The 166061-nt window shown below is 61.4% G+C and carries 139 protein-coding genes and 1 pseudogene; 52 read left to right on the plus strand and 88 right to left on the minus strand.

Going from position 1 to position 166061, the window contains the following annotated elements; all coding sequences use genetic code 11:
• Window positions 1–216: 216 nt before the first annotated feature.
• Together ACYCCG_RS14730 and ACYCCG_RS14735 are read left to right on the plus strand one after the other, a co-directional pair.
• Window positions 217–1107, plus strand: a complete 891-nt coding sequence (locus tag ACYCCG_RS14730; RefSeq protein ID WP_459670931.1) for a hypothetical protein — start codon at window positions 217–219, stop codon at window positions 1105–1107.
• 4 nt (window positions 1108–1111) lie between these two features.
• Window positions 1112–1990 (plus strand): annotated as a pseudogene (locus tag ACYCCG_RS14735) (DUF6708 domain-containing protein).
• Window positions 1991–2199: 209 nt separating this feature from the next.
• Here the strand turns inward: ACYCCG_RS14735 and ACYCCG_RS14740 are convergent.
• Complete coding sequence (locus ACYCCG_RS14740; protein WP_003256021.1) at window positions 2200–4386, minus strand: OsmC domain/YcaO domain-containing protein; 2187 nt, start codon at window positions 4384–4386, stop codon at window positions 2200–2202.
• Between the two features lie 267 nt (window positions 4387–4653).
• Here ACYCCG_RS14740 and ACYCCG_RS14745 point away from each other — a divergent pair, with 267 nt between their 5' ends.
• From ACYCCG_RS14745 to ACYCCG_RS14755, 3 genes are read left to right on the plus strand one after another with little or no spacing between them, the layout of a single operon-like run.
• Window positions 4654–5109, plus strand: a complete 456-nt coding sequence (locus ACYCCG_RS14745; protein ID WP_176685723.1) for a (2Fe-2S)-binding protein — start codon at window positions 4654–4656, stop codon at window positions 5107–5109.
• Window positions 5109–7364: a xanthine dehydrogenase family protein molybdopterin-binding subunit gene (locus tag ACYCCG_RS14750; protein ID WP_339443345.1), complete on the plus strand. Its 2256-nt coding sequence runs from the start codon at window positions 5109–5111 to the stop codon at window positions 7362–7364. The genes ACYCCG_RS14745 and ACYCCG_RS14750 overlap by 1 nt, the downstream gene beginning before the upstream one ends.
• 18 nt (window positions 7365–7382) lie before the next feature.
• Window positions 7383–8726, plus strand: coding sequence for a c-type cytochrome (locus ACYCCG_RS14755; RefSeq protein ID WP_339534960.1), 1344 nt, complete (start codon window positions 7383–7385; stop codon window positions 8724–8726).
• A gap of 68 nt (window positions 8727–8794) precedes the next feature.
• Here ACYCCG_RS14755 and ACYCCG_RS14760 read toward each other — a convergent pair whose 3' ends face one another.
• The 4 genes from ACYCCG_RS14760 to ACYCCG_RS14775 form a co-directional block, all read right to left on the minus strand.
• On the minus strand, window positions 8795–9583 hold the full coding sequence (locus ACYCCG_RS14760; RefSeq protein ID WP_209966727.1) for a substrate-binding periplasmic protein: 789 nt from the start codon (window positions 9581–9583) through the stop codon (window positions 8795–8797).
• A gap of 206 nt (window positions 9584–9789) precedes the next feature.
• Entirely contained in the window at window positions 9790–10431 is a 642-nt protein-coding gene (locus tag ACYCCG_RS14765; RefSeq protein ID WP_209966729.1) for a LysE family translocator, read from the minus strand.
• Window positions 10432–10480: 49 nt separating this feature from the next.
• Window positions 10481–10681 (minus strand): DUF1289 domain-containing protein, encoded by a 201-nt coding sequence (locus tag ACYCCG_RS14770; protein WP_012271937.1) that lies wholly within the window; start codon window positions 10679–10681, stop codon window positions 10481–10483.
• A gap of 8 nt (window positions 10682–10689) precedes the next feature.
• A complete protein-coding gene (locus ACYCCG_RS14775; protein WP_004577480.1) occupies window positions 10690–11007 on the minus strand; it encodes a hypothetical protein in 318 nt (105 codons plus the stop codon).
• 314 nt (window positions 11008–11321) lie between these two features.
• Between ACYCCG_RS14775 and ACYCCG_RS14780 the strand changes: the two genes are divergently transcribed.
• Complete coding sequence (locus ACYCCG_RS14780; RefSeq protein ID WP_339443349.1) at window positions 11322–13067, plus strand: BCCT family transporter; 1746 nt, start codon at window positions 11322–11324, stop codon at window positions 13065–13067.
• A gap of 174 nt (window positions 13068–13241) precedes the next feature.
• Here ACYCCG_RS14780 and ACYCCG_RS14785 read toward each other — a convergent pair whose 3' ends face one another.
• Complete coding sequence (locus tag ACYCCG_RS14785; protein ID WP_209966733.1) at window positions 13242–14585, minus strand: OprD family porin; 1344 nt, start codon at window positions 14583–14585, stop codon at window positions 13242–13244.
• A 280-nt stretch (window positions 14586–14865) separates the two neighbouring features.
• On the opposite strand from ACYCCG_RS14785, the gene ACYCCG_RS14790 reads away from it, so the two are divergent.
• Window positions 14866–15516 carry a TIGR04211 family SH3 domain-containing protein gene (locus ACYCCG_RS14790; protein WP_176685731.1) on the plus strand — a complete coding sequence of 217 codons (651 nt, stop codon included), beginning with the start codon at window positions 14866–14868 and terminating at the stop codon, window positions 15514–15516.
• A gap of 75 nt (window positions 15517–15591) precedes the next feature.
• On the opposite strand, the gene ACYCCG_RS14795 is transcribed toward ACYCCG_RS14790, so the two are convergent.
• Window positions 15592–16470, minus strand: a complete 879-nt coding sequence (locus ACYCCG_RS14795) for a LysR family transcriptional regulator (RefSeq protein WP_176685732.1) — start codon at window positions 16468–16470, stop codon at window positions 15592–15594.
• A 156-nt stretch (window positions 16471–16626) separates the two neighbouring features.
• On the opposite strand from ACYCCG_RS14795, the gene argC reads away from it, so the two are divergent.
• Together argC and ACYCCG_RS14805 are read left to right on the plus strand one after the other, a co-directional pair.
• Complete coding sequence (gene argC / locus ACYCCG_RS14800) at window positions 16627–17568, plus strand: N-acetyl-gamma-glutamyl-phosphate reductase (RefSeq protein ID WP_339443354.1); 942 nt, start codon at window positions 16627–16629, stop codon at window positions 17566–17568.
• 77 nt (window positions 17569–17645) lie between these two features.
• Window positions 17646–18332: a GNAT family N-acetyltransferase gene (locus ACYCCG_RS14805; protein WP_176685734.1), complete on the plus strand. Its 687-nt coding sequence runs from the start codon at window positions 17646–17648 to the stop codon at window positions 18330–18332.
• Between the two features lie 111 nt (window positions 18333–18443).
• On the opposite strand, the gene ACYCCG_RS14810 is transcribed toward ACYCCG_RS14805, so the two are convergent.
• The 5 genes from ACYCCG_RS14810 to ACYCCG_RS14830 form a co-directional block, all read right to left on the minus strand.
• Window positions 18444–19199: an ABC transporter permease gene (locus ACYCCG_RS14810; protein WP_176682488.1), complete on the minus strand. Its 756-nt coding sequence runs from the start codon at window positions 19197–19199 to the stop codon at window positions 18444–18446.
• Entirely contained in the window at window positions 19199–20404 is a 1206-nt protein-coding gene (locus ACYCCG_RS14815) for an ABC transporter substrate-binding protein (RefSeq protein WP_339443357.1), read from the minus strand. The genes ACYCCG_RS14810 and ACYCCG_RS14815 overlap by 1 nt, the downstream gene beginning before the upstream one ends.
• A complete protein-coding gene (locus ACYCCG_RS14820) occupies window positions 20391–21212 on the minus strand; it encodes an ABC transporter ATP-binding protein (protein ID WP_176682486.1) in 822 nt (273 codons plus the stop codon). The genes ACYCCG_RS14815 and ACYCCG_RS14820 overlap by 14 nt, the downstream gene beginning before the upstream one ends.
• Window positions 21209–22273 (minus strand): acyl-CoA dehydrogenase family protein, encoded by a 1065-nt coding sequence (locus ACYCCG_RS14825; protein WP_339443358.1) that lies wholly within the window; start codon window positions 22271–22273, stop codon window positions 21209–21211. The genes ACYCCG_RS14820 and ACYCCG_RS14825 overlap by 4 nt, the downstream gene beginning before the upstream one ends.
• Before the next feature lie 99 nt (window positions 22274–22372).
• Entirely contained in the window at window positions 22373–22933 is a 561-nt protein-coding gene (locus ACYCCG_RS14830; protein ID WP_459670940.1) for a carboxymuconolactone decarboxylase family protein, read from the minus strand.
• A gap of 102 nt (window positions 22934–23035) precedes the next feature.
• On the opposite strand from ACYCCG_RS14830, the gene ACYCCG_RS14835 reads away from it, so the two are divergent.
• Window positions 23036–23956, plus strand: a complete 921-nt coding sequence (locus ACYCCG_RS14835) for an AraC family transcriptional regulator (protein ID WP_176682484.1) — start codon at window positions 23036–23038, stop codon at window positions 23954–23956.
• Between the two features lie 68 nt (window positions 23957–24024).
• Here the strand turns inward: ACYCCG_RS14835 and ACYCCG_RS14840 are convergent, their stop codons facing one another.
• Complete coding sequence (locus ACYCCG_RS14840) at window positions 24025–25428, minus strand: purine-cytosine permease family protein (protein WP_339443361.1); 1404 nt, start codon at window positions 25426–25428, stop codon at window positions 24025–24027.
• A 316-nt stretch (window positions 25429–25744) separates the two neighbouring features.
• On the opposite strand from ACYCCG_RS14840, the gene ACYCCG_RS14845 reads away from it, so the two are divergent.
• The 10 genes from ACYCCG_RS14845 (at window position 25745) to ACYCCG_RS14890 (ending at window position 35486) form a co-directional block, all read left to right on the plus strand.
• The gene (locus tag ACYCCG_RS14845) at window positions 25745–26230 is read left to right on the plus strand and encodes a flavin reductase family protein (RefSeq protein ID WP_459670942.1); all 486 of its coding nucleotides are present in this window, start codon (window positions 25745–25747) and stop codon (window positions 26228–26230) included.
• A 158-nt stretch (window positions 26231–26388) separates the two neighbouring features.
• Window positions 26389–27429 (plus strand): LLM class flavin-dependent oxidoreductase, encoded by a 1041-nt coding sequence (locus tag ACYCCG_RS14850; RefSeq protein WP_459670944.1) that lies wholly within the window; start codon window positions 26389–26391, stop codon window positions 27427–27429.
• Window positions 27430–27693: 264 nt separating this feature from the next.
• Window positions 27694–28290, plus strand: coding sequence for an amino acid synthesis family protein (locus tag ACYCCG_RS14855; protein ID WP_209966760.1), 597 nt, complete (start codon window positions 27694–27696; stop codon window positions 28288–28290).
• Window positions 28291–28358: 68 nt separating this feature from the next.
• Complete coding sequence (locus ACYCCG_RS14860) at window positions 28359–29192, plus strand: alpha/beta fold hydrolase (RefSeq protein ID WP_459670947.1); 834 nt, start codon at window positions 28359–28361, stop codon at window positions 29190–29192.
• Complete coding sequence (locus tag ACYCCG_RS14865; protein ID WP_003256071.1) at window positions 29189–30670, plus strand: aldehyde dehydrogenase; 1482 nt, start codon at window positions 29189–29191, stop codon at window positions 30668–30670. Before ACYCCG_RS14860 ends, ACYCCG_RS14865 begins: the two co-directional genes overlap by 4 nt.
• A gap of 12 nt (window positions 30671–30682) precedes the next feature.
• The gene (locus tag ACYCCG_RS14870) at window positions 30683–31168 is read left to right on the plus strand and encodes a flavin reductase family protein (RefSeq protein ID WP_209966761.1); all 486 of its coding nucleotides are present in this window, start codon (window positions 30683–30685) and stop codon (window positions 31166–31168) included.
• A 186-nt stretch (window positions 31169–31354) separates the two neighbouring features.
• A complete protein-coding gene (locus ACYCCG_RS14875; protein ID WP_003256073.1) occupies window positions 31355–31744 on the plus strand; it encodes a carboxymuconolactone decarboxylase family protein in 390 nt (129 codons plus the stop codon).
• Window positions 31745–31832: 88 nt separating this feature from the next.
• Complete coding sequence (locus ACYCCG_RS14880; RefSeq protein ID WP_010954490.1) at window positions 31833–32585, plus strand: GntR family transcriptional regulator; 753 nt, start codon at window positions 31833–31835, stop codon at window positions 32583–32585.
• Window positions 32586–32587: 2 nt separating this feature from the next.
• A complete protein-coding gene (locus tag ACYCCG_RS14885) occupies window positions 32588–33151 on the plus strand; it encodes an NUDIX hydrolase (RefSeq protein ID WP_003256075.1) in 564 nt (187 codons plus the stop codon).
• A gap of 151 nt (window positions 33152–33302) precedes the next feature.
• Window positions 33303–35486 (plus strand): GAF domain-containing hybrid sensor histidine kinase/response regulator, encoded by a 2184-nt coding sequence (locus ACYCCG_RS14890; RefSeq protein WP_459670951.1) that lies wholly within the window; start codon window positions 33303–33305, stop codon window positions 35484–35486.
• Between the two features lie 82 nt (window positions 35487–35568).
• Here the strand turns inward: ACYCCG_RS14890 and ACYCCG_RS14895 are convergent, their stop codons facing one another.
• A complete protein-coding gene (locus ACYCCG_RS14895; protein ID WP_339443370.1) occupies window positions 35569–36183 on the minus strand; it encodes a LysE family translocator in 615 nt (204 codons plus the stop codon).
• Between the two features lie 111 nt (window positions 36184–36294).
• Between ACYCCG_RS14895 and ACYCCG_RS14900 the strand changes: the two genes are divergently transcribed.
• Window positions 36295–36747 carry an Lrp/AsnC family transcriptional regulator gene (locus ACYCCG_RS14900; RefSeq protein WP_209966767.1) on the plus strand — a complete coding sequence of 151 codons (453 nt, stop codon included), beginning with the start codon at window positions 36295–36297 and terminating at the stop codon, window positions 36745–36747.
• Window positions 36748–37124: 377 nt separating this feature from the next.
• Window positions 37125–38537 (plus strand): purine-cytosine permease family protein, encoded by a 1413-nt coding sequence (locus tag ACYCCG_RS14905; protein ID WP_459670954.1) that lies wholly within the window; start codon window positions 37125–37127, stop codon window positions 38535–38537.
• A gap of 91 nt (window positions 38538–38628) precedes the next feature.
• Here ACYCCG_RS14905 and ACYCCG_RS14910 read toward each other — a convergent pair whose 3' ends face one another.
• From ACYCCG_RS14910 to ACYCCG_RS14935, 6 genes are all read right to left on the minus strand, one after another.
• Window positions 38629–40680, minus strand: a complete 2052-nt coding sequence (locus ACYCCG_RS14910) for a TonB-dependent receptor (RefSeq protein WP_459670956.1) — start codon at window positions 40678–40680, stop codon at window positions 38629–38631.
• A gap of 385 nt (window positions 40681–41065) precedes the next feature.
• Window positions 41066–42385 (minus strand): OprD family porin, encoded by a 1320-nt coding sequence (locus tag ACYCCG_RS14915; protein ID WP_459670958.1) that lies wholly within the window; start codon window positions 42383–42385, stop codon window positions 41066–41068.
• Window positions 42386–42488: 103 nt separating this feature from the next.
• Window positions 42489–43217 carry a nitroreductase gene (locus ACYCCG_RS14920; RefSeq protein WP_339534936.1) on the minus strand — a complete coding sequence of 243 codons (729 nt, stop codon included), beginning with the start codon at window positions 43215–43217 and terminating at the stop codon, window positions 42489–42491.
• Between the two features lie 28 nt (window positions 43218–43245).
• Window positions 43246–44598 (minus strand): MFS transporter, encoded by a 1353-nt coding sequence (locus ACYCCG_RS14925; protein ID WP_176682472.1) that lies wholly within the window; start codon window positions 44596–44598, stop codon window positions 43246–43248.
• Window positions 44599–44867: 269 nt separating this feature from the next.
• Window positions 44868–45893: an AraC family transcriptional regulator gene (locus ACYCCG_RS14930; RefSeq protein WP_459670961.1), complete on the minus strand. Its 1026-nt coding sequence runs from the start codon at window positions 45891–45893 to the stop codon at window positions 44868–44870.
• A gap of 156 nt (window positions 45894–46049) precedes the next feature.
• Complete coding sequence (locus tag ACYCCG_RS14935) at window positions 46050–46937, minus strand: LysR family transcriptional regulator (RefSeq protein WP_209966774.1); 888 nt, start codon at window positions 46935–46937, stop codon at window positions 46050–46052.
• Between the two features lie 112 nt (window positions 46938–47049).
• Here ACYCCG_RS14935 and ACYCCG_RS14940 point away from each other — a divergent pair, with 112 nt between their 5' ends.
• The gene (locus tag ACYCCG_RS14940; protein WP_021782040.1) at window positions 47050–48111 is read left to right on the plus strand and encodes a YeiH family protein; all 1062 of its coding nucleotides are present in this window, start codon (window positions 47050–47052) and stop codon (window positions 48109–48111) included.
• A 208-nt stretch (window positions 48112–48319) separates the two neighbouring features.
• Entirely contained in the window at window positions 48320–49693 is a 1374-nt protein-coding gene (gene ppnN / locus ACYCCG_RS14945) for a nucleotide 5'-monophosphate nucleosidase PpnN (RefSeq protein WP_176682468.1), read from the plus strand.
• 121 nt (window positions 49694–49814) lie between these two features.
• Here ppnN and ACYCCG_RS14950 read toward each other — a convergent pair whose 3' ends face one another.
• On the minus strand, window positions 49815–50960 hold the full coding sequence (locus ACYCCG_RS14950; protein ID WP_252458665.1) for a GGDEF domain-containing protein: 1146 nt from the start codon (window positions 50958–50960) through the stop codon (window positions 49815–49817).
• A gap of 232 nt (window positions 50961–51192) precedes the next feature.
• Entirely contained in the window at window positions 51193–52521 is a 1329-nt protein-coding gene (pssA, locus tag ACYCCG_RS14955) for a CDP-diacylglycerol--serine O-phosphatidyltransferase (RefSeq protein WP_404701850.1), read from the minus strand.
• Window positions 52522–52702: 181 nt separating this feature from the next.
• Between pssA and ACYCCG_RS14960 the strand changes: the two genes are divergently transcribed.
• On the plus strand, window positions 52703–53710 hold the full coding sequence (locus ACYCCG_RS14960) for a GlxA family transcriptional regulator (RefSeq protein WP_103444257.1): 1008 nt from the start codon (window positions 52703–52705) through the stop codon (window positions 53708–53710).
• A gap of 226 nt (window positions 53711–53936) precedes the next feature.
• Here the strand turns inward: ACYCCG_RS14960 and ACYCCG_RS14965 are convergent, their stop codons facing one another.
• From ACYCCG_RS14965 to katG, 3 genes are all read right to left on the minus strand, one after another.
• Entirely contained in the window at window positions 53937–55271 is a 1335-nt protein-coding gene (locus ACYCCG_RS14965) for an MFS transporter (protein WP_459670965.1), read from the minus strand.
• A gap of 162 nt (window positions 55272–55433) precedes the next feature.
• Window positions 55434–56645 (minus strand): M24 family metallopeptidase, encoded by a 1212-nt coding sequence (locus ACYCCG_RS14970; RefSeq protein ID WP_209966784.1) that lies wholly within the window; start codon window positions 56643–56645, stop codon window positions 55434–55436.
• A 159-nt stretch (window positions 56646–56804) separates the two neighbouring features.
• On the minus strand, window positions 56805–59060 hold the full coding sequence (katG, locus tag ACYCCG_RS14975) for a catalase/peroxidase HPI (RefSeq protein ID WP_459670967.1): 2256 nt from the start codon (window positions 59058–59060) through the stop codon (window positions 56805–56807).
• A 385-nt stretch (window positions 59061–59445) separates the two neighbouring features.
• Here katG and ACYCCG_RS14980 point away from each other — a divergent pair, with 385 nt between their 5' ends.
• Complete coding sequence (locus ACYCCG_RS14980; RefSeq protein ID WP_021782048.1) at window positions 59446–60351, plus strand: LysR family transcriptional regulator; 906 nt, start codon at window positions 59446–59448, stop codon at window positions 60349–60351.
• A gap of 59 nt (window positions 60352–60410) precedes the next feature.
• Here the strand turns inward: ACYCCG_RS14980 and ACYCCG_RS14985 are convergent, their stop codons facing one another.
• On the minus strand, window positions 60411–61289 hold the full coding sequence (locus tag ACYCCG_RS14985; RefSeq protein ID WP_010954509.1) for a DMT family transporter: 879 nt from the start codon (window positions 61287–61289) through the stop codon (window positions 60411–60413).
• 243 nt (window positions 61290–61532) lie between these two features.
• Between ACYCCG_RS14985 and ACYCCG_RS14990 the strand changes: the two genes are divergently transcribed.
• The gene (locus ACYCCG_RS14990) at window positions 61533–62357 is read left to right on the plus strand and encodes an aldo/keto reductase (RefSeq protein ID WP_339534927.1); all 825 of its coding nucleotides are present in this window, start codon (window positions 61533–61535) and stop codon (window positions 62355–62357) included.
• Window positions 62358–62371: 14 nt separating this feature from the next.
• Here ACYCCG_RS14990 and ACYCCG_RS14995 read toward each other — a convergent pair whose 3' ends face one another.
• The 5 genes from ACYCCG_RS14995 to ACYCCG_RS15015 form a co-directional block, all read right to left on the minus strand.
• A complete protein-coding gene (locus tag ACYCCG_RS14995; RefSeq protein ID WP_176682461.1) occupies window positions 62372–64471 on the minus strand; it encodes a putative bifunctional diguanylate cyclase/phosphodiesterase in 2100 nt (699 codons plus the stop codon).
• A 161-nt stretch (window positions 64472–64632) separates the two neighbouring features.
• Window positions 64633–65127: a GNAT family N-acetyltransferase gene (locus tag ACYCCG_RS15000; RefSeq protein ID WP_209966792.1), complete on the minus strand. Its 495-nt coding sequence runs from the start codon at window positions 65125–65127 to the stop codon at window positions 64633–64635.
• A gap of 257 nt (window positions 65128–65384) precedes the next feature.
• On the minus strand, window positions 65385–66320 hold the full coding sequence (catA, locus tag ACYCCG_RS15005) for a catechol 1,2-dioxygenase (protein ID WP_176682459.1): 936 nt from the start codon (window positions 66318–66320) through the stop codon (window positions 65385–65387).
• A 43-nt stretch (window positions 66321–66363) separates the two neighbouring features.
• Window positions 66364–66654, minus strand: a complete 291-nt coding sequence (gene catC, locus ACYCCG_RS15010) for a muconolactone Delta-isomerase (protein WP_010954550.1) — start codon at window positions 66652–66654, stop codon at window positions 66364–66366.
• Between the two features lie 21 nt (window positions 66655–66675).
• Window positions 66676–67797, minus strand: coding sequence for a muconate cycloisomerase family protein (locus ACYCCG_RS15015; RefSeq protein ID WP_176682458.1), 1122 nt, complete (start codon window positions 67795–67797; stop codon window positions 66676–66678).
• 135 nt (window positions 67798–67932) lie between these two features.
• Here ACYCCG_RS15015 and catR point away from each other — a divergent pair, with 135 nt between their 5' ends.
• The 3 genes from catR (at window position 67933) to ACYCCG_RS15030 (ending at window position 71061) form a co-directional block, all read left to right on the plus strand.
• On the plus strand, window positions 67933–68805 hold the full coding sequence (gene catR / locus ACYCCG_RS15020) for an HTH-type transcriptional regulator CatR (RefSeq protein ID WP_176682457.1): 873 nt from the start codon (window positions 67933–67935) through the stop codon (window positions 68803–68805).
• 188 nt (window positions 68806–68993) lie between these two features.
• The gene (locus ACYCCG_RS15025; protein WP_012051983.1) at window positions 68994–69761 is read left to right on the plus strand and encodes an SDR family NAD(P)-dependent oxidoreductase; all 768 of its coding nucleotides are present in this window, start codon (window positions 68994–68996) and stop codon (window positions 69759–69761) included.
• Between the two features lie 28 nt (window positions 69762–69789).
• Window positions 69790–71061, plus strand: coding sequence for a D-arabinono-1,4-lactone oxidase (locus ACYCCG_RS15030; protein ID WP_209966798.1), 1272 nt, complete (start codon window positions 69790–69792; stop codon window positions 71059–71061).
• Between the two features lie 46 nt (window positions 71062–71107).
• Here ACYCCG_RS15030 and ACYCCG_RS15035 read toward each other — a convergent pair whose 3' ends face one another.
• From ACYCCG_RS15035 to ACYCCG_RS15120, 18 genes are all read right to left on the minus strand, one after another.
• Window positions 71108–71905, minus strand: coding sequence for a helix-turn-helix transcriptional regulator (locus tag ACYCCG_RS15035; RefSeq protein WP_176682455.1), 798 nt, complete (start codon window positions 71903–71905; stop codon window positions 71108–71110).
• Window positions 71906–72020: 115 nt separating this feature from the next.
• On the minus strand, window positions 72021–73253 hold the full coding sequence (gene eutH / locus ACYCCG_RS15040; RefSeq protein WP_176682454.1) for an ethanolamine utilization protein EutH: 1233 nt from the start codon (window positions 73251–73253) through the stop codon (window positions 72021–72023).
• Window positions 73254–73406: 153 nt separating this feature from the next.
• The gene (locus ACYCCG_RS15045) at window positions 73407–74255 is read right to left on the minus strand and encodes a helix-turn-helix transcriptional regulator (RefSeq protein ID WP_392461204.1); all 849 of its coding nucleotides are present in this window, start codon (window positions 74253–74255) and stop codon (window positions 73407–73409) included.
• A gap of 53 nt (window positions 74256–74308) precedes the next feature.
• Entirely contained in the window at window positions 74309–75721 is a 1413-nt protein-coding gene (locus ACYCCG_RS15050; RefSeq protein ID WP_459670973.1) for an aminotransferase, read from the minus strand.
• A gap of 34 nt (window positions 75722–75755) precedes the next feature.
• Window positions 75756–76859 carry a polyamine ABC transporter substrate-binding protein gene (locus tag ACYCCG_RS15055; RefSeq protein WP_339534921.1) on the minus strand — a complete coding sequence of 368 codons (1104 nt, stop codon included), beginning with the start codon at window positions 76857–76859 and terminating at the stop codon, window positions 75756–75758.
• Between the two features lie 296 nt (window positions 76860–77155).
• Window positions 77156–77857 carry an NAD(P)H-dependent oxidoreductase gene (locus tag ACYCCG_RS15060; RefSeq protein WP_176682450.1) on the minus strand — a complete coding sequence of 234 codons (702 nt, stop codon included), beginning with the start codon at window positions 77855–77857 and terminating at the stop codon, window positions 77156–77158.
• A gap of 43 nt (window positions 77858–77900) precedes the next feature.
• Window positions 77901–79313: an aldehyde dehydrogenase family protein gene (locus ACYCCG_RS15065; RefSeq protein WP_459670975.1), complete on the minus strand. Its 1413-nt coding sequence runs from the start codon at window positions 79311–79313 to the stop codon at window positions 77901–77903.
• The gene (locus tag ACYCCG_RS15070) at window positions 79306–80496 is read right to left on the minus strand and encodes a pyridoxal phosphate-dependent aminotransferase (RefSeq protein WP_209966808.1); all 1191 of its coding nucleotides are present in this window, start codon (window positions 80494–80496) and stop codon (window positions 79306–79308) included. Before ACYCCG_RS15070 ends, ACYCCG_RS15065 begins: the two co-directional genes overlap by 8 nt.
• A 24-nt stretch (window positions 80497–80520) precedes the next feature.
• Window positions 80521–81750, minus strand: a complete 1230-nt coding sequence (gene alr, locus ACYCCG_RS15075) for an alanine racemase (RefSeq protein ID WP_392514638.1) — start codon at window positions 81748–81750, stop codon at window positions 80521–80523.
• Between the two features lie 34 nt (window positions 81751–81784).
• Window positions 81785–83392 carry a 5-guanidino-2-oxopentanoate decarboxylase gene (locus ACYCCG_RS15080; protein ID WP_339534918.1) on the minus strand — a complete coding sequence of 536 codons (1608 nt, stop codon included), beginning with the start codon at window positions 83390–83392 and terminating at the stop codon, window positions 81785–81787.
• Window positions 83385–85502: an acetate--CoA ligase family protein gene (locus ACYCCG_RS15085; RefSeq protein ID WP_459670978.1), complete on the minus strand. Its 2118-nt coding sequence runs from the start codon at window positions 85500–85502 to the stop codon at window positions 83385–83387. Before ACYCCG_RS15085 ends, ACYCCG_RS15080 begins: the two co-directional genes overlap by 8 nt.
• A 17-nt stretch (window positions 85503–85519) precedes the next feature.
• Window positions 85520–86680 (minus strand): acyl-CoA dehydrogenase family protein, encoded by a 1161-nt coding sequence (locus ACYCCG_RS15090; protein WP_021782064.1) that lies wholly within the window; start codon window positions 86678–86680, stop codon window positions 85520–85522.
• A 33-nt stretch (window positions 86681–86713) separates the two neighbouring features.
• Window positions 86714–87508 carry an enoyl-CoA hydratase/isomerase family protein gene (locus tag ACYCCG_RS15095; RefSeq protein ID WP_252459787.1) on the minus strand — a complete coding sequence of 265 codons (795 nt, stop codon included), beginning with the start codon at window positions 87506–87508 and terminating at the stop codon, window positions 86714–86716.
• 239 nt (window positions 87509–87747) lie between these two features.
• The gene (locus tag ACYCCG_RS15100; protein ID WP_176682443.1) at window positions 87748–89154 is read right to left on the minus strand and encodes an amino acid permease; all 1407 of its coding nucleotides are present in this window, start codon (window positions 89152–89154) and stop codon (window positions 87748–87750) included.
• Between the two features lie 196 nt (window positions 89155–89350).
• A complete protein-coding gene (locus ACYCCG_RS15105) occupies window positions 89351–91603 on the minus strand; it encodes an ATP-binding protein (RefSeq protein ID WP_339443393.1) in 2253 nt (750 codons plus the stop codon).
• Window positions 91600–92382, minus strand: a complete 783-nt coding sequence (locus tag ACYCCG_RS15110; RefSeq protein WP_209966813.1) for a substrate-binding periplasmic protein — start codon at window positions 92380–92382, stop codon at window positions 91600–91602. The genes ACYCCG_RS15105 and ACYCCG_RS15110 overlap by 4 nt, the downstream gene beginning before the upstream one ends.
• Entirely contained in the window at window positions 92379–93095 is a 717-nt protein-coding gene (locus tag ACYCCG_RS15115) for a response regulator (protein WP_176682440.1), read from the minus strand. Before ACYCCG_RS15115 ends, ACYCCG_RS15110 begins: the two co-directional genes overlap by 4 nt.
• A gap of 74 nt (window positions 93096–93169) precedes the next feature.
• A complete protein-coding gene (locus ACYCCG_RS15120) occupies window positions 93170–93814 on the minus strand; it encodes a TetR family transcriptional regulator C-terminal domain-containing protein (RefSeq protein WP_014756232.1) in 645 nt (214 codons plus the stop codon).
• Between the two features lie 116 nt (window positions 93815–93930).
• On the opposite strand from ACYCCG_RS15120, the gene ACYCCG_RS15125 reads away from it, so the two are divergent.
• Window positions 93931–94677, plus strand: a complete 747-nt coding sequence (locus ACYCCG_RS15125) for an enoyl-CoA hydratase-related protein (RefSeq protein ID WP_339534910.1) — start codon at window positions 93931–93933, stop codon at window positions 94675–94677.
• Between the two features lie 72 nt (window positions 94678–94749).
• On the opposite strand, the gene ACYCCG_RS15130 is transcribed toward ACYCCG_RS15125, so the two are convergent.
• From ACYCCG_RS15130 to ACYCCG_RS15235, 22 genes are all read right to left on the minus strand, one after another.
• Window positions 94750–95916 carry an OmpA family protein gene (locus ACYCCG_RS15130; protein ID WP_209966818.1) on the minus strand — a complete coding sequence of 389 codons (1167 nt, stop codon included), beginning with the start codon at window positions 95914–95916 and terminating at the stop codon, window positions 94750–94752.
• 21 nt (window positions 95917–95937) lie between these two features.
• Window positions 95938–96378, minus strand: coding sequence for a type VI secretion system baseplate subunit TssE (gene tssE / locus ACYCCG_RS15135; protein ID WP_004576432.1), 441 nt, complete (start codon window positions 96376–96378; stop codon window positions 95938–95940).
• A 4-nt stretch (window positions 96379–96382) separates the two neighbouring features.
• On the minus strand, window positions 96383–96919 hold the full coding sequence (tssJ, locus tag ACYCCG_RS15140; protein WP_459670982.1) for a type VI secretion system lipoprotein TssJ: 537 nt from the start codon (window positions 96917–96919) through the stop codon (window positions 96383–96385).
• Complete coding sequence (gene tssG / locus ACYCCG_RS15145) at window positions 96900–97997, minus strand: type VI secretion system baseplate subunit TssG (protein ID WP_459670983.1); 1098 nt, start codon at window positions 97995–97997, stop codon at window positions 96900–96902. Before tssG ends, tssJ begins: the two co-directional genes overlap by 20 nt.
• Window positions 97961–99730, minus strand: a complete 1770-nt coding sequence (gene tssF / locus ACYCCG_RS15150; RefSeq protein WP_339443398.1) for a type VI secretion system baseplate subunit TssF — start codon at window positions 99728–99730, stop codon at window positions 97961–97963. The genes tssG and tssF overlap by 37 nt, the downstream gene beginning before the upstream one ends.
• 23 nt (window positions 99731–99753) lie before the next feature.
• Window positions 99754–101340, minus strand: a complete 1587-nt coding sequence (tssA, locus tag ACYCCG_RS15155; protein ID WP_339443399.1) for a type VI secretion system protein TssA — start codon at window positions 101338–101340, stop codon at window positions 99754–99756.
• Entirely contained in the window at window positions 101337–104651 is a 3315-nt protein-coding gene (locus ACYCCG_RS15160) for an ImcF-related family protein (protein WP_422631499.1), read from the minus strand. Before ACYCCG_RS15160 ends, tssA begins: the two co-directional genes overlap by 4 nt.
• A gap of 19 nt (window positions 104652–104670) precedes the next feature.
• The gene (locus ACYCCG_RS15165; protein WP_459670986.1) at window positions 104671–105804 is read right to left on the minus strand and encodes a hypothetical protein; all 1134 of its coding nucleotides are present in this window, start codon (window positions 105802–105804) and stop codon (window positions 104671–104673) included.
• A 73-nt stretch (window positions 105805–105877) separates the two neighbouring features.
• A complete protein-coding gene (locus tag ACYCCG_RS15170) occupies window positions 105878–106141 on the minus strand; it encodes a PAAR domain-containing protein (RefSeq protein WP_459671025.1) in 264 nt (87 codons plus the stop codon).
• Between the two features lie 84 nt (window positions 106142–106225).
• Window positions 106226–107242 (minus strand): formylglycine-generating enzyme family protein, encoded by a 1017-nt coding sequence (locus ACYCCG_RS15175; RefSeq protein WP_209966830.1) that lies wholly within the window; start codon window positions 107240–107242, stop codon window positions 106226–106228.
• 21 nt (window positions 107243–107263) lie between these two features.
• Window positions 107264–109531, minus strand: a complete 2268-nt coding sequence (locus ACYCCG_RS15180) for a hypothetical protein (RefSeq protein WP_459670988.1) — start codon at window positions 109529–109531, stop codon at window positions 107264–107266.
• Window positions 109532–109548: 17 nt separating this feature from the next.
• Window positions 109549–112056: a type VI secretion system Vgr family protein gene (locus ACYCCG_RS15185; protein ID WP_459670990.1), complete on the minus strand. Its 2508-nt coding sequence runs from the start codon at window positions 112054–112056 to the stop codon at window positions 109549–109551.
• 2 nt (window positions 112057–112058) lie between these two features.
• Window positions 112059–114713 carry a type VI secretion system ATPase TssH gene (tssH, locus tag ACYCCG_RS15190; RefSeq protein WP_339443403.1) on the minus strand — a complete coding sequence of 885 codons (2655 nt, stop codon included), beginning with the start codon at window positions 114711–114713 and terminating at the stop codon, window positions 112059–112061.
• Window positions 114714–114861: 148 nt separating this feature from the next.
• Window positions 114862–115353, minus strand: a complete 492-nt coding sequence (locus tag ACYCCG_RS15195) for an Hcp family type VI secretion system effector (RefSeq protein ID WP_104887814.1) — start codon at window positions 115351–115353, stop codon at window positions 114862–114864.
• Between the two features lie 15 nt (window positions 115354–115368).
• Window positions 115369–116100 carry an OmpA family protein gene (locus tag ACYCCG_RS15200; RefSeq protein ID WP_459670991.1) on the minus strand — a complete coding sequence of 244 codons (732 nt, stop codon included), beginning with the start codon at window positions 116098–116100 and terminating at the stop codon, window positions 115369–115371.
• A 1003-nt stretch (window positions 116101–117103) separates the two neighbouring features.
• Entirely contained in the window at window positions 117104–117784 is a 681-nt protein-coding gene (gene tssL, locus ACYCCG_RS15205; protein WP_209966841.1) for a type VI secretion system protein TssL, short form, read from the minus strand.
• Entirely contained in the window at window positions 117781–119136 is a 1356-nt protein-coding gene (tssK, locus tag ACYCCG_RS15210; RefSeq protein WP_209966843.1) for a type VI secretion system baseplate subunit TssK, read from the minus strand. The genes tssL and tssK overlap by 4 nt, the downstream gene beginning before the upstream one ends.
• Window positions 119137–119160: 24 nt before the next feature.
• A complete protein-coding gene (gene tssC / locus ACYCCG_RS15215; RefSeq protein WP_339443406.1) occupies window positions 119161–120699 on the minus strand; it encodes a type VI secretion system contractile sheath large subunit in 1539 nt (512 codons plus the stop codon).
• Window positions 120700–120733: 34 nt separating this feature from the next.
• Window positions 120734–121237, minus strand: a complete 504-nt coding sequence (tssB, locus tag ACYCCG_RS15220) for a type VI secretion system contractile sheath small subunit (RefSeq protein WP_209966847.1) — start codon at window positions 121235–121237, stop codon at window positions 120734–120736.
• 593 nt (window positions 121238–121830) lie between these two features.
• Window positions 121831–122889, minus strand: coding sequence for a lipocalin-like domain-containing protein (locus ACYCCG_RS15225; protein ID WP_209966849.1), 1059 nt, complete (start codon window positions 122887–122889; stop codon window positions 121831–121833).
• Window positions 122879–125338 (minus strand): ABC transporter permease, encoded by a 2460-nt coding sequence (locus ACYCCG_RS15230; RefSeq protein ID WP_339535909.1) that lies wholly within the window; start codon window positions 125336–125338, stop codon window positions 122879–122881. Before ACYCCG_RS15230 ends, ACYCCG_RS15225 begins: the two co-directional genes overlap by 11 nt.
• Window positions 125338–126003 (minus strand): ABC transporter ATP-binding protein, encoded by a 666-nt coding sequence (locus tag ACYCCG_RS15235; RefSeq protein ID WP_274144647.1) that lies wholly within the window; start codon window positions 126001–126003, stop codon window positions 125338–125340. The genes ACYCCG_RS15230 and ACYCCG_RS15235 overlap by 1 nt, the downstream gene beginning before the upstream one ends.
• Before the next feature lie 269 nt (window positions 126004–126272).
• Between ACYCCG_RS15235 and ACYCCG_RS15240 the strand changes: the two genes are divergently transcribed.
• Window positions 126273–127340, plus strand: a complete 1068-nt coding sequence (locus ACYCCG_RS15240; protein ID WP_459670996.1) for a Rieske 2Fe-2S domain-containing protein — start codon at window positions 126273–126275, stop codon at window positions 127338–127340.
• A 12-nt stretch (window positions 127341–127352) separates the two neighbouring features.
• On the plus strand, window positions 127353–128303 hold the full coding sequence (locus ACYCCG_RS15245; RefSeq protein WP_459670997.1) for a PDR/VanB family oxidoreductase: 951 nt from the start codon (window positions 127353–127355) through the stop codon (window positions 128301–128303).
• Window positions 128304–128309: 6 nt separating this feature from the next.
• On the opposite strand, the gene ACYCCG_RS15250 is transcribed toward ACYCCG_RS15245, so the two are convergent.
• From ACYCCG_RS15250 to ACYCCG_RS15260, 3 genes are all read right to left on the minus strand, one after another.
• Entirely contained in the window at window positions 128310–129023 is a 714-nt protein-coding gene (locus tag ACYCCG_RS15250) for a GntR family transcriptional regulator (protein WP_252459799.1), read from the minus strand.
• 973 nt (window positions 129024–129996) lie between these two features.
• Window positions 129997–131250, minus strand: a complete 1254-nt coding sequence (locus ACYCCG_RS15255; RefSeq protein ID WP_339535802.1) for an OprD family porin — start codon at window positions 131248–131250, stop codon at window positions 129997–129999.
• 103 nt (window positions 131251–131353) lie between these two features.
• Window positions 131354–132694 carry an MFS transporter gene (locus ACYCCG_RS15260; RefSeq protein WP_459670999.1) on the minus strand — a complete coding sequence of 447 codons (1341 nt, stop codon included), beginning with the start codon at window positions 132692–132694 and terminating at the stop codon, window positions 131354–131356.
• A gap of 552 nt (window positions 132695–133246) precedes the next feature.
• On the opposite strand from ACYCCG_RS15260, the gene mrdA reads away from it, so the two are divergent.
• Window positions 133247–135142 carry a penicillin-binding protein 2 gene (gene mrdA / locus ACYCCG_RS15265; protein ID WP_339535806.1) on the plus strand — a complete coding sequence of 632 codons (1896 nt, stop codon included), beginning with the start codon at window positions 133247–133249 and terminating at the stop codon, window positions 135140–135142.
• Between the two features lie 42 nt (window positions 135143–135184).
• Here mrdA and ACYCCG_RS15270 read toward each other — a convergent pair whose 3' ends face one another.
• Window positions 135185–135811: a glutathione S-transferase family protein gene (locus ACYCCG_RS15270; RefSeq protein WP_209966864.1), complete on the minus strand. Its 627-nt coding sequence runs from the start codon at window positions 135809–135811 to the stop codon at window positions 135185–135187.
• Between the two features lie 257 nt (window positions 135812–136068).
• Here ACYCCG_RS15270 and ACYCCG_RS15275 point away from each other — a divergent pair, with 257 nt between their 5' ends.
• Window positions 136069–136386, plus strand: a complete 318-nt coding sequence (locus ACYCCG_RS15275) for a DUF2388 domain-containing protein (protein ID WP_017148260.1) — start codon at window positions 136069–136071, stop codon at window positions 136384–136386.
• Window positions 136387–136450: 64 nt separating this feature from the next.
• On the opposite strand, the gene glcC is transcribed toward ACYCCG_RS15275, so the two are convergent.
• Complete coding sequence (gene glcC, locus ACYCCG_RS15280; RefSeq protein ID WP_339444318.1) at window positions 136451–137215, minus strand: transcriptional regulator GlcC; 765 nt, start codon at window positions 137213–137215, stop codon at window positions 136451–136453.
• Between the two features lie 195 nt (window positions 137216–137410).
• On the opposite strand from glcC, the gene glcD reads away from it, so the two are divergent.
• From glcD to pdxR, 6 genes are all read left to right on the plus strand, one after another.
• The gene (glcD, locus tag ACYCCG_RS15285; protein WP_176682429.1) at window positions 137411–138910 is read left to right on the plus strand and encodes a glycolate oxidase subunit GlcD; all 1500 of its coding nucleotides are present in this window, start codon (window positions 137411–137413) and stop codon (window positions 138908–138910) included.
• The gene (gene glcE / locus ACYCCG_RS15290; RefSeq protein WP_459671004.1) at window positions 138910–139962 is read left to right on the plus strand and encodes a glycolate oxidase subunit GlcE; all 1053 of its coding nucleotides are present in this window, start codon (window positions 138910–138912) and stop codon (window positions 139960–139962) included. Before glcD ends, glcE begins: the two co-directional genes overlap by 1 nt.
• Before the next feature lie 9 nt (window positions 139963–139971).
• Window positions 139972–141207: a glycolate oxidase subunit GlcF gene (glcF, locus tag ACYCCG_RS15295; protein WP_459671006.1), complete on the plus strand. Its 1236-nt coding sequence runs from the start codon at window positions 139972–139974 to the stop codon at window positions 141205–141207.
• Window positions 141200–141598 carry a heme-binding protein gene (locus ACYCCG_RS15300; RefSeq protein ID WP_176682426.1) on the plus strand — a complete coding sequence of 133 codons (399 nt, stop codon included), beginning with the start codon at window positions 141200–141202 and terminating at the stop codon, window positions 141596–141598. Before glcF ends, ACYCCG_RS15300 begins: the two co-directional genes overlap by 8 nt.
• A 140-nt stretch (window positions 141599–141738) precedes the next feature.
• Window positions 141739–142077 (plus strand): hypothetical protein, encoded by a 339-nt coding sequence (locus ACYCCG_RS15305; RefSeq protein WP_176682425.1) that lies wholly within the window; start codon window positions 141739–141741, stop codon window positions 142075–142077.
• 91 nt (window positions 142078–142168) lie between these two features.
• Window positions 142169–143602, plus strand: coding sequence for a MocR-like pyridoxine biosynthesis transcription factor PdxR (gene pdxR, locus ACYCCG_RS15310; protein WP_339444316.1), 1434 nt, complete (start codon window positions 142169–142171; stop codon window positions 143600–143602).
• Here the strand turns inward: pdxR and ACYCCG_RS15315 are convergent.
• Window positions 143595–144791, minus strand: coding sequence for a CynX/NimT family MFS transporter (locus ACYCCG_RS15315; protein WP_339444315.1), 1197 nt, complete (start codon window positions 144789–144791; stop codon window positions 143595–143597). The two genes, pdxR and ACYCCG_RS15315, sit on opposite strands and share 8 nt — an antisense overlap.
• Window positions 144792–144990: 199 nt before the next feature.
• Between ACYCCG_RS15315 and ACYCCG_RS15320 the strand changes: the two genes are divergently transcribed.
• Window positions 144991–145428 carry a carboxymuconolactone decarboxylase family protein gene (locus ACYCCG_RS15320; protein ID WP_003256170.1) on the plus strand — a complete coding sequence of 146 codons (438 nt, stop codon included), beginning with the start codon at window positions 144991–144993 and terminating at the stop codon, window positions 145426–145428.
• 479 nt (window positions 145429–145907) lie between these two features.
• On the opposite strand, the gene ACYCCG_RS15325 is transcribed toward ACYCCG_RS15320, so the two are convergent.
• A complete protein-coding gene (locus tag ACYCCG_RS15325) occupies window positions 145908–146996 on the minus strand; it encodes an AraC family transcriptional regulator (RefSeq protein ID WP_209966881.1) in 1089 nt (362 codons plus the stop codon).
• A gap of 168 nt (window positions 146997–147164) precedes the next feature.
• Here ACYCCG_RS15325 and ACYCCG_RS15330 point away from each other — a divergent pair, with 168 nt between their 5' ends.
• From ACYCCG_RS15330 to ACYCCG_RS15340, 3 genes are read left to right on the plus strand one after another with little or no spacing between them, the layout of a single operon-like run.
• On the plus strand, window positions 147165–148349 hold the full coding sequence (locus tag ACYCCG_RS15330; protein WP_003256172.1) for an acetyl-CoA C-acyltransferase family protein: 1185 nt from the start codon (window positions 147165–147167) through the stop codon (window positions 148347–148349).
• A gap of 13 nt (window positions 148350–148362) precedes the next feature.
• Window positions 148363–149211 carry a 3-hydroxybutyryl-CoA dehydrogenase gene (locus ACYCCG_RS15335; RefSeq protein WP_252459270.1) on the plus strand — a complete coding sequence of 283 codons (849 nt, stop codon included), beginning with the start codon at window positions 148363–148365 and terminating at the stop codon, window positions 149209–149211.
• Between the two features lie 12 nt (window positions 149212–149223).
• Window positions 149224–149805 carry a TetR/AcrR family transcriptional regulator gene (locus ACYCCG_RS15340; protein ID WP_176682420.1) on the plus strand — a complete coding sequence of 194 codons (582 nt, stop codon included), beginning with the start codon at window positions 149224–149226 and terminating at the stop codon, window positions 149803–149805.
• A gap of 48 nt (window positions 149806–149853) precedes the next feature.
• Here the strand turns inward: ACYCCG_RS15340 and ACYCCG_RS15345 are convergent, their stop codons facing one another.
• Genes ACYCCG_RS15345 through ACYCCG_RS15365 form a run of 5 tightly spaced genes read right to left on the minus strand, consistent with a single transcriptional unit; the run spans window position 149854 to window position 156353 of the window.
• A complete protein-coding gene (locus ACYCCG_RS15345; RefSeq protein WP_003256176.1) occupies window positions 149854–150231 on the minus strand; it encodes a response regulator in 378 nt (125 codons plus the stop codon).
• Window positions 150232–150275: 44 nt separating this feature from the next.
• Window positions 150276–151502, minus strand: a complete 1227-nt coding sequence (locus ACYCCG_RS15350; RefSeq protein ID WP_209966885.1) for a hybrid sensor histidine kinase/response regulator — start codon at window positions 151500–151502, stop codon at window positions 150276–150278.
• Window positions 151496–152071, minus strand: a complete 576-nt coding sequence (locus ACYCCG_RS15355) for a chemotaxis protein CheB (RefSeq protein ID WP_459671012.1) — start codon at window positions 152069–152071, stop codon at window positions 151496–151498. The genes ACYCCG_RS15350 and ACYCCG_RS15355 overlap by 7 nt, the downstream gene beginning before the upstream one ends.
• A complete protein-coding gene (locus ACYCCG_RS15360; protein WP_021782092.1) occupies window positions 152068–152889 on the minus strand; it encodes a CheR family methyltransferase in 822 nt (273 codons plus the stop codon). The genes ACYCCG_RS15355 and ACYCCG_RS15360 overlap by 4 nt, the downstream gene beginning before the upstream one ends.
• A complete protein-coding gene (locus tag ACYCCG_RS15365; protein ID WP_339535823.1) occupies window positions 152886–156353 on the minus strand; it encodes a response regulator in 3468 nt (1155 codons plus the stop codon). The genes ACYCCG_RS15360 and ACYCCG_RS15365 overlap by 4 nt, the downstream gene beginning before the upstream one ends.
• Before the next feature lie 248 nt (window positions 156354–156601).
• Between ACYCCG_RS15365 and ACYCCG_RS15370 the strand changes: the two genes are divergently transcribed.
• Window positions 156602–156952: a response regulator gene (locus ACYCCG_RS15370; RefSeq protein WP_176682415.1), complete on the plus strand. Its 351-nt coding sequence runs from the start codon at window positions 156602–156604 to the stop codon at window positions 156950–156952.
• A 69-nt stretch (window positions 156953–157021) separates the two neighbouring features.
• Here the strand turns inward: ACYCCG_RS15370 and cobF are convergent, their stop codons facing one another.
• Window positions 157022–157771, minus strand: coding sequence for a precorrin-6A synthase (deacetylating) (gene cobF / locus ACYCCG_RS15375; protein ID WP_209966891.1), 750 nt, complete (start codon window positions 157769–157771; stop codon window positions 157022–157024).
• A 67-nt stretch (window positions 157772–157838) separates the two neighbouring features.
• Window positions 157839–159128, minus strand: a complete 1290-nt coding sequence (locus tag ACYCCG_RS15380; RefSeq protein WP_339444310.1) for an OprD family porin — start codon at window positions 159126–159128, stop codon at window positions 157839–157841.
• A 361-nt stretch (window positions 159129–159489) separates the two neighbouring features.
• Here ACYCCG_RS15380 and ACYCCG_RS15385 point away from each other — a divergent pair, with 361 nt between their 5' ends.
• From ACYCCG_RS15385 to ACYCCG_RS15395, 3 genes are all read left to right on the plus strand, one after another.
• Window positions 159490–159849: a histone-like nucleoid-structuring protein, MvaT/MvaU family gene (locus ACYCCG_RS15385; protein ID WP_176682412.1), complete on the plus strand. Its 360-nt coding sequence runs from the start codon at window positions 159490–159492 to the stop codon at window positions 159847–159849.
• Between the two features lie 224 nt (window positions 159850–160073).
• Complete coding sequence (gene gloA / locus ACYCCG_RS15390; RefSeq protein ID WP_339444308.1) at window positions 160074–160601, plus strand: lactoylglutathione lyase; 528 nt, start codon at window positions 160074–160076, stop codon at window positions 160599–160601.
• 97 nt (window positions 160602–160698) lie between these two features.
• A complete protein-coding gene (locus tag ACYCCG_RS15395) occupies window positions 160699–160941 on the plus strand; it encodes a hypothetical protein (protein ID WP_021782100.1) in 243 nt (80 codons plus the stop codon).
• A gap of 54 nt (window positions 160942–160995) precedes the next feature.
• On the opposite strand, the gene ACYCCG_RS15400 is transcribed toward ACYCCG_RS15395, so the two are convergent.
• Window positions 160996–161817 carry a shikimate 5-dehydrogenase gene (locus ACYCCG_RS15400; protein WP_339535827.1) on the minus strand — a complete coding sequence of 274 codons (822 nt, stop codon included), beginning with the start codon at window positions 161815–161817 and terminating at the stop codon, window positions 160996–160998.
• Window positions 161818–162052: 235 nt separating this feature from the next.
• Between ACYCCG_RS15400 and ACYCCG_RS15405 the strand changes: the two genes are divergently transcribed.
• Window positions 162053–162235: a hypothetical protein gene (locus tag ACYCCG_RS15405; RefSeq protein ID WP_021782102.1), complete on the plus strand. Its 183-nt coding sequence runs from the start codon at window positions 162053–162055 to the stop codon at window positions 162233–162235.
• Window positions 162236–162304: 69 nt separating this feature from the next.
• On the opposite strand, the gene ACYCCG_RS15410 is transcribed toward ACYCCG_RS15405, so the two are convergent.
• Window positions 162305–162643, minus strand: a complete 339-nt coding sequence (locus ACYCCG_RS15410; RefSeq protein ID WP_176682409.1) for a chemotaxis protein — start codon at window positions 162641–162643, stop codon at window positions 162305–162307.
• Between the two features lie 164 nt (window positions 162644–162807).
• On the opposite strand from ACYCCG_RS15410, the gene ACYCCG_RS15415 reads away from it, so the two are divergent.
• A complete protein-coding gene (locus ACYCCG_RS15415; protein WP_339444305.1) occupies window positions 162808–163632 on the plus strand; it encodes a S24 family peptidase in 825 nt (274 codons plus the stop codon).
• A gap of 38 nt (window positions 163633–163670) precedes the next feature.
• On the opposite strand, the gene ACYCCG_RS15420 is transcribed toward ACYCCG_RS15415, so the two are convergent.
• Complete coding sequence (locus ACYCCG_RS15420) at window positions 163671–163994, minus strand: DUF1654 domain-containing protein (RefSeq protein ID WP_459671020.1); 324 nt, start codon at window positions 163992–163994, stop codon at window positions 163671–163673.
• A gap of 233 nt (window positions 163995–164227) precedes the next feature.
• Between ACYCCG_RS15420 and ACYCCG_RS15425 the strand changes: the two genes are divergently transcribed.
• Window positions 164228–164902: a polysaccharide lyase family 7 protein gene (locus ACYCCG_RS15425; RefSeq protein WP_459671022.1), complete on the plus strand. Its 675-nt coding sequence runs from the start codon at window positions 164228–164230 to the stop codon at window positions 164900–164902.
• Window positions 164903–166061: the final 1159 nt, after the last annotated feature.

A 166061-nucleotide genomic window follows, 5' to 3' on the forward strand; every position in this document is an offset into this window, starting at 1 on the left:
ACCCAGCATCTTGAGCAGTTCGGCTTTGCGCTCAGAGGAATAGTACGGCACAACGGCTCTCTTTCCGCCCCCGGGGTCTGGTTTCAGGTAAATCTGGCGAGGCGACAACTATCCTGACACCGGGGGGGGGTGATCGGCGCGGCGGTAGTGACGCTGGTTAGCGTGCGGGCCACGCATAAAGCCGTAGTCATCAAGTTCAGTTCTACGGCGCCAGGAATGGCGTTTGGAAATGGCATAGTAAAGCACTTAAGTAGCAATTTATTCGCCCGCGCCTCTGGCTACCCGGCGATTATCCTTGGACTAACCTCAGACATATTAAAAGGGTATCGACAGTCCCGAAATGGGGGGGCTCTATCAGGTGCGTATACTGCTGCTGGTGGATTCACATCTGCCGCTGGATCCGCTCTTATACTGGAAGCTAGCCTCGCGATTTCTGGCCCAACATCTTTAATCCCCTTCGCAGGCTGGGCTGCTGCGGGTCTCGTGCTTGTCGGTGCTATCGTGCTTGTCGGTGGGCTTTACCTACACGCTAAAGCACATGAGCGCCTCCATACTCCGATAGAGCTTTGGGCAAGCAGAAGTATTTTTGGCACAAGAGAGAACGATGGCGAAATCCGTTCTGGGATTAAGTTAGACCACCAGAAACTTCTCCCAAGCTTCACCAATATCAACGAAGAGCTTGAAGCCTGGCATACTCAGATCTACGCCCCCATTGCTCTGACTGCTGAACAAACAGCACGCCTAAATCTTGAAGGGCTTACTACACGATTGAGTATCAAAAATCAGTGGCCAACACCAGATTGGGCAACAATCATCCATAGCCATGTAGACGAGGGCATGGCCACCATTGAACTAACCGTACTCCTAAAAGACTTCATTATAGGGCAGAGCTTATGGCATGGCACCTTAAGCACCTTGGACTTCGACAGCAAGGCAACCCCCTCAAAGACTGAGCCGACCTGCCACTTAACTTGCGCAGGCCTTGTTCTACATTACAGAATCGATAGAGCCAGAGCAAAAAGTGGCACTCTATTAATAAGCTTTCTACCAAACCAAGGCTTATCCGCCAACACTCATTCAACCTCAACCCTTCATGTCGAGAGGTAGCACTGTGGCCACAACATGGTTATTTAGCCCACACGAAAACACTTATATCAAACCAAAGATCCACGGACAGATCAGCAAAATAACCACTACATTAGCGCAGCTCAGAAATCCATGGGTTTCCGACTCAGTCTTCATGGCCAAGATGTATACCGCCACGATTTTAGCCATCGCGATTGTATCCTACACAGGCTTTTTCACCCACTCAATCAATTACCAACAGGAAGGGGCATATGTATTTATTGCAATACAGCTCCTCGGACCATTTATTTTTACTCCATTCTTAGCCTGCCGTGTTTTCTTAATAAAAAAACTCTCTGACATATACCTCAATAGAGCCACCAAAAAAATATATTACAAACGCATAAATACAGTCATAGTTATTGATTGGAATAACACTGGAGGCGGTATTTTCAAACGCACAGAATTCGGCGGCTCCTCCTTCACTACCAGCTATGCCCTCGCCTTTGCCCCCCGCCGCGAAGACGGCAGCCTGCATCAAAAAGACTGCCTCTGGGTCGACAGCAACGAACCCACCGAACCCGGCGTCAAGCATGTAGCCGAGGTATGGGAATACCTCCGCCACTTCATGGACCACGGCCCGGACAAACTCCCCCCGCCCGGTGAACCCAACTGGTGGCACAAGCCACTGCACGCCATCTGCCTGACCCCGGCATAAGCCTGGCGCCACTACGCCCCTTGGCGAACCGGTGAGCCCGGTGAAATGCAGGGCAAAAAGAACTGGCAATTGCCGTTCTGGGCGGTGCTGTTCCCCTACAACCTGACCGTCGCTCTCTGTTGGTACTGTGTCTGCAAGCTTTTCAATGTCCGTGCAGCGCCACCACCGGCGGAGGCTTTCGAAGGTGGGCCTGCTAAGCCCGAATAGTCACCACCTGAAGTGGATAGGAAGAGAACGCTATGCGCCTGGATGGCAACGCGGCAAGACAGAATGGGGATGGCGCCCAGATCAAAGGGCTGTAGGACGACTCCTGACTTATCGCAGGCAAGCCAGCGTCCACAGGTTCGGCACAAATCTCAAGAGCGGTGCAATACCTGTGGCGCTGGCTTGCCGGCGATAATTGGGCGCAGCGCCTGTCAGGCGAACTTGGCCCGGGCCGCGTGCAGCTTCTTGTAGCTGTCGATCAGGCGCAGGTGGCGATCAAGGCCTTCGAGCTTCATGCTGGTCGGGGTCAGACCATGGAAGCGCACACTGCCGTCCACCGAACCCAATACCGCGTCCATGCGCGCATTGCCGAACATACGGCGGAAGTTGGCTTCGTAGTCATCCATCTCCAGTTCGTCATCCAGCTGCACTTCCAGCACCACGTTCAGCGCCTGGTAGAACAGGCCGCGGTCTACGGTGTTGTCGTTGAACTGCAAGAATGCCTCGACCAGTTCCTTGGCGTCCTCGAAACGCTGTACCGCGAGGCAGATCAGCAACTTCAGTTCGAGAATGGTCAGTTGGCCCCACACTGTGTTTTCGTCGAACTCCACACCGATCAACGTGGTGATGGTGGTGTAGTCATCCACATCGCAGTTGTCCAGGCGCTTGAGCAGCAGCTTCAACGAGCGGCTGTCGAGGCTGTGCAGGTTGAGGATGTCGGCACGGAACGACAAGGCGCGGTTGGTGTTGTCCCAGATCAGATCCTCGACCGGGTAGATTTCCGAATAGCCCGGTACCAGGATGCGGCACGCGGTGGCGCCAAGGTTGTCGTACACCGCCATGTACACTTCCTTGCCCAGGTCTTCGAGGATGCCGAACAGGGTCGCGGCCTCCTGCTGGTTGGAGTCCTCGCCGTGCCCGGAGAAGTCCCACTCGACGAATTCGAAGTCGGCCTTGGCGCTGAAGAAACGCCATGACACCACGCCGCTAGAGTCGATGAAGTGCTCGACGAAGTTGTTCGGCTCGGTCAGCGCGTGGCTTTCGAAGGTGGGTTGCGGCAGGTCGTTCAGGCCTTCGAAGCTACGGCCCTGCAGCAGTTCGGTGAGGCTGCGCTCCAGCGCCACTTCCAGGCTCGGGTGGGCACCGAACGAGGCAAACACGCCACCCGTGCGCGGGTTCATCAAGGTCACGCACATGACCGGGAACTCGCCCCCCAGCGACGCATCCTTGACCAGCACCGGGAAGCCTTGCTCTTCCAGGCCCTGGATGCCAGCGAGGATCGCCGGGTATTTGGCCAGCACCTCTTGCGGCACGTCCGGCAGGCACAACTCGCCTTCGAGGATTTCGCGCTTCACCGCGCGCTCGAAGATTTCCGACAGGCACTGCACCTGCGCCTCAGCCAAGGTGTTGCCCGCGCTCATGCCGTTGCTGAGAAACAGGTTTTCGATCAGGTTGGACGGGAAGTACACCACCTGCTGGTCGGACTGGCGCACGAACGGCAGCGAACAGATGCCCCGCGCCGTGTTACCCGAGTTGGTGTCATACAGGTGCGAACCACGCAGCTCCCCGTCAGGGTTGTAGATCGCCAGGCAGTGCTCATCGAGGATCTCGGCCGGCAACGCGTCGCGCGGGCCCGGCTTGAACCACTGCTCGTTCGGGTAGTGCACGAACGGCGCGTTGGCCAGGTCTTCGCCCCAGAACTGGTCATTGTAGAAGAAGTTGCAGTTGAGGCGCTCGATGAACTCGCCCAGCGCCGAGGCCAGCGCAGCCTCCTTGGTGGCCCCTTTACCGTTGGTAAAGCACATCGGCGACTGCGCATCACGTACGTGCAGCGACCAGACGTTGGGCACAATGTTGCGCCAAGAGGCGATCTCGATCTTCATCCCCAGCCCGGCAAGAATGCCCGACATGTTGGCAATGGTCTGCTCCAGCGGCAGGTCCTTGCCAGGGATATAGGTGCTGGTGTCCGACACCGGCATCAGCAGCCCCTGGGCATCGGCATCGAGGTTGTCGACCACTTCGATCACGAACTCAGGGCCGGTCTGCACCACCTTTTTCACCGTGCAGCGGTCGATGGAACGCAGGATGCCCTGGCGGTCCTTGTCGGAAATGTCCTCGGGGAGTTCGACCTGGATCTTGAAGATCTGGTTGTAGCGGTTTTCCGGATCGACGATGTTGTTCTGCGACAGGCGGATGTTTTCGGTGGGAATATCCCGGGTCTGGCAGTACAGCTTGACGAAGTAAGCCGCGCACAAGGCCGAAGACGCCAGGAAATAGTCGAACGGGCCGGGGGCCGAACCATCGCCTTTGTAGCGGATAGGTTGGTCGGCGATCACCGTGAAGTCATCGAATTTGGCTTCGAGACGGAGATTGTCGAGAAAATTGACCTTGATTTCCATGCGGGATTACCGTGATTTAAGCGTGCAAAACGAAATTGGCCGGCATTATCCGGGTTTTCGTTACGCAAGTCCTGTTCAACGCCGACCGCAGGCTTGATTTTTCGAAGCTGGCTTGCGTATTCCGCCGGATTACTTGCCTGATCCTCTGAAGCCACCCCCGCCACCAGACCAGCGGTCATCCTCCTGTGCTAGCGTTTCTGCACCGGGGGACAACGTATTCCCCATGCAGAAACACAGCGACAACAACCGTGACGGGCAGGTGAAACCATGGAACTACGCATCAACCAGAAGACCTATCAGGTCGAGGCGGACGCCGACACGCCCCTGCTGTGGGTAATCCGCGATGACTTGGGGCTGACCGGTACCAAGTATGGCTGCGGCTTGGCCCAGTGCGGCGCCTGTTCGGTGCTGGTGGACGGCAATGTGGTGCGCGCCTGCGTTACACCGGTGGCCGGTGTGGTGGGGCGCGAGGTCACCACCATCGAGGCGATCGAGGCCGACCCCGTCGGTAAACGGGTAGTCACCGCCTGGGTCGAGCACCAGGTGGCTCAATGCGGCTATTGCCAGTCCGGCCAGGTAATGGCGGCCACGGCGCTGCTCAAGCACACGCCAAAACCCAGCGATGCGCAGATCGATGCAGCCATGGTCAACCTGTGCCGCTGCGGCACCTACAACGCCATCCATGCCGCCGTGCATGAGCTGGCCCAGGGGGAACAGGCCTGATGAACACGCCAGTCGATACGCCTGCCGAACTACTCAGGTTGCAGCGGGGCGAAACGGTCAACCTGTCACGTCGGCGCTTTCTTGCCGGCACCGCAGTCGGTGCCCTGGTGCTAGGTTTCGGCCTGCCCATGGGCTCGGCCCGCGTGCAGGCAGCCGCCGCCGCTGCGGCAACTACGGAACGCGGCACCCAGGTGCCTGCATTTCTGGAGATTCGCCCGGATGGCACGGTGCGCCTGCTGAGCCCCTTCATGGAAGGCGGGCAAGGCCCTTTCACCGCCATGGCGCAAATTGTGGGTGAAGAGCTGGATGTCGACCCGGCCCATTTCGTGGTCGATAGCGCACCACCGGGCGAAGCCTACGTGGTGATGGAGAACGGTATGCGTATCACCGGTGGCAGCATGTCGGTGCGCATGAGCTACCCGACCATGCGCCGTCTGGGCGCGCTCGCCCGGGGCATGCTGCTGCAGGCGGGCGCCGAACACCTGGGTGTACCGGTGGATGAGCTTTCTACCACGCCGGGTAACGTGGTACATACCACGACCGGACGTTCCGTACCCTACGGTGAGCTGGCCGGTCGCGCCATGGACCTGCCGGTGCCCGACCCGGCCAGCGTCAAGCTGCGCGACCCCAGCCAGTTTCGCTGGATTGGAAAGCCCATACGCCGCCTGGATGCCTACGACAAGTCCACCGGCAAGGCCCAGTACTGCATCGACATCAAAGTCGACGGCATGCTCCACGCTGCCGTGCAGCATGCACCGCGCCTGGGCATGACGGTCGGTAGCCTGCGCAACGAAGACCAGGTCAAGGCCATGAAAGGCGTAAATTCGGTGCATCAGCTGCCAGGCGCCGTGGCCGTGGTTGCCGAGCGCTGGTGGCACGCCAAGCGTGCAGTGGAGGCGATTCAGGTGGACTGGAAAGAGCCGGCCGCCGACAGCAAAGTGCGGCCGATGCCGGCCGATTTTTCCAGCGACGCCTGGCGCGAACACCTCGCGACGGTGCAAGGGCCGGCACGCGATGAAGAGAACGAAGGGGATATTGCCGGCGCCTTGGCCAATGCCAAGACCAAGGTCGAGGCCAGCTACCACAACCAGTACCTGAACCATGCCCAGCTCGAGCCACCGTCCGCCCTCGCCCGCTTCAACCCGGACGGCAGCCTCGACGTCTGGCTACCCAACCAGGCCCCGGACATGTTCCGTGACGACATTGCCAGACGCACCGGCCTGGAGCCTGCACAAATCAACCTGCACTCGCCGCTGCTGGGCGGCTTCTTTGGCCGCCACTTTCTGTACGACTCTGCCAACCCCTACCCGCAGGCCATTGCCCTGGCAAAGGCGGTTGGCCGGCCGGTGAAGCTTATCTGGAGCCGCGAGGAGGAATTTTTGCGCGATGTACTGCGCCCCGTCGCAGTGGTGAAGTTCCGCGCCGGGCTGGACGCAGACGGTATGCCCGTGGCGCTCGAAGCGGTAAGCGCCACCGAGGGCCCAACCGAGGCCCTTGCCGGCAAACAAGGGGAAAAGATCGACCCGACCGCGCTCGAGGGGCTATCAGGCAAGTCCTACGCCATCGCCAACAAGCGCATTGCCCAGATCTATGTCAAAGGTCCGGCCATGCTCGGGTACTGGCGCTCGGTAGGTAACTCGCTGAACGACTTCTTCTACGAATCATTCCTCGACGAACTGGCTGATAAAGGTGGCAAGGACCCGTTTGAGCTGCGCCTGCACCTGCTGCGCGACAACCCGCGCCTGACCAACCTGCTGAACGCTGTGGCCGACTTGTCCGGCGGCTGGAAGCGCGGGCCGTTCACCGCCGAGGACGGCAGCAAGCGTGCACGCGGCGTGGCCATGGCCTCACCGTTCGGCTCGGAGGCTGCGGTCATTGCCGAGGTTTCGATCGACAACGGCCAGGTCAAGGTGCACGACATCTGGCAAGCCATCGACCCTGGCAGCATCGTCAACCCGGCGATCATCGAGCATCAGGTCAATGGCGCCGTCGCCCTCGGCCTGTCGCAGACGCTGGTGGAAGAAGCGGTGTACGTGGATGGCAAGCCGCGCGCGCGCAACTACGACCTGTACCCGATCCTGCCGCCTTCGCGCATGGCCCGGGTGCATGTGCGCATCATCGAAAGCGGGGCGAAGATGGGCGGCATCGGCGAACCACCGCTACCCGCCGTGGCCCCGGCGGTGGCCAACGCGGTCGCGCAGCTCACCGGCCAGCGCGTGCGCAGTTTGCCATTGAGCCGCCACACCTTCAGCTGATCGCACAAGGGACGCCTCATGACCCATCGTTTCGCAAGAACCGCTGGCTGGCTGGCGCTGCCGTGCCTGGTCGCGGCGGGCCTGCTGGCCTGGTATGTCACCCGTGAACCCGCATCGCCGTTTGCCGACGCGCAGGCCACTGCTGCCGACCCGGCGCTGGTCAGCCGCGGAGAATACGTGGCCCGGCTCAGTGACTGCGTGGCCTGCCATAGCCTGCCGGATGGCAAGCCGTTCGCCGGCGGACTTGAAATGGCCACCCCGCTGGGGGCCATCCACGCCACCAACATCACCCCTGACCGCGACAGCGGTATCGGTAACTACACCTTGGCCGACTTCGACCGCGCCGTGCGCCAGGGTGTCGCGCCCGGTGGCCGGCGGTTGTACCCGGCTATGCCTTACCCGTCCTACGCCAAGCTCAGCGATGATGACGTCAAGGCGCTGTATGCGTTCTTCATGCACGGCGTGCAACCGGCGCGGCAGGCCAACCTGGCCAGCGACATCCCCTGGCCGCTGAACCTGCGCTGGCCCATCGCCTTGTGGAACGGCCTGTTTGCCGCCACCACGCCTTACACCGACAAGACCGGGCAGGATGCACAGTGGAACCGTGGCGCCTATATCGTCCAGGGCCCCGGACACTGCGGCAGTTGCCACACGCCACGCGGCCTGGCGTTCAATGAAAAAGCGCTGGATGACAGCGGCAAGCCGTTCCTGTCCGGTGCACTGCTCGATGGCTGGTATGCACCCAGCCTGCGCGCCGACCACAACACAGGGCTGGGGCGCTGGAGCGAGACGGAGATCGCGCAGTTCCTGAAGACCGGGCGCAACCGGCATGCAGTGGTATTCGGTTCGATGACCGAGGCGTTCAACAACTCCACGCAATTCATGCATGACAACGACCTGGCAGCCATCGCCCACTACCTGAAGTCGCTGCCCGGCGACCCTCAACGTGACGGCGCGCCGTGGCAATACCAAGCCGAATCGGTAGCTATACGGTTGGACAGCCCAGGAGCGCGCACCTACGTGACACGCTGTGCGTCTTGCCACGGCCTGGACGGCAAGGGCCAGGCCGAGTGGATGCCGCCCTTGGCTGGAGCGACCTCGGCACTGGCCAAGGAGGACGCCTCGGCAATCAATATCACGCTCAATGGTTCGCAGCGGGTGGTGGCTGCAGGGGTGCCGGACGCCTATCGCATGCCGGCTTTCCGCGAACAGTTGGGAGATCAGGAGATTGCCGACGTGCTCAGCTTTGTGCGTACGGCCTGGGGCAACCAGGGTGGTGCGGTGGATGCGCAGGCGGTAGGCAAGCTGCGTGGCCATACCGATCCGGCCAGCAGCAGCCCCATCATCTTGCATATGCGTTGAACTGGAGTAGTACATGTACCGACGCAAGGCTGCTCCCACAAAGACCGCGAAGCACCTTAGCCACTCTGTCACTGCCACCGTTCCAGATTCTGTTTCAACCACTGCTCGGGCATGGCCTCATCAACGATCTTCGCCATTTCCCGCGCCAGCGCCTCACGTAGCGGTGGCCGGTTGCAGGGCGACTCTCGTGAGATTGCCAGGTACAACCCTTCGCTGGACACGGGTGGCTGCAACACCTGCACAGTGGCTGCGATGCCCAACGTGCGCGCCAGCGCCATGCCAGGATACTGCTCGTACACCACGTAATCGCTGCGTTTGTGCATCAGCTTCTCGAACGCCTGCCTGGCACTGGGCACTGCCTCGAGGGTGAGATTGGCCTGGGCGTATTCATCGAACTGTTGGCCGTGGCTGTTGTTGACCAGAGTGCCACCCTTGCGGCCTTTGAGGTCGGCCCATTGCTGGTAGGCAAAGGCATTATCCTGGTGCACCCAGATGACGCTGGGTGTGCGCAAGAACGGCGGGGTAATGTAGTCCACATGCTGCCGGCGCGCTTCGGTCAGGAAATACCCGGCCATCAAGTCGATCCGCCCGGTGCGCACTTCTTCCTGGGCTCGCGACCACGGCCCGGCGTAAACCACCTCTATTTCCAGGCCCAACTGCTTGCCCAGGTACCTGAGCAAGTCGGCATTGGCACCGATCAACTGTTGAGGGTTTAGCGGATCGCGCCACAGGTAGGGGGGGTATTCCGGGTTGCCTGTGGCGGTCAACCGTAGGCATGCATCATCCGCTACCGCAGCCAGAGGCAGCAGCGACAGGTACACCATGAGCAAGGCGTGGCGAAAGCAACGCTCGATCATCCAAGACCCTCGGCACATGAAACACCCGGCGACCCGGCGTGGTAGCCCAAGGCTGCCACCTACTGTGGTCGCCTGCAGCTATCATCCGCGCACTGTAGATAGTCTGGACCATCAACAACCCGCAGACGAGCCTTTCATCGTCCAGTAGAAAAATCTGCCAAAGGACAGACAGTGAGGAGCTGCACGGCCGGCGACACTTGGGCTTTTCAGCCTCCCTGCCGCCGCATCGCCAGGATCGCCGCGCCAAAACCGATAAAGGTGGTGCCCACCACCCGGCTCACCCAGCGCGACAGCGACGGCCGGGTCAGCACACCCTTGGCCCGCGCAGCCAAAGCGGCATACACGCTCAGCGAAGTCAGCGACAAGGCCACGAAGATCCCGGTCAAGGTCAGAAACTGTGGCAACAATGCAGCCCCTTGGTCGATGAACTGCGGGAACAGTGCAGTAAAGAACAGGGTTGCCTTGGGGTTGGTTACTGCAGTGAGGAAGGCCGATTTGAACAGTTTCAGCGGCGAGGGTCGCACCTTGGCCGTACGCTCTGCGGCACCCTGCCCCAGCATCGGGCTCTTCTTCAGCAGTTGTCGCGCCCCCAGGTAGAACAGGTAGCCCGCCCCCAGAACCTTCACGGCATTGAACAGTACTTCAGAACTGGCCAGCAGTGCGCCTAGCCCCAGCATGGCTGCAGCCGACAAACAGAACAGGCCCGTGCCATTGCCCAGCGACGACCAGATCGCGCTGCGCTGACCATGGGCAAGGCTGTTGTTGATAGCCATCAAGGTGGCAGGGCCGGGGCTGGCGATCGCGATGGCGGCGACCAGGGTGAATGCGAACAGCGAGTGAGAATCCATTTCAGGCTCGTCAGACAATCAGGAAAGGCTGCGTCAATTCTGGGCAGGTTCAGTCGGCATTCTGCCGCTTTGCCGCCTTCTTGGCGATAGCCTTCATTCGCGTCGCCGCCCGCTGCACAGTGGCCATTTTCTCGGGCCTCTTCATGCCCCGCCACTTGCGGATTTCGTCACGGGTGCGGCCGCAGCTCACGCACAGTTCGCTGTTGAGCTGGCATAACGAGACGCAGGGGTTGTCGATGTCTTTGGCCATGCCACTACTCAGCCAGGCAGCTCTGCCCGCGCACGTTCGCCAGCGCTGTGGAACACCTGGCGCACTTCCTCGGCCTTGACCTTGGTTACCGACCTGGCCACCAGCAACTCTTCGACCACGCGCAAGCCCTGCTCCAGGGCTGTGGCCAGTTGCTCGGCGTCGGAGGCGTCAGCGATATCACCCAGATAGGGAGCGATGAGATACACGTAACGGTCCTGCAGCTTGAGCGCTTCCAGCGCGTCGAGGGCTTTCTGGAACCGATCGGCAGCGGCAGGGCTCATGCTCAATTTATCGAAATGAATCAGGCTCACACGGTCAGTGGCCATTATGACGAATCTCCGTTTCCTGGTGCGGCCAGGCCCGCAAGCAGCAGCGCTTCTACGATGCTCGTATGTGCGGGCCCGGGTTGTGCCCATCAGGGTACCAGAAGCCGAGGCAGAAAGGGCCACTGCCCCCAGAACTAAAAGTATTTGCCAAGTCGCGTAATGGACGCCCCAGGACGTTATGGGGACATGAGCCGCCATCTGCTGCGCAGGATAATCCCGCCAGCAATCCACCCCGCCGAGGCCGTCATCGCGCTCGGCAGCCCACACAACAAGCCTGCGCGTTCAGGCAATACACAAATGGGGCCTCATCATACATGGCAAAGGAACACATCCCCGAAACACTCGATCTTGGCGTCACAGACCCCTCGAAAACCGCAGAAGCCCGCCAGGATCGGCATTTCGAGGGCAAGCTTGACTGGATCGTCTTTGGTTTCACCAGCCTCCTGGCCATCGCTTTCGTGCTCTGGGGCTTCCTCAACCAGGCCAGCCTGGCCAGCAGCGCCTCCAGCGCGCAATCCTGGGTCATTCTCAATTTCGGCTGGTTCTTCGTGCTCACCTCCTCCCTCTTCGTGGTGTTCGTGCTGTGGCTGGCCGCCAGCCGTTACGGGCGGGTGCCGCTGGGCCGCGATGGCGAACAGCCAGAATTTCGCACGGTGTCCTGGGTAGCGATGATGTTCAGCGCCGGTATGGGCATCGGCCTGATGTTCTTCGGCGTGGCCGAGCCGCTGTCGCACTACATATCGCCGCCGCCAGGCTCAGCCAGCGGGCAGACCAGCGAAGCGATGCAGGTGGCAATGGCCACCACCCTGTTCCACTGGACCCTGCACCCTTGGGCCATGTACGCCATCGTTGGCCTGGTAATCGCCTACGGCACCTTCCGCCGTGGCCGCTCGCAGCTGATTTCCGCTGCGTTTCGGCCGCTGATCGGCAAGCACGCAAACGGCCCACTCGGCCGCCTGATCGACATGATGGCGATCTTCGCCACATTGTTCGGCTCGGCCGCCTCGCTGGGCCTTGGCGCGCTGCAGATCGCCGGCGGCCTGGAATACAACGGCTGGATCGAAAGCCCCGGTAAACTGTTCTACATCTCGATCATCACACTGCTGACCATTGCCTTCGTCACCTCGGCGGTGTCGGGCATCGGCAAGGGTATCCAGTGGCTGTCCAACACCAACATGGTGCTGGCACTGGTGCTGGCAGTGTTCGTGTTCATGGTCGGGCCGACGCTGCTGATGCTCAATCTGCTGCCGACCTCGCTCGGCATCTACATCAAGATGCTGCCGGAGATGATGGCCCGCACCAACGCCAGCGGCGGCGAGCAGATGAACAGCTGGCTGGCCGGCTGGACCGTGTTCTACTGGGCCTGGTGGATCTCCTGGACGCCTTTCGTGGGCATGTTTATCGCCCGCATCAGCCGCGGTCGCACCATTCGCCAGTTCGTGACCGGGGTGCTGCTGGTGCCAAGCCTGGTCAGCCTGGTGTGGTTCACCATCTTCGGCGGTGCCGCCATCGACGCTGTGCGCGAAGGCGCCTTCCAGCTGGCCAACGGTGCGGTCAACAGTAACCACGCCCTGTACCAGCTGCTGGACAGCTACCCGCTGGCATCGGCAACCTCGGTGCTGGTGATGATCCTGGTAGGCATCTTTTTCGTTTCGGGTGCCGACGCCGCCTCGCTGGTGATGGGCACGCTGTCGGAACACGGCACCACCGCGCCATCACGACGCACAGTGATTTTCTGGGGCTCGCTGACCGGTACGGTGGCGGCGATCATGCTGGCGATCGGCGACCCACGTAACCCTGGCGAGGCGCTGACCGGGCTACAGAACCTGACCATCGTCGTGGCCTTGCCATTCGTGGTGGTGATGGTACTGCTATGCCTGGCGCTGTACCGCGACCTGCGCAAGGACCCGATGATGCTGCGCCACCTACGCGGCAACGAGCTGATCGAGAAGGCCGTACTGTATGGGGCGGTGAAGCATGGAGAGGAGTTCTACATTGTAGTGCAGGAGAAGAAGGCATCGACCAAGACAGCGACAGAGGCCGAAGTAGCCAGCAACTGACTGCGCCAAGCAGAAAGCCACGGGCTGCTGTGCAGCCCGATCGCGGCACGCGGCCGCTGACCATCTGATGCCAATGCAGGTTTAACCGCGATGACGCCGATAAAAAAGGCGCCCCAAGCGGAGCGCCAGAAAATCCACCCAGACCAAAGGAGCAACGAGGTTGCCAAAGTGGAATCACAGAATCGACAACGGGTACTCCACGATCAGCCGCACTTCGTCCAGGTCCGACTCGAACGCCGTGGCCCGGGTGGTGGCCTGGCGCACCCGCAACGACAGGTCCTTGGCCGCGCCAGTCTGGACCACATATTTGACCTCGATGTCACGTTCCCAGCGTTTCTGGTCGGTCAGCGGGTTGCCCGCGACGTCGCGGCGCATGTAAGTGGCGTTGGCATTGGAGTAATCGGCGTCGGTACCCTTGCCGTAACGTGTCATGAACGACAGCCCAGGTACGCCGTAGGTGGCCATGTTCAGGTCATAGCGCAGCATCCATGAACGCTCCTTGGGCGCGTTGAAGTCGCTGTACTGGATGGAGTTGTCGAGGAAGATCGAGTCGGATTGGCGCAGGTAGTCGAAGTCGTCGTCGCCGTTGTTGCGCTGGTGAGTCAGGGCCAGGGTGTGAGCACCAAAGCGCACGCCCAGCTTGGCGCTCCAGATATCGTTGTCAAAGGCGCCCAGGCGCTGCTGCCCTTCATCAACAGCCTTGTAATAGTTGAAACCACCAATCAGGGCCAGCTCCTCGCTCAGCGGCCAGCTCAGGCTGGTGCCGACGTAGTACTGGTTCCACACATCCTTGAGCCGGCTACTGAACAGGCTGACGCTGACATGCTCATCGAGCGTGTAGTCACCGCCGCCATAGGCGATCCACGGCGAATCGACCGGGCCGCCATAGAACGTCACGAAGTTCTCCCGCAGGTCGCTGGACATCGGCTGGCTCATGGCATGCAGACGCCCGGCTTGCAGGGCAAGGTCCTTGATGCTGTTGTTCTCCAGGGTCACCCCACGGAAGCTTTCCGGCAGCAGCCGCGAGTCGCCAGCAGCCACCACCGGGTTGGCCGGGAACACATCGCCCACCTTCAGTACCGTGTCGAACAGTCGCACCTTGGCCGCGCCCCCCACCTTGGTGTACTCGTCACGTGCCTGGCCGTCGCGGTCGACCGGCAATACGTCGAAGGAACTGCGCCCGCCGTTGCGGCCGCCGCCAGTGTCGAGCTTAAGGCCAAGCATGGCAAACGCATCCAGGCCAACACCCACAGCCCCCTGGGTGAAGCCCGACTCAAATCGGGTAATCACGGCGTGCCCCCAGGCTTCGGAGTAGCCGCTGTCAGGCTGTTTGCCCGGGTTGTGTGTCGGGGCCGCAGAATCGCGGTTATCGCGGTTGAAATAGAAGTTGCGGTTAAGCACGCTGAGGGTACTGCCCTCCATGAAGCCGTCCGCGCTTTTTTCTGCAGCAACAACCTGGCTGCCAACGCTGGCCAGCGCCAGGCAAGCAGCCAGTGTCAGGGGTGATCTACACGTCATCCGATGCTCCTTGAACGTCGCATTTGTTGTTATGTCGGCGGGCCGAGATTGACGGCCGGCAGATAACGCCAAGGTGATCGGCGCATTACAATTGCGTCATCGGCAACGCAGCGCTTTGAGTGAAGTACTGCAACATTCTGCAGATATTTCCGACGTCAGGCAGTGAACCTGCTGACAAAAAAACGGTCTTTCGCTGACGGTCAACTCACCGACCGGTTCATCGGCCCAGTCACCGGGCCTACTTTTTGTCCTGTTCCAGCGAATTCAGCGAAGACCCAACATGCCCGATTCCCGCCCAAATGCTTCCGCCCTCCCTGCCCTGCGCATCGGCCTGATTGCCGCCGTGGTGGGTATTGCCGCCCCCGTGCACGCCGAAGAGCCTGCCAGCGACGCACGCTGGGTCAGCGACAGCCTGAGCACCTATGTGCGCAGCGGCCCGACCGACGGGCACCGCATTGTCGGCACGCTCAAGTCCGGTCAGAAGCTGACCTTGCTCGGCAGCCAGGGCAATTACAGCCGGGTGCGTGGGCAGAACGGAGATGTGGTGTGGATCCTCAGCAACGACCTGCAGACGGTACCCGGGCAGAACGAGCGCCTGCCATTGCTCGATGCCCAGGTCGCCGAACTGACCGGGCAGTTGAAGACCATCGACGACAACTGGAAGAACCGTGTGCAGGGCATGCAGGAAACACTTGATTCGCGCAAGCAGCTGATTGACGAGCTGGAGGCACGCAACAAGGCACTGAACGAGCAGCTCGATCAGAGCCAATCGGACCTGCGCGATACCCAGGCCCGCCTGGGGGATGAGAACAAGCAGGTGATGATGCGCTACATGGTGTATGGCGGCAGCATTGCCGGTGCAGGCTTGCTGGCGGGGCTGATCCTGCCGGCACTGACCCGTGGGCGCAAGAAGAACGATCGCTGGTTCTGAGTTCGGCAAGGCGCTGGAGCTGGAACGTGCAGGCCTGGCCACAGGCCTTGCTATAGCGGAATAGTGGAGTCGCCTCTACAACAACCGTTCCAGCGCCTCCAGCACATACCCCGTGGCCCGCTCCACCTGCCCCTCCCGACAAGCAATCCCCAACTGCCGCCACAACCCGGGCCGCAGCGGTCGGCGGGCAATGCGCCGGTCCAACTCGGTCGCCTCCCCCTCCTGCGGCAACAATGTCGCCCCATAGCCGGCGCCAACCAGACTCTTGATCGCATCGTTGTAGTTCAGCTCGATGCGCGGTTCGGGGTACAACCCCGCCGCTGCAAACCACTCGCCGGTAACCCGCGACAGCTGGGTGGTGCTGTCGTTGAGAATCAACGCCCGTTGCGCCAGCCACGCCGGGGTGATCCTGGCCGGCGGCTGCCAGTCGGCCGGCACATACGCCAGGATCGGGTCGCGCCGCCAGGGGGTGACCGTCAGCCCTTTGCCGGCCACCTGCGGCAAGGCCACAAGGCCGATGTCCAGTGTGCCCTCACGCAAGCGCGTGAGCGACGCCTGGGAGGTCAGCACCTGTACCTGGACGTCGATCCCCGGGTGCTCCACACGCAGGCGCGCCAATGCCTGCGGCAGCAAATGGGCGATGGCACCGGTGGAAGCGCCCAGGCGCACACGCCCGGTCAACCCTTCGACCTGCCGGCGTACTTCGTCCAGCGCCAAGTCAGCGTCCGCCAGTAGGCGTCGGGCACGCCCCAGCAGTGTTTCACCGATGACGGTAGGCCGCACCTGGCCGCGGGTGCGGGTGAGCAACGGGGCGCCGATACGCGCCTCCAACTCGGCCACGTGCAAGCTGATGGTGGGCGGCGCCAGGTTAAGCTGGCGGGCAGCCTCGGCAAAGGAGCCCAGGTCGCTGATGACCACCAGTGTGCGGAGGCGGTCGAGGCTGATTTCGCGCATTGTCAGAGCCGGCCCTTTCGCGGGCACACCCAAAGGGTCACCACGCATTTCAAAAAGTCATTCAGAAAACCTGAATATATCGATCATCATATTCAAATTTTCATTACCAAAGCTACGGGCGAGCATAGGCCATCTTTCTCCAACCGGACCCCGACCATGCACACCCCTGTTGTTTTCATCGACGGCGACCAAGGCACCACAGGCCTGCAGATCCATGCCCGCCTGAAGGGTCGTACCGACCTTCGCCTGCTGACCCTCCCCGAGGCAGAGCGCAAGGACCCGCAACGCCGCTGCGAAGCGATCAACAGCGCCGACATCGCCCTGCTGTGCCTGCCCGACGACGCCGCCCGCGAGGCCGTGGCCGCAATCCACAACCCGCAGGTGCGGGTGATCGACGCCAGTTCGGCGCACCGCACCGCACCAGGCTGGGTGTATGGCCTGCCGGAACTGGACGAACAGCAAGCCGAGCGTATCGCGCAATGCAAGCGTGTCAGCAACCCCGGCTGCTATCCCACCGGCGCCATCGCGCTGCTGCACCCACTGGTCAAGGCCGGCTTGCTGCCTGCGGACTACCCGCTGAACATCCACGCCGTGTCAGGCTACTCCGGCGGTGGTCGCGCGGCGGTCGAGCGGCACGAACAGCCCGGCGCCGCCAAAGCCCCTGCGCTACAGCTGTATGGCCTGGAGCTGGCGCACAAGCACGTACCGGAAATCCAGCAGCATGCGGGGTTGTCGGCGCGGCCGATGTTCATGCCCGGCTATGGCGCCTACCGCCAAGGCATCGTGCTGAGCATTCCTCTGCAACTTCGCCTGCTGCCTGGACACATCAGCGTCGAGCAGTTGCAAGCCTGCCTGGAACAGCATTACCAGGGTGCCCGCCATGTCCAGGTGATGCCCCTGCATCAGTGCGGCGCTGCGGCAAACCTCGATCCCGAGGCATTGAATGACAGCAATGACCTGCGCCTGGCGCTGTACGCCAACCCCGAGCATGGCCAGGTACTGCTCACCGCAGTGTTCGACAACCTGGGCAAAGGTGCCTCTGGTGCTGCCGTGCAAAACCTCGACCTGATGCTCGGTGCCTTACAGGCACACGGCTGATACGGCAAAACCGGTTAGACTGTACAACCCGCGCCAACACAGCGCGGGTTGTATTCTCATCCGCCGGAGCCCCCCAGATGTTCATCCTGAGCCGCCTCGACAGCGTGCCGCCCGAATCTTTCCAGAACCAGATCCGCGAGCTGGTCATTCACAATGTCGGCGAATTGAGCAGTGTCGCCATCGCCGTCGACAACCCGCTGTACCCGCTGTACCAGTACGGCGTCGGCATGGAAGTACACCAGTACCTGCAAGCGCTGGACGGTACCCGCGGTCTGGCGGTGGCGCTTACCTTGGCGCTGGATGCCGAAGCACCGGACCAGTTGCTGGGCTTTGCTCTGTCGCTGCCAGCCCAGGACGATGGGCAGGCCTGTGCATTGGCCTTTCTGGCCGTTTCCGCCAACCATCGCCGCCAGGGCATCGCCCGTGCTCTGCTGGGCGACCTGCAGTCACGCCATGCCTGCGTGGAGCTGAACGCCTTTGCCAACCAAGTGCCATGGTTCGAGGCGATGGGCATGCAAGTGGTGGCCGCCAACGGCCCGCAGGTGCTGATGAGCAGTACCGGCCAGCCCAGTGGTGCGCTGATCGGGCGCCTGGACATTGCGCCCATCTATCAGACGGCTGAAGTGCTGCAGATTCACACCTATCTGCTTAACCAGCAGGGTGAGGATGCGATGATCGAAGCGGAGCAGATGCGCGATGAGCGGCTGGATGAACTGGCCGCTCAAGCCCGGGAATGTGTGCGCCAGCGCAAAACCGTGCATTGATCCAAGGGCCTGTTCGCGGGCTTGCCCGCTCCCACAGGAATACCGTAAGGCCCAAGGCCGGTGATGTACCTGTGGGAGCGGGCGAGCCCGCGAAGAAGCCCCATTGGCCTTTCAGCCATGCACCCAGCGTCGATGCAGCCCACGCGCCAGGGCATCCAGCACAAACCCCAGCACGCCAATCAGCAGCACCATGGCCATCAGTTCGGAATACGCCAGCCGGTCACGGGTATCAAGAATGAAATACCCAAGCCCCGCACTCACCCCAAGCATTTCGCACGGCACCAGCACAATCCACAGAATACCGATGGCCAGGCGCACCCCCGTCAGCACGTGACCGATCACCCCCGGCACGATCACCTTGCACAAGGTTTCCCAGCGCGTGGCACTCAAGCTGCGGCTCAGTTGCAGCCAGCGCGGGTCCAGTTGACGCACCCCTGCCGCCGTGTTCAGCAAGATCGGCCACAATGCGGCAAACGCCAGCAGGAAGTAGATCGGCTGGTCACCCACGCCCATCAGCATCACCACCACAGGCATCCACGACAATGGCGATATCATGCGCAGAAACTGGAATGCCGGCGTGGTCGCCGCCTCGAGGTGCCGGTAGCTGCCTACCAGCAAGCCTAACGGTACCCCCATCAGCAGCGCCAGCAGCAGCCCAATCAGGATGCGCTTGAGGCTGACCCAGATATGCCCATAGACCTCGCCCTGCCCCAGCAGCTCGACCAGGCTGGCCAGGGTTGCCGCCGGCGAAAAGCGCGCCGACAGGCCGTCGGCCTGGCCAAACACTGCAACACCGGCCCACCATAGCAGCAACAAGGCCAGCAACCCGACCAGCCCAAGGCCGGCATGTACGACATGCGTGCGCATCAGACCGCAAACTCCTCGCTACGCTCGAAGTTGTCGGCAATGCCGAATACCGACGGTCCCCCCACCGTCGCGATGGCATTACGCACGAAGCGATCGTCGACCAGGTCGCGGGCGGCATACGCCGGATCCAGCCCGGCAAGGAACGCATTGTCGCCTTCGATCAGGGTGCTTTTCAGGCGCTTGACCAGCTCTTCGGTGTAACTCGGGAACGGGTATGGCTGAAAGTCGATGCGCTTTTCGTCCCACTGCTGATGGCGAATGGCACCACTGGCAATGTAGCCAGCACGGTCTTCGGCGGCTGGCGCCAGGACCTTGGTCAGCACCGCTGGCTCGTGGGGGGTGTACTTGTTGGGGCCCGCCCGGGAAAGTAATGCGGCGGCTTCGGTGCGATGGTCACGGGTCCATTGCTGGGCCTTGACGATGGCGTTGACCACTTTCTGCGACCACTCCGGGCGGTTATTCAGGTCATGCTCGTGCATGAACACCACGCAGCACGCATGATTGCGCCATACATCGCCGGTAAAGCGCTGCACGCGGCCTACCTTGAGGTTCTCGGCCAGTGCGTTGAACGGCTCGGCAACGATGTAGCCGGCAATGCGCTTGCTGGCCAGGGCGGGTGGCATGTCGGATGGCGGCAGCACCAGCAGGTTGACTTCGTTGGCGGCCAGTTGCGCATTGGCCGGCTTCGACACCGGCGTCAGGCCGTTGTCGTTGAGCATCTGTTGCAGTACCACATTGTGGATCGAGTACCAGAACGGAATGGCCACTGTCTTACCACCGAGCTGTTTCACCTCGGATATATCCGGCGCAACAGTCAGGCCCGAACCGCCCACGTGGTTCCAAGCCACCACCTTGGCGGGCACCTTGCTGCCATAGCGCGCCCATACCGTCATCGGCGAAAGCAGGTGTATGACATTGACCTGGCCGGAGATGAATGCCTCGATCACCTGCGCCCAGCTGCGCAGCAGCACCGGGCGCTCAGCCTTGATGCCTTCGGCCTCGAACAGGCCGTTGTTATGTGCCACCAGCAGCGGCGTGGCGTCAGTGATCGGCAGGTAGCCGATGCGCACCGGCGCGTCCGGCTCGGCAGCGGCACGCGCCTGCAAGCTCGACAGCAACGGCAATGCACCGGCAGCAGTGAGCATGGCGCCGAGCTTGAGAAGATCACGACGCGAAGAAGAGGAACAGCAGTCATCCATGCACATGGACAGCCTCCGAGGGCAACGGGGTTGGGGTAGGTTCGACTGTGCGGCTTGCCCGCCGAAGGGTTTTCAGGATTTCGATACGCAAAGCACCCAGTTCTTCGACCCGCTGCGTCCGTGGTTGCGGCAGGTCGATGTGCCACTGGCCGAGGATGTGCGCTGGGTGGTTGCCCAGTAGCAGAACCCGGTCAGACAGCAGCAAGGCTTCGTCGATATCGTGGGTAATCAGCACCGCCGCCGTGTTGTGGGTGGCGATCAGTTGCAGCAGCAGTTGCTGCATGTCGGCGCGAGTCACTTCATCCAGCGCGCCGAACGGTTCGTCGAGCAGCAGCACTTCGGGCTGGCGTGCCAGACAGCGGGCCAGCGCGGTGCGCTGGGCCATGCCGCCAGACAACTGCGCCGGGTACTGGCCACGGGCGTGGGCCAGGCCCACAGCGGCAATCGCATGGTCGATGCGTGCACGTCGTTCGGCATCAGCCAGCCTGGGCTGACGGGCGAAATCCAGGCCGAAGGCGACATTTTTCTCCAGGCTCAGCCATGGCAGCAGACTGGGGTCCTGAAAGGCCACCGCCAGACGCGGGTGCGGCCCCTGCAGGGTCTGGCCGTGCAAGCTCACGCTGCCGCCGCCAGGCTGCTGCAGCCCTGCCAACACCCGCAGCAGGCTTGACTTGCCCACACCGCTAGGGCCAAGAATGCTCACGACTTCACCCGGCGCCAGCTGCAGGTCGAACTGCGCCAGTACCTGCTGCCACCCATCCTCACGCGGGTAGCCCAGGCGGATGTCACGGGCCTCCAGCAATACTGCGCTCATGCAACGCCTGCTTGGCGTTGCAGTTCGGCGCGCAACTGCACCAGGCTGGGCGTGACGATCGGAACGAAGGCCGACTCGCGCCAGCGGCGGGCGAACCCTTCGCCATATTCGCTGAGGTAAGCCTTGCCGCCACTGGCCTGCAATTCCAGTTGTACCGCGTCGGCAGCACTTTCAGCCAGGATGATGCGCAGCTTGAACAAGGCCGCCGGCTGCTGCTGGAAGCGACCTTCGAGCAAGCCCTGCTTGAGCTCGCTGACGGTGTTTTCCAGGCGTTCGCTGAGCACCTGACGGGCTTCATCGAGGAACGAGGCTCGGCCATGCAGGTGCGCCTGAACCTCTTCCAGCGCCCGTCGCGCCAGGCCAATGGCCATGCCACATTGCAGCGCCAGGAATGCCGGGCGTACCCGGGGCAGGAATTCGCGTGCATTTTCATGCAGCAGCCAGTCGCGCACCAGCGGCACCTGGTGAAAAGCCAGTGCTGCCGTGTTGCTCGACTGCAGGCCCATCAGTTGTAGATCATCAGAACGCTCCAGGCCTGGAGCGTCGGAAGGAATGGCCAGCACAAACGGCGCGCCGCCGGCTTCATCCTCGATGGCCGCCGCCACCACGAAGCCGCTTTTGCGCAAGTTGGTCACCCAATGCAGTCGCCCTTCCAGGTTCCAGCCATCGGCTGTCGGGCGGCCACGCACCTGCAGCGCTTCGATGCCGGACAGGAATTTCATGGCGTTGGACAGCCCGGTGGCACCGGCCAGTTCACCAGTCAACAGGCGCGGCAGCAGGCGCTCACGCAGGGGCTGGTTGGGGCTGTGCAGCAGGTATTCGATGAAGGCACGCTGGCCCCAGCAGACGAACGCCGCAGCCAATGAGCGGCTGGCAATGGCGGCGATGGCCTCGACCGCGTCGGTCACCTGCCCGCCCGTACCGCCCAGCGCTGGGTCGACTCCAGTGCGCAGCAACTGCGATTCTGCGATCTGGGCCAGCACCTGCTGCGGTTCGCACAGGCCCCGATCGATGGCCTCGGCATTGGCATCCAGCCAGTGTCGAAATGCACAATCTTGCATGGTCTTGCTCCTTAGGGAACGCCGGGGCCACTCTGCGGCCCGTTCGCGGCACAAGGCCGCTCCTACAACGGCCTGGTAATGGCCATTATCACAGGTGGACTACGCAGAAGGCTGCCAGCGGTATTTGCCAAGCTCTTCGTTGAGTGGCGTCTGGGCGAAAACATTAGCAAAGTTGCACAGGGTTGCGAGACTTACGCCCAGAATCACCTCCAAGGCGTTGCCTTCACTGAAGCCGGCCTCACGGAAGGCCTGGTAGGTGGCTTCGCTGACATTGCCACGGGTGGCGATCACTTCGCGGGCAAAGGCGGCCAGGGTTTCGTAGCGGGCGTTCGGGAGTTCGCCAGGGGCACGCAGAGCATCGACCACCTCCTGCGGCAGCTTGGCCTTGTTCAGCGCGACGGCCGTATGGCCGGCCACGCAAAAGTCGCAGCCATGCTGGGTGGCAGCGATCAGTTGCACCACTTCACGCTCGGCCAGGCCAAGCTCAGACTTGCCATTGAGTGCCGAAACGGTCACGTAGGTTTCCAGCGCCGCCGGGGCGTTGGCCAGCACGCCGAGCAGGTTGGGGATGAAGCCGGAATTCTTCTGCGCGTTCTCAAGGAACGGCCGTGCCGCTTCCGGGGCGCTCTGCAGCGTGTGTAAAGTAATGCGCGAGGACATGCAGTGATCTCCTTTGATGAGTGTCACTACAGTCTGTTGGTTATAAGAACTACCCTCCATATTCATCAGTCGCCTTTCCTTGCTCCTGAGTCTTTGCATTAGATGATTTCGTCCAGCCCGCTTGTCGATTGGTTATTAGAAGGCCTGGAGCTCGATGCCAGCCTGTTTCATGTAGGCCGCTATTGCGGCGGCTGGCATGCCAGTACCCAGGGCATGGGCCGCGCCAGCTTCCATCTGGTGGTGCAAGGCCATTGCTGGCTGCACATTGACGGCCAGCCGCAACCGGTGCGCCTGGAGAAGGGAGATGCCGTATTCCTGTTGCGCGACCTTGCCTATCGCTTGTCCAGCGATCAGGACCCGGTCGACGCCTGTGCCCAGCCGCGCCAGGCCATGCAGGCGCTGGATAGCCAGGCCGCCGACGGCGTTGGCTTGGTCTGCGGCTTCTTCCATTTTCAGTCGGGCCTCTGCTCGCTGATTGTCGAGGGTCTCGCTGACTGGATCTTGTTACGCGCTGAAGATCCCAGCGGCAGCGCAGCGCGGGCGCTGTTCGGGCTGATCCTGGAAGAATGCCGGCGAGATGCCGGGCCATCACAGATGCTACTGGAACGGCTGACGCACTTGTTGTTCCTGTACGTGCTGCGCCAGCAGGTGCACGCAGGGCAATCGCTGGGCGGGCTGGTCGCCCTCGCCCGGCAGCCAGCATTTGCCGGATTGCTTGAGCAATTGATCGAGCAGCCGGGGCAAACCTGGACCATGGAGAACATGGCTGCTTGCACCGGGTTGTCACGGTCGGCTTTTTTCAAGCGTTTCAGCGAGCTGGCCGGGCAGTCACCGGGACAAGTGCTGCTGGCGCTGCGCATGCGCCATGCCAGCCAGTTGCTGCAGGCGGGGCATACCGTTGAGCAGGTAGGCGCGCAGGTGGGGTATCAGTCGGTGGCCGCATTCACCCGGGCGTTTGCCAAGGCAGTGGGGGTGCAGCCGGGGGCGTATCGCAGGCAGCATGACGGGCGCGGGAATACCTGACCCAGCAAAGCGCGGAAATCGACCAAGCGGCCATAGTCGGGGCTGCTTTGCAGCCCCCGTTGCAGTTGTCAGTCGTTGACGCTGATAACCCGCGCACTGTTAACCGACTTCCCGCGCGTCGCCAGGCAGTAGTACAGCGGCACGGTCACCAGCAAGCCGAACAGCCACGACAGGTCGGCCCCTTCGACAATGTTCGAGTACGGCCCCACATACAGCGAAGTATTGGCAAACGGCAGCTGCACCAGGATGCCGCAGGCATAGGCAATGATCGCGTGGTGGTTGAAACGGCCATAGATGCCGCCGTCTGCACTGAAGATCGAGGCGATGTCGTACTGGCCCTTCTTGATCAGGTAGAAATCGATCAGGTTGATCGAAGCCCACGGCACCAGGACCAGCAGCAGCGCCAGGATCAGGCCGATGAACTGGCCGATGAAGTCCGCCGAAGCATTCAGTGCAACCATCCCGCAGCCCAACAGAATGACCGAGGCCAGGATCACCCGCACCCTGACGCTCGGCGTCCACTCGGCCACGAAAGTCTGGATTGCGGTCACGATCGACAGCACCGCGCCATACAGGTTGAGGGCGTTGTGGCTGATGATGTTGAGCAGGAACAGCACCATCAGGATCGGGCCCAGCCAGCCGGTAGCCTGCTTCACCGCGTCCATTGCGTCGGTGCCTTGCGGTACGCACAACACGGCCACTGCACCAAAGCTGAAGCACAGGATGGTACCCAGGGTGGCGCCCAGGTAGGTCGCCCAGAACGGTTTGGCAATGCCCACTTCACGCGGCAGATAGCGCGAATAGTCTGACGTGTACGGCGAGAAGCTGATCTGCCAGATGGTGCCCAGCGACACGGTGGCGATGAAGCCCGACAGGTTGAATGCGCCGCGGCTGAAGAAGTCTGCCGGCAGGTCCTGGATGAACATCATGATGAAACCGGCCAGCAAAGCCGAACCCATCACCCAGGTACCGATGCGGTTGAGAATGTGGATGAAACGATAGCCGATCACGCCGATGGCAGTAGCGCTCAGGGCGCCTATCACGATCGCGCCGGGCATCGGCACGCTCGGGGCGATGCCGTGGATGGTCTTGCCTGCCAGGACAATGTTGGAAATAAAGAAGCCGACATAGATCAGCGCGGTGAAGAACACGATCAGCAAGGCGCCGTAACGGCCGAACTGGCCACGGCTTTGAACCATTTGTGGAATGCCCAGCTGCGGCCCCTGCGCAGAGGCCAGGGCGATGACCACGCCCCCGACCAGATGGCCCAGGACGATGGCTATCAACCCCCACAACAGGTTCAGGTGGAACACCTGGACCACCATGGCACCGGTGACGATGGGCAGTGGTGCAATGTTGGTACTGAACCAGAGGGTGAACAGGTCGCGCGCCTTCCCATGGCGCTCGGCAGGTGGAACGTAATCGACCGTGTGATTCTCGACAAACTGGTGTTGCGACGACGGTTGGGACATGGTTTTCAGCTCGAAAGGTCGTTTTTATCTTTGTAAGGAAACCGCATCTAGGCGGCCTCTCAGCTGCGGACCATATTATGGTATTCCAAACTTTTGACAACACTGATCCGCAGTAAAAAAAGCCCGCTGATCCGCTTGCGCAACCCTGGCGGCAAACCACCTGATCGCTCAAGGCCACGGTATACGTGGCCTTGAGCCGTTCATCGTGGAAAAGCCAGGTTGAAAATTCCGCTTGCAAAATAGGTATTACGGTATACCATCAGACACATCAACGATAAAAACCGCGGACCACCGCAGCCCTTCAGAGGTATTCCCGATGATCGACGCAACTGTCTACAAGAACGTTCTGGGCTCCTTCCCGTCCGGCGTTACCGTCATCACCACCCAGGACGACGACGGCTCGGTCGTCGGCCTGACCGCCAGCGCCTTCTCCTCCCTGTCGATGGACCCGCCACTGGTGCTGTTCTGCCCCAACTACACCTCCGACTCCTACCCGATACTGATCAAACAGAAGCGCTTTGCCATTCATCTGCTCTCGGGTGAACAGCAGGCAGAAGCCTACGCGTTCGCCAAGAAGGGCAAGGACAAGGCCAGCGGTATCGAGTGGAGCCTGAGCGAACTGGGCAACCCGATCCTGGCCGGCGCAACCGCGGTGATCGAATGTGAACTGTGGCGTGAATACGAAGGTGGCGACCACGCCATCATGGTCGGCAAGGTGCACAACCTGATCGTCCCGGCAGAAGCACCACGGCCCATGGTGTACTGCCGCGGCAAAATGGCCAGCCTGCCGGCCTTTGCCTGAAGCCTGCAATTCGACGCAGACCCCAGTGGGAGCGGGCTTGCCCGCGAACACCGGCGAAGCCGGTGCCACCCACCGCGTGTTCTGTTTCGCGGGCGAGCCCGCTCCCACACTGAAGCCCGCTTTACTGACGGGTAACAACAAGCGTTGAGGAAAAACCCATGAAATTTTCGTTGTTCGTGCACATGGAACGTTGGGATGAACAGGTCAGCCACCGCCAGCTGTTCGAAGACCTGACCGAACTGACCCTGATGGCCGAGAACGGCGGTTTCAGCACCGTGTGGATCGGCGAACACCACGCCATGGAATACACCATTTCGCCAAGCCCGATGCCACTGCTGGCCTACCTGGCCGCACGCACCGAGAGGATCCGCCTGGGCGCCGGCACCATCATCGCGCCATTCTGGAACCCGATCCGCGTTGCGGGCGAATGCGCGCTGCTCGACGTGATCAGCAACGGTCGTATGGAAGTGGGCCTGGCCCGCGGCGCCTATCAGTTCGAGTTCGACCGCATGGCAGGTGGCATGCCGGCCACCGACGGCGGCAAGGCGCTGCGCGAGATGGTGCCGGTGGTGCGCAAGCTGTGGGAAGGCGACTACGCCCACGATGGCGAAGTCTACAAGTTCCCTACCTCTACCAGCGTGCCGAAGCCGTTCAACGCCACGCCGCCCATGTGGATCGCCGCACGCGATCCGGACTCGCACAACTTTGCCGTGGCCAACGGCTGCAACGTCATGGTCACCCCGCTGATGAAGGGGGACAAAGAAGTGCTGGACCTGAAGAACAAGTTCCAGGCCGCCCTGGACAACAATCCGGACGTGCCGCGCCCACAACTGATGGTGCTGCGCCACACTCACGTGCACAGCCCGTCCGAACCGGAAGGCTGGAAGGTCGGCGCCCAGGCCATATCGCGCTTCTACCGCACGTTCGATGCCTGGTTCGGCAACAAGACCACCCCGGTAAACGGCTTCCTCGAGCCAAGCCCGGAGTCGAAATTTGCCGAAGTGCCGGCGTTCCAGTTGGAGAACATCCGCAAGAACACCATGATCGGCACCCCGGAAGAAATCATCGCACGCATCAAGTACTACCAGGAACTGGGCGTCGACGAGTTCAGCTTCTGGTGCGACAACAGCCTGCCCCACGCCGAGAAGAAAAAGTCGCTGGAGCTGTTCATCAAGGAAGTGGTGCCGGCGTTCGCCTGAATTCCCATTGCCTGAAACATTGCGGGACGCGCCCGCTCCCGTGGGCCCCTTCGGCCTGCGTGAGCGGGCTTTTTTTTGAAACCTGTGCAGTCCCTGTGGGAGCGGGCAAGCCCGCGAAGAGACCAGTACAGACAACAGAGAAATCAAGGCATCAGGCCACCTTTCGTCCCCCGACAAGAGAAATTTCCTGACACCTCTTGCACAACAAATATTATGGTATACCATCAGACAACAAGAGCTGATAACCCTCACCAGGAGCCAACCATGAGTTTCGAAATCCGCAAGATCGTCACCTACTCCGAAGAGACCCGCATCGAAGGCGGCAAGGCCACCGACAAGCCGGTGACCATGGTCGGCCTGGCCGTCGTGATCAAGAATCCATGGGCCGGTCGCGGTTTCGTTGAAGATCTGAAGCCGGAAATTCGCACCAACTGCTCGGAGCTGGGTGCCCTGATGGTCGAGCGCCTGACTGCTGCCATCGGCGGTGCCGACAAGATCGAAGCCTACGGCAAGGCCGCCGTCGTCGGCGCCGATGGCGAAATCGAGCACGCCTCGGCCGTGATCCACACCCTGCGCTTCGGCAACCACTACCGCGAGGCAGTGCAGGCCAAGAGCTACCTGAGCTTCACCAACAAGCGCGGCGGTCCAGGCACTTCGATTCAGATCCCGATGATGCAGAAGGACGACGAAGGCCTGCGTTCGCACTACATCACCCTGGAAATGCAGATCGAAGACGCACCGCGTGCCGATGAAATCGTCGTGGTCCTGGGCGCAGCCGACGGCGGCCGCCTGCACCCGCGCATCGGCAACCGTTACATCGACCTGGAAGAACTGGCTGCCGAAAAAGCCAACGCTCAATAACAATAACCAAGACGGGCCGGGGCGTGGCGTGCTTACCCGCCGCGCCCGACCTTCAAGGAGCGCCCTCCATGATTCAGCCTGTCGCTGAACGCACACCTGCCGGCACCAGCTATCTGGATGTCGGCCAGGGCCAACCCGTGGTACTGATCCACGGCGTGGGCCTGAACAAGGAAATGTGGGGCGGTCAGTTCGTTGGCCTGGCCAACGACTACCGCGTCATCGCCTACGACATGCTCGGCCACGGTCAAAGCCGCGTACCGGCTGCCGACACACCGCTGGAAGGCTATGCCGACCAGCTCGCCGAACTGCTTGACCACCTGCAAGTCGCACAAGCCACCGTAATCGGCTTCTCCATGGGTGGCCTGGTTGCCCGTGCATTCGCCCTCAATTACCCGCAGCGCCTGGTTGCACTGGTCGTGCTCAACAGTGTGTTCAACCGTACCCCCGAGCAGAGTGCCGGGGTGATCGCGCGTGCCGCCCAGGCGGCGGAGCTGGGCCCCGACGCCAACGTCGATGCTGCCCTGGACCGCTGGTTCAGCCGTGAATACAAGGCTGCCAACCCGGCGCAGGTCGCCGCCATTCGCCAGGTGCTGGCAAGCAACGACCCGCAGGGCTACCACACCACTTATTCGCTGTTCGCCACTCAGGACATGTACCGCGCCGACGACCTGGGCAGTATCCAGGTGCCGACGCTGATCGCCACCGGCGAACTCGACTCGGGCTCCACCCCGGCCATGACCCGCCAGCTCGCCGCCTGTATTCCTGGCGCACAGAGCGTGGTCCTCGCCGAGCAACGGCATATGATGCCGGTGGAAGCACCGCGTGAAGTCAACAAGATGCTGCTGGACTTCCTCACCCAAGCCCGCACCCTCACCGAATCCGCCAAGGGGATTGTTGCATGACCCTCGTTCGTTTCCAGATGTGCATCGACGGCCAATGGCGCGATGCCCAGAGCGGCAAGACCTTCGACAGCCTCAACCCGGCCACCGCCCAGGCCTGGGCGCAACTGCCCGACGCCGATGAAGCCGATGTGGAGCTGGCCGTTCAGGCCGCCCAGCGAGCCTTCGACAGCAAGGCGTGGCGCAGCATCACCGCCACCGCGCGCGGCAAGCTGCTGCGTCGTCTGGGTGACCTGATTGCCGAGAACAAAGAGCACCTGGCCCAGCTGGAAAGCCGTGACAACGGCAAGCTGATCCGCGAAACCCGCGGCCAGGTCGGCTATCTGCCGGAGTTCTTCCACTACACTGCGGGGCTGGCCGACAAGCTCGAAGGCGGCACCCTGCCGCTGGACAAACCCGACCTGTTCGCCTACACCGTGCACGAGCCAATCGGCGTGGTTGCCGGGATCATCCCCTGGAACAGCCCGCTGTACCTCACCGCAATCAAGCTTGCCCCTGCCCTGGCTGCCGGCAACACCATCGTACTCAAACCGTCCGAGCACGCCTCGGCGACCATTCTCGAGCTGGCCCGTCTGGCCCTTGAGGCCGGCTTCCCGGCCGGGGTGGTCAACGTGGTCACAGGCTACGGCCCCAGCACCGGCGCGGCGCTGACCCGCCACCCGCTGGTGCGCAAGATCGCCTTCACCGGCGGTGCCGCCACCGCCCGCCACGTGGTGCGCAGCAGTGCCGAAAACTTCGCCAAGCTGTCGCTGGAACTGGGTGGCAAGTCGCCGAACATCATCTTCGCCGACGCCGACCTGGACAGCGCCATCAATGGCGCCGTGGCCGGCATCTATGCCGCTTCCGGGCAAAGCTGCGTGGCCGGTTCGCGCCTGCTGGTGCAGGATGAAATTTTCGACGTATTCGTCGAGCGCCTGATTGCCCGCGCCAAGCGCATCCGCATCGGCAACCCGCAGGACGACGCCAGCGAAATGGGCCCGATGGCCACCGCACAGCAGCTGGCTGTCGTCGAAGGCCTGGTGGCTGCAGCCAAGGCCGAAGGCGCCAAACTGCATATGGGCGGAAAGCGTGCCGACGTTGAAGGTGACGGCTGGTTCTACGAGCCCACCCTGTTCGAGTGTGACAGCAACGCGATGACCATCATGCAGGAAGAAGTGTTCGGCCCGGTCGCCGCGGTGATCCGCTTCAAAACCGAAGAAGAAGCCCTGGCCATAGCCAACGACTCGCAGTTCGGCCTGGCTGCCGGCATCTGGACGCGCGATCTGGGCCGTGCCCATCGCCTGGCCCGTGACGTGCGTTCGGGGATCATCTGGGTCAACACCTACCGCGCCGTGTCGGCCATGGCACCGATAGGTGGTTTCAAGAACAGCGGCTACGGCCGTGAGAGCGGCATCGATTCGGTGCTGGCCTATACCGAGCTGAAGACCGTGTGGATCAACTTGTCCACCGCGCCGATGCCCGACCCGTTCGTGATGCGCTAGGAGGAACACGAGATGATCGAACCCGGCATCTACAAAGACGTGATGGGCTCCTTCCCGTCCGGCGTCACGGTAGTCACCACCCTGGACGCCGACGGCGGCATCGTCGGCATCACCGCCAGTGCGTTCAGCGCGCTGTCGATCGACCCGGCACTGGTACTGTTCTGCCCCAACTATGCCTCCGACACCTACCCGATCCTGCGCGATAGCAAGCGGTTCGCCATTCACCTGCTGTCCGCCGACCAGACCGCCGAAGCTTATGCCTTCGCAGGCAAGGGCAAGGACAAGGCCAAGGACATCGAGTGGCACCTGAGCGAGCTGGGCAACCCCCTGCTGGCCAAGGCCACGGCGATCATCGAATGCGAGTTGTGGCGCGAGTACGACGGCGGTGACCACGCGATCATTGTCGGCGCGGTGAAGAACCTGGTGTTGCCGGCCGAGCCGGTGACCCCGATGGTCTACCACAAAGGCAAGCTCGGCGCCCTGCCGCCGCTTGGCTGATATATCTTGAAGTCGGTGTTGGCCTCTTCGCGGGCTTGCCCGCTCCCACAGGTATTGCACAGCTTCTGGAACCTGTGGGAGCGGGCAAGCCCGCGAAGAAGCCAACACCGATGCCCCTGTTTTCAGGGGTCGCGCTAATCGTCTCACCCTCGGTTGCGGCCCCTGTTTTTTGCCGGAGTACTGCACATGAGCAATGAAAAGTACGAAAAGGGTCTGAAAATCCGCACCCAGGTGCTGGGCGAGGACTACGTCAACCGCTCGATCCAGAACGCAGATGAGTTCACCAAACCGTTGCAAGAGCTGGTCACCGAGTATTGCTGGGGTCACGTCTGGGGCCGCGAAGGCTTGTCGCTGAAAGAGCGCAGCATGATAAACTTGGCCATGATTTCCGCGCTCAACAGGCCCCACGAGCTCAAGTTGCACATTCGCGGTGCCCTGCGCAATGGCCTGAGCCGTGAACAGATTCGCGAAATCCTGCTCCAGGTCGGCATTTATTGCGGCGTACCCGCGGCGGTGGACAGTTTCCGCCTGGCCCGTGAAGCGTTTGCCGAAGCCGATGCGGAGCCAACCCGTTAACAACGGGCTGTTCGAACCACTGCATGGAAAGCCTCGGTTCGGGGCATTCCGCGATGTTGGCGCAACAGCCTCATAAAGAGCGCACCTGATGAAACGCCAGCCACTCGACGACAGCTTCAAGGTCAACCGCAACCCCGTTACTCTGCGCGAAATCGTGCTCGACAAGCTGCGCACCGCAATCATGAACTTTCACCTGCTGCCCGGCGACCGCCTGGTAGAGCGCGACCTGTGCGACCGCCTCGGCGTCAGCCGCACTTCAGTACGTGAAGCGCTGCGTCACCTGGAGTCCGAAGGCCTGGTCGAGTTCGCTGACGCCAAAGGCCCGCGCGTGGCCATCATCACCCTGGAAGACGCGCGTGACATCTATGAGCTGCGCTGTGTGCTCGAAGGCCTGATCGTGCAACTGTTCACCCTCAACGCCAAGGCCAAGGACATCCGTGCGCTGGAGCGCGCGCTGGAAGTGAACCGCGAGGCACTGGAAGAAGGCGAGCTGCAACAGGTGCTGGATTCGGTACAAGGTTTCTACGATGTGCTGCTGGAAGGCTCGGGCAACCAGGTGGCGGCCCAGCAGTTGCGCCAGTTGCAAGCCCGCATCAGCTACCTGCGCGCCACCTCGGTATCGCAGGAAAACCGCCGCGGCGCCAGCAACCGCGAAATGGAAAAGATCGTCGAGGCCATCAAGGGCGGCGACCCGCTGGTGGCCCACCAGGCCTCGGTCGACCACGTCCGCGCCGCCGCCAAGGTGGCCCTGGACTACCTGCGCCAGAAGCAGGATGACAACGCCAAGGTGCGCGACATTGTCGAACCCCTGGCCCTGAAGGAACCCCGCATAGGTCGCTGATCATGCCCAATGCCCCGCGCTACTGCCCGCACTGCACCACGGAACTGGCCCGGGGCGTTCCCACAGGCGATACCCACGAACGCCTGCATTGCGCAGGCTGCGGCTACATCCATTACATCAACCCCAAGATCATCGCCGGCTGCATCATCGAGCGCGATGGAAAGTACCTGCTGTGCCAGCGCGCCATCCCCCCTCGCCCCGGCACCTGGACCTTGCCTGCCGGGTTCATGGAGGCTGGCGAAACCACCGAACAGGCGGCGCTGCGCGAGGTATGGGAAGAAAGCGGCGTACGTGCGGACATCGTCTCGCCGTATTCGATCTTCAGCGTGCCAAAGATCAGCGAGGTGTACATCATCTTCCGTGCCATCGTTACCGAAGAGACCGGGCAGTACGGGCCGGAGACGCTGGCGTACAAGTTCTTCGAACCGGATGAAATCCCCTGGGATGAGATCTACTACCCGGCTATCCGGCAAATTCTCGAGCGCTACATCCTCGAGCGGCAAGCCGGGGTGTATGGCATTTACATGGGCAATGATGACACCGGCAAGGTGCACTTCATGCGCTAGCCTGTCCGGCCGCTTCGCGGGTGAACCTGCACTCACTCGGATCGCGCAGTTGCAGAGGCTTGTGCAGTGGCACGGCCACTCACAAAACCCTCGCCAACGGTCTATTCTCGGTGCACCCTAGAGGCCTTGAGAAAGAGGACCGGCAAAGCACATGGCTAGATGGCTAGACGGCGGCGGGCTAATGGCCGAACGCATCCGCAACCACGACTGGGCCACCACCCCGCTGGGCCCGCTGGAACATTGGCCCGACGCCCTGAAAACCACGATGGCTCTGTGCCTTGCCTCGCGCTTTCCGCAAGCCGTGCTCTGGGGCCCGGACTTGATCACCCTGTACAACGATGCCTTCACCCCGATTCTGGGTCGCAAGCCCCTGGCCTTGGGCATCCCCTTTCGCGACGTGTGGCACGAAGCCTGGGACGAAATCCGCCATATGGCAGAACGTGCGTTGGCCGGTGAAGCGGTGTACATCGAGGACTTCCCGCTGACGATCGACCGCAACGGCGGCCTGGAGCGGGCCTATTTCACCTTCTGCTACAGCCCGATTCGCGGCCATGATGGCGAGATACTGGGCATGCTCGACACGGTCACCGAAACCACCGCCAGCGTGGTCACCAACCAACGCCTGCACTTTCTCGATACCCTCGGGCGGGCCGTGACCGAGGCGGCCGACCCGGACCAGATCATGGCCATCACCACCCGCATGCTGGTCGAGCACCTTGGCCTGTCCAGCTGCGCCTATGCGGTGATGGACCCCGACGAGGATGGTTTCACCATCTGCGGCGATGCGGTGGCACCCGGCTCACCGCGTCTGGTGGGCCACTATCACCTGCATGACTTCGGCAGCCTGGCGGTCAGCCGCCTGCGCAGCGGCCTGGCCCTGGTGATCAATGACAACCTGCGCGAACTCGCCACTGACGAGGCGGCGACTTTTCAGGCCATCGGCATTACGGCCACCATCTGCATGCCACTGATCAAGGGTGGCAGACTGACCGCGCTGATGGCGATTCATGACCGCGTACCCCGGGCATGGACCGACTACGAGCAAACACTGATCAGCGAAGTGACCGAACGATGCTGGGCGCACATACAACGGGCCCAGGCCCATGCCGAAGTGCGCGAAGCGATGGCGGCCCTTGAAACGCTCAACACCACCTTGGAACATCGCGTCGAAGAACGCACCACTCAGTTGCTGCACACCGAGGCCGTGCTGCGCCAGGCCCAGAAGCTGGAAGCCATTGGCCAGCTGACCGGTGGTGTAGCCCACGACTTCAATAACCTGCTGACCATCATCCGCTCGTCGCTGCACTTTCTGCAGCGCCCCAACCTGGCCGAGGAGCGCCGCGAGCGCTACCTCAAGACCATGTCCGACACGGTCGACCGTGGTGCCAAACTGACCGGCCAGCTACTGGCCTTCGCCCGTCGCCAGGCCCTCAGCCCACAGGTGTTCGAGGCCGGGCCTCGGCTGGAGGCCATGGCCGACATGCTCGACACCGTCACTGGCGCGCGCATCCGGGTCGAGCTGCAGTTACCGCAAGCGCCCTGCCACATCCGCGCCGACCTCAGCCAGTTGGAAACCGCGGTGATCAACCTGATGCTCAATGGCCGCGATGCCATGGCTGGCGAAGGTGCCTTGCAGCTGCGTCTGCAGGCCGACCAGTGCCTGCCTGCCTTGCGCGGTCAGCCTTCGCTGCCTGGCCCGTTCGCGGCAATATCGGTGAGCGACAGCGGCGTCGGTATTGCCAGCGAGTTGTTGGAGCGCATCTTCGACCCGTTCTTCACCACCAAGGCCCCAGGTGAAGGTACCGGGCTCGGGTTGTCGCAGGTGTTCGGTTTCGCCAAGCAATCCGGGGGCGATGTACAGGTGAACAGCATCCCCGGCCAGGGCACCACCTTTACCCTGTACCTGCCGCAGGAGGACTCACCTGCGGCCTTGCCCGAAGACGCCTCGGCCGGCAGCCAGCCGCAGGTACAGGGCGAGCGGCGACGAATACTGGTGGTAGAAGACAACCCCGACCTGGGCAGCTTCACGGCTCAGTTCCTCGAGGACCACGGCTACCAAATCAGCTATGCGCGTTCGGCAGAAGAAGCGCTGGCGCAGTTGACTGGCCCGGCAGGTGATTTTGATGCGGTGTTTTCCGATGTGGTCATGCCCGGCATGGGTGGCTTGGCACTGGCCCGCGAACTTCGCCGCCAGCGCCCGCAGTTGCCGGTGATCCTTACTTCGGGCTTTAGCGATGCGATTGCCGAAGGCGGGCACCAAGGGTTCACCTTCCTGGCCAAACCCTACTCGGCAGAACAGGTGTGCCAGATGCTCGGGAAAGTACTCGGCCACTGATACCTTGCATCGCGATGGGCGATCAACGGCGCCGCGAAGCTCAAAACCACACGGCCAAGACAAACCAACCAGCCTCGCGTAGTCAGCTTGTTTGCCCGGCTATCAAGCCCAGAGCCACGGTAATCATCGCCATCCCAGACACCCGCCCGACCAGCTTTGCCGCACCCGGCCGGGTGCTCAGCACCGCTTTGGCGCCATAGCCGACCAGCGTGTAGATCACCAGCGAACTGCACAGGTGGACCAGCCCCAGCAACAAGATCTGCAACGGTACGGGCCAGCTCGACTGCGGGTCGGTGAACTGCGGCAGCAGGGCCAGGAACAGCAGGAATACCTTGGGGTTCAGGCCGCTGACGCAAAAACCCTTCAACGCCCAGCGCGAGCCCGACTCCCCCGCGCCGCCCTGCCCGGCCGCCGGCAAGGACGGACTGAGCAACAGGTTGCCGCCCAGCCACAGCAAATAGGTGCACCCCGCCAGGGTCAGCAAGGTCAGCGCCAACGGGTGACCAGCCAGCAGGCTGCCAACCCCGGCCGCCACCACCAGCGTGGCCAGAAAATGCCCCGACAACATCCCCGCCACCGCTGGCATCACCCAGCGACCGCGCATGCCTGCAGAGATGGCATAAGCCCAATCTGCACCCGGGGTAATCACGAACAGCATCGACACAGCCCAGAACGCTGTCAGCACACTGATAGCCACTTGAATCTTCCTTATCTACTGCATTGGGATGTCGAAAGATTACGGATTTCGCTTGGGGATTTTCTTTCGTATATTTCCCCTTAGCATTCATGAATTGGAAGATTCTTCCCAATGGACAGAACTGATCGAAAAATCCTTGCCGAGCTGCAAAAAGACGGGCGCCTGTCGGTAACCGAACTGGCCGACCGCGTAGGGCTCAGCCTGTCACCCTGCCATCGGCGTTTGAAGACACTGGAAGAGTCCGGAGCCATTCTGGGCTATCACGCACGGCTGGCACCTAGCGCCCTTGGGCTGAACTTTGCCGCGCTGGTATTCGTGACGCTACGCGAGGTGACCCGCCAGCCGGTGGCGGACTTTGAAACGGCACTGGCGCAGATCCCGCAGATTGTCGAAGCGCAGCGGCTGTTTGGCGACCCGGATTACCTGCTGCATGTGGTAGCCAAGGACCTGCCAGCGTTCCAGAAGCTGTATGACGAGCACCTGACCAGTATTCCCAATGTGAAACGCTTGAGCTCGACCTTGGTGATGAAGGAAGTGCTTCAGGATCGGTTGTTACCCATGTAGCTGTTTCCTCTTGTGCCGGCCCCTTCGCGGGTAAACCCGCTCCTGCTGTAGGAGCGGGTTTACCCGCGAAGAGGCCGGCACAGGCAACCTTTCATCTGCCCTGAAAACGCGCACATCGCACCAACCCAGCCCACCGTGATCCGGTTGCCAACCCGCCGCCCCTCTACCCCAAGGCCTTCAGCCAGCTGGCACTCTCCTTGCTACCGTCACCCGCTTAAGCTTTTGTCAGCCTTAGTTTTTTTAACGCTTATGGGTACATATTTACTAATTTCTCGTTACCCCCGCTCCCCTCATCATCGCTCCAACAAGAACGCGTCGCCCACCGCCGGCACGCCCCCGGGCAGTTCCCAATGCCCTACCTTGCCTTGGAGTCAGTCATGACCAGTGCAGCCAATTCGGCACCCCTGATAGAAAAACACACGATCGGCTACGTGCCCCCGCAAGACCGCCATGGAAAGGTAAGGGATCTGTTCACACTCTGGTTCGGCGGCAACATCGCGCCGTTGCCCATCGTCACCGGCGCGCTGGGTGTGCAACTGTTCCACCTGAACCTGGTATGGGGCATCGTCGCCATCCTTGTCGGCCACCTGGTCGGCGGGGTGCTGATGGCCCTGCACTCAGCCCAGGGCCCGCAAATGGGCATTCCGCAGATGATCCAGAGCCGCGCCCAGTTCGGCACCCTCGGCGCGCTGCTGGTGGTGGTGATCGCCGGCGTCATGTACATCGGCTTCTTCGCATCCAACATCGTCCTTGCCGGCAAGTCACTGCATGGCGTGGTCGAGGCCGTTCCGGTACCGGTGGGCATCGTCATCGGGGCGCTGGGTTCAGGCATCATCGGCATCATCGGCTACCGCTTCATCCACGTGCTCAATCGCATTGGCACCTGGGTACTGGGTATCGGTATCGTGGTCGGCTTCGGCTACATCTTCACCCATGTGCAAAGCGACGATTTCCTCACCCGTGGCAGCTTCAACCTGGCCGGCTGGCTGGCCACCGTGTCGCTGGCGGCGTTGTGGCAAATCGCCTTTGCGCCCTATGTGTCGGACTACTCGCGCTACCTGCCGGCAGATGTCAAAGTCAGTTCGACCTTCTGGACCACCTACCTGGGCTCGGCCCTGGGCTCAAGTCTGTCATTCATCTTCGGCGCCGTAGCCGTGCTGGCGATTCCGGCCGGCATGGACACCATGGATGCGGTAAAGCTGGCCACCGGCACGCTCGGGCCGATCATGCTGGTGCTGTTCCTGCTCAGCGTGATCAGCCATAACGCCCTCAACCTGTATGGTGCGGTGTTGTCGATCATCACCCTGGTGCAAACGTTCGCCTACCGCTGGATCCCCACCGCCAAAAGCCGGGCAGTGCTGTCGCTGATCGTGCTGTCGGCCTGCTGCGTGGTAGCGGTGTTCGCTTCGGCAGACTTCATCGGCCACTTCGTTGACATGGTGCTGGTACTGCTCGTGGTGCTGGTGCCGTGGACGGCGATCAACCTGATCGACTTCTACGCCATTCACAAAGGTGACTACGACATCCAGTCGATCTTCCAGGTCGATGGTGGGATCTATGGGCGCTACAACCCGCAGGCACTGATCGCCTACGCTGTGGGTATCGTGGTGCAGATACCGTTCATGAACACCCCGCTGTACGTCGGGCCGATTTCCGAGCACATCAACGGGGCTGACCTGTCGTGGCTGGTAGGGTTGGCGATCACCTCGCCGCTGTACTGGTGGCTGGCGAGCCGTGACAGTGCCTACCGTCGTCGGCAAACCAGCGCCAAGCTGGCAGCGGTGGCTTAAGCTGCACTGGCCATTCGCAGCACAAGGTGAACTGGCCTAAGATCCTGGAGACCTCTTGAGGGCGATAGGTTTCGCCCTCAAGAGGTTCCCGTCAAAGACTCATGTTTATCGAGACGAACGCTGAACGGCCTGGTGCTGGCGAGAACATCGCCTGGTCGTTGCCCCCCCAGAAGAAGTTGTCGTACCAGACGTATTCGTATTCACGGTCAAACAGGTTTTTCACCTGCAAATCTACGCTGGTCGACGAGGTGACACGGTAACTGACACTGGCGTCCACGACCACGAAACCGCCGTACTTGCCCTGCTCGTTCAGCTCGTCGATGTAGTAGCTGCCCTGCGCCCGCCCCTGCGCACCGAACTTCCAGTTATCATTGTACCGATAGTCGACACCCACATTGCTGATGTAGCGCGGGGTGGAAAATACCTCTTTGCCCGACAATGACTGGCCGTTTGCAGCGTAGGCCTTGACCACCTTGGCCTCCTGGATCGCGTGGGACGCCCATACCGTCCATTGATCGTCCAGCTGAGCACTGATCTGCATGTCCACGCCACGCCGGCGTGTTTCGCCAAGGCCGACCGTGGTGCCAGTGCTGGGCATGTTCGCGACTTCATCGGTCGCGTCCTGCTGCCACAGCGCAACCCGCGCCTGAGCGCCCGGGAATGGCTGAAACTTGATGCCCACTTCCTTGCCGGTGTTGATCGACGGGTCGTACGAGGCTTGTCCAGGCACCCTGTAGGCTGGCCCGCCGGAGCCCGTAAGAATCTGGAAGGTACGCCCCCAGTTGGCATAAAGGTCGATCTCGGGCGTGAGGCTGTAGATTACGCTCAGCTTCGGCTGGCGGATCCAGCCATAATCCTGCAGGGATGCCTTGACACCGCCAAGCGTCTCGCTGTTACCAGAAAACTTGTCGACGCGCATTGCAGGAATGATCTTCAGCGCGTCGGTCGGCTGAATGACCGCCTGCACATAACCGCCAATATTGCGCAGGGTGTAAGTGTCGTCGTTCTGCACACGTGCCGGCGTGGCGTCGAAATCGGTCGGGATCCCGTAGCTGTAGCGCAGGCGACGATACTGGTTGTCCTGCTCCTCGTAGTTGATGCCGCCATCCAGCGTCAGCAGATCGTCAGCGCGCCAGGTCAGGTTGCTGAGCATCCCTCGCTGCTGTTCATCCCACTGCCGACGCTGGCGTGGCGCGTTGCCGGGCTGGTAATCGGTGAACGTGATGGTTCGATCATCGTTGTAGCTGTTGTAGTACAGCTTGCTGCTCAGACTCAGGTCGTCGTCGAGCTGCCAGTCGGCGTGCAGGCTCAGCTGCTTCATGTCACGGTCGTCACCATCATTGGCGTTCTTGGCCGGCGATTGGGTACGGCTGGCGTGCAGTTGCTCGCGGGTGAGGAAGCCTGACTCTTGGGCCTGGTGGTGGTACAGGCGAGCGATCAGGCCAACACGGAAGTCTTGTTCGTCGTTGCTGACGAACCACTTGCCGCCGAGCGTGTATTTGTTGGATTCGCTGTGGTCGCGGTAACCGTTGCTGTCTTGCTTGGCGAGGATATAGTTCTGGGCGAAATTCCCCTCCTCGTGCCCGACCGCCAACTGCACTTCGCGCGTATCGAAGCTGCCGTAAGTCACACGGCTATCGACATAGTTTCCCCCCTGGCGGGTCGCGAAGTTGATGTTGCCGCCGATATTGTGCAGCCCATAGCGCGGATCGTTGGTACCGCGCACCACCTCGATGTACTCGATGTCCAGCGGGAAGATCATATCGATGAAGCGCTGGTTGCCACTGTTGACGTTGCTCGGCACACCGTCGATCAGGGTCTTGATGCCGTTGATGTAGCCCTCACCATTGAACGCGCGAAAAGTGACCTTGCCTGATTCGGCACCTTGCCCCGTTTCAGTCAGCTGGATGCCCGGCATCTGCCCCAACAACTGCCAGCTGTTCATCACATTTTTGTCTCGCACCTGGTCGCCGCCCAGGACGTCGACCGACGTAAGCACGTTTTCAGTGCTCAAGGCTGTACCGGCCGTTTGGGTGATATTCACTTCACCGAGGACGATGGTGGAGGTACCGGTCTGTTCGGCGAGGATTTCAGGTGTGAACATTGCCGTGAAGATGGCGAACGAGGCTGGGGTGAATCGCATGGAGGTTCCTGACGCGGGGTTGAGTGTGTATTGGCGCACAGATGAAGAAGGCAAGATCTGCGTCTGCCTTATGGCAAATGATGTTATACCATAACACTAAACACTGGCGTATCGGGATTTCTTGAACCATAGCCGCCTCCTTCGCTTGCGCCTAAGAACAATGGCGCACTGCCTTGCGAGCAATCCAGGATGGATCGTCCAGTCGGCGCCCCCGTCAAGGCATGCCCAAGCACCTCAACGCGCGTGACCTTTCCAACATTGCCCTCACCGGAACGTTTGCGGCCATGGGCGAATCCGAATGCCCACGCACTCCCCTTAATCTGGTAGGAGATTTCCGGGGCGAATAACAAAGGGCCGGCTCCAGAGGGCCGGCCCATTTCGCTATTTAGAAGTTGAAGGTGTAGCGCATGATCAAGCGATTTTCATTAGCGCTGTCAGCGTAGGTCGAGCGGTTCGTGGAGTTACGCCACTGGAACGAAACACCCTTCGCCGGCCCACTCTGAATGACATAAGAAATATCAGTGACCCGCTCCCATTCTTTGCCCTCCTCCCCGTTGAGGCGGAGTGAAGCGGCTTGGCGGCTCGTCAGCAGATCAGGATCGACATCATCACCTTTCATGTACCGGGTGGTGAACAGCAAGCCCGGTACACCCAAAGCGGCGAAATCAAAGTCGTACCTCGCAAACCACACTCGCTCGTTAGGGGCAGTGAATGTACTGACCAGCGATTCGCCGAACAGATAGGTATCCGCGCCGTTTACGAACGCAAACGAGGTGTCGCCCCAAGCCTTCTGGTAACCGCCGCCGATGGTGTGCCCCTTGATGCTGTAGGCGAAGTAGCTACTCAGCGTTCTGTTGTCCACCTCACCCAGCTTTTTGGCGCCCGTCTCGCTGGCATCGAACACGCGAACATCCGCGATCACATTGCCTTCCAACAACGGCTTGATGACTTTAATGCCGGCGAAGTAGGACTTGTAGAGATCTTCAAGTTCAGCGGCGTGCAAACTGAAGGTCATGTCCTTCGCAGGCTTGAAGTCAAATGCCAGGTAGTTGTAGTGATCTGCCTCAACCGGGGCATAGCCAAATGCTGTGAGTGATTCGAAATCGGTGGAATTACGCTGCTTCACTGCGTTGACCCTTGTAGCCGTTACCGTCAATTTATCGATGTCGTTGACGGTCAGCGAGCCACCGCGAAAGATCTGAGGCAGTAGGCGGCTATTATTACTCCAGAGTAGCGGCATCAGAGGGTTTACTCCCCCTATCCTCAATTCCGTCTTGCCCATCCTTGCTTTGGCGGTGGCCACGAACTTGCCGTATTCATCCTCAACATTCCTGTCGGAATCGTAGGCCAGCAGCCCTGATCCTGTTCTGTCCGGGCTGGAATCAAGCTTCACCCCCAGCAAGCCCATCGCATCAATACCGAAGCCCACCGGTCCTTCTGTAAAACCGGACTGCAGGTTCAAAATAAAGCCTTGCGCCCACTCATCGCGCTTGGATTGAGTGGCACCGTCATTGCGAAAATCGCGATTATAGTAGAAGTTTCGGAGCTCGAGACTGCCTTTGAAGTCTTCCACGAACGCGGCAGAAGCATAAGGCGCGACCAGCAGTGCTGCTGAACAAGCCAACGATTTTTTAAAAGCAATAGACATCACAGGCACCTTGTTCTTGTTGTGTGCTTGAGCATGGACCGCAGCGAAGCGCCCCATGCAATGCCAGTCCTACAAATGGGTTAAGGCCCGCTTTAGCGGAATGATCGAAACAGCATCACGCTGCCCGACGCCAAACGTGGACAGGGCGGACGCCAGGTTTTTATTCTGAGTGAAAGGTAGTGAATGCACGCACGGGTTCACGGCCAGTAACCAGCGTGTTCTCAATGCTGCCATCATCGGCGTAACCCAAGCTCATCCCACAGACGAGCATTTGGCTCTTCGGTATTTCCAGCATTTCAGTGATGATGCTGTGATATTTAAGGAATGCTGCCTGCGGGCAGGTGTGCAAGCCTCTTCCCCGTGCGGCAATCATGAGGCTTTGCAGGAACATGCCATAGTCCAGCAGGCTCCCTTCCTGAAGCACGCGGTCAATTGTGAAGAACAGGCCAACAGGCGCCCCGAAGAAGCGATAATTCCGGCCGTGTTGCTCGTGCATCCTTTGTTTATCGCTTCGACTGATGCCCAACAGGCTATAGAGCCCCCACCCTACCTCCCTGCGCCGTTCGATGTAGGGAGACGTCCACTCCCTGGGGTAATACGCGTAGGGATCAGAAAAGCGTTGGTCATCAGCCGGATGGTCATCAACCTCAGCAAGTGCTGCGGACAACCGTGCCTTCGTATCACCGGTAACAACATGCACATTCCAGGGCTGCAGGTTGACGCCTGTTGCGCTAAAGCGAGCAACGTTCAGCATCGCTTCGATTTCCTCTAGCGGAACTGGGGTTGGGAGGAACGACCTGATGCTCCGACGTGAGACAATTGCCCAGTCGATCAAACGGGCTGTTTCGTCCAAACCTACCGGTGATTTGCGCAAACGATCAATAAGCATACGTGGAACCTGTCTCTCAGAATTACGGTCAGGTCAGCTCGTGGGCAACCGTGGCCTTCTTCCTCACTACAGCCGAGTCCGAGCGAGATTGATTGATCATGGTCACTGCAACAGCCCCTATCAGGCCGGCGAGCGCGATTGCCATGAAGTTCTGCTCCAGCGGCAACGCCATCGACACCAAGGCACCAATCAAAACAGGTGCGACAATCGCCCCGACGCGACCGACCCCCGATGCAAAACCGACACCAGTCGAGCGGATGGTGGAGGGATAGAAATCGCCGGCGTATGCATAGGCCAGAAGCTGGGTGCCAAGGGTCGAGGCACCCACGATGAACACGACGACAAAGAGCAGTTCGGTAGAGCGGGTATATCCCAGCAAGGTGAGTGCGACCGCGCCCACTACATAGAACACCACCAAGACGTGCTTGATGCTGAATTTGTCGCTAAGCCATCCACCCAGAATTGCACCGAAGATCGAACCGAGGTTGAACACGATGACGAAATTCAGGGCTGAACCGAGGCTGAAGCCCGCCATGGCCATCAACTTGGTGAGCCACGAATTGAGTGCATACACCATGAACAGCCCGGTCATGAATGCCATCCAGATCATGACCGTGCTGTATCCACGGCCTTCCAGGAAAAGGCTTCGTACCGGCTTGTCTTGAGCAGAGATAATCTGCGGATTGCCAACGAGCTGCGTGTCATCCTTGATCACAAGGTCAGGACGAAGGCGACGCGCGATGACTTTCAACTCGTCTTGTCGACCCTGCTTCAACATAAAGCCGATAGAGTCGGGCATTGTCTTGAGAATGAAAGGAATCAAAACCACTGGCAGGACTGCCACGTAAAACACGTATTGCCAACCGTAGCTTTCGATCAGTTGTTTACCCGTAAGCGCTACCAGAATCCCCCCCACCGAATAGCCTGCGAAAACGATGGTCACCAGTCGGGTGCGAACTTTCAAGGGTGAGAACTCACCCATCTGCGCCGTACAGATGGGCAACACACCGCCGATTCCCAAGCCGGCGATGAAGCGCATGATACTGAAGGTCAGCGGGCTGTCAGTGAACCCTGCCGCAGCGGTGAAAACGCTGAACAGCGCTACACACATCGCGATCATTTTCGGCCGGCCAATTCGATCTGCCAATGTGCCTAAAAAGATGGCGCCCAGCATTGTCCCAAACAATGCTGAGCCAGCCATTACCCCGGCGCTGGTTGCGTCAATTTGCATATCGGCCATGATGGCTGGCAGGGCAGCCCCCACCACTGCCAAGTCGTAACCATCGATAATCAGAATCAACACGCACCAGAACAGAATAATTCCATGAAAGCGGTTGAACTTCGACTCTTCGGTCAACGTGTACATATTCAAAGAACTCATACCGTGTCTCCTTCAATCTTATTTTTGTGTTTTTGAAGTCCACATACGTATAGCGATCTGGCACAACTCGACCACACGCACAGGTACGCATGGTTCCGGGTGTGAGTCGGGAGAGTTGAGAGGCACCAACTAGACGGCGCCCGAGGAAAATCGTAGGCCTTATGGCAAGCGCCAACCATGCCCAATGGCATCATTCTGCTTGACCGGAACGGGCAGTTTTGGAAGCCCGATGGCTTCAGATTGAGTGTGATCAGCCCACGCGCAGAGGACTAGTTCCCTCGATGGCTACGCAACGAGCGTCTGTAAGCACCAGGGGTGACACCCGTCCATTTCTTGAATGCCCGGTGGAACGCACTGGTCTCAATGAAGCCAACCTCTGACGCAACGCCATCCACTGTCATACCTGCCCGGCACAGCAGACTGATGGAAATATCCCGCCTGAGATTGTCTTTGAGCCGTTGGTAGGTGAAACCCTCAGCATAGAGCCTTCGTTGCAGGGTGGAACTGGACATGCTCAAGTCGCGTGCGAGCTCATCGAGTTCAGGCCAGGTGTGGGGAGAGAGCAGTTTCAATCGCCGCCGGATCATAATGCTCGTACTGTCGTCGTTACGGTATTTCACAAGGAAGTTACTTGGCGTTCCTTTTAAAAAGGCAGGAAGAGAACCAGGTGTTTGGCAAACCTTGTACTCCAGAAAGCTCTTCTCGAAAACAGCGGTGGTTCTATCGGCCCTCCACTCGATTTCCTCACAAAAGCGCATTCGATAGTCGCTGTCGTCCACCGGCCGAGGAGGACGCATCGATAACTTCAAAATAGGGATGCGCCGGTCGCACAGCCAGCAAAGCAGGCCGTGCACGAGCACCAGCCAGGCACCGTAACAAAACACCCTTCGCAACTCACCATGATCATGAATGATAATTGCAGCATGCTCTCCCTCGCATTCCACCGCCCCGTAGATGTCATCAAGGGCAGTCCTGAGAAACGCCAGAATCCGTTTGAGCGCCTGTCCAAGGGTGTCGCAGCCGAGGGCCAACTGAGCCATCAGCTTGAAGCTACCTCTGCGGAGGGGGTGACTGTCTGCCGCAAAAAACTCATCGTCGAGCAAATCCGCTAACGCAATCCACAATCTGGAGAACGTACCAGCAGGTACCCTGGCATAGTTTTGGGCCAGCAACAGCGGATCAATATGTGCGTGGCGGAGTACAGTCGAAACATCCAGGCCACGCAGTTCTGCTCCTTGAAGTGCGTCCCGCACGAGGCTGATCGACGTGGTGCCTTTGTGGGCAGAAAAATCCATCCGGGGCTCCGTTGCTAACTTGATACCGAAGGCTGCCTTGCAAAGCATACAAGCCCACAGAACGTCTCTGTACCAATATCACTATGCCAGATGTCAACACTCCTTGTTTTTTATTGCAAAACGTTTTGGATCGCGCCCGCGAAGAGACCTTTACAATCAACCCACCTCTTGCATGGCAACACATAATTCAAGAAACCGCGAGGCAGCCCGCGAAGGCGTAGCCCCATGCGGCAACAGAATGGAGAAACGCCGCACCAGCGCCTGCGGCGCAACCTGCAACCGGTGCAGCGCCCCATCCTCATGACGAATGGACATCGCCGACACAAAGCCAACCCCCATCCCGGCGCGGACCGCCTCTTTTACCCCTTCAACGCCCGCGATCTCCAGCGCCACACGCATCGCCACGCCATCACGAGCAAACGCCCGCTCGACGATCTGCCGCACACCCGAGCCGCTTTCACGCAGCACCAACGGGTAGGCGCCGAGTTCCGCCAGCGTCTGCGGGCCACTGCCTGCCAGGGGGTGCACACGGGGCACAATCGCCACGATCTCGTCCTCGCGCCACGGCGTCACTTGCGTACCCAACGGCAACTCCTGCCCGGGCGGCCCCTCGATCAGGGCGATATCGACACTGTCCAGGGCGGCGACGATCTCCGCCGTGTTGCCATGCGAGGTGCTGACCAGCACATCCGGATAACGCCCGTGAAAATCGGCGATCAGGTAAGGCAGCAGGTAACTGGCGGGTGTGGTACTGGCGCCAACACGCAATGTGCCGCGCTCCAGCCCGCGCATGGCCTCGCGCAGCGCCTTGGCCTGGCGGAAGGTTTCGCGCAGGCGCTCGGCATGCGCCAGCAACTGATCACCGGCCGCTGTCAGCCGCACACCGCGGCCGGCGCGTTGGTAAAGGGGTTCGCCAAACGCCTCTTGCAAGAGCTTGAGCTGGCCGGACACTGCCGGCTGCGACAGGTGCAGGGCTTGAGCCGCATGGCTGATGTTGCCGTGCTCGGCAACCGTGGCGAATGTTATCAGTTGCTCTGGGGTCATGATTCAAAAATATCAGCTAAGCGGATATTTGCCATCCTAAATTACGATTTTTTATAAGCTTATAACCAGATTAACGTAGGCCTTGTCGAAACACCTTTTCCGGAGGACTCACATGGCCACGGTTCCGTCCAACCCCGCCTTTGCCCCTACCCTCTCCACCCGAGGGCGGCTCAATGGCATCCTGTTCGTCGCGCTGTTCGCGGTCGCAGTCACGCAACTGGCGGCCATGCCCGCTATCGCCAACCTGGGCATCAGCCCGCTGATCGTGGGTATTGTCGCAGGTGCCTTGTATGGCAACGCGCTGCGTGACGGCGTACCGGCAAGCTGGGCAGCCGGTATCAATTTTTCCGCTCGCGGCCTGTTGCGCATTGCCGTGGCGTTCTTTGGTTTGCGGGTAAGCCTGCAGGAAATTGCCGAAGTCGGCTGGTCGGGGCTTGTCGTGTCGGTGCTGGTCGTCACCAGTACCCTGCTGATCGGCCTGTGGTGTGGCATGAAAGTGTTCAAGCTCGACCGCGATACCGCCTTGCTGACCGCCGCGGGTAGCGCCATCTGCGGCGCGGCCGCCGTGCTGGCATTCGAATCGGCGCTGCGCAGCGCCCCCCATAAAAGCGCCATGGCAGTCGGAAGCGTGGTGCTGTTCGGTACCTTGTCCATGTTCCTTTACCCACTGGCGATCAATGCCGGCTGGCTGCATCTGGATACCATGGGCGCCGGGCTGTTGCTGGGCGGCACTGTCCACGAAGTGGCGCAGGTGGTAGGCGCGGCCAGCAATGTCAGCCCCGAAGCCACGCATGTCGCCACCATCGTCAAGATGACCCGGGTCATGCTGTTGGTACCGGTACTGCTGGTGGTGGGCCTGTGGATCAGCCGTTCGCGCAAGGCTGGCCAGGCGCAGGGCAACGGGCGCATTGCCATGCCCTGGTTCGCTTTCGGCTTCCTGGCACTGGTCCTGGTGAATTCGCTGCACGTACTGCCTGGCAGCGTGACCCAGGCAGTGAACAGCCTGGACACCTTTGCCTTGACCATGGCCATGACCGCGCTGGGAATGGAAACGCGCTTCAGCCAGATTCGCCAGGCTGGGCCACGGGCGCTGGCCACCGGGGCGATTCTGAACCTGTGGCTGGTTGGCGGGGGGCTGGCGATTACCCTGGGGGTGCAGAAGCTGTTGGGCTGATTCGAGACCGGGTTGGCTGCTTCGCGGGTAAACCCGCTCCTACAGGTGGGTGCTGCCTTGAAGACGGCAAGGCCCCTGTAGGAGCGGGTTTACCCGCGAAGCAGGCCACCCGGTCTCAAGGTTTTTCACAGCCCCCCTCGTTGCCGTCCACATTTCTCGGTATGGTGGTGCCAAAGAAGGATGTTTTACCCGCACAGGAAAGACTTAGATGCCTCAACGCCATGTCATCAATGCATCCGTCAGCCCCAAAGGCAGCCTGGAGACGCTGTCACAACGTGAAGTGCAGCAACTGAGTGAAGTCGGTACCGGCAGCCTTTACACACTGTTCCGCCAGTGCGCCCTGGCAATCCTCAACACTGGCGCCCATGTCGACAATGCCAAGACCATCCTTGAGGCCTACAAGGACTTCGAGGTGCGTATCCACCAACAGGACCGCGGCGTACGCCTGGAGCTGCTGAACGCCCCAGCCGACGCCTTCGTCGATGGCGAAATGATCGCCAGCACCCGTGAAATGCTGTTCAGCGCCTTGCGCGACATCGTTTACACCGAAAGCGAGCTGGCCAGCCAGCGCATCGATCTGGAAAGCTCCCAGGGCATCACCGATTACGTTTTCCACCTGCTGCGCAACGCGCGCACCTTGCGCCCGGGCGTGGAGCCGAAGATGGTGGTGTGTTGGGGCGGCCACTCGATCAGCACCGAGGAATACCAGTACACCAAGAAGGTCGGCCACGAACTGGGCCTGCGCAAACTGGATGTCTGCACCGGCTGCGGCCCGGGCGTGATGAAAGGCCCGATGAAGGGCGCCACCATCGCTCACGCCAAGCAACGCATGCATGGCAGCCGCTACCTGGGCCTCACCGAGCCCGGCATCATCGCCGCCGAGGCGCCCAACCCGATCGTCAACGAACTGGTGATCCTGCCTGACATCGAAAAGCGCCTGGAGGCCTTCGTGCGTGTCGGCCACGGCATCATCATCTTCCCGGGCGGTGCTGGCACAGCGGAGGAGTTCCTGTACCTGCTGGGCATCCTCATGCACCCGGACAACGAGGACCTGCCGTTCCCGGTGGTGCTTACCGGCCCGCGCAGCGCCGAGCCTTATCTGCAACAGTTGCACGCTTTCGTCGGCGCCACCCTGGGTGAAGCCGCCCATCGCCTGTACGAAATCATCATCGACGACCCGGCGGAAGTCGCCCGGCACATGGTCGACGGCCTCAAAGCGGTCAAGCAGTTCCGCCGCGAGCGCAACGATGCCTTCCACTTCAACTGGCTGCTGAAGATCGAGGAGAGCTTCCAGCGACCGTTCGACCCGACCCACCAGGCCATGTCTGAACTGGACTTGCGCCGCGAGCTGCCGCCCCATGAACTGGCGGCCAACCTGCGCCGGGCGTTTTCCGGCATTGTCGCAGGCAACGTCAAGGACAAAGGCATCCGCCTGATCGAGGAACACGGGCCGTATCAGATCCACGGCGACAGCGCCGTACTGGACCCGCTGGGCCGGCTGCTGCAGGCATTCGTCGACCAGCACCGGATGAAGCTGCCCGGTGGCGCGGAGTATGTGCCGTGCTATCAGGTGGCAACCTGACCACGCTGTTTTGCTGATGACGGGCGTGGATGCCCGTCAAAGGCGGGGGCCGGGTTACGGGTGCGCCTGTACGGATCACCCACATGGGTTTCATGAAAGCTCAGCCACCCAGGTGGCTCGCTCACTGGCGGAGTTCAACCATCGCCCGCTCGAAAAACCGAATGCTGTCGCGTCCCCCACGTTTGGACTGGTACAGCGCCACATCCCCCTGCTCGATTAACGCCGCCAGGCTCGCCGGCGGCTGATCGAACACGTTGGCACCAATGCTCAAGGTAACCGCCTGGGGCGTAGGCACAGTCTTGTCGGCGTAATGCTGGAACTGCTCACGCAGCCCACTCCCCAGTTCCATGACCCGTTCACTACTTGCGCCACTCAGCAAGATGACGAACTCATCCCCGCCCAACCGCGCCGCCAGCGAGCGCTCGGGCAGCGCCGTACGAATCATCTCGCTCAAGGCAATCAGCAATCGGTCGCCGGCTATATGCCCGTGCAGGTCGTTGACCAGTTTGAAGTTGTCGATGTCGATCAATAGCAATGCCCCGGGCTGCGCCGGGCTTACGTCCTTGAAGAAATGCCCCGCCCGCACCTCCAGCGCACGCCGGTTGTACAGCGCAGTCAGCGGGTCACGGGCTGCCAGCCGGGCAATGCGCTCTTCACGCCGGTAACGTACGGTGCCGGTCATCGACAAGGCAATCAACATGATCGCCATCGCGCCTTCCACCAGCGAAACCTGAATGATCAGCCCGCCAAAGGTCGCCAGGTCAATCAGTGTGCCTGGCGTGATAGCGATGACCGCCTTGGCCACATAGAACAGCCCATGGATCAGCAACACATAGCGCAGTTGCACGGCCCCGACGCTCAGCGATTTGCCATGTGGCCGCAGCAGGAAGCTGGCCTTGAGCGTCAGCGAGGCCACCAACAACGAGTTGACCATCAGCATCACCTTCGACCACTGCGGGCCCACGGGCAGCAGCAGCAAGGCGAACCAGACCACCACGATCATCAGCCAGGCGCGTGACAAGCGCTCCTGGGTGAAGCGCAGCACGCCGAACAGGAAAAAAACGTGGGCCACCACCAGCAAGCCATTGGCGAACCAGATACCGATGAACAGCAAACCGATCCCGCGCAACAATGCCAGGATGCAACCAACCGTAATAGTGGCGAAACCCGCACTCCAGTAAAGCAACGAGGTTTCGCGCACACTGCGCCATTCAATCGCCAGGTACAAGGCGGCCGCAGCGGCCAAAGCGACTGAAATAGTCAGCATCGTGGGTGGATCTAACGCCATATACGCATTGGCCTGTCTGGTTAACGGGAAAAGGCCCGACTGTGTGCGATCGTGATCACGTTCAGAGGGGCCTTGCAAGGTTGCCTGCACATTGTAAACCAGCCCCTGACAAAGGGCCGCGGGCAGCAATATCATAATGACATCAATGCGCGATGCGCACCACTCTGGCCCTGTGGCTGGCTTGCCGGCGACAGGGCCAGTACAGGCGACGTCAGAGCACCCGCTTGATCAACGGTTCCAACCGGCTATAGCGCAACCGACGCAGAAACTTGCGCACTTGCTTGGGATGTTCGGCCTTCTCCCCCAGCGCCTCTGCCGAACCGATTCTCGGCGCAAAGCGCCGCAGTTCGCTCAACTCCGCTTCCCGTGGCGCCAACCATTGCCCCTGCGGGTCGTCGATCAGCAGGCCGTTCTCAAGGTCCAGGTTGAACCCGCGCGGGTTCAGGTTGTTGCCGGTCAGCAGCGAATAACGCTGGTCGATCCACACGCCCTTGGCATGGAAGGTATGCCCGGGATCGTTCCAGATGCGTACTTGCAGCTGGCCACTGGCAATCGCGGCGTGGCGGCGGCGGGTGAAGGCGCGCAGGTTGTCCTCATACAGATAGGGCAATGCACCACTGGCACTGAACGGTTCGCCAGGGGCGATGTAGAAGTCGTTGGCGGTACGGTCACCGACAATCAGTTCCACCCCAACCCCTCGCGCCAGGGCGTGGTCAAGTTCGCGCATCACGACCTGCGGCGGGTTGAAATACGGCGTACTGATGATGATCTGCGTGCGCGCCACTGCCAGCAAGGCGCACAGCGCCCGGTTCAGCGGATTGCCGCGGCCCACACCCAGCAGCGGGATCACCTGCAGGCCCTGCCCCGTCACGCTGGCCGGTACCTCATAGGCCATGCGCCGCAGCCGTGCGCGCAAGCGCCGAATGTCGCCGCGCAAGCTGCGGGTAGAAGGTGGCGCCGGCAGGTCGAGGCGCGGTGTGGCAGTGTGATGCAGCAAACGCTGCACCAGGCCGACCATGGCATCAGCCAGTGCCGGTGACTGGAACAGGTGGTAGCGATCCAGGCGATAGCGGTCGAAACGATGCAGGTAGACGTTGTTCAGACTGGCACCGGTGTAGATCACGCAATCGTCGATGATGCTGCCTTTGAGGTGCAACACCCCGAACAGTTCGCGGGTCTGCACTGGCACGCCATGGATGGCGATATCCAGCCCGCGCAACTGGCGCTGGGCCTGGTACCAGGCGGCATTGCCCGGCTGACGCCCGGCCCCCAGCAGCCCGCGCCTGGCGCGGAACCAATCGACCACAATGGTGATCTCCAGGCCTGGCCGCGCGGCTTTGGCCTGGTACAAGGCATCCAGCACTTCCTGGCCAGCCTCGTCCTCTTGCAGGTACAGCGCGACAATCACGATGCGCCGAGTCGCCGTACGGATGCGCTCGAACAGGCAGGCGCGGTAAGCCTTGGCATCGGGCAGCACCTGTATCGCTTCGGGGGGCATGGCGTAGCCTGACAAGCCCGCCAGCATGGATTCGGGGTTCACTGACGCTCACCTTCTCTGTGCAATCACTGTCGGCCCTGCCAGCCGGCGGGGCCATTCCTGGCCGCTGCATCCGGGGTGTATGATCGACCCCGCAACGACACATAACAACAAGAACCACGCGAGGCTCTGCTTTCTCACTGCCCCTGACCAACCAGGCCTCAGCTTGCACAGGAACAGCGCAATGGTCCACCCCGCTTCTGCAAACCTATCGCCGTCTATTGTAAAGGGTTGTTCGGCAAAGACCTTTGGCTTCCTGATTTTGCCCAATTTCACCACCATCGGCCTTGCGTCCGCGGTGGAGACCCTGCGCATGGCCAACCTGGCCGCACGAAAGCCACTGTATCGCAGTGTGCTGATCGCCGCAGACGACGCGCCGGTGGTGGCCAGCAACGGCATGCGCGTACTGCCCGACTACAACATCGCCAACGCCCCCGCGCTGGATGCCTTGCTGGTGGTCGGCGCCAACCCGATCGACCGAAGCCGTAGCAACCGCCCACTGATCGACTGGTTGCGCCAACTGGCCCGCCAGCGCTTGCCGCTGGGCGGTATCTGCACCGGTAGTTACCTGCTGGCCAAGGCCGAATTGCTCAAGGGTTACCGCTGCACCATCCACTGGGAAGACCTGCCGACGTTGCAGGCGCACTTCCCCGGTATCGTGATCTCCAGCCAGCTATTCGAACTGGACCGCGACCGTTACACCTGCTCAGGCGGCGTGGCGGCCATGGACATGATGTTGCAACTGGTGGCCCGGGACACGGGCGGCCAGGACATCGCGGCCAAAGCCGCCGAACTGTTGCTGTGCGACCGCGTACGCGGTGAACGTGAGCGCCAGCGTGTGCCGCTGCGCACCCTGCTCGGCAGCGCCCAGCCCAAACTGAGCCAGGTGGTGGCGATCATGGAGGCCAATCTGGAGGAACCGCTGGGGCTGGAGGAACTGGCCAGCCTCAACGAAGTGACCGTGCGCCAATTGGAGCGGCTGTTCCACAAGTACCTGCAGCGCACGCCCAGCCAGTACTACCTGGAGCTGCGGCTGTCGCGGGCGCGGGAGTTACTGCTGCGCAGTGACGTGCAAGTCCGTGAGGTAGCGCTGGCTTGCGGCTTCAGTTCGCCTGCGCATTTCTCCAAGAGTTACAGCCGGTTCTTCGGGCTGTCGCCTTTAGGGGAGCGGCGGCAGGCCTCTCTCCATTGAATGGGGTCATGTACTGGCTTGGCTGGCCTCTTCGCGGGCAAGCCCGCTCCTGCACGCACATCGGTGGTCCGGCACAGGCCGTTGTAGGAGCGGGTTCACCCGCGAAAGGGCCGGGCCTGCTGGCCAATCTCCACCCGCCGCTCACCGTTGCCGCCGCCACCGTATTCGCGGGTAAACCCGCTCCTACAGGCGCGGGCTTGCCCGCGAAGAAGCCAGTGCAGGTCAACTAATCTTCAAGGGCCGCGTGCGCCGTCTCCCGACACATCAGCATGGCCACCAGCGCCACCAGTGCTGCCACCAGCAAGTAGCCTGCCGGGGCCAGCTTGCTGCCCGTCACCTGAATCAGCCAGGTGGCAATGAACGGCGCAGTCCCGCCAAACAACGAATTGGCCACATTGAAGCTCAAGGCAAACCCGCTGAAGCGCACCCGGGTCGGAAAGATTTCGGCCAGCAGGCACGGCAAGGTCCCGTCATTCATCGCCAGCATCGCACCGAAAAGGATCTGGATGGCCAGAATCACCAGCAGCGGCTGGCCGTCCAGCATGCGAAACAACGGCACGGTCAACCCCAGGAACAACAGCGAGGCCACCACCAGCATGGTCTTGCGACCAAACTGGTCGGACAGCCGCCCCATCAGGAAGATCAAGCCGATATAGGTGGCCAGCGACACCGTCGAGGCGATGAACGAATCCCGCTCGCTCATGCCCATTTCACTGGACAGGTAGGTCGGCATGTAACTGAGCAACAGGTAGAACGCAACCGCATTCAGGCAGGTGACACCTATGCCGATCGCCAGACTGCGCCGGTGCTGGCCCAGCAGTTCGCGCAGCGGCGTCGTGGCCATGCCGGCCTTGGTTTCCAGGCGCTGCTCCATCTCCAGGAACTTGGGCGTGTCCTGCAGGCTCATGCGGATATAGCGCCCTACCAGACCGAACGGCGCCGCCAGCAGGAAAGGCAGGCGCCAGCCCCACTCATGCAGGGCTTCACTGCTGAGCAGCTCATGCAGCACCGCGACGAACGCCGCACCGAACAACAACCCCGCTGCCGTGCTGGCTGGCACAATGCTGGTGTACAAGCCACGCCGCCCAGGCGGCGCGTATTCGGCCAGGAACGCAGCGGCCCCGGCATACTCACCCGAGGCGGAAAAACCCTGCACCAGGCGGATCAGCAACAACAAGGCCGGCGCCCACAGCCCGATCTGCGCATAGCCCGGCAACAAGCCGATGCAGAAGGTGGATACCGACATGATCAGGATCGACCACGACAGCGCGTTGCGCCGACCATGTCGGTCACCGAAATGGCCCCAGACGATGCCACCCAGCGGGCGTACCAGGAACGACAGGGCGAATACCGCGAAGGTGGCCAGCAAACCGGTGGTCTTGTCAGTTTGCGGGAAGAAGTTGGCGGCGATGATGGTGGCCAGATAGCCGTAGGCAGCGTAGTCGAACCACTCGACGAAGTTGCCCATGAAGCTGGCCCGGGCGGCCTTGCGCAGCGCCTGGCGTTCGGCGTTGTGCGCGGGGCCGGCGATAGCGGACGGGTCAAGGGTGGTGCTGGACATGACGGGTACCCTCTGGTTCTTTTAATTGGAGGCAGGGTCTGGTGGTCATACGGGGATCTTGTTGTTGTCTGGGCCAGCCTTTTCGCGGGTGAACCCGCGCCTACGAAAACGGTGAAATCCCCGTAGGAGCGGGCTTGCCCGCGAAGCAGCCGACGCCGATGCTTATTGGCGAATGATGTTGTGCTCCGGCCCATACGGGAACTTGGTGATGTTCTCGGCGCCGTTGTCGTTGACGATCAGGATGTCATGCTCGCGATAACCGCCCGCCCCTGGTCGCCCTTCAGGCAGCATGATCATCGGCTCGATAGACACCACCATGCCCGGCTCCAGCACGGTATCGATGTCCTCGCGCAGCTCCAGCCCCGCCTCACGGCCGTAGTAATGGCTGAGCGTGCCGAACGAATGGCCATACCCGAAGGTGCGGTACTGCAGCAGGTCGTGGCGCAGGAAGATCTCGTTCAGTTCGCGGGCGATATCGCTGCAGCGCATGCCTGGGCGCACCAGTTGCAGCCCGGCTTCGTGCACTTCGACGTTGGCCTGCCACAGGCGCAGGTACTCGTCCGGGCAGTGGTCAAGGAACAAGGTGCGCTCCAGCGCGGTGTAGTAGCCGGCGATCATGGGGAAACAGTTGAGGCTGAGGATCTCGCCCTTGCCCACACGGCGGCTGGTGACCGGGTTGTGCGCGCCATCGGTGTTGAGCCCGGACTGGAACCAGGTCCAGGTGTCCATCAGCTCGGCGTCCGGGAAGCGTTTGGCAATTTCGCGCACCATCGCCTGGGTGGCATGCAGTGCCACCTCGTACTCGGGCACATGCTCACGCAGGGCCTCGACCACTGCCGCCCCGCCGATGTCGGCCACCTGCGCACCGTGACGGATAAGCGCCTGCTCCTCGGCCGACTTGATCATGCGCATACGCATGCACGGCGCAGCGATGTCCACCAGCTCGGCCCTGGGGTAGCAGGCGGCGAGTTTGCCGTGGTTCTGCAGGTTCAGGTGGTCGTACTCCACGCCAATGCGCGAGGCCAGCGGCAACGCCTGCTGGATGGCGACGAAGTAGTTGTCGCGCTGCCAGTCGGTGTAGACGATGTTGTCAGTGCCCACCGTGCGCCGCCAGGGTTGCCCGCCGTCGATGTTGGCACTGATCGAGACCACCTTGTCCTGGGTGATCACCAGCGCATAAGGGCGGCCGAACGAGCAGTAGAGGAAATCGCTGTAATAGTTGACGTTGTGATACGAGGTGAAGATTGCCGCCTCGATGTCCTGCTCGGCCATATAGGCCCGCAGCCGGGCGTGGCGAGCAGCGTATTCCTGGGCGGAGAAGGTTGGCTGCACCTTGTCGCCATTGCGGATTTTCAGGGTCTTGGGCATTTGCATGGTCGGGGTTCCTTGTCGTTGTGAGCACGCTGTTCAGGCCGGCCGCCTGAGAAGCATTGCAACAGAACCGACGAGGACACTTTTGTATCTATCCGACCTGGAATTGGCGGAATAACCAGTGGCCAAGGAGGGGCGCTAAGCGCCCCCCGCCAGGCAACGCTATTTCAAATCAAAGCGGTCCAGCTCCATGACCTTCTGCCAGGCGGCCACAAAGTCCCGGACAAACTTGTCACCGCCATCACTGCTGGCATACACCTCGCTCAACGCCCGCAACTGGGCATGCGAACCGAACACCAGATCGACCCGGCTACCGCTCCACTTCACCTGCCCGGTCTTGCGGTCGCGCCCTTCAAAGGTCTCGTTGTCCGCCGAGGTGGGTTTCCACTCCACGCTCATGTCCAGCAAGTTGCGGAAGAAGTCGTTGCTCAGCGTTCCCGGCTTGTCGGTGAACACGCCGAGGTTGCTGCCACCATGGTTGGCGCCGAGCACGCGCAGGCCGCCGATCAGCACGGTCAGCTCCGGCGCGGTCAGGGTCAGCAACTGCGCCTTGTCCAGCAACAGTTTCTCGGCCTTGACGCTGTAACGTGCCTTGGTGAAGTTGCGGAAGCCATCGGCCAGCGGCTCCAGCACGGCGAACGACTCGACGTCGGTCTGCTCCTGGGACGCATCGACCCGCCCCGGGCGGAACCCTACGCTGCCGCTGTAGCCCGCATCCTTGGCAGCTTTTTCGACTGCCGCGGTACCGGCCAGCACGATCAGGTCAGCCAGGGAAACCTTCTTGCCGCTGTTGTTGAACTCGCCCTGGATCTTCTCCAATGCCGCCAGCACCTTGTCCACGCCCTGGCTTGCAGCCCAGTCCTTCTGTGGGGCCAAGCGCAAACGGGCGCCGTTGGCACCACCGCGCTTGTCGGAGCCACGGAAGGTCGACGCGGATGCCCAGGCGGTGGAGACCAGTTCGCCCACGCTCAAACCCGAGGCCAGGGTCCTGGACTTGAGGGTCGCGATGTCTTGCTCGCTGATCGTGGCTGGGTCGGCTTTGGGTAGCGGGTCTTGCCACAGCAACTCTTCATTGGGCATTTCCGGGCCCAGATAGCGCGCCAGCGGGCCCATGTCGCGGTGGATCAGCTTGTACCATGCACGGGCGAACGCATCCGCCAACTGGTCAGGGTTGTCTTTGAAACGGCGGGCGATCGGCTCGTAGATGGGGTCGAAGCGCAATGCCAGGTCGGAGGTCAACATCGACGGTGCATGCCTTTTACCGGGATCGTGTGCATCTGGCACCGTGCCTGCGCCTTTGCCGTCTTTCGGCCGCCACTGGTGCGCGCCAGCCGGGCTTTTGGTCAGCTCCCACTCAAAGTCGAACAGGTTATTCAGGTACTCGTTGCTCCATTGGGTCGGGGTGGAGGTCCAGATCACTTCCAGGCCACTGGTGATGGTATCCCCGCCTTTGCCGGAGCCAAACGTGTTGTGCCAGCCCAGGCCCTGCATCTCCAGGCCTGCCGCTTCCGGCTCGGGGCCGACGTTGTCGGCGGGGCCGGCACCGTGGGTCTTGCCGAACGCGTGCCCACCGGCGATCAAGGCCACGGTTTCTTCATCGTTCATGGCCATGCGGCCAAAGGTTTCACGGATGTCCTTGCCTGAGGCCACGGGGTCGGGGTTACCTTCCGGGCCTTCCGGGTTCACGTAGATCAGGCCCATCTGCACGGCGGCCAGCGGGTTTTCCAGGTTACGCTCGGCCGACAGGTTGCGATTCTGCTCTTCACCATGCTTGGCCGGCTCGGCCACCAGGTCACCCTGCCCTGGCGCCTGCGCCTTGGCCTGATCCTTGCCGTAACGGGTATCGCCGCCCAGCCACTCCTTTTCCGACCCCCAGTACACGTCTTCGTCCGGCTCCCACACATCGGCACGCCCGCCGGAGAAGCCGAAGGTCTTGAAGCCCATGGATTCGAGGGCAACATTACCGGTGAGTACGATCAGGTCGGCCCAGGAAATCTTGTTGCCGTACTTCTGCTTGATCGGCCACAGCAGGCGCCGGGCCTTGTCCAGGCTGACGTTGTCCGGCCAGCTGTTGAGCGGGGCGAAGCGTTGCTGGCCGGAGCCCGCCCCCCCACGGCCGTCACCAATGCGGTAGGTGCCGGCGCTGTGCCAGGCCATGCGGATGAACAGCGGGCCGTAGTGGCCGAAATCGGCCGGCCACCAATCCTGCGAGTCGGTCATCAGGGCGGTCAGGTCTTTCTTCAGGGCCTGGAAGTCGAGGCTCTTGAACGCCTTGGCATAGTCGAAGTCCGGGTCAGGGCTGGACTTGGAGGAATGCTGGTGAAGAATTCTCAGGTTGAGCTGGTCAGGCCACCAGTCACGGTTGGTGGTGCCGCCACCTGCGGTTTGATGGAACGGGCATTTCGATTCGTTCGACATCTGCGGGTACCTTTGGGTCGGTTATCCAGATTTCCGGTCTATGCCAGTGTTCTTTCAGCCGAGCGGGTGGGCTCGTACTACCCCTCATCAGGTGTACACGGGGCTTGCGAAGCTGTCACGCCGGGGGCCACGGTCTTGCACACAGGTGCTGACGCGCTGCCCGGTCGCGGAATTCGCGGGGCCACGGGAAAGACTAGTCGAGCTTGGGCAGAGTTCTAATAGAGTGGCTGTTGGAGCCTGATAGGCTGGCTCTGTCAGGCACTGGCCTGTATCGGCCGCATCGCGATCAAGCCCGCGACCAGGCCGGCACATCCATACAAGGCACAAGGCCCGGCACCCTGCTTAAATACACAGCCATACCCTTTGACCCGGACGCCGAGCCCTCATGAACCGCAACGACCTGCGCCGCGTCGACATGAACCTGCTGGTGCTGTTCGAAGCCCTGATGATCGAACGCAACCTGACCCGCGTCGGCGAAAAGCTGTTTATCACCCAATCCACCGTCAGCGCCGCCCTCGCCCGCCTGCGCGAGCTGTTCGACGACCCACTGCTGATCCGCAACGGCCGGGCCATGGAACCCACCCCACGGGCCCTGCAGATCTTTGCCGAACTTGGCCCGGCCATGGACGTGATTTCCGCCGCCATCAGTCGTGCCCGCGAGTTCGACCCGGCCAACAGCTGCAACGTGTTCCGCCTGGGGCTTTCCGACGATGCCGAGTTCGGCCTGTTTCCGGCCCTGCTACAGGCCCTGCGCGAAGAGGCCCCGGAGATCAGCGTGGTAGTGCGGCGGGCCAACTTTCTGCTGATGCCCGGCCTGCTGGCCAGCGGCGAGATCTCGGTAGGCGTGAGCTATACAACCGACCTGCCAGCCACCGCCAAACGCCGCAAGCTGCGCGACATCGGCGTACGGGTGCTGCGCGCCGACGACCGCCCGGGGCCGCTGACCCTCGACGAGTACTGCGCCCGCCCGCATGTGATGGTGTCGTTCTCCGGTGACATGAGCGGCAACATCGACCTCGACCTGGCGCGCATCGGTCGTTGCCGCAAGGTAGTGCTGGCGGTGCCGCAATTCGGTAGTCTGCGCGCCCTGCTGCGCAACACCGAGCTGATCGCCACGGTGCCGGACTATGCCGCTTGCGCTCTCGCCGACGACGGCAGCCTGCGCGCCGACCCGGCGCCGTTCGACATCACCGAGGCCGAGCTGTCGATGGTCTGGAGCGGCGCCCAGGACAACGACCCCGCCGAGCGCTGGCTGCGCGACCGCATCCTGCAGTTCATGGCCACGCAGTGATGCCCTCTTCGCAGCGCAACGCTGCGCCTAACGGTCGTACAGCCTGAAGCACGCGGCTGCTATTTGCCGCGCTGCATCCACGCTGCACCAAGCCCACTGAGGCAGATCACCAAAATCCCCACCAGGCTCAGGGTATCCGGCACCTGGCTGTACACCACGAAGCCGAGCAACCCGGCAAACACTATCTGGCAATAGCTGAACGGCGCCAGCAACGCTGGCGCTGCATGGCGGAAGGCCTGGGTCAACAGCAGGTGCGCAGTCATGCCAAAGCCGCCCAGTGCCAGCATCAACAGGGCATGGTCCCAGCGCGGCACCTCCCAGAAGAACGGCACCAGTGCGCTCATCGCCAAGGTGTTGCACAACCCCGCATAGAAGTTGCTGGTGGTCGGGCTGTCATGCGCTGCCAGAATGCGCGTCAGCAACTGATAGAAGCAGAAGCCCAATGCCGAACCGAACGGATACAGAATGGCCGGGGTAAACATCGCCCCACCAGGGTGCACCACTACCAGCACGCCAATAAAGCCCATCACCACCGCCACCCACTGCCCCACTGTCACTCGCTCTTTCAGCAGTGGCGCCGACAGCGCGGTGACCAGTACCGGGGCAAGAAAGTTGACGGCCGTGGCCTCCGCCAGTGGCAGGTACTGCAAGCCGGTCGTGAACAGCAGGCTGGTGCTCAGCAGGCTCAGGGCCCGCAAGGTCTGCAATACCGGCCGGCGGGTGCGCAACACGTTGAGCCCAGACTTGGGCAGGAAGATGCCGGCCATCAGCAACGTGTGCACCACATAACGCGCCCACACCACCATGACTATCGGGTACAGGCCACCCAGGAATTTGGACAAGGCATCGTGGCTGGCGAACAGGAACGTCGCCACCACCACCAACGCGATGCCGCGCAGGGGTTGGTTGACGCCGGACAGCGGTGTGCTGGAACTCATGGCTCTCTCGATGACGGCGCGGCAGCAAGCCGCGCCCGGGGAAGGACGCGCAGGCATTGCCCGGCGAATGTAACAGCTGGGATTCTAGAAGAGATGCCGCAGAATAAGGAAGTTCATTTGCCGCTTGCCCCGGCCAAGTGCAATTTCTGTTCGCTGATCGACCACTTTCCACCTGGCATGCATGGCCCGTGCACGGTTGATCGCTGACCATCGACCGACCCCTGCACCCTACAAGGAATTTACATGCAAAGGCTCACCACCCGCACCGGCCTGGACCTGCCCGCCATCGGCCTGGGCACCTGGCCAATGACCGGCAGTGAATGCACCCAGGCCGTGCGCCAGGCACTGGACGTGGGTTACCGGCACATCGACACCGCCACCGCCTACGAAAACGAAGCGGCCGTTGGCCAGGCGCTGCGTGACAGCGCCGTGCCACGCGAGCAGATCCATCTGACCACCAAGGTCTGGTGGGACCGTCTGGCGCCCCAAGCCATGCGTCAGTCGCTGGAAGACAGCCTGCGCGCGCTGGGTACCGAACAGGTTGACCTGTTCCACATCCACTGGCCAGGCACAGACTGGGACCTGGCCCGCAGCATCGACACCCTGGTAGCCCTGCGTGACGAAGGCAAGGCGCGCCACATCGGGGTGGCCAACTTCCCATTGGGGTTACTGCGCCAGGTGGTGGAAACCCTGGGCGCGCCGTTGTCGGCGATTCAGGTGGAATACCATGTTCTGCTCAACCAGCAGCCGCTACTCGACTTCGCCCGTAGCCATGATTTGTTGCTCACCGCCTATACCCCACTGGCACGCGGCCAGGCAGCGGCGCAGCCGGTGATCCAGGCGATTGCCCGCAAGCATGGCGTGCTGCCCAGCCAGGTGGCGCTGAAATGGCTGCTGGACCAGGACGGCGTGGCGGCGATCCCCAAAGCCAGCAGCCGCGAAAACCAGCTGGCCAACCTGGCCGCATTGACCGTGCAGCTTGATGACGAAGACCGCGCAGCCATCGCCGGGCTGCCGAAAGACCAGCGCGTGGTTAGCCCGCCGTTTGCCCCGGACTGGAACAGCTGAGGCCGCCGCGCAAGTCATTGTTCTTGCGTGATGACCTGCTTCAACCGCTCGCTCGCCGGTGCCGGCCGCCCGTAAAAGTAGCCCTGGAAGTGCGAACACCCTTCCGCCGCGAGCCGGCGCATCTGTTCCTCCGACTCCACGCCTTCGGCCGTGGTCTTGATCATCAGGCTGTTGGACAGCTCGGTAATGGCGCGAATGATCGACATGGCCTCGCGGCTGTCGCACATGTCATGCACAAACGACTTGTCGATCTTGATCCGGTCGAAGGGGAACGAGCGCAGGTAGCCCAGCGATGAGTAGCCCGTACCAAAGTCATCCAGTGAAATGGACACGCCCAGGTCTTTCAGGGCGCGCAAGGTGCGCACGTTTTCCTCGCTGTTGCCCAGCAGCACCGATTCGGTAATTTCCAGCTCCAGTCGCTGCGGCGGCAGGCCCGAGTCGGCCAGCGCGAGGGCGACGGTATGCACCAGATCGCCGTTCTTGAACTGCACCGCCGACAGGTTGACCGACACCGTCTGCTCACCGTCCCAACTGGCCGCCTCCTGGCAGGCCAGGTTCAGCGCACGGTTGCCCAACTCGTGGATCAACCCGGTTTCTTCGGCAATGGGGATGAAATCCATCGGCATGACCATGCCCCGGGTCGGGTGTTCCCAGCGCAGCAACGCCTCATAACCGGTAACGCTGCTGGTTTGATGATCGACTACCGGCTGGTAGTGCAGCTGCAACTGCCCCAGGTGCAGCGCTGTGCGCAGGTCGGTTTCCACCAGGCGGCGCTGGCGGGCGGCAACGTCCAGCTCGACATCGAAGCATTCATAACGATTACGGCCGTTACGCTTGGCCTGGTACAGCGCCATGTCGGCGTAGCCCAACAGTTGCTCTGCCTGGTCATTGTCATCAGGCGCGATGGCGATGCCGATGCTCACCCCCACCGCGAACTGATGCCCTTCGATCTGGAACGGCGGGCTGATGGCCTTGATCAGGCGCTGCGCGGTATTACATGCGGCATCCCGCCCTTCCAGGCCCGTCAGCACCACGGCAAACTCATCGCCACCCAGGCGGGCCAAGGTGTCGTGCTCACGCAGTTCGCGGCGCAGACGCTTGCCCAACTCGCGTAGCAGCTTGTCGCCAAAGGCATGGCCAAGGGAGTCGTTGATGTTTTTGAAGTTGTCCAGGTCCAGGCACAGGGCAGCGGTCAGCTTGGCGTTTTCGCTACCGCGCAACAAGGCCTGACGCAGCCGTTCGTGGAAAAGCGTCCGGTTGGGCAGCCCGGTGAGCGCGTCATGGTGCGCCATGTGGTGAATCTGCGCATGGGCGGCCAGCTCTTCGGTGGCGTCTTCAGCCACGAACAACACGTAATCGGCCTGCCCCTCGCGGCTCTGGCTGAGCAGGGTACGGCTGCGCAGGGTGCGAGGGCCACGGGCAGTGTCGACGCGGGTTTCGGCGGCGTGCCCCTTGGTACTGCGGGCACCACGCACGAATTGCTGCTCCAGGTAGTCACCGGCAGCCGGTGCCAGGCATTCCCGGGGCAACTGGCCGATCATGCTGCGCTGCGGCCCGCCGAACAGGCGTTCGGCCTGCTGGTTGGCCAACAGGATGCGCTGGCTTTCCAGGTCCTGGACGATGACGCTCGCGGGAATGTTGGCAATGACCGAATCGAGAAACTGCGACAGCTTGGCCATCTCCTGGCTGTACTGCTCGGCCAGCTCTTTGGCCTGCAGCAGTTCGAGTTCCTGGCGGTGGCGTTCGGAAATGTCGCGGGTGACCTTGGCGAAACCCACCAGGTGTCCGGCATCGTCGTATACCGCTTCGATGACCACATGGGCGTGGAAGGCCGTACCGTCCTTGCGCAGGCGCACGCCCGTTTCTTCAAAGCGTCCGGTGCTGCGCGCCTGCTCCAGGTTTAACGTCGGCAACCCGGCTGCGCGCTCGCCATCGGTGTAGAACACCGAGTAGTGCTGGCCGACGATCTCATCGGCATGGTACCCCTTGGCGCGCTGGGCGCCGGGGTTCCAGTTGGCGACGATACCTTCAGGGGTAAGCAGGTAGATGGCATAATCCACCACGCTCTGGATCAATAGCCGGTACATGATGTCGGGGTTTGCTGCGAGCGACATGAACTTTACCTGAACCTTCGAAACGCATGAAAAGGGGCCCGGCAAGCGGCGGCCGAGTCTTGGAAAGCGATAATGGCATTATGCTGCCCATGAAAATTTTGTGAAGCAACTCACAAAAATGACGCTTCCCCTTATCAGGACGAACGAAAGCGCACCAACCCTCAATGGCGGGTGCCGGTCACCAGAAAATTGAGCAAGTCCGGCTCATCCCCCAAGGCGATAGCCTGCGCCGGCCGCGGCAGGTTCGCCAGCACTGCATTGCAGAAAGCCACAGCGGCCAGATCCTGTGCATAGCAGCGCAGCAGCCAGTCACCCTCGCCCCCCAGCAGCTGCAACGCCACCGCCTGGCCGATGCCCTGGCGGCGGTACTTCTTCAAGATGAACAGGTCGGCAAGCTCCTGCGCATCGATACCAGGCAGTTCGCTGCGCTCTACCAGCACGAAGCCGGCGATGAACCCGTCTGCCAGCACCAGATACGCGCCCCAGCCGTCGTCCTGCCAGTAACGTTGCAGGTGCTGCTCGTGGATGTAGAAGCGGCCATCCGCCTCGACGTCTTCCTGCTCCCAGTCGGAGGACTCGTAGCAATAGAACTGGTAGAGATTGCGGATCAGTGGAGCCTGGTCGATGGTGGTTGGCAGCAGCGCGAGGGGGAGCATGGTGTGGGGCCTGAGCAAAAGGACGATTCTAGGCTCTGTACGAAAAGCCTTGATACTTGTTCATGCTGCGTTGAAAACAGCCTCGGAATGCTCATGTACTCCAGTACACTCCGCTTCCTCGGCTGTTTTCGCCTTGCCTGACCTGCGTCTCAAGACTTTTCGTACAGAGCCTAGATCACCAGGCCCTTGCAGCAAAAAGCCCGGGACCTCCCCGCACGGAAAGCCCCAGGCAAAATCACAGTGACAAAACCTCGGACTCAGCCCTCCTGCAACGCCCGCGGCCGATGGCTTCGCGCCTCGGCGTCAGGCGACCTGGCACCCTGCAAGCGGAAGTCGAATGACAGCTCGGCAAAGCGCTCGCCTTGCACACCGCGGTCGCGCGCCGCCGCCGCATCCTCGACAAAACGCAGTTCGCCGATCAGCCCGTCACGGGTGGCATAGGCAAAGTCGTCCCACAGGTACTTGTCGCCCGCAAAGTTGATCTGCGTGGTCAGGTGGCGGTGCCCTGGTGCCGAAATGAAGAAGTGCACGTGCGCCGGGCGCTGGCCGTGGCGGCCGAGCAGGTCCAGGCATTCCTGGGTTGGGCCCTGCGGGTCGCAGCCATACCCCGATGGCACGATCGAGCGCGCGCGGTAGCGGCCCTCGGCATCGGTGATGATACGCCGGCGCAGGTTGAACTCGGATTGTGTCGAATCGAAGTACGAATAGGTGCCTTGGGTGTTGGCGTGCCACAGGTCGACGGTGGCACCGGCCAACGGCTTGCCGTCGGCATCGAACACCTGGCCCTGAAGGAACATCACCACGCCCGGGTCAGTGCCGTCGTCCATGCGCACTTCGCCCTGGGCCAGCGGCGCCCCGGCAACATACAGCGGGCCTTCGATGGTGCGCGGGGTGCCGCCGCCAAGGCCGGCTTCGGCGTCCTTGGCATCCTGCAGCAGGTCGAGGAAGTGCTCGATGCCCAGCCCAGCAGCCAGCAGGCCCGCCTCGTTACGACCGCCCAGGCGGTTGAGGTAGTCGACGGCGTGCCAGAACTCGTCCTCGGTGATTTCCAGGTCTTCGATCAGCCGAGCGGTGTCTTGCAGCACGCGCAGAATGATCTGCTTGAAGCGCGGGTTTCCTTCGGCATGGTCCAGGCCAGCCACCTGGTTGAAGAAGGCTTGAATGTCGGCAGTGTGGGAAATTTTCACGGTCATCGTGCTTACCTCGTATTGTTCTTGTCAGGCATACAGGTGCGAATCAGCGATCGTCGCTGTGGATAGACGAGGGATGCCGACACAGGCCGTCGACCTCGATGTCCATGTACGGGAACAGCGGCAGCTGCATCAGCGTGTCATGCAACGCCTCGACGCTGGGCACATCGAACACGCTGTAGTTGGCGTAATGCCCGGCAATGCGCCACAGGTGACGCCAGATGCCTTCGCGCTGCAGGCGCTGAGCCAGTTCCTTTTCGTCGGCCTTGAGCTGGGCGGCCTTGGCCGGGTCCATGTCGACCGGCAGCTTCACGGTCATCTTCACGTGGAACAACATGGTTATCTCCTTGCTTGCTGATCAGCGACGGGCGAAGCGTGCCAGGCGCTGTTCGTCCAACGTCAGGCCCAGGCCTGGGGTATGGGGGATGTGCAGCTGGAAGTCGCGGTATTGCGGCGGCTCGTTGACGATCTCCTCGGTCAGCAGCAGCGGCCCGAACAGCTCCGTACCCCAGGTGAGCTGGCGCAGGGTGAGGAATGCATGGGCCGAAGCCAGGGTGCCGATCGAACCTTCGAGCATGGTGCCGCCGTACAAGGCGATGCCAGCGGCCTCGGCGATCTGTGCAGTGCGCAGCACCGCGCGCGGGCCACCATTCTTGGCGATTTTCAGGGCGAAGATGCTGGCGGCGCCGTCGGCGGCCAGGCTGAAGGCGTCCTCGACGCTTTCGATCGACTCATCGGCCATGATCGGTGCCGGGCTGCGCTGGTTCAGGCGCACCTGGCCACCGCGGTTGACGCGCGAAATCGGCTGCTCGATCAGGTCGATGCCGTTGTCGCCCAGTACCTGACAGGCGCGGATGGCCTGGGACTCGTCCCAGTACTGGTTGACGTCGACCCGCACGCTGGCGCTGTCACCCAGCTCGCGCTTGATCGCGACCACGTGCTTGAGGTCCTGGGCCACCGGGTTGGCGCCGATTTTCAGCTTGAACACCCGGTGCCGGCGAATGTCCAGCATGTGCTGGGCTTCGGCGATATCGCGAGCGGTGTCGCCGCTGGCCAGGGTCCAGGCCACTTCCAGGCTGTCACGCACGCGCCCCCCCAGCAGTTCGCTGACCGGCAGGCCCAGGCGTTTGCCCTGGGCGTCGAGCAAGGCGCTTTCGATGCCGGACTTGGCGAAGGTGTTGCCCTTGGCCAGCTTGTCCAGCTTGAGCATGGCGGCGTTGATGTTGTCTGCTGGCAGGCCGATCAGCGCCGGGGCGAGGTGCGCGTCGATATTGGCCTTGATGCCTTCGGGGCTTTCGTAGCCATAAGCCAGGCCACCGATGGTGGTGGCTTCGCCGATGCCTTCCACGCCATCGCTGCAGCGCAGGCGCAATACCACCAGGGTCTGCTGCTGCATGGTGTGCATCGCCAGCTTGTGCGGGCGAATGGTCGGGAGATCGACGATAATTGCATCTATGTGTTCAATCAGCGCGCTTGTCATTGTTGCCAGGTCCCGTCAGGTCGGGCTTTCAGTTGCAGGCCCGAGTGATGCGTTTACTTGATTGTTGAAGGATTGCGCGAGACCCTGACGACCGTCCAATATCAAATGAATCTCCCACCATACCCTGGAGGTCTGATGGAGCTGCGCCACCTGCGTTACTTCAAAGTCTTGGCCGAGACCCTGAACTTCACCCGCGCCGCCGAGCTGCTGCACATCGCCCAGCCACCCCTGAGTCGGCAGATCAGCCAACTGGAGGACCAGCTCGGTACCCTGCTGGTGGTGCGCGAACGTCCGCTGCGGCTGACCGAAGCCGGCCGCTTCTTCTACGAGCAGACCTGCACTGTGCTGCAGCAGTTGCAGAACATCAGCGACAACACCCGCCGCATCGGCCAGGGCCAGCGCCAGTGGCTGGGCATCGGCTTTGCGCCCTCTACCCTGTACACCGTGCTGCCGGAGCTGATCCGCGAACTGCGCCAGGACAGCGAGCTGGAACTGGGCCTGAACGAGATGACCACCTTGCAACAGGTGGAGGCGCTTAAAAGCGGGCGTATCGACATTGGCTTCGGGCGCATTCGCATCGACGACCCGGTGATTCACCAGCAGGTGCTGTGCGAGGACCCGCTGGTGGCCGTGCTGCCCAAGGGCCACCCCCTGGCGGGCCGCCCGCTCAGTCTGGCCCAGCTGGCTGGCGAAGCGTTCATCCTCTATCCGGCCAATCCCCGGCCCAGTTATGCCGACCACGTGCTGGCGCTGTTCGCCCACCACGGCATGAGCATTCGTGTCAGCCAGTGGGCCAACGAACTGCAGACCGCCATCGGCCTGGTAGCGGTTGGCGTCGGCGTGACCCTGGTGCCGGCAACGGTACAGCAGCAGCACCGTACCGATATCGAGTATGTCGACCTGCTTGATAGCGGCGCCGTCAGCCCGATCATCCTCAGCCGGCGCAAGGGTGATGTAAGCCCGATCGTGCAGCGGTGCCTGGCGTTGATCGAGCAACAGGCAATATGAACACACCATGCACCTTGTGGGAGCGGGCGCGCCCCACAGGGACTGTATAGCCCTGCCCCATTGCCTATGCGTGCCCCGTATACCCATCGGTATATGGATGTTCCCGATGATCTGTTTCATGCTCCAGCACGCGAATCGCGAAACGCCCGGGCTCAAGACAGTCAATCAAAAATCATCGGGAGTCGAACATGGCTGGACGTCTTAACGGCAAGGTGGCGCTGATTACTGGCGGTGCGGGTGGCTGCGGGCTGGCCGCATCGGAGCTGTTCGCGGCAGAAGGGGCCAGGGTGGGCATTGTCGACCTGCCCGGCAGCAAGGGCGCCGAAGTTGCAAGGCGATTGCGTGATGCAGGTTACCAGGCCATCTTCGCTGCCGCCGATGTCTCGGACGCACAGCAAGTGAAGGCCGCGGTGGCGGCCGTAGAAGAGGCCTTCGGCCACATCACCGTGCTGATGAACCACGCGGGCATCCTGTCGGCCATGCCCTTCCTGGAAACCAGTGAAGAAGAATGGGACCGGATCATGGCCGTGAACGTGAAGAGCATGTTCCTGGTCACCGGCGCGGTGTTGCCGGGCATGCTTGCGGCCGGCGGCGGCAGTATCGTCTGCACCTCATCAATCTCGGCAGTGGTGGGCACGCCGATGGAGGTGCTGTATTGCACCAGCAAGGGTGCCACGCATATGTTCGCCCGGGCCATCGCTGTGGAGTTTCGCGACCGAGGCATTCGCGCCAATGCCATCTGCCCGGGCTTCATCGCCACCGCCCACGGCCTGCGCGAGATCGACATGTTGCGCAAGCATGGCGTGGACGTCAGCGAACAGGCCATCGCTGCCGCCCAGGGGCGCTTGTGCCAACCCTCGGAAGTCGCCAGCGCAGCCTTGTTCCTGGCCAGTGACGACGCCAGTTTCGTCAACGGCGCGCACCTGTTTGCCGACAATGGCTACACCGCCCTCTGATTACAAGAACAACCGGCAGGAGAACGATGTGAGTACCTCTTCCAACAACATGCATATCAACGAATTCGGCCTTGAACACGCGCACTGGCGCAACTGGGCCGGTAACCAGTCCTGCATCCGTGCAGCACGCGGGGCACCGGCCAGCGAGGACGAATTGTGCTCAATGGTCAGCCAGGCCAGCAGCAATGGCATGAACGTGCGCGTGGCCGGCTCGGGGCATTCCTTCACCCCGGTGGCACTGACCAATGGCCTGCACCTGACCCTGGCCAACATGAGCGGCGTACGCCATGTCGACCACGAGAAAAAGCGCGTCACCGCTGCCGCCGGCACCACCATCAATGCCTTGGGCAAGACATTGCGTGCCGCCGGGTTGTCAATGGTCAACCAGGGCGACATCGACAGCCAGTCTATTGCAGGCGCATTGACTACCGGTACCCACGGCACCGGTCTGACCCTCGGCAACCTGGCCTCGTCGATTGTCGGCATGAAGCTGGTGCAACCCAATGGCGAAATACTCTTGGTCGACGAAAGCACCCCCGACCTGCTGCAAGCGGGCCGGGTGTCGCTGGGCGTACTGGGCATTGTTTCCGAACTGACCTTGCAGGTGACCGACAGCTTCAACCTGCACGAGCGCATCTGGCGCGAAGACTTCGAAAGCGTGATGGAAAAGCACGACGAACTGGCACGCAAACACCGCCACTTCAGCTTCTTCTGGTGCCCCTACGAGCAAAGCCGGCATTGCTATTGCCTACCCGATACCGCCGCCACCTCTACAAGCGGGCGCACCACCGATGTCTGCGAAGTGAAGGTCATGGACATCACCGACCACCCGATCTGGGAAAGCGAGTTCGAGAAAGTGGCCTACAGCTCGGATGTGTACCCGATCGAGTACCTGCCCAACTTTCACGAGCTGGAATACGCTGTGCCATTGCGCCACAGCAAGGAAGCGTTGCGGGCCGTGCGCAAGCTGATGCTGGAGGACTTCCCCAAGGCCATCTACCCCATCGAGTACCGCTTTACTGCCGGAGACGGGGCGTGGATGAGCCCATTCTTCGAGCAGGACAGCGTGACCATTTCGGTGTCCGGCCAGCCGGGTACCGACTACTGGGACTATCTGCGGGCGGTGGATCAGATCCTGCGTTCCTATGGCGCCAGGCCGCACTGGGGCAAGCTGCATTTCCTGACGGGTGAAGATGTGAGTGCAATATACCCGCGTGCCGAGGACTTCCGTAAGCTGCGCCGCCAGCTCGATCCGCAAGGGATCTACCTCAGCGAGCACCTGAGTCCGCTGTTCAGGTGACCTGTACCTGATACAGCAAGGGGCTGCTTTGCAGCCCCTTGCTGTATCAGCCCTTGGCCAGATAATCGATAAACAGGCGAAACAGTTCGGCGTTGGATGAAATTTCCAGGCGCTGATAGATGTTGTGCTTGTGCACCTTTACCGTCCCATCGGAAATATTCAGCTGCCGCGCAATCGACGCATTGCTGTGTCCCTGTAACAACAACTTGGCGATAAGGCGCTGGGTTTCAGTCAGTTGCCCTTGCAAGATCTCTACGAAGGCGTCCTCCAGCACCACCCCCTCTGGTGCCGCGCGCAGGATATCAGCGTAACGCAATCGACAGTGCTGACCAAAAACCGAAGCCAGCAGCGGCGACATTGCCGCCAACAGCTCCATTTCCCCTGCATCGAAATCCCCACTGCCGTGGTTGCGCATCAGCGAATAGACGATCGCCAACTGGGGCCGCAGGGGAATGATGAAGCCCACCTCATCCACCGCCGTCCCATAGTCGGACGACACGCAGGGGTGGATGTCCTTGGAAATGGCAAACCCTGAAGAGAAGAAGCAGTCAGGTGCCAGTTCGCTCATGCGCCATAGCCCGGATGGGTGCTCGTTGACGCAAGCAACGTAGAACGGGTCAAGCAGGTAGCCGCCGCGCACGTAGGCGTTCAACGTACGCTCCGTGACCGTACGGTTGTACCCGTTATGCACCAGCAGTGCTGGTTGATTGAACTGGAACAGGTAGGCGCAACTCATGTCGAATGTCAGCTTGCTGCGCAGCCACGCATCCAGCGCCGGTCCCAGCTGTTCGCTGCCAATCGCCTCGATCACCGCTGCCAACTCGTTTGCCTCATCTTTTGTCATTGCTCACCACACGCTCATGCACCGAAGGCCTGCATGACCTTACCGCCTTGATCGGTTAAAAACACAAAATCCGGAGCGCCCAGGACGCTCCGGATCATGCGCATGACGCTTTTGCTCAGGACGGCTCGGCCACCCCCTTGCAGACACCTGCGGCAGCGTCCTGACGTCCCAGCTCCTGCGCCTTGGGCACCGCCAGCCAACTGGCCAGCAGCATGGCGATCAGGCCGCCACTGAGTTTGCCTATCATCAACGGCAGTATCAGCGAGGGCTGGAAGTTGGCGGAGAAGGCCATGTGGTCGCCAAAGGTGAACGCGGCGCACACAGAGAAAGCGATCACCAATACCTTGTCCTTGGGCGGCATTTCGCTGACCAAGCGAAACATGGCCAGGATATTCGCCGAGGCCGCCAATACCCCAGCCGCACCGACACCAGACATGCCAAAGCGCGAGGCCACCCGTTCGATTGGCCGCGCCAGGAAGCGCTTGAGCAAGTGCACCATGGGGAACGCCCCGCACAGCATCAGGCCGATGTAGCCAGCAATTTCCAAGGCGCGAAACTGATCATCGGCATCGGCGATGATCGGCGCAAAACCCCAGCTGCCGAACAGGTGGCTGAACAGGCCGGTGAAGTACTGCACGATGGACGCTACCAGCACCAACACCACGGCGATGTACATGAACTGGCCGAGCTTGAGGAACAGGTACACCATCAGTGTGGGGAAGTAGCGCAATGCCGCTGCCAGGGCAATGCAAAACAGGATCAACGGCATCAGGTTGCGCAGCAGCATTGCCCAGGTGAAGTGCAGTGCCTGGGTAGCGGCGCCAGTGGTAGCGATGTCCGGACGCACGCTCAGGCCAAGCGCCTGCATGGTCATGGCAATGATCATGATGCTCAGCGGAATGGTCAGCAGCCCGGCCATGATCCCCAGTGCCATGTACTTGTGGTCGGCCTTGTGCAGCATGGCCAGCCCGACCGGAATGACGAAGATGATGGTGGCGCCGCACTGAAAGCCGGTGATCAGGCCGAGGATCCAGCCTTCCTGGCTTTGCGCCAGCGCTTTGGCTAACTGGTAGCCGCCCATGTCCGAGGCGATGAAGATGGGACCGGCGATGCCAGGGTCGGCCCCGATGGCCTGGAACAGTGGCGCGATCACATGACTGATACCTGCTGAAATGTACGGTATCGCCGCCATGATGCCGGCTACCGGGATGAAGATGGGGCCGATGCTGTGCAGGCCGGCGATGAACTCCTGGCCCAGCTCGCCTTCAGGGTTGTAGATGGATGCCACGGCACCCAGTACCGCGCACACCATGATGACGTAGATGACATAGGTGCCGATGCTTTCCATTTGCCGCCTCATTTTTAGAGTTTTGGGTTGGCAGGACTGAAATGTAACGGGGCATCGTTGTTGTTATGGCTTGAGCATGGCGCGCCCCGTCGAGGGTTAAGCTATGCGGCAAGGTGCAGGGCTGTCCATATACCGGGAGGTATAGAAAATTGATCACCGCGTTACGCTAAGGATTTCCAGCTGATCACCGCGTAACCAGTCGATAAACCGTGCAAACAACTCCGATTGCGAGTTGATCTCAAGTTTCATGTACAGGTTCTTGCGGTGCATGCGCACGGTCTCCGGCGAGATACCCAGCTCCAGCGCGGTAGATTTCACCGAGTGCCCGCGCAAGATCATGTGCGCCACTTCCCGCTCGCGGTCGGTCAGCACCTGGCAGCCAAAGCTGTCGAACGCTGCCTGCAGGCTGCTGCGCTCGGTTGATGCAGCGCCCGGTTCCAGGTTGTGCCGGGCATAACGCCCCAGCAGTTCGCGCACCATCGGCTCCAACGCACGCAACAGGTCGACCTGCCCGGCATTCAGGCGCGTGCCGCTGCAGCCCTGGAACAGGCTCAGCGACAGCTTGCGGCCTGCGCTGAGGTCGACGATGTAGTAGCTGTCTTCACTGCAACCTGTACCCAGGTAATAAGCCTTGTAGTAGTCGCTGTCGAAGAAGTTGTCGGGGGCGATTTCCTGCAGGTGGTAGAAACCTTCGGCCAGGCCGCTTTGCACGGCAAGGCAGAAAGGGTCCAGCAGGTAGCCGGCACTGAAATAGCGCTCCAGCACGGCGGCCCGGTGCCGTTCGGGGATGCCTTGCTGGTACAGCAACTGCGGTGCCCGCCCCTGGCACTCAAGGCTGATCATCATCGATTCCACCTGCACCAACTGGCCGATGGCAGCGGCCACATACGCCAGCGCCTCGGGGGTTTCGCCATGGGCCAGGGCGCGTTGCAACGCCGCGTGCCACTGCTGCAGCGCGCCCATTGTGAGGGTAAGCGGGGTATCGGGAGAGGCCTGGGTCATGCCCGGCAGTCTAGCCTGCCAGGCACGCCCGCGCACAGCCCTTTGCGCCAGGTTCATCGGCCTTGGTACAGGCCAAGCGCAGTGAGTTCACGCGCGGTTTCGATGATGCACTGGCGCAGGGTCTCGACGATCTCGTCCACCTGCGCATGGGTGATGATCAAAGGAGGCGACATCACGTTCAGGTGCATGATCGGACGCACCAGCAAGCCTTTTCCCTGCGCCTTGCTGTGGATGCGCTCGCCGATGTTCACCTCATCGGCGAACAGTGCCTTGCTGCCCTTGTTGGCGACGAACTCGACACAGGCCATCAGCTTCATGCAGCGCACATCCCCCACCAGCGGCAGCTCGCGCAGGCTCTGCAAGCGATGCTCAAGGTACCCCCCCACGTCCTTGACATGATCGAGCAGTTGCTCGCGCTCGATGATCTCGATGTTCTTCAGCGCCGCCGTGCAGCACACCGGGTGGCCGCTGTAGGTGAAACCGTGGGTGAAGCAACGGCCCTTGCCCGGCTCGGCAATCACTTGCCAGATGCGCTCGGAAAAAATACACGCACCCAGCGGCAGGTACGCCGAGGTCAGGCCTTTGGCGGTGGTGATGATGTCAGGGATGACGCCAAACAGTTCCTCGCTGGCGAAGAAGGTGCCCAGGCGCCCGAACGAGGTCACCACTTCGTCGGAGACGAACAGGATGTCGTAGGTCTGGCACAGCTGCCACATGCGCTGGAAGTACCCCTCGGGCGGAATGATCACCCCGCCCGAACCCATGATCGGCTCGGCGAAGAACGCCGCCACGTTGTCGGCACCCAGCGAGAGGATCTTGTCCTCGAACTCTGCCACCAGGAAGTCGAGGAACTCCGCCTCGTCCATGTCGTCTGGCGCGCGGTACGGGTTGGGGTTGGAGACGTGGTGGATCAGGTCGTGGTGGTAATCGAACTCCGCCACCCGGTCGGCGGCCTTGTTGCCAATCGACATGGTCAGGGTGGTGGAGCCGTGGTAGGCGTTGTCGCGGGCGATGATGTGCTTCTTGTGCGGTTTGCCTCGGCAGTTCTGGTAGTACTGGATCAGCCGGTAGGCCGTATCGACCGCGGTCGAGCCGCCCGTGGTGAGGAACACATGGTTCAAGTCACCCGGCGCCAGCTGCGCGAGCTTCTGGCACAGCTCGATGGCGACGTCGTTGGCCATGTCGGAGAACGGGTTGGAATAGGCCAGCTGGCGCACCTGGTCAGCGATGGCCACGGCCATTTCCTCACGGCCCAGGCCAATGTTGGTGCACCACATGCCGCCGACGGCATCGAGGAAACGGTTGCCATGGGTGTCGCGAATGTAGGCGCCTTCACCGGCGACGATGTTCAACGCACCTTGTTCGCGGTGCTCGTCGAACACATGGTAGCCGTGCATGTAGTGGGCCTTGTCGGCGTCCACCAGCGGGTCGTGGGCAATGGCGAATGCTTTGCTTGGGGTGGCCATGGGCAGCTCCTTGGCGGGAATCGTTGGGCGGTGTTCAGAAACCGGTCTTGACCGTGCTCCAGACCCGGGTGATGGCGCGCATGTCCTTCGGGCTCTGGGTTTTCTGGGCGAACAGGCGTTCGCGGGTGGGTGCGTCGGGGTAGATGGCCGGGTCCTGGCGAATGTCATCACGCACCAGCGCGGTAGCGGCAGCGTTGCTGTTGGCGTAGTGGATGTAGTCGGTGACCTTGGCCATGGTCTGCGGCTGCAACAAGAACTCGATGAAGCGGTGCGCGTTGGCCGCGTGCGGCGCATCCTTGGGGATGTACAGGTTGTCGAACCAGATCAGCGAGCCTTCCTTGGGAATGAAGAACGACAGCTTGATGTCCTTCTTCGCTTCCACTGCGCGGGCCTGGGCGGTGGCATAGTCACCGGACCAGGTCAGCGCCAGGCAGACATCACCATTGGGCAGGCTGGTGAGGTAATTCACCGAATCGAACTTGCGAATGTAAGGGCGGACGCCGAGCAACAGTTGTTCGGCCGCCTTGAGGTCGGCCGGCGACGCGCTGCGTGGGTCCTTGCCCAGGTACTGCAGGGCCAATGGGATGACCTCGGTGGGCGCGTCCATCAGGGTGACGCCGCAGTCGGCGAAGCGCGAGACGATCTTGGGGTCGAACAGCATGGCCAGCGAACCGATCGGCGCGTCGGGCATGCGTGCGGTGATCTTGTCGACGTTGTAGGTGACCCCCGAGCTGCCCCAGGTGTAGGGCGCAGAATACTTCAGGTCAGGGTCGTAGCCCTGCAGGTCGTTCACCACCTGCTGGTCGAGGTTGTGCCAACTGGGCAGTTGCTGCTTGTCCAGTGCCTGGAACACGCCGGCGCTGATCAGCGGGGGGACCAGCGAGGCGTTGAGCATGACCAGGTCGTAGCCGGAACGGCCGGTGAGCAGTTTGGTCTGCACGGTTTCGTAGCCATCGAAGGTGTCGTAGATGACCTTGATGCCGGTGGCCTTCTCGAAGTCGGCCAGGGTGGTTTCACCGATGTAGTCGGTCCAGTTGTACAACCGTAGCGTGTTACCGCTGTCCACCTCTGCCGCCTGGGCCAGGCTGGCGCCAGACGCCAGCAGCAGACCGCCAATCACCTTCAGTACCTTGCGCATGGCAACTCCATCGTGTGAGTGCTCCGGATCGAGCCGATGGGTTCACTATCGGTGGATTTGCCCAGGGGTGACATACCCCGAATGTGTGGGTGGTCGCTTTTTGGCAGGTGGCGCTGGAAGGTTTGCAGAACATCGTATGCCGACAAAATGTTGGGGCTGCTTTGCAGCCCTTTCGCGACACAAGGCCGCTCCCACAAGGACGGCGCAGCCTTCGAAGCTGGCGGTAATCCTGTGGGAGCGGCCTTGTGTCGCGAAAGGGCCGCAACGCGGCCCCAGTGTTCAGTACAGGAGAAAGGTCACGTCAGCGGGTACAACGCTTCATCGAACTGCGCCAGGCGCGGGAACACCAGTGGCTGGTCGTCCGAAAGCTGCTCCAGACGCTGCCGGTATTGCTGCAGAAAGTCCTGCCGCGCATCAGCACTGATGTAAGGCACATGCCACGCCACGAACGGCGGCAACACCTCGAACCCGACATAGGCCAGCGTGCCCCGCAGGATCGGCCGCAGCATGTCTTCCAGCGGCCCGTGAATCGCGCCGTCGCCAAACATGTGCTCGCGCCCGCCCAGGGTCACGGTCACCAGCGCCCTCTTGCCGGCCAACCCGCCCTGGTCGTAGAAGCGCTTGCCGCCATAGCACACCCCCGACACCAGCACCCGGTCGATCCAGCCCTTGAGCATGGCCGGTGCCGAGAACCAGAAAATCGGGAAGTTCAACACCAGCAGATCGGCCCACAACAGCTTGTCCAGCTCCTGCTGGATGTCTGCGGCAATGGCACCGCGCTTGACGCCCTGACGCTGCTCCAGCGCATACACGAGGTACTCGGGGTTCTCGCGCTGGGTAAAGTCATCGGCACTGGCCACCGGGTTCCAGCCCATGCCGTACAAGTCGCTGACCTGCACCTGATGGCCTTGGGCACGGAAGGTTTCCACCGCCTGGTCACGCAGGGCAGCCGTGAACGATTGCGGCTCGGGGTGAGCGTGGACGATCAGTACATTCACAAACATTCTCCTCACACAAAACAGGTTATCTTGCCGCAGTGGCTCAGCACTGCACCGCCTTGACCTCGACGAACTCCGCCAGGCCCTCTTCGCCCCACTCGCGGCCGTTTCCCGATTGCTTGTAGCCCCCGAACGGCGCCTGGTAGTTGAACGCGGCACCGTTGATGTAGCACTGCCCGGCACGTATCTGCCGCGCCAGCGCCAGGCCCTGCTCGCGGCCGCCGGCCCACACTGCACTGGACAAGCCGAATGGCGAGTCATTGGCCAGGGCCACTGCCTGGGCTTCATCGGCATAAGGTATCAGGCACAGCACCGGGCCAAAGATTTCCTCCTGGGCGATGCGCATACGGTTGTCGACGTCGGCGAACAACGTCGGCGCCACGTAGAACCCGCGCTCGAAGCCGCCGTGATCACCGCCGCACAACAAGCGCGCACCTTCTTCCTGGCCCAGGCGGATATAGTCGAGCACCTTGCGCCGCTGGCCTGCGGAACACATTGGCCCGAGGAAGCTGGTCGGGTCACGCGGGTCGCCCATGACCAGTGCACGGGTTTCGGCCTCGGCAATGTCCAGCGCCTCGGCATAGCGGCTGGTCGGCAGCAGCATGCGGGTCAGTGCCGTGCAGGTCTGCCCCGAGTTGATCATCACGTCCTGCACGCCATGGCGCACCGCAGCGTGCAGGTCAGCGTCGGCGGTAATCAGCAGCGGCGACTTGCCGCCCAGTTCCAGGCATACCCGCTTTACCGTCGGTGCTGCTGCCTGCGACACCCTGACCCCGGCGCCGGTGGAGCCGGTAAACGACACCATGTCCACCTGCGGGTGCCGGGCCAGCGCTTCGCCGACCTTGGCCCCCGGGCCGCTGACCAGGTTGAACACCCCCGCCGGCAGGCCAATGGCATCGATCATATCGGCCAGCAGGAACGCGTGCAGCGGTGTTTCCTGGCTGGGCTTGACCACCACCGTACAACCCGCGGCCAGGGCTGGCGCCAGCTTGCCGATCATCTGGTGCAGCGGGTAGTTCCACGGGTTGATGAATGCGCACACGCCAACGGCTTCGCGGTACACCAGCGAATTGCCGACTTCGCGCACCTCGTCCATCAGCCTGGCCAGTTCGGCGTATTGCTCCAACCCGGCAATCGGGCCTTCGACCTGCACCGCCTGGCACCACTGCACCGGCATGCCCAGCTCATCGGTGATGACCGCTGCCATTTCCGCTGCACGGTTTTTCAGCTGTGCGACCAATGCCCGGATGTACCCGGCGCGCACGCTGGACGGCGTGCGCGACCAGCCATCGAAGGCCCGCCGCGCCGCCATCACCGCCCGCTCGACATCGGCCTCGGCGCCCAAGGGTACCCGGCCAATGGCCTGTTCGGTGGCCGGGTCGATCACCTCAGCCATGCCCTGCCCGCTCGGCACCTGCCAGGCGCCATCGATGTACAGCCGCGCATACTCATGCATGGCCGTACTCCCGTTTCAGTTCGTCGGCACAGCGGGCAATGCGCTGGCAGGCATCGGCCAGCGCCTCATTGCCCAGCACCAGGCCCAGGCGGATATGCCCGGCAGCGCTAGGGCCGAATGCCTCGCCGGCGAGCACCGACACGCCCTGGCTGTCCAACAGGTAGTCGGCGAAGGCCTGGGCGCTGACGCCGGTTTCACGAATGTCGACCATCACGAACATGCCACCATCGGGCTTCAACGCCTTCAAGCCCGGGCAGCCGGCCAGTTGCTCGCACACCAGATCGCGCCGCTGGCGGTAGGCTTCGCGCATGGCGTCCAGTTCGGGCAACGGGTGCTCCAGCGCCACCACGGCGGCATCCTGGACGAAGTCCGGCAAGCCGTAGAGCATGCACAGGGCGAGGTTTTCCAGATGCGTGGCCAGTGCTGTCGAGCCGACCACCCACCCCATGCGCCAGCCGGTCATGGCATGCGATTTCGACAGGCTGTTCAGCGTTGCGGTGCGCTCGGCCATCCCCGGCAGGCTGCCGGGGCTGACATGCTCGCCTTCATACAGCAGCTCGCTGTAGACCTCGTCAGAGATAAGCCACAGGTCATGGGCAACGCACAGTTCGGCCAGCGCTTCCCAGGTCGCGCGCGGCAGGCTCGCCCCTGAAGGGTTGTGCGGGCTGTTCAGGGCCAGCGCGCGGGTGCGCGGGGTAATGCGCTCGGCGACGTCACGCGGGCACACGCGAAAGCCATTCTCAGGCTTGACCGGTACCGGCACCACCTTGGCGCCGCAGGCACCGAACACGGCCTCGTAGGTGACATACATCGGTTCGGCAACGATCACCTCATCGCCTGGGTCGAGTATGCACTGGGCCACGCAGAACAACGCGCACTGAGCCCCCGCCAGCACTGTCACCTGGTCAGCGCTCACCGTCTGGCCGCTGCGTTGCCGGTGACGGTTGGCGATGGCCTGGCGCAGCGCCAGCTTGCCGCGTACATCGGCGTAATGGGTATGGCCAGCGCGCAGGCTGTCGATGGCCGCCTCGACGATAGGCGCGGGCGTGTCGAAGTCCGGGTCACCCACCGACAGCAGCAGGATGTCCTTGCCCTCGGCCTGAAGCGCCAGGGCGCGGTAGTGGATGTCCCAGGCCGCGGCCCCGTCGCCGGCGATGCGTTGGGTGAGCTTGGCGTAGCGCATGGCAATCTCCTTTCAATGGCAATTTCAGTCGACGAGCATCTTCGGGTTGGAACTGCCCCATACGGTGTACAAATCGGCGAGCAACGCGCCGTTGATTTCTTCCATCTCGGCCTGGGTGATTTCGCCCCCGGCCTGCTTGCCGAACAGCACCACTTCGTTACCCCCCTTCACATCAGGGAAGTCGGTGACATCGACCATCAGCGTGTTCATCGACACCTTGCCCACGACCGGCACACGGTGGCCGTTGATCAGCACATGGCCCTTGTTGGTGAATACCCGGCGGTAGCCGTCGGAGTACCCGACCGTAATGTTGGCCAGACGCGAATCACGGGCCAGGGTGAAGGTGCGGTCATAGCCCACGGTGTTGCCGGCCGGGTAGCTGTGCACCGCCGCCACGCGCGATTTGAACTGCATTGCACGTTTGTACTCGGTGTGCCCCGGCACGGTGTCGCCGAACAGCGCGCCCCCCGTTCGTACCATGTCCAGGCGCGCTTCCGGCACTTCCAGCGTAGCGAACGAGTTGGCGGCGTGCAGGGTGAGCTTGCTGCGGTCTAGCCTGGCGTGCTTGATCAACCAGTCGGTCTGCTCGTTGAATGCCGCCAGGCCCTTGCGTACATCGTCCTTGTCTTCCACGGCGAAGTGGGTCATCAGCGCAACCAGTTCGAGGTGCTTCTGGTCGGTAATCTGCAGCGCTTCACCGCGGCCGGACCAGGTGGCCATCTCCACCCCGTTACGGCTCATGCCGCTGGAGTTGAACGCCAGATGGATGCGCAGGGTCTTGCCATGGCGCGCGGCGATGGCATCGGCCTGGCGGGCGAACTCAGCGCTGCCCACCAGCTCTTCCATGTCGTACTGCAAGGCATCTTCCAGCTCGCTCAGGCTGGCCGCACGGACCCGCACCAGTTGCCCGGTAAAACCGCTGGCGCGGACCACCCGGGCCTCCTCGTTGTTGGCCACCGCCACGCAGGGCACGCCCTGGGCGATGATCGACGGCATCACCAGACCGATACCATGGCCATAAGCATCGGCCTTGAGCACGGCGCACAGCCGGGACTTACCGGCCAGCTCAGCCTGCAGGGTGCGGATATTGTGTTGCAGGGCACTGGCACTGACTTCGACCCAGGCGTTGCTGTTTTGCACGGTCAAGGCGTTGGTGCCGTTGTCCATCGACAACGGGGGGGCCGCATACAGGGGGGCCTGGCCGGTGATCAGTAGTGCCAGGGATGCAGCCAGAAGCGTACGGCGAAAGGGCATGATGGTTACTCGTGTTCTTGTCGTTGTGCGCGCCTTAACAGACGCAGGTGTGTTTGAGTTCGATGAACGTCACGCCGGGGGTGGCGAAGCCACTGGCCAGGTCGGCCTGCAGCGCGTCCAGGTCACGTGGCTGGTGCACGGTGCAACCGAAGGCGCGGGCCAGGCCGATGAAATCCGGGTTGCGCGGCAGCACGCCGACCGGCTCGATATCCAGGCCGAGCATATCGTCGCGGATCTGGCCGAGGGCGTCATTGTTCCAAAGCAACACCACCAGCGGCCGGTGCAACTCCTCGACGGCAGTGGCCAGCTCCTGGGCGGTGTACAGGAAGCCGCCATCACCCACCAGTACCAGGCCGGGGCGGTGGTCGCTGGCGAACATGCCACCAATGCCGGCCGGCAGGCCGTAGCCGAGGGTGCCGTAGCCGGTGGGGTGTAGCCAGCTACGTGGCGCTCGGCTGGCGAAGGCGTAGTTGCCGGTATAGGCCAGCTGGGTCATGTCGCTGCTGATGAAGGCATCGTCGGGCAGTACGGCGGCGATACGGTCCAGAATGGCCTGGTGCGTGGCCTGCAACGGGGCATGCCCACTGCGGATGGCCTGGCGCAGGTTGGCCACCGCCTCACTGGCCTGAGCCGGGTCACGTTGAAGTGCGGGCAGGTGTTCGAGCAAACCGTCCAAGGTTTGCCGGGCATCGCCCTGCAGGGCAATGGCACAGGGGTAGAAATCGTTGAACTTGCGCGGGTCGATGTCGACGCGCAGCAGCTCGCCGCGGATCGGCAGGCGCTCACGCCAAAAGTCGGTGTCGGCCATTTCGGTGCCTACGGCAAGCACCACATCAGCCTGGCTGATCAACTGCCAGCCGGGTTCTACGCACAGGCTGGCGCCGGCATTGAGTGGCGCATCTGGCGACAACAAGCCCTTGCCGGCCACGCTGGTGAACAGAGGCGCCGCCAGCCGCGTACTGAGTTGCTGCAACTGTTCAGCCGCGTGCAACGCGCCCCCACCGGCGATGATCATCGGCCGCTTGGCGGCGGCGAGCTTCAGGGCAGCCTGCTCAAGGGTTTCGCGGCACGGCTGGCCACGCCCCGGCCGGCGTACCACCTCATCGCTCCAGTCCCGGCTGACCGATGCCGCCAGCACGTCCAGGGGCACCGAAATATGCACCGGGCGCGGTCGTTCGCTGTCGAACACTGCCCAGGCGCGCGCGATCAGCTCGGGCAAGTCGTCGCCCTGCAGGGCCACCGCAGAAAACGCGGTAATGGGCGCAGTCATGGCGCGCTGGTCCTGGGTTTCGTGCAGGCAGCCCCAGCCCTTGCCCAGGCTGGCGGTGTGGTTGACGCTGGAAATCACCAGCATCGGCACCGAGTCGGCATAGGCTTGGCCGATGGGGGTGGCGACGTTGGTCACGCCCGGGCCGGTAATGACGAAGCACACCCCCGGCTTGCCACTGACCCGCGCATAGCCGTCGGCCATGAAGCCGGCGCCCTGCTCATGGCGGGTCAGTACATGGCGAATGCCACTGCCCGGCAGGCCACGGTACAGCTCAAGAGTGTGTACCCCGGGGATGCCGAACACGGTCTCCACGCCGTAGTTGGCCAACAACCGCACCAGCGCCTGGCCGGCCGTCAGAGTAAGGTCATTCATGTCGTTCTCCTTGCGCCTGGCCAAGGCGGATCAGCGCGTCGACCGCGGTGGTGCCGTTGGCACCGACCATCAATGGGTTCACATCCAGCTCCAGCAACTGCCCGGCGTTTTCGCAGGCGTAATCGGCGACTGCGCGAATGGCCGAGACCAAGGCATCGAAGTTGGCGGCCGGACGGCCACGGAAGCCTTGCAGCAGGCTGGCACTGCGCAGGCTCAGCAGCGCCGCCCGGATGGCGCTGTCGGTAGTGGGTAGCAACAGGCTGACACTGTCCTTGAGCAGTTCGACCAGCACGCCGCCGGTACCGATCACCAGGGCCAGGGCAAAGTCGTGTTCACGCTTGATGCCCACTATGAGCTCGGCCAAGGGCGGCTCGGCCATGGGCTCGAGCAGCACCTGATCAAACGCAACCTGCGGGGCGTAGTCAGCGATGCACTGGCGCATCTGCACCAGTGCAGCTTCCAGGGCGCGGGCATCACGCAGGTTCAACGCCACGGCGCCAGCTTCGGTCTTGTGCGGCAGCTGTGCGCTGACCGCCTTCAGTACCAGCGGGTAACCCACGCGGGCAGCGTCTGCCACAGCGCGCTCGGGCGTACTCAGCACACCTGCCGGCACCGGCAGACCGAAGGCGCGCAGGGCCTGCTTGGATTGCCATTCGTCCAACAGTCGGCTTTCGCCCGTGAGGGCCTGCGGGCACAGCGGTACCCGCGCAGCCTCGCCCTGGTCCAGCAACCGCTGGCGGTTCCTTTGGTAAGCGACGATGCGCCCCCAGGCCGCCAGGCCGTCTTCCACGCCCTGCAGGGCAGCGATGCCCCGCGCATGCAGGCGCTCACGCGCACTGGCAGGCAACAGTTCCGGGAAAGCCGAGGTGACGAAGCCGATCTTGCCGTGGCGTTCAACGGCATCGCAGTACAGCCCCAGCAGCAGGTCGCATTCCTTGCGCTCGCCGGTGAACGCCGCCGGGTAGTCCAGCACCAGCATCGCCGCACCGGCGGCGCCGCTCAGGGTGCTGTCGAGCATACGTTGCAGGGCGGCTTCATCGCCCCAGATGGCCGTAGTGAAGTCCAGTGGGTTGACCAGGTTGGCATAGCCCGGCAACACCTCGGCCAGTGCCGCCACCTGCCCTTGCTCGAGCTTCGGCAGTTGCAGATGGTTGCGTTCGGCATAGTCGGCAATCAGCCCGGCATCGCCGCCTGAACAGGCCAGCGCAATCAGCTCGCCATCTGCCGGCAAGCGTCCGCAGGCTGCGGCCTTGAGCGTTTCGACAAAGCTCACCGGGCCGCTGACGCGGATCACGCCCAGGCGCTGGAACAGGCTGTCGTACAACGCATCGGAGCCGGACAACGAGCTGGTGTGGCTGAGCGCCAGTTCAGCGCCGATCTGCGAAACGCCGGTCTTCAATGCAATGATCGGCGTGCCCTGCTGCAGTGCCTTGCACGCGGCGCGGGCGAAGCCCGGCACGTTCTTCAGGCCTTCCAGGTGCAGGCCGATGGCGGTTACCCGTGGGTCGTCGAGCAGTACATCCATCAGCTCGGCCACACCCAGTTGCGCCTGGTTGCCGACCGAGGCCATGTAGGCCACCGGCAGGGAGCGGTCGCTCATGGACAGGTTGTAGGCGAAGTTGCCACTTTGCGTGAGGATCGCCACCCCCTTCTCCACTTGCTGGCCACCATGCGCCACCGGCCACAGGGCGGCACCGTGCAGGTAGTCGAGCAAGCCATAGCAGTTGGGGCCGAGCAAGGCCATGTTGCCGGCGACGTCGAGCAGGCGTTGCTGCAACTGGCAGCCCTCCTCGCCGCTTTCGGCAAAGCCCGAGGCGTAGCAGATGGCGCCACCGGCCCCGCGTGCAGCCAGCTCGGCAACGCACTGCAGGGTCAGCTCGCGGTTGGTGGCGATGAACACTGCATCCGGGGCGTAGGGCAAGTCGGCCACCCGTGCCACGCAAGGGATGCCTTCGAGGCTTTCATGCTGCGGGTTGACCAGCCACAGCTCACCGGCAAAGCCACCTTCGGCGCATCGCTTGAGCGCCCGCGCCATGCTGCGCCCGCCGATAAAAGCCAGGTGCCGGGGCGCCAGCAGGCGCTTGAGGTTGTCACGAATCGATTGCGACATGGGTGTTCTCCTGGCGCTCAGCGCAGCAGCGGGCGCAGCAGTTCGCGGGCGATGATATGCCGCTGGATTTCCGAGGTGCCCTCCCAGATGCGCTCGATACGCGCGTTGCGCCAGATGCGCTCAACCGGCCCTTCATCCATCAGGCCCATGCCACCGAAGATCTGCACCGCTTCGTCGGCGACCTTGCCCAGCACTTCACTGGCAAACAGCTTGGCCATGCCGGCCTCACCGTCGGTCATGTTGCCCTGGTCCATCTTCCAGGCGGTGTGCAGGGTGAGCATCTCGGCCGCGCGGATCTGTGTGGCCATGTCGGCCAGCTTGAACGACACCCCCTGGTAGCTGCCGATGGCCTGGCCGAACTGTTTGCGGTCGGCGGCCCATTGCAGCGACAGGTCAAGGGCGCGCTGGGCCTGGCCCACGCAGTTGGCGGCGACCATCACCCGGCCAGCGGTAAGCCAGGCGTTGGCCACTTCCCAGCCCTTGCCGACTTCGCCCAGCACCTTGCTGGCCGGCACCCGGCAGTCGTCGAAGAACAGCTCGTAGGTGTGATAACCACGGTTGCTCACGCACTTGGGACCACGGCGGATGGTCATGCCCGGCGTACCCCGGTCGACTAGCAAGGCGGTGACCGCATTGCGCTTGCGCCCGTTGTGCTCGTAGGTGTCGGTGACAGCGAAGACAATGGCGAAATCGGCGTGGCCCGCGTGGCTGATGAAGTGCTTGCTACCGTTGATGACAAAGTCATCGCCCTGACGCACGGCGCGGGTCTTGATGGCGTTGGCATCAGAGCCAGCGCCCGGTTCGGTGAGGGCGAAGCAGTCGATCTTCTCGCCCTGCACGCACGGCAGCAGGTAGTCGTTGATCTGCTCGTCCTTGCAGGCCATGAGGATTTTTGACGGCCGCGCAACGAAGACATGCAGCGCCCAGGACACCTTGGACAGCTCACGTTCGATCAGCGCCTGGGACAGGTAGTCCAGGCCGCCTCCTCCCACTTCCTCGGGCATGTTGAAGGCATAGAACCCGGCAGCGATGGCCTTGCCACGGATCTGCGCAGCCAGCTCGGGTGACACGGCGTCGGCGCGGTCCACCGCTTCCTCATGGGGCAGCAGTTCTTTGGCAACAAAGCTGCGTACCGCTTCCACCAACATTTCTTGTTCTTGGGTCAGTTGGAAATTCATCTGCGAAGGTCCTGATGAGGGTCGGGTATCGGATTACTGGCCGGTAAAACGGGGAGCGCGACGTTCCACCGAGGCTTGCAGGGCCTCGGCACCATCCTGGCTGCGGCCGCACAACAGGCCGGCGTGGCGCTCGGCTTCCAGCTGTTCAGCCAGCGTGCGCCGGGCACCGTCGCGCATCAGCCGCTTGGTCTGCGAATAGGCGAAGGTCGGGCCGTTGGCCAGGCGCCCGGCCAGCTCGGCGACGACGGCAGGCAACTGCTCGTCGGCACAGACTTCGCTGACCAAACCGGCGGCCAGGGCGCGATCGGCGCCCCACAACTCGTCGAGGAACAGCAGGCGCTTGGCCTGCTCGCTACCGATCAGCCGTGGCAGGTGCCAGCTGGCGCCGGCATCGGGGCTGTAGCCCATGCTGGTGTAGCCGGCCTTGAAGCGCGCAGAGGCAGCGGCGATGCGCAGGTCACAGCACAGGCTAAGGTCCATGCCTCCGCCCACGGCGGTGCCGTTGATGGCGGCGATGGTGGGTTTGTCGAAGCTGTGCAGGCGCAACATCAGGGCATGGGCAGTTTCGGTCCAGCCGTAGCTTTCCAGGGTGCCCGCCGCTTCCGCGGCTGCCCATTCGGCCAGGTCGGCGCCAGCGCAGAAGCTGCGGCCGCTGCCGGTCAGCACCACCACGCGAACGGTGGGGTCGCTGGCATGGCTGTCGAGCAAGGCGTGCAGTTGCTTGAGGGTGGGAATGTCCAGCGCGTTGCGCTGCTCGGGGCGGTTGAGGGTGATCCAGGCAACGCCGGCTTCGACCTTGCTCAACAGTGACGACGACGGGGTGGTCATGGGGGGCCTCGGTGTTGTTGTGATGGTTTTGGAGGGCTTGACGAGAAAGATACTAAACGAGTGTTCAACAAGGCGGGATGGGCTGTTACAACTTCGCACAACTCGGTATTTGGCGTTACACAAGGGCGTTCGTCGTGACGGCTTTATGGCCTGTGAGATCGCGCCCCGCACGGGCGGCGCTTGACCTCACAGGTACTGAAAATGCAGCGACCAACACCTGCCGCCGACGAACTACGGCATCAAACCCTTGGTGCGCTGGGCTCGAAGGCCCCCTGCCGGCGGCGGTTGACGAAGAAGTACGCCGCATAGCACAGGGCAATGAAGCCAAAGCCCCAGTACAGTGACGGCCGCTGGGTTTCATCCAGCGCCAGGAACACGAACAGCGAACTGCACAGGGTGATGCACAGCAGCGGCACCAGTGGGTACAGCGGCGCCTTGTACTTCAGGTCCTGCAGTTGCCCGCCGTCGCGCAGCCAGGCCTTGCGGAAGCGGTACTGCGCCAAAGCGATGACGATCCAGGTCACGGTGCCGGACATACCGCTCACCGCCATCAGCACCATGAACAGCGTGTCAGCCGCAACGAAGCTGGTCATCAGCGAAATCAGCGCAAAGCACAGGGTGATGCTCAGCGCCCGCAGCGGCACGCCACGCTTGCTCAGCGGCGACAGGCTTTTGGGTGCCATGCCAGTCTTGGACATGGCCCAGAGGATGCGCGTGGAGGCATACAACCCGGAGTTACCTACCGAGAGGATGGCCGTGAGGATGACGAAGTTCATCAAGTCGGCGGCGTAAGGGATGCCGACCATGTCGAACACCTGCACGAACGGGCTTTCCATCAGCCCGGCCTGCTCGTGCGGCACAATGGCCGACAGCACGGCAATGGCCAGCACATAGAAAATCAGCACGCGGAACACCACATTGCGCACCGCCCGCGGGATGCTCTTTTCCGGGTGCTCGGTCTCACCGGCAGCCACCCCCATGATTTCACAGCCCTGGAAGGCGTAGACCACGGTCATCATCACCGCGAACACTGCCGACAGGCCATGGGGGAACAGCGACTCGCCCACCAGGTTGTTCAGCATCGGTGCGGGTGCCCCGCTGCTCAGGGGGATGGCACCGAAAATCACCAGCAGGCCAATGACGATGAAGCCGAGGATGGTTGCCACCTTGATGCCCGAGAACCAGTACTCGGCCTCGCCAAAGGCACGCGTGGCCAGGGCGTTGAGGCCGAACAGCACCACCACGAACAGTGCCGACCAGTACCAGATCGGCACCTCCGGGAACCAGCGGGTCATCAACATGCCGGCAGCGGTGAACTCCAGGCCTACGGTGGTGGCCCAGCTCATCCAGTACACCCAGCCGATCATGAACCCGGTGGCCGGGCCAATGTATTTGGTGGCGTGGGCCTGGAACGAACCGGACACTGGCATCTGCACCGACAGCTCGCCCAGGCAGACCATCACCAGGTACATCAGCAAGCCCGCGACCAGGTAGGCCAGGATCGCGCCCACCGGCCCGCCCTGATTGATGGTTACGCCAGACCCCATGAACAGGCCGGTGCCAATAACCCCACCCAGCGACAGCATGAAAATGTGCCGGCTTTTCAGGGCGCGGGTGAGCTGGATCTTCTCAACGTTGTCAGTCATGGCACACCTCGCCTTTGCGGCCGGTGCGTGGGAGGGTTCGAATGAGGGGCTGAGCGCTACGGCATGTCATTATTCTTGTCTCCAATAAGCCTCATGGACCGTGTGCAACACGGTTGCCATGGATTATTGGAAACGGATGTAAGGTGCCGTTGTACGAACGGATCGAAGATGTAAAAAGTCGTAAGCTTTTTGTACGTCAGCTCTGGATCAGCTGTTCCAGCGTGGCGTTGGCCTGACCTAGCTGGGTGGCCAGCGGCTCGCCGAGGGCTTGCATGGCCTGCAGGTCATGCTGCCGGGCCGCCTCCTCCAGGCGACGCAACAGCGTAGCCAGCCCGGTAAACCCCAGGGAATCGCAGCTGCCAGCCAGGCGGTGGGCCAGGTGCAGCACTTCGGTGAAGTCCTGGGCTGGCAGCGCCTCGGCCAGCGCCATGGCGTGCTGCTGCAGTGACTGGTGCAGGACCTTCAGCAGGCCCTGCAACTTCTGCTCCCCCAGCAGTGAACGGTGGGTGTCGAGCAATGACCAGTCCATGTCTGCGCCAGCGCTGGCCACTTCACCGGGCGCTACGTCAGCCAACGCCTTGCGCAGGTTGTCCAGCCGCAAAGGCTTGGCCAGTACGCCCTGCATACCAGCGTCCAGATAACCCGCTACCTGGCCCGGTTGCACGCCGGCCGTCAGCGCCAGGATCCGACTGTTGCGGTTCGGCCCCGGCGAGGTGCGCAGCTGTCGGCACAACGCCACCCCGCTCATGCCCGGCAAGTGCACGTCCAGCAGAACCAGGTCGAAGCGCCGCTGCGCGCATGCCTGCAGGGCTTGCCCGGCGTCTTCGGCAAAGCTTACCCGGTGACCGTCGCGCATCAGCAGGCCACCGGCAACCTCACGGTTCAGCGCAACGTCTTCGACCACCAGGATATCCAGGCTGGGCAAGGGCGAAGGGGTTGGTGAACCCGCTGAGACAGGCTGCCCGCGAGCCATGTCGAGCTCGAACCAAAAGCAGCTGCCCTGCCCTTGAGCGCTCTCGAGGCCGATGCTACCGCCCAGCTTTTCCACCAGGTGCTTGCAAATCGCCAGGCCCAGGCCAGTGCCGCCATAGCGCAGGGTCACCGCTTCGCTGGCCTGGACGAAACGGTCGAAGATCTTCGCCTGAACGGCGGGTTCGATGCCGATACCGTTGTCACGGACCGACAGCCGCAAGCGCTGCGAGCATTCGTTACTGGCAAGCACCTGCAACGTAAGCTGTACCTGGCCGTGCTCAGTGAACTTGATGGCATTGGCCAGCAGATTGCTCAGCACCTGTCGCAGGTACTGCTCTGCGCCGTACTGGTACGCGGCCAGTTGCTCATCGACCTGCAGTTGCAGGGTGTCGGCATTGTCCATGGCCATGGGTTCGAGCAACGCCAGCACTTCCTGGCACAACTGACGCAAGGAAAACACCACCCGCTCGGCGCGGCTCTCGCCTTCTTCGAGCCGGGCGAAATACAGCACTTCGTTGAGAATCGCCAACAGCCCTTCGCCGGCCTTGTACAAGGCCTCGACACGCTGGCGGTCGGCGACCTCCAGGCGCCCGCCGCGCAGCAGTTCGGCCATGCCCAGAATACCGTTGAGCGGCGTACGCAATTCATGGCTCATGGTCGCCAAAAAGCGCGACTTGGCCAGGTTGGCTGCCTCGGCCTCGTCCTTGGCCCGAGCCAGGCTGGCCGTACGCCGCTCGACCATGGCCTGCAATTCGTCGCGTTTGTCCTGCAGTGCCAGGCGGTCGCGCTCACGGCGCTCGATATCGCTGAGGATGGCGCGGCGCATATCGTCCAGGGCATTGGCCACAGTGTCGATTTCGTCGGGGCGCGATGAACGACGGCGGCCAAGGCGCAAGGGCTCCTGCCACTGGCCTGCGCCAATACGGCGGGCGAACTCGGCCATCACTTGCAGGTGGCGGGTGACCAGGCGGTAGAACAGCCCTGACAACGCCACTGCCAGGCCGCACAGAAACACACCCATCCACAACAGGCTGGCAAGGCCCGTGGCGTAAAGCCGCCGGTGTACCGCGCCAAGGTCGATGCTGACTTCCAGCTCCCCCAGATGCCTGACCGGCCCTGAGGGCGGCTGGTAGTCGAGGGGAAAGCGCTCGATGCGCAGCGGCCCTTGGGGGTCGGCCTCACCGCGTAACAGCGGGAAATCATCACTGACCAAACGCACCCGCGCCACATCGGAAAAGTCCACCAGGCCGCGCAGCTGAACATCCAGCTGCGCCTCGTCGAGGTCCCACAGGCTGCGTTCCAGGCTGGCCAGGTAGCCGGCACGGATCAACGCCATGCGTGCCTCTATATCCCGCATTTCGCGACGGTACTCGAAGTAAAGCTGCACGCCACTGGCCAGCACCGTGAAGCACAAGCTGAACAGCAGAATGAACAGCAGCAGACGGCGCAGCAGGCCATCGGTGCGCAGGCGGATCATCGTGCATCCGCCGGCAGGTTGATCATGTCGCGGTAAGTGACTTCACTTTGCTCCAGCCAACGCGCGATCTCGCCCGCCTGGTTCATCCGCTGCAACTGCGCATCGATTTCAGCCATGCGCTGGCTCAAGGGTGACTGTCGCGATACCGCCACTCGCAGGTAGTCCACGCTCAGTGCCGTGGGCAATGCGCGAATATCCTGCGCCCCGGGCAGGTGCTCGATGAACAGCAGCCCGGTGCGCCGCTCCTGAATCACATAGTCGATGCGCCCGCGGATCAGCTTGCCAAAGTTCTGCTGGCTGGACGATACCCGCTCGATGTTCTGGTGGCGGGCGACGAAGCGGTCGAACTCGGCGCCATAGCTTTCACCGTACAGCAGGCCGCCGCGGTAACCCGCCAGGTCCTCCAGCTGCTGGAACTGCACCGGCCGCTTGCGGTTGTAGAACACGGCCACTTCCTCGCGCACCACCGGCACCTTGGAGAAACGCATGCGCTGGTCACGCTGGTCGCTGTTGTAGGCCAGCACCACATCCACCCGCCCGGCGGCGGCATCCATCAGGCAGCGCTTCCAGTTGCCCAGCACCACGGTTTGCACCTCGTAGCCCATGCGCGCGAACAGTTCGCGCACCACGGTCGGGGCCAGGCCACGCACCTGGTGGCCGTCACTCCAGGAAATGGGCGGGTACACCGGGTAGTCACAGTAACGCACCGGTTCACTGGCACTGGCGTGCAGGGTGGGCAACGTCAAGGCCAGCGCCAACCGCCAGGCGCGAGGAATCATGCTGCCACGCTGGCGGTGAACAGGTAGCCGGTGCCGTGAATGGTGATGATCAACTGCGGTTCGGCCGGGTCGTCATGCAGCTTGCGCCGCAGGCGGCCGACCAGCACGTCGATGGAGCGGTCGTTGGGCACCCACTCGCGGTTGCGAATCTGGTCCATCAACTGGTCGCGGCTGAGGGTATGGCCGCTGTTGCGTAGAAATACGCTGAGCAACTGAAATTCGCCGTGGGTCAGCAGGGTTTGCCCGCCACGGGCGTCGATCAGGCGCCGGCGGTCGGTGTCCAGTGCCCAGTCGGCGAACTGCTTAAGCGATTGCGCACAGGCCGGGGCGGGGTGCGCCTCGCGGGCATGGCGCACGCGGCGGATCAGGTTTTTCGCCCGGGACACCAGCTCGCGGGGGTTGAGCGGTTTGATCACGTAGTCATCTGCCCCGCATTCCAGGCCAACGATGCGGTCGATGTCGTCATTGCGCCCGGTGACGAGGATGATGCCAACCTCCGAGCGCACCCGCAGTTCGCGGGTCAGGGTAAGGCCGTCCTTGCCGGGCAGGCGGATGTCCAGCAGCACCAGGTCGACATCCTGGCTGGCAAGCAGGGCTTCGGCCCCTTCGGCTGTATCGGCGCAGTGAACGTCGTAGCCTTCCTGGGACAGGTAGGCCTGCAGCAAGTCACGAATAAGCGGATCGTCATCGACGATCAATACCCGAGGCGTCATTGCGTGTTGTCTCTTTTTTATTGGTGTTGTTCTACACACTCGCGACAGCAGCGTACTCGTTACTGAACAGGTGATCAACAGCCCTCGGGCAGGCTGAAGCGCCTCCGGCCACCAGCCTGCAGGCCGTCGACCCAGGCCTCGCAGATGATCACGCCCTGCTCGGGACTGAAGGTGCCGGGGTTCAGGCCCGACTCCAGCCACAGGCCGTCGAGCAAGGCGCTAAGGCTGATGGCCGCCAGGTCGGCATCGAAGCCCTGCCAGCCCTCCTCTTCGGCCAGTCTGGCCAGTAGCTGGCCAAGCTCGTTGCGGTACTCGCCGTAGGAGTGGTCGTGCACCTGGTTGATCGCATCGGCGGTCTTCACCGCGCCCCAGAAGGCCAGCCAGGCATCGAGCAATTGCGGGTCGAGCAGTTCGGCGCAGAACGAGGCACGGAAAAACGCCGACAATCGCTCGCGGGCATTGGGCGCGGCCTGGGCCATGGCCTCGCGCAGCAGGCCCATCACCCGACCGGTGACGGCCATGTAAGCCTCTGCCACCAATTCGTCCTTGCCGGCGTAGTGATGGCTGATCAGCCCGACCGAGACCCCGGCCTCGGCCGAAATCTTGCGGATCGAAGCCCCCTGAAAACCATGGCGTTTGAGGCACACCAGGGTCGCCTCGACCAGGTTGGCTTTGCGCAATTCCGGCAACATGCGGTGGTAGCGGGCTTCCTGAGTCATCAGTGGGTCTCTGGTTAGGGGCTGGACTGAACGACTGTACAACAAGCCGGACTGCGTGATAAACCCTAAGCGCTACTGCCCGGCAGGGCCCCCTCACAACAACAAAAGCGGCTGCCATGAACGACCTGATCACACGCGAGCTGGACCAAGGCCTGCTGACCCTGGCCTTCAACCGCCCCGACAAGCTCAATGCCCTGAACACTGCCATGTACCAGCTGCTGGGTGACCTATTGCTGGCGGCAAGTGAGGACCCCGCTGTCGATGCCATCATCATCACCGGTGGGCCGCATTGCTTCAGCGCTGGCAACGACCTTCGCGACTTCCTCGACAACCCGCCCAGCGACCTGGACAGCCCGGTGTTCCGCCTGATGCGGGTGATCATGGGCCTGGACAAGCCGCTGATCGCAGCGGTCAGTGGTGCGGCGATCGGCATCGGGGCCACCCTGTTGCTGCACTGCGACCAGGTGCTGGTCAGCCGCTCGACCAAGCTGCGCATGCCTTTCGCGCCGCTGGGTGTGTGCCCGGAGTTCGGTTCCAGCCTGCTGCTGCCGCGTGTGCTTGGCCAGGCCCGGGCGGCACGCTTGCTGCTGACCAATGCGCTGCTGGATGGCGAACAGATGCTGGCCTGGGGGCTGGCCAATGAGCTGCATGAAAACGGCGAACAATGCCTGGACGCTGCCCGCACGCTGGCGCGGCAGCTGCAAGGCTACCCGCAGGCGGCACTGCGGATCAGCAAGCGGCTGCTCAAGGACAGCCAGCGGGCAGAGCTGGAGGCCACGGTGGCGCGGGAAAGCCAGTTGTTCATCGAATGCTTGCGTACTGAAGAAGCGCGGGCAGTGCTGCGAGGGCTGATCAAGGATTGAAAGGGTGACTCGACCCTTTCGCGGCACAAGACCGCGCTGAAAGGGAGCGGCGGCATCGACGGGATATTGGGGTTAGATGCTATCGCTACGCTGCTCAACGCGAATGTCATCGCTCTCCCCCCCGCACGCACTGCTCTGCGGCAATAGCCGGATGTCCACACGACGATTCTCCGCCCGCCCATCGAATGTGTGGTTGCTGCTGACCGGCTGGCTGGCCGCGACACCTTGAACAGCAAAACAACTGTCCGGGATATCCCCCATCCGTTGCATCCAGTCGCGCACGGCTGAAGCACGGGCACGGGACAGGTCGAGATTCTTGGCCGCGTCACCCCGTGCATCCGCATGCCCGGAGATAACAATCAGCCAACCCGGTTGAGCCTTGATGCCAACCAGAGCGTTTATCAGCAGTTTGGTTGAACCGGGCTTCAGTTCGGCACTGCCCGGATCAAACAGATTCAGACTGTCGAGTTGGATCGGCTCAGGCGTGGGCGGCTCTTTGACTTGCCTGGATGCCCATTCTTGCCAGCCCAGCCACCCCACAAAGACACTGGTGACCGTCAGTGTCAGCAACCACGGCAACACCGCGCGTTTCTGCGCCGCTGGCTCGACTACAAAGGTGTAAGTCGGTGGTGCTGAGACAACCGTAGCAATCGGAGGGCTTAGCGCTGGCTCGGCTGGTGATGCCCATGGTTGCAACGGAATCGGCATCGGCACGTCCCTGCTTCCCGACATCCGCTGCATCACGCTACTGATCTGCTGTCGAAACACCTTCAGCGAAGCCAAGGAAGCATGGCCAAGCCGCTCCAAACGGTGCTCAAGCCGCCCCAGCTCAACGATCAGTTCCCTCAGCGTCGCCAGACTCGATCCGCCCCATTCCAGCATTCGAACCAGGGGATGTAGCTGAGCAAACAACCAGGCGATGAGCTCGATCCGAGCTGAAGCCTGCACCGGCCACAAGCGCGGCCACTCGTCCGTGAGAGTGGCGAGCAATGCCACCCCCTCGGTCAAACCAGCGAGCCCCGTACGGTAGCTACGCGCCAGGATAAAGGACACTGCGGTCTGCAGCTCCACCCCGTTCCGTTCGAAGAGCCTCAAGCACAACGCTTCAACTTTTGCCCAGTCAACGTCAGGACACGCAGGATGATCAAGCTTGGCCAACTCGCCGCGCAACACGTTGAACTCATCAAAACTGCCTGGGTCGCCGCCCAAGCGAATCCGCATTTCAAAAAGCGCCGTCATCTGGCCTCCTTGTCCGTAGGTCTATAGCTTGGCGAGATAGCCTTCCTGTTTCAGGTGACGTACAACCACCCTCCCGTCAGGTGCAAGCGTGGTCCCAAAGGTGGCGCGGCCACCGCCCTTGATGCGTACATCGAGTGCGTATTCCAAATGGCCGGGCCGTCGCTGCGGCACCAGCTCGATGCGTACTTCTGCGAGCCGCGGCTCATACCTGCGCAACGTGCTCACGATGTCATTCATCAAACCATGGGCCGAGGCCGGCAACCCTTGAAGAACCGTGCCCATATCCGGCAAGCCATAGTCCGGCAGATGCGCGAGTGTGCCGGCCCGGCTGTTTAGAATGCGCTGAAGGTTGTCCAGAACCGAAAGCGTCAGTTGATCATCATCACTGACCCGATCCAGCTCCAACTCGCCGCTGAAATTCTGCAGCAGCGTTTCGTAAAGCGAAGGGCTTGGTTCGATCATGTGCTCAGTCCTCGCTGCGCGGCCGCAACTTCAAGCGGTTATCACCCAACTCGACAACCCTGGGCTGGTCCGGATCGAGGTCATCACGCTGCAAGGTCAAACGCCACGCGTCTTGCTCCATGTCCGGATTTCGGAACAACGCAATCACGGCAATGTACTGAGCCTCCCTATGCAAAGGCGTGCTGAGCTGAGCCGCCTCACCAGGTTTGACCACTACGGCTTTTTCGCTCAACAGGTCGCCCCCCAGCACGCGCTCGCCGTGGCTGACCAGATCGTCGTAAGTTGCCTTGTCCAGAGCCTTGTGATCCCGCAACTGGTAGACACGCACCAGCACCGAAACGGACAACCCACTCATCTCCATGCTGTCGGTATTCATCGCTGACCGGCCGGTGAAATCCAGATGCAATGTTTTGACTTGCTTGTAGAAAACCGCACGGGCCGTGGAAGCCGTACCCTCCACAACCTTCTGGGTGAGGCCGCAGCCGCACAGCAGTGTCACCAGCGCCACGACCGTGAAGCGTTTAGAAGCGGTACGCCACATGCGGTACCTCCCTGTCGCAAGGATTCAGTTGTAGGCCTTGATAGCGGCCCAGGTTGACTGTGATGGTGTCGGTGTTGGCTGTAGCCTCTTCACCGGTCGGCAACCCCAGTACTGCCGTCATTCCCAACCTGACTTGCGCACGGCCCAGCACCGGCACGGGCAGCAGACGCAGCGGAATCGACAGCTGTAGCTTGGCCGTACAGCGCCAGCCCAGGTACACCTCCAGCAGCACCCGCAAGTCGAGCAGCAACTGCCCCCCAGGAAGCCACTCGCGCGCCTCTTCCGGGTCATTGGTGTGCAGCAACAGGCGCAACTGGCTGTTCGCATCCGTTCCGACAGCGCCTAGCGGCATGCCTTGGGAAAGACTTACCGGGCTTTTCGTATCCAGGCTGGCTGGTCGCTCAAGCACGACACGTTGCGGCCAATGCCCGGTGACATGTGCCTCCGTGCTCGGCGCCAGCAGCTTGACCAACGCGCCAATGCCCTCAGCGTTGCGGGTCGGCAAGCGCATCACGCTGAGCAATGCCAAAAAGCGAGACATGGGCGTGGCGATACGCTCGGCCGTACCGGGTACTCCAAGGCCGATCAAGCCCAACAGGCACTGTGAAGTCGCATCGCTACCGCCCGCCTCAAAGGTGGCGGGATACGAGTATTTGCGCCAGATCCGATAGAACTGGGTGAACACCCGATGGTTGAAGATATCGAGAAACGCCTCTACAGCTTCGTGGCCCTCACGGCGCTGGGCGATGTCGTCCAGGTAGGCCGTTGGCAGCGGCGAATCGACACCATACAAACCAAGTAGCCGAGTTCGTATCGTAATAGGGCGTTCGGGACAGGTGTCGTCGAACTCTATGGCCTTCAGCTCACTGGCGGGAAACCCCATGCCTGGGTCGGGCCGAAAGCGGACCCCGTCATCAACCGGGTGTGCGGTACTGCCCAGCGGTGGGTGATCGACCAGTACCTGCTCAACCAACTGGCAGACGCGATACACGTTGGCCGAGGCAACCTGCCCCTCCAGCACCTGCAAAAGCCCTTCTGCCTTCAGCCGGGAATACGCTGACTGTGATGTTCGCTCCATCGCAGGCACCTCCCCGTAGGTTGCAGGATCAACGTCAATTGCGTGCACAAGTGAATGTCGGCATACAGGGCGAAGAACCGGCTGAGCATTTCACCGAACAGGCAGATGTCCCCCTCCCCCGAAAAGCCATTGCTGTCGAGCGTCACCTCGATATCCACGCCGCGCAGCAGAAACCCTTTTTCAAACCGCTGGATAAGGTGATGCTTGACCTCAACGATGGCCTCCAAGCGACGGCGATTGGTTTCGCTACCCGTCCACTCGTACAACGCCAGCGTGCCACGCAGCACTTCAGCACTATTGAGCATGGGCAAGAAGTTCGAGCCCAGGTGGCTCAGTACCCGCCAGTGGAACCGGTCACGATTCGGCGGATAACATGGCAGCGTGGGTGAGGTCAGGTTGCGCACCTGCAGCCCCGCCTGGGTGGATTGCGCGGCCGCGTCGAGCAATGTACTGCGCAGGGCCTTGCGCGGCAGTTGGCCATTGGTCCCGGTAAGGCGCAGTGACAGGCTTTTGCGCTTGAGCAGCACATCCTTGTCAAAGCCTTCCCCGCCCAGGATCAGCCAGGTGTCATGAAGACCATTGGCGCCCTGCCTGAGGCGGGTATGAAAATACCGCTCGGGGGCTTCATCGCGGAGCATGCCACCCTTGTGGCGAAAGCTGCTGAAAGGCACGTAGTCCTGACGGACACTGTTCTTGGAACCGGACACCCTGTCCACGGAATAGATTTCCGTGTGCCCGTCCTGCAGCCGCATCGGGCGAAGCAGGTACTCGTTCTGCAGCGGGTCCAGGTTGAGCGGGTCCGCATCCAGCGGGAACAAATTGATCACGGGGACCGCGTGTAAACGGATGTGCTCCTCGTTGGGCGTGAAGGCATGCGACCATGCTTCACACAGCACGACATCAAGCTCGAACCAAGTAGCGCCCAGTGGCAATGACAACGACTCCAAACCGCACAGCGTCACGAACATGAATTTCTCGCGGAAGGTGAAGTACTCAAGCAGCAGCTGGTAGCCGCTGAACGCACTATCACCTTTGGGCCAAAGACGGTCATCATCGGCGAAGCCCTTGGGCTTGAAATGGCCTTCAAGTGTTTGGCGTTCTGCCTCGCCCGGCATACGCACATATAACGCCTGTACCTTCAAAGTCAGTGCTTGATGCAGTGCACTGGCCAATGCGGCATCGGCGTTCAGGTACAGCGGTATCTGAGCAAGATCCAGCCGGCTCCAATCTGCCATTTCCCCGCACAAGAAACGCAAACGCAGCACCGCGCGCCCATCAGGCTCGTGATCAAGACGCACGGTGTCGAGCGTGAGCGGCTGAAGCGGCAGGTCCTGTGTCGTGGAGTAGCGGCAGCGGGTACGTTGCGGACCCACTGGCTGAGACAACACCTGAAACCCCCTGGCAATGGATTCGGTGCCTTTCATCTGGCTGACATCAGGCATGAGCTCAACGATTGCCAACGAGGGGATGGTGCGCAGGTAGTGCGGCCACAGCAGGCTGACCAGCCCTTCGGTCAGTTCGGGCAAATCGTCGTCCAGTTTTTCGCGCAGGCGCCCCATCAAGAACGCGAAGCCTTCGAACAGGCGCTCCACATAGGGGTCCTGCGCCCCAGGTTTATCCAGATTCAGCTGCGCCGCGCGGTCCGGAAACGCCTGGGCAAATTCTTTACCGGCTTCACGCAGGTAGCGCATCTCGGCATCAAAGTACCGTAGGGTTGGGTTGTCCTTGCTCAAAACAGGATCCTGATCAATGTGAGTTAGCTGCACAGCACCGCAGCGCGTACCGGGTCAATGGCTACCAGCGCCGCCAGCTGTTGCTCCATCTGCCGCGCCAGGGCTGGCCGATCGGCATCGTTGCGCTGGGCTTTCAAACGCAGCAGCTTGAGCAACCGCGCCTTGACCTCAAAGATCAGCTCTGGCTCCCAGTCGGTCAGTGCGTGGTGGTGCGCGGTGGTATCCAGTTCAGTGAACAAATGAATGGCCAGTTCGGCCTTGCCGTACTGCTCGGCCACCCGGGCCATCAGCAGCCGCAGCAACCAGCGTTGCCGCCCGGCCTGCGTATCGGGCCGGTTTGCAAGCCACGCCAGCGCTTGCTCGACACCCTCAGCATCGGCTTGCGCCAGTGCCTCGGGTTCCAGCGCGAGGATTTCGCAGGTTGCCGTGGTGGTTGCCGAGGCTGCAGCAGGTAGCCATTGCGCGGAGCGGCTGTCGCTGACGTGCTGGTTGATCCACTCGCGTGTGGCTTCATCCGCGAAGGCCGAGCCATCGTTCCAATACAGCATGTCCAGCCCTGGCAACCGCTGCAGCAGCATGTTCAGGTCATGTTTGACGATGGCTGCCCAGCTACCCTGCGGTTGGGGTGATTTGCTCAAGGCTTGATGCAGATGCCATTGCAGGTCCAACCAGAAATGGTTGACACCCTCGGCATACATCCGCTCGGCCTGGTCGATCAACTCACTCCAGCGTTGCTGCGCGTGCAGGCGTTTTAATTGGGCACGGTATTCACCGCGCGGGGGCGCCAGCCGGGTAATGCCCTGTGCGTCTTGCGGTGGCACCTGATGCACGGTGTCCCAGCGCAGGCTCTTCATCAGCCTATGCGCTGCCAGCCAACCTTCTGGTTGTTCACGCAGGTAGCTGGCCAAGCCCCGGCCACTGTCCAGCAAATCGCGACCGGACTTGATGGGTGATGCGCTCGGGCCAGGGGCGCTACTTCTCGGCGGTGATTCACTGCTGGTCTGCGGGACGATTGCATCAACACCTCCCGACATAGCGAGTCTATTGCTGAGGGCGCCGTACAAGGCGTCCAGCCGCGGTCGCTGGTCTGCGGGCCAGTTGCTGCAGCCGTGCTCCAACCACACCAGCGCAGCCACCGTTCGCTCAGTTTCAGCCTTGACCACCTGAGGGTACAGCGACAGGCTTGCCAAGACCCTGCTGCCGGCAAGCCACTCCAGGGCCATTTTGCGGCTATTGGGACGCGCCGGCAGGATGTCGCAGGCATAGCGCTCCATCAGCGCCGCCAGCAAACTCAGGCCATCTGCCAAGCCGGACTCACCGTCCCTATGCAAGCGTGCCCACAGGTAGTAGGTGGCAACACGAAGGTCTTTGCAGGACTGCTGGAGCAGCTTCTGCGCCAGTTGGGCCACAAGGTCGACATCCGCCCCGGAGAGTTTGTTGACCTCTTCGCGCATGCGCTGGAAATCGTCGTCGTAGCCCGGGTCCTCTCCCACCGGTGCATCACCGCTGATGGGCGTTAGCCAAGGCTCCCAGGATTCGCTGTGTTTGCGGGCAATGACCAGTGGCTCGCTGGTGGACAAACAGCTTTCGATCAGGCTTTTCAGGCTCATTCGAAGCCCCCATTGTGCGTGTACTGCGGGGTATCACGGCCCTCTACCAGAAAGATCTCTCGCGGCAGGCTGAACCCGCGTAACTTGAGCAGCGCCAGCGGCCCTTCGCCCAGCTCCGTGCGCAAATGCCAAGTCAGGCCCAGGCCATCTGGCGCATCCAGCACGACCCGAAAGCGACTGTCGCCGTCATCCAACGCCGTGACGTTGGCCTGCTCCAACAAACGAATCAGCCCCCAGGTGCCCTGGTAGTCCGCAAACAGACGTTCGCCGGTATGAACACTGCTCCACGTCAGGCTGATACCCGGATGATCACCCTGCCCGGGCCAGCGAAAGCGTCGCCAGCTTTCTCGCTGGTTGAAGTAGTGGTGCTTTTCACCGTTGAGTACGAAGGTGGTCTGCACCACATCACGCACAGGCTTGCCTTGCAGCTCGAAGCTCAAGCCCATACCGCCATCGGTGTACAGCACATCGGCCAACTGGCTCAGCTGGTTGATCGCGGTGAGAAAGTCCGGGTTGAAACGCAGCCCCTGGCTCTGCCCCGCGTCGGCCACCCAGCGGCTGCCTTCCTTGCGCAGAAGCCCCGTGAGTTGCTGTGCCAGAAACTGTTCGATCCGCCCGGAGTCGGCGCGGATCATCTGCCCCAGCATGGGCAATGAGGCGTCACTGCTGGTGACGGCGAAGGGATAGCGGCCGCTGAAAGCGCCCTGCCACTCATCGACGATCGCGCGCTGCCAGGTCCGGTTGAGGCCGGCCGACAACGGCTGCAGAATCTGTTGCCACGCCTGATCCAGCGGCTGCACGAACAGCGTATTGGCCGCTGGCCCCCAGTCGGCGCCGAGGCTGGCGGCGATCAGGTTGCCATAGGCCTGGGTGTCGGTCAGGTCCGCGCCTTTGCCTTGGAATACCGTCTGTGCCACGGCCTGCATCATCGCCTCGGGATCGGGCGCATTGACCACCTGCTGCAGCTTCAAGCGCACACCGGTGACCCGCGTGAGGAAGGCTTGCAGGCTCAGGCGGCCATCGACTGATCGCCCTTCAGTGTCCTTGCCCAGCAACGCCATCAAAGGGCCAAAGGTACTATCGAGCGGGCCGCTGGGTGTTTGGGGAAGTTGATCGACGATCGGTGCTGCTTTTTGCCCTACCAGCTTCTGCGCGGATTCAATCAGGGAATCGGCCAGGGCCTGGCCACGAACGCCGGCCTGGCCCTGGTAGCTCAACGTGTTCATCAAGGCGATCAATGGTGACTGGCGCACGTCACTCACCAGAGTCAACTGTGCAATCACATCGCGCAGGCCATGGCCCTGCTGCCAGCGCAGGCTGTTGAGGAAGGTTAGCCAGGCACTGCTGTAATCCTGGAAGTAGCGGGTGGTCAACCGCTCCCTAAGCTGGTCGGGGCTCAGCGCCTTGGCGATGTCGTTGGGGTGGTCGCTGAGTACCCAGTCGATCTCTTCGCGCCGGGCTTGCGCCGAGTCTTCAATGGCTGCACGAACCTGCCCTTCCCAGGCTTGGCGGGTGAATACACCGGGGACCTGTTCAGCACTGGCGAACAGAGCGCTTGCATCGGTGTCGCCGACCAGCTGTTGCAAACCCAACGCCGGGTAGTGGTTCGCCGCGGTGTCGAGGACCTGCTGGTACAGGCTGCTTTCAGCGTTTCGCTGACCCAGTTCACGCAGCAGCACCTGGCGTGATTGGGCGATCAACCTGAGATTGGCCTTGATCGCCCAGTCAGGGTGCTCGGGCAGATGCTGGCCGTAGAATGTCCATAATGTCGGTTCGGCAGCGCCCAAGGTCTCGGCCAGGAAAGCAGCATCGGCTTTTTCTGGGCGCGCCAGCATCAGATAGGCTTTGAGGTAGATGTAAGCCTGCTGTGTCCGCTGAGAGCTCGCCGGAGGCAAGTTGACCAACGCCTTGAGCCGTTTTTCCAGCTCAGCGACGGCTGGGTCACGGAGCAGCTGGTTATTGGCCTGCGTATAGAGGGGCCACACCGCTTCACGCAGCTCGTGCGACCGGCTCAGGCCAAAGCGCTGATACCACGGTGCGCCGTGTTCTGATCGGTAGCCCAGGCGGGAGAGTTCGCGTACCAGCTCACCCAGTGCCTGTTTAGTGTCTGTACCTGCTACAGGCTGCTGCAAAGCGCTGTACGCCGCCGCTATCTGACCGACCTCGGCACGGTTGCTCGCAAACGACAACAGCAAGCCGATGCCCCAAATGAAAGCGAGGCCGAGCGCAGAAACGTAGGCGACTCTGGCTGGGTGCCAACCCAGTCGCCGGGCTCGGGCGGAGCGATCGTTGAGGATCCCTGACCATGCTGGGTCTTCAGGCCAGTGATGATCCACGCGAAGGTTGTTCTGGAGTCGCAGCGGTAAGCTGAACCACACTCCACGCAACCAAACGTCGCGTCGCCGGAACAGCGCGGACAATGCAGCGCACCATCCGGAGACACCCTCGGTCGCAACATCGCGTGACAATCGAAGCAAGAAATCATGATCAGAGTCTTTTTGAAGCTGCGATAGACCCTGCTCACGTAAGGGTTGTGCGAGCATGCCTAAGTGGTCGGCGAGCCGCACTGGCGATAATGGTACCGGGAGCATGCAGCCTACCGCTCCGATTTCGCGCGCGTGCTGCGGCCACATACTGTCGCAGACCTGCCACACATGCAGCAGCAATTGGCAGCGTAGGGTTTTGGCCAGACTCTGCAAACGACGAACGCTATCGTTCATCGCGCTCACGTTATTGCTTTGGTCTTTGTTCAACACCCAGACCACCCCATTGAGCGCACGGTTGCGGCATAGGCCGCGCCACTGCAAAAGCAACGCGTCTTGCAGTTCACCTTGGATGCTGCCGGCCCACAGCAGCACGGTGTTTTGCCCTTCCAGCCAACGCTGCTCGCTCAACCCAGGGGCAATCGCCTCGATCTGCTCAGACTCACCGACCACCAACAACAGTCGAATTTTGCGCCGCCAGAAGAAGCCGTAGCGTCCCTTCAAATGCGCCCTCAACTCGGGTACGCCGAAAGGATCCTCAGCATTAGAAACCACGTTATTGCCAGTCGAACGAGTCCGGTTGACTCCGAGCTTTTGTCCCATCAGAGCAATAAAATCTCTCGCGCCCAACATTCGGATAGCCAATTCGCCGACGCCATCGAGAAAGAGAAATATCAAACAGCCGATCAACAACACTGCTGTCCATTGCAAGCGTGCAGTCTCACTCCTCACCTGCACTACGGGATTATCGACCCAGATCAATACCCCACCTGCAACGAGCAAACACAGGATCACTATCCAGACGCTGATTCTCTTCTTTTTCACGATCAATCCCTATTTCAAGATCTCATGCAGGCCGGACAATAAAAATTTGAGCAGAGGCATCGTGTAGCAGGACTACCTGCGGACCGCCCTCCGCCTTGGCACACTCACTAGCAACGATTAATGCGACATTACCTACTGCACATCCAGGTAAACCAAACGAATCATCCAATCGATGACACCTGGCCACGTTAAAAGGGAAACGTGCTGCATTCACAGCGATACTTGTCTCACGTAAAACGTCACCAGGCACCTGAGCCTGCCAACTGAAGTACGTTTCTTCTCCGACACGCAGTTGCCCCCAAAGAAATGCATCCGTAACTGCATCCTTGATAGAGCGACCAGCGCACTCAAGTTGGACAGGGCGATGAACCAGGGCGATCGAATCAATTTTTTGCGTGTTACACCACTGCGAAGAGCCCAACAACACAGCTGTCACGGTCTCGGCCTGTTCAGCAACGGGGTTTAGAAAAAGATTAATTTCAACGGACATTAACAGTTGATGTCGTTCCGGCGCATCCAACCAAGTGTCCAGCCACATTACGCCATCATCGTCCATTGCAAAGACCACGCTATCAGTTAAACGGTGGTTGGTGGTAACTGCAGACCAAATAGACAGAAGCTCTTCATTGCAAAGCACTTGGTTATGCCTAATACGAACATCCACAGCAAGACTGCGCGCCCCGATCTCTAAATCAGACTCCAACCCACGTACAACTTTTTGTAAAAATCCACGTAACCGCTTCGCGTATTCGGACTTTGAGTGATTTTGTACCGACGGTGTTAATTGGCTCAACCGCATTGTCAAGGCTTGTCCTTCCAGATAAATAGGTTGGAGAGGCTTACTACCCAAACGCAGGGCCTGAGCAAGTTTATTATTACCCGCCCCAGAACAATAGGATACGGCCAATACGGCAACCGTACGCTGGCCGCGCCGAATGAGTGACCGCTCCAACTCATCGCGACTCTCATTCCAACTCTCTGTATAATCTCGATGTTTCTCGTACGCCAACAAACGCAGTGCGTAGAACAATAACCCGGCAATCAAAACTCCTAATAATGCGCAGATCCACAACCAAAATGATGTATGCCAATTGTCCACCCGCCAAAGCAGGACCATCAACCCGCCAATTACGAGCGAACAAAGCAAGATGACCACACCCCACCGCCAGTGCCGAGGTTGCCGGGGTAGCAATCGCCTCTCGGGTAATGAGTTCAGGTCAACTGCCATCTCACAGCCTACCTGCTTGAGGAAGCGACGTGATTAACTCACAACCACAGGAACAGCAATGACCGTCTAAAGCAATGGGCCGACCTTTAACTTTCGAACCCGTATCCCCCTCTGCTATTTCATTCACGCCGTGCCCAGGTATTGGACAAAAAACAGCATCACCTACGCAAGCGACATCAAGCCGCATGAATTTCAATCCACGGGTGCCGGCGAGTACCTTGCCTCCCGAAGACAGTTTGTCGCCAACACGAATAACTCCGCGCATATCATTAAGCACTCAAAAATAAGATCATCACCCGCCTTTCAGGCAGCCTATGTTTAAATACCCCCTGAAATTTAGAGCCCACCATTACTCAATCCGATTGTCACTGTTAACAACACACCTCGCCGTTTTGTCGCCCAACACAATCATTTTATCTTCGGATGCATAACCATGCGGATTCTCAGGGGTTCTGTGCACATTCACTCCTCCTCCCCAGCTGGGATTGGCATATGCCTGACCACGTGTAACTTTTGTATCCCGGCCATAGTAGTCCTTGGTCACTGGTGTCTCCGGCCCCTGGGGGTCAATTTCAGGGGAGTACTGATAATAATTTTCGTCATACCAATCCTTAACCCACTCCAGCCCATTATCCGACATGGCATAAAGGCCCAACGGATTGGGAGGAAACCTGTCTACCGGCAAGGGCGTAAGCCCCTCCGTGCTCCACCCCATTTGTCTAGCAAAATCCTGACGATCTCGAGAAGTAGAAATGTTAATTCCTTTTGGTCCTCCCCCATATTTAGTAAAACCATCATTGGTCTGCTTATAAGTACCGTCATCAGTGGCCACCATCAAAAACTGCCCGCGGCTGCGTGCCGCATACTCCCACTGGGCCTCCGTGGGTAATGAGAAAGGAAGATTGGACACTTTAGCCAGCCAGTTGCAATAGCGGTCGGCTTCATACCAGTCCATATGCGCTGGCAAATTAGGTAAAGAATTAATGTTCTCCCACTCCTCCTGTATCTCCCTCTGCTCAAAAGAACGCAACGTAAGACCATTGCTTTTTAGATACATCTCAAACTCTTTATTTGAGATCTTGAATCTTGCAATAGAAAAGGTGCTCAACTTGACCTTATGTACTGGCCGACTGTCTCCATCACTATCATAAGACATTTGCTCCGGCCCGTACTCTAAGCCATAATCCCCCATCAGATACTCACCACCCTCAACAAACACCAAGTCCCTTTTTACCTCTTCGATAAAATGCTTCATCTCTATTGGCGTTATTCCGGGTTCCTTATAATCAACTCCGCTCGCCAACTGGTCACAGCCTGACAAACTCAAAGAAACCAAACAAAATATAGACACCTTAAAAATCTTCACAGCCACTCCAATGAGATTTACTCAGACAATATCCGCACCACAAGGACCAAACTTGCAGCGTCGCGGGTAATTCGGATTACGACCAACGTTTAGCTTATAATAGACCGTGTCATTCATAGCGAGCGCATAACCATAAGAACCAAACTCCTTCAACCGATCATAAATTACGGCCAATTCGCTTCGCTCATATTTTATTTCATAGAATTCTCTATCTCGATCCTTTCCTAACTCAAGAAAGTCTACCAGGCTTCGCTCATGCCGCTCGACGGCGTCCAACTCATCGTAGCCCTCTGATGGGGCATTTCCCTGGGCATTGACACGAGACAATACTTTATGCCACTCCCGCTTGCTCTGAATACTTCTGAGGACACAAAGCACCGCCTCTTTTCGTTCGCCGTAGCGATCGAGAAAACCTATGTTTCCTGGGTCTATATTATCCCACTTACCATGACGCGTCAGAAGGTAAAGCAATATACCCTTAGCCTCAGGTGTGTAGCGCAACAGATCCAACTGTCGGGTGATAACATTTTTAGCTAACTGATTCCGTCGTCTCGAAGCATCAACACTCCTCTTCGTCTCATCAGCCAATTCACCAACCTGTTTTGTGAAATCATTTACAATTTTTTCAATCGATTTTTTTGCGAATGAGTAATGCTCATACACATCGACTTCAAGGAGCTCCATTTGCATAACACAATACTTCGTATACACACTAAATGCATCAACATCCATGACTCTAAAAAAACCATAATCCCTTTGATTCAGTTGATAAATCAACCAAGCACCAAACTCCAGAAAGGTATTGCCATCCACCTCACAAATAAAGCCACCTTTGGCACCCGCCCCTTTGCATAGAGAGGCTGCAAAATGAAAACAAAACTTCCCATTAATAAAAGTACAGTGAAAACTTAAGCCGGCGCCCACCCCCGCCAACCCTGCAATACTGGGTCCTATTTTACAAAAATCGACGTACTCTCCAGTAGTCTCCAATATACCGCCATTTATTTCCCCTGCCGCTGTCGGCTTTAACCATTGCAGTGATCCCGTCAGTGTTCCTTCCGCCCTCGCACCCGCAAAAGCTTCTGCCGAAAATTTTATCCCTTCATCTTCACTGTTCATCTGCTGATGAAAATCGTAAGCTCGGCTTCTTCTTTCACTGAAACGTCTCAAACGACCAGGTTGGCCCATGACGGTTTGCTGGTCACCACTACTGACCACCTGGAATTGAGCCTCCACCTGAAGCGTCGCTCCAATAAATGCGGCCAAGCGAACGTTCAAACTTAAGCGCATCATCCCTAAATCAAACGGGACCTCGTTCTCATCAGAGGGATTAACTGTAAGCGCCCATCCGATGCGATCCGGGGCGTAAATTGAAAAGGAGGCTATGCCGGCAGCCGCAGTTAAGCTGCCGCCACCCTCTCCTTTGAAGGAGAATTGTTGCTTACGTGGATCAATTTCAACATTTGCGCCGAAATTGGAAACAAAGCGCATAAACTGTGCTCCGCCCTCAAAATCAATATGATCCCCCCACTTTGCCTCACCTTGTGCGGCAGCATTCCAGCTATCTGCCCAGTCAAAAAGTGAACAATCCATACTCAGCGCCTCAGGATCAAAACCAAGGCCTGCCCATTTAACAACATCCTTCAGATCAATTTTTATTTTTGGCCAATTCAATCCGGCAAGCTGCCGCTTAAGCTTCTTGTCGTCTATGCGTCGAATTTTTCCATCACTGCGTCGCTCAAAGATACTTTCAGCGCCGCCTTTTTTGTCACTACTTTTCAACGACACAGTATGGAGTTTTCTGCCATCCTTGCCTTTACTGTAGTAACCTTTTTTTACATAAACTACAGGCGCTCGTTTCTCACCAGCTTTTCTTTTAGCAGACTGGCCACTAACAGGAACAAGCTCCACAACATCATTATATTTCATGTCCTGGGTAGAAAACTCACCAATTTTTTCTTTTAATTCTTTTCGCTTCAACTCCAAATTTTCCTCAGCTCGCACTACAGCGTCATGAAATGACGCCTCAGGCGCTGCTGTGGTTTCTGCAGCAATTCCATATTTTTCAATTGCAACGGAGTAATTAATTTTTTCCTGATGAAAATCATTTACGCACTGTTGCATTTCCTTCCAATGCGCCTCAAACTCTGCAGCCTCACTGTCAGCAATAAAAACCAACTCTTCGGTTTCCGGACAAAAATAACACTGTACCGATTGATGATGAGCCACTACAACGGGTTTACTTTTGCAAACCCTGCTCTCTGCTACTGAGATATCCGCACCGCTCATTTCCTATCACTCCGAAGTTACTCAAAGAATAACTTTATGCTTTGAAGATCAATTCCATAGTGGGATTGTGTATAACCATTCCCATCTGTCATGCCTCTCAGCACGCTGCCGTCGGCAGCTTCAATTCGGTACCGTACGTAAGGTTTTGGCTTATCACTGACTTTATCTCTAACTTGAAAGCCACCTTGCATGGGATTGCTGTAAACAGGATCTTCCAGAATCATCGGTGCCAGGGCCTTCTCCAATGAGGCAGTGCCTCCCCAAGCGATATTGTCATTCTTGATATGCAGTTCACCCGGGGCACCGATCTCAACGGATCCGTCTTTTATCTTGATATAGGCACCTCTGCTAACCAGGGTGATGCCGTGTTGGGCATTGAGAACGATCTCGCCATTACTGCTATTTAAAGCAAGTTCCTTGTCTGCTTGTAACGTCATCGCATCGCTTTGTGCCTGAATGTCCACAGGGCCACGAGCCGCAATTAATCTGAGCCCTAACTTTTGGGCGAACAGACTGATTGCCTCACCTGCGGCCACGCTAAAACGTTTGAATAGGCTGAAGTCAGCACTATCACCAGCCGTAGCTGTAATTGAGTTTTCTGCCGATAGTTGGATGTTTGCAGGTGTAACCATAGCTATCCCGGCAGGTGCCGAGGCAAGGAGTCCCGAATCTCTGAGCCGCGCCAATGCCTCCCGCAGGCTCTGTTGGGCCTGATTATCAGCTGGTAATGCTCCCGACACAGCTGCGCTTTGCGCCAGTGCGTTCACCAATGCCAGAGCGTTATTGAGCTGAGCCAACGCTGCTCCCATCTCCAGCATTGTCCCTTGGGCTTGAGGCTGAGCATCAGCACTGATGAAGATGCCACTGCCGCCACGGATCGCGGCATGCCCATCGGTGCGCAGTTCCGCGCCCTCCCCGCGAGGCCGGCGATCGGCATCGACCAGATGCCCCAGATTGAGCTGGCTCTTACCACTGTGTTCAGTACTGAGCTTGACGTGCTCCTGCCCCCGCGTATCGTCCATGCGCAACTTGTTGTTCGCAGGTGTGCGCAGCACATTGCGTTTGTAGTTGCGCAGCGTGACATGGTCGGGGTGCTGGCTATCGTGCAGGGCATGCGCGATGTAGGGCCGGTCCGGGTCGCCTTGCTCGAACGCCACCGCCACTTCCGTACCGCAGATCAACGGCAGGTGCAGGCCGTGCGTGTCACCGGCGTAAGGTCGTGCCAGCCGTAGCCAGACACTCTCCTCTCCCGCTTTCCAATTGTCCCGATCGAACAGGAAGTTCACCCGGTATCGGCCCTCCAGGTCGATATGGCCATAGGGGTCGTTCTGCTGAGTACTGGTGACCCGCGCTGGTACCGTCCCGGCGATCTGCGGCTTGTTCGGCAATGGAGGTCGAAAGCATATCGACTCTGAGTAGGGAACCGCCTCGAAGGTGACTTCCAGACTACGGTCCCGAGCAGCCTCGACGGTCAAATGCGTCATGACGACCCCAGGGTCGAAGACTTGGGGTGCCCCATCAGTGATCGTAACCACTTGCCCCGGAGCGAGTGCGACGCTGCTGCTGATGCCACTGCAGCGGGTTTGCCCATTAAGGAAGCGTTCATGGTTCAGGCGCGCATAGAAGTAGCCACTCTCGCTTTCCAGGTCCTCATCCTGGGCGATTGCGTCACCCAGCGCGGTGTAGGGTTCGCCGTAGTGGTAACCCTCACCATAGGTTGTCGTCGCATGCCGGCTGTGATCTACGTCCCCCTCCAGGAAAGCCGTAGCATCGCGGTGGTGATAGGCGCGAACGTTGATGTGCTGCTCCACCACCGCATGGCTGACCTGCAGCGCCCAGACGCCATCCTGGCCGTTGCTGGTCAGGCCAGACAGGGGGCGGAGCGGCAGACTGACATCGAACTGATAATGTTGCTGGTGATCGTGAAACTCGACAACGTCGATAAACAGCTTGTCGTTGTGCGTGAAGCGGTACCAAATGCCCACCTCTGCCAACAGGCGACTGATGAAGGCAAGGTCACTTTCACCGTACTGCATGACCTGTTCACGCTTGGGGTATTCGCATAGCAGGTCGAACAGAAAGTGCTGCCCCTCAAACTGGTGGCGGCTGCGCAAGATGCTTTCGACGATCTCCGGAACCGACTGATGTTGGTAAATCCGGTACTGTTTGCCACGGCTGAGCAGCGCCAAGCGAGCCTGCAGGGTCACCTCATAACGGGCTTCATCTTTGGAGCTGGAGAGGCGCTTGAAACCCGTAATCACGCCATGCAACGTGCGTGACGCCGCCCCAGAGATCGCATTGGCCGGTGTCTGCTCTGACGACCCCATCTGAAAACTGGCGTCCTTCCCGAGGACTTTGGCGACATCAATGTCCTGCGTGGAAGAGGTAAACGCCACCGTGTACTTGAACGGTTGGCTCAGCCATTCCTCACCTTTGAACGACAGTACATCGAGTTCGACGTCATCCAGTTCATCGATTTCAAGCGTGTAATGGTTGTGGGTGGGACCTAGTAAAGGCTTCGCCATGATCAAGCCCTCTCGGCAGCCAACAACGCCGCGTCGTGTTCATCCGAAAAGCTCAAACTGATGCCGGTGTCTTCGCAGAACCCAAGCGTTACCGTTTGAGCTGGCTGGCCATGGGCTTGGCGCTGCAGTAGCTGTTGGCTGAGTACCGGCAAAATCTGCTGGTTCAGCAGGCTGTCGATGTTGCGGGCGCCGGTATCGGGCAGCAGGCAGGCGGCGACCAAGGCTTCGTAAAGTGAGTCGTCCACTTCGCACTGCAACCCGTAATGGCGCTGCAAACGTCTGGCAACCTGGTCGAGCTTGATCGCGACAATGCGCCTGAGCGCACCGGAGTCCAGCGGGCGGAAAATCAATGTCTGGAAACGTGCCAGCAGTGCAGGCTGGAAGTGCGCGCGCAGCACGGGCCGCAACAGTTCGTGCAACGCGGCGTCCTCGATATCTGGCTGTCGCTCCACACAACCTTGAAGCAGATCACTGCCGAGGTTGGAGGTCATCAGGATGACGGTATTGCGGAAATCGATCTCTCGGCCTTCACCATCGCGCATGAAGCCACGATCGAACACCTGGTAGAACATGTTGAGTACATCTCGATGGGCTTTCTCGACCTCGTCCAGCAAAACGACGCTGTAGGGGCGCTGGCGAACGGCCTCTGTGAGTACGCCGCCCTGGCCGTAGCCAACATAGCCAGGCGGAGACCCTTTCAATTGGCTGACGGTGTGCGCCTCTTGGTACTCGGACATGTTGAGCGTGATGAGCGACTTCTCACCGCCGAACAGGCTACTGGCCAGGGCATGCGCTGTTTCCGTCTTGCCGATGCCACTGGTGCCGACCAGCAGGAAAACGCCCATCGGCGCGTTGTCGTTCGTCAACCCTGTTCGCGCGGCACGTAGCCGTTGAGCGAGTGCAAGCAGGGCCGAGTCCTGCCCAACAATGCGTTCGGCCAACTGATCTTCCAGGTTCAACAAGCTGGCATGTTCGTCCTTGAGCAAGCTACCAAGGGGCACCCCCGTCCAGTCGGCGATCACTTCAGCCACACTGCGGGCACACACGTCCAGCGATAGGAGCGGCCGACTCCCCTGTACGTAGCTCAGTTCCTGTTGCAGCTTCGCGCAGGCCGCTGTATCGACCTGCTCGGCCTGACGAACATTGAGCAACTGACGGGTAAGCTCAAGCTCTTGTTGATACTGCAGCTCCAGCGCAGCCTGCTGGCTCTCGAGTTGAACCAGCTGAGCGTTAATCTGCGCCAAACGAGGCTCCATCAACCTGCCAGTAAGCTGTGCATCCTCTTCAAGCGCAGTTCGCTCTGCAGTCAGGGCTGTCTTTTGAGACTTGAGGTGGACCAGCGCCTGCGGCTCACAATCGAGGCTCATGCGAACACGCGCACAAGCCGTATCTATCAGATCAACCGCTTTGTCCGGCAGGCGGCGCCCCGTCAGAAAACGCCGGGACAAACTAACCGCCGCCTGCACTGCAGCGTCTTGAACGTGCACGCCGTGATAGGTGGCGTAACGCGCTTTGAGCCCGCGCAGCATCAAGCAAGCATTGGCATCATCCGGCTCATCCACCTTGATCATCTGAAAGCGCCGCTCCAGCGCAGCATCGCGCTCAAAGTACTGCTTATATTCGCTCCAGGTCGTGGCAGCGATGGTTCGCAACTCGCCACGCGCCAAGGCAGGTTTCAGCAGGTTTGCGGCATCAGCGCCCCCCGGCTGGTTGCCAGCACCGATCAGGGTGTGCGCTTCATCGATAAATAACAGGATGGGTGTTTCCGATTGCTGGACGGCATCGATCACGTTCTTGAGCCGCTGCTCGAACTCACCTTTGACCCCGGCTCCAGCCTGAAGCAGCCCCAGGTCCAGCGTACGGATACTCACCGGTTTCAGGCTGTCCGGGACTTTGCCGCTGGCAATGCGCAAAGCAAGTCCTTCGACCAGGGCGGTTTTCCCGACACCGGGATCTCCTACCAGGATGGGGTTGTTCTTGCGGCGACGGCTCAGTACGTCAATCACCTGACGAATTTCATCGTCACGTCCGAAGACTGGATCGATCTGCCCCGCTGCGGCCTTGGCGGTTACATCATGGCTGAACTGATCGAGGATCGCTGGCTGCGCCACATCGCTATCCGCAGCGCTTGTAGGCTTGGCCGTCCGTCCCGTCGCGGGGTTGAACGACACAGTCTGCACCAGCTGCCTTTCTTCCGAATCCGATTCAAGCAGGGCTACCACCTGTTGCAGTTGTGTTGAACCGATACCCAATAGAGGCCAAGCGGCTGAGCACTTGAGTAAGTCCGGTGTCTCAATCAGGGCCGCCAACACATGCACGGAGCGCAATTGCTCACAGTCGCGATCCATCGATGCCAGTAGCCAGGCGCTGCTGATCAGTTGCTGCACTTCGAGACTTAGTTGGGGCTTGCTGAGCACGCTGCGCGGCAAGGTATTGAAGTACTCAAGCAGTCCTTGCCACAGGGCATCCACATCCAACCCATAACGGCGGGCGATGACCACAAGATCACCTTCTCCTTGCTCAAACAACTTCAACAACCAGTGTTCAATGCTGATATGACTGTGCCCACGTGCCTGACACAACGACGCTGCCGCCGTCAGTGCCTGGGTGCAATAAGCGTTGAGACGGCGGAGCAAGCGGGTAGGATCATGTGCCATACAGGGCATCCTTGTCGTCAATGGTCAACGTAACGTCATGAGTGGACGTATCTGAAACCTTGGTGTACTTGGCTGAGCGCCCGCACGCGGACGCTCAACCCAATACACTGGGGACCGTCAGCAATTACAGACCGACGGCCAAGTTCCATCAGGCGGTAGTACGTTCATTCCAGGAATCCGAATGGATGATGTTTCCATCCTTGAATGTCCAAGTGATTTTTTCGTAACGCAATTCAACCGATTCCAAATGGTTGTGCTTTTCTTTCTCAGGATCTTTGATGTCGTGCATTTTTGGTGCAACCTGAACGACCTTCACGTTCTCCAGCTTGGTATTGAAATACTCAACTTCCTGGCCGGCATCATTAATCTTGTACCACTTGAACTCCGCCGACTTGAGCGTTTGACCGGTTGTGACGGCCTTATAGAGATACGGGGAAGACGCATCAATCTCTTTGGTGAAAAGGAATGGGGTATGGATGCGCGTACCGGTCAATCTGCCAGTGTTGTTATCAGTCGGAATGTACAAGTTATGATCCTGAGCGACGACCTCGATACTCCCACCTCGATCTTGAACATCCACCGAGCCTTTGATATCGGCACCGCCATCGTCTTTCAGCCACAGGTAAACAGGAATAGCCATTTAGAAAATCCTCTTTCAAGTGTTGGAGGTCGCGGAATGCGACTGGGGTTGCAGGCCAGAAGCCGCAGTCGAGGACAGGCAAGCCCCCGCCTCCGGCACCAGGCGAATCTCAACTCGGCGATTGGCCGACCGTCCTTGTTCCGTTTCATTGCTTGCAATAGGCTGGCTGGCCCCCAAGCCTTGCACCGCGAAGCAGTTGCTGGGGATGTCACCCATGAGCTGTATCCAGTCGTGAACCGCAGATGCACGTGCACGCGACAAGCGCAGGTTATTTTCGTCGTTGCCCGTGGCATCCGTGTGCCCTGTGATCACGATTAGCCAGCCAGGCTGTGCCTTGATGCCCGCCAATGCTGTGACCAGAACCTTGGTTGACTGCGGTTTCAACTGCGCACTGCCACTACTGAAAAGTGAAAGGCTGTCCAAGCGCACCATTTGAGGCCTGTCGGGCGAAGCCTGCGGCGTCGTCGGGATTCGATGCCCGTTGATGGCCGCCATCAATGACGGGCGCAGCTTTTCACCCTGGTATAAGCCGAGGCCTAGTGACCACGGCGCACCTTGGCGGTAATAGTGATCCAAGCGCTCGGCATCCTGATGAAGCACGTCCAGCGCGGTCTCTCGTACAGTTTGCCTGTCAGGCTCAGCGCTCGCCGAAGCAGCGTCGTAGCGCCTCAGGTCGTCAGTGACCTGCCTAACCAGCAATGTGTTCTGCCATGCCGAGCTTGCCAAAGCGATGGAGCCTGCCAACACAAATAGCCAGCCCCCATCAGCACAGCCCTATGCGGCCTCCTGTTTCGAGCACCGCGAGGCAGCAAATGGAGCAAAGCGTCAGGGAACGGCAATGACCTATTGGCTTCATCGGTGACACCCTGGTCAAAGCAGAGACCGGTCCGCTCATGCAGCCAGCGGTGCCATAGGTTGTTTTCAGGGTGCCTGCCAGAGATGGGGGCCCATGCAACGGCAACGACGGTGGCGGCTGCGCTCTCCTGGCGAGAAGCCCGCACGCGTATTTCCGACATACAGACATCGTTCAACCAGCCAGCAGCAGCATTCAATTGCACCGCGTCTCGCAGTCGGGCAGCACGGGAATCAGGAGCCGTGCCCCATCTCTGCCATTGAGCCAGACTCATGCACTCACCTGACTCATGTACTTGCACGCGCGACTTGGCGGCCGCCCAGATGAACCAGGTCGGAGTCTGCGAAGTGCTCTGGAAATAGCCCACCACCAGCAGCGACAGCGGGTTGCCACGCTCGCGCAGCTTCACAACTTGGCGGCTCACGCTGCGCTGCTAATTCGCCAACACTGCAGCATCTGTATGAATGGTGGGATCCACCACCCACATGACACTCAGTTGGTCGTTCCACTCAGGCCTTTGCAAAAGCAGACTGGTAACCGTCGTGGGCAGCTTCTGCACATCAGGCACCCGGACATAGCAACCCTCCCCTGTTACCCGCAACTCCCACTGCTCAGCAGGCACTGGACCAAACAACTCAGCCAGACAATCACCTACCACCAGGACTACCGGATGGCGGTAGGACCCAGCAGGTAAGCTGGCACCCTTGGCCCACCGCAGTTCACGCCCCTCGTCGGCAACTCGTTTGCTTCGGCGCCAGGCTGCCCATACTGCGACTGTGACGACCACGGCACTTGTAAGCTGCAATTCGATAGCTAGCGGGAGCATGGCAATGAGCACCAAGAACAGCGTTCCGGCCCATAGCCAGAGCCCTTGCACTTGTCTCAACTGCATTCCGCTCACCTCTGCACCGGCAGGAGCGAGGCCACTGCCTCACCCAGCGTATGGTCAAGCCCCCACCAGAGACCTATCAGCAAGCCCGATGCGGCTACCACATGAACTAGAGGGGACTGCAGCCAACCCCACATCGGAAGGTGTGAAGTGCCGCCTACGTGGGTGACAAGGGACTGACTTGTATCAAGAGGGGGTACATGCGCATCGATTGCCGCTAGCAACTGCTGCCGTTCTGGGTGATTGACATCACGGTAGCGCCCCAGAAAACCCAGCATCAGCACCCGCTGAAAGACCGTGAAGACATAAGGATGTGCAGAGGCTTCACGCAGCACGGTGCGAATGTCTTCATAAAGCGATTCACCCGCCTGGTGGCTACTGAAAAACCTGGCCTGCAAGGTTTCCATCGCCCAGTCCTCATGGGCCTTACCTTCGGCACAAGCGAGCACCGTCTCATCCAGTAAGGCACACTGCGCGTGACTGATTAGCTCGATGCTACGGCTATCCAGGCCATCTTCCTGAAGCGAGGCCCGAACATGCTCGACATCCGCCGCACAACGAGGCCAGAGTTCCGGGCTACTGTGCACGCCTGTGCCGTGTCGCAACTCGACCACCAGCAAGTAGGTATCTTGCAACAAGGCATCGATGTCCACCTTGGCTGCAACGGGTTCATGCTGGGCGAGCGTCATGAGCGCAGCACCGCAAACAGTTCAAGTTTGGCGTCCTGAAACACGCTTGGTACGTAGAGCGCGCAGACGCCATCGGCCAACATGGCACGCCCTTTTTCATGACTCAGGCCCAGTGCGAAATACTGGTTCTCCAAACGCAGCGGTATTGCCGCAGGCACATGACTGAGGGGGTTCAAGGGAACGCCATCGAGAGCTGCATTGACGAGATAGTCCACATCATCAGGCGAGCCGATCTTGCACAGCCGTGGGAACTGGCTTTGCACTTGCACGGCTGGCAGCCGGCAGCGCACCGACAGGTAAAAGTCAGCCCCGTCTGGCTCAAGCAAACGAGGATCGTTCAGGGCCACCTGCCATCGGTTGGCACTGCGCGCTTCGAGTACCAAAGCCAGCACACGTGACGGCAGGCTCGCTTCCAGCAATGTGGAGAGCGTACGCATCAACGGCGGGAAAACAGACTCAAGGTGCGTATGCTGATAGGCAGGAATGTCCTCGACACTCTGGTCCAACGAAAACGTCAACAGCGCCCCCGCGCATTTCACCAACTGCTGGTACACCAACTCCGGATGCCGAGCAGGGTGTGCTTTAAGGTCTGCCAGCACCGGCTGATAGGTATTCAACGCGTTGAGCAACCAGAACAATGTCACATCAGCGACAGCAAAATCTGCCATGCGCTGGTTGCTCTCGCGACGCATCCCCATCAGCCGCTCACGTTTGGAGGACAGCTGGGTCAGCAAGTTATCCAGCTGAAGTAACAATCCAGCGTGCGCATCAAACCTCAGCAACGGGGGGATGTAATCCTGATCAATTTCCCACCGCCCCCGCCCATCCCGGACAAGGCGTGCCACTGGGCAGGTGAGATAGTCTGCGTTGTCATCTTCATTCAGGCGCAAGCTCAGTGCATGTTCGAGTACGCTGATCGACTGCACCTCATCGGTATAGTGATCCTGTACATCCCGCCACACTTGGCGGTATCTCACCGGGCGCTCAACTCGGCCACCCTCGAACAGACAGTTGTTGCCATTGGCCCGTTCCAGCGGCAAAGCGAGCACCACCGTTGCCGCTTGACTGTCGTCAGGCAGCGCCCGGGACAGTTCCAGGGCACTGGGAAGCCGATCCAATCGATCCGTGTCAATCAGCGTTCCATCGGGCATGCACACCTGCAGCCGAGTGGCCAGGAGTTTGCCTAGCTGCAGTGCGTCCGCATCAAATGCGACTGCGCGAATACCCCACGGATGAACCCATGCCAAGGAAGCAACTGCCTGGTTGGTCCACGATTCAAAGCGGGCCTGCTGCTGAAACTGCTGCGCAGACAACACCACACCGGACGCCCACATAGGCCGATCGATCTTCACGATTAGTAACTCCCGGGTTCGCCGTCAGGATTTAGCTTTGGGCATCTGCGAAACCAACGACAGGTTGATGTCCATACCCTCAACCTGGAAATGCGGCACCGCAAACAGCTTGACTCTGAAGAAGCCTGGGTTGTCATCAATATCTTCGACAACCACCTTCGCCTCCCTCAGCGGATGAGACGCCTGCAAGTCATCGCCGGGGTCCGTCATTTCGGTAACCAAGCCGCTGATCCACCTATTCAATTCCAGTTCCAACAGGCGGCGATCCTTGGTTGTGCCAATGTTCTCCCGCTGGATGAGTTTCAGATAGTGAGCGATGCGCGAAAGCAGGAAGACATAAGGCAGCCGAGCGTTGATACGACTGTTGGCCGTGGCCTCAGGTGTGTCATAGATCGCCGGCTTATGCGCTGAGTTCGCGGAGAAAAAGCACGCATAATCGCGATTCTTGTAGTACGACAACGGAATCAACCCAAGATTGGCAAACTCAAACTCGCGGGTTTCCGGAATCATCACTTCCGAAGGAATCTTGACCTGACTGCCCGTACCCATGTCATAGAGATGGATCGGCAGATTCGTTACAGCACCCCCTGATTGCGGCCCTCGAATTTGTACGCACCAACCATTGGCTATAAAGCTTTTGACCATATTGGCTGCAAACGCGAACGTCGAGCTTACCCAGAGGTACTTGCTGTGATCCGGCCCCTTGACTCGCTCTTCATAGTTAAACAGCCGAACCGGATTCGTATCAGGCCCGTAAGGCAGTCGCCCCAACGTACAGGGCAATGTGGCGCCGACATAGCGGGCATCATCGCTTTCAGCGAAAGCGTGCCATTTGATGTACTCAGCACGGTCCATGTAGTTGCCGATATCTTTGATCGCGGCGACCTCCTCCATTGTTTGCTTGCCAAAGAACGCAGGCCCCATCGAGCACAAGAATGGCATATGAGCGGAGGCCGCAACTTTCGAGATATTCCGCAACAGTGCAATGTCTTGCGCCCCACGGCCAAACTCGTAGTTTGAGACCGCCGCCGCAATAGGCTCACCACCCGGCGTATCGTATTCCTGAGTATACGTATGCAGGTACATGCCGCTTTGAGCGATTTCGGGCGCATCTTCGAAGTCCTGGGCCAGATGCTCTTTACTGATATCCAACAACTCGATGCGGACGTTCTGGCGGAAGTCCGTCTGATCGATCAACGACTTCGCCCCACGCCAGATCGACTCTACACGCTGAAAGTCAGGATGATGCATCACTTCGTCCAGCTGACTGCTGATCTGGGCATCAATCGAGGCAATGTGTTCGTCCAGCAGGGCCCTGTCCAGACGCTCCACTTTCGGGGAGACTTGCTTGAGCCGCTCAAGAAAAACACTTACAGACGCAGTAACACGCTGATTGGGTGTTGCCTCAGACAGAACATCCACACTCTGGTAGGCGTCGATACCACCCATCTGCTCAAGGGGTTCGAGATTTATTTTTTCAAACAATGCGTGATAGACATTCTGGCTGTCTTCCACCCGCACAGTGGCGCCACGCGATTGCGCAGAGGATTGCTCTTCGGACATTTGTTAGCTTCCCGCCTGTAGAGATGATGGTTTTCTAGCATCCGCCTTGAGGGGCAAGGGCAGCCAGTTCCTTACGCAGTTCATTACTCAGCGCTTCATCTTTCAGTATGCGTTCCAACTCGGCACGGAACGTGGCGTTATCCAAGAGATTGGCTTTCAACTCACGCAGCAGGTTGCGCATCGCCAGCAGCGCACGTAATTGGGGTATCTGTCGAGCGACCTGTTCGGGCTCGAAGTCCTTCATCCGCTGAAAACTCAGTTCAACAGGCGTTTCTCCACCTTCGCTGGCCAGCGTATCTTCAACGACCAGTTTGAGGCTCGGTGAAAACTCCAAGAGCACACTGTCAAAATTATTTTTATTGACATCAACCTTGCTCCGTTCGGACAACGGACGCTGCTCTTTTCCGTTACTGTAATCCCCCATCAGCATGAGCTTAAGCGGCAGCTCAACCTTACGCTGGGCCCCACCCGTATGAAGATCAAGTTTAATATTGACGCGCGCCCTCGGCACCTCACTTTGAAAACTGCCTGAAGCCATAACTCCTCCTGAAGCCACTGGAAACGGCCTCGACGAAAGTGACATCACTGACAACGATCCATTTCAAGCCCATTGGCAACTGCAATGGAATTCAATTCATTGCCAGCAACTACCGCCCCCCCAAGGCAACACTTGAAATGTTTCCAGATCAAACATGCACCAATTTTTCACATTTCGCCACCCCCCGCACAAAAATAGGAAACTTCCTACAAGCGACAGGAAAACCTTCGACCAGGATTCTGCTTGCCCCCCAATCGAGTAGCGCCAAACAGATGCACTCAATGCACCAGCAATGCATTGATCCATATCAACGAATTAAACCAACAGACCACGCGGACCACCGCCGTACAAATATCAATTAATCTAAACCCACCAAAGGCAAGTCCAGAAAATGATACACCCCCAATTAAAACAGCCAATTCTTCCTGAGCTTCATTGATGAGCAGGTACCCGTCAGTGAATACTCTGTTTGTCGACAGTGCCTATGCCGGAAAGTGGGCTCAGCGCATCGTGTGATATGGGTATGGCTGGCTGAGGCTTGCATGCTAACTCGCCGGAACCAGCTCTTCGTCTCAAGACTTTACACACAGAGCCTAGTAACCCGTCATCTCCAGATACCCGCGCCCGCCCGCACTCCCGTTCAAGCGTACCGGCCCTTCCCAATACGGGAACCGTGTCTGCATCCACGCCTGCGGCTCCACGGCATCGACCTGCACATCCACCCCATGCTCCGGCACTTGTACCCGCCAGCGCGTCGGCACCTGCTTGCCGTTTTTCTGCGCAGACCAGGCCAGGGCCTGCAGCTGGATCTGTGCGGCGTCCAGTGCCATCACGTCCCCTTGTGGCCCTACCCAGGTCCCGGCGCGATACGGTTCCCCGTGGGCCTCCCGTACCTGGAACAGCATCAGCTTGGCGCCACTGTCCAGGTGCAGGGAAAACCAGTCCCAGCCGGTCTGCCCGGGCGCCAGCGGCTGACTGCTCCATTCCCGGTCCAGCCAGGCCTGCCCGGTAACCGCGATGCACAGGCTGCCACGCTGGACGTGCCCCTGGACGTGGTAGAACGGCTGGCTGTAATAGTACGAAGCCTGGCCCTTGCCAGATTTTTCGCTGTAGCCCTGCTCACCATGCAGCACCAAGGGAAGATCGCTGTGCAACTGCAAGTCATAGCGAAATCCGTCGCCACTTGCGGCCATCTGCAGCTGTTCAATCCCGCCCCGGCCCTGTAACACCCAATCGTTGATCCATGCCCGAAACGGCTGGGCCTGCACGCCGGCCTGGCCGACACCACCCCGCGCCAGGGTTTCAGCAGCCTGATGGCCACCCGGCCCGGTCAGTGCTGCATGCCCCATCCACAGGTTCGGGCTGTTCCAGCCGGTGGTCTCCGGGCCGGGGCGCAGGGCCGAGCGGAACAGTGTCCACTGGGCGCCCCAATCTCGGCCCTGGGCGTCCTTGAGGTTGGCGGTGACATACCACCACTCGATACGAAAGCCGTCGTGGGGGCCGTGGTCATGCGGGAATACCAGACGATGATCGCGGGTCACCTGGCTGAATTCGCCAGCCTGCTGCCCGAGCCCGGCATAGCTTTGCGGTGCTGGCTGATCACAGCCGCACAACAACAACCCGGTCAGCAACAGCCACGCATTAAGCTTCATCGGCCAACGGCCTCAACAGTTCGCGCGGCTGGCGGCGCGCCAGTTGCCACAGCGGCCAGGCGCAGGCCAGCAGGCTGGTGAGCATGCCCAGCACGGTCAACTGCAGCAGTTGCATGGGGAACACATACAGCGGTAAGCGCCAGCCGAAGGCCTGCACGTTCACCACCGCGACCAGGCACCAGGCCAGCAACAGCCCAAGCGGGATTGCCAGCAGCACGGTGAAGCTGCTTAGCATGAGTGTCTGCCCGAGGCTCAGCCAGACCAGTTGCATGCGCCGCACCCCCAACGCCCACAGCGGTGCCAACTGGCCCAGCCGGGCCTGGCCCAGGGTCAGCAAGTTGATGAACAACGCCACACCGGCCACGCCAAGGGTAAGGCTGTTGAGGGCTGCGGTGGCGGCAAAGGTGCGGTTGAACACGTCGGTCGACCAGCGTTTCAGGCGCGCCTGCTCGACCACCCGGCTGTCATCCAGGGCAAAGTGCCGTTGCAGCGCGGCCTTGAGCGATGCCACCCCTTCAGCGCTCAGGTCGACACTCAAGCCGGCCAGGGTTGCCTGTGGCCAGTGGGCGCGCAACCAGTCGGCATTGACCAGTACATGCCCCTTGGGGTTGCCGTAATCGGCATAGATCCCCACCACGGGCATGGCTGACGTGCCTGCGGGCAGCTTCAGGCTGTCGCCCAGTTGCAGGTTCAATCGCCTGGCCAACTGCTCACTGAGCATCACGCCTTGTCCGCTGGCCAGTTGCTGCCAGGCGCGCGAATGCTGTTCCAGCAATGGCCAGCGCGTTCGATAGGCGGGGTGATCGACAATGCCCTGCACTTGCACCGGCCAACCTTGCAGCTGCATGTCTGCACGCCAGCCGGGCAGGACCACGCTGGCCCCGGGCTGCTGCTTGAGCCACTCGACTATCTGCAAGCCTTGGGCCGTGTCCCGCGGGGTGACATACAGGTCGGCGGAGAGGCGCAGGTCAAGCCAACCGACAAACGTCTTGCGAAAACCCTCGGTCATGCTGCCCACGCCAACACTGGCAGCCAGCGCCAGCAAAAGGGCGACCAACGCCAGGCTCAGCGCTGGCAACTGCTGGCGGCTGTCAGCCACGAACCATTGCGCCAATGGCCGGTGGCAACGACGCGCCAGCCACGCCAGTACCCGATCGAGCAAGGCCGGCAACAGCAGCGCCGACGCCAGCAGCAACCCTGCCAGCATGCCGAACGCGCTAAGCAGGCCAGCCCCGAATACACCACAGCCCAAGGCCAGCAACAGCAGCAGGCCCGCTAGCAAAGCCTGCCGTTGCAACCATGGCCCCTGCGCCAGTCGCCAGGCCTGGGGTTGCGCCAGCGCCAGCAAAGGCAATCGGGCAGCGCGCATTACACTCTGCAGGCCGGCCAGCAATGCCCCGAGTACACTCACCAGCACACCCAGCAGCCACCAGCCCGCCGGCAGGCTCAACGTGCCGGCGACCTGGGCGCCATACAGGCCACGCAGGCTGGCGGCCACATCGGGCAACAGCCACGCGGCCAATGCGTAACCACTGGCCACCCCGGCTAGCCCACCCAGTGCCGCGAACAGGCCCAGCTCCAGCACCAGGGCACCCAGCAGGGTCTTCAGGCTGACGCCGCACGCGCGCAGGTTGCGGATCAGCCCACGGCGCTGCTCCAGCGCCAGACCGATCGCGGCGTGGGCGATGAACAAGCCGACAACGAACGCCAGCAGGCCGAGGGCGGTCAGGTTGAGGTGGAAACTGTCGGTCAGGCGCTGCAAGCCGCCATCGTCCTGCCGCGGCTGCAGTTCAAGGTAGCGGGCGATATCCGCAGGCAACGGCCCGGGCGTATCGGCCAGCAGCAGACGAGACAACTGCCCCGGTGCGTTCAGCAACGTCTGCGCGTGGCCGATGTCCACCACGATGACCCCGGGTGCCAACGCAGGCTGCAAAACCATAGGCGGCAGCAACTGCCCTTCACTGTCGCGGGTCAGCTGCCCGGGGCTTGTGTTCAGTTGACGCAAGGTGTCTGGCCCAACCCAGGCTTGCCCGGGCGAGCCGATGAACGCTTGCAGGTCGAATGCCTGCACCTGCACCCCGGCAATGCTGCTGGCAGGCGGCAGGCTCAACGGCTCGATGCCGATCAGTCGCACACTGCGTGCGGGCTCGCCCGGCAAGCGCAAGCGCCCTTCCAGCACCGGCGAAACAGCCCAGCCCAGCCTGCGCAGTTTCACGTACAACGCCTGATCGAAGCGCTCGCCATTGCGCGCTATCAGTTGCGCCTGCAGCGGCCCGGTCAATACCGCGCTGGCCCGGGCATAGTCGCTGCGTGCCTGGCTGTTCAACGCCTGCACACCGGTCCACAAGGCCGTGGCCAGCCACAGGCCAGTGAAGATGCTGAAGCACTGCACACGATGGCGCCGCCAGTGGCTGAGCAGCGCCAACAGGGCCAGCGACAAAAGCTTCATCAGCCCTGCTCGGGCCGCACACGGCCGGCCTGCAGGTAGCAACGGTGCTGCAAACGCGCCGCCAGCCGCGGGCTGTGGGTCACCATCAGTACCCCGCTGCCGGCTTCGGCGACCAACTGCAGCAACAAACTCAGCACCTCGTCACTGCTGGCTTCATCGAGGCTGCCGGTCGGTTCGTCAGCCAACAGCCAGGCCGGGCGCCCGGCAAGCGCACGGCCGATGGCGACGCGCTGCTGCTGGCCGCCAGACAGTTGTTCCGGGTAACGCTCAAGCAGGTCCACCAGGCCCAGGCGCTGCGCCAGGTAAGCCGCCCAATGCGGGTCATGCCGCCCGGCGAGACGGGCCTGGAAGGTAAGGTTCAGGCCCACGTCCAGGCTGCTGATCAGGTTGTACTGCTGAAACACCAGGCCGATCCCCTCCCGCCGCCACTGCGCCAGCGACGCTTCCGAACGGCCATCGAGCGGAACGTCGTCGATCAGAATACGGCCACTGTCCGCTCGGTCCAGGCCAGCCACCAGGTGCAGCAAAGTGCTCTTGCCGCTGCCCGACTCGCCCATCAGCGCCAGGCTGCTGCCCCGCGCCAGGCGCACATCGACCCCCTGCAATATGGGGAGCGGGCCTTGGGGGGTGGGGAATGATTTGTAAAGTTGTTCGATGGCTAGCATCGAGTGGCCTTGATGGGTTGGGTGTCCCTTTAGGCATAGCAGGTTCGGCCAGGCCTGCTTCTGCACCGGCGCTCGCCAGCGCTCTTCTGGTCAGACGATGTGCTGCTGTAGCCGCCCCCGCGAATCGCTGGAGACACTCATCAATGGATCCACTAAAAACCGATAATCGCACAGAATTCACTTAATACGAGCAAGATTCATTGACCATTCACTACGTGCGCAGCTTTAATGGATCCATTAAATAAAAACAAAACCCCGGAGAGCCTTCCATGTACCCCAAAAATACCTGGTACGTCGCCTGCACCCCCGATGAGATCGCCACCAAACCTCTGGGCCGGCAGATCTGCGGGGAAAAAATCGTGTTCTACCGCGCCCGCGAGAACCAAGTAGCCGCCGTCGAGGACTTCTGCCCGCACCGCGGCGCACCGTTGTCGTTGGGCTATGTCGAGGACGGCAACCTGGTGTGCGGCTACCACGGCCTGGTGATGGGTTGCGACGGCAAGACCGTGTCGATGCCGGGCCAACGGGTGCGTGGCTTCCCCTGCAACAAGACCTTTGCGGCCGTCGAGCGCTATGGCTTCATCTGGGTCTGGCCCGGCGACCAGGCGCAGGCCGACCCGGCGCTGATTCCGCATCTGGAATGGGCGGTGAATGATGACTGGGCCTACGGCGGCGGGCTGTTCCACATCGGTTGCGACTACCGCCTGATGATCGACAACCTCATGGACCTCACCCATGAAACCTATGTGCACGCCTCCAGCATCGGCCAGAAGGAGATCGACGAGGCACCGCCGGTGACCACCGTCACCGGCGACGAAGTGGTCACCGCCCGGCACATGGAAAACATCATGGCGCCGCCGTTCTGGCGCATGGCCTTGCGTGGCAACGGCCTGGCCGACGATGTACCGGTGGACCGCTGGCAGATCTGCCGTTTCACCCCACCTAGCCATGTGCTGATCGAAGTGGGTGTAGCGCATGCCGGCAAGGGCGGCTACCACGCCGAGGCACAGCACAAGGCATCGAGCATCGTGGTCGACTTCATCACCCCGGAAAGCGATACCTCGATCTGGTACTTCTGGGGCATGGCGCGCAACTTCGCTGCGCACGACCAGACCCTGACCGACGACATCCGGGAGGGCCAGGGCAAGATTTTCAGCGAAGACCTGGAAATGCTCGAACGCCAGCAGCAGAACCTGCTGGCCTACCCCGAGCGCAACTTGCTGAAGCTGAACATCGATGCCGGCGGCGTGCAGTCACGCAAAGTGCTGGAGCGGATCATCGCCAAAGAGCGTGCGCCGCAGCCGCAACTGATCGCCACCAGCGCCACCCCTGCCTGAGGAACAGCCGACATGATCGATGCCGTAGTGGTATCCCGTAACGATGAAGCCCAGGGTATCTGCAGCTTCGAGCTGGCAGCGGCAGATGGTAGCCTGCTGCCGGCGTTCAGCGCCGGCGCCCATATCGACGTGCACCTGCCCGACGGGCTGGTGCGCCAGTATTCGCTGTGCAACCACCCCGAAGAACGCCATCGCTATCTGATAGGCGTGCTCAACGACCCGGCTTCGCGGGGCGGCTCACGTAGCCTGCACGAGCAGGTGCAGGCCGGCGCCCGGCTGCGTATCAGTGCGCCGCGCAACCTGTTCCCGCTGGCCGAGGGGGCGCAGCGCAGTGTGCTGTTTGCCGGCGGCATCGGCATTACCCCAATCCTGTGCATGGCCGAGCAGCTGTCCCACTGCGGCCAGGCCTTCGAGCTGCACTACTGTGCCCGCTCCAGCGAGCGGGCGGCGTTTGTCGAGCGGATCCGCAGCGCGCCGTTCGCTGATCGGCTGTTCGTGCATTTTGACGAGCAGCCGGAAACGGCGCTGGACATCGCCCAGGTGCTGGGCAACCCGCAAGCTGATGTGCACCTGTATGTATGCGGGCCCGGCGGGTTCATGCAGCATGTGCTGGACAGCGCGAAGGGGCTGGGCTGGCAGGAGGCCAACCTGCACCGCGAGTACTTCGCCGCAGCACCGGTGGATGCCAGCAACGATGGCAGTTTCTCGGTGCAGGTGGGAAGCACGGGCCAGGTGTTCGAGGTGCCAGCCGATCGGAGCGTGGTGCAGGTGCTGGAAGAAAACGGTATCGAGATCGCCATGTCGTGCGAGCAGGGTATTTGCGGCACCTGCCTGACACGCGTGCTGCAGGGCACACCGGACCATCGCGATCTGTTTCTCACCGAACAGGAGCAGGCCTTGAACGATCAGTTCACGCCCTGCTGCTCGCGCTCGAAGACGCCGCTGCTGGTGCTGGATATCTGACCCGGCTTACGACGAGGGCAGGATGACTTTCATGCCCGCGTCTGCCGCTGCCCCACCAAAGGTTTCGGCATAGCGCAAGGTGGCATTGGCGTGCTCGCGCATGATCGCTTCAGCGCGGGCACCCTGGCGGTTGACCAGGGCATCGAACACAGCGTGGTGCTGCATGTGGGCGAAGTTGAAGCGCCGGTACTCACGGGCCAGATCATGGCGATCCACCGCCAGTGCGGTGACCGAGGCGAACGGCAGGTGGTCGTTGCGCGCCAGGGCAACGGCAATGGCCGGGTTGTGGCTGGCGTCGATGATCACCTGATGAAAACGCATGTTCAGGTCGTGATAAGCCTGCAAGTCGTCTTCGCTCACAAAGCCCTTGTCGAACAGCTGATCGCCGTCGACCAGGCACTGTTGCAGCGCAGCGCGTGCTTGCACCGACAAGCCACGCTCAGCGGCCTGACGAGCAGCCAACCCCTCCAGCACACCGCGCACCTCGACCGCACCTGCGATGTCATCGGCGCTGACCGAGCGCACCTGAAACCCCCGGCCGCCAAAGCGCACCAGCAGGCCTTCCTGTTCCAGGGTACGAAATGCCATGCGCACCGGCATGCGTGAAACGCCGAACAGTTCAGCGGTTGGGACTTCCATCAAGCGTTCGCCGGCCGCCAGCTCGCCCGAAGCGATCATCTTGCGCAGCGCAACCAGCACCATTTGACCGGGTTTGCTCATCCAGGCTACTTCCACAGACATGAGCGGGCATCTTAGCGCAAGCCGAGGGGTTGCTGCAGGCCTGTGTAGGAGCGGGTTTACCCGCGAAGCAGGCGACGCGGGGCATGGCACCGGCTGCGCCGGTGTTCGCGGGTGAACCCGCTCCTACGGGGGGGATGCGCTTACGGCTGGAAACCAACCTGGCTCAAGACATGCGCTGTGGATGTAGGAGCGGGTTTACCCGCGAAGCAGGCGACGCGAGGCATGGCACCGGCTGCGCCGGTGTTCGCGGGTGAACCCGCTCCTACGGGGGGACGAGCTAACGCCTGGAAACCAACCTGGCTCAAGACATGCGCTGTAGATGTAGGAGCGGGTTTACCCGCGAAGCAGGCGACGCGGGGCATGGCACCGGCTGCGCCGGTGTTCGCGGGTGACCCCGCTCCTACGGGGGGGATGCGCTTACGGCTGGAAACCAACCTGGCTCAAGACATGCGCTGTAGATGTAGGAGCGGGTTTACCCGCGAAGCAGGCGACGCGGGGCATGGCACCGGCTGCGCCGGTGTTCGCGGGTGAACCCGCTCCTACGGGGGGACGAGCTAACGCCTGGAAACCAACCTGGCTCAAGACATGCGCTGTGGATGTAGGAGCGGGTTTACCCGCGAAGCAGGCGACGCGGGGCATGGCACCGGCTGCGCCGGTGTTCGCGGGTGAACCCGCTCCTACGGGGGGGGCGCGCTAACGCCTGGAAACCAACCTGGCTCAAGACATGCGCTGTTGATGTAGGAGCGGGTTTACCCGCGAAGCAGACGACGCGAGGCATGGCACCGGCTGCGCCGGTGTTCGCGGGTGAACCCGCTCCTACGGGGGGACGAGCGAACGCCTGGAAACCAACCTGGCTCAAGACATGCGCTGTAGATGTAGGAGCGGGTTTACCCGCGAAGCAGGCGACGCGAGGCATGGCACCGGCTACGCCGGTGTTCGCGCTGAACCCGCCCTACAAGGTCAGCGGGTAGCTGACGATCAGACGCGTCTGGTCGAGATCACTGTTGAAGCTGCGCCGGTTGGCCGCGTTGTTCAGCCGGATGTTGAGGTTCTTCAAAGCCCCACTCTGGAAGGTGTAGTTCACCTCGATATCGCGCTCCCACTCCTTGCCATTGCTGCCCGCCGCCGTGGTGGCATTCTCGCCGTGGCCGTAGCGCACCATGGCCAACAGCCCTGGCACACCCAGCGCGGCAAAGTTGTAGTCGTAACGCACTTGCCACGAGCGCTCGTCAGCATTGCTGAAGTTGCCGTTGAACATGTCATTGCCCAGGGTTCGCCCACTGCTGCCGTACACTGACATCCACTGGCTGTCGCCACTGACCTTCTGCAACCCCAGGTACAGCGTGTGGCCACTGTGCGAAGCTGACAGCAAGGCGTAGCCGGTGCGGCTCTGGATGTCGCCGATGCGCGCCTGCCCGTCATCCCGGTCAATGAAGTAGCCCAGGTTGGCCCCCAACCTCCACTCCCCTACCTGCTGGCTGTGCAGCAGGTTGAAGTAGCTTTGCTGGTAGATGTCCTCCAACTGCGCGTGCCAGGCGCCGATCAGTGTTCGCTGCTGGTTGAAGCGGTACTCGGCACCTGCGTAGTTGAAGCCGTCCGAGGTGACCCCGGGCGCGGCCCAGGCAGATAGGTCCTGCATGTCCGAAGAGTGGCGCAGGCTCACCTCGCGGTACTGGCCGGCCTGCAGGCTAAGGCCTGCGATTTCCCGCGAGTCGAGCATGGCGCCACGAAAGGTCTGCGGCAGCAGGCGACCATCGTCGTAGCGCAACAGTGGGATATCCGGCAACAACTCCCCCACCTTCAGCTCGGTCGCGGAAATACGCAGCTTCGCCGCCAGCCCTGCCCGACCGTAGTCGTCGGCCGCACGCCCGTCATCGTGCACCGGCAGCAGTTCTGAGCCGCTGGTACCGCGGCCGCTGTCCAGCTTCAGGCCGAACAAGGCGATACCGTCCAGGCCAAAACCGATCAGCCCCGGGGTGTAGCCCGAGCTGAACTTGAAGATGAAACCCTGGGCCCATTCTTCAACCTTGCCCTTGGCTGCCCCCGGGTCGCGGAAATCACGATTGAAATAGTAATTGCGCAGTGTCAGCCCGCCCTTGGCACCTTCAAAGAAGCCCCCTTCATCGGCCCAGGCCGGCAAACCGAGACCAAACGCCAGCGAAACTGCCAGGGCCGAACGGGCCAGCGTACGAGTTGTATCCTTCATTATTATTGTTCTCCGCTTTCAATAGGCGCAGCAGGCCGCCCCAGGCCAGCCTGACCCGGAGCAGGAAGTTGCATTCAGATACCCCGGCCAGGCCGGGTTGCACTCAGTGACTCAGTGCATCAGCAGGCAGGGTGGACGCCGGCTTGTTCATCGGGCGCAGCAACAGCAGGCAACCCGCGGCAAGCACGAATACGATGGCGAACACGCCATACAGATGCAGGGGTTGCCAGCCACCATCGAGCAACACGCCAGCCACGGTCGGCGACAGGATCGCGCCCATGCGGCCGATGCCGATACCCCAGCCCACGCCGGTGGCGCGTACCGAGGCGTCGTAGACCACCGGCGACAAGGCATACAGCCCAGCCACGCAGCCGTTGGAAAACAGCCCGATCAGCAGTCCCAACGCCAGCGCCGCAGTGACCGAGGCACCATTGGCCACGAACAGCACCAGCAGCGCTGCGGTAATGAGCATGAACAACGCCAGCACGCGAGTCAGTGGCCAGCGCGAAGCCAGGCCGCCGATCAGCGCCGCGCCAAGGATGCCGCCCACGCTCAACAGTACGCCGCCGGTGATGCCTTGCTGGGCCGACAAGCCGGAGGCCACCAGCAGTTTCGGCGTCCAGCTCATGACGAAGTAGAAGCCGAACATGACCAGGAAGAACAGCAACCAGATCACCAGCGTGGTGCGGCGCATGGCCGGCGCCAGCAGTTGCCTGAAACCGCTGTTGGCACCCGCTGCCCTTGCGGCAACAGCCGGCAATTGCGCCAATGCCGGTTGGCCGAGGCGCACGGCAAGACGGTTGACCCGGGCCAGAGCATTGGCCGGCCGGCGTGCCAGCAGAAAGTCCAGCGACTCTGGCAACCACAGCAGTACCAGCGGAATCACCAGTACGGTAACGATGCCGCCAAACAGAAATACCGAGCGCCAGCCCCAATGCCCCAGCAACCATACCGCCAGCAAACCGCCCAGGGTCGCGCCCAGCGCATAACCAGTGGACTGCAGGCTAACCGCCAAGCCGCGCCAGCGTTTGCTGGCATATTCACTGGCAATCACATTGCTGCTGGCCAGGATGCCACCAATGCCCAGCCCGGTCAGACCACGCAGCAGCGCCAGTTGCAGCGGGCTCTGACTCAGTGCCGAGAGCAGCATGCCGATACCGGACAGCGCCAGACACAGCAGGATCAGCGGGCGTCGGCCAAAGCGGTCAGCCCACGGCGCGATGAACAATGACCCGGCCGCCATACCGAACAAGCCGGCACTGAGCAGAAGCCCTACCTGCGCCCCGTTCAGGTTCCACTCGGCAGACACCGAGGCAGCGGTAAAGGCCATGACCAGCACGTCAAAGCCATCGATCATGTTGAGGATGATGCAAATACCAATGGCCAGGCACTGAAAGCGACCCATCGGGTCGTTGTCCAGACGTTGCTTGAGATCGGTACTCATGGGGTCACCTGCCGGCCAGGCTTGGCCACAGGCGAGAGGGAAGATGCGCACGCGCAGGCGGAACCCTGACGGTTCAGTGCCGTTGGATAGCCATTCATGACTGGACCCTTTTTGTAATTGTTATCGCATACGGCAGGAGGGCTCCGGCCGTTGTCAGGCGCTAATCAATCAGATAATGGATCCATAGACAACATGACGAAAGCGCTGAGTCTCAATTATGCGCGGCCAATTTCAATGAATTGCTAAGACGCAATGATTTTTTACTTATTAAATCAACTACTTAGTCACTTAAAACCTGAAAAACTTGATGTTCGGTTATCGCACATAAACTTATTATGGATCCACAGAATCATCGCAAACCATCCTTGAGTCCCCCTCTTCACTGCGCAATGAACAAATCTTCATGTTCCCCCTCAGCGCCCGGATCATGGGGCACACAGCCGATGCCAGCCAGCCGGCAGCCGGGGCTCGTCTTGAGGGGGCAGTACGGGTTGCGTAGCATCCGCGGCCCGATCGCGCGCGTACTGCTCCCCCCCCAGGATCGACTCACTGATGCCGCAACCTATCCCTCTAAAGGACCACGAAAAGGAAAAACATCTGGTCAACCGTCGGCTTCTGGCCTGCGCCGCCATGGTGTTCAGCCTGTGTGCCGTCCTGGTTGGCCGGCTCTATGTGCTGCAAGTGCTACAGCACGACCAGCAAACGGCCGTGTCGGAAAACAACCGCGTGCACGTGTTGCCCATCGCCCCCGAACGCGGGCTGATCTACGACCGCAACGGCGTGGTACTGGCGGACAACAAGCCCAGCTTCGACCTGACCATGACCCGCGAGCGGGCCGGCGGCGACTCGGCCAAAGTGCTCGACACCCTGACGCAGGTGCTGGGCCTGACCGAAGACGACCGTAAGCAGTTCGACAAGGACCTGCGCCGTGGCCGCAAACCGTTCGAGCCCGTGACCCTCATGGTGGGTTTGAGCGAGAAACAGATCGCCCTGGTCGCCGTGAACCAGTTCCGCCTGCCAGGCCTGGATGTAGAGCCGCAATTCATCCGCGAGTACCCACTGGCCGAGCATTTCGCTCATTCAGTGGGCTATGTGGGGCGCATCAACGAGAAAGAGGTCAGGACGCTCGACAGCACGGAGTACCGCGGCACCCAGTCGATTGGCAAGACTGGCATCGAGCGCTTCTACGAAAGCCAACTGCATGGCCACGTGGGCTACGAAGAGGTCGAGACCAACGCTCAAGGGCGGGTGATGCGCGTGCTCAACCACAAGGACCCGACCCCAGGGCAGGACATAGTGCTCACCCTGGACGCCCATTTGCAGGTAGCCGCAGAAAAAGCGCTGGGTGACCGCCGTGGCTCGGTAGTGGTGCTGGACCCGGCCAATGGTGATGTCCTGGCGATGGTCAGCAACCCCAGCTTCGACCCCAACCTGTTCGTCAAGGGCATCAGCTTCAAACAGTATGCCGCGCTGCGCGACTCCATCGACCGCCCACTGTTCAACCGCGTCCTGCGCGGCCTGTACGCGCCCGGCTCGACCGTGAAGCCTGAAGTGGCGATCGCTGGCCTCGACAGCGGGGTGATCACTCCGGGCAGCCGGGTGTTCGACCCGGGCTACTACGAACTGCCCAACTATCACCACAAGTACCGCAACTGGAACCGCAGCGGTGACGGCTGGGTGGACATGTACACCGCCATCATGCGTTCCAACGACACCTACTTCTACGACCTGGCGCACAAACTGGGCATCGACCGCCTGCACGACTACATGGCCGAGTTCGGCCTGGGCCAGAAGGTGTCGCTGGACATGTTCGAGGAGGCCTCCGGGCTGATGCCCTCGGCCGAGTGGAAGCGCGCTACACGGCGCCAGGCCTGGTTCCCGGGCGAGACGCTGATCCTGGGCATTGGCCAGGGTTACATGCAGGTCACCCCGCTGCAGTTGGCCCAGGCCACCAGCCTGCTGGCAAGCAAGGGCGTGTGGCACCGCCCGCACCTGGCCATGACCGTGGGCGGCGACACACCAGTCGACACCCACCCCATGCCCAACATCGTTCTGCACGACAAGCATGCCTGGGACCAGGTCAACCAGGGCATGCAGATGGTCATGCACGACCCGCGCGGTATTGCCCGCGCCGCGGCAGCCGGTGCGCAGTACCGGATTGCCGGCAAGAGCGGTACCGCGCAGGTGGTGGCGATCAAGCAGGGTGAGCGTTACAACCGCAACAAGACCCTGGAGCGCCACCGCGACAACGCCCTGTTTGTCGGCTTTGCTCCGGCCGAGCATCCCAGCGTGGTGGTGGCGGTGATGATCGAGAACGGCGAGGCTGGGGGCCGGGTCGCAGGGCCGGTGGTACGGGAGGTGATGGACGCCTATCTACTGGATGAGCAAGGGCACCTGAAGCCGGAGTATGCGGGCGGCGCACCCACTCGGGGTGTGCCACACACTTGATTTTGCAGGGCCGCAGTGGAGGCGGCCTTAGCCGCGAATGCGTCAGGATGCCGTGCGCGGCATCAGCTCATACGGGTGCTTCCACCCCGGCAGCGCCTGGATGCGGGCTTTCCAGGCCTCGATGTGGGTGAACTCTGCCAGCGGAATACCGGTGTCTTCTGGCATGAACACATACCCCGCTAACGACAGGTCGGCAATGGTCAACCGGCCACCGACCATGAATGGCGTCTTCGCCAGGTGCGCGTCGACAATACGGTAAGCCGCCTTGGCACGCTCGCGCAGGAACCTCGTGACATCGGTTTCACCGGTGTTCTTCAGGCAGAACAGAAAGCGCAGCACAGCGTAGTAGCTGGTGAACTTATGGTTGTCGAACAGCATCCAGCGCCAGATCTCGCGTTTTTCGTCTTCATCGCGGGGCCCGAACTGGCCGGTCTGTTCAGCAAGGTATTCCAGGATCAGCGCAGATTGGGTGAAACGCTTGCCAGCGTGTTCCATCACCGGCACCTCGCCCTGCTCGTTCACCTCATCGCGCCAGGCTTGCTCACGGGTCTGGCCATGGAAGAAGTCGACGAACACCGGCTGCCAGTTCTGGCCGGTGAGTTCAAGCATGAGCGCAACCTTGTAGGCGTTGCCGGATTCGGCGAAGCAATGCAGCTTGTAGTCGGACATGGGCGAACCTTCAGTTTCCTTTGAATGATCGGCAGGGCCCTCTGCGGGTTTGCCCGCGAAGCGCCATCCACCCAAGCAAATCACGCGCATCCCGACGCGGTCAATCCATGACGCGCTCCGTCGGTACCTTGAAAAACGTGAGTTCAGCCACCTCGTCAGCGGCGCCTGCCAGGAGTAGGGAACTACCTGAACGCCCCGGCCGTCTTAGAAACTGAGTGGTTTATTTCCCTGTGCTTCACGCTACTGGAGAACACGACATGCGCCACCTACTGCTCGCCCCTGCGCTGCTGCTCCTGGTGCCTGCCGGCGCTGCCCTGGCCCGCGTCGATGCGGGCGACGTCGCTACCTCGGCCGGTATTTCCGCTTCGCTGTATTCGACCTTCAAGGATGACAAACGGATCATCCCGGCCCGTGACGAACTTTCAGCGTTCGTCGCCAGCGGCGGTGCCATCCGCGGCGCCTATGTGGAGTCGGCGCTTGAACAGGCCCGCAAGGACCATCCAGGGCTGCAGGCCAATGATGAAGAACTGGCCCGGGCCATCCTGTCGCAGGATGACCCTGTGGCTGACCACTGACCATTGCGTAAACCTGTACCGCCTTTCGCAGCGGTTCGACGCAAAAGGGCGGTACAGGGCCACCTCACCCCCAGCCATCCATGCGCATGGTCGCCCTGACCAGGCGCTGCTCTTCCTGCTCGATCTCCCGCAAACTGTCGCGTATACCGTTGATATGCTCACGCGCCGCCCGCTGCGCCTGCTCGGGCAGTTGCTCCATCACCGCGCGATACAACCGCGCATGCTGCCGATCAATCTGGCGTTTCTGCGCCGGCCGGCAATACAAATTGTTGACCGAAGCAAACACGGTGCTCAGCGTCAGGTCACTGAGCGATTGCAGGGTATGCACCAGCACCGGGTTATGCGACGCCTCACTGATTGCCCGGTGAAAGGCATGGTCACGACGGGCATGCTCACGGGCATCGAGCGCCTGCGCAGCCTCGTGCGCAGCCAGCATTTCTTCATAGCGCCGACGGATCAGCAGGCGGTCGACGTCGGTAGCGCGCAACGCAGCCAACCGCGCCGACTCAGCCTCCAGCAACGCCCGGACCTCCAGCAGGTCGAACAGCGTACGCGGTTGCGAACTGAACAGGTGCATCAAAGGCGTAGCACCCGCCGGCCCGGTGAGATCGGCGACGAACGAACCCCGCCCCTGTTCGGTGTCGATGATGCCGCGCCCACGCAAAATGCGCAGGCCCTCCCGCAACGCCGAACGTGAACAGCCAAGCTTCTCCACCAGCCGCCGCTCCGACGGCAGCGCCTGGCCCACCTTGAGCACACCTTCGACGATAAGCCGCTCGACCCGTTCGGCCACCTGGTCGGCGACCTTGACCTTGCCTTCAGTACCCACTGCACACACTCCTGCTGGTAGGACCACTTTGACTTATAGCGCCAATCTAGCCGGACAGAGCCGTGAGTAAACAGCATTGTCCGAAGAAACTGGTAGGACCAGTCAACATCTCACTCGACCCCGGCCGCTAGCACGCGCACGCTGCAACGGTGACCGCTTTGCCAACAACAATAAAAACCGTTGCCGAGTGAGCCGATGAATATCCTGTACGACGAACGCGTCGATGGCGCGCTGCCCAACGTGGACCGGGCCGCCCTGTTGCAGGCGCTGCGCGACGCCCTGCCGGATCTTGAAATCCTGCACCGCGATGAAGACCTCAAACCGTACGAATGCGACGGCCTGTCGGCCTACCGCACAGTGCCACTGCTGGTGGTGCTCCCCGAGCGCCTGGAGCAGGTGCAGACGCTGCTGAAGCTTTGCCACCAGCGCGGCGTCCCGGTGGTTGCGCGTGGTGCCGGTACCGGCCTGTCGGGTGGTGCCCTGCCACTGGCCAAGGGCATCCTGCTGGTGATGGCGCGCTTCAACCGTATCCTCGAGGTAAACCCTCAGGGGCGCTACGCCCGCGTGCAGCCGGGCGTACGCAACCTGGCCATCTCCCAGGCCGCCGCACCCCATGGCATGTACTACGCACCAGACCCTTCCTCGCAAATTGCCTGCTCGATCGGGGGCAACGTCGCCGAAAACGCCGGTGGCGTGCACTGCCTCAAGTACGGCCTGACCGTACACAATGTGCTCAAGGTGGAGATTCTCACAGTCGAGGGCGAACGCCTGAGCCTGGGCAGCGATGCCTTGGACAGCCCCGGCTTCGACCTGCTGGCATTGTTCACCGGCTCCGAAGGCATGCTCGGTATCGTCACCGAAGTCACCGTCAAGCTGCTGCCCAAGCCCCAGGTGGCGCGGGTGATACTGGCCAGTTTCGAAAGCGTCGAGGACGCCGGCCGGGCAGTCGCCGACATCATCGCTGCCGGCATCATTCCCGGCGGCCTGGAGATGATGGACAACCTGGCGATCCGCGCCGCAGAAGACTTCATCCATGCCGGCTACCCGGTGGACGCGGCGGCGATCCTGCTGTGCGAACTGGATGGCGTGGAAGCCGATGTTCACGACGACTGCCAGCGCGTCGCCGCGGTGCTGACGCAAGCCGGGGCCCGCGAGGTGCGCCTGGCCTGCGACGAAGCCGAGCGCGTTCGCTTCTGGGCCGGACGCAAGAACGCCTTTCCGGCCGTGGGGCGCATCTCCCCGGACTACTACTGCATGGACGGCACCATCCCGCGCCGAGCATTGCCACGGGTGCTCAAGGGCATCAGCGACCTGTCCGCGGAGTACGGCCTGCGGGTGGCCAACGTATTCCATGCCGGCGACGGCAACATGCACCCTTTGATCCTCTTCGATGCCAACCTGCCCGGCGAGCTGGAGCGTGCCGAAGCGATCGGCGGCAAGATTCTGGAACTGTGTGTGAAGGTGGGCGGCAGCATCACCGGTGAACACGGCGTGGGGCGCGAGAAGATCAACCAGATGTGCGCGCAGTTCAACAGCGACGAAATTACCCTGTTCCACGCGGTGAAGGCCGCCTTCGACCCCCAGGGCCTGCTCAACCCCGGCAAGAACATTCCCACCCTGCACCGCTGCGCCGAATTCGGCGCCCTGCATGTGCACCATGGGCAACTGCCCTTCCCCGAGCTGGAGCGCTTCTGATGAGCATGGACCGCGACATGAGCCAGACGCTGTTGGAGCAGGTCAACCAGGCGCTGAACGAAGGTATGCCGCTGCGTATCCAGGGCAGCAACAGCAAAGCGATGCTCGGCAACCCGGTGGCCGGCGAAGTACTCGACACCCGCAACCACCGCGGCATTGTCAGCTACGACCCCACCGAGCTGGTACTCACGGCCCGCGCCGGTACCCCTCTGCGCGAGATCGAGGCAGCCCTGCACGAGGCTGGCCAGATGCTGCCCTGCGAGCCACCCCACCTGGGCCCCGAGGCCACCTTGGGCGGCATGGTCGCGACGGGGTTGTCTGGCCCTCGACGGCCGTGGGCCGGGTCGGTGCGCGACTTTGTACTGGGTACACGGGTGATCACCGGCCACGGCAAACTGCTGCGCTTTGGTGGCGAGGTGATGAAGAACGTCGCCGGCTACGATGTGTCACGCCTGATGGCGGGCAGCTTCGGATGCCTGGGGCTGCTGACCGAAGTTTCGCTGAAAGTGCTGCCACGGCCGCGCCTGTGCCTGAGCCTGCGCCTGCCGATGGGGCGCAATGAAGCGCTGGCCGAGCTGGCCGAATGGGGCCAGCAACCGCTGCCGATCAGCGCCGCCTGCCATGACGGCGAAACGCTGTACCTGCGCTTGGAAGGCGGCGAAGGGTCGGTGCAGTCGGCACGCCAACGGCTGGGGGGCGAAACACTCGATAACCGCTTCTGGAGCGACCTGCGCGAGCAGCGCCTGGCGTTCTTTACCGACGCCGCCCCCCTGTGGCGCCTGTCCGTACCCACCGTTACCGGCGAGCTGGACCTGCCCGGCCAGCAACTGATCGACTGGGGGGGTGCCCAGCGCTGGCTCAAGACCTGCGCGCCGGCGCAGGCCATTCGCGATCAGGTGGCCAGGGTGGGCGGTCACGCCACCTGCTACGCCCCCGGTGCAGCCAGCAACCCGCCGCTGCCGGTTGCACTGATGCGCTACCACCGCGCCCTCAAGCAGCAGCTCGATCCCCAGGGGGTGTTCAACCCTGGTCGCCTGTACCCGGACCTGTGAGGCCAGACCATGCAAACCAACCTTAGCGAAACATCGCGCCGCCTGGCCCGCGCCGACGAAGCCGAGCGCATCCTGCGCACCTGCGTACATTGCGGTTTCTGCACCGCCACCTGCCCTACTTACCAGTTGCTGGGCGACGAACTGGACGGCCCGCGCGGGCGAATCTACCTGATCAAGCAGATGCTCGAAGGCGAGCCGGTCACCGCCAGTACCCAATTGCACCTGGACCGCTGCCTGACCTGCCGCAACTGCGAAACCACCTGCCCATCCGGGGTGAAGTACCACGATCTGCTGGACATCGGCCGCGCGGTGGTCGAGCAGCAGGTGCCACGCCCGCTCGGCCAGCGCCTGTTGCGCCTGGGCCTGCGTGCGGTGGTGCCGCACCCGGCACTGTTCAATGCCCTGACCCGCAGCGGCCAGGCGCTGCGTCCGCTGCTACCGGCCTCAGTCAAACGCAAGTTGCCGGCGCAGGTCACCACACCCGGCCAGCGTCCGGCAGTGCGCCACGCGCGCCGGGTACTGATGCTGGAAGGCTGCGTGCAGCCGGCCCTGTCACCCAATACCAATGCCGCTGCTGCGCGGCTGCTCGACCGCCTGGGCATCAGCGTGCAACCGATCCGGCAAGCCGGATGCTGTGGCGCGGTGGACTATCACCTGAATGCTCAGGCGCAAGGTCTGCAGCGGGCACGGCGCAATATCGACGCCTGGTGGTCCGCCATCGAAGCGGGTGCCGAGGCTATCGTGCAGACCGCCAGCGGCTGTGGTGCGTTTGTCCGCGACTATGGGCACCTGCTGGAAAAAGACCCCCATTACGCTGCCAAGGCCGCCCGGGTCAGCGCCCTTTCCCGCGATCTGGTGGAAATCTTGCGCGATGAGCCGATCGAACAATTGGCCCTGTGCGCCGAACAGCGCCTGGCCTTCCACTGCCCATGCACCCTGCAGCACGCCCTGAAGCTGGGCGGTGAGGTAGAAGCGTTGCTGACGCGGCTCGGCTTTACCCTGACCTCGGTGCCCGATGGTCACCTGTGCTGCGGCTCAGCGGGGACCTATTCGCTGACCCAGCCTGAACTGTCACTGCAACTTCGCGACAATCGTCTGAATGCGCTGGAAAGCGGTAAACCGCACCTCATTGCCACAGCCAACATAGGCTGCCAGGCCCACCTCGACGGGGCTGGACGCACGCCCGTGCGCCACTGGATCGAAATCGTCGAAGCAGCCTTGAACCCGGAGCCCGCCCATGCATAGCAAGTTCGTTATCGGCCAGACCGAAATCGCCCGCGTACTGACCGCCGCCCGCCAGGAAGCCCAGGCCCGAGCATGGAGCGTGACCATCGCCGTGGTCGACGACGGCGGCCACCCACTGGCCCTGGAACGCCTGGACGGCTGCGCGCCGGCCAGTGCCTATATCGCGCTGGAAAAAGCCCGCAGCGCCGCACTGGGGCGCAAAGAGACGCGGGATTATGAAGAGATGGTCAATGGTGGCCGTACTGCATTCGTGACCGCCCCCCTGCTGACCAGCCTGGAAGGTGGCGTGCCGCTGCGGGTGGAAGGCCAGCTGGTGGGCGCCATCGGTGTATCAGGCGTCAAATCCGAACAGGATGCCCAAGTGGCCAAGGCTGGGGCTGCCGCCTTGTAGATCCTGCGATTCGACCCCGCCTCCGCACCTTAAAGGCATTTCCTACACGAGCCTCAGAAGCGCCTTACTTGATGTCCCTACCCAGAGAAAACATGATCGGCGCTGGAGGACGCAAGGTCGCGATCCAGAGGAGGCTCCGCATGCACCCGTACGCCCGCCCCATCGCCGAACTGCGCAGCAGCCTGCGCGAAATGTTGGCCCATGACATGACCAACCCCGACAACGACCCGCACTTGTCGGGGGTCATGTTCTTCTGCGTCACCGATGAACATTCCCGGCAATTGATCGAACGCATCGAGTTGCTGGCCAGCGAGGTGTTCTTCGACGCGAACGGACGGGCCATTTCAGAGCATATGAAGGCTTCGACGGTAGAAGGCGTGCGCATCAAGCGCAACCGCAACGCGCCGGAAGATGAAACCGTGATACGCATTGCCCTGGCAGAAAAAGGCTACATCACTGTCAGCACCGCCCGGCTCTGAGCGGTTGGCTTGGCATCATCGTAGCCGGTGACAAGCACCTGAGTCGCAGCCAATCCGCTATCCTGAGCAATCCTCCGCTCCGGACCCGCCCATGGAACTGCACATTCGCCTGGAGGGCCGCAAAGGCCTGGCCGATCAGCTTTACCAGCAACTGCGCGACGGTATCGACAGCGGCCACCTGGCCGCCGGCACCCAACTGCCGCCCACCCGCCTGCTGGCTGAACAACTGGGCGTATCGCGCAAGACCGTGGCCGAGGCCTATTCGCGGCTGACCTACGACAACCTGCTCAACGGCGTGGTCGGCCGTGGCACATTCGTCACCCCACGCCATCCGCTGCGCAGCACCGAATCAGCCACCATCCCCCTGGCCGGCGCCGCCTCCCTCGAGCGCTGGCAGCAGCGCGCCACCGTGCTCAGCCAACGCCAGTTGCAGGCGCCATCGCGCTATGACTTCGTCGGTGGTGCTTCGAGCAAGGCCCAGTTCCCCTTCGACCAGTGGCGCAGTTGCCTGAACTACGCCCTGCGCCGTAGCCAGCGCCACCCCGAGCGACAATTCCCGGCCCAGGGCTTGCCGGAACTGCGCGAAGCCATTGCCCACCACATCGCCTACTCGCGCGGGGTGCACTGCAGCGCAGCCGACCTGCTGGTGTGCAACGGCGCCCAGCAGGCGCTGGACCTGATCGCCCGGGTGCTGGTCGAACCGGGCTGCCAAGTGGCCATGGAGGATCCCGGCTACCCGCCAGCACGGCAATTGTTCCTGGCCCTGGGTGCACGCCTGCAATCGGTGCCAGTGGATGATGAAGGCCTGTGCGTGGAACAGATCGCCGATGGTACCCAGCTTATCTACGTAACACCCTCGCACCAGTTCCCGCTGGGCATGCCGATGAGCGAGCCACGCCGGCATGCCCTGCTTGCGCGGGCCGCCGAGCTGGGTGCGCTGATCATCGAAGACGACTACGACTGTGAATTCCGCTACCACGGGCCAGCCTCGGACGCGCTGCAGCGCCTGGACCGGCATGGGCTGGTAGCCTACGTCGGGACCTTCTCCAAGACCTTGCTGCCCGAGCTGCGCCTGGGCTATGCCGTATTACCGCCTGCCGTACTGCAGGCCGCTTGCGTGGCCAAGCACCTCAGTGACTGGCACAGCCCTACCCTGCTGCAGTGGGCGCTGGCGCGCTTCCTTGGCGAAGGCCACCTGAACAAGCACATCCGCCGCTGCCACGAGGTCTACAGCGCACGCCGCGAGCGCATCCTGGCGCGCCTGGGCGGCGATCTGGCACCGTGGTTCCGCGCCATCCCCGCCAGCGCCGGCTTCCACCTCAGTGCCTTGGCTACACACGGGGTGGATGTGGAACTGCTGGCCAACCTCGCGCGCAAGGTAGAGGTCGGCCTGTATTCGCTGGCACCCTTCTTCAGCGAGGCGCCGGTACGCCCGGGGCTGTTGATGGGCTTCGGCGCCATCGAACTGCTGGATATCGACCCGGCGCTGGACCGGGTACGCGATACCCTGCAACGCCTCAGTTGACCGGTGCGGCGTTGCCGGTTGCAGCCGGCCGGGCGATGGCCGCCGCATAGCCGCGCGGGTTGAAGCACGCGGTCACCAGCAGCATTGCCAGCACGGTCACGGTCAACAGCGTCCACGAAGCCTGGAAGTCGCCACTGACATCCCGCAGCCAACCGGTGATATACGGCACGATGCCGGTGATGATAAAGCCGATGCCCTGTACGAACGCCGCCAGGCTGCCGGCCTCGGCAGGCGTTTTCAGGTGTTCCAGGGTCAACGTCAGGCACTGGCTGAAGCAGGCACCCAAGCCAAAGCCGATCATGGCGACCCAAAGCCCGGAAGCCCCCGCAGGTACCAGCAAAAGACCCAGGAAGCCCGCCAACTGGATCGCCAATGCCAGGGACAGACCGGGGCGCCTGTCTGCCCAACGTCGCAGCAGCAACGGTAGGCCAAGCGCACCGAGCACCTGGAAGACGGTCATCAGGCCCACCAGGTCGGCACCGCCCTGAGCACTGCCGCCGTGCTCGATGTGGTAAGCCGGCAACCAGGCCACCATGCTGGTGTAGCCGCCGTTGATCAGGCCGAAGTACAGGGCCAGCAACCACGCCCGGCGACTGCCGAACCAGTGCCCGCCAGTGGCCGTTCCCAGCTTCGGCGCCTCCTGCCTTGGCCGCAGCACGGCCCACGCCAGCAACGCCAGCACGGCCGGGACCGCCCATACGCCCAAGCCCGCCTGCCAGTAGCCGAAATGGCCGCTGATGTGTGGCCCGAGTACTGCAGCCAGGCCGCCGCCGCTCATCAGTGCCGCCGAGTACAGCCCCATCGCCCCGGCCAGACGCCCGGGGAACCAGCGGTTGACCAGCCCCGGCATCATGCCCTGCACCACCGCCACGCCCAGGCCAGCCACCAGCGCACTGGCGATCAGCGCCCAGGCGCTACCCAGTTGCAGGCGCCACAGGCAGGCCAGGGCAATCGCGGCCAGGCCCGCAAGCATGCCGCCGTGCTCGCTGACCCAGCGTCGCAGCCACGGTTGCAACAAGGGCACCAGGCCCATGCACAGCACCGGTAGCGCCGTCAGCAGGGCAGCCTGCTGGTAACCCAGGCCGGTGCTGGCGCGCATGGGTTCGAGTAACGGGCCGATACTGGTCAGGATCGGCCGCAGGTTCAACGCCAGCAGGATCACCAGCAACAGGTTCAGTGCAGCTCTCATTGTGAATCGGTTCTCTTGAAGCAGGATCTGGCCATTATCCCGGCTCGGCTGATTTGGCAGAAATGAAGAGATTGGATGCAGGTCAGTGGCCACCTGAATGGGCGATTGGCCTCTCACTTATGCGCAAAATTGGCTATCGGGGTGGCCAATGAGCAGCGCTACAGTAGCGCCATACCCACCCCGCACTTTGGAGACTGCCATGCACAACCGTATCGAATGGGCCAAACACGCCCCGCAAGCCTACAAAGCCATGGTCGGCCTGGAGCAGGCCCTGGCCAACAGCGGCCTTGAAAACTCGCTGCTGGAACTGATACGCCTGCGCGCTTCGCAGATCAACGGCTGCGCCTACTGCGTCAACCTGCACGCCAACGATGCGCGCAAGGCCGGTGAGACCGAAGCACGCCTGCAGACCCTGTGCGTGTGGCAGGAAACCAGCTACTTCACGCCGCGTGAACGTGCTGCGCTAGCCTGGGTCGAGAGCCTGACCCGCTTGCCTGAACAGGGTGCGCCGCAGGGGCAATATGAAGCCCTGCAGGAACACTTCGAGCCAGCCGAAGTGGCCAACCTGACCTTGGCAATTGCCACCATCAATGCCTGGAACCGGTTCGGCGTCGGCTTTGCCATGGTGCCGGCCTGATTCTTTCGGGCGGCCTGTGCTGGCCTATTCGCGGGCAAGCCCGCTCCTACAATTCTGTGCGTGCCCTGTAGGAGCGGGTTTACCCGCGAACACCGGCAGAGCCGGTGCCATCCACCGCATTGGTTTCTTCGCGGGCATGCCTGCTCCTACAATTCTGTGCGTGCCCTGTAGGAGCGGGTTTACCCGCGAACACCGGCAGAGCCGGTGCCATCCACCGCGTTGGTTTCTTCGCGGGCATGCCTGCTCCTACAATTCTGTGCGTGCCCTGTAGGAGCGGGTTTACCCGCGAACACCGGCAGAGCCGGTGCCATCCACCGCATTGGTTTCTTCGCGGGCATGCCTGCTCCTACAATTCTGTGCGTGCCCTGTAGGAGCGGGTTTACCCGCGAACACCGGCAGAGCCGGTGCCATCCACCGCATTGGTTTCTTCGCGGGCGTGCCCGCTCCTACAATTCTGTGCGTGCCCTGTAGGAGCGGGTTTACCCGCGAACACCGGCAGAGCCGGTGCCATCCACCACATTGGTTTCTTCGCGGGCAAGCCCGCTCCCACAGGTAGAACGCAGGCCGGCCAGCCGCGCCCGGTAGCTTCCTGGGCTCTGCCCGGTCCACTTCTTGAACGCCCGGTGGAACGCACTCGGTTCCTGAAACCCCGCCTGCTCGGCAATTTCGGCGATGCTCAACGCCCCTTCGCGCAACCGCTCGAAGGCCATGGCCCGGCGCACTTCATCCTTGATCTGCTGGTACGAACGCCCCTCCCGCTCCAACTGCCGGCGAAAGGTACTGGCACTGATCCCCTGCTGCTGCGCCAGCGCGGCCAATGTCGGCCACTGCCCATAGCGCAATGCCCGCAGGTGCCGATACACCTCAGCCACCAGCCCGTTCTGATTGCGAAAGCGGATCACCAGGCCCTGCGGCGCACTGCGCAGGAAGGTCTTCAAAGCCGCCCGGTCCTGCACCACCGGCAGGCGCAGGTAAGCGCTGTCGAACTCCACCTCGGTGCGTCCGCTGCCCAGGCGCAGGTCCGGCCCCCACAGCAGCAAGTCGTCCTCTTGGGCCGGGCGCGACACCGCGAGCTCCGTGCGGTCGATGGCAATTCGCCGCCCGGCCAGCCAGCACAGCATGCCGATCATCAGCACCAGGTAAGTTTCCTCGGCATACACCCGAGTCAAGGGGTCGGCAATGTTCGACTGCACGCTGATCAACGCCCGACCGCCACGTACTGTCAGGCTGCCACGCAGGTCACGCAGGAACAGGCCGAAGCCCCCCATGCACTGGCGCAAGGCCTTTTCCAGGTTCGGTTCGAGGATCAAGCCCCGGCAGATCAGGGCGAAACTGCCCAGCGGCATACCATGGCTGTCGAGGCCAAAGAACTCATCGTCCAGGCGCTGGATCAACGCCAGCCACAGCTGGGCGAACGCCTTGGCCGGCACCCGCGCCTGAGGCTGATCGAGCAGCTGCGGGGCGATGCCCACTGCAAGCAGCTGGGCGTCACGCTCGGCGGGGGTGTCGCGCAGAGCGTGGAGCATGGCGTTGAGGAAGTACACGGCGACTGAATCGCTTTCGCGCATGGCGGTTTTCGCTGTCTATGCTGAGTGGCAAAAAGTGCCAGGTTGTTTGAACAGATCCGGCATAGGCTGCAACAGAGCCTTTGCCTAGACTCGATCCCACTTCGGGGCCGCCAACCATTCTCGCAGAGCCTGGCCCGGTCCCGCCACGCCTTCGCAATCGGAGCCCTTATGAGCAGCGCAGAAATCTACGTCGTCAGTGCCGTCCGTTCAGCCATTGGTGGCTTCGGCGGTTCTCTCAAGGACCTGCCACTGGCCGACCTGGCCAGCGCCGTGACCCGCGCCGCCATCGAGCGTTCGGGCCTGGCCGCCGAGCAAGTCGGCCACCTGGTGATGGGCACGGTAATCCCCACCGAACCGCGTGACGCCTACCTGGCACGGGTAGCGGCGATGAACGCTGGCATCCCCAAGGAAACGCCGGCATTCAACGTCAATCGCCTGTGCGGCTCTGGCCTGCAGGCCATTGTCTCTGCGGCCCAGGGCCTGTTGCTGGGCGACACCGACGTGGCCGTCGCGGCCGGCGCCGAATCCATGAGCCGTGGCCCTTACCTGCTGCCACAGGCGCGCTGGGGTGCACGCATGGGTGATCTGCAAGGCATCGACTATACCGTCGGCGTACTGCAGGACCCCTTCCAGCACTTCCACATGGGCATTACCGCCGAGAACGTCTCGGCCAAGCATGGCATTACCCGCGAAATGCAGGACGAACTGGCCCTGACCAGCCAGCGCCGCGCCGCTCGTGCCATTGCCGAGGGCCGCTTCGCCAGCCAGATCGTTGCGCTGGAGCTGAAAACCCGCAAGGGCAGCGTGCAGTTCAGTGTCGACGAGCATGTGCGTGCTGATGTAACTGCCGAGCAACTGGCCGGTATGAAGCCGGTATTCAAGAAAGACGGTACCGTCACCGCCGGCAACGCCAGCGGTATCAACGATGGCGCCGCCGGCCTGGTGTTGGCCACAGGTGACGCGGTGCGCCGCCTGGGCCTGAAGCCTCTGGCACGCCTGGTGGGCTATGCCCACGCCGGGGTGGAACCTGAGCTGATGGGCCTGGGGCCGATCCCGGCCACCCGCAAAGTGCTGGAAAAAACCGGCCTGAACCTGCAAGACCTGGATGTGATCGAGTCCAACGAAGCCTTCGCCGCCCAGGCCTGCGCGGTTGCCCGCGAGCTGGGCTTCGACCCGGAAAAGGTCAACCCCAACGGTTCGGGCATTTCCCTGGGCCACCCAGTGGGTGCCACCGGTGCGATCATCGCCACCAAGGCCATCCATGAGCTGCAGCGCATCCAGGGCCGCTACGCGCTGGCCACGATGTGTATCGGCGGTGGCCAAGGCATCGCTGTCGTGTTCGAGCGCGTCTGAGGGAGGCTGACACATGAGCATTGAACAGATCGCCGTGATCGGCGCGGGCACCATGGGTAACGGCATAGCCCAGGTGTGCGCCATTGCCGGCTACCAGGTGCTGCTGGTGGATGTTTCCGACGCAGCGCTTGAGCGCGGTGTGGCCACCTTGAGCAAGAACCTCGAGCGCCAGGTCAGCAAAGGCACCCTCGACGCCGACAAATCCGCAGCCGCCAAAGCCCGCATCCGCACCAGCACCGACTACACCCAGCTCAGCGCTGCACAGCTGGTGATCGAGGCGGCTACCGAGAACCTGCAGCTCAAGCAGCGCATCCTGCAGCAGGTGGCAGCCAACGTCGCCGCCGACTGCCTGATCGCCACCAACACCTCGTCGCTGTCAGTGACTCAACTGGCCGCCTGCATCGAGCACCCCGAGCGCTTCATTGGTGTGCACTTCTTCAACCCGGTACCGATGATGGCGCTGGTGGAGATCATTCGTGGCCTGCAGACCAGCGACAGCACCTACGCCCAGGCACTGCTGGTGACGGAAAAAGTCGGCAAGACCCCGATCACCGCCGGTAACCGCCCGGGCTTCGTGGTCAACCGCATCCTGGTGCCGATGATCAACGAGGCGATCTTCGTGCGCCAGGAAGGCCTGGCCAGTGCCGAGGATATCGACACCGGCATGCGCCTGGGCTGCAACCAGCCGATCGGCCCGCTGGCCCTGGCCGACCTGATCGGGCTGGACACCCTGCTGGCGATCATGGAGGCCTTCCATGACGGCTTCAACGACAGCAAGTACCGCCCTGCTCCACTGCTCAAGGAAATGGTCGCGGCCGGCTGGCTGGGGCGCAAGAGCGGTCGCGGTTTCTTCACCTACTGAGGACCAAGCACCATGCCCCCGGTCAATGCCGCAATGCGCTGTGCCAACTTTGAGGAGCGACGTGACCGGGCCATGGCATTGTTTGCCGAAAAGGGCTTTGGCCAGGTCAGCATGCGCGAGCTGGCGGCCCATGTGGGGCTGACCGCCGGCTCGCTGTACCATCACTTCCCCAGCAAGCAGGACCTGCTGTACGACTTGATCGAAGAGTTGTACGAAGAGCTGCAAGCCACGCTGGACCAGGCCCGCCGGGCCATGGCCCGTGGGGCATCGGCGTTGAGCTGCCTGATTGCTGCGCACTGGCAGCTGCATGCCGAGCGGCCGCTGCAGTTTCGGCTGGCCGAGCGGGATTTGTGTTGTTTGAGTGAGGCGCAACAGGCGCACCTTGCAGCGTTGCGCAAGCGTTATGAGGCAGGCTTGCTGCGCCTGATCGCACCGCAAGCAAAACTGCCGGGGCAAGCGTTGGACGCCACAGCGCATGTACTGGCGACGCTTCTCAATCAGCTGCCGGGGTTACTCAAAGCATTGCCTGAAGAACAGGGGTTGGAGCTGATGGAAAACTTGCTGGTCGGCGGGATTGAGCGGACGCTGCGATAGCCTGCCAGGGCCTCTGCGCGGGCTTGCCCCGCGAAGAGGCCGGATGCCTCAGCGCAACAGCGACTGGATCTGCTCGTGCAAGGTATCCAGGTCAAACGGCTTGGCCAGGATAGGTGCCTTGCGAGTGATCGGGCTACCAGACTCGAGAATCTCCGCCGGGTAGCCGCTGATGAAAATCACCTTCAGGTCTGGCCGCAACTTCACCGCGGGCTCGGCAATATCCACGCCCGAGATCCCGCCCGGCAAACGGAAGTCCGTCACCATCAGGTCCAGGTGCGGTTTGCTGGCCAGGATGGCAAACGCCTGCTCGCCATCTTCAGCCACCAGGACGTGGTACCCCTCACCCGCCAGGTAATCGCGCAAAATCATGCGAATCGCCGGTTCATCCTCGACGACCAGAACCACATCTTGTGCATCTTCACTCATGTTAACGCCTTGAAATACTTACAGTTGGCCATCAGACCCCAGGCTTACACAGAGGTTGCTCGCGCCTGGTCGTTTTGTTCTTTGAATGTTGCCAGCGGCAATTGCAGGGTGAATGTGGCCCCCTTGCCCTCCTCGCTTTCAACCTGTATCCGGCCACCGTGCGCCTGGACGATCTGCTCGGAGATGTACAACCCCAGGCCCAGACCTCCGCTGGCCTGCTGGGCAGCGACCCGCTCGAACTGCTGGAAGATCCGCTGCTGATTGACGGCGCTGATACCGATACCGTGATCCTGCACCTGCACCCAGGCCATGCCGCCCTGCTCGAACACCCGTACCTGCACCGGATTGCGCTCGCCGTAACGCATTGCATTGGACAACAGGTTGGCCACTACTTGTTCAATCCGGAATTCGTCCCACTCCCCCTTCAGCGCTTCGCAACGCTGCAATTCGATGTGTGTTTCCAGGGCCAGGGCCTGTGCCGTGAAGTTTTCCACCAGCCCACGCACCAGTTGGCCCAAGTCAAACAGCTTGGGCCGCAGCGACAATTTACCAGTACGGATGCGCGAAACATCAAGCATGTCCTCGACCAACCGGATCAGGCTGTTGATCTGCCGCTCGTCACGCTCGACCATGGCTTGCAGCTTGTCGACACTGAAGGCGTCCAGGTTGCCCCGTGCCAGGTGCATCTTGCGCAACTGGGTTTCCAGGATCAAGCCATTGAGCGGCGTACGCACCTCATGGGAGACGATCGACATGAAGTCGTCACGCATGCGCACGGCATGCTCCAGTTCACTCCGTGCCACCTGCAACTGGCTGAGCAGCAACTCCTGCTCCTGGCGGCTCTGCTCCAGGGCTTCCAGTTGCCGGCCAAGCACCTTGCGCTGGCGGAACAGGTCGACGAACACCGAGACCTTGCTTTTCACCGCCAGGGTGTCGAGCGGCTTGTGCAGAAAATCCACGGCCCCGCTCTCGTAGCCCTTGAAGGCATAATTCATCTCGCGGCCCGCCGCGCTGACGAAGACGATCGGGATGTGCTTGGTCTTGTCGGTGCCGCGCATCAGCTCGGCCAGTTCGAAACCGTTCATGCCCGGCATCTGCACATCGAGAATGGCCAGTGCAAACTCGTGCTCGAGCAGCAACGACAACGCAGCCTCGGCAGACTGGGCCTGGTGCACCTCACGGTCCTCGCCCTGGATCAGGGCCTCGAGCGCCAGCAGGTTTTCCGGCAAGTCGTCGACAATCAGCAGTTTGGCGATGGTGTGGCTTAGCATGCGCTGTATTCCAAGGTCGCGAGCAACTGCCCGATACCGCTCAGAGTAAGGATATGGTCGGGCTGGTGCAGGGCCAGAGCGGCCTCCGGCATCAGGGCAACCTGTGCGTCACGAGGGTCCTGGACGATCGTGCGCCCCCCATTGTTCTTGATGTATGCAAGACCCCTGGCGCCGTCTTCGTTGGCCCCGGTGAGCAGCACACCCAGCAGGCCGTCGCCGTAGGCATCGGCCGCCGAGATGAACAGGAAATCAATCGCGGGGCGCGAGAAATGCACCGGTTCCTCCTGGCTCAGCGACAGCGTCAGGTCGCGCTCCACCGACAAGTGGTAACCCGGCCCCGCCACATAGATCTGCCCGCAGCGGATCCTCTCCTTGTCACGTGCCTCGCACACCGGTCGATGCAGCCGCCGCTGCATCACGCCAGCCAGCTGGCTGTGGCGATCGTCCGGCAGGTGCAGCACGCAGAGCACCGGTATGGCGAACGCCGATGGCAGCGCGCCGAGCACCTGGAACAATGCCGCCACGCCACCCGCCGAGGCGCCGATCACCACTGCACGTACGCCGCTCATGATTTACGGAAGATCCGTTGGGGCTTGACCAGCGGCTCGAAACGTTCGCTGTAGGCCGAAAAGTCCACCGACTCCTTGCTACCCAACACCAGGAAACCCCGGTGGCAGAGCGATTCATGGAACAGGCCCAGCGCCCGATCCTGCAGGTCCTTGTTGAAGTAGATCAGCACATTGCGGCACGACACCAGTTGGGTCTCGGAGAACACGCTGTCGGTGGCCAGGCTGTGGTCGGCGAAGGTCACGTTGTCGCGCAGGCTGCTGTCCATGATGGCGTTGCCATAGGCGGCGGTGTAGTACTCGGCAAAGTCACGACGGCCACCGGCCAGGCGGTAGTTTTCCTCGTATTCGCGCATGCTCTGCATCGAGTAGATACCCTGCTTGGCCTTGTCCAGCGAATGCGGGTTGATGTCGGTGGCGTAGATGATGGTGCGTTCAAGCAGCCCTTCCTCACGCAACAGGATGGCCATGGAATACACCTCTTCCCCCGTGCTGCAGCCCGCGATCCAGACCTTGATCGAGGGCCAGGTACGCAGCAGCGGCACCACTTCGTTGCGCACGGCAAGGAAGTGGTCAGGATCACGGAACATCTCGCTGACCGGGATCGTCAGGTACTGCAGCAACTGCATGAACATGCCCGGGTCGTGCAGCACGCGCTCCTGCAACGCAGACACCGTCAGGCAATCGAACTGACGCAGCGCGTGGAGAATCCGGCGCTTGATCGAAGCACCGGAATAATTGCGGAAATCGTAGCTGTACTTGAGGTAGATCGCCTCGATCAGCAGCCGGATCTCGATGTCGGTGTTGCGTTCGCTAGTCAAATTCGCTCCAGTTGCGGCAGCCAGACACGGATCAACGAGAACAGGCGGTCCAGGTCGATCGGCTTGGCCAGGTAATCATTGGCACCGGCTTGCAGGCAACGCTGCTGGTCATCCTTCATGGCCTTGGCGGTCACGGCGATGATCGGCAGTTTGCGCCAGCGCGGTTGCTGACGGATCAGGCGGGTGGCCTCGAAGCCGTCCATCTCCGGCATCATCACGTCCATCAGCACCAGGTCGATGTCGTCATGCTGCTCCAGGCGCTCGATGGCTTCGCGCCCGTTGCGGCCGATTTCGACAATGGCGCCCTTGTGCTCCAGGGCACTGGTCAGGGCGAAGATATTACGCACATCGTCGTCCACCAGCAGCACCTTGCGGCCCTCGAACACCTTGTCGCGGCTGCGCGCGGTCTTGAGCATGCGCTGACGTTCGTTGGACAACTGCGATTCGACCTTGTGCAGGAACAGCGTCACTTCGTCCAGCAGGCGCTCCGGCGAACGTGCGCCCTTGATGATGATCGAGCGTGAATACTTGAGCAGGTCGGCTTCTTCCTCACGGGTGAGGTTGCGGCCGGTATACACGATCACCGGCGGGAAGGCGCGGATATCCTCGGCTGTCATGCGTTTGAGCAGCTCGTTGCCGAGCATGTCTGGCAGTTTGAGGTCGATAATCATGCAGTCGTAGATGTTCTGGCGCAACAGCGCCAGGGCATCCTGGGCCATGGCCACGGCCGTGATCTCGATATCGTCGTCGCCGATCAGCCGGGCGATGCTCTCGCGCTGCAGGTCGTCGTCTTCCACCAGCAGGATGTGCTTGAGCTTTTGCGTAAGCTTGGCTTCCAGGCGAGCGAACACCTCCTTGAGCTCCTCGCGGCTGGTGGGTTTGACCGCATACCCCACCGCCCCCATGTGCATAGCCGCCTCGACGCGGTCTTCCACCGAAATGATGTGCACCGGGATATGGCGGGTGCCGGCCTGCTCCTTGAGGCGCTGCAGGACGGTCAGGCCCGAGTGGTCGGGCAGGCGCATATCCAGCAGGATCGCATCCGGAATGTACTGGGCGGCCAGCTCGAAGCCTTCGTCGGCGCCATGGGCCACCAGGCAGCTGTAGCCCAGCTCATGGGCCAGGTCGAAGAGGATGCGGGCAAAGTTGGGCTCGTCTTCGATCACCAGAATGCAACGGGTATCGAAAGGGGCGCGCTCGCGGTCGTCGGCAAAAGCCGGTGCCGGGCGCATGACCGCGGCGGCCAACGGCGCTTGCGGTACAGGCGGCAACGCATCGACGGCCGGGCGCAGGCTTTGCGGCTCGACGCCTTCGTCCTCGGCGGCATAGCGCTCCGGCAGAATCAGGCTGAACACGCTGCCTTGCCCGGGGCTGCTGTCGACATTGATCTGGCCACCGAGCAAATGCGCCAGGTCACGGGAGATCGACAGGCCCAGGCCAGTGCCGCCATAGCGGCGATTGCTGGTGCCATCGACCTGGTGGAAGGCGCCGAAGATCGCCTGCTGCTGATCGGCCGCAATGCCGATGCCGGTGTCACGGACCGCGAACACGATACCGCTGCCAGCCTGGAAGCTGACGTTCATGCTGACCTGGCCACGCTCGGTGAACTTGATGGCGTTGGACAGCAGGTTCTTGAGGATCTGCTCCAGGCGCTGACGGTCGGTGAACAGCGTGGTCGGTACCTGCGGCTCGACCTTGACCTCGAAGGCCAGCCCCTTGTGACCGGCAAGTGGCTGGAACATGCCGCGCAAGCCGTCGACCAGTCGCTCTACCTGGGTGGTCTCGGGCCGTACTTCGAGCTTGCCAGCCTCGACCTTGGCGATATCGAGGATGTCGTTGATAAGATTGAGCAGATCGTTGCCGGCCGAGTAGATGGATTCGGCGAACTTGACCTGCTCTTCGCTGAGGTTGCCTTCACCGTTTTCTGCCAGCAGCTTGGCCAGGATCAGCGAGCTGTTGAGCGGCGTGCGCAGCTCATGGGACATGTTGGCGAGGAATTCGGACTTGTACTTGCTCGATCGCTGCAGGTCGTCGGCCCTGGCTTGCAGCTCCAGCTGCGCCTGGCTCAGTTCATCGTTCTTGCGGTCCAGTGCTTCAGTGCGCTCGGACAACTGCTCGTTGGTCTGCTCGAGTTCGGCCTGCTGGGTCTCCAGATGGGCCTGAGACTCCTTGAGCACCCGTGACTGTTCTTCGAGCTCTTCGTTGGCAGTCTTGAGTTCTTCCTGCTGCACCTGCAGCTCTTCATTGAGTTGCTGGGTTTCGGCCAGCACTTCCTGCAGGCGCTGACGATATCGCGCACTCTCGATCGACATGCCCAGGTTGCCGCCGACCCGCTCCAGCAGCTCTTCATCCCGCTCTTGCAAGGGGCGCAGGAAACCCAGCTCGATCACCCCGTTGATCTGCCCGTCTTCGGTCGCCGGCATCAGCAGCGCACTGCGCGGCAAGCCGCTGCCCAGGCCGGAACTGAGGCGATAGAAGTCTTCGGGCAGGTCGTCCAGGCGCAGCAAGCGGCCTTCGCGGACCGCCTGGGCCAACAGGCCATGGTGGTCCGGTTCGACCTGCTCGCGGGCCTGCTCTTCAGCACCCAGGCCATAACAGGCCACGCGCACCAGCCGGCCATGCTCGTCGCGCACGTACACGGCGCCCACCACGCTGCCCAGATAAGAGGCAAAAAAGCGCAGGATGTTCTCGCCAAGCATGGGCAAGGTCAGCTGCCCGAGCACCTGCTGCGCCAGCTGGGTCTGGCCGGTGCGCAACCAGGCCTGGTGCTCCAGGCGCTGCGCCGAGCGTTGCTGGGCCTGCAGGTTTTCATCATAGCTGGCCGAAAGTGCCAACAGGTCGCGACGGCCCAGGTAAGCCAGCAATGCACTGAGGCCGACAATGAACAGCACGAAAGACGAGATCGCCATCACAGTGACGGAACTGACTTTTTCGTTGCGGGCCATGCGCAGTTGTTGTTCGGTACTGATCAGGTCATCGAATTCCTTGCGGATTTCATCGGTGATGCGCTTGCCCCGGCCGTTGCCGATCAAGGTCTGGTAATCGCCTTGGCTGCGGCGCAGGTTAATCATCTGGTTGCCGAAGTCGTTCCAGGCCTGCTGCAAGGCGATCAGCCGATCGATGCGGTCGACCTGTTGGGGGTTGTCCTCGACCATGCCGCGCAGGCTCTGCAGGCTGCCGAAAATGCGTGGCTTGGCCACCTCGTAGGGGTCAAGGAAGCGCTCGTCGCCCGTGATCAGGAAGCCGCGCATGCCCGTTTCCATATCGATCGACAGCTTGACCGTATCGTTGGCATTGCCGATCACCCGGTCGGTGTGCTCGACCCACTGCATGGCCGAAAGCAGATAGTTGATCACCGCGACGAAGGCCACGGCCCCCAGCAGGCCAACCCCCAAGGGAAGGCCGATGTTGCGGCTCAACAGCTTGCGAAAGCTTCGCTGGTCCATCGAGGCTGCTTGAATCATGAGAAAACGCCCGAGCTAGAAAAGTCCATTGAAAAGAGTGGCCGGTCAGTCGTTATTGTTATCTGCCACTGCGCTGTCCTGATAAGCGAGTCTAACCAGCTTTGACAGGTCTGGCAGGGCATTAAGCCAGTATTTGAAGGTTGCGTTCGGCAATCGTTCCATCTGTTTGCATGGAGCGGTATCCTCGGGAACTTCTGATGCCGCGCGGTGCACAGATTAAAGACACTCATTTGTACAGGATTTGAACCATGCACCTTCTGGTAGTCGAAGACGACGACATCGTACGCATGCTGATGGTCGAAGTGCTCGACGAGTTGGGCTACAAGGTCATCGAGGCAGAAGACGCCGCAGCCGCCCTGCGGGTACTCGAGGATCCGGACCAAGCGCTGGCACTGATGATGACCGATGTAGGGCTGCCGGACATGCGAGGTGAAGTGCTGGCGGGCAAAGCGCGCGAACTGCGGCCACTATTACCGGTGCTGTTCGCCAGCGGCTATGCCGACAGTTTCAATGTACCGGAGGGCATGCACCTGATCGGCAAGCCGTTCAGCATCGACAAGTTGCGGGACACGGTGGTGGGTATTCTGGGTAACCCTTGAGCACGGTGTCGCCTGTTTCGCTCATAGGAGCGGGCTTGCCCGCGAAGAGGCCGACACAGGCAACCCACCTCACAGCGCTCTGCGCAGCAGATAGGTATCCATGATCCACCCCTTGCGCGCCCGCTCCCGCTCACGCACTTCCAGTATCTGTGCCTTGACTGCCTGCAACGGCCCGGCAATCAGCACTTCATCCTCGGTCCCCAGGTACGCCCCCCAATAGATGGTCAACGCCGGGTCATCGAGCCCGGCAAAGGCGCACTGCCCGTCGAGCATCACCACCACATTGTCGATAGGCCCCTGCCCGGCCAGGCGTCGCCCCGGCAGCACAGTCAGGGGCTCGCCGATGCGGTTGAGCGGCACCTGGTGCCGCGCCGCCAGCGCCTGCACACTGCTGATGCCAGGAATGACCTGCAAACGCAGCGTCACGCCGCGCTCGCGGACCAGGTCGAGGATACGCAGGGTGCTGTCGTACAGGGTGGGCTCGCCCCACAGCAGGAAGGCACCCGTTTCCCCGTCGCCAATTTCCTCCTCGATCAGGCGCGCATACAGCGCAGCACGCCGCCGGTGCCAGCTCTGCACCGCACCCAGGTAGTCCTCCGCCTGCACATCGCGCAACGGGTCGACCACCGGCACCAGGCGATAACCACCTTCGGGGCGATAGCGCTGCAGAATGGCTTTGCGCAGGTGCACCAGTTCATCTTTGTCGTCGCCCTTGTCGAGCACGAAGAACACGCTGGCACTGCGCAGCGCATCGACCGCTTCATAGGTGACCTGGCGCGGGTCACCCGCGCCGATGCCGATCAACAACAGGTCTTTCATTGCCCTGCCCTTTGCGCAAACCCACCTCTATTGTCAGGCGGCTACCGGTATTTGGCAAAGCGGCCGCTTAGAAGATCGAGAAGTTGTAGCTGACAATGACCCGCGTCTCATCCATGTCACGCGCCCACCTTTCATAGTTGCTGCGGTAAGTGGAATTACGCAGGCGTACGCTGACATCCTTGAAAGTGCCACTTTGTACCTGGTACTTGAACTCGGTGTCGCGCTCCCACTCCTTGCCTTCGGCACGGCTGCCCGGCACCTTGATATTGTCACCGTTGATGTAACGGGTGAAGAAGGTCAGGCCGGGCACACCCAGCGCCTTGAAGTCGTAGTCATAGCGTACTTGCCAGGAGCGCTCCCGGGCAGCGGCGAAATCATTGACCTGGGCGTAGTTGACCAGGTACGGGTTGCTGCCATCCAGGTACGGCATGGCGCTGTTGCCATACATGCGCTGCCAGCCGCCGCTGAGCTTGTGGCCACCGAGGCTGTAGCCAAGCATGCCGCTGAAGGCGCGATGGTCGATTTCGCCCGCACGGGCATTGCCGATGTCATCACTTTTGATCAGCCGTAAGTCAGCCGACAGGCTGCCCACCGCCAGCGGTTGACTGGCCACCAGACCGAAGAAGTGCTGACGGTAGATATTCTCCAGTTTGGCCACTTGGTACTGGGCGCCGAAACGCTCGTTGAAGCGATAGTCGACACCGGCCAAGTCGAAGTGGTCGGCTTCGGTACCGCAAGCATAACGCTTGTTCTTGCAATGCACGCGGATGTCCTGGCGGTCGGTGGAATCCCGAGCCGTGTATTTGTCCAGGCGAGCCAGGGTGAACTTCAGGTCGTGCAGTTCTTCGGAGGTGAGCATGGCACCCTGGAACAGGGTCGGGAGCAGACGGCCATCGTTGTACTTGAGCAACGGCACATCCGGCATCATTGAGCCGTACTTCAGCACAGTACTGGAGACCTTGACCTTGGCCGCCAGGCCCATCTTCGCATACTGGTCGGCCGAGTGCCGGGGATCGTGACCGGACGAGGGCAGCAACCCACTGTTACTGTCGGCCGGGCTGGAATCCAGTTTGAAGCCGAACATGCCCAGCGCATCCACACCGAAACCTACCGGGCCTTGCGTATAACCCGATTGCACATTGAGGATGAAGCCTTGTGCCCACTCTTCGCGCCTGGATGCGCCCTGACTGGAACTGCTGTAACCGTCCCGGAAGTCCCGGTTGAAATAGACATTGCGTGCTTCGACCCTGGCACTGCTGTCTTCAAGAAACCCGGCAGCCTGGGCGTTGACACCGGCACACAATAGAAACAGGCCGGTAACACGGCGCCCGGGAGCGAGGGGGAAAGGGGAAAACATGCGAGGAAACATCCAGAATGAAGACGAGTTAACAACCTGTGGCACGGGCTGGCCACGGCACTGCGGGAGGTCCGAACATGAGTCGGCCATCATCTGAAATGATCGCGCAAAGGCTCTGGTGCGGGCCATTGGACCATGGTCTAGGCATCTGGTCGCGCAACCGCAGAAAACCTGCCAAATATCGCCCGCAAAACTGGGAAAGTTCCCGGCTTACTTACAAAAAGTTAGCAGTTTACCCAGTAGCCATGAATGACTACACTCGATATCAGCGAACAGTGGAACCCACCTGCGTGGCCGGCGTTTTTACTCTTCTTCAATGTTCGTCACGCCCTGCCACGACTGACGTACAGGAGTGATTACAGTGTCCAGACTTGCAGAGTTTCGTGCTGCCGAAAAAGCGCTCCAGGAACAGATGGCGCAACTGGAAGCGTTGAAAAAGGATGCCGGCCTCAAACGCGAAATCGAATTCGAGCAGAAACTAGTCGGCCTGATGAAAAGCTATGACAAGAGCCTGCGCGATATCATCGCCATCCTCGACCCGAAGGCTGTGGCCCGCGCTTCCAGCACACCCGCCAAGCAACAACGCCGCCCACGGGTGGTCAAGGTCTATCAGAACCCGCACACCGGCGAGCGAATCGAGACCAAAGGCGGCAACCACCGCGGTCTCAAGGCCTGGAAAGAACAGTATGGGGCCGCCACGGTAGAAAGCTGGGTACGCTGATGAAATGTGCACACAGGCTTCACACTTTTTTCACAAGGACTGGCTCAGTATCGAAACAGCTAAAGGATTAGCGACCCCATCACGCGCCCGCACATGCGGGCCTCTAATTTCAGCGCCCTGCCTTTGCAGGGCGCTTTCATTTGCGCAATCGGTGCACTGCCGTATCATGGCCAGCCTGTCTGTTTTGCCGGCGCCCTGCGCCCGGCCCCGTCTCAGGAGTTCCCATGAGCCTGCACGATCTGCAAACCCTGCCTGGCGTCACCGCGCAACCTGACGCCGCCACCGCCCAGTTCGTCTTCAACCACACCATGCTGCGGGTCAAGGACATCGAGAAGTCGCTGGACTTCTACACCCGCGTGCTGGGCTTCCGCCTGGTGGACAAGCGTGACTTCCCTGAAGCCGCTTTCAGCCTGTACTTCCTGGCCCTGGTCGACCCGGCACAGATCCCCGCTGATGACACCGCCCGCCACCAGTGGATGAAGTCGATCCCTGGCGTGCTGGAGCTGACCCACAACCATGGCACCGAAAACGATGCCGAGTTCGCCTACCACAATGGCAACACCGACCCGCGCGGCTTTGGCCATATCTGCATTTCGGTACCCGACGTACGCGCCGCTTGCGCGCGCTTCGAGGAACTGGACGTACCGTTCCAGAAACGCCTGCAGGACGGGCGCATGAACCACCTGGCCTTCGTCAAGGACCCGGACGGTTACTGGGTCGAAGTGATCCAGCCAACCGACCTCAAGGACTGAGCGTTCGTCGCGGCGCGCTCGTCGGGCCGGGAACTCCCGGCCTCTTGCTGTGGTATATGAAGGTAACTGCTTCACATGCCACAGCGAGGTAAGAACGATGCAATCTCTTCACTGTGAATACCGCGAGCACACCATCACCGCCAGCGTGATGCCCCACCCCGACTCACCCCTGCCCTATGCCGCCGGCTGCCTGATCACGGCCCCTGACGGGCACACCAGCAAGCGCATGTCGATGCCGATGCAGTTCTTCTCCGACCTTGAGAATGCGCAGCATGTGTCGCTGGCCCATGGCCGGGCACTGGTCGACAAGCAGCTCGATGGCGGGAACAAGGTGTTCTGACCCTGGTTTCGCCAGCCCCCTTCGCAGCTAAAGCCGTGAAGGGGGCTGGGGGAACTAGATAGCCCGCGCGTACGCCACAGCCGCATCCACCTGCTCCTGCGATGGCCTTACCCCGGTGTACAACACGAACTGTTCCAGCGCCTGCAACGCTATGACCTCCAGCCCAGTGATCACCGGCTTGCCCAACACCTGAGCCCGGCGAATCAACGGCGTCTGCGCCGGCATCGCCACCACGTCGAACACCCGCTCCGCCGCCGCGATGGCGTGCTCGGGAAACGCCAGCTCATCTGCCTCCTGCCCGCCTGCCATACCGATCGGCGTCACATTCACCAGCATCGGCGGGCAGAGGTCGCCTGGCTCAGGCACCCAGCGATAACCACAGACATCCGCCAACTGGCGCCCGGCCTGTTCGTTGCGCGCAACGATGATGCCTTCGGCAAAGCCGGCATCGCGCAAGGCGCTGGCCACGGCCTTGGCCATGCCCCCGCTGCCTCGCAGGGCAAACGCGGTGCCCGGATCGACCTGGTGCTGCACCAGCAATTGGCGCACGGCCAGGTAATCGGTGTTGTAAGCCTTCAGGTGGCCATCGCCGTTGACAAGGGTATTGACCGACTCGATGGCCGCCGCCGAGGGATCGATTTCATCGACCAAAGCCATGCAGGCTTCCTTGTAGGGCATCGACACCCCACAGCCGCGAATACCCAGAGCGCGGATCCCTGCCACCGCCGCCGGCAGGTCATCGGTGCGCATGGCCTTGTAATAGAAATCCAGGCCCAGCTGCTGGTACAGGTGATTGTGAAAGCGCACGCCGAAGGTCCCCGGGCGACCGGCCAGAGAGATGCAAAGCACGGTGTCCCGGCTTGGAGTTGTCGGCATAACAGGCTCCTTGGTCATGACTGAAACGTTTATTCAGCGTAACAGAGTCAGTCACTGGTCGTCCCTTACACAACCTTTACCGTTTCCCTGTGCTCGGTTGACAGAGAACGGAGTCAAAGTAACAAGGCCCGAACGTGGTAACGGTTGATAGGACCAATGATCACTATCGAGGAAGTTGATTTCAAACTGCCCCGGCTGCTGCGTATGGTGGAGCCATGTTTCACAGGAGGTCCCCATGGCCACTATCCAGATCATGTCCGTTGTCGGTAGCGCCGTTCCCGCCTCACTGCGTGAGCAGGGCCTGCTGGCGTGCTGGTACCTGGTTCGCAACGGCGAAGCCGTCAGCGGCCCGATGCCGACGCTAGCATCAGCCCGGGCACTGGCCGAACAGTTGCAGCCAGGCACCTTGGCTGCCTGATCCGAATTTGTTGTGCGTTGCTCCCTATGCCCCTGTTGCCCGCCAAACTGGCGGGCTTTTTTTTGTTCTTCACGGATTGCCGGGGTTGCCACCTCGTGTTTGGCCGCTACTGCCCAACTGACTGGTCAGCACCATGACCTTGCCTTGCAGCCGGCCTACGGTCATCACCAGCTCGTTTCGTTCCTTGGCGAGCAGATCAGCTTTTGCCTGGGCCTCCCGTCGGGCATCCCGTTCGATGTCCAGCAGTTCTGTCAGGTGGCGGATGACTGCAAGCTCCGCGTTGTCCATCGCGCGGTCGACTGCATCTCTGGACAACCACTTGCGCAGCCACAGAAACGCACCTAGCAGTACAGTCCCCGTACCGCCCAACCAAGTGACGGTGCCCGGGCCGAGGTCGGTCGGATCCATGTGAACCTCATTACAGATGATGATGTGATCAGCCCTGGAGAAAAATGTCTCGTTAGCTTTCCTTGTTCGCGCGCTTAATTTAGCCTACAGCTAACAGTACCACAAGAGCAGATTTAGCCATGCGCACATTTAGCAGCAAGCTAAACACTGGCATGCTTCACCCCATGGACATCTACCAAATTCGCAAGCACAACCTGGTGAAACTGATCGGTAGCCAGAGAAAGGGGACCTGCGCAGAGCGCTGGGGGATGGCGCCTGCACACCTGAGCCAGATCCTTTCGGACAAGACCGTGAAAAACCTGGGCGATGATGTGGCCCGTCGCATCGAGGGCATCGAAGGCCTGCCACGGGGCTGGTTCGACGCACTGTCGCCAGGCGAACATGCGCAAGCTGCTGTCGAGGCAGGTGACAACAAACTCTCAGCAGCCGACCTGGTCAAGCAGATGCTGGCCCGAAGCGGCAAAGGGATCTCTGAAGAAACCCGGCAAAGGCTGCTGGCAGCTGCGCAAGAGCCTGCAGATACCACGCTGCTGAAAGCCGAGCCGCTTCGCCCCGGCCTGGTCGGTGACGAAGTGTGGATTGCCCACTATGACGTACGGGCCGCCATGGGCGGTGGCCAGATCCCCCACGACTACCCCGAGATGTTCAAGGACGTTCGCGTCAGCCCCAGCCACCTGCGCGAGCTGGGCGTGGAGTTCAGCGAGCACCATCACCTGAAGATGGTGACCGGCTGGGGTCAGTCGATGGAACCTACCATCAGGCACCGCGACCCGCTGATCGTCGACGTCAGCATCCGCGAATTCGTCGGCGATGGCATCTACTTCTTTTCCTGGGGCGACCACATCTACATCAAGCGGCTACAGATCGCGGACGAGGACCACTTCGAGATGATCTCCGACAACTCGCGGCACAAAGACCGCATGATTCGTCGGGAAGAGACCTACATTCAGGCCAGGGTCCTTCTGGTGTGGAATGCCCACCTGGTATAAACCGAAGCCCGCCCTGACCGGCGGGCTTTTGCTGAAGCTCAGAAAGGTGCCGCCTCCTCGACCTGCATCTCGCAGTCGCGCTCGACGACAAAATCATCACGCTCTTCCACGCTAGAGCGCGCCCATCGCACCGTCACGCTAGCATCATCGTTGAACGTCAACTGCAACTCGGGCGTCTCCCGCAGCTGGCCCATCACCTCCTCCCATTCCGCTTCACCGTCGGTATCCAGGCGGTGCACCACTACCCAACGCTGCGTCTGCGCGAGTGGGTGGTTGATCATTGACGATACCCGCAGGCTAAGCCGCTCTATTCCAGTCATTTCCTGGCGCTGTTGGGGTCCCGACTGCATGTGCCTAGACATATTCTTATCCTGATAGCTGTATATTCGTACAGTATTCAGCTAAAGCTTATCTCACCGCCAAAGCCAGCGTAAAGCCCCACCGCGAAAAAATTTCGCCAGTAGGTAACATCCCCCAAAGCGAAATTAATTTAGCCAAAAGCTATTGATTTGATTTTAGCCACAGGCTAATTTTGTGTTCGACCGCCATTTGCACGGCTGCTCAACCACTCAAACCCTTTCGCCAGGAGCTCCCCATGGCCGTAGATATCAGCCACCTCACCATCGCCACGCCGATAGCCGTCTCCTCAACCAACCCCGTTGCTCTGGAGCTAAACGGTGCTGAAGCGATTGCCCGCCTCCCCAGCATCGTGACGGTGCTCAGCGATGGCTCGATCCAGTTTTCAGCACCCACCAAAGGTGCTTCGAGCAAAAGCACCCACAGGACACGCTGCGAATGGACAGAAACGCAAGACTGGACGCTGGCCAGCGCCCAGAATCACTGGAATCGCCAGACCATGACGCTGACCAAGGTCAACTCGGCGCAGAAGGTGGTCATTGCCCAGATGCACGTACGCGGGGATGACGGCCCGCCGGTAAAGGTGTTCTGGAACAAGGGCAACATCACCTTCGGGTTTCGGCGCACCTTTAACCAGACCGATCCGGTGAACTCCACAGTTTTGAAGGGGGTGCCACTGGGTGCGACGTTCCACATCAGCATTCACACCACGTCTGAAGGCGTGGTAAACGTGACGGCCGAATACAACGGGGTATCCGCCTCGTCGGGCGATTTACAGCTCGACAGCACCTGGGCTTCACACCTGTTCGAGTTCCACGGCGGGGTCTACAACCAGGTCGATTACACCGACGCAACACCCGCCGAGGACGGCTCGATCTGCATCATCAGCGAGCTCTTGCTCATCCACCGCTGAACGTCGATGCCCAGCCCTGCTAGCACAAGCCCTCATGGCGTCGCATGAATGCAAAAAGCCCAGCGCGGGGCTGGGCTTCTATCAGCTGGGCTGAACAGTACTTCCGCCAGCCTTTACACACTGTACTGGCAGTTACTCCAGTGGGCGCTTGTGATAACTATAACGCTCGGCATTGGATGCCCGCGATGGGTCCGGCGGGCCTGGTCTCTGCCTGCCTCGAAAGGGCCGATTATGTGCGGAATCGTCGCGATCCTCGGGCTGCTCCCTTTTACCTTCCGAGTCTTGACTGCCTGGCGGACCATTGTTTTCAGCCGGCCTGATAGCCTGCTGATCACAATCCATTCCATCCCTATCTATGGTCATACGCACCTCTCAATGCTCAGAAGCTCTGAGCTACATCAAGTGTGCGCTTACCCTGTCCAGAAAGGTTTTATATCAGATCACCGGACACGGGCGAGAACATCAATACCGGGACCTTTCGCTACACTGCATCCCACTCAAAAACATAGCCATTGGTACAAAAATTGGTACGCGCCGGCTGTACGTCCATCCAGCACATCCCGGCAATGCAGCAGTAGCGTGGGAATCTATCCTCAGACCGCACCGCAAGCGGCCTGAGCATCTGGCCTATCTAATAGGGTTCAGCCAGTTTCAGCGACTTTGGCCCAATAAAACCGAGACGCTTTCGGGCGGTTTTAGACAGCTCTATTCCCCCATCCAGGCGTTCTGCCAACCTAGATCTGTCCTGGATCGTCAGCTACACCCACCTCCCACAGTCCGATGTCGAGCCAAAGCGGTCGGTCACGGTCTATCTTTTAAGACTTGAGTCAGATTGATCGAGGCCTTGATGCATGAATTCTCTCTGGATCGCAGTGGCCATTTTTGGGTGCTTGGTTGCCGCCTCGCTTCTCATGATGCAGTGGTACCCAAAGCTGGCATCCCACCATAGAGATGAAGACACCGGCGTTTTTCAAGGTAGTTGTCGCGTCAACCATCCAACTATGCGGCTTGCTTCACGTGCTGTTGTTCTCGATCAGGGTTCAGCAGCACGGTACCAATCGGCTCCCAGTTGCGAGTGCGTCCTGACCATCGCTCCGGATTCTTGCTTCGAGCGCGCTCATAGAGTTCGTGGCGCAGGGCAAGGATTTGCCTGTCCTGA

It is taken from the genome of Pseudomonas sp. VEM90, assembly GCF_054611535.1.

Excerpts from the sequence above, each read along its gene's own strand:
- ACYCCG_RS15055 (WP_339534921.1), bottom strand. The coding sequence starts at position 76,859 with ATGCGCAAGGTACTGAAGGTGATTGGCGGTCTGCTGCTGGCGTCTGGC.
- ACYCCG_RS15345 (WP_003256176.1), bottom strand. The coding sequence starts at position 150,231 with ATGAGTGAAGATGCACAAGATGTGGTTCTGGTCGTCGAGGATGAACCG.
- ACYCCG_RS14795 (WP_176685732.1), bottom strand. The coding sequence starts at position 16,470 with ATGCGCGAAATCAGCCTCGACCGCCTCCGCACACTGGTGGTCATCAGC.
- ACYCCG_RS15305 (WP_176682425.1), top strand. The coding sequence starts at position 141,739 with ATGCACCCGTACGCCCGCCCCATCGCCGAACTGCGCAGCAGCCTGCGC.
- ACYCCG_RS15080 (WP_339534918.1), bottom strand. The coding sequence starts at position 83,392 with ATGAATGACCTTACTCTGACGGCCGGCCAGGCGCTGGTGCGGTTGTTG.
- ACYCCG_RS14775 (WP_004577480.1), bottom strand. The coding sequence starts at position 11,007 with ATGGCCACTGACCGTGTGAGCCTGATTCATTTCGATAAATTGAGCATG.
- catA (WP_176682459.1), bottom strand. The coding sequence starts at position 66,320 with ATGACCGTGAAAATTTCCCACACTGCCGACATTCAAGCCTTCTTCAAC.
- ACYCCG_RS14885 (WP_003256075.1), top strand. The coding sequence starts at position 32,588 with ATGCCCAATGCCCCGCGCTACTGCCCGCACTGCACCACGGAACTGGCC.
- ACYCCG_RS14785 (WP_209966733.1), bottom strand. The coding sequence starts at position 14,585 with ATGACGTGTAGATCACCCCTGACACTGGCTGCTTGCCTGGCGCTGGCC.
- ACYCCG_RS14960 (WP_103444257.1), top strand. The coding sequence starts at position 52,703 with ATGGTCCACCCCGCTTCTGCAAACCTATCGCCGTCTATTGTAAAGGGT.
- ACYCCG_RS15120 (WP_014756232.1), bottom strand. The coding sequence starts at position 93,814 with ATGACTCAGGAAGCCCGCTACCACCGCATGTTGCCGGAATTGCGCAAA.
- ACYCCG_RS14845 (WP_459670942.1), top strand. The coding sequence starts at position 25,745 with ATGATCGACGCAACTGTCTACAAGAACGTTCTGGGCTCCTTCCCGTCC.
- ACYCCG_RS15115 (WP_176682440.1), bottom strand. The coding sequence starts at position 93,095 with ATGACGCCTCGGGTATTGATCGTCGATGACGATCCGCTTATTCGTGAC.
- ACYCCG_RS14865 (WP_003256071.1), top strand. The coding sequence starts at position 29,189 with ATGACCCTCGTTCGTTTCCAGATGTGCATCGACGGCCAATGGCGCGAT.
- ACYCCG_RS15095 (WP_252459787.1), bottom strand. The coding sequence starts at position 87,508 with ATGACCACCCCGTCGTCGTCACTGTTGAGCAAGGTCGAAGCCGGCGTT.
- tssH (WP_339443403.1), bottom strand. The coding sequence starts at position 114,713 with ATGGCACATGATCCTACCCGCTTGCTCCGCCGTCTCAACGCTTATTGC.
- ppnN (WP_176682468.1), top strand. The coding sequence starts at position 48,320 with ATGCCTCAACGCCATGTCATCAATGCATCCGTCAGCCCCAAAGGCAGC.
- eutH (WP_176682454.1), bottom strand. The coding sequence starts at position 73,253 with ATGGAAAGCATCGGCACCTATGTCATCTACGTCATCATGGTGTGCGCG.
- ACYCCG_RS15085 (WP_459670978.1), bottom strand. The coding sequence starts at position 85,502 with ATGTCGCAATCGATTCGTGACAACCTCAAGCGCCTGCTGGCGCCCCGG.
- ACYCCG_RS15350 (WP_209966885.1), bottom strand. The coding sequence starts at position 151,502 with ATGCTAAGCCACACCATCGCCAAACTGCTGATTGTCGACGACTTGCCG.
- argC (WP_339443354.1), top strand. The coding sequence starts at position 16,627 with ATGCACACCCCTGTTGTTTTCATCGACGGCGACCAAGGCACCACAGGC.
- catR (WP_176682457.1), top strand. The coding sequence starts at position 67,933 with ATGGAGCTGCGCCACCTGCGTTACTTCAAAGTCTTGGCCGAGACCCTG.
- tssA (WP_339443399.1), bottom strand. The coding sequence starts at position 101,340 with ATGAGCCTGAAAAGCCTGATCGAAAGCTGTTTGTCCACCAGCGAGCCA.
- ACYCCG_RS14740 (WP_003256021.1), bottom strand. The coding sequence starts at position 4,386 with ATGGAAATCAAGGTCAATTTTCTCGACAATCTCCGTCTCGAAGCCAAA.
- ACYCCG_RS15000 (WP_209966792.1), bottom strand. The coding sequence starts at position 65,127 with ATGCTCCCCCTCGCGCTGCTGCCAACCACCATCGACCAGGCTCCACTG.
- ACYCCG_RS14870 (WP_209966761.1), top strand. The coding sequence starts at position 30,683 with ATGATCGAACCCGGCATCTACAAAGACGTGATGGGCTCCTTCCCGTCC.
- ACYCCG_RS15240 (WP_459670996.1), top strand. The coding sequence starts at position 126,273 with ATGTACCCCAAAAATACCTGGTACGTCGCCTGCACCCCCGATGAGATC.
- ACYCCG_RS14935 (WP_209966774.1), bottom strand. The coding sequence starts at position 46,937 with ATGACCCCAGAGCAACTGATAACATTCGCCACGGTTGCCGAGCACGGC.
- ACYCCG_RS15015 (WP_176682458.1), bottom strand. The coding sequence starts at position 67,797 with ATGACAAGCGCGCTGATTGAACACATAGATGCAATTATCGTCGATCTC.
- ACYCCG_RS15170 (WP_459671025.1), bottom strand. The coding sequence starts at position 106,141 with ATGCGCGGAGTTATTCGTGTTGGCGACAAACTGTCTTCGGGAGGCAAG.
- ACYCCG_RS14980 (WP_021782048.1), top strand. The coding sequence starts at position 59,446 with ATGAACCGCAACGACCTGCGCCGCGTCGACATGAACCTGCTGGTGCTG.
- ACYCCG_RS15365 (WP_339535823.1), bottom strand. The coding sequence starts at position 156,353 with ATGATTCAAGCAGCCTCGATGGACCAGCGAAGCTTTCGCAAGCTGTTG.
- ACYCCG_RS15315 (WP_339444315.1), bottom strand. The coding sequence starts at position 144,791 with ATGAGAGCTGCACTGAACCTGTTGCTGGTGATCCTGCTGGCGTTGAAC.
- ACYCCG_RS14920 (WP_339534936.1), bottom strand. The coding sequence starts at position 43,217 with ATGCTTATTGATCGTTTGCGCAAATCACCGGTAGGTTTGGACGAAACA.
- ACYCCG_RS14825 (WP_339443358.1), bottom strand. The coding sequence starts at position 22,273 with ATGCAAGATTGTGCATTTCGACACTGGCTGGATGCCAATGCCGAGGCC.
- ACYCCG_RS14815 (WP_339443357.1), bottom strand. The coding sequence starts at position 20,404 with ATGTGCATGGATGACTGCTGTTCCTCTTCTTCGCGTCGTGATCTTCTC.
- ACYCCG_RS15355 (WP_459671012.1), bottom strand. The coding sequence starts at position 152,071 with ATGAGCGGCGTACGTGCAGTGGTGATCGGCGCCTCGGCGGGTGGCGTG.
- ACYCCG_RS15370 (WP_176682415.1), top strand. The coding sequence starts at position 156,602 with ATGCACCTTCTGGTAGTCGAAGACGACGACATCGTACGCATGCTGATG.
- ACYCCG_RS14790 (WP_176685731.1), top strand. The coding sequence starts at position 14,866 with ATGCCCGATTCCCGCCCAAATGCTTCCGCCCTCCCTGCCCTGCGCATC.
- ACYCCG_RS15025 (WP_012051983.1), top strand. The coding sequence starts at position 68,994 with ATGGCTGGACGTCTTAACGGCAAGGTGGCGCTGATTACTGGCGGTGCG.
- ACYCCG_RS15420 (WP_459671020.1), bottom strand. The coding sequence starts at position 163,994 with ATGTCTAGGCACATGCAGTCGGGACCCCAACAGCGCCAGGAAATGACT.
- ACYCCG_RS15270 (WP_209966864.1), bottom strand. The coding sequence starts at position 135,811 with ATGTCCGACTACAAGCTGCATTGCTTCGCCGAATCCGGCAACGCCTAC.
- pdxR (WP_339444316.1), top strand. The coding sequence starts at position 142,169 with ATGGAACTGCACATTCGCCTGGAGGGCCGCAAAGGCCTGGCCGATCAG.
- ACYCCG_RS15180 (WP_459670988.1), bottom strand. The coding sequence starts at position 109,531 with ATGAGCGGTGCGGATATCTCAGTAGCAGAGAGCAGGGTTTGCAAAAGT.
- ACYCCG_RS15125 (WP_339534910.1), top strand. The coding sequence starts at position 93,931 with ATGAACGACCTGATCACACGCGAGCTGGACCAAGGCCTGCTGACCCTG.
- ACYCCG_RS14965 (WP_459670965.1), bottom strand. The coding sequence starts at position 55,271 with ATGTCCAGCACCACCCTTGACCCGTCCGCTATCGCCGGCCCCGCGCAC.
- glcD (WP_176682429.1), top strand. The coding sequence starts at position 137,411 with ATGAATATCCTGTACGACGAACGCGTCGATGGCGCGCTGCCCAACGTG.
- ACYCCG_RS14950 (WP_252458665.1), bottom strand. The coding sequence starts at position 50,960 with ATGCTGACTATTTCAGTCGCTTTGGCCGCTGCGGCCGCCTTGTACCTG.
- ACYCCG_RS14910 (WP_459670956.1), bottom strand. The coding sequence starts at position 40,680 with ATGCGATTCACCCCAGCCTCGTTCGCCATCTTCACGGCAATGTTCACA.
- ACYCCG_RS14820 (WP_176682486.1), bottom strand. The coding sequence starts at position 21,212 with ATGAGCGCAGTATTGCTGGAGGCCCGTGACATCCGCCTGGGCTACCCG.
- ACYCCG_RS14925 (WP_176682472.1), bottom strand. The coding sequence starts at position 44,598 with ATGAGTTCTTTGAATATGTACACGTTGACCGAAGAGTCGAAGTTCAAC.
- ACYCCG_RS14760 (WP_209966727.1), bottom strand. The coding sequence starts at position 9,583 with ATGATCGAGCGTTGCTTTCGCCACGCCTTGCTCATGGTGTACCTGTCG.
- ACYCCG_RS15260 (WP_459670999.1), bottom strand. The coding sequence starts at position 132,694 with ATGAGTACCGATCTCAAGCAACGTCTGGACAACGACCCGATGGGTCGC.
- ACYCCG_RS15065 (WP_459670975.1), bottom strand. The coding sequence starts at position 79,313 with ATGCATGAGTATGCGCGGCTGTACATCGATGGCGCCTGGCAGGTGCCG.
- ACYCCG_RS15105 (WP_339443393.1), bottom strand. The coding sequence starts at position 91,603 with ATGATCCGCCTGCGCACCGATGGCCTGCTGCGCCGTCTGCTGCTGTTC.
- ACYCCG_RS15410 (WP_176682409.1), bottom strand. The coding sequence starts at position 162,643 with ATGGATCCGACCGACCTCGGCCCGGGCACCGTCACTTGGTTGGGCGGT.
- tssG (WP_459670983.1), bottom strand. The coding sequence starts at position 97,997 with ATGGAGCGAACATCACAGTCAGCGTATTCCCGGCTGAAGGCAGAAGGG.
- ACYCCG_RS15045 (WP_392461204.1), bottom strand. The coding sequence starts at position 74,255 with ATGACCCAGGCCTCTCCCGATACCCCGCTTACCCTCACAATGGGCGCG.
- ACYCCG_RS15035 (WP_176682455.1), bottom strand. The coding sequence starts at position 71,905 with ATGACAAAAGATGAGGCAAACGAGTTGGCAGCGGTGATCGAGGCGATT.
- ACYCCG_RS15195 (WP_104887814.1), bottom strand. The coding sequence starts at position 115,353 with ATGGCTATTCCTGTTTACCTGTGGCTGAAAGACGATGGCGGTGCCGAT.
- ACYCCG_RS15325 (WP_209966881.1), bottom strand. The coding sequence starts at position 146,996 with ATGCGCGAAAGCGATTCAGTCGCCGTGTACTTCCTCAACGCCATGCTC.
- ACYCCG_RS15230 (WP_339535909.1), bottom strand. The coding sequence starts at position 125,338 with ATGAAGCTTTTGTCGCTGGCCCTGTTGGCGCTGCTCAGCCACTGGCGG.
- ACYCCG_RS14995 (WP_176682461.1), bottom strand. The coding sequence starts at position 64,471 with ATGTCGCTCGCAGCAAACCCCGACATCATGTACCGGCTATTGATCCAG.
- ACYCCG_RS15335 (WP_252459270.1), top strand. The coding sequence starts at position 148,363 with ATGAGCATTGAACAGATCGCCGTGATCGGCGCGGGCACCATGGGTAAC.
- ACYCCG_RS14890 (WP_459670951.1), top strand. The coding sequence starts at position 33,303 with ATGGCTAGATGGCTAGACGGCGGCGGGCTAATGGCCGAACGCATCCGC.
- ACYCCG_RS15405 (WP_021782102.1), top strand. The coding sequence starts at position 162,053 with ATGGCCACTATCCAGATCATGTCCGTTGTCGGTAGCGCCGTTCCCGCC.
- ACYCCG_RS15070 (WP_209966808.1), bottom strand. The coding sequence starts at position 80,496 with ATGCGCTACGCCAAGCTCACCCAACGCATCGCCGGCGACGGGGCCGCG.
- ACYCCG_RS14985 (WP_010954509.1), bottom strand. The coding sequence starts at position 61,289 with ATGAGTTCCAGCACACCGCTGTCCGGCGTCAACCAACCCCTGCGCGGC.
- ACYCCG_RS15130 (WP_209966818.1), bottom strand. The coding sequence starts at position 95,916 with ATGACGGCGCTTTTTGAAATGCGGATTCGCTTGGGCGGCGACCCAGGC.
- ACYCCG_RS14750 (WP_339443345.1), top strand. The coding sequence starts at position 5,109 with ATGAACACGCCAGTCGATACGCCTGCCGAACTACTCAGGTTGCAGCGG.
- ACYCCG_RS14930 (WP_459670961.1), bottom strand. The coding sequence starts at position 45,893 with ATGGATTTTTCTGCCCACAAAGGCACCACGTCGATCAGCCTCGTGCGG.
- ACYCCG_RS14745 (WP_176685723.1), top strand. The coding sequence starts at position 4,654 with ATGGAACTACGCATCAACCAGAAGACCTATCAGGTCGAGGCGGACGCC.
- ACYCCG_RS15380 (WP_339444310.1), bottom strand. The coding sequence starts at position 159,128 with ATGTTTTCCCCTTTCCCCCTCGCTCCCGGGCGCCGTGTTACCGGCCTG.
- cobF (WP_209966891.1), bottom strand. The coding sequence starts at position 157,771 with ATGAAAGACCTGTTGTTGATCGGCATCGGCGCGGGTGACCCGCGCCAG.
- tssB (WP_209966847.1), bottom strand. The coding sequence starts at position 121,237 with ATGGCTTCAGGCAGTTTTCAAAGTGAGGTGCCGAGGGCGCGCGTCAAT.
- ACYCCG_RS14915 (WP_459670958.1), bottom strand. The coding sequence starts at position 42,385 with ATGGGGCGCTTCGCTGCGGTCCATGCTCAAGCACACAACAAGAACAAG.
- ACYCCG_RS14840 (WP_339443361.1), bottom strand. The coding sequence starts at position 25,428 with ATGTCCCAACCGTCGTCGCAACACCAGTTTGTCGAGAATCACACGGTC.
- ACYCCG_RS15185 (WP_459670990.1), bottom strand. The coding sequence starts at position 112,056 with ATGGCGAAGCCTTTACTAGGTCCCACCCACAACCATTACACGCTTGAA.
- gloA (WP_339444308.1), top strand. The coding sequence starts at position 160,074 with ATGAGCCTGCACGATCTGCAAACCCTGCCTGGCGTCACCGCGCAACCT.
- ACYCCG_RS14900 (WP_209966767.1), top strand. The coding sequence starts at position 36,295 with ATGGACAGAACTGATCGAAAAATCCTTGCCGAGCTGCAAAAAGACGGG.
- ACYCCG_RS15110 (WP_209966813.1), bottom strand. The coding sequence starts at position 92,382 with ATGATTCCTCGCGCCTGGCGGTTGGCGCTGGCCTTGACGTTGCCCACC.
- ACYCCG_RS15100 (WP_176682443.1), bottom strand. The coding sequence starts at position 89,154 with ATGACTGACAACGTTGAGAAGATCCAGCTCACCCGCGCCCTGAAAAGC.
- ACYCCG_RS15395 (WP_021782100.1), top strand. The coding sequence starts at position 160,699 with ATGCAATCTCTTCACTGTGAATACCGCGAGCACACCATCACCGCCAGC.
- tssE (WP_004576432.1), bottom strand. The coding sequence starts at position 96,378 with ATGATCGAACCAAGCCCTTCGCTTTACGAAACGCTGCTGCAGAATTTC.
- ACYCCG_RS14850 (WP_459670944.1), top strand. The coding sequence starts at position 26,389 with ATGAAATTTTCGTTGTTCGTGCACATGGAACGTTGGGATGAACAGGTC.
- ACYCCG_RS14970 (WP_209966784.1), bottom strand. The coding sequence starts at position 56,645 with ATGCAAATGCCCAAGACCCTGAAAATCCGCAATGGCGACAAGGTGCAG.
- catC (WP_010954550.1), bottom strand. The coding sequence starts at position 66,654 with ATGTTGTTCCACGTGAAGATGACCGTGAAGCTGCCGGTCGACATGGAC.
- ACYCCG_RS15275 (WP_017148260.1), top strand. The coding sequence starts at position 136,069 with ATGCGCCACCTACTGCTCGCCCCTGCGCTGCTGCTCCTGGTGCCTGCC.
- ACYCCG_RS14830 (WP_459670940.1), bottom strand. The coding sequence starts at position 22,933 with ATGTCCTCGCGCATTACTTTACACACGCTGCAGAGCGCCCCGGAAGCG.
- glcF (WP_459671006.1), top strand. The coding sequence starts at position 139,972 with ATGCAAACCAACCTTAGCGAAACATCGCGCCGCCTGGCCCGCGCCGAC.
- ACYCCG_RS15250 (WP_252459799.1), bottom strand. The coding sequence starts at position 129,023 with ATGAGCAAACCCGGTCAAATGGTGCTGGTTGCGCTGCGCAAGATGATC.
- ACYCCG_RS15340 (WP_176682420.1), top strand. The coding sequence starts at position 149,224 with ATGCCCCCGGTCAATGCCGCAATGCGCTGTGCCAACTTTGAGGAGCGA.
- ACYCCG_RS14835 (WP_176682484.1), top strand. The coding sequence starts at position 23,036 with ATGATTTCGTCCAGCCCGCTTGTCGATTGGTTATTAGAAGGCCTGGAG.
- ACYCCG_RS14780 (WP_339443349.1), top strand. The coding sequence starts at position 11,322 with ATGGCAAAGGAACACATCCCCGAAACACTCGATCTTGGCGTCACAGAC.
- ACYCCG_RS14905 (WP_459670954.1), top strand. The coding sequence starts at position 37,125 with ATGACCAGTGCAGCCAATTCGGCACCCCTGATAGAAAAACACACGATC.
- ACYCCG_RS14855 (WP_209966760.1), top strand. The coding sequence starts at position 27,694 with ATGAGTTTCGAAATCCGCAAGATCGTCACCTACTCCGAAGAGACCCGC.
- ACYCCG_RS15225 (WP_209966849.1), bottom strand. The coding sequence starts at position 122,889 with ATGAAGCTTAATGCGTGGCTGTTGCTGACCGGGTTGTTGTTGTGCGGC.
- mrdA (WP_339535806.1), top strand. The coding sequence starts at position 133,247 with ATGCCGCAACCTATCCCTCTAAAGGACCACGAAAAGGAAAAACATCTG.
- tssL (WP_209966841.1), bottom strand. The coding sequence starts at position 117,784 with ATGACGCTCGCCCAGCATGAACCCGTTGCAGCCAAGGTGGACATCGAT.
- ACYCCG_RS15245 (WP_459670997.1), top strand. The coding sequence starts at position 127,353 with ATGATCGATGCCGTAGTGGTATCCCGTAACGATGAAGCCCAGGGTATC.
- ACYCCG_RS15425 (WP_459671022.1), top strand. The coding sequence starts at position 164,228 with ATGGCCGTAGATATCAGCCACCTCACCATCGCCACGCCGATAGCCGTC.
- ACYCCG_RS15400 (WP_339535827.1), bottom strand. The coding sequence starts at position 161,817 with ATGCCGACAACTCCAAGCCGGGACACCGTGCTTTGCATCTCTCTGGCC.
- ACYCCG_RS14880 (WP_010954490.1), top strand. The coding sequence starts at position 31,833 with ATGAAACGCCAGCCACTCGACGACAGCTTCAAGGTCAACCGCAACCCC.
- glcE (WP_459671004.1), top strand. The coding sequence starts at position 138,910 with ATGAGCATGGACCGCGACATGAGCCAGACGCTGTTGGAGCAGGTCAAC.
- tssJ (WP_459670982.1), bottom strand. The coding sequence starts at position 96,919 with ATGTGGCGTACCGCTTCTAAACGCTTCACGGTCGTGGCGCTGGTGACA.
- ACYCCG_RS14770 (WP_012271937.1), bottom strand. The coding sequence starts at position 10,681 with ATGGCCAAAGACATCGACAACCCCTGCGTCTCGTTATGCCAGCTCAAC.
- alr (WP_392514638.1), bottom strand. The coding sequence starts at position 81,750 with ATGCCCTTTCGCCGTACGCTTCTGGCTGCATCCCTGGCACTACTGATC.
- ACYCCG_RS14765 (WP_209966729.1), bottom strand. The coding sequence starts at position 10,431 with ATGGATTCTCACTCGCTGTTCGCATTCACCCTGGTCGCCGCCATCGCG.
- ACYCCG_RS15330 (WP_003256172.1), top strand. The coding sequence starts at position 147,165 with ATGAGCAGCGCAGAAATCTACGTCGTCAGTGCCGTCCGTTCAGCCATT.
- ACYCCG_RS14940 (WP_021782040.1), top strand. The coding sequence starts at position 47,050 with ATGGCCACGGTTCCGTCCAACCCCGCCTTTGCCCCTACCCTCTCCACC.
- ACYCCG_RS15300 (WP_176682426.1), top strand. The coding sequence starts at position 141,200 with ATGCATAGCAAGTTCGTTATCGGCCAGACCGAAATCGCCCGCGTACTG.
- ACYCCG_RS15415 (WP_339444305.1), top strand. The coding sequence starts at position 162,808 with ATGGACATCTACCAAATTCGCAAGCACAACCTGGTGAAACTGATCGGT.
- ACYCCG_RS14990 (WP_339534927.1), top strand. The coding sequence starts at position 61,533 with ATGCAAAGGCTCACCACCCGCACCGGCCTGGACCTGCCCGCCATCGGC.
- katG (WP_459670967.1), bottom strand. The coding sequence starts at position 59,060 with ATGTCGAACGAATCGAAATGCCCGTTCCATCAAACCGCAGGTGGCGGC.
- ACYCCG_RS15050 (WP_459670973.1), bottom strand. The coding sequence starts at position 75,721 with ATGGCCACCCCAAGCAAAGCATTCGCCATTGCCCACGACCCGCTGGTG.
- ACYCCG_RS14730 (WP_459670931.1), top strand. The coding sequence starts at position 217 with ATGGCGTTTGGAAATGGCATAGTAAAGCACTTAAGTAGCAATTTATTC.
- ACYCCG_RS14755 (WP_339534960.1), top strand. The coding sequence starts at position 7,383 with ATGACCCATCGTTTCGCAAGAACCGCTGGCTGGCTGGCGCTGCCGTGC.
- ACYCCG_RS15235 (WP_274144647.1), bottom strand. The coding sequence starts at position 126,003 with ATGCTAGCCATCGAACAACTTTACAAATCATTCCCCACCCCCCAAGGC.
- ACYCCG_RS14860 (WP_459670947.1), top strand. The coding sequence starts at position 28,359 with ATGATTCAGCCTGTCGCTGAACGCACACCTGCCGGCACCAGCTATCTG.
- ACYCCG_RS15320 (WP_003256170.1), top strand. The coding sequence starts at position 144,991 with ATGCACAACCGTATCGAATGGGCCAAACACGCCCCGCAAGCCTACAAA.
- ACYCCG_RS14805 (WP_176685734.1), top strand. The coding sequence starts at position 17,646 with ATGTTCATCCTGAGCCGCCTCGACAGCGTGCCGCCCGAATCTTTCCAG.
- ACYCCG_RS14810 (WP_176682488.1), bottom strand. The coding sequence starts at position 19,199 with ATGCGCACGCATGTCGTACATGCCGGCCTTGGGCTGGTCGGGTTGCTG.
- tssC (WP_339443406.1), bottom strand. The coding sequence starts at position 120,699 with ATGTCCGAAGAGCAATCCTCTGCGCAATCGCGTGGCGCCACTGTGCGG.
- ACYCCG_RS14875 (WP_003256073.1), top strand. The coding sequence starts at position 31,355 with ATGAGCAATGAAAAGTACGAAAAGGGTCTGAAAATCCGCACCCAGGTG.
- ACYCCG_RS15255 (WP_339535802.1), bottom strand. The coding sequence starts at position 131,250 with ATGAAGGATACAACTCGTACGCTGGCCCGTTCGGCCCTGGCAGTTTCG.
- ACYCCG_RS15090 (WP_021782064.1), bottom strand. The coding sequence starts at position 86,680 with ATGAATTTCCAACTGACCCAAGAACAAGAAATGTTGGTGGAAGCGGTA.